Here is a 230,686-nt window from a genome sequence, read left to right on the forward strand (position 1 = left end):
TCGAATAAATAATCTATTATATTTTTTTTGAATTTCTATAATAATACAAAATATGAAGTTATGAAAATAAGTTTTTTATTATTATGTATACTGGCATATGCAAATTTTTTTGGGCAGATTGGTAAAGTCGGTATTAATACACTAAAGCCAACCCGGAGTTTGGATATCAACGGAAATATTAGAATACGTTCACTTACTGATAAAAAGGACAGTGCCAATGTGTATGACCGGGTTCTTGTAGGGAATAGTCAAGGGGACATCGATTTTGTTCCTATTGGAAGTTTTGATGTTGAAACACCTGCAATTAAAACAATAAAATTTACAGTAAAAAATGTTAAAATTCCCAGCACTTATAGCTATGTTACAGAAGCGGTGAATATAGGAAATGTATCAATAAGATATAGAAATAATTCATCTTGTATTGGCATTAATTGTGAAAATAGAATTGGGGGTAAACTGGAATTCAAATTTTTTAATGCAGCAGGTGCGGGCAGTGTTTGGACAGGTAGCTCTATGCTGGTCAGGAGATCAAGTTTTTTGAATAATGATGATACCACGTCGCCGACAGCTCAGAGTGGGGAATATAGAACAAGGTTTTATGCAGGAACTATAAAAGGAGTTCCTCTTGATGATACAACTTCTCCATATACTGTTCTTGATTTAGAATATAACCCGGAAACAAGAGATACTGGCAGTACGATGTTGTCAATAAATTCAACAGGAGACGTATATAGAATATCTATAATGTTCAATGGCAGTTTACCAGCGGTTGCTGCAGATAATATTGCTGCATTACCCAGGCAGGCAACTATATTTATTGAACGTTTGACAGATGATTAGAACATCAATATGCATATGGTACTTATGAAATCCAGTTGAGACATAGGTACTTTAATTAATATATAATTTATTTATTCATAATATCGTGAAAAAAAATATAATCAATTACTTTTTTATGTAACTTCGTGAAACACAAAAAACTACAGTGAAAATGAAACATTATTTCTTTATTTTTGCACTGCTGATTCCTTTTTTAGGGTTTTCACAGTGGACAAGAGCTGAGTTGGGATCTCAGAAAGTAAAAAAATCTCAGGAAAAGTTAGAATTTTCAGGCCTCTATTCGTTGGATGCCAATAAGCTTAGACAGACATTACAAAAAGCTCCTGCACGTTTTTCAAATGAAAAAGGAGTTGTCATCTCGCTTCCTACTGCTAATGGGAAATTAGAAAGGTTCCAGGTTTGGGAATTTTCCAATATGGCCCCTGAACTTCAGGCAAAATTTCCGGATATTAAGTCTTATGTAGGAACCGGTGTAGAAGATCCTTCCGTATATCTGAGATTCAGTCTTTCTCCGGTAGGGTTTTCCTCAATGATCACCCGATCAGGAATATCAGAATTTATAGAACCTTATACCGAAGACAGAACGGTTTACGCTGTATTTGATTCCAATGCAAGAAGAGGACAGGATAAAGAACCTTTTGAATGTCTTACTCCTAAAGATTTGAACGGGAAGACTTTCGAAAAAAAAAACGATGCTGCCAATAAAAAAACAGCAGGTTTTAATGTTTTCAGAATGGCACTTACCTGTACAGGAGAATATGCAGAATATCATTTGACAGCGGCAGGAACTCCGGCGACAGCAACCGATGTTCAGAAAAAAGCGGTGATCATCGCTGCTATGAATGCTACTTTAACAAGGCTTAACAGTGTTTTTGAAAAAGATTTGTCATTACATTTTAATCTGATTGGCAATAATGATGCTATTGTATTCCTGGATTCGGCAACAGATCCATTTGATGAAACGGATGCAGATAATACCAATGATTATAATCATGCAGGTTCATATTATGCTATAGCTGCTCGTATTCCTGAGGAAGACTATGATATGGGACATTTGGTTGACAAAAGAGATGGAAATGGTGTAGCCTCATTAGGTGTAATATGTGAAGATATAAAAGCAGCAGGCTATACTTCGTGCAATTTCCCGGAAGGCGATACTTTCGATATAGACTATGTAGCTCACGAAATGGGACATCAGCTGGGAGCAGGACATTCCTATACTTACAGATCTTCTCAGGCAAACCAAAAAGTAGAACCGGGAAGTGGTAGTACAATAATGGCATACACAGGTATAACAGGTGATTCAGATGTACAATTTAATTCCAATGATTATTATCATACCAATAACATTACACAGATAAAAGATATAATAAATGGGGTTTCCTGTGGTGTCAATACCCCTTTTGCCAATCCGGCTCCCAATATTAATGCCGGAGCAGACTATACAATTCCCATATCTACCCCATTTGTATTAAAAGGAGTTACTGCTGATGCCGGAAATTCATCCTATACCTATGCATGGGAACAGACTGACCAGGCAGCTGCAGCTCAAATTGGAGCAGGAGATATTTCTGCAGCTTATCCTACAAAACCAACAGGACCTACTTTCAGATCTTTCTCACCGGTGAATACACCAGTAAGATACTTTCCTGATTTTAATAAAGTACTGGGAGGTGTTTTGTCGACACGATGGGAATCGGTTTCCAGTATAGCAAGAGACCTTAATTTTACGGTTACGGTAAGGAATAATAATCCAACAGGACCACAGACTGCTAATGATGCAATGAAAGTAAGTATTAATGCTGGAGCAGGTCCTTTCCAGATAACATCTCCTGCATTCGGACAGTCCTTAAATTCAGCAGGTACATTTAATGTAACCTGGAATGTTGCCAATACAAATCAAGCTCCGATTAGTACAGCAAATGTTAATATTAAGCTATCTACAGATGGTGGGCAAACCTTTATTACGATTGCAGCCAATACTCCTAATGATGGCAGTGAGCAGGTAAATATTCCTATAGGTTCTACATCGTCCAATGCCTATATTTTGATAGAAGCTGTCGGAAATATTTATTATGCAGTGAGTCCTAGTTTTGTGATTGATTATACAGTTACCGGTGAGAGCTGTACTACTTATACGTATAGCGGAGCCCCGGTAGCAATTAAAGATGGCCCTGGAGGATCAGGAATATCTTCTCCTAGGGTGATAGCTCCATTAATGGTCAATAATAATGGAACAATCACTAAAATTAAAGTTATTCCGGCTATTACACATACTTCTGTAAGTGATCTTTCAATTGGAATAGAAAGTCCGACGGGATCATCTGCACTTATCTGGAATAGGTCATGTGGAACAAATTATTTTTCAGGAATAACTGCAACATTCAGTGATACTGGAAATGCCGTGGCCTGTGCATCACCTATTCAAGGAGAAACAAAATCGTATGAATCTTTAGCTATATTCAGAGGTCATAAAGCTCAGGGAGAATGGAAACTTTTTGCATCGGATAATTATCCTCAGGATGTGGGAACTATTACAGGCTGGTCTCTTCAGGTATGTACTCAGGAAACCCAAAATTTAGGAACCAAAGAACTCACTTCTGCGTTAGGTGATGATATCAAAATTTATCCTAATCCTAGTGATGGACATTTCTTTGTGAAGTCCAGAAACTTAAAAGGAGAAGTGAAAGTAAATATGTTTGATTCAAGTGGAAGATTGATTTATTCTTCAGCTTATCAAAGTGGGGAAGATCATACTAAAGAGTTTAATGTAAATGTACCAAAAGGAGTGTATGTTATAAGCATCAATTCTTCAAAAGGAGTATACAACAGTAAACTGGTTATAAAATAATAATCATTAAATAATATAAAAAGGATCGGCAATAGTCGGTCCTTTTTTGTATTGGATTTGTAGCTTGGCTTTATTTATAGTAATTTTATCCTCCATTTATTTATAGGATGAATTCTATTTCCGTTCTTCATATTGATCTTTTTCAGGGTAAAAATTCCTCGGATTTTTATTTTAATACAATGAAAAATCATCTGGTTGTAGGGCACCGTCATATCGAAAAACCTCACAGGCATGATTTTTATGCTGCTGTTCTTTTTACAGGTGGAACAGGATTTCATGAAATCGATTTTCAAAAATATGAAGTTTCAGAGGGCAGTCTCTTCTTTCTGTCTCCCGGTCAGATTCATAGCTGGGAGCTTTCCGCAGATATTGAAGGATATATTTTCTTTTGTTCCCAGGAGTTTTATGAAATGCACTATGTAAATCAGAAGCTGAGAAATTTTCCATTTTTCGGATCTGTATCTTTTCCAAGAAAACTTCAGCTGGATACCCTGGAACTCAAACAAAATATACACTTATTCCAGGAGTTGGAAAAAGAATATCAGGGAAAAAATATTATGAAAGAAGGGTTGATGCTTTCATTGATGTCTCAGATCTTTATCAATGCTACAAGGTTGTTTTCAAAAGATTTTAGCAGGTTGGATTCCTCCGCCGGACTTTCTTATTTTAAACATTATCAGGATTTCGAAAATTTAATTGAAGAGCACTTTCCTGATGAAAAATCGATTGCTTATTACGCCTCTTTATTAAACATTTCACCCAAGCACCTCAATAGAATAGCTCAAACTGTTGTTCAGAAAACAGCTACAGATGTCATCACAGAAAGAGTAGTGCTGGAAGCTAAAAGAATGCTGATGTACCTTGATGAAAGCCTTGTTGAAGTCGCTTTCAGATTGGGATATGAAGAATATTCCTACTTTGTAAGAGTCTTCCGGAAAAATTCCGGAATGACCCCTACTCAGTTTATCAAGGAATACAAGGTGTAATTTTATAATATAAAGTTGCCGGTGACTCTCAACTTCCTGATTCAGCCATCATCAGCCACCAGCCACCTATAACACAAGCTTAAATGGTCCTTCAAACGTAGTTTCAAATGAATCTACCATTTTTCCTTTTTCATCAAAAACTCCAATGACCATATTCTGTTTTGAAAACTTAATGTCTTCCTCAGGAAAGGTGATATTGATGTTTCCTTTAAGAATTTGATCTCCTTTCAAAATGATTTTTTCAGATCCAAAATAAGTGATCTCTGCATGGGCAGGCATTATGACTTTAATCGTCAGTACCTTTTTATCGTTAGACTTATTCAGAAGGGTATAAATGAAAGTATTGGTAATTTTACCGTTTTTAATAAAGAATGTAGATCCTGCCGGTTTGATGAACTTGGCTTCCATAGATCCTCTGTCGTACATTAAAAATCCAAGGAATCCAATGAGTAAAGCCAGAAAAACGGTAGTAGCTTTCATTCTTGAAGTGAAAGTAAATTTTTCCTGATTCTCAATTTCTGCTTCTGTAGCATAACGAACCAGTCCTCTGGGCAGTCCTACTTTGTCCATTACTTCATCACAGGCATCAATACATGCAGTACAGTTGACACATTCAAGCTGCTGGCCATTTCTGATATCAATTCCTGTAGGGCAAACCACTACACATTGGTTACAATCAATACAGTCTCCCTTCCCGGCAGCTTTTCGGTCTTCATTATTTCTCCATTTTGAGCGGCCTTCTCCTCTTTTAAAATCATAATATACATTGATCGTCTGCTTATCAATCAGAACGCCCTGAAGTCTTCCGTACGGACAAACCAATGTACAAACCTGCTCACGAAGCCACGCAAAAACAAAATAAAACGTCATGGTGAAAAACAGCATGGCGGTAAACTTGAGTGAGTTTTCGGCCGGGCCTTCACCCATAATACGGAAAACCTCTTCATACCCTACGATATACATGAACATAAAGTGAGAAATAGCAAGGGATATTAAAAGGAATACCGACCATTTTGTGAGCCTTTTTCTTATTTTTTCTGTATCCCATTCCTGTCTGTCGAGTTTCATCTGCTTATTTCGGTCGCCTTCAATCCAGTATTCAATTTTACGGAAAATCATTTCCATAAAAAGAGTCTGGGGGCACAGCCAGCCACAGAATATTCTTCCGAAAACCACCGTGAAGAGCATCACAAAGATAACCGACGTTACGGCACCTAAAGCAAGAATGAAAAAATCCTGAAGATAAAAAGACTGTCCGAAAATAAAGAATCTCCCATCAATAACATTAATAAGAAGAAAAGGGTTGTTATTGATTTTTACAAAAGGCAGCCCGAAGAACAAAGCAAGCAAAACGTAGCTGGTGTAATTCCGGTAATTGGTATATTTTCCTTTGGGTTTTCTCGGGAAGATCCACTTTCTTTTCCCCGTTTCATCCATTGTTCCTACTGAATTTCTAAAATCTTCATTTTCGATTTCCAAAGACTTGATGTTGTTGGACTCTGCACTCATTATCGTATGCTATAAAAGTATTATGGTAATATTGTATCGTAAAATCAATTTTGTTTTAGGACTGTTTTTTTTGTGAAAAAACTTATTGATCCTACTACTGCAAAGCTCCGGATTATATTTTTCCACTACTAATATGATCTACTTAAAAAATAGGACAATTGGGACATTTTTATTTTAAAGTTATAATAGATCAAAATGATAAAATAACTTTGAATCCTATCTTGCAAGTTGTAAATTGCAGTTTTAAAAATGAAGTATGAAGAATATCTGTAAAATAGGACTGATTGGTTTGGTTTTCGCATTGATAAATTGTCAATCAGTAAATTATAGTAAAATGTTTTATGAAGGAGTAAAGCCTGAAAAGGTTTCAGACAAGTTTAGTTTTACGGAAGGACCGTCAGCAGATCATGAAGGAAATGTTTATTTTACGGATCAGCCTAATGATAAAATCTACTATTGGGACTGGAAAAGCAATCAGGTCATAGAATTTCTGGATAAGACAGGAAGGGCAAACGGAACTCATTTTGATAAGGACGGTTATCTGATTACCTGCTCTGATGATCAGGGAGAGATCTGGAAAATATCAAAAGATAAAAAAGTAGAGGTTATTCTGAAAGGATTTGAAGGAAAAAGACTGAACGGACCCAATGATGTATGGAATGATGCTTTAGGGGGAATGTATTTTACAGATCCTTTGTATGAAAGAGATTACTGGACTGATTTTAAACAGGAATTAGAGCATAAAAGTCTCTACTACAGAAATAAAGAAGGTAAAACTGTCAAGCTGGAAACCTTTACACAGCCCAATGGAATTATAGGAAGCGAGAAATTGAAAAAGTTGTACCTCTCAGATATTGATGCTGGAAAAACCTATGTTTATGATATTCTTGGAGAAGGAAAGCTGTCAGAAAAAAAACTCTTCTGCGAAATGGGATCAGATGGAATGACTTTGGACAAACACGGAAATCTTTACTTAACAGGAGATGGCGTACATATCTTTAACCGGGACGGTAAGAAAATCTATCATATTTCCATTCCTGAAAAATGGACCTCCAATGTAACGTTTGGCGGAGAAAATAATGATATTTTATTTATTACAGCTTCAAAATCTGTGTATATTTTTCCAACAAGAGTGAGAGGAATTAAGTAGTCTTACTTATCATATTTTACCACAAAAGTCACAAAAATTTTATTCCTAAACGCTTTAGTACACTTAAGCGAGTGTAAAAGTCTATGGATAAAATAACGTTCACATAAAGAGAAAATCAAAGATTTTCAGGAAACTTAAGTGTACTTTTATCCGCAAAGCCAGTCTCTTACAATAACTAAAGTGTTAAAAACTTTTGTGACTTTTGTGGTTTAAAATGTTAACAAGATATAGTTCGTACTAGGATTTATTTGGTAGAGAAAATAATAATATCTTATTACTGCTCAACATCTGTGTATATTTTTACCACAAAAGTCACAAAAATTTTATTTCTAAAAACTTTAGTACACTTAAGCGAGTGTAAAAGGCTACGGATAAAATAACGTTCACAAAGAGAAAATCAAAGATTTTCAGGAAACTTAAGTGTACTTTTACCCGCAAAGCCAGTCTCTTACAATAACTAAAGTGTTAAAAGCTTTTGTGACTTTTGTGGTTTAAAATATTAATAAGATATAGTTCGTAATAACATGTATACCTGATCTTAATAAGCAACCTCCATTTTTACCTTTTTCCCTTTCAGCTTTTCATTCTGAAGCTTTCTCAAAACAGCATTCACTTTATTTCTGGAAACAGCAACATAGGATGTAGTATCTTTTACTTCAATTAAGCCTATATCTTCTTTTTGGAGTTCCCCCTTTTTAATGAGATAACCAACTACATCTACTTTATTTACTTTGTCTTTCTTTCCGGCGCTGATATAAATGGTTTGAAATGGTGTTTTTTCCGGAACTTTAGTAAAGCCGGCTACACTTTCTTCAGGTGTGTTATTTTTGATGAATGGGAAATTCTCATCTTCAGTCATGATAAGATAAGCAAAACCTTTGGCGTTCATTCTGGCGGTACGTCCGTTTCTGTGAATAAAGGCATCCTCTTTTGGAGGCAGCTGGTAATGAACAATAGATTCCACTTCTGGAACATCAAGTCCGCGGGAAGCCAGATCAGTCGTAATAAGAATTCTTGCAGAATCATTTCTGAATTTCAGTAAAGCACGCTCTCTCTCATCCTGTTCCATTCCGCCATGGAAGGTTTCCCTGTCAATACCTTTTTCTCTTAAAAGCTCAGAAATCCTGTCAACAGCTTCACGGTGATTGCAGAAGATCAATGTTCTTTTATTTCCGATCTTGCAGATTAAATTGAATAAAGTATCTAACTTTTCCTCAGAAATAGTCATCACTTTCCGTAGTTGGATATCCGGCTTTACTTCATTTAATTTTAAAAAGTCAATGGTCTTTTCATTCTTTAAGCCTGTAAACTTTGGAATTTCATCCATTGCTGTAGCTGAGGTCAGAATTCTTTGTGAAAGACCTTTCAGTGAGCCGGAAATAAACTCCATATCCTCATGAAATCCTAATTCCAATGCTTTATCAAATTCATCCAGTACCAAAGTCTGAATGGTTTTCGGATCAAAATTATTATTTCTTATATGGTAGGCAATCCTTCCCGGAGTTCCGATTAAAACAGCGGGAGCCTCAATTAAATTATTGACCTCAATTTTTTTATCATGTCCACCATAGCACACAGAAACTTTGAAATCTGTTCCCATTGCTTTGAAAACCTGTTCAATCTGTAATGCCAGTTCTCTGGCAGGAACTAATAGTAAAGCCTGCACACCCTGCACATCTTTTTTCAGATTTCTGAGAACCGGAAATAAAAAAGCAAGAGTCTTTCCTGAACCGGTAGGAGAAAGCAGGACGATATCGGTATTGTTTTCAGAGGCAGTGTATGTAGATTTCTGCATTTGATTCATTTCCTGAATCTGCAGTTTTTGATAAATTGATTCTAATTCCATGGTGCAAAGGTAAGAAATTAGGCGGTAGGTTGTAGTGGTGGGAGAGGTGATGGTTGATAGTTAATAGTGGATAGTTGATAGTTGCGCGGCTCCTGTCACTAATCTCCAATCTCAAAGTCTCTTGTCTTTATTCTTTGCTCCCTTTATCTAATCCGGCTGAGTATTTCTTTTCCCCGTATTAAAGTTACTTTGTAGGAATCTTCCGGGTTGGAAACAGATTTATTATAGTATTCTTTTGCCGTTGTATGATCTCCTTGTATGAGATTGACATATCCATACATTTCGTAAATGAAATTTTTAAGTTTGAGATCCGGATTTTCTTTTTCGGATAAATAATTAAAAATTTTTTCTGCGGATGTAAGCCTGGCATCCTGATATTGCTGTATTTCATATCCTTTTGGAAAACTGAACCAATAATCCCACATTCCGCCATGAGTATGCTCATTCCATGAATATTTTACAAGCTGTAAGGCGACCTCTAATAAAGCTGAGTCTAAGTTTTTGTTCTGAGGAAGCTGTTTGCTGCTTTCTGCAAGATAATAATCAATGGTTGAATCTGTGCCTTTTATTTTTATCTCCTGCAGGATAGATTCCTTTGCATATAATGAGTGATTTTTTGAAAAACTTTCGTAAGCAAAAGAAACAGGAAAATGGTCGGCCAGATTTTCAATACGATATCCTTTTTTCAGTTCAGCTTTTAGATCAATTGTATATACATTATTATAATCATGGAAAAGATAAACATAGATAATTCCTCTTTTTAGATCGCAGATCGTAGAGTATAGGGTTGGAAGGTCTCCTTCCTGGTGGGTTTTGTTTAAAATATTCTTAATAAAATCCAGACTGATATTCTTTGAGGAAGAAAGTTCTTCGTTTACAATTTCCGGTCTTCTGCATGATAATTTCCCATTAATGCTATTGCAGTTGGCATTAACCTGAAACTCACCCTTTTTTTCAATAATGCCTTCAGGATTGATCAAAATAGAGTGTCCTTCTTTGTCAGCCAACAAAACCTGGGATGGAGAATTGTAATCATACTTTTTGATGATAGCTATTGCTTCTTTTACATTTTTACATTTCCCTAAAACTTCCCACATCAGAAATCCTTTGAAGATGTTGAGCTGTTTCAGTTTGCTGATGTCATAATTGGCTGCAGCAAAATCAAAAAACAATCCATATTCATTCATTGCAGAAGCTACCTGCATATCAGGACCTCCAAAACAAATGGATCCATACCTGTCTTTTGTGGTTGGGTTATACCATATCCTTGTAAATGGAGTAGTGTCGTCTTCATTAGCGGCAGCAAATACTTCCCCTCCTCTGGAGCATGAAAAAATAGTACAGGCCTCTAGAGTGTTGATACTATAAAATAGTATACCGATTAAAACAAGAAGAATTTTTTTTTGCATGGTATATTTTTAGTAATGAGCTTTCTTAGCATGATGTTCTTATAGTAAACAATTCTGATGACAAATGTATTACACTACAACTTCAAATCTATTGATATGTAATGAAAAACAGTCTGGGAATACATTGTTCATATTAAATAAATTCCTTATCTTTGCATCCACTTTTTGTGGGAGAGGTTTGATAAGGTAAAATATTAAAAATTAATTACTTCCGTATTTTTTAAATCCACATTTATTCAAATCATTAAAAAAGAAGGAATACAAATTTTATTAGAAAATGTCAAAAGAGACAAATTCAGCAGAGGTTATTTTAAACCAAAACGTAGCACCAGAACAATTTGATTGGGATTCTTTCGAATCAGGTCTTGATGCAGATGCGAGAAAAGAAAAAAGTGACTTAGAAGAAATCTACAACGGATCTCTAAACAGCCTAAACGACAATGATGTTTTAGTAGGTAGAGTAGTAAGATTAACTGATAAGGAAGCTATCGTAGACATCAACTTCAAATCAGAAGGTGTTATTTCTCTTAACGAATTCCGTTACAACCAAGGCCTAAGTGTAGGTGATGAGGTAGAAGTAATGGTTGACAAAAGAGAAGACAAAACTGGTCAGTTACAGTTATCTCACAGAAAAGCTAGAACGCTTAAAGCTTGGGATAAAGTAAACGAGCTTCACGAAACTGGAGAAATCGTTAACGGTTTTGTTAAGTCTAGAACTAAAGGAGGTATGATCGTTGACGTTCACGGAATCGAAGCATTCTTACCAGGTTCTCAAATTGACGTTAAGCCAATTAAAGATTACGATCAGTTCGTAGGTAAAACTATGGAGTTCAAAGTTGTGAAAATCAACCCTGAGTTCAAAAACGTAGTTGTATCTCACAAAGCATTGATCGAAGCAGATATCGAAGGTCAGAAAAAAGAAATCATCGCTCAGCTTGAAAAAGGACAAGTTCTTGAAGGTACTGTTAAGAACATTACTTCTTACGGTGTGTTTATCGACTTAGGAGGTGTAGACGGATTAATTCACATTACAGATCTTTCTTGGTCTAGAGTGAATCACCCATCTGAAATCCTGGAAGACGGACAAACTGTAAAAGTGGTAATCCTTGATTTCGATGACGAGAAAACAAGAATCCAATTAGGTATGAAGCAATTAGAAGCTCATCCTTGGGATGCTCTTTCTGCTGACATGAAAGTAGGAGACAAAGTAAAAGGAAAAGTAGTAGTTCTTGCTGACTATGGTGCATTCGTAGAGATCGCTCCAGGGGTAGAAGGATTAATCCACGTTTCTGAAATGTCTTGGTCTACTCACTTAAGATCTGCTGGTGACTTTGTGAAAGTAGGTGATGAAGTAGAAGCTGAAGTATTAACTTTAGATAGAGAAGAAAGAAAAATTTCTCTTGGTATCAAGCAATTATCTAAAGATCCATGGGAGAATATCGAGGTTAAGTACCCGGTAGGATCTCAGCATGTAGGAACTGTAAGAAACTTCACTAACTTTGGTGTATTCGTAGAGTTAGAAGAAGGTATCGACGGATTAATCTACATTTCTGATCTTTCTTGGACTAAGAAAATCAAGCACCCATCTGAGTTCTGTGCAGTAGGTGATAAATTAGACGTTGTAGTTCTTGAATTAGACATTCAGGCTAGAAGATTATCTCTAGGTCACAAGCAATTGACTGAAAACCCATGGGATAAATTCGAAACTAAGTATGCTGAAGGAACTATCCACGCTGGTAAAGCTGTAGAAGTTCACGATAAAGGAGCTTCTGTACAATTCGAAGATGCTGAAGTAGAAGCATTCTGCCCATCAAGATTATTAGAGAAAGAAGATGGATCTAAAATCAAAAAAGGTGAAGATGCTCAATTCAAAGTAATCGAATTCAACAAAGAATTCAAGAGAGTAGTAGTTTCTCACACAGGAATCTTCAGAGATGAAGAAAAGAAAAATGTGAAAGACTCTTCTTCTAGAAATGTTTCTTCTTCAAACAACGAAGAAAGATCAACTCTTGGAGATATCGATGCATTAGCAGAATTGAAAAGAAAAATGGAAGAAGGTAAATAATCTTTGAAACCATTGATAATATGAAGCCGCTCATTTGAGCGGCTTTTTTTTATGGAGACCTTAAAAAAAATCCTTTGTTATTTGAAATTATTTTAACGTTAACGATTGGTTAATGTTAAAATATTTCATTTAATACAATTTATTAATGTTTATTTTTAATTAATCCTAATTTAAAAGTATTGATTTATGAAAAAAACATTTTTACTTTTCCTTTTTGCATGGCTAATGCTTGGGAATTTTTTACAGGCACAGACAGACTATATTATTTGCCTGGACAATGGTTCCTCAGTTACTAATGCACGCTTCAAAGAGATGCGGCTTACTGCCGCCAAATTGATTGAGCGTCTTATGGCTTGCCATTCTAAAAACAGATATGCCGTAGTTCATTATGGAGCAGGTTTAAATAGTGGGCCCAGCTTAGGTCTTGCACCCAGAATATATATTGAGAGTGATTTTGTAACTTCTATATTTCCAGAACCCTATCTCGTAAGAAGACTTAATTATGGGCAGCATTTTCATGAAGCGCTAGGATTGATGGGAAAAGCACTGGATGGAGTCTATAGCCCGGAAATTGTAAGTCCTCAGACTTCTTTGCATAAAAATGGAAGCTCCAAGCTTGTAGTTATAGTATTTACCGATAGTTCCCGGAATAGCGGTGATTTATCCACAGGTTCATATTTAGCAAATTATTATGATACAATACTTAATACACCGGGGGCTTTTAAAAATGTAACCAATTTTAAAGCAGTTAGAGGCGCTAAATTCGTAATGATACATATGAGTCCGAACAGCCAGTCTTCTGCAACAGGAGCTTCTATTGCGAGTGCCGGAGGATCTTATACAGGTAGCGTTGAAAGTAATGTAGATGATCCTGATTACGGAATACTGCCACGGCTTTATTATCCTAGAAATCAGTCTTTTGTTTTTAGCTCTGTTACCGAGATGCCCAAATTTGATGAAATAGTTAATGCTATTTGTATCCCTCCGTCATGGGGAGGAACTTTAAAATTTTTCTATGAATTTAATAGCTGTGGTATGCCGGGAGATTTTAATATTACCGGTGAATACACTTTACCTGCAGGAGGTGTTCTGTTGAATAGTAAGCTGGTTCTCCGGGATATTAGTACCGGTCTGGATTATGGGATCTCTACAACCCCAACTTATAATGGAGGTAATTATGTTAATTTTCATTTTTATCCTTCAGATATTAATATTCCTCAGGGATCAATGGCCAAATATAAATTTGTGATGACAGTACAGTCTAGCACTCCTACAGGGACTGTTGAAACGATGAGCTGGAATCATTATCCATTCTATCCTTACGATTTGGATGCTGTATGTTCGAGAAATGCTTCTGAAACAGCGATGGGTACTCTTACTATTACACCTAATCCTACTGATGGCAGATTTAAAGGAGCTTTGGATAGAGAAATGGGATCAGGAAAGCTTGAAATATTGGATTTGAATGGTAATGTAGTGCTTACAAAAACGATAGAAGGAAAAACATTTGATGCAGATTTGAAAAACAGGCAGCAGGGTATTTATATTGTAAAAGTTACATCAGATAAAGGTGAAATAAGCGTAGGTAGAATTATAAAGAAGTAAATAACGATAATGAAACTGTCCGTGAGGGCAGTTTTTTTGTTAGAGTTCAGGATAAATATGGAAGCAAAAATAATGAATATGATAGCTGTATGCCGTTCCATACTCTTGTAAAAGACTATAGATTCTCTTTATTGAGAATTATCTAATTGCTGTTTTTAACAAAAAAAATATCTGTATCAATTTATTTTAATTGAAAAAATAATAAATAAGCTTTTGTTTTGTGAATTATTTGTAGATTAGCGGCTTTAATAATTGACATGAAAAATAAAACTTTACCTCTTTTGTTTGCTGTGTTTTCAGCATTTCCGGCTTTTATGTTTGGACAAGATAATGAAAGGTTGATTAAGGATTATATTTCTCAAAACAAAATAAGAGAATATAAGAAATCTGACCTTACGAATTTTATTGTAGATAATGTAGATGACTCAAAGTCACTGAATGGAAATGTTGTAAAATTTGTACAAACCTACAATGGCTTACCAGTGCACAGTTCGGTAGGAACGGCACTTATTAAGGACCATAAAGTGGTGTACTTTACAGACAACTTTATTAAGGATTATACTTCAGCAACATCAAGTGTTGCCGTTATTAATAAAAGTACTGCCCTTCAAAAGATTGCAGAGGAGCTAAATAATGCTGATATTGCCCATTTTACTATCCTGGAATATCTTGAGAAAAATAATAAGAAAGGAACCGGATCAGCCAATCAGAGGCTGGCATATGCCAATGATGGAAACGGAAACTTACGTCTTGTATATGAATACAGCCTGATGGAACCCAAATCTCCAAATTACTGGAATATTTTGGTAGATGCTTATAATGGGAATATTCTGGAGAAAAATAATTTAACATTATCATGTAATTTCCGTCCTGATGCATACGCTTCAGAGGTTGGACATGATCATAGTGAGCATCTTGGAAATTTATTGATAGGTCCTGAGAATAAAACAGTTCAAAACAGCTCTTTCTTATTACTTCCGGACAATGCTTCCTATAATGTTTTCCCTTTGCCTATTGAGGCACCTACTTTTGGTTCGAGATCAATTATTTCCAATCCTTGGATTTCAGCTGCTTCTCCGGAAGGATGGCACTCTGATGGTGTTAATCACTATACGGTAACGAGAGGAAATAACGTTTTTGCTTATGAAGATGTTGCAGGAACAGCTTTAACGGATCCTGATTATCTTCCCGGAACACCGGTAGATGGTGGTGTAGCAAGAAGCTTTGATTTCCCTTTTAGCATCAATGGAACTCCTGTTGCTAACAGAAATGCGGCGATCACTAATTTATTTTATCTTAATAATAGAATTCATGATGTTTTCTATCAGTTTGGATTCACAGAATCTGCTAAAAACTTTCAGCAGAACAACTTTGGAAAAGGAGGGGTAGATGATGATTCTGTATATGCGGAAGCCCAGGATGGCGGCGGTTTAAATAATGCCAATTTTTCTTCTCCGGAAGATGGTTATAACCCTAGAATGCAGATGTATTTATGGAGTAAAGTAAATCAGCTGTTCTACTACAATACTCCTGCCGGTGCTGTTATACGTAAACCTTTAGCTGGTGTATCAGAATTTGGGAATCCATTGGATGCTACCGGAGTTACAGGAAATGTACAGTTGTCTTCGGTTCCGGAAGGATGTACTGCTTTACCTGCAGGATCACTTACAGGAAAAATAGGATTGGTAGAAAGAGGGACATGTTCTTTCGTTATCAAAACAAAAAACCTTCAGGATGCCGGAGCTACAGCTGTTATTATTTATAACAATGCTGTAAATGGAGAATCAATAGGTAATATGTCGGGAACAGATCCTATGGTAACCATTCCTACGGTTCTTGTTGCTAAATCTGAAGGAGATTATATCAAAGGTCAGCTTGCTGCTAACGTAACGGTAAATATTACCCTTAAGAATGATCCGGCTACCAGCGTAACACCGGATGGAAGCTTTGATAACGGTATCGTAACTCATGAATATGGACACGGTATATCTAATAGATTAACAGGAACGGGATCTAGTTGTTTAAATGCAAACGTTAGCAAGGAACAGATGGGTGAAGGATGGTCAGATTTCTTTGCTTTAATGCTTACCAATAAAGCGGGAGATAATGCATCGGTGCCAAGAGGAATGGGAACCTATGTAGGAGGTCAGCCAATAACCGGTGGAGGCATCAGGCCTGCCAAGTATTCTCCGGATCTTACCATCAATAATTATACGTACGGAAGCACTAATGGTATGGTGTACAATAACCCAAGTGGAGGAGTGTCTCTTGATGTTCATTCTATTGGATTTGTTTGGGCAACCATGCTGTGGGATCTTCACTGGAAATATGTTGAAAAATATGGCTATTCATCTGATGTATTGGCAAACAGTACTAACGGAAGCAGCAGAGTATTACAGTTAGTTACCGATGCATTGAAGCTGCAGGGCTGTAACCCTTCATTTATAGATGGAAGAAATGCTATATTAGCTGCAGAGGCAGCAACAACCCAAGGTCAGGATAAATGTATGATCTGGAATGTTTTTGCAAGAAGAGGGCTGGGGGTGAATGCTTCAGCAGGACTTAAAAATAATATCAATGACCAGTTGGAAGATTTCTCAGTACCTGCAGAATGTACGCTGGCTACAAATGAAGTGAAATCTGTGAAAGACAGTAAGATTTCTATTTATCCGAACCCTGCCAAAGATGAGTTTTATATTAACTTCCCAAGCAACGCTCTTGGAAAAGTAAGTGTAGAATTGTATGATACAAGTGGTAAACTGGTTTCTTCTGAAGAGAAAATTTCACCGGATGTTAAAAAGGCAATTTCTACCACTCATTTAGTGAATGGAGTATATATGGTAAAAGTGAAAGGGCTTGGTTTTGAAGCTACTTCCAAAGTAATCGTAAAAAAATAATTAATTTTTATCATCAATAATTTCAGAGATCCTCACAAGCTTGCTTGTGGGGATCTTATTTTATCTGTTAAGACTAGCTTCCGAGATAGTTTAATTTATATGTCGTAACTTTGCAGGCTGTAAAAAAATTATGAAGAAGAAAAATATACTAAAAGGTGTTTTATTTGTAGGAATTGGAGCTAGTATATATGGTATGTTAGCCACTTTTGTGAAAATGGCTTATCATGACGGTTTTACAACCTCAGAAGTTACTACTTCTCAGTTTGTATTGGGGCTGCTTGGTTTGCTGATCCTGAATTTTATCCAGACGATTACCTCCAGACAAAAATTATCACTACCGAATTCTAAGGAAGTAAGAATGTTAATACTTGCAGGAACTTCCCTGGGAGGAACCAGTTTGTTTTACTATATCGCTGTACAGTATATCAATGTTTCCATTGCTATTGTGCTGCTGATGCAGTCGGTTTGGTTCAGTGTGGTAGTAGAGAGTATTCTGGCAAAAAAACTGCCTAATGCAAGAAAAGTAGTTTCCGTAGTGATTGTATTGTTGGGAACAGTACTGGCTACCAATCTTATCAATATGGAAATAGAACTGGACTGGCATGGAGTATTCTGGGGATTGATGGCAGCTGCTTCATACACGCTGACGATGTTTACGTCCAATACACTGGCTACCCATCTTCCGGTGTTCAGAAAGAGTATTATTATGCTGGCGGGAGGTTCTGTTGTGGTTTTCACATTTTTATTCTTTGCGCAGATAGGTCCCATGTATTTTGATAGCTTACAATCACTGTATTTAAACTTTACAGAAAATACGGAACATATTCACTCCTTTAATTATTCAATATTCTGGACATATGGATTTGTTTTAGCGCTGTTTGGTACCATTATTCCACCAGTCTTATTCAATATTGGTTTCCCGAATGCAGGGTTAGGACTGGGAAGTATTGTTTCGTCTCTGGAACTTCCGGTTTCGGTAACGATGGCTTTTGTTTTGCTGGGTGAAAAAGTGTTTTTAATACAATGGGTAGGTATCGTTTTGATTCTTTTTGCCATTGTTTTAATGAATCTGCCTTCCAAAAAACAAAAGGAAATTTCCGTTGCAGAATTATCTTAAAATAATTTTAAATAAAAATAACAGTTGAAAACCGCTTCTTTTGAAGCGGTTTTTTTAATTTTAATAGTTAAAGTAAACATTCATGAAATATTTCAGAAATATAATTACGATGCTGCTATTAAGCATTAGTCCGGGAGTGTTTTCCCAGGTAAAACCGTTAGATGCTGTACTTTCAGAATATAAATATCCCTACGAAGTTCATTTTTTGAGCTTACAATCTCAGCATAATGATCTAAAGATGGCTTATATGGATGTAAAACCCCAACAACCCAACGGGAAAGCAATTATGCTTCTCCATGGTAAAAATTTTAATGGGGCCTATTGGGAGCAAACCGCTAAAGATTTATCTGCTAAAGGTTTCAGGGTAATTATTCCCGACCAGATAGGATTTGGTAAATCATCTAAACCTCAAAGTTACCAGTTTTCTTTTTCACAGCTGGCAGAAAATACCAAGGCCATTTTGGATGAATTAAAGCTTGATAAAGTTATTGTTTTGGGACATTCAATGGGAGGAATGGTGGCTACAAGGTTTACCCTTCTTTATCCTGAGAAGGTTCAGAAACTGATCCTTGAAAATCCCATAGGTCTTGAAGATTATAAAACATTTACAGGATATCAGACCATAGATCAGGCATACCAGACAGAACTTAAAAATACAGCCGAAACCTATAAAAATTATCAGCTGAAATTTTATTATGACAATAAATGGAAAGACGAATATCAACCCTGGCTGGATCTGATTGCCGGATGGACGCTTCATAAGGACTATCCAAAGGTAGCCTGGGATGCTGCCTTGACTACTGATATGATTTATAACCAGCCGGTTTGCTATGAATTTAAAAATATAAAGACTCCAACCTTACTGATCATAGGAACCAGGGATAGAACAGCAATAGGAAAGGATAGAGCACCTAAAGAACTTCAGCCTAAAATGGGGCAATATCAGGAATTGGGAAAGAAAACCCAGCAGGAGATTTCCGGTTCAAAACTCGTGGAGCTTGACAATGTAGGTCACTTACCGCATATCGAAGTCTATCCTAAATTTTTTGAAGCTTTATATGACTTTATACAATAGGATAGAAATGGAAAGGCTTAGTATTTCACATATTTTACTGTTTGAAATACTAAGAGCCTGTTTAAATTTCTAAATTTGATTTTTTGTATACCATTCAAATCTTTATCCAAATCACATTCTTTAAGGATTTTTTGATTAAAAAGATAATGTACTGATGAGTGTTTTCCTAACGTATTTTCAGAGACCAAAGGATAGAATCAACTTCGTTGATTCGTCGAAGCGTATGGATAAGCATACATCTTCATCAGCGAAGAAGTCGCATCACTTTGCCTACTTACAATAAAGCGGAATTATTCATAAGCTTTGCGTTAATCTTTTTGATCAAAAAATAATTTCAAACTGACCTATTGAGTCTTGTCAACAAAATATATAAAAATTCCTGAATAAAATTTAAAAAGGCTCTAAGCTTTTAAGCTGTAAAAAAGTTAATAACCGGGATTTGTTATTTGTATATATTGTTAGTAATCATATTTTTATAATGGTATTCCACATTAGATTAATTCTTTTTCTCACTAAATATAAATAGGGCAATGACTCCGATTCCTGAAAAAATGAGGGAAGAAAGCCCTAAGTTCTGAATATATCCAACGCTTACCAGTCCTGCTCCTATCATACTATAGTAGATAAGGCCCAGCAGGGCTCCGGCACTTCCTGTTTCATTTTTGTACTGTACCAATGCGGTACTCAGGATATTGGGAATGGCAATACTGAATGTCATGACAATAAAAAAATAAGGGAGTAAGAAGTATATTCCTTTACCTGCCAGCACCCATACAAAAGCTGAAGCAATGCATGATCCGAATGTGCTTATCTTAACTAAAGTTTTGGGTGTAATATTTTTAAATAACAAAAAGCTGTTAAGCTTTGCCCCTATAAAGGTTCCTGCAGCAAGTATAATACTGCTGTATCCAAAAGCATAGGAAGAATAATGATTTTCTTTAAAAATAAAAGGGGCCAGCGCATAATAGGAGAATAAAAGTACATTAAAACTCATGATTAGTAAACAGCATTTGATGATTTCACGGTCTTTTAACATTCGTTTTAATAGATCTGCCAGGGTTCTCCTATTTATTTCTTTTTCCGGATGACGGGTCTCAAATACCTTTCTTCTGGAAAGGATATAAAATAAAACAGCCAGCAGGTATAAGGTGATGAAAATGCCCTGATGCCCTGTAGTAGAAGCCAATACAGAACCTGTAATCATACCGATAACCGGGCTGATGGATAAGCCTATTCCAATCCAGGAAAACACTTTACTGATGTTCTCTTTATCATAGCTGTCACGCAGAATAGTTTGGGTGGCAATAGATCCTACAGAAATTCCGAACGCAGAAATAATCCTGGCAATAAGTAAGATTGTGAAATTGGAGGCTAAGACAGCGGCCAGACTTCCTATTCCATAAGTGATAAGCCCATACTCCAATGATTTTTTCCTTCCGATCCTGTCGCACTGAACACCCCAAAATGCCACTCCCAGCGCAAATGCTATGAAATACAGGCTGATAGTGAGTGCTGCCGACCCTTCTTTTACTCCAAAATGTTCCTGTACCAGCGGTAAAGCAGGACTGTATATGGTCTCTGCAAACTGCGGAAGCATCACCAGTAATATCATCAGCCAAAGCGGATTTGTCTTTTTCATTTTTTTCTGCAAAGTTTTGAAAAATTGAATGTATATTTATAATGATATAAAAACAAAAAATATCGAAAATAGGACATGGCTATATTAAAGCAAGATCAGGAATTTGATGCAGATACCATTACCGGAAAAGTAATAGGAATTGCTTCGGATATGGTTTTGCATGATTCCGGGTTTCATTCTCATCAGACTAAAGCCCAGTTGCTGTATGCTCCTTCAGGCTGTATGACGGTTACCACTTCTGACAGGCAGTTTGTCCTTCCGCCGTTCAGAATGCTATGGATTCCGGCTCATGAAGTTCACAGGGTGAATTTTCGGAATATGGTAGCCTACAGATCGATCTATTTTGATGAAAGCTATGCTGAAAGTCATATGAGTACTGGTCTTAAAGTTTTACATGTCAATGCTTTATTGAAGGAAATTATTGAAAGAATTTGCTTTTGGGAATGGACTGCTCCTGATCGTAATAAGGAAAATATTTTAAGTGTATTCTGGGATGAAATGATTGCTGCTCCTGAAGAAAAACTGGCGCTTATTATGCCGCAGGACAGACGGTTAAAAAAAATAGTGGAAAACTGGACGCTGCGTCTTTCTATACCACCCATGTTGACCAACCTTGCTAAAGAAATTGGCGCCGTTGAGAAGACAATAAGCCGTATTTTTAAAAAAGAAACCGGGCTGTCTTATCAGGAATGGAGACAGCAATGGCGTCTTCAGAGATCGATTGAACTTTTAGTGGAGGGAAATTCTATAGGAGAGGTAGCTCATGTATTAGATTTCTCGTCAGATAGTGCATTCATAGAGTTTTTCAAAAAACATACAGGATCTACGCCTTTGCAGTATCTGATGAAAAATGAGTGAAACTTACAGTAAGTATTGCTGTTGGATACATGATCATTTCCTTGTCTAGTGATTCGACTAGACACATTGATAAAAAAAGAGACTGTCTACATGTGTAAACAGCCTCTTTTTGTATGTATTGTTGTCTGAATTATTTCTTCTTGTAAGCAGCGTCTTTAATTCTTGCTTTTTTACCTCTAAGGTCTCTGAAGTAGTAAATTCTAGCTCTTCTAACTCTACCTCTTCTATCAACTTCAATTTTTTGAAGTGCAGGTAAGTTAATAGGGAATACTCTCTCTACACCTACATCACCACTCATTTTTCTGATAGTAAAAGTTTTTGTAGATCCAGCACCTCTTAATTGGATAACTGTTCCCTTGAAGAACTGAGTTCTTGTCTTTTGTCCTTCTTTAATTTCGTAATACACAGTGATGGTATCACCTGCTTTGAATTCAGGGAATTCTTTTTTTGTAATGTACTTGTCTTGTACGTACTTTAATAAATCCATTATTAATAAATAAAATGTTAAAGCTAAGCAACTTACACGCTTTTCGTCAGAGGTTGAATAACAGGTTGCAAATGTACAAAATAGTTTTTAAATAATCCAAACAAATTATATACTAAAAACTATAATTTTTTCACTGAGTTTTTGTTGAAAAGTTAACATTTTCGTTACGATTCCATCAGCCAGAGTTTATATGGGAAGTCTACTTTTGCCCGAAATAAAAATCTGAATAAATATTTTTAAAATACTGATTTACAATTTAAAACTCTATATGCTATTTTAAAATTACCACTATGAAACATTATTTCTTCTTTTTTTGTTTCGCGGTCCAGATGGCATTCGGGCAGGCTTTGTTTCCCTATTTACAAAACCCTACCCCGAATTCTATGATCGTCAATTGGAAGACAGCTTCTAATAACGAAACAACCGTAATTTATGGAAACTCTCCAACAAACCTGAATGTAACCGTAACGGGGACAACCAATATCTTCTCGGATACAGGATATAATAACAATTATTATTATCACACGGCAAAAGTGGCCAACTTACAGCCCAATACAAAATACTATTATAAGATAAAAACGGGAACCAGTGAATCTGCGGTTTATAATTTCAGAACGCTTCCCTTGCCGGGACAGCCTGTAACGGCTGATGGGAAAATCCGTTTTCTGATCATGGGAGATAATCAGATCAAGGCAGAACCAAGATATGATAGTCTTACTTTGAATGCTTTTAAAAAATTAAAGCAAAAGTATGGTGCAATGGCTGATCCTTCGGATAATATTGCCCTTACATTTATGGTGGGAGATCAGGTAGATGTAGGAACATTGGATCATTATGAAAATGTTCATTTTAAAAAGAATATCAAATTATCACCTTACCTGCCTATTCAGACAACCGTAGGAAATCATGAAACCTATGGAACTTTAGGAATGAATTCTTATTATGCTCATTTTTATATTGATGAGATTAAATACAAGAATATCACTTCCGGAAATGAAAATTATTATGCCCAGCAGGCCGGTAATGTATTGTTTGTAAGTTTGAGCTCTGAACATACCGGAGCAGCACAGCAGACCTGGCTGCAGCAGATTTTAAATGAAGCCAACAATGATCCTACGGTAGACTGGATCATCTCTTTAAGCCACAGGCCTTATCAGGCAGAGCAATATGTAGGAGATATTTCTACTTGGGTAAGAAATAATGCAGTACCTCTTTTAGTGACTTCCGATAAATACTTAATGCACGTAGGAGCTCACCATCACCTGTACCACAGAGGACAGCTGAAAAATACACCAAACTACCAAATCATTTCCGGAGGAACTGCCTGGGATCAGTATTGGGGAATGTCTAATGAGCAGGATTTTGATGATGTTCAGAAAACGTTAACAGACTGGACATACCAGATCGTAGAAGTAGATGTACAAAGCGGGAAAGTAGATGTAGAATGTTACTCTATCGGAGGAATATACACGAAGAAAAATAATGAACTGGTAGATTCTTTCCACAGGTATAAGAACCAGCCGAAACCGGCGAAACCATCTGTTACCAATACTTTTACCGGCCCAATTACCTTACCTTTAACATTGAATGGAAGTGCATTTTCATCTTCAAACGGGGAACTTTTAAATACTACCCAGTTTCTGATCAGTAAAGCAGCAGATTTTTCTGTTATTGAAAAAGAAGTCTACCGTGATTTTGAAAACTGGTTCGGAAAAGACGGAAACGGAAATCCGGATAAAGCTAAAAACCTTAATGATGGAGTAGATATTACAAAAGTAATGCTGGCGACTAATTCTATCCCGAATGGTACTTATTATGTGAAAACACGTTACAGAGACAGAAACCTTGAATGGAGCGACTGGAGTGATGTAAAACAGTTTGAAATCGTAGGAAGTGTGGTTTCCAATCCTACATTTGCTTTAGATAAAACTGAATATACCCAAAACGAACCGATAGTTGCCACTTTCACAGGAGGCCCTGGAAATCAGCAGGATTGGGTGGGGCTTTATAAAAAAGGACAAACTCCAGCCACTACAACTTCTCAAGGATTTATTTATACCAACGGACAGACTGCAGGAACAGTTACTTTTAATAATGGCTTAGCTGCTAAAGGACAATATTTTGCAGGCTTTTTTGCCAACGGTGGCTATACTGAAATTACAGGAAGAAAAAGCTTCTATGTAGGTCCGAAAGTTCAGCTGCAAACCACAGCTGATGCGTATCCTGTAGGAGGTACAGTAGTTATTAACTTCAGCAACGGACCCAACCTGGTGAAAGACTGGATTGGTATCTACAAAATGGGACAGACTCCGGGAACCACTAATTCTTTAAAATGGAGCTATGTGACAACGGCGTCAGGAACCCTCAACTTTACGGGTCTTCCAAAAGGGTATTATTACGCTCAGTATTTATTGGAAGATGGCTATACCGGAATTGGAGAAAAAGTATTCTTTAAAGTAGGAGATATTGTTACTGAATTATGGACCAACAAGCCGGTTTATACCCTTGGAGAAAGCATCACCGCATCATGGACAGATTCTCCGGGGATTATTAAAGACTGGTTAGGAATTTATCCGCAAAATATTCAGACTCCGGATGATAATTTTGTTTCTTATACTTATTTTGATGGGATTACACAGGGAACAAAAACGATTCAGGGAACGGCAGTACCTGCCACACCAGGAAATTATTATATGGTGATGTTTACCAATGATTCTTATACCGAGGTTTCAAACAGGGTACAGTTTCAGGTAACTTCACCCACTTTAGGAACAGAGGAGACAAGAAGTACCGAAAAAAATGTAGTGTTATATCCAAACCCTACTAAACCGGGAGAGCCTACTTTCATTAAAAGTGATTATCCGATTGAGAAAATTGAACTGGTATCTGCATCCGGCGAATTGCTGTATGTATCAAAAAATATCAATAACCAACGTTTCTCTTTAGTGAATGAGAATCTTCCGAAAGGAGTATATTTTGTAAAAGTACATGGTAGAAAATTATTTACTTTGAAGCTGATTATTCAGTAAAAAGGAAAATCAACATAAAAGATAAACAGGCTGTCAGAAACGACAGCCTGTTTTTTTAGCATTGAGGAAGAATAAGAGAGTATACATTCACCCTTATATAAAAAAAGCAGCCTCAAAAAAATGAAGCTGCTTTTTGATATAATAAACTAATTGGTGTTTTATTCAACATCTGGGTGTAAATACTCTTCGAGAATAAAAGTTTGATTATCCGTAGCAAAATAATTATCCCCGGTATCTGCCAGAATCTTAGTATCCTGAAGAAGTTTTCCTTCCGGGCTGTAAATTTTTAATAAGATCCATTTTCCGCTGCGCTCAAGCTCCCTTGCTCCGCTTGCTAATTTGAATTTGATTTTTCCGCTCTGAAGAATGCCGGCTTTTACAGAAGCTTTATTGGCAGGTTTCCCTTTTACATACTGTACAACTTGTGCTGTAAAGCTGTAATCATCGTCTCCATCTTCACTTAATGGTTGGCTATAAGTGTACAAAATAGCTCCTTTATCATCATAAACGGTTGCATCGTAAGCATCCTGTTTAGAGTTTAATTTCTTTTCAGATTTCAGCTTTTTCTCCTCATAATATACCTTGCTGCTGACTAAAACAGCATCTTTATACAGCTTTTCGGTAAGCCCATCGTAGGAAGTTCCGTTAAAAGGCAAATCATCTTTATACGTTAACGTGGATTTTAATTTTCCATCCGGCGAATAATATTTAATTTCCTGGGTAGAACCGTCATTTAGGGATGTTTCTGTAGAAAGCTTCCCGTTTTCGTCAAATATCTTATTAAGTGTGGTGAGTCCGTTTTTATAAACATCAACAGTTGAAATAGAGCTGTAATCATAGCTAAACTGATAGTCTTCACCATCCATTGGTTTATAGGTATCATTTTCTTTATCATATTGATAGATTAAATGAGCTGTTTTTTTTCCGGATTCATCATATGTGGTTTTATAACCGTCTTTTTTATTTCTCTTTTGCTCCTGCAGAATTTTTCCATTTTTTCCATAGATAACGCCTTCTTTTATGCTGCCGTCACCTTTATATTTTTCAATTTTGGAAACCCTCATTGGATTATAGTAATATTCTACCTGTGTACTTTCGCTGCCGGACTCAGAGGTTGCGCTGCCAATATATTTACCTTTTTCACCATAATATTTATTTTCATAGCCCCCATTCTTATTGATAATGGATTCAGATCTGATACCTTTGATATCTTCGTCATAAATAATCGTTTGGGTTGGTGTAGAGTTTTCATATAGAGTGAGAGAGTTGTAGTAGTACTCACTTTCCGGGTCTTTATAGCTAAAGGATTTTCCGCTGAACGTACCGTCAGCTTTATATACTACATCTTCTATCAGTTTACCGCTGGCATCATAGGATTGAGAAGGGCCTGCCTGCCTGCCGTTAGAATAGGTGACGAAGTTCATGACTTTTCCTTCAGGAGTATACCAGGTCACTTTTCCTTCAAAAATTTCACTGCCTGGAGTGGTATCAGAGGCAAGACCCTCCATTTGCAGCGTTCCGTTTTTATAAAAATCTTTGATGAGTGTAAGTTTGCCTTTCGGATATGCTTCACGGTAATATTCCATATTAGCCTGGGTGGTTTTTTCCCAGTTTTCATCAAAATAAGTTTTTTCCTGTGCATATACGTTGATGCTGAGTACTAAGGCAAGTAATGCTGAAGTAAATAATTTTTTCATGCTTTTTTATTAAGTTTATGGTTGATGTCCTGACTAGTGTGTTTGCATATTGAAAATAGATAACCTTAAAAGGTTGAAAAGGATCGTAAAGGCAGTAAGCTGCCAGGAAATAATTTTAGATTGAAGTTGTGTCTACATAAATTACATGCGAAGTATAAGATATAATATTTCTGAATTTACAGCTTCAAATATAAATCAATTTGATGAGAAATATGAAAAAAATGAACAGGTCTGTTCGTTTTTATTGATAAATATTTGATTATAATGGTTTTAAATATTAAAAAATGCTATTGAAAAAAAAACAGGATTTCAGTATCATTTCCAATCATCATATATATGGGAAAATTTATTAAATTTAGCCAACAGAAAAATCTAATATTTCATGATAGATAAAAGAGTAAAAAATGCAAAGGAAGCCATCGACGGAATTAAAGATGGAATGACACTGATGCTTGGCGGATTTGGGCTTTGCGGTATCCCTGAAAACTCAATCAATGCTTTGGTAGAAAGTGATGTAAAAGAGCTGACTTGTATTTCAAACAATGCAGGAGTAGACGATTTCGGATTAGGATTATTGCTTCACAAAAGACAGATTAAAAAAATGATCTCTTCTTATGTAGGCGAAAATGCTGAATTTGAAAGACAGATGCTTTCAGGTGAATTGGATGTGGAGCTTACGCCGCAGGGCACTTTAGCAGAAAAATGCAGAGCAGCTCAGGCCGGAATTCCAGCTTTTTATACGCCGGCAGGCTATGGTACTGAAATCGCAGAAGGAAAGGAAGTAAAGGAATTTAACGGAAAACCTCATATTCTGGAACATGCTTATGATGCAGACTTTTCTATTGTAAAAGCATGGAAGGGTGATCATGCCGGCAACCTTATCTTTAAGGGATCTGCCAGAAACTTTAACCATCCTATGGCAGGAGCCGCTAAAATCACCATTGCTGAAGTAGAAGAATTGGTGGAACCGGGAGAGCTGGATCCTAATCAGATTCACATTCCGGGAATCATGATCCAGAGAATTTTCCAGGGAGAAAAATTTGAAAAGAGAATAGAGCAGAGAACAGTGAGAACTAAAGAATAATTTCTGATTCTATTTCTATTGACCATAAAAAAAACAAAGCGCTGAATGTAATGTATTTTCAGCGCTTTGTTTTTATGCTTGTGAAATAAGCGTTTTCCTTTCTCCGATTTGTTGCCGCCACATGGCATAGTACAACCCTTTTTCAGAAATTAAATTCTCATGAGATCCTGTTTCCACGATTTGCCCACGTTCAAGAACATAAATTCTGTCTGCATGCATGATCGTACTTAAACGGTGAGCAATGAGAACAGTAATTTGTTCCTTTTGTTTTGAAATATCTTTTATCGTAGAAGTTATTTCTTCCTCCGTAATACTGTCCAATGCTGAAGTGGCTTCATCAAATATCAATAGATGAGGTTTTCTTAAAAGTGCTCTGGCAATGGCAATCCTTTGTTTTTCACCACCACTAAGCTTCAGTCCTCCTTCTCCAATTACGGTTTCTATACCTTTTTCTGCCCTTTCCAGCAATGCGGTACAGCTGGATTTTTGCAAAGCTGCGGCCAGCTCAGATTCTGTAGCTTTCGGATTGACAAAAAGAAGGTTTTCCTTGATGGTTCCGGCAAAAAGCTGAGTGTCCTGCGTCACAAAACCAATCTGATTTCTCAGTTCGTCAAAATCAAATTCTTTTCCATTGATCGTATTATAAAAGATATTTCCTTCCTGAGGCCTGTAAAGTCCCACCAGTAATTTGACCAATGTACTTTTCCCGGAACCGCTTGGCCCCACAAAAGCAATGGTTTCTCCATTTTTAACATCAAAAGAAATATTATTCAGGGCCTTATATTGTGCAGATTGATGCTTGAAAGATACATGCTTAAACTCCAATTCTTCAATAGCGCCAATTTGTTTAGGGTGAAGAGGCTTTTCTTCCACGTCTTTCTTCATTAAATTGTCAAAATTGAAGAGAGAAGCTTCAGCTTCACGGTAAGAAATAATGATATTCCCGATTTCCTGCATTGGCCCGAAAATGAAAAAACCATAAAACATCAGAGACAGATATTGCCCGGGAGTGACAACGTTTTTAAAAATTAAAAATAATAAGGTCAATGTGATCAGCTGTTGAAGAAAATTGACCATCGTTCCCTGAATAAAACTTAAAGAACGGATACTTTTAACCTTTCTGAGCTCAAGCCCTAAAATTTTGTAAGTATTATTGTTCAATCGGATCACTTCCTGATTGGTGAGTCCTAAGCTCTTTACAATTTCGATATTTCTTAAGCTTTCCGTTGTACTTCCCGCTAAAGCCGTAGTTTCAGAAACAATATTTTTCTGAATGCTTTTTATTCTCTTACTCAATAAATTGGTGATAAATGCGATCAGAAATATTCCGCAGATATATACCGGCATAATCGACCAGTGTAACCGGATAGCATACACAGAAACGAAAATGATACTGACTAAGATTCCAAAGAAAATATTGATGAAATTGGTGATGAATTTTACAGAATCTTCTCTTACTTTCGTTAAAATAGATAAAGTTTCACCACTCCTTTGGTCCTCAAATTCCTGATATGGCAGGGCCATTGAATGTTTTAAACCATCTGTGAAGATTTTTGCCCCAAATTTCTGGGTGATAACACTTACCACATAATCCTGAAAAGCCTTGGCAATTCTGCTTACCATTGCTGTTCCTATAAGTAATCCTAAAAAATAAAAAGCACCATGGTAAACTGAAGTTCCATATAAATATTCATTCAGGTTTCTGGATAAGAGCTTTTCCTTATCAAAAAAATTAGGGTGAGTGACCAGCTGGTCCAGGATATTACCTGTAATTGCCGGAGCAAATAACGAGAAAACCTGGTTAATGGTTGCCAACAGCAAAGATATAATGATCAACCATTGGTAAGGTTTAAGGTATCTTAAAAGTATTTTCATTCTAGTAAATAATATTGCAAAATTAATGATATTATTTTAACTAACACTGTTAATTGTTAAGCTCAACAAACACCTTTTGTATTCAGTTGAAAATAATTAAATTGCAGTCTAAGTTTTTATTATGCTTACAAAAGAACAAATTGCCAAAAGAATTTCAAAAGAACTGAAAGATCGCTATTATGTAAACCTGGGAATAGGAATTCCTACATTGGTTGCCAACTATGTTCCGGATGGTATTTCCGTAGAATTCCAAAGTGAAAATGGAGTTTTGGGAATGGGACCTTTCCCTTTCGAAGGTGAGGAAGATGCAGATATCATCAATGCCGGAAAACAAACAATCACTATTTTAGAAGGAGGTTCATTCTTCGATTCTGCATTCAGCTTCGGAATGATCCGTGGCCAGAAGGTAGACCTTACCATTCTTGGAGCGATGGAAGTTTCAGAGACCGGAGATATTGCCAACTGGAAAATTCCCGGGAAAATGGTGAAAGGAATGGGAGGAGCTATGGATTTAGTAGCTTCCGCCGAAAATATTATCGTAGCCATGATGCACGTCAACAAAGCTGGAGAAAGCAAAATCCTGAAAAAATGTACACTTCCACTGACAGGAGTAAACTGTGTAAAAAGAGTGGTTACTGAATTAGCCGTTTTGGATGTAACACCGGCAGGATTTAAATTGATAGAAAGGGCTCCTGGTGTTTCAGTAGAACATATTATAAAATCAACTGAAGCAGATTTGATCATTGAAGGAGAAATTCCTGAAATGCAATTCTAAATAAAAGCACCTTGCCACTGACAAGGTTTTTATACTTTTTAAATTGACTACATCAAATCTTCAATTTCAAAATAGAAGAAATTAAAGTCAAACAAAAAGACTGTCTCATAATGAAACAGTCTTTTTATATTGTAATGCTGAGGTTTGTATCAAGCTAATTTTTTATTTCCCATCCTGTGCTCCGAAAACTTTCTGCAAAATACTTGTAGTTCTCATTGCCGGAGTGTTTCGTATTCCACTTTCCTTCTGAGCCACCATTTTGAAAACCCCGTTGATGGTTTCCGTAGTCACATATTCGTTAAGGTCAGTAGTTACAGCCTGTCCTGTGAAGGTATTATATTTTGAAATAAGGCTTTTCCATACTGTGTCTGCACCCACTTTTCCAAGAGATGCTTTTACTTTAGGCTGAAAAGCCGTAAATAGCTGGCTCTGAGTTTTACCTTGAAGATAATTGGTTGCAGCATTATCAGTACTCAACAAAATATTTTTAGCATCTGTAATTGTCATGGAGGTAATTGCAGTGGCAAAAATAGGGGCAGCTTCCGTTACCGCATCTTCAGCAGCTCTGTTTAATAATTTTACTCCTTCATCAGCAAGACTTCCCATTCCCAGAGAACGCAATGTAGTATCTATTTTTCTTAATTTTTCAGGCATTAAAATTTTTACAGCTTCATTCTTGAAAAAACCATCAGTTAAAGCCAGTTTCTTTACTCCATCGGTCACTCCCATGCTTAAAGCTTCTTTTAATCCTGATGAAATCTGTGAGGAAGTGAGATTTCCTAGATTGGCTGTTGAAGTAGCGGGTATCTTCGTAGAAGTAGCAGGTGTGGTTGTGGTTGCAGAACCTTTTGTTTTTACAGGAGCATTCAGATCAACACCTGTTTTATCTTTCACTGTAGATTTTAAAATATCTAAAAGCTGAGCCTGTGTAGAAATTGAAAATAATAACCCGGCTGCTATAAAAATGTTTTTTTTCATCGTATTTTTTTTACAAATTTAAATGTTTAATTCCTTAATTGCTTACACTTATCAAAAAGTAAACCAGAAAAAAAAACGAATTTTTTATTTTAAATGTTTAGGTAAGTTTAAAAAAATAATGTAAAAGAATGGAAGCAAAGAATTTCAAAAACTTAAGCGCTATTTTAATAACTAAACAACTAAAGGCTTTTAGAAAAAAGTTATATTAGCTAAAACATTAATACACCTTCAATGAGAAATTTTATTCTTGTGCTTTCAGCTCTTTTTTCAACTGTTTTTTACGCCCAGAAAAAGCCTAATTTAATTCCCTATCCCCAAACTGTAAACATAACAGAAGGGGAATTTATAATTCCTGAAACATTGGTATTGAATGACAAGCTTCCAAAAGAGGAAACAGACTATTTCAAAAAACGTCTCGGTTCACTGGTTAAATTTAAATACAGCAGTAAAACAGAAGGGGCCCACCTTACCCAGGCGCTGGTTCCACAACCAAAAATTCCTGTTACTACTGAAGATGTTAGAGAAAAATATACACTTACTATTTCTCCAAAAGGAATTTTTATCAGTTCCTATACAAAACAGGGATATTTTCTGGCGCTTCAGACATTGATTCAGCTTTTTGAAGAGCATAGAGAAGATAAAAAAATTCCAGCCTTAAGAATTGAAGATCAGCCTAAATTTGCATGGCGTGGAATGCATTTAGATGTATCAAGACATTTTTTTACTGTTGATGAAGTAAAGCAATACATTGATTATCTGGCCATGTATAAATTAAATACTTTTCATTGGCATTTAACCGATGATCAGGGATGGAGAATTGAGATTAAAAAATATCCAAAGCTTACCCAGATAGGCTCTAAACGTAAGGAATCCATGATTGGTGCTTACGCTGATAATACTTTTGACGGAAAACCTTATGGACCTTACTTTTACACCCAGGAACAAATAAAAGAGGTGGTAAAATATGCACAGGAAAGACATATAACCGTTGTTCCGGAAATAGAAATGCCGGGACATGCATTGTCTGCATTGTCAGCATATCCTGAATTGGCCTGTACAAAGGGACCTTTTGAATCAGCAACAAAATGGGGCGTTATGGATGATGTTTTCTGTCCCAAAGATGAAACATTCACATTTTTGGAGAATGTCTTAGATGAGGTGATCCGGCTGTTTCCTTCTCAGTATATCCATATTGGGGGTGATGAGTGTCCGAAAACAAGATGGAAAGAATGTGCCCATTGCCAGGAATTGATTAAGAAAAATAATTTAAAAGATGAGCATGGCTTACAAAGCTATTTTATCCAGAGGATTGAAAAATATGTGAACAGCAAAGGCAGAAAGATCATCGGATGGGATGAGATTTTAGAAGGAGGATTAGCTCCTAATGCGGCGGTAATGAGCTGGACCGGAGTAAACGGAGGAATTGAAGCAGCAAAAGCAAAACATTTTGCAGTGATGACACCGGGAGCATACTGTTATTTTGACCATTATCAGGGAGATCCACAATCAGAACCCAATGCTTTCGGAGGCTTTACTCCATTGGAAAAAGTGTATTCTTATAATCCGATTCCTGCAGAACTGAATGCAGAACAGGCAAAATATATATTGGGAGTTCAGGCCAATCTTTGGACAGAATATATTGATAATTTTAAGCAGGTTCAATATATGATATTCCCGAGGTTGATGGCCCTTTCAGAAGTAGGATGGGGAACATCAGATCCTAAAAATTATAAAGAATTTGAAAACAGAGTGATTAGTCAGTTCAAAGTTTTGGATAAAATGGGTGTTAATTATGCTAAAAGTATTTACAATATTACCGGAAAAATAGTTCCCGGTAATAACGGCATTACCTATGAATTATCCACTTCACAAGATGCAAAGGGAGTAAGATATACCTTAGATGGAACAGATCCAATGATCAATTCAAAAAATTACCAGGGGCCCATTTCAATTCCTAAGTCTATGACTGTCAAATCAGCTTATTTTGAAAATGGTCAATTGAAAAGTTCAATATCTTCACAACAGTTTACTATTTCAAAAACTACGGGAAAAAAAATAACTCTTGAAAATCAGCCGAGTGAAAATTATTCATTTGGTGGCGCTTCCACTTTGGTAGATGGGATTATAGGCAATATGAAACAGCTTGGTAAAACATGGCTGGGCTTTGATGGGAAAGATGTGGTAGCAACCATAGATTTTGGACAGAAAACAGGTTTTTCAGAAGTTTATTTTAATACCCTTGAAAATAAAGGAAGCTGGATTCATCTCGCTAAATCGGCTAAAATTTTTGTTTCCGATGATAATAAGAATTTTAAACTCATAAAAGAGATCGGAAAAGAAGAGATTCAAAATGCCAAAGGAAAAATCAAATTGAATGCAGGTTCTCAAAATGCAAAATACCTGAAGGTGATCATAGAAAATGCAGGGATTATTCCGGCAGGAAACCCCGGAGCAGATTCCAAAGCATGGCTTTTTGTTGATGAAATTGGCGTAAATTAGCCAAAATTGAACTAACAATGCAGGAAAGTGTACTTTCTTCAGAATTCTCATCATTACCGGATCTTGTAGAAAAGCTATACCGGTTGGGAACAACGAAAAATTACAGTGAAGGAGATATTATTTTAGACGAAAATGCTTCCATTCGCGCTATTCCTATTGTAATGAAAGGAATGATCAAAGTGATCAGGACGGAAGAAGACGGCCGGGAAATCCTGCTGTATTATATCAAATCCGGGGAAAGCTGTATTATGTCTTTCCTTGGGGGAATGCACAATGAGAAAAGTATTGTTAAAGCTGAGGTAGAGGAAGAAGCGGAGATTCTTTTCCTGCCGGTAGATCAGGCCTCTCTGTTTATTAAAGAACATCCGGAGTGGTTAGATTATATTTTCAGACTTTATCATAAACGTTTTGAAGAGCTGCTGGATATCATCAATGCGATTGCTTTTAAAAAAGTAGATCAAAGATTACTGAATCTTCTCTGTAAGAAATCTGAAATTACTGGTTCTGAAACGATCATTACAACTCATGAACAGCTTGCCAACGAGCTGGGAACAGTCAGGGTAGTGGTATCGAGACTTCTTAAACAGCTGGAAGAAGAAGGAACAGTAAAACTGGGCAGAAACAAAATCCTTCTTCTGAAAAAAGACAATTTATAGCAAAAATCCAAGTTAATAAAAAGTACTCACATTCCCCTCCGCTGGAGGGGTGGCGAAAATTCAAAGAATTTTTGACGGGGTGGTTATATCCATGAACTTTAACGTTCACGTACTGTCCAGGCTTCCTCCTAGTAATGGCTTATCTTACTATTTGTATCTCTATTCATCTTTATGTAACAAAAGTAGCGGTATAAAAAATTAGAAAGCAGGAAATTTGTATCAGGCAAACTGAAAAAGAAGCTGTGATAAAGTAGGTTTAGATCAGGTTTTAGGTTTTTTAGAAGGTTTTAAAGCCTGGTAAAAGGTGATTTTGTGTGTCAGACTAAAGTTTTAAATAAATTAGATTAAAAAAATAAAGATGTTGGAGATTATAAAAGAACCATGGCCCTGGTATATTGCAGGTCCGTTGATTGGGCTTACCGTTCCCGCTTTACTGATCATGGGAAATAAATCCTTCGGGATAAGCTCTTCGCTGAGGCATATATGTGCTGCCTGTATACCGGCCAATGTGAGCTTTTTCAAATACGACTGGAGAAAAGAGGCCTGGAATCTGTTTTTTGTACTGGGAATTTTCTTCGGAGGTTTAATTGCCGCCAATTTTTTAATGAATCCCGCAGAAATAACCGTTAATCACCATCTGAAAACAGAATTGGCCGGATATGGAATTACAGATTATAGCAACCTTGTTCCCGTACAGCTGATGAATTTTCAAAGCTTATTTACCCTGAGAGGCTTTATCATGATGGTGGTAGGTGGGTTTTTGGTAGGATTCGGAACCAGATATGCAGGAGGATGCACCAGTGGACATGCTATTATGGGACTTTCCAATTTACAGTGGCCGTCTTTAGTCGCTACCATCTGTTTTATGATAGGTGGATTTTTAATGGCCAATCTGATTCTGCCGGTAATCCTTTCTTTATAAGTCTAATTTTAGAAACAGAATTAAAATGAGAAAAAAAATAGGAAAAAATAGTTATAGAGGTGATGTGAAAAATATCAATATGAATGACAATGAATATAAATGGTATTATAACCTGAAATATCTTATAGCAGGAATAGTATTCGGAATTATTTTTGTGAAGGCCGAAGTGATCAGTTGGTTCAGAATACAGGAAATGTTTCGCCTGCAGTCTTTCCATATGTACGGAATTATTGGAAGTGCTGTTCTGGTGGGAATCATTTCAGTATGGCTGATCAAAAAAATGAATATAAAAACAATTGACGGAGAGCCTATTACACTGTCCCCTAAAAAATTTAATAAAGGTCAGGTCTACGGAGGGGTGATTTTCGGTTTTGGATGGGCGATTACGGGGGCGTGTCCCGGGCCACTCTTTGCTCAGATAGGAACAGGGGCTGTAGCCGTATCCGTTACCCTTTTAAGTGCCATTGCAGGAACATGGGTATATGGATATTTCAGAGATAAACTTCCACATTGATGTCGAATATAGACAACGGCCAACTTTATACATCACAGTTGAAGACGTGATAATTCCTAAAGACTTGATGGGTATTGAATAAAAAAGACTGCTGATTCTATCAGCAGTCTTTTGGTATAAAATTATGAAAATATGAAGTTTCCTGCTCCTAAAGCCATATAGAGGTTGATCCGTTCTATCCTGTACTGAAGTTCCAGATTGATGAGATTCATTTCATTTTTAAGAAGATCCCGCTGCTTCCGAACCAGTATAAAACTATTACTTGAACCCACTTTTATCTGTTTTTGAGTGAGCTCAATATTGTTTTTAAGTTCATCGATGGCACTTTGGTTATAAAAACGTTGTTTTTCTATAGAATGCAGGTTAGCTAAAGATGATTCTACTTCATTCAAACCATTAAGAACTGTTTTTGAATATTCTTCTACAGCTTGCTTTTGTTGGGAGTTTTTTATTTCTACATTTTTTTTAAGCTTTCCATGGTTGAATACCGGGGAAACCAGCCCGCTGCCTACTTTTAATAATGGATTGGAAAACAAAGAATTGATAGACTCAGCATTACTGCTGGCTGTTCCTAAAGAAGTATTGATGCTCAATGAAGGAAGCCTTGCCGCATTAGCCTGCTGTACCTCGTAAAAAGCTTTTTCTATTTGGAAATGGCGAGCCTGTATATCTGACCTGCTTTCTAAAAGCTGCAATGGAAAAGATAGTGGGATATCATTCTTTAAGGGAGTAAAAGAATTTTGTGTACTTAGTTTTCCCTCCGGATATTTTCCTGTCAGTAATTCCAATGATCTTCTGGATTGGGTATTCGCATTTTTGATCTTTTCAAGATATCCCTGTAGTGAAATAATTTCTGCAGATATATTGGATAAATCTAATGCATTAGCTGTTCCAACCCTTTTTTGAATCATATATAGCTTTTCCAGCTCTTTTGATTTTTGAATATAAGTTTCAATTTTATACTCCTGGATATTTCCTGCAATATTTAAAAAATAAGCTTTAGCTATCATCATGGCTATAGATTGATGCAAGAGGATATTTTGGTATTTTGCAGAAAAATAATCACTTGTACTCGCCATTTGTGAAGCTTTATTTTTGCCCCATAAATCTATTTCCCAACTTGCTTTTAACGCCAGACGCTGGATTTGCCTTTCGCTCACCAAATTATGAGATGTATTGGCAACAGCACTGATACTGGGATAAAGATCACTTCCTGCAATTTCCATAGCCAATTCAACCTGATTAAGCTTTTCTTTAGCGATGATAATATCTGCATTATACAGCATCCCTTCATTGATAAGTGTTTCTAATTGAGGTGTCTTTATATCTGTAATCCATTCATAGGAAAGAGATCTTGCATTTGCTTTTCTGTCAAAAATCCAATCATCCGGAATTTGAATGTGAGTAGCAATTTCACTGTTCTCCTTGAGTTGGGCCATATTTTCTTTAGTGGGCTCTTTATAGCCTATACAGGAACTTAAACTTATAGAAAGTATTCCCAATAAAATTAATTTTTTATACATTTTAATGAAGTTTGGGAATCAGGAAGTTAATTTTACTGCTTACACGAACCATCACTTTTCGGATAAGGTGCAATGGTTTGATATGATCAGAATAAATGACCGCAGTTCCTCTTGCTCCTACAGTGAGTTGTTCCTGGTTTTCTTCCAGTACAAATTTTGCAATAAGCTTTCCGTCTGTTTCCGGTAATTGTCTGGCAGTATCAGGAAGTCCGGCTGTAGAACCATTTCCTCCCAGCATTCCTCCCGCATTATTCATAATCCCCTGGCTGGTTGCATCAATTACATATTCAAGTCTGGCTTTCACCACCTTTCCCGGTTCTGTTTTAAGGGCTAGCTCTACTTCATCTCCTTTTTTCACCGTTTCCAATTCATTCTGAGCAAAAAATCCGATAATAGACTGTTGCTTTTGAATTAAAACAAATGCTGATTTAAAAGGTGCCATAATTGCCCCTTCATTAAGCTGAACATTAGGAATGATTCCCTCTGTAGGAGCCAAAACAACCGTTTGAGATAAATTCCATTTTGCCTGCTCCAGTTTAGCCTGGATTTCAGATACAGAAGAATTTTCTCCGTTGTAGGAAGCATTGGATTTGGTTTCCAAAGACTGTTGCTGGGATTGTGCTGCACTGATACGGGATTGTAAATCACGTGCATTGGTTACAGCTTGTTCAAGATCAAATCTATTAGCTGCTCCAGCTTCTACCAATTCCTGATATTGCCTCACTCTTTTGTTGGCAAGATCCAGCTGTGATTGTAAACCGGAAATGTTTTTCTGGGAAGCAGAGATATCAGTATTATAAGAGCTTACAGTAGCTTTCATATTACTGAGTTTGGCTTCCAAAGATTTGATCTCCTGTAGATAAGGTTCTCTGTCAAGAACAAATAATGTATCTCCTTTCTTTACTTCCTGATTGGTTGCTACATATACTTTTTTTACCTTTCCCAGAACCTGGGTTGTTATATCTACACTTCTGTTTCCTACTTTAACATCAGAGGTAATAGGACAATAATAGTTAAGGCTTAATATTAAAGCGATGCTTCCAAAAATAGGAAGAGAATAAACAACCACCTGTGTGGTGAATGTCCAGGGAATAAGTTTAAATTTTTTGATAAGCAGCCAGCAGATTCCGGCATATATGGCGATGAGTAATTCCAGCATAAGTGTTAGTTTTCTGTCGTATTAAGTTCTTTTTCAGGTTCCGTAATGTCTGTTTCTTTTTTTTGATTACCATAATCATAGTTGGCCCAGATTAAAGCAACCGGCCATAATAGACCTCCGAAAACAAGGGAAAGGAGGCACATACTTTTTATGGCATTCAATTGAGGATGATTCTTTTTTTCTGCTACTTTTTCCGGATAGATATGAGCTTTCCAGAAAAGATAAATTCCCGCAATGGGTAGAATAAATAAAATCAGCCATGAAGCGGCATTCGCTATATTGTCTTCCATATTGCCCGTTGATGCCTGTATCAAATTACATGATAACAACAGGCAAAGAAGTAAGGATATTCTTTGCATAAAATAATTGAATAAGGTTTAGTGAAAATTAAGTGTAAAACAAGGTTGTAACCTTACCATCATGAATATCCGGCCGGCCACTTTGAATCTTTGGGAAGATTAAAGATTGTTCAATAGTATACTTTTTTTATGGGTGATATTTTTCTCATTCTGCTTACTTATTTTGTGTACTAGTACTTTGAGTAAACAAAAGTAGGAGGAATAAAATGAGAAAAAATATTCCTAAGTTATTTTTTTCTTTCGTTCCTTTTTTTATGAATCCTTGCGGTCATACGGGAAAGAGAGTTGGGGGTAATTCCCAGAAAGTTTGCAATATATTTTCTGTTGGCATTTTGAGAGGTAAAAGGACGGTTCTCCAGAAAATCTTCGTAACGGGAATGGGGAGAAGTAGAACAGAATTGTTCAGTGCGTACTTTTAATATACCAATAATCTGTTTTAAAGATCTGAGGTACATGGTATAGATTCCTCTATACTGAAATGCTGTTTCTTCAAATTCACTTTTATTAAACAGGAAAAGCTGCGTGTCAATGACAGCCTCAATGGTGTATTTTCTGTTGCTTTCCTGTAAATAAGATTCCGGACTTTCCATAATAGCGGCTTCTTTTTCTGAAGGTAAAAAGAGATTCGTTTCAACCCCGTTTTCATCATCAAAGAAAAATCTTAATAACCCATGGGAAAGTATGAATAAATGATTGAAAGACTGACCGGGTTCTGCCAGTTTTTCTTTTTTCTGAAGGAGTTTTGGAGTACTGATATTGACCAAAATAGTAATTTCCTCATCAGATAATTCCTGAAAGAATACAATATTTCTGAAAGTTTTGAATAAGTCCATTACAAAGGTAAAGATAATAAAAATAATAGACGAAGCTCTAGTTACACCATTTCGAGGGTGTCATTGAAGTTTTTTTTAGATATTTGCGTCGTATTATATAATTTTGAATACAATGAACAATAACCGAAGAAGTTTTATCAAAAAACTGGGGATCGCAACAGCTGCACTTGCGGTAAATCCTTTAGACTTAATGGCTAGTGAATTACCGGAAAATATCAAAGTGGTAAACAAACCTATTGTCCTTTCTACATGGAATTTTGGTCTAAAAGCCAACGAAGAAGCCTGGACTGTTCTTGGGAAAGGAGGAAAAGCTTTAGATGCGGTTGAAAAAGGAGTTCGCCTTGTAGAGCTGGATCCTAAAGAAAGAAGTGTAGGCTATGGTGGCCGCCCGGACAGGGATGGTAGGGTAACGCTTGATGCCTGTATTATGGACGAAAATTATAATATCGGTTCAGTAGCCTGCCTGGAACATGTTAAAAATCCTATTTCTGTGGCCAGAGCGGTAATGGAAAAGACCCCTCACGTAATGCTGGTAGGAGATGGAGCCCTGCAGTTTGCCCTTTCACAAGGGTTTAAAAAAGAAAATCTTCTTACTCCCGAATCAGAAAAAGAATGGAAAGAATGGCTTAAAACCAGCCAGTATAAACCTATTGCCAATATTGAAAATCATGATACCATAGGAATGATAGCCCTGGATGCACAGGGAAACCTTTCCGGAGCCTGTACTACCAGCGGAATGGCCTTCAAAATGCATGGAAGAGTAGGGGATTCTCCAATTATCGGAGCCGGGTTATTTGTAGATAATGAAGTAGGGGCAGCAACAGCAACCGGTCATGGCGAAGAAGTGATCAGAACCGTGGGAACACACCTTGTGGTTGAGCTGATGAGACAGGGTAGAAATCCACAGGAAGCCTGTAAAGAAGCTGTAGAGAGAATTGTAAAGATCAATCAGAGAAGAAACAAAAATTTAAAAGATATTCAGGTAGGATTTATTGCCCTCAATAAGAAAGGAGAATACGGATCTTACTGTATTCAGGATGGATTTAACTTTGCGGTATATGACCAGAAAGGAAACCGTCTTGAGACCCCCGAATTTGCTTTGAAATAAATGAATTTGGAATATGCAAAGACACAAAAATTTTAAAATAGTAAGCTGTTTTTAAGTTGTAAGAGAAAATCAAATATGTTCAGCAAGAAGTATATTTTTCTCTACTAAACACTCATCAATTTTATCGGAGATAAAATCTTTGCGTCTTATAAACATACAAATGAACAAACTTTTGCGTCTTTGCGTATTCCAACAAATAAGTTACAGTTATATTGGCTTTAGCCAAAACAAAATATAGATTAAACAAAAATATGAAAAGAACGATTATCGCTTCCTTGTTTTTAATTATAGCATGTAAGGAAGAAAAGAAGGAGAATGTAATACAACCCGAGCCCCAGGTAAAAGAAGAGGTAGTTCAGGATGCAAAATCTAAGGTTAATGAAGACGTAGAAGCTCAAAAATGGTTGGAAAAAAGCATTGAAGATTATTTTAAAACTGATCTAAGTAACCAGGATAGGGAGATGCGGAAAATGACGACAGAAGATTATTACGATTATAAAACAGACGCCATGAATGTTGATATGGATGTGGATGGCAGTCTTACCGAAAAAGAGTTTCAAGATAAGTGGAGAAAGAAATTTGATGTTCAGAAGGCAGGAATTGGTGCAGGATTTCTAATAAGCGGACAAGACTGGGATGAAGTCAAAGTTTCAAGTTGTAAAATACTTGCAGAAAGTGAAAAAGACTTTTTGTTTGCTATTATTCTTTCGGATAAAAAACTCAAAGCTGAATATCCAATCAAGATTAATGTAATCAAAGAAAACGGTTCTTTTCTGATTGCGGATGTGCTGCAGGAAGAAACTAAGTTTAACTAGTAGATAAAAGTAAAAATGTCAAAAATAGAAATAGCATGTTTCAATCCGGAATCAGCAATAATTGCTTTTGAAAACGGAGCCGACAGAATAGAATTATGTGATGGTTTAAGTGAAGGTGGAACCACTCCTGATTTTCAGATAGCCCAAAAACTTCGGGAGAAAATAAACATTCCGATTTTTGTGATGATCCGCCCCAGAGGAGGTGATTTTACCTACTCAGAAGCAGAATTTGAGCAAATGAAAAATGACCTGACTCACCTGAAATCTTTAAAAGTTGATGGTTTTGTTTTTGGTATTCTGGACGAAAATGATGAGGTGAATAGTGAGCAAAACAGCGCTTTGGTAGAATTGGCAGCACCACTTCCATGTACTTTTCACCGTGCTTTTGATAGAGCGAAAGACCTGGAAGAGTCTTTAGAAAAAGTAATAGAATGTGGTTTTACAACCATTCTCACTTCAGGTCAGAAACCTAATGTGTCGGAAGGAAAGGAAAACCTTAAAAAATTGGTAGAACTTTCCAATGGAAGAATAGAAATACTTGTAGGTGGGGGACTTCGTTCCTCAAATATTGAAGAAATACGGGCGTTGACCAATGCCGGTTATTTTCACTCTTCTGCAATTACTGATGGCGGTGCTTTTGCTAATGCCGATGAGGTTGTTGCTTTGAAGGCTAAGTAATTGTGGTAATATAAAGTTCGTTTTGTCATTCCGAACGTACAGAGGAATCCCAACCTACATCATGAGATTCCTTCGTTCCTCGGAATGATGACAAAATTACTACACATTTCTTAATGTAAATAAACTTATTGATGAATAAAACTATCTTTTTTGCTCTCTTTTTCATTCAGAATATTCTTTTTGCACAATCTTCAGCAAGAGATTTGTCTGCTGAGCAGTGGCAATTTAAAAACTCAAAAGATAAAAACTGGCTTCCGGCAAAGGTTCCCGGGACGGTTCATCTGGATTTAATGAGTAACAAAATTATTCAGGATCCTTTCAAAGATGAGAATGAAAAAAAGGTACAGTGGATTGAGAATGAAGACTGGGATTATCAAACCATCTTTAGAGTTTCACCAAAAGAACTGGAATACCATAATATAGATTTGGTTTTTAATGGACTGGATACGTTTTCTGAAATTTATCTTAATGGGAAACTGTTGAAAAAAACGGATAATATGTTCAGGAAATGGGAAATTCCGGTGAAACAGAACTTGAAAAGTGGTGAGAATATATTGCAGGTTAAATTTAAATCAGCAGTCGCAACAGGAAAGACTTTGGCTCAGAAAGTTCCTTTTACAATGCCGGAATCACCAAGAAGTTTTGTCAGAAAAGCACAATATCAGTTTGGATGGGATTGGGGACCCAGGCTTGTCACTGCCGGAATATGGAAAGATGTGAAGCTTGCATTCTGGAATACAGCCAGATTGGTCCATGTGAAGATTGAGCAGAAAAGTTTGTCAGATAAAAATGCGGATCTCAATATTCATACCTTAATATTTGCCGATAAAGAGGGAGAATATACGATGAATATTAATCATGACGCAAATACTGTACATTTAAAAAAAGGACAGAATAAGATCAGTATTCCTTACCCTATTCAAAATCCCAGACTTTGGCAGCCCAATGGCTGGGGAGAACCTTATTTATACAATATAGATATTACATTGCAGAAGGATTCAAAACTCTTGTCTGATGAAACACTGAAGATCGGTCTGAGAACAGTAGAACTGGTACAGGAAAAGGATGGAAAAGGAAAGTCTTTCTATTTTAAAGTTAATGGAAATCCACTGTATATAAAAGGGACAAACTGGATTCCTGCAGACAGCTTCTCTCCAAGAATTACCAAAGAAAAATACCAAAAACTGATCAGGGATTCCAAAGAAGCTCATATGAACATGATTCGTATCTGGGGAGGTGGAATCTATGAAGATGATGAATTTTACAAAGCTTGTGACGAAAACGGAATTTTAGTGTGGCAGGACTTTATGTTTGCAGGAAGCTTTTATCCGGCAGATGCAGAATTTTTAAACAATGTAAAAGAAGAAGTAAAAGATCAGGTCAACAGACTTCAGAACCATCCGTCTATAGCTTTATGGTGTGGGAATAATGAAATTGACGAAGCCATTGTCAACTGGGGATATCAGAAGCAGTTTAAATATTCCAAAAACGATTCAGTACAAGTTTGGAAGGACTATAAAAAACTTTTTCATGACCTTATTCCAAGTACATTAAAAGAAAACCTTACAGCAGATAAAAATATCTATTGGCCAAGTTCTCCGTCAATCGGGTGGGGTCATAAGGAAAGCCTTACAGAAGGAGATTCTCATTACTGGGGTGTCTGGTGGGGCGAACAACCTTTTGAAATTTACAATGAAAAAGTAGGACGTTTTATGTCTGAATATGGATTTCAGGGAATGCCCACGTTAGAAACTACAAAATCTATGTTTAGCGGAGTTCCGGATTTGAATTTGCAGAATCCAGCAATTAAGGCCCATGAAAAACATAGCCGGGGTTGGGAGATTATTAATGAATATATGCAGCGCGATTATAAAATTCCGACTGATTTTGTAAAATATAATTATATTTCTCAATTGCTGCAGGCTAGAGGAATGCAGATTGCTATTGAAGCCCACCGCCGGGCAAGACCTTACAATATGGGAACTCTATACTGGCAGCTTAACGATTGCTGGCCGGTGGTTTCATGGTCTTCCATTGATTATCTGGGGAACTGGAAAGCATTTCATTACCAGGCAAAAAGAAGTTTTGAACCTACATTAATATCTGTTTCTGAAACAAAGGAAGCTTTTGATATTTATTTTGTCAGTGATTTACTTGATGATTTAGAAATCAGGTCAGGAGCAGAGCTGATGGACTTTGAGGGTAAAGTTCTTTGGTCTGTGGATACCAAAGATCAGTTATTGGCCAATTCAAGTAAAAAGCAGTTGGAAATAAAAAAAGAAAACTTTTCAAAATTCGATTTGTCAAAGTCTGTTTTAAGGATTTATTTTGTAAACGGTTCAGTACAACAGGAGAAGCTGTTCTTTTTTAATAAACCAAAAGATATAAAACTTCTGAAGCCCACCATTACCGTTAAGAAAATATCATCTACCGAAATTGAACTGTCTACTGATGTCTTGGCAAAAGATGTTTATTTAATCGGAGATACTCATTTCAGTGATAACTATTTTGATCTGTTACCTAAAACGTCAAAGAGAATTATCCTTTCAAAACCTTTGGATACTATTGAAATATTGAGCCTTTGGGAAGTGATGAGAGATTAAAAGATACTTACTCAGTTTTAAGTTAAAAGGATTGGCAGATAACCAGTCCTTTTTTTGTTTTTCATCCGATGATGAGGTGTATTTTAAACAATTTCCTGATCACTTATTCAATAAATGGAGTACAGCAACAGGATTCTTACTAAATAATCAACCTTATAGGTTTCTTAAACCCGTAAGGTTATAAAAATGAGAAACAATACTCAAAAAAATATAAGTTTTACCCTTCCAGCTCAAAAATCAGCCGTAAATTTGCGCCATATTTCGCTATTGTTATGATAAATTTTGTTCTGATTGCAGTATGCATTATTGCAGGAATGGTATTCAAAGCAACAAAATCTATCCACCCTGATGCCCATAAGGGAATCAATACCTGGATTCTTTATCTTGCTCTGCCGGCAGTTTCATTTAAATATCTTCCAAAAGTAAAGTGGACGACAGAAATGCTGTTCCCAATTGTGGCGACTTTTCTTATTTCTGTTTTCTGTTTCTTTTTTATGATGTTCTACAGTAAAAGCAAAGGATATTCAAGGCGCTCCAGGAGTACCTTAGAACTGGCAAGCGGGTATAGCAATACTTCATTTATCGGCTTTCCTTTGATTAGCGCCTTTTATGGAGAAGGACTCTTAAGCATTGCTATAATTTGTGATCAGACTATGTTTTTTGCCCTTTCAACACTGGGTATTATCGCTGCAGTGAAAGGAGGAAGCAGGTCAGGAAAGCTGAGTGCTCTGTTTATTTTAAAACGGTTAGTGACATTTCCACCATTAATAGGCTGTATTTCGGCGTTAATATTATCACAGTTTATAGATTTTACAGCAGCGGAACCTTTCTTTGATAAGCTGGCAGCTACAGTAAGTCCTTTAGCTTTGTTCTCAGTAGGATTGCAGCTAAAGTTTAACGGCTGGAAAAAATTGATTCCCCAGATGTCAATGTCTATGCTTTATAAATTGATTCTGGCACCGGCAATGGTCTTTGGATTGGCTTTACTGTTAGGAATAAAAGGAGATATAGCCAAAATTACCATATTTGAGGCTGCAATGCCTACACTGGTTACTTCAAGCATTATTGCAGAACAGTTCAGGCTGAATACAAAACTCACGAATCTTATTATCGGAGTCAGTATTGCTGTAGGCTTTTTTACTTCTGCATTCTGGTATGAGATGGCAGAACTGTTTTTTTAGATACGTGGTGTCTACATATAGGTTCTGATAAAGAAAACAGTGGTAATGATAAAATTAAAAATTACAATTCCGGTTCTTAACTTCAACGGATCAATTTTTTTTGTGAAATGTGCTCCAAAATAACCTCCTAAAATTGTTGCTGTCATCATGGTACAGGTTTCCGGCCAATATATTTTTCCTGCTGAAATAAATAAAATAACAGCAGCCGCATTTGCTATTCCTGTAAAAAGTGTTTTATTAGCATTAATCACTTTAATATCGGATAGTCCAAATAATGACCATATTGCCATCATCATAATTCCTACTGCTCCACCAAAATAACCACCATATATTCCTAAAATAAATTGAGATCCTAATACCAGCCCGGAGCCAATATGTATTTTTTTTCTAAGCCAATTACCCATTTGTTTTCCAAAGGCAAAAGCAAGTGAACCCAATAAAAGAAGCCATGGAACAATTAAATTAAAACCTGCTGATGGAGTATATAAAAGCAGTATCCCACCTGCACACCCACCCAATAAAGTAAGGATAACCATTGCCTTTATTGAGATAGTAGGAAACGGCTTAATATATTCTCTGAATTTCCATGCGCTGGCCAGGCTGCCGGGAAACAACGCTACTGTACTTGATGCGTTGGCCTGAATAGGGGGAACTCCTGCATAAATAAAAGCAGGAAAAGTAATGAAAGACCCACCACCTGCCACTGCATTAAGGGCTCCTGCTATAAGTCCGATTAAAAATAATAAAATATAGTTTTCCATGAAAAAGAATAGTAAATAAAGATAAAACAAAAAGAAATGAATCATTAATAAAAGATTGCAGTTCTCTGAAGAAAAATTTAATTTTACACTTTAAATATTTCCCTTGCAGTACGTCCAAATTGTTTTACCTCTGAATTTAAAAGGATCTTTCACATACAAAGTTCCGGAAGACCTGATGCCGGAAATCCAAATAGGAATGCGGGTTTTGGTGCCTTTTGGAGGAAAGAAAATTTATACGGGAATTGTGTTTGAACTTCATGATAACGCACCGGAAAATTTTGTAGCAAAAGAAGTAATAAGTCTTCTGGATGATAAACCCATACTTCCGGAAGAGCAGGTCACGTTCTGGAATTGGCTTTCGGATTATTACTTATGCAGTTTAGGCGAAATATATAGATTGGCGTTTCCCTCTTCTTTAAAGCTGGAAAGTGAAACATATTTAAAATTAAAGCCTGGCGCTGTAGTAAACTTTGAAAATCTGGATGTTAATGAGATGTATCTTATCCAGGCATTGGAAGTACGCCAGCTTATCAATTTAACAGATATTGAAGCATTTATTCCCAAAAAAGATATTATCAAAACCATCAATTCACTGATTGATCTGCAGTATATTGAAATTGATGAGAAAATTGCTGAAAAATATAAAGCTAAGGAAGTTGCTTACGTAAGAATTAGCGGGGATGTTTTAAACAATCAAAACCTTACCGAAATCCTTTTAAAGCTTAATAAAGCTCCTAAGCAGAAAGATCTGTTCCTTCTTATTTTGGAGAAACAGACCGAACACCCTGACCTTCCTGTTAAAAAAGCTGAACTGTTTGAAGATGGCTATTTTGGAAGTTCTCATTTCAAAGCCCTGGCAGACAAGGGGTTGGTTGAGGAGTATTATATGCAAAAAGATAGAATTGAAAGCTATGAAGGAGAAATAGAGGAATTGGAAGAGCTTTCTGAACAGCAGAAGCTTGCGAAATCTGAAATAGATGAAGCTTTTGAAGAAGGGAAAAACGTCTTACTGCATGGAGTCACTTCATCAGGAAAAACCCATATTTATTTAGAGAAAATAGAGGAGTGTATCCAGAAAGATCAGAATGTATTATTTCTGCTTCCTGAAATTTCCCTGACCAAGCAGATTACCCAAAGATTAGAAAAAAAATACGGCAAGCAATTAGGATTTTACCACCAAAAGCTGACTGATTTTGAAAGAGTAGAGGTTTGGAGACGGATCAGGCAAAATGATATCCGGATTCTTATTGGTACCCGGAATGCTTTATTTTTACCCTACCAGAATTTAGGGTTAATTGTAGTGGATGAAGAGCATGATTCTGCGTACAGACCCAGAGAAGTTACCCCTTATTTCAATGCTAAGGATGCCGCGTTAGTGCTGGGAGGTTTCTATGAAGCGGGAGTGATATTAGGCTCTGCCACCCCTTCCGTGGAAAGCTATTACCGCGCCAGAAAAGATAAAATGAAATACATTTTCCTCACTGAAAGGTTTGGAAATGTAAATCTTCCTGAATATGAGCTGATCAATTTTAAAGAAGCCCAGGACTCCAAAAAGGTTTTCGGAAATTTTTCCACAAGGCTTATTGACGAGATCAAAAGAACCGTAGATGAAAAAAATCAGGCTATTGTCCTTCACAACCGCCGGGGTTATGCCAATGTTGTGGAATGTGAGAGCTGTGGTTATGTAAACTATTGTTCCAACTGTGATGTGGTAATGACCTATCATAAAGCGGCCAATGAAATGAAATGTCATTATTGCGGCCAAAAAGCTTCAAAGCCTAAAACGTGCCCAAAATGTAATTCTGAAAATATGAATGAACGGGGAGTCGGTGTAGAGCAGATTCATGAGGAGGTTTCCAAATTATTCCCCGAGAATGAAGTGGATAGAATGGATGTGGATTCTATGCGTAAAAAGTTTGCCTATGAAAAGCTCTATGAAAAAATTGAAGAAGGTGAAACTGATATTGTAGTAGGAACGCAGATGATCTCCAAAGGGCTTGATTTTGATCATATAGAACTGGTGGCCATTCCCAAAGCCGATTCCTTGTTATATGTTCAGGACTTCAGAGCTGAAGAAAGAGCTTACCAGCTGATTACCCAGGTTTCAGGAAGGGCAGGAAGGGTTTCCGGAAAAGGAAAGATACTGATCCAGACCTATAATCCGGAGCACTCCGTATTTCAGCTGATCAAAATGAACAACCCTGCCAAAATCTATAAATATATCCTTACAGAACGGCAGAAATTCCATTATCCGCCTTTTACAAAGCTGATTATGATAGAGCTGAAACACAGAAGAGATGATAAAGCAGACCGTGCTTCTCAGTTTATGAGATCTATCTTAAGAAAATACCTGCCTGAAGATTGTGTGTTAGGACCGGAAAGAGCCCAAATTGCAAGGCTGAATAATTTATACCAATTTCAGATTTTACTGAAACTTCCCCGTGGGAAAAACTATGAAAAGTTCAAGAGTATGGTTTTGATAAGTTTGAAAGAATTTGATGAAATTACTGCATATCAAAGCATTAAAAAAAGCATTTTTGTTGATTTTTAACAATTTTTAACAAACTTTAGCCTCTTTTATAACGGGAGGATGACCCGTTTTCTGACAATAATATTTACTTTTGGACGTTGATTAAGTGTTTGGTCGTTTTATTGAATGATATAATTAATCATTTTTTATAGCGTCGAAACTATAGAACAAAAAAAGATAGATGGTAAATTTCAGAAAATGTATTTCAAGTGCAGCGGTATTGGCTTCTGGTTTTTTCCTGGCTCAATCTACCGTTTCTACTGTTCTTTACTCACAGGCCTATGACAATCAGAAAAACAGTTTAAATCTGCCCTCACCCGTTAGCTCGGTGGTGGAGAAAACAGTGTTGTCGGCTAAAGAATTAGTAGATATTAATGTAAACACAATGATGGCGGATCCTGTGCTGAAAAATGCATCCTGGGGATTCGTAGTGTATGATCCGAAAACGAAGAAGGTAATCTCTTCGTACAACGAGAATACTCCATTAGTTCCGGCTTCTACCACGAAGCTGCTGACTACTGAAACAGCCTTAAGCTTACTTGGAGAGAACTACCGCTGGATGACCCAGCTCGAGTACTCAGGAGCTGTGGATGAAAATGGAGTGTTGAATGGCAATCTTTATATCATAGGAAGTGGTGACCCTTCTTTAGGAACCAATAAGGCAGGAGCCTGGTCTTACAGGGATATTATTTCAGATTTCGTAGGGGGTCTTTCACGTGAAGGGATTAAAAAGGTAAATGGTGATATTATTATTCAGACAGCGCTTTTCAAAGGCAATATTTCAATGCTTCCGGAAAATGTTGTATGGCTAGAGAACAATAATTATTATTTGCCTGTAGGTACAACCCGTGGAATAAATCCTGCTAATGAAAAGCTGATCGTAAAAAAAGCGAATTTCTCTCCCGAGAAGAAGTTTTTCTACGTTTCTCCTTATGCAAACCAGATGGTATATGCCGAAAAATATGAAGGAGAGGGTGCTTTAACAACAAAACTTCCTGATGCACCAGCTTATCTGGCCAATTCTTTCAGAACAACTTTAACAAAAAGCGGAATTCCTGTTACCGGAAAAGTTACTCCTAAAATGACAGATGCCGCTCCGGAAAGCAGAAAGATGATTTCAGCGTATAAATCGCCAACTTTAGGGGATATTATTTATTACACCAACCAGCACAGTGATAATTCATTAGCTGAGGCCCTGTTGAGAACTGTAGGGTTTCAGAAAATGGGAGATCAAACTTCAGATTCAGGAAGAATGGTAGTAACAGGTCATTTAAGAGATGCCGGTTTTGATATGAACGGTCTGAATTATATGGATGGCAGCGGACTTTCAAGAAGTAATAATGTAACTCCCATTTCTCAGGTTAAGTTTTTAACGTCTTTAATGGACGAAAAATACTATAAGTCTTACCTTACTTCACTACCGGTAGGAGGACAGTCCGGAACATTAAAAAGAATGTTTATCGGAGGAGGAAACGGACAGGTATTCGCTAAAACAGGAACTTTAAATAAAGTTAAAACTTTAGCCGGTTACCTGAAAACGAATTCAGGAAAAACGTTGGTTTTCTCTTTAATGGTGAATAATTATTCAGGATCAGTAGATATGGTGAAGAAAAGAATGGAAAAAATTCTTGAACCGGCTCTGGACCTATAGAAAAATATTTTAATATTATAAAAGCCTTTTAATCAATGATTAAAAGGTTTTTTTTTATATTTGAGTCTTACAATATTGTACCTATGAGAAAATTTTACCTCCTGATGTTGGGATTCTTAGTGTCTCAACCGTTTTATGGACAAAAGCATCACCAAAATACTGAGATGAAAGGGCTCATTGAGAAGGAAATGAAATCCTACACCAATAAGATGGCTGCAGGAAATATCAATCCCAATACCCTGAATTATGACCTTCAGTACCAAAGAATGGATGTTGTCCTGGATCCCGGTATTAATAGTATTGCAGGTTCAGTGACCTCTCATTTTAAGCCGAATCAGAATATGGGAAGCATATATTTTGATCTATCGAATGTTTTGACTGTTTCTCAGGTACAATATCACGGAACAGATCTTAGTTTCCAGCAGCTTCCTACAAAGGAAATAAAGATCAATTTTCCTTCCGCTCTTTCTGCTAATACCCTGGATTCACTTACCATTCACTATTCCGGAACTCCGGATCCTGTATACAGTACGGTTATGTTTGGAACTCAGGGAGCCAATATGCCCGCCATGTCTACTCTTAATGAGCCTTATGGTGCACAGGACTGGTTTCCTACAAAGCAGAGCCTGAATGATAAGATTGAACGTTTTGATTTTAAAATCAATACACCCCTACAATTTAGTGTCGCTGCCAATGGAAAGCTAATGTCTGAAACTCCTATTTTAAATGGAAGAAAACTTACATTCTGGAGAACCATGTACCCTACACCTGCCTATCTGATAGCATTGGGTATTACCAATTATGTAAAACTGAATGATACTATCGGAAACCCGCCGTTTCCTTTTGTGAATTACATATATCCGTCTACCAATGCAGACCCTAACAGTATGGCCGGCATTGAATGGACCAAGCAGATTATGAATACTTTTGAAACATATTTCGGTACCTATCCTTTCCGTAATGAGAAATATGGGCATATGGAATATCTCAATGGAGGAGGAATGGAGCATCAGACCATGTCGTCCATGAGTGGATGGAGTAAAACGCTGATTGCTCATGAACTTGCTCATCAGTGGTTTGGGGATAAAGTCACCTGCGGTGCATGGAATGATATCTGGCTGAATGAAGGTTTTGCTACTTTTGGAGAACATGTAGCCTACGAAAAACTGTTGATGTCAAATCCTGAATTCCTGAATTACTTATCAGGCCAGGTTAATTTCATAACAGGCAATGTTGGGGGAAGCGTAAATGTTCCTGATGCGAGTCTTTCCAGTGTAGGAAGAATATTTGACGGAAGGCTTAGCTATGCAAAAGGGGGATATGTTTTGAGAATGCTGAAATGGATTTTAGGTGATGATGCTTTTTATCAGGCGATTAAAGAGTATCATTCCAGACCCAATTTAGCTTATAATTATGTAAGAACATCAGATTTTAATGCCTCTCTGCTCCAGTCTACGGGAAAAGATTTTACGGAATTTTTTAACGATTGGATCTTTGGGGAAGGATATCCTACGTATGCCATTAAATGGAGACAGCTGGGAAATGAGCTTGTGTTTAATATCGGCCAGACCCAGAGCCACTCTTCGGTAAGCTTTTTTGAGATGCCATTACCTATAAAAGTAACGGGAACGGGAGGGCAGGTAGTTTATCTTGTCCTGAACAATACTTCTAATAATCAATATTTATTTGAAACAGTAACTTTTCCGGTAGCAAGTGTGAAGTTTAATTATGAATACCAGATCCTTGAAAGAAATTCTACGGTAACGCAGGATAATACCCTGAGCGTTGCTTCTGTAGACAAAGAAAACTTTGGTTTGTATCCTAATCCTGCGAAAAATGAGCTTTATCTGAAAGGAATTACAAAAACAACAGATTTCTCCATTCATGCAATAGATGGAAAATTACTGAGAAAAGGGACCTATCAGCTTGGTAAAGCAATAGGGATTTCAGAATTGGTTCCGGGAGCCTATATCTTTACCGTTCAGGAGAAAAATATTAAATTTATCAAGCATTAATAGAGATGCGGAAAAGATTATACTATTTACTGATACTAAAAACAGAGAAGCTTTCAAATTTGAAAGCTTCTCTGTTTTCTGGATGCTTTTGCTCCTCTTGCCTTCGCAATTTTTACTTTGTAGGTAAACCATTTTTCGTTAAAGAGATTACGCATGATATTATCAAAATTCCTTGTCACAACTAAGTTTTTAAAGCCTCGCCATTTTTCAAGAAGACTGGAAGGAAGTGCTCTTATTGAAACAGAATAGCCTTCGGTATCATATTGTATATAATGCCACCATCCGGATGGGATATACAGGGTCTCTCCGGGATGTAAAACAGCTTCATAACCATTTAAATAGAGTAATGCAGGGTATTTTCTGTAATCCGGATCTTTAATATTGGCCAGGCTATGGAAATTATATGGCAGCTTATACATAAAGTCAGACTGTTCCCAGGGGAAAAGCCAAATTCTCTTGATTCCCTGGAATTGTGTAATGAAAACATGAGACATATCTATATCAATATGGTTTCTGGTCACAGAGCCTTCGCCTCCAAAAAACATAAAAGGCAGCCATTTTAATATCTTGCCTCCGGTGACATCATTATACATAATATCTTCTTTAAGCTCGGGTTTAACGGTCATTAAATTAAATAGAAAAAGACGGTGGTCCGTTGGCTGGGATTCTATAAGATTCAGGTATTCTGAAAAAGTAGTCTGTCCGATAGGGCTGCTTGCTACCCGATCTATAGAATCAAGCTCACTTCCATAGATATTCACCTTATTGTTACCTGCTATTTCCTTAAAATAATCATAGTTCCATTTTTTAAAGGCCGGGCTTTTGGGATCTGCGAAATCATCAAGAATAATGGGAATCCGCGGCTTCATATACTTATTGATAAAGATTCTTGAACTTATTTTCTTTGTTTTTTCTACCGGGATCAATCTCATATTCTCTAAATTTTAAACAAATATAAATATTATCCTAGTAAATTAGTAGACTAATGCTGTTAAAACTGTTTTTTACCTCAGATTTTTAGAATAAAATTTATAAAAGGTTTTATTTTACGGCCTTTTTAGTAAATTAGCACATCTAAAAAATTACTAAAAATGATCTCTGAAAAATACCTTCAACATCTACAGAATGAACTTCAGAATATTGAGAATGACGGACTTTACAAAAAAGAAAGAATCATCACTTCTCAGCAGAGTGCGGAAATAGAAGCTAATGGAAAAAAGCTTTTAAACTTCTGTGCAAATAATTATTTGGGACTATCCAACGATCCGCAAGTGATGAAAGCTTCACAGGATATGATTGAATCTCATGGCTATGGAATGTCGTCTGTACGTTTTATCTGTGGCACCCAGGATATTCACAAAGAATTGGAGAAAAAAATTGCAGATTTCTTAGGTCTTGAAGATACCATCCTTTATGCTGCTGCTTTTGATGCTAATGGTGGTGTTTTTGAACCATTGTTTACCGAAGAGGATGCTATTATTTCTGATGAACTGAACCATGCTTCTATTATCGACGGGGTCCGTCTTTGTAAAGCAGCGAGATACCGTTACAAAAACAATGATATGGCAGATCTTGAAGCTCAGCTGATTGCTGCTTCTGAGAAAAATCACCGTTTCAAAATCATCGTAACAGACGGAGTTTTCTCAATGGACGGTATTGTGGCAGACTTAAAAGGAGTTTGTGACCTTGCAGATAAGTATAATGCTTTGGTAATGGTTGACGATTCTCACGCTACAGGATTTATCGGAAAAACAGGCCGTGGAACTCATGAAGCTAACGAAGTAATGGGTAGGGTAGATATTATTACCTCTACATTAGGAAAAGCCCTTGGAGGTGCCTTAGGAGGATTTACTTCCGGTAAAAAAGAAATCATTGATATGCTGAGACAGCGTTCTCGTCCCTATTTATTCTCGAACTCACTAGCGCCAGGAATTGTGGGAGCAGCTTTGAAAGTACTGGATATGATTTCTGATGATACTTCACTTCGTGATAAAGTAATGGAAAATGCAGACTATTTCAGAACGGAAATGAAAGCAAAAGGCTTTGATATTCCTGATGGCGATGCTGCTATTGTTCCGGTAATGCTTTATGACGCTCCACTTGCTCAAAAAATGGCTGAAAAGCTAATGGATGAGGGGATTTATGTGATTGGATTCTTCTATCCGGTAGTACCGAAAGGAAAAGCCAGAATAAGAGTTCAGCTATCTGCAGCCCATACGAGAGAGCACCTTGATAAAGCAATTGTTGCTTTTGAAAAAGTAGGAAAAGAACTGGGAGTGATCTCTTAATATTGGATCAGAGTAAAGAAAATATAATGTTCGGCTCGGGCAGCTTTGCTGCCCCGAGCCGAACAATTTTTTATATAAATCTATTTTGATTATATTTTCCTGATCAAAAGAAAATTATTTTTATCAATTATATAATAAGCTTATCTTTGCTTTTAATTTTTTCTGAATGCTTTATACAATAATCAAAGCGCTGCATATTATTTTTATGGTAAGCTATTTTGCGGGAATTTTTTATCTCGTAAGAATTTTCGTTTACTATAAAGATACTGATGAATTTCCGGAAGAAAAAAAGAAAATTCTCAGAGAGCAGTATACCTTCATGGCCAGAAGGCTGTGGAATATTATTACCGTTCCTGCCGGTGTTATTATGGCAGTATGCGGACTGGTGATGATCTTTTTGAATCCCGGGCTTATGAAAATGCCATGGTTTCATTTAAAACTGACCTTCCTTATCGGTCTGGCAGCTTACCATTTCTGGTGCTGGAAGAAGGTGCTTCAGCTAAAAGCGCTAAGTGGAAATACTTTGGAAATTCCTAATATTAAACTAAGACAGGCGAATGAGATTGCTACATTTATTCTGTTTCTGGTTGTATTTACCGTTATTTTAAAATCTATGGTAATTGACTATTGGTGGCAATTAATTGCAGGATTTTTCGTTCTTGTATTTCTGATCATGATGACTGTTAAACTCGTTAATAAGAATAAAAAAAACAAATAATTGTGGAGTAGGATGTATGCGTTAATCCATTACTACTTTTTACATTTTACAAAAAAACTATGATTGCAATTTTAAAGAAAGAACTTTGGAGTTACTTTGGAAACTGGAGCGCATGGATTATTATTGCTGCATTCAGTCTGATAGCCACTCTTTTTCTGTTCTTTTTCGACAACGATTCTAATATTTTTGAGATCGGGATGGCATCCTTACAGAGCTATTTTGTATTGGTTCCTTGGCTGCTGATGTTTATCATTCCGGCACTTTCCATGAAGACTTTTGCGGAAGAGCAACAAACAGGAACGCTGAACTGGCTTTTTTCACAACCCTTAAAAGTTTCCGACCTGGTAGCCGGGAAATTCCTTTCTGTATGGATTGTTGGGGTTTTATGCCTTATTCCATCACTGATCTACCTTTATACGGTGTATGTCTTAGGAGTTCCGGAAGGAAATATTGACCTTGGCATGACCTTCGGAAGTTATATCGGATTGATTATTCTGATTGCCGCATTTTCAGGTGTCGGTATTTTAGCTTCTTCGCTTTCACAGAACCAGATTATGGCCTACCTCTTAGGGGTTTTCATGTGTTTTATTATGTATTTTGGAATCGAGCAGCTGGCGAGTTATAAATTATTGGGAGGAGCAGATTTTATCCTTCAAAATACAGGCTTTTATCAGCATTTCTTAGGTTTCACCAGGGGTCTTATTGATGCTAAAGATATTGCCTATTTTGTACTGGTTATTGGTGCTTCATTAGTATTGTCCAATCATTTTATTAACAAGAAGAAGTAAAATTATGAAGAAGTTCAATGCTAAATCTCCATTGGGAATTTTCTTAATCATGATCGTTCCTTTGGTTGTAATCCTTGCCTATTCAGGAATCAGGCTAGACTTAACAAAAGAAAAAAGATATACCCTTTCCGACAATACCATTAAAGTACTGGAATCTGTGAAGAAGCCGTTAACAGTTGAAGTGTATCTGGAAGGTGATTTTCCGGCAAGCTTCAAGCAGCTTCAGGGAGAAACGAAATTTATGCTGGAAGAATTCAGAAAGATCAATCCAAAGATTGACTTTAAGTTTATTGATCCCATTAAAACAAAAATGTCTCAGGATACCCTGATGGCAATGGGAATGCAGCCTTCCATTCTTCCCGATGTTAAAGACGGGAAAATTTCACAGATCACGCTTTTCCCTTATGCGGTGATAAAATACGATAAAAATGGGGTTTCTATCCCTCTGGTCGTACAGCAGGCAGGTATTGATGCAGATCAGCAGCTTACAAGATCTATTGAAGGATTGGAATACAGCCTTGTTTCCAATATTAAAAATATTGCCACAGCCAGGAGAAAGAAAGTCGGTATCCTGGTGAATCATGATGAGCTGAATCCTGATGAATTTCAGGGATTCGTTCAGTTAGCCATGGAAAACTATGATGCAGGCCCTATCATTCCCAAAAACCAGACAGAGCTTACCTTGGAAGATATTCCCCTGCTGAAGCAGATGAGCGCCCTGGTGATTGCAAAACCACGTAAAGCTTTTACAGATAATGAAAAAGTTATCCTTGACCAATACATCATGAATGGTGGGAAAACACTTTGGATGATTGATGCGGTAAATGCTGAAATGGATACGTTGACAAGATCTAAAAAAGTAATGCCTTTCCCGGTTGATATCAATATGACAGATTTCTTTTTCAATTATGGGGTAAGGATTAATCCGGCCCTGGTAAAGGATGTGAAGAAGTTTGCCCTATTAAGACTAGTAACAGGAGAGGTGAGTGGAAACCCTCAGTATACAAGCCTGCCTTGGCCATATTATCCGCTGGGAATTGCTGAAAATAACAATCCGATTACTAAAAATATCAATCCTGTAAAATTTGAATTCCCCACTTCCATAGATACGTTGGGAGGCAGAAAGAATATTAAAACAAAGGTCCTTTTTGAATCCAGTGAAAGAACATTGCTGAAACAGGTTCCTAATTATGTGGATCTGAAGGAGATTGCCAGCGTAGACAGTCTTGGGCAAATGGAAAAGCCAAGCACGCCAAAGATTTTTGCTGTAGCACTGGAAGGGAAGTTTAACTCTGCCTATGCTTCAAGAATTGAAAGAAAAGGCTATCCTGGCTTCAAAGCGGCCAGCCCTGAAAATAAAATGATCGTTATTGCTGACGGAGACGTTGGAAGAAATAAAGTGATCAAAGGAAAACCTCTTCCGTTGGGGGTAGATCTATTGACTAATGAACAGTTCGGAAATGAACAGTTCCTGAGAAATGCTTTAGATTACCTGCTGGATGACAGCAACCTGATGGAACTTAGAAACAGAAATATTGAAGAAAGACTTCTGGACAGACATAGAATTACTGATGAAAAAACCAATTGGCAGTGGCTGAATTTATTGCTTCCACTGATTATTATTGGCCTTATCGGAGGATTATTTTTCTGGTTGAGGAAGAAGAAATTTGGATAGAAAGTAAAAAGAGAAGCTCATCAGCTTCTCTTTTTTGTTTTTAGCAGGCTGTCAGTAGAGTATCATAAAAAAAGAAGCCCGAAAGCTTCTCTTGTTTTTTACAGTATTAATCATGTTTTATTTCGGCTGTTTCCGTTCCGCCAAAATAGTTGAGTAGTTATTTTCCATATGGTCTTGATTGATCATGGAGAGACTACTATTTTTGAAATGCTTCCTGAGGAAGTAAATCAGCTGTTTTGTAATAGCTGATATCCATATCAAATTTCGCCTGCAGATCCTGGAAAGTATCATAATCAAAATGTTCCCAGTTCTGTTCATTTTCAGGGTCAGAAGTTTTATCTACTGCAAGTTCCAGTTTTCCGTCTTCCTGGTAGCTGCATTCAATAGCCGCATACTTTTCCCCATTTTCATCAGTAGTATACCAGCATTTTACAGTCTTTTCAAGTTCCGGCTCCTGGGTTTCATTATTGATAACCTGAGAACAGATGAAATTTTCAGGATCATCATTATTGAAAACCGTTCTTGAAATTAAAGGCTGATCATCTACTGATAATGAATAGAGCTTGTTGGTAGAAATAATGAAACCATCCACAGCATCCTTTTTCTCAACATCAAAAAAGTCGGATTTTTCCTTCAGGTAATCGAATACCTGGTTTTCATTCTCGTCTTCACTTATGAAATAATTGATGTTATAGATACTGTCTTCACTAATAAACTCAATTTCTTTCAAGACGTCTGAATCTTTCTCGTAATAATAGAGATGATATTCATCTTGCTTCACAGCATTACTTTTGGAAATAACTTCTCCAAAAATGTTTTTGTACACTTTTCTCATTTTTTAGCACGTTAATTAGTTTCATTATTAGTTTAAGCGGGTGTGAAGCAAAGATAAGTTTCTTTTTTTATTTTAACGGTAGGCTTAAAATAGTATTTATTTCGTAAGTATTTCAAATATCCTTTATAAAATCCTCATATTCAAAGTAAAATCTTTCAAATCCATCCATTTTATTAACAAAAAATTCAAAAATTTCCTGCCATTTATTTTTATTAAAAATTGAAACTCCCTGTAAATCAACCCATATACGGCTTATTACCTTACCGTTTTCCAGTGTAAAATATTCCTCTTTTTGAAAATCACCTATAAAATCTTTAAGAATATCCTCCAAAGACCAGATTTTTTCAAAATATGCATTTCTAAAGACTTCATCCTTCATTTCGATATCTAGAGAAACCTCCGCTTTTTTATTGTCTGCAGAAAATTTGAATGAGAGATCTTTTACCTTGGTATCATATAAGATCCATTTTCTGGGAAAAGACTTCCCGAAAGCAGTCCAAAATTCCTTCTTTAATTGTTGTGCTTCTTGTTTACTGAACATAAACACAAATTTAATGATTTAAGGCAGAAAGACAAAATAGGGCCATACCACAAATTAACAGACCTGGCGATAGTCTTTCATTTGGGATTATCTATATTAAACAATTTTTGTATTTTTGCTGTAATGCTTTCAAAAAAATCTCAATATGCGTTTAAAGCACTTTCATTTCTTGTAGAAAAAAGAAATGAAGGTCCTATTCTTATTTCCGAAATTGCGGAACACAAGAGGATACCCTTAAAGTTTTTAGAAAATATCCTGCTTGAATTAAAAAAAGCAGATATCCTTGACAGTAAAAAAGGCAAAGGAGGAGGCTACTTTTTGAAAGAAAATCCGGAAAATGTAAAATTGGCCAAGATTATACGTCTGGTTAATGGCCCTATTGCTATGCTTCCTTGCGTAAGCCTGAACTTCTATGAAAAATGTGAAGACTGTAATGAAGATCACTGCGGCCTCCATGATGTACTGATTGAGGTGCGGGATGCTTCACTGAATATTCTTGAGAAAAAAACTTTAATGGATCTGGTCGACTGACCTGGTCCTTTTTTTTTGAATTGTTAGTCTACTTATTTGGTAGGATAATATTTTTATTAGATATTTGCATAACTTCAAATGAATAGCCTATGATTTCAAAAGAAGATGCAGACCTGCCGGAACAGCTTGAACCATTGGATTTTAATATTTTTAAAACCTTAGAAATAGGGGAGATGCTGTTGAAGTGATAAAGATTTTATACTATGGTGATTTCAAGAAAAATTCAGATCAGACTCAATATACTTTTTGTAACCCTTGCAGCATTATGTATTGGTGTTTCTTTAATGTATGAATGGGGGTATCTTGATGAACTTTTAACCATTCTGGCTAAAGACCATTACATTTTTTATTGGATGCTTCTGGTGGGAGTTTTTGCTGAAGTTGTAGCCGGCTCAATGGGAATGGGGTACGGAGTTATCTGTACAACCACTCTTATGTTTCTGGGGATACCGCCCCATATTGTAAGTGCCAGTATACATTCTGCAGAAAGTTTTACTACAGCCGCAGGGAGTATAAGTCATATTAAACTCAGGAATGTAAGTAAGACTTTGGTGAAAAAATTAGCCATTCCAGCTGTTATTGGAGCAGTCATTGGAGCAGTAAGTTTAACCTATCTTGGAGAATATTATGCTAAGATTACTAAAACGCTTATTGCCTTTTATACTCTTTATCTTGGATTGCAGATCCTATCAAACGCCTTTAAAGGAAAACAGAATAAAGCACTTAAAAAAAAGACTAATCTGACAAGACTTGGAGTGATCGGAGGTTTTATAGACTCCTTTGCAGGAGGAGGATGGGGCCCGCTGGTAACAGGAACATTAATTAAAAATGCTTTCACTCCAAGATTTGCCGTAGGGAGCTCTACGGTTGCCAAATTTATACTGACAATAACGGCAGCGATTACTTTTTTCCTTACTCTCGGCATCCAGCACTGGAACATTATTTTAGGGCTTTTAATCGGAGGAATTATTACAGCGCCCTTTTCTGCAATGCTTACTGCAAAGCTTCCTGTGAAAAAAATGTTCATAGTTATAGGTCTGCTGGTGATTGTCATGAGCTCTATAACTATTTATAAATCAGTATTCAGTTAAGATTTATGACCTGATATTGAAAAATAAAAGGTTCAAAAGTGTATTTGATTTTGAAAATATTTTACTTTTACATCACTAAATAATTAAAAATGAATTTACATATCATTGCACTTTTTAAGTTTAATGAAAATTACCTGATGGATGCTGTAGAGCTGTTTCAGAAACTTGTAAAAGAAACAAGAAAAGAAGAGGGCTGTCTGCAGTATGATCTTGTTGAAGATAAAGACAACAAAGGAACTTTTTTCCTGATAGAGCTTTGGGAAAGTGTTGATCATCATAACAGGCATATAGGGCAGGATCACCTGCTAGACTTTCGCAGGGACACTTCCAGAATGATGGAAAGCTCAGCAGAAGTATACAAAGGATTTAAGATCTATTAATAAAATAAAAGGCGGTTTCAATATTCTGAAACCGCCCTTTTATTAGAAAAAATAGAAAGTATTAAAATAAATTATTTCACGATAAGTTTTTTTGTTTCAGTACTACCACCGTAAGTTATTTTTACAAGGTAATTTCCTGAAGTAAGGTGAGATAAGTTAATATCCTGTTTATAGAAACCTGCCTGGTTAGTCAATTCTGATGAGTAAACCTGTTTCCCGGTAAGGTCGTAAACCTCTACGCTTCCTTTGTTACCTGCTCTTTCTTTGACGTCAAAGAGAACCGTAACTTTCTTGTCAGCTGAAGTAGGGTTCGGATAAATCCCGAAAGAGGCCTTTTTACCTACTTCCGTTATTCCCAGGGTCGCTGTAATTTTTTTGTATTTGAAATACATATTTCCGGTAGTTGCGCCCCCATTGGTTACAAAATACATTCTGTAGTAGTCACTTCCTTTTTTAATATAATAAACCACATCACTTTTCACAGTGCTGATACCCTTCCATGAGTGGCCAATTGTTGTAATATTGGAAGAAAAGCTTGTACTGGCAGGGATCGTATAGGCCGAAGTAGCCTGATCTTCCGGCTGTACCATAGCCACTTTGATGTTTGGACTCTGGATAGGTCCGGAAAGAGGATACATCTGTACCCCCATATAGAACGTGTAATATTTGGTAAACATTAAGTCCCAGGCGCTTCTGGAGGGTTCCATATTGGGAACTTTAGCACCGGTGTTAAATGAAAAATAATTAAAAAAAGTGTCATCCGTTCCATTAGCCAGCGTTCTTGTTTCGGTAGGTCCCCAGGCACTTCCATCCCATTTTGAATATTTAAAAGTATAGCCGTTATAAGCATCTACAATGGCAAATTTGATATAAGCCCCTGTAGGATATTTTAAAACAAAAATTGCTTTTCCATCGATATGGTGAGTGATACCATTGTACAGACCCCAGCCTGTTGATATCTGATTAGGAGTTGATGGTGTCACGGGCCCTGTTCAAAAGCTCCCTGACTGATATCAGTGGTCTGATCCGGGTTATAAAGAGGTTCACCCCATGAAGATTCATTATTCAGGTTAATATTATCCCAGTCAGCTAAATTGGTTGAAACTGCATATACTTGGATGTCAAGAGCATCATTAATTCTTGAGCCGAAAGCGAAGGCTGAGTTTCTATAAAATGCAATATCCCACGTGTTGGCTGGCTGGGAAGTCATATTAGCATCTGCAAGATTAAAAAATACCCTGTTTTGGTATTGATTTCCCATCGTCATATTTACCTGAGAGTATCCCAATGCATCAGTTTGTGCTAAAACAGTCTGCTGAACAGAAAGAGCCAATACTGAAGCCAATAATAGTTTTGTTTTCATACTTTATTTTTAAATCATTATTTATAACTATTCCACAAAAGTATATATATTATTTTTAATCAGTCTAAATAAAAACATGATTTATGTCTTGTTTTCCTTTAATTTCTGATTGAAGTGAAGTCATAGTATAAAAAAAGCCGGAAGGAATAGTTCCCACCGGCTTTATAAAGGTAATAGTCTAATAAACCTTATTTTTTTATGAATTTTGATTTGATGGTTTTTCCCTCAGCTGTTTCAATGATGGTGTAATATACCCCAGTGTGAAGCGTACTGATATCAAAACTTTGTCTGTCTAATTTTCCTTCAGCTGCTTTTTGACCTGAGGCAGAATAGATCTGTATGTTTTTAGGGTCTTTCTTTGCCACAAACTCCAATGCTGTATTACTTGTATTAACTGCAAATCTGATTTCTTCATTAGATTTCGTGTTTTCCGTCACCGCAAGAGTTGCATTATTATAGACTACATCATCCATTTGAATAGCCGTGTGCATGGCACTTCCGATAATTTTAAAAGCTATATACTGATCCGAAGAAGCAGGTACTGGTAAAGAATATTGTGTATTCGTTGGGTTCAGGTTGATTACACTGGCTATCGGAGTAAATGATGTCATATCAGAAGTACTGTTTACAAAACCAACTTCTATGGTTCCGGTAGCGCCCGATGCAGATCCCGAAGTAATTGCAGCTGTAAATGAAACCGTTTTTGTGCCATCAGGAGCCACAATTTGAGGAGAGATTAGGTAACCTGCGGTATTGGATGAGCTGAAGCTATAATACTGAACCGTTTTATTAGTTGTGCCGGCTGCATATACCCATGGACCAGTCGTATCATTCTGAACTCTGTTCCAGTTTTTTTGTGGCCATGCCGCAGCAGGACCTGCCGGACCCGCAACAAAGGTATCGAAGTTTTCGTTGATAGTGGCTAGCTGTGCATTCGCTGTAGCAGCTGTAAACACTAAAGTTCCTAAGAGTAATTGTAACTTCATAACATTATTTTTATTTAGAATTATTCCACAAAAATATATAATTATTTTTAACTATTCTAAATAAAGCATTATATTTGTCGAAAATTTTTTGCCTTTATGAAGAAGAAAGTACTTTCAATACTGTCGCTGTCAGCCATTTTTTTGGTGAGTGCCCAACAGCAGGATTCTCTTAAACAGAAAAAAATAGAAGAGGTAGTTGTTACAGGCCAATATACACAGCAGTCTATTAATAAATCAATATATAAAGTTGAAGTTATTAATGCAGAACAGATTAAGAATATGGCAGCTACCAATGTGGCAGATGTTCTTAACCAAAGTTTGAATGTACTTATTATTTCTGACCGTCAATCAGGAAACTCTACAGCCAATCTGATGGGACTTGGAGGAGAGTACACTAAAGTTCTGATAGACAATATTCCTGTTGTAGGAGATATAGGCCTGGGAAATAACATAGACCTTACCAAGCTTAATGTTAATAATGTTGAAAGAATAGAAGTAGTAAGGGGCTCAATGGGAGTTGATTATGGCAGTAATGCTGTTGCCGGAGTAATCAATATTATTACCAAAAAAAACAGCCAGAAACCCCTTACCCTGAATGCTTCTGTACAGGAAGAAACGGTAGGAAAAGAGTATGATTTTAAGAAAAAAGGAGAAGGAAGACATATCCAGACATTGAATGTAGGATACAACATCAATGACAGCTGGTATGTAGGAGCCAATATCAATCATAATGATTTCCAGGGCTTCAAAGGAACTCAGGAAGGCTATAAATATTTTGAACAGGACGGGAAAAGAGGCTATCTATGGCAACCTAAAGACGTCCTGAATGTAGACGGAGTGATACGATACAGTAAAAATAAAACTTCCATCTTTTACAAATTTGGTTTTGTGAATGAAAAACTAAACTATTATAATCCAACAGTAGGTGAACATTTTTACAGTGTAACTGACAGAACGTACTTTTCTAACGACAGAGATTATCAGACCACCCGATATTTACACCAACTTAATGTACAGACCAAATTGGGTGCAGTAAACTATACCGGAGATTTTTCTTACCAAACTCAGGACAGAAAATACAGGGATTTCAAATACGATATTCCTAACAGAAAAGTAATTGGCGAGAAAGTGGCCTACCAGTCTTATAATAAAGCGGATGTTTTCTATTCAAGAGGGGTGTTCAGTAACTTTTTAGACAGTAAAAAGATTGATTTCCAGTTAGGATATGAGTTGGATCATACTTCCGGATATGCCGGTAATATTGCAGGAACCTTTCAGGGAACGGATAATATAAAAAGAAAAATATTTAACTACGCCAATTTTATGTCCATCGAATGGAATGCTACAGATTGGTTATCATTACGTCCGGGATATCGTCTGGCACTGAGTGATAAGTTTGATGCCCAGCATAATTATTCATTGACTGCAAGAGTGAAAGCGACTGAAAATGATAATTTCAGATTGGTCGTAGGAAGCGCCAACCGATTCCCGAATTTTGATGAGCTTTATACCTATATGGTAGACAGTAATCATGATATCAGAGGGAATGAAAACCTTACACCGGAACAAGGAATGACAGTTTCCCTAAACGGAGAAAAAAGAATAGCTACAGATTCAGGTTGGAACTTAGGGGTAGGAGCGAGTGCTACTTATCTTCATGTGAAAGATAGAATAGAGTCTGTAACAGTAAGCAGACAGCCTTTGAAATATCAGTACCTTAATCTGAATACATATGAATCCTATTTATTTGAAGCCAATTTCAGAGCACAGAAAAATCAGCTTGCTTTAGCTGCCAATGTAGCATACTATGGGATTGCTAAGCAGTTAAAAGACGGAGGCGCAGTTTCACCTAACGATTTCTTTTATACACTGGAAGCTAATGCAGTAGTAAATTATACGGTTCCGAATATCAATACTACACTTTCTTTATTCTATAAATATACTGGGAAAACTCAGGAATTTGTATTAACATCTGACTTGAAGAATCCGGAATACAGAATTGGAGAAAGAGATGATTTCCATATGATGAATTTCATTGTAACACAGCCTTTCTTTAAAAACCAGCTGGAATTAAGCCTGGGAGTGAAGAATATTTTTGATGTATCTGCAATAAAAGATACAACACTGCCGGGAAATACACATGAAGCTGCAGATCCGAATATTAATCTTTTCTATGGCCGAAGTTATCTGGCCAGAGTAAGCTACAATTTTTAAAATTCTAAAAATGAAAAAAATACTATTTTATCTTATGCTGGGAGTGTCATTGGTATCGCAGTCCTGCATCAATGATAACGAAGATCCGGTACCTGTAGTTCCTTCCGAGGGAGTATCTGTAAAGCCGGATGTAAGAGGCTCTGCACAGCCGAATCAGGTATGGATAGATTTTAGTGATGTAGATCAGAATGGACAACCAAGACAGACAGTGAACAGCCGGACAGACTGGGATCTTGCATTTTATTCAGGGACTGAATTTAAAGTGGTTTTAAATACATCCATCATGATGGCTGCAGCCAAAATTCCCAATATTGCAGATATTGCATCTGTAAAGGAATCTGATGTGAGCAGTCTAAAAGAGGTAGTACAGGTTGCCAATTTTGATACAGAAAATACCATTTATATTGACGATGTGAAAGGGAACTATCCTTCCAGTCAAACCGCGATAGCCGAAATAGATGCTGATCCTGCTAAAAATGCAGTTTATCTTGTGAATTTAGGAAAAGATATCTACAAAGGAAGCATTGCTGTAGGATCTACCATAGCTGGAGGAGATGAAAGAGGCTGGATGAAAATACAGGTGACAAGACAGGCTAATGATTACAAAGTACGATACGGAGATATCAACGCTGTTGGCAGTGCAATAAAAGAGGTTATAATCAAGAAAAATAATGCCTATAACTTTACTTTCTTCAATTCAAAAACAGGTAAGGAAGTAGCGATTCAGCCTGAGAAAGATAAATGGGACATCAGTTTCTCTGTATTTACCAATATTGTTCAGGGCGCAGGAAGCTACGTGAATTCAGATTTTGTAACCATTAATAACGTTGCTAAAGTAGGAGCTTATGAGGTGAAATTAACATCCGGATCCGCTGTAGAAGTTTATAATAAATTTAAAAAAGCTGATGTGGATGATTCAAAATTGGTGTATAACGAACAGAGAGTAATCGGAGGAAACTGGAGAGAAGTAGGACCTTCCGGATCTAAAGTAAAAGGAGATGTGTTTTATATCATTAAAGATGCATCAGGAGCTTATTTTAAGCTAAGATTTGTACAACTTACCGATGACAAAGGAGAAAGAGGACATCCGATGTTCCAGTATAAAGCATTATAAGAAATCAAATAATCATATATCATGAAATTGTCATTAACGAAATTCTCCGGTAAACAAAGGAAGACGAGGATGGCAGTTGCATAGACCTAGAAAAAATAAATCTGTACATATGAAAAAATTCATCCTTGCAGCTTCTGTTCTTATAGCAGTATATTCTTGCAAAAAAGAAGAAGGAGCTAAAAAAGAAAATACAACGGAAGCTGCATCTGAAGCTCCAAAAAGTAATAATAAAATTGTAACATTAAGCGGTGGAATCACCGAAATCGTAAGTGCTTTAGGGCATGAAAAAGAAATCGTGGGAACTGATGTTACCAGTACATATCCTGAAAGTTTAAAAGCTACAGCTAAAAACCTGGGCCATGTAAGATCAATGACTATTGAACCTATCATGGCGGTAGGCCCCACTTTAATCCTGGCTTCTGATAAAGATATCAATCCGGAATTATTGGGGAAAATCAATTCTTCAGGAATCAAAGCAGAAGTATTCAAGCAGGAGTACTCGGTAGACGGTACCAAAAAGCTGATTGAAGAAGTGGCAAAAGCAATTGGAAACACAGAATACCAAAAGCTGAATGACAAGATTGACGCAGATCTGAAACAAGTACAGCCTATTGCTAAGAAACCTAAAGTATTATTTATCTACGCAAGAGGAAACATGCTGATGGTAGCCGGTAAAAATACACCAATGGCTTCCCTGATCAGCCTTGCAGGAGGAGAAAATGCAGTTACTGAATTTGAAGATTTCAAACCGTTAACTCCGGAAGCTGTGGTAAAAGCCAATCCTGATGTATTATTTTTCTTTACAACAGGTTTACAGGGAGCAGGAGGAAACGAAGGAGCACTTAAGATGCCGGGAGTATCCCAAACCACTGCAGGGAAAAATAAAAAGATCATTGCAATGGACGGAGGTTTAGTTTCAGGTTTTGGGCCGAGACTAGGAGAAGCAGCAGTTGGATTAAATAAACTTTTAATTGAGAACACAAAGTAAACTATACTTTTATCTTACTATTAGTGCAGTGCTGCTTGCTATAATAGCAGTACTGTCACTTAATACGGGAGTCTATGACTTTGGCGGAAATTCTGCATTCAAAGTACTGTGGCAGTTTATAAAAGGAGATCCCAATTTATCTTTAAGCGATAAATATGTGGTTTGGGATGTACGGGCAGCCAGAATTATTATGGCTATTTTAATAGGAAGTATGCTGTCAGTTTCAGGAACAAGTCTGCAGGGGCTGTTCAAGAATCCTCTGGCAACGGGAGATTTAATAGGGCTTACATCGGGAGCTACACTACTGGCAGCAATTGCGATTGTTTTAGGAGGGCATTTCAAAGAATATCTTCCTGAAGCCGTACAATTCTCACTGGTAGGAATCTCGGCTTTTATAGGATCTTTTTTATCAATGATGTTGGTGTACAGGATTTCAACAAGCGGAGGAAAAACCAATGTGGTAATGATGCTGTTGACGGGAGTTGCCATTACGGCAATTGGATTCTCTATTACCGGATTCCTGATCTATATTTCAAAAGATGAGCAGCTAAGGGATTTGACATTCTGGAATTTAGGAAGCCTGGCAGCAGCTACGTGGACGAAAAATATTATTTTGGGGGTCGTTTTAATCATTGCTTACATTATTCTGCTTCCAAAAGGAAAGGCTTTCAATGCCATGATGCTGGGAGAAAAAGATGCGCAACATTTGGGAATCAATGTAGAAAAGCTGAAAAAGCAGATTATTATTATCGTAGCTTTGATGGTGGGAACCTGCGTTGCATTCTCAGGAACCATTGGTTTTGTAGGTCTTATTGTACCTTATATTTTAAGACTTTTATTCAAATCCAATTATGCATTTATTCTGCCATTATCAGCCCTATGTGGAAGTATCTTACTTTTAACAGCAGATACCTTCAGCAGAAGTATTGTAGCACCTTCAGAATTGCCGATAGGAATCCTTACCGCTTTAATGGGAGGACCTATTTTTATCGCTATTTTAGTTAAATTTAAAAAAGCACTCTAATGATCAAGGCCCATCAGATTAATTATAAGCATAAAGATTTTCATATCCTGGATGGAGTAGATGTCTCTCTGGAGTATGGCGAATTTCTGGCAATTGTAGGTTCAAATGGAGCCGGAAAGTCCAGCCTGCTAAGTGTTTTGGCAGATGAAGTGAGAGTCGGAAAACAAAAAGTCTTATTTAAGAACAAACCCATCAGTGAATGGAATGTAAAAGAACTTTCAAAGCATAAGGCCAAATTTTCCCAACACAACAGCAATGATATTCCTCTGGAAGTAAAAGATGTTGTAATGATGGGAAGATATCCCTACTTTGATTCCCAACCCGGAAAAGAAGACCTTGAAGCGATGAATAATATGATGTACGAAACAGATGTTTTTCACCTTAAAGACAGGGAATATAACACGCTTTCCGGAGGAGAAAAACAACGGGTACACCTTTCCCGTGTGATGGCTCAGCTACAGAATGATATTGCTCATACACTGATGTTTCTGGATGAACCTTTGAATAATCTGGATGTAAAACACCAGTATAAAGCGTTAGATATTATCAAAAAATTTACACAAAAAGCCAATAGTGCGATTGTTGTTTTACATGACCTGAACCTTGCTGCACAATTTGCAGATAAGATTTTACTGATGAAATCAGGAAGAGTTTCTGCGTATGGAACACCACAGGAAGTTTTTACAGCTGAAAATATAAGCGATGCCTATAATTTCCCGTGTACCATCTGCGAACATCCCATTACTAATAACCCAATGATCATTTTTGGATAACCATGGAAAAAGAAGAATTAAAAATCCTCGCCCATAACCTTGCCAATCCCCAAGGTGAAAAAGGCATTGAAATCGGTGAAATGATGAATGCTTCCAATATAGGGATGACCCTGGAAAGCATTAAAGCACTTGTGATAGAAGATGATGAATGTATTCTTGAGATCGGACATGGAAATGCTGCACACGTGAAGAGTATTATAAGCTTAGCTCATAATATAAGATACACAGGAATTGATATTTCTGAAACAATGTACTACGAGGCCAGAAGGCTCAATGAAGCATTTGAAGACCAGGCAGATTTTGTTTTGTATGAAGGCAGCATACTCCCTTTTAAAGATCAGACTTTTAATAAAATATTTACGGTCAATACCGTTTACTTTTGGGAGAATCCTGTAGCATTTTTAAATGAGATCTACAGAGTTTTAAAAGACGACGGAACCTTTGTTCTTACGTTCGCGCAAAAAGATTTCATGGAAAAATTACCGTTTACAGCTTATGATTTTAAGCTCTACAATAATTCAGAGATGGAAGAATTGATTTCCCAAAGTCATTTTAAAAGAATGAAAACTTCCGAAAAAGAAGAAGAGATAAAAAGCAAAACAGGAGAAGAAACAATACAGAGAATTTATACAGTTTTAACCATAAAAAAATAAATAAATGAGCACAATAGTTAATGACTTAAAGGAAAAATGGGAGGCTCTGAAAGCAGAAAATCCACATGTAAGAATAAGAAATGCAGCCGCTCAATTGGGAGTAAGTGAGGCAGAATTATTAGCAACCGGTGTAGGTGAGGGAGTAACTGTTTTGAAACCGGAATTTCCAGGTATTCTGACAGAAGCCGGCCAGCTGGGGAAAGTAATGGCCCTTACCCGTAATGATGAATGTGTTCATGAAAGAAAAGGAACTTATCTGAATGGTGATTTCAGCAGTCCGCACGCACAGCTTTTTGTAGGTGAAGATATTGACCTTAGAATTTTCCTGAACCACTGGAAATTTGCTTTTGCAGTAGTGGAAGGAGATAAAAAAAGCCTTCAGTTCTTTGGTAAAGACGGATTGGCACTGCACAAGATCTATTTGACTAAAGATAGTAATGACTCAGCTTTTGATGATATTGTTGAGAAATTTAAAGCTGAAGATCAGAATCAGGCTTTTGAATTTGAAGCAGTAGTACCGAAACAGGCAGAAAAAGCTGATGCTGAAATTGATGTGGAAGGATTTAAAAAAGCATGGACAGAATTAAAAGATACTCACGATTTCTTTATGATGACAAGAAAATTCGGAGTAAGCAGAACACAAGCTTTACGATTGGCTCCGGAAGGATTTGCCAAAAAAATTGACAATTCTAAAGTGGTGAATGTTCTTGAAGATGCTTCTGAAAAAAATACACCGATCATGGCATTTGTAGGAAACAGAGGAATTATTCAGATCCATACCGGAAATGTAAAGAAAACACTTTGGCATCAGCAATGGTTCAATGTAATGGATCCAGATTTCAACCTGCACCTTGATGTAACGAAGATTGCAGAAGCATGGATCGTGAAAAAACCAACTGAAGACGGTGAGGTAACAGCAATTGAAGTATTCAATGCAGACGGAGATTTTATCGTTCAGTTCTTTGGAAAAAGAAAACCGGGGATTCCAGAATTACAAGAATGGAAAGACCTTGTTGCAGAATTAGAAAAGTAATAATTAGATGATTTGAATGGGCCGTTTTGTTTTGTAAGATTCAAAGCGGTCTTTTCATTATGAGTTTTGACAGCACGATGAGAATGCAAAATAAGTAGGCTTTCAAATTTACTTTTTTACGATTCTTTGTGCCAAAATATTTGTGTAATTTGTGGTTAAATATATAAAATGAAGAATATTCTTATGGCGATTTTGCTTTCAGGGTTCTGTACACTTAGTGCACAGGATTTTAAAGCATATCAGTTTTATGATAAAAAAAGAAAGGAGGTAAAGACCGATAAAATAGTCAAAGAACTGGCGGATTATGATGTGGTCTTCTTTGGTGAAAACCATAACAGTTCTATCAATCACTGGCTTCAGCTGAAAATTACCGAAGCTCTGTTTGAAAAGAAAAACGGACAGCTTATTTTGGGAGCCGAAATGTTTGAAAGAGACAACCAATCTCAGCTCAACCAATATTTAAATGGGAAATTAGATGCTAAAACACTCAAAGATTCAGCCCGTTTATGGAATAACTATGCCACAGATTACAAACCTCTGGTTGATTTTGCCAAAAATAAAAAGCTGAATTTTGTGGCCACTAATATTCCAAGAAGATATGCTTCCCAGACCGCAAAAGAGGGACTTGAGTCGTTGAACAAATTAAGCGAAAAAGAAAAAATGTATATTGCTCAGCTACCGATCAAAGTAACACTGGATACTCCGGGATATCAGGAGATGAAAGCGATGATGGGCGATCATGCCGAAGGAACTAAAGTGATGAATTTTATTTCAGCACAGGCTACAAAAGATGCTACGATGGCGGAATCTATTCTGAAAAACTTTCAGGCCGGAAAAACCTTTATCCATTATAACGGAAACTACCATAGCAAAGAGTTTGGTGGAATTTATTGGTATATCAAACAGAAGAACCCGAATCTTAAAATGGCGGTGATCTCAGTGTTTGAATCTGAAAATCCGGAGCTTAAAGTTCCCGAAAAAGAGTATGTCCCGACAGATTTTAATCTGATTATCCCAAGTGATATGACGAAGACTTTTTAATTTCTGGTAAATCGTAAGGATTTAATCAGAGTCTTTGTCCTTCCGTAGGAATCCAGCCTGAAAGAATAAGCGGGATTTAGATTCCTATGGAATGACACACGTCATGTAAAGTTTTAATTTGTAAACTCAAAAATAGATCAATAAAAACGGGCTTTAGTCCGTTTTTATTACTATGTAGTACCGTTCATAGGATATTAATTATTAAGATTCTACCTATGCATAATCTTTGTTCATTCTGTAGGAATCCAGCCCGAAAGAATAAAGCGGGATTTAGATTCCTATGGAATGGCACACGTCATGTAAAGTTTTAATTTGTAAAACTCAAAAAATAGATCAATAAAAACGGGCTTTAGTCCGTTTTTATTACTATGTAGTACTGTTCATAGGATATTAATTATTAAGATTCTACCTATGCATAATCTTTGTTCATTCCGTAGGAATCCAGCCTGAAAGAATAAGCGGGATTTAGATTCCTATGGAATGACACACGTCATGTAAAGTTTTAATTTGTAAACTCAAAAATAGATCAATAAAAACGGGCTTTAGTCCGTTTTTATTACTATGTAGTACCGTTCATAGGATATTAATTATTAAGATTCTACCTATGCATAATCTTTGTTCATTCTGTAGGAATCCAGCCCGAAAGAATAAAGCGGGATTTAGATTCCTATGGAATGGCACACGTCATGTAAAGTTTTAATTTGTAAAACTCAAAAAATAGATCAATAAAAACGGGCTTTAGTCCGTTTTTATTACTATGTAGTACTGTTCATAGGATATTAATTATTAAGATTCTACCTATGCATAATCTTTGTTCATTCCGTAGGAATCCAGCCTGAAAGAATAAGCGGGATTTAGATTCCTATGGAATGACACACGTCATGTAAAGTTTTAATTTGTAAACTCAAAAATAGATCAATAAAAACGGGCTTTAGTCCGTTTTTATTACTATGTAGTACCGTTCATAGGATATTAATTATTAAGATTCTACCTATGCATAATCTTTGTTCATTCTGTAGGAATCCAGCCTGAAAGATTAAAACGGGATTTAAATTCCTGTGGAATGTTTATTGTGTAAGGTTTTAATTTATACAACCAGAAAAAATATCAATAGAAACAGGCTTTAGCCTGTTTTTTTGTATACAGATTCCAATGGCTTTAGCCAAAACTTAAGATTACATTATTTACCTTTGTACAACATTCAATCCATATGAAAAAACTGTCCATTTTAGTTGTGTTTTTTGTAGGGCTGCTACAGGCACAGACATTATCATCCAATGAACTTTCCATTATCAATCAGGGTGATATTAATGCTGCACTCCCCATTTATCAAACTACAGATACCCATCAACACAAAACATTGCTAAGTTTTTCTGCAGAAATCAATCCTACAGATCCTAATACAGCTGTTTTGGTAAAAAGGATGAAAGAATCTCTTCTTTCTACAGATGGGGGTGTAGGAATTGCTGCACCACAGGTTGGAATCAATAGAAAGATAATCTGGGTACAACGTTTTGATAAAGAAGGAACTCCGTTGGAATATTTTATCAATCCCATGATTGTATGGAGATCTGATCTTCAAAATCTTGGACCTGAAGGAGATTTATCTATCCCTGATTTCAGAGATCAGTTTTACCGAAGCAAAGTTATTCAATTGGAATATGTAGATTTAAAAGGACAGAAATATTCTGAAATTGTAGAAGGATTTACAGCGGTCATTTTCCAGCATGAGATTGACCATCTTTTTGGAATCCTCATTTCAGATAAAAAAGAAAAAGAGAAAAATGATTCTTATAAAAAGGTAGATGCGTACCAGAAAAGTGATTTGAATAGAAGGTAAATGATGAGTTATAAGTTATGAGTAATGAGTGCAGCGAAGCTGCGAAGAAGTTTGCTTAGTCAAATCGATGTATCGATTCATTCTTTGCTTACTTTCTTATCAATCCTATTATTTTTCTTTGCGTTAGAAAACACCAAATGCACTAATGGTTACACTAAGATCACAAATGATGCATGAGTAATGAGTAATGAGTAATGAGTGCAGCGAAGCTGCGGGGAAGTTTGCTTAGCCCAATCGATGTATCGATTCATTCTTTGCTTATTTTCTTATCAATCCTATTATTTTTCTTTGCGTTAGAAAACACCAAATTGCACTAATGGTTACACTAAGATCACAAATGATGCATGAGTAATGAGTAATGAGTAATGAGTGCAGCGAAGCTGCGGGGAAGTTTGCTTAGCCCAATCGATGTATCGATTCATTCTTTGCTTATTTTCTTATCAATCCTATTATTTTTCTTTGCGTTAGAAAACACAAATTGCACCAAAGGTTACACTAAGATCACAAATGATGCATGAGTAATGAGTAATGAGTGCAGCGAAGCTGCGAGGGAGTTTGCTTAGTCAAATCGATGTATCGATTCATCTTTTGCTCACTTTCTTATCAATCTTATTATTTTTCTTTGCGTTAGAAAACATAAATTGCACAAATGCTTACACTAAGATTACAAAATAAAAAGGAGCTGTTTTATTTCTAAAACAGCTCCTTTCGCTATAACTATGCTTAAAAAAATTGGATTAGTCGTTATTGGTTACTGAAAGTTTAACCTCAATATTGTTTCTGGTAGCATTAGAATAAGGGCAAATCTGGTGTGCCTGATCCGTTAATGATTGTGCTTCCTCCATAGAAACTCCCGGAATATTGACATCCAGCTCCACAGCAAGTCCAAAACCTCCGTTTTCAATTTGTCCTATGCTGACCTGAGCAGCAACAGTAGTTTCACCGGTTTTTACTTTTGCTAAACTGATCACTCTGTTGAGTGCACTGTCGAAACATGCAGAATATCCGGCAGCAAAAAGCATTTCAGGATTGGTAAAGTCATCATTGGCTCCTCCTAAAGCTTTAGGCATCCTTACTTCAAGGTCTAAAACTCCATTTTCACTTTGTACATGACCGTTTCTTCCGCCTTGGGCAGTGACTTTTGTTGTATATAATGTTTTCATTTATTTTTCTATTTTCTTTAATATTTTTAAGACTGTATCTTTAAGGTGTAGCAGCTCTTCAGGCTGTATCCCAATTTTTTCCTGGATTTTCCCCGGAATTGCACAGGCCTTTTGTTGTAATTGTTTTCCAGCTTCGGCTAAAAATACTTCAACCACTCTTTCGTCCTCTTTTTTTCTTTTTCTTATAATGAAACCCTTAGTCTCAAGTCTTTTGAGAAGAGGGGTTAAAGTACCACTGTCCAGAAATAGCTTTTCTCCGATATGCGTTACGGTAAGTCCGTCACTATCCCATAATACCATCATAACAAGGTATTGAGGATAAGTGATGTCCAGCTCATCAAGAAAAGGACGGTAAAGCCCGGTAATCTCCTTGGCAATAACATATAACGGAAAACAGATCTGGTTTTCTAGTTTGGGTGTATTTAAATTTTCCATGATTTTCGGGTACGAAAGATTCGATGAAGGTATTACTTTTTTATGATAAACTCATCCATTGGAACACGGACTTTCTTCATAGAAGACAACCAGTCGTTTGCTTCGTCACGGTATCCAAGGTATAAAAGACTTACACTTTTCAATCCTAATTCTTTTAATCCCAATACTTCATCTACTACTTCATTGCTGAATCCCTCTGCAGGAGTACTGTCGATTTTAAGTTCTGCTGCCTGTGCAAGGGCAATTCCTAAAGCAATATAAGTCTGGCGGGCAGTATGTGCAAAATGTTCTTCAGGAGTCTGAGCTCCATACATTTCTTTAATTTTATCTGTATAACTTCCAAAACGTCCTCTTGGAAGATCTCTTACATCCGTATGATGATCATACACTTTATCTATTTTCTCATTAGAATAGCTGTCCCATGCTGCAAAAACCAAAACGTGAGAAGAATCTCTCATGACCTCAGGGTTTAAAGCTCCGGCTACCATTTTCTCTTTCAATTCCTGGCTTTCCACTACAATAATGCGGAATGGCTGTAGCCCTGATGAGGTTGGGGCCAGTCTTGCAGATTCTAAAATGGTGTTTAAGTCTTGCTCCGATACCTTTTTGGTTGGGTCATATGCTTTTACTGCATGTCTCCAGTTTAAATTTTCTATTAATGACATTTTCTGATGTTTTTAAATTATATACTTACTTATTATCTGTTCCCTAAATTTTAAGTTGTGGAACAAATTAACACTGCAAATATATAATAATTTTAAATTGTGTGCAATTTAATTTTGAAAAATTTTATTGCTGGCAATTTTAATAGAATATGATTAATATGATTTTAAGCAAGATTCGGATTTTTTCAAAGCGGTGATATTCCAATCTTTGTCCTATCATTTTAAACAAAAAACAATGCAGAGATTTAAAAACAAAACAGCCTTAGTTACAGGAGGTACCAACGGCATGGGATGGGCCACGGCAGAAAAATTTATAGAAGAAGGAGGTACCGTAATTATTACCGGACGAACAGATGAAACGGTAAAGAATGCCTTGGCTAAGCTAGGAGAGAATGCTTTTGGAATTGTATCCAATGCCGGGAATATGAAGGATCTGATGAATTTGCAGGGAGAGGTAAGGAAGTATACAGACCAGATCGATGTTATTTTTGCCAATGCCGGTTATGGAAAATTTGCTCCTGTTGAATACGTAGATGAAAACCAGTTTGATGAGCTTTTCAATGTATTGGTGAAAGGTCCTTTCTTTACCGTTCAGCAGATATTGCCATTGATGAAAAGGGGAGGTTCAGTTATCTTTAATACCTCAGTAGCTACAGATATTGCTATGCCCAATTTCTCAGTGTATTCTGCAGCAAAATCGGCAACACAGTCTTTTATTAAAACATTTGCGGTAGAGCTTACAGAACGTGGTATTAGAGTGAACGGAGTAAGCCCGGGACATATCAGAACCAATATTTTTAATAATACAGGCTTAACCGCCGGGCAAATAGAAGAAGCTGTCCGGGATATCATTCCTACCATTCCTTTTAAAAGGCAGGGAGAGCCGGCAGAGATTGCTAATGTAGTTTTATTTCTTGCTTCAGAAGAGGCTTCCTATATTCATGGAGCAGAGATCAAGGTAGATGCAGGGATTTCTGTCATAAGATAATTAATACATTATTTGGCTTCTTTGACCTGTTTGATGATATTCGTATTATTTTCAATACCAATATCATATGCTTTTCCATTTTTATAGCTCTGATTTACTTTTTCGATCAGAACCTTGTAATCCGGTGATTTTTTTGAAAGATAAAATACCTGAGCACTTATTCCGATAGCCACCCGTACAAGATCGTTCGGCTTGTCCGGATCTTCGGTGATATCTGAAATCGTTGAGTTATTATACCAGGTTAAGTTCTGTGAACTGGAATTACCGGAGCAGGATGTAATCATAATAAAAAGTAATAATATATGGGTCCAGGCTTTCATAGCAAAAATGTATTAAGTAAAAGCTCCTGCAATGTATGTAAAATAAGTGCAGGAGCTATTAAAAGTTAGTTAGAATCCACAACCTCCTACGTTAGGTGCAGGAGAAGGAGAACATCCTGATAAAGATGAGAATATATTCAATACACAATTGGTATTCACATAATTATTGTCATATAGTAAAGAACCGGCTGGGCTTCTGTAGTAAACATTCCCTGCAGTATTGGCAAAAGATGAAACATAAGCAGATCCACAAGACGTATTCGTGCAGGCAGTTCTCCACGCCGTATCAGTTACTGGTCCGCTGGAGAATAAAGAAGGATCTATAATTCTTTTTTCTACCACTCCGGAAGCATTTTTAAAGCTTACAAGGATAGCAACATGGTATACCCATGATACACAGCAGGTACCTGTAGAAGCCCTTAGATTTCCATAGACGAATTGTTTTTCACAATCGTAACCCGCATTGATCAGTATTTGTCTCATTTTATGAGCTCTTGCATAGCAACCGTCTACAGGATATCTGAAAGTGATACAAGGGGAAGAAGCTGTAGAAGTTCCACATGCCTGATTTTTAATCTGAGCAAATAAACTGTTTAAAGTAGCTAAATTAGGGATAACGCTGGTTAATCTTCTTGCTTCTACCTGTACATCTTTCGTTAAAACAGATTTGAAATAACGGACATCTTCCTCTGTTGCTTTATCTACTTTTACAATTTCATGGCTATTAGGCTTTAAAAAAACATGAATTGGAGTTTCATCAGCTACAGCCTTTCTGATCATGGAAATATAGTTTTCATTTTCCTTGCTGTCCTGAATTTCAAAAGGCTGAGCAGTAATGATAAATGATACTTTAAATTTTCCGTTTTCTTTCTCTATCCCTACCGGGACAGTTCTTCCGAAATCTTTCAGAGCAATTTCTTTAGACTCTTTCGGGTTCATGCTTTCTTGGTTTGCGTTCGTGTCTGAACAGGAATTGAATGACAGTACTGATACAAATACCATCATTGATAGCAAAAATTTTTTCATAATTCTCATAAATTTGGTGGTTAAAAATTTGTTCTTTACCGTGAAATTAGTTCACTTTAAAGTGATATTAAAAGTATAAAAAAATAAAATATCACCAAATTATTTTTATGAAAATTTTAAAAAAATATAAAATATTGGTTTTTTAAGTTAATTAATAAGCTTAAATAGACGTATATCAATAATCATATGGTTTAAAATATAGTTTTTTTTAATTTTGAAATAGATATTGATTTTTATTTGTTTCAAAAGAAAATCCAGTTTCAATAGTTGAAACTGGATTAAGTTTTCTCAAATTGTATTATAGAAAAGATACGCAGGGAGTTGATATCTGTTTGATCATTATTTATAGATCATTTCAGCTTGAAAAACATCTGCAAAATGTTTTCTGATCTTTGCTTTCAGCTCTTCCACCTCTTCCGGTGTCAGTTCTCTTTCAAGTTCTCTTTTTAAAGAAGTGACCTGCTTATCTTTAATTCCACATGGAATAATATATTCAAAATAACGCATATCCGTATTGACATTCAAGGCAAAACCATGCAGTGTTACCCATCGGGAAGCTTTCACTCCCATAGCACACATCTTTCTTGCATAAGGTTTTCCTACATCCAGCCAGACTCCGGTTTCACCCTGAGAACGTTCTCCTTTAAGGCCATATTCTGCAATAGTTCTGATAATAACTTCTTCCAGATTTCTCATATATAAATGAATATCCGTAAAGAAATTTTCAAGATCCAGAACCGGATAACCAACGATCTGTCCGTATCCATGATAGGTAATATCTCCTCCACGGTTAGTTTTTACGTAGGTAGCTTCTATTTCTTTCAGTTTATCAATCCCGGCGAGCATATTTTCCTCATGGCCGCTTTTTCCTAAAGTATACACATGTGGATGTTCTACAAAAAGAAGATGGTTGGGGGTAGTAATGTGCTGTTCTGCAGGAAGATCACGGTTTTTAATTTTAGTGTCAATAATACTCTTCATCAGTGTTTCCTGATAATCCCAGGCGGGTTGGTATTCCTTGATCCCTAAATCTTCAAATTCTACTGCTTTATTTTGATTTGTATTCATTTCAATTTTTAGACATACAAATTTAGTGAATTTTAGTCTTTTATGGAATGGATAAAATCTATAGCCTTTTTCGTCCAGTCTTTATGCTGTAATAAAATATTTACAAAGGCTGTTCCAATGATTCCACCATTTGCTTTTTCGGTCACATTTTCAAAATCTACTTTAGATTTGATTCCGAAACCGATCATAACAGGATTTTTAAGAGGAAGAGACGCTAATCTGGTCAGATAATTTTCATTCTTTACCACAGCATTTTCATTTCCTGTCGTAGAGGAAGAACTCACTGCATACAAGAATCCTGAACTTAAAGAATCTAAATAGAGAATTCTCTCATCAGATGTTTCCGGAGTAACCAGAAAGGTGAAGTTGAGATGGTATTTTTGTAAAATATGCTGATAATTTTTCTCAAACTCAATAGGAGGGAGATCAGGCAGGATAAGTCCTGAAACACCACTTTCTGAACATTCTTTACAGAACTTTTCAAATCCAAAACTTAAGACTGGATTAATATATCCCATCAAAATAATCGGAATTTTTATTTCATTTTTTATGGTTTTTAACTGAGAAAAAAGCTTTTCTATAGTCATTCCGTTTTGCAATGCGAGCTCGTGTGCCTGCTGAATCACCGGTCCGTCCGCCACCGGATCAGAGTAAGGCATTCCGATTTCAATCATATCCGCTCCGGAATTCTGAATTAATTTTATAATTTCAGGAGTATCTTCCAGTTGTGGAATCCCTGCTGTGAAGTATATATTTAATTTTTTCATTTCTTATTGTATTGAAGTAGAATAGATACATTCTACATCCGACATTTTACAGATTTTTCAAATACGTTTCCATATCCTTGTCTCCACGGCCGCTCAGACAAATAACAACAATATCATTTTCTTTAAATTTTTTCTTGTCCAGAACAGCTAAAGCATGGGAGCTTTCTAAAGCAGGAATAATACCTTCCAACTTAGTGAGGTCAAAAGCAGATTGTAAAGCTTCATCATCATTGATGCTGAAGAATTCTGCCCGTTTTTCCTGAAACAAATGAGCATGGAAAGGTCCGATTCCCGGGTAATCAAGTCCGGCAGAGATAGAGTGAGGTTCTATGACCTGCCCGTCTGCAGTTTGCATCACCAGGCTTTTGCTTCCATGAAGAACTCCCAAAGTTCCTAAAAAGGTAGTAGCAGCAGATTTTCCGGAATCTACTCCAAGACCTCCGGCCTCTGCAGCAATGATTTTCACGTCTTTTTCTTCTACAAAATGGTAAAAAGTTCCTGCAGCATTACTGCCTCCTCCCACACAGGCAATCACATAATCAGGATTTTCCCTTCCGATTTTCTCTTTAAGCTGCTCCTTAATTTCTTTTGAAATAATACTCTGAAACCTTGCCACAAGATCCGGAAAAGGATGAGGTCCCACTACACTTCCGATCACATAATGTGTCGTTACAGGATTGTTGATCCAATCTCTTAACGCTTCATTTACAGCATCTTTCAGTGTTTTTGAGCCTGATATAGCTGCAATAACCTCTGCACCAAGCATTTTCATCCTTGCTACATTGGGAGCCTGTCTCTGAATATCTATTTCTCCCATATAAACGATACACTCAAGACCAAGAAGCGCACAGGCGGTAGCAGTAGCAACACCATGCTGCCCCGCACCGGTTTCAGCAATAATCCTGGTTTTTCCCAAACGTTTTGCAAGCAGAACCTGCCCTAAGGCATTATTGATTTTATGGGCTCCGGTATGGTTCAGGTCTTCTCTTTTCAAATAAATCTGAGTATTGTATTTTTTACTTAAATTTTTTGCAAAATAAAGCGGAGTGGACCTTCCTACATAATGGGTAAGCAGGTCCTGATACTCATTCTGAAAATCTTCAGACTCAATAATTTCAAGATAGTTTTTTTGAAGTTCATCTACATTCGGATAGAGCATTTCAGGGATGAAAGCTCCTCCAAATTCTCCATAATATCCGTTTTCATCGGGGTTTTTATAATTCATTTCTTTATTCTTTAGTAATTAAATAGGCATTATTCTCTGCACTCAACTGACTGAGCTGTTCTTTTCTTTCTTTTGAAATATTAAAAATTAAAATATCATCGTCATCAGAATTGATCCATTCTGAATCCTCATTCTCTTTGATTGATTTTGCCTTATCATACAGAATTTCAATATCACACTTCTGATAAAAAGGACGGAGTTCCTTATGACAGAACCCAATGGTTTCTATATTTCTCTCACTCACATTATCTTTAAAATACCGGACAAGTTGGGCTCCATATCCTTTTTTCTTATGAGCTGAAACAAGTCCTACAGCCTCAGCAAAGGAAATTTGTTCTTCGGATATTTCTAATGTAAAATCAAAGTTATTACGGATAACAGCCAATATAGATTCATCCATATCCAACAGAAGATGAAATTCTGAGTCTTTAAAGAAAGTCCGGAAATAGGTAGGTTTCATAGTGCTCCATACTGAGATATCCCAAAGCTGAAGAATATGATCTATTTCAGCTTCCGTCAATTCTTTCGTTTGTTTTATCTGATACTTCATGAATTTAAATTATAATTAAAACAAAGAGTCCCGAAGAGGCAATTTAATCAATAGCAAAGGATAAAATCCTCCTGCTTTTGCATTTTATCAATCCCATAAATATTTTTCGTCATATTCCATCTTATGTTTTTTTAATATTTCAATGAGTTCATTTTTAAAATTTTGTTTCTGATGGTGCTGACGTTGGTTTTGGATATAATTCATTACAATACTAATATCTTTTTCTCCAACCGAGAAAGCTCCATAACCATCCTGCCAAAAGAAATTTTCATATTTCTTACCTTTTGTTTTGATCCATTTTGATGAATGTGCCTTGATTTCCTGAACTAATTTCATCAATGCAATTTTTCGGGACAGTTTACAGAGAATATGGATATGATCATCTGTGCCTCCTATTTTTAATGCCTGGCTTTCAAAATCTTTGCACAATACAGCAATGTAAGAATGCAATTCCTTTTCTATTTTTTCATCAACAAAATCCTCTCTGTATTTCGTGCTGAATACGATGTGAACATAATTTTTGACTAATGATTGTGGCATTTTTTGTGTTTTTGGTTAATTGGACTGTGTCCAATTCTATGGTAACTCGTCCCGTTGGGACTCTTTCTTGTACAATATTGATGCAAACCGTTTAATTCTGTTGATATCTTTATTGCCGGGTTCAATTTCAAATTTTGAATTGATGTCTAAAGCAAAAGGTTTTTGGTGTAATGATTTAATATTTTCTATATTTTCTTCTGAAATACCGCCACTTAAAAAATAAGGGAGAGGGATTTCAAATGCATTCAGTAAGGTCCAGTCGAACTGTTTTCCGGTTCCTCCAAAGGCTTTGCTGTCTGTGTCAAATAACAAATAATCGAGGGCTGAGAGTGGAGAATTGATAATCTGCTGTATTTTACTCTTATTTTCTACCGTGTCATTGCCGATTCTTATGACTTTAATGATTTTAATTTCCGGACTTAGCTTTTTTCTTAAATCAATGATAAAATTCTGGTTTTCATTGCCATGAAGCTGGATGTAATTTAAATGGGCTTTCTCAGCTATTTTCAGAATTTGATCTACCTCTTCATTCACAAAAACACCCGTTTTTCCTGAATGTTCAATGTTTGCAATATCTTGAAGACTCAGATGATTCAGCACATATCTCGGGGATTTGTCATAAAATATAAAGCCGAGAAAATCTGTTTTCATATCAATCAGCTCCTGAATCTGTTCAGTATTTGTTAAGCCACATACTTTGAGGTGAGGGTGCAGGTTCATTCAGTATATATTTTGTTGTTACTCATTTATTCTCACATTCTCAAACAGCTTTATTGGCCGATTTTAATGCTGAACTCTTGAAATGCTTTTGTTGGATTAGAATTCTTCATAAAATATTCACCCATCAGAAAGGCATCAAATCCTTTTTCTTTTAAATAGCTGAAGTCTTCAAGACTGTAAATACCACTTTCTGCTACAGATAAAACGTCTTTTGGAAGTAAATTTTTTAACTGTACAGAATGTTGTAAATCAACTTTAAAATCTTTTAAATTTCGGTTATTAATTCCCACCAGGTCAATATTTGAATGAAAATGTTTTAATTCTTCCTCGGTATGAATTTCCAGTAAAACCTCCAGGCCTAGCTCATGGGCTAATTCTGTGAACTCCTGCACCTGATTGGGCGAAAGACAGGATGCAATCAGTAAAACAGCATCCGCTCCAATGCTTTTTGCTTCGTAGAACTGATACTCATCAACCATAAAATCTTTCCTCAAAATAGGAATATTGATTTGATTTCTTACAGTCAGAATATCACTGAGATCACCCCCGAAAAAATCTTTATCTGTGAGGATAGAAATTCCGCTCGCCCCGAAATTTTCATAGGCAGAAACTACCTCTAAAGGAGAATTCGTGTTGTTGATAATTCCTTTTGAGGGAGATTGCCTTTTAAATTCAGCTATAATTCCGTTTTTATTTTTTACAGATTCTTTCAGAGAATAGGCCTTTCTTCCAAAAAATGCTGCATCTTTTAATCGGTCAACAGAAATATTGGATTTTGCAGCCGCAATCTCTTCTTTTTTTCTTTCAATAATTTTATCCAGTATAGTCATTTTGATTTAGATAGAAGTTATAATGGTGGTTAAACAGCTTTGTGTTTTACTTTCAATTTATTAAAAGTTCAAAACTCTTCAGTGCTTTTCCGCTTTCCAGGCTTTCTTTAGCCAAAAGAAGACAGTCTTCATAAGATCCAAACTTATGGGTGTGATGAAGCGATACGGAAGCATTGGCCAGCACTACGGAATTCTGCTGCTCTGTACCTTTGCCCTCCAGAACATTTCTGAATATCTTTGCGGTTTCCTGAATGGTATTACCCGCTTTAATACCTTCCAGTGTTAAAGGATTAAAGCCTAAATCTTCTGCAGAGTAGATGCTTTCACCATTTTTAGTGATAATCTTAGTGTCATCAGTCAGGCTGATCTCATCATAACCGTCTAATCCGTGAACGAGCATGAAATCACGATCTTCTTTTTGCAGGAGATACTGATATATTCTTGCAATTTCCAGGTTGTATACTCCAATGACAGAATATTGTGGCTTTGCAGGATTTACCAAAGGTCCAAGAAGATTGAAAAAAGTTCTCAATCCCAATGATTTTCTCAATAATCCAACGGATTGAAGGGCAGGGTGAAAGTAAGGAGCATGCAGAAAACAGATATTAGCCTTTTCAAGATCTTCATTCAGCTGATCTGAATTATTTTTAAACTCATATCCAAGTTCCTCCAGTACATTGGATGAGCCTGTAGTGGTTGAAGCTCCGTAATTTCCATGTTTTGTTACCTTCTGCCCGGCTCCGGCCACTACAAAGCTGGCCAATGTTGATATATTGATTGTGTTTTTTCCGTCACCTCCTGTTCCTACAATATCGATGGTGTCTTTAGCCTCTATATTTACCGGAACAGCCATTTGCAAAAGAGCTTCTCTGAAGCCTTCCAATTCTTTTAATGTAATATTACGCATCAGAAAAACACTGACAAAGGCAGTCACTTCTGCAGCATTGAATTTATTCTGGGCAATTTCAATCATGGTAGCTTTTGCCTCAGATTTTGATAACGTATTATGATTAAACAGGTATTGCAGTATTTCTTTCATTTGGGGTGTTTTTATTGTTGAAGAGATTTCCGTTGTTTTCATTGTAAAAGAAAGTTTTTAATGATGGTTTCTCCTTCAGGTGTTAAAATACTTTCCGGGTGAAACTGTACACCATGTACATCATAGGTTTTATGCTGTAAAGCCATGATCATTCCGTCTTTATCTACTGCGGTAATTTCCAGTTCTTCAGGGAAATTTTCAGGATTCACTGCCCAGCTGTGGTATCTTCCTACTTCAAGACCTGAAGTAATCCCTTTGAAAACTATAGTGTTTTCTTTTATAATTTCAGTAGCCGTTGCCACTCCATGAAAAATCTCAGACAGGTTGATGAGGCTTCCTCCGAAAGCTTCTGCAATAGCCTGCTGACCAAGACATACACCCAAAATACTTTTGGTAGGAGCATATTCTTTGATGAGATCCAATAGAATTCCGGCTTCTTCAGGAATTCCGGGGCCAGGAGAAAGAATTATTTTATCATAGGCTCCAACCTCTTCTAATGTAATCTTGTCATTTCTTATTACATCCACTTTTTGATCCAGAATTCTTTCGATGATCTGAACAAGGTTATAAGTGAAGCTGTCGTAATTGTCGAAAACTAAAACTTTAGATTTTGAGTGTTGGTTATTTATATTGTTGTTCATTTTTTTATTTTTTTTGATTGGCCAATTGTTGGTGAGTTGTCAGGTTAGGTTTACTGTTTATGGTATTTGTTTTACCTTGCCATTTTTAACTTTTAACTATTTTTTCTGCTTTTTCTACCGCTTTTTTCAGCGCATTCAATTTATTATTCACCTCCTGTAATTCATTTTCAGGGACAGATTTGGCCACAATTCCGGCTCCCGCCTGGTAATACAGGGTATTGTTTTTGCTTAAAAATGTCCTGATCATAATAGCCTGATTACAGGTGCCGTTCAAGCCTATCATCCCAATACATCCACCGTAATATCCACGGGAATCTTTCTCATATTGATTGATAAGCTGTAAAGCTCTGTGCTTGGGTGCTCCGCTTAAAGTTCCCTGTGGAAAAGTTGCAGAAACCATTTCAAGAGGATTGATGTTTTCGGGTAGATCTGCTGTCACTTCACTTACCATATGAATAACATGGGAGAATAATTGAATTTCTTTAAGTTTGGTAACGGTTACATTTTTTCCAAGCTTTCCAAGATCATTTCTTGCCAGGTCTACCAACATGGTATGCTCTGCATTTTCTTTTGGATCGGCTTTTAATATTTCGATAGATTCAAGGTCCGTTTCAAAATTTCCTGTTCTTTTGGATGTTCCGGCGATTGGATGAATAATGGCCTTGTTGTTTTTAATAATCAGCTGACTTTCTGGGCTTGATCCGAATAGTTTGTAATTTCCGTAATCAAAATAGAATAAATAAGGAGAAGGATTGATATTTCTTAAAGCCCGGTACACGTTAAACTCATCACCCTTAAACTTCTGCTCAAACCTTCTGCTTAAAACCAATTGAAATACATCCCCTCTCATGCAGTGCTTTTGAGCTGTTTTTACCAATTCGATATAATCCTCGTTAGTAATATTAGAGGTTTCCTGGCCGTTTTTTTCAAAAGGATAAACCGGGGTGTTCTGATTTTTAATAATATTTTCCAAAAAGTGAAGCTCAGATTTTATACCGTCAATCTGATTTTCAATAATATACATCTCATCATTAAAATGGTTGATGGCAATCACATATTGATACAGTCGGTATCTGAGGATCGGAAGCTCTACTTCCGGGCTTTGCTCCTTTAGATTTACATTTTCAAAAAACTGTACGGCTTCAAAACTTGTATATCCAAAAAGACTTTGAGCAGTTTGCTCGATGGGATCATCTGTTTTTTCACATTTGAAAACAGTGCGAAAGCTTTCAAAGATCTCAATAATATCACGCTCCATGATCAATTGTTTTACAGGAGCGGAATTAGGAAGTTTAACTTCAAATTCGTTGAGGTTTTTCACTTCAATTCCTGCAATAGCATTGATGGCAATAAAGGAAAAGTTGTTGTCAATACTCTTTGAATCAGAACTTTCCAAAAGGATGGTGTCCCTGAATTTATCTCTGATTTTAAGATAAATATTCATTGGAGTATGAAGATCTCCTAATGTTTTTTTCGAAACAGTTTTTATTTTGATAGTATCAGTAAACATCTGTAGTTTTATTTTTTAGGTGAGAGTAAGGAATAAAAAAAGGCTTTAACGGAATCCGTCAAAGCCTATATATTGTATTTTAAATTAATTCTGCTTATGATTAGCAACATGACAATACCTCCAGACCCGACGAAGAGTTTGAAAGCCACCACCAAATATTGTTGCTCATATTTAACATGGGACAAATGTAGAAATTTTTTTAATACAAAGAATAAAAATTTGAAAAAAATAAAAAAAGAAGTATTAAAATTTATTATTTCGCCTGTTCAAGCTCCTGTTTGAGTTCTTTTAGCTTTGTTTCGTAAGTTTCATCATCATAATCTTTTAGATAGTTTTCTAATGCTGAAATATACTCCCGGATAAAATCTTTATTGGTTCTGTCTGCTTCATATTTAATCTTTGCAGAATTAACCGGAGCAAGCTTTGAATATTTAACAGCCATCTTTCCTTCTTCAGATTGATTATAAAGAATGACTATGTTTTTTTCATATCCCGGGATATATTTTACCGGAAATGGTTCTTCCATCCGGGGAATTCTGATGGCATTTTCAATAGGGTAGATTGAAGCGGAAGTGGTAGAAAAATAGGTGGAAACATATTTTCCGTCCTGCTTCTTTACAATAGCTTCATAATCATGAATATACATTTCATTCAATGTAGAATTGGTTTCCACATCAGAAGTGATAATAGCGGTGCTTTCCACACCATATTTATGTAAGAACCAGGCATTCAGAAACTGCCCGCCAAATCCGTTTAGAATGGCCAAAGGGAGAATAGGAGCCAGAAACCATGCTTTTCTTGTCAGATAGGAGAGTAACCCAAAGAATAAAATGATGAGGATCACAGTATAAAAACCATGATGACTGGTAAAAAACAGAATTTTTGATAGTAAAATCATAGCTTAAATTTAATAATATCTTTTTAATATCAATTTAGAATGAATAGTAAATTTCAAAAATTCTGTTCAAAAAAAATCATTTAGTTCACCGGTTCTGATAAAGGAAGGTCTGTGGTTCCACTATAGAAGACTATTAAGGTGGCCCCTTTTTCTCCGGTCTTGCCTCTGTGGGCGATGTTTACCATTTCCGGAACTACCTGTCCCTGTTTGATCCACTGGGTTTTGCCGTCTTCTTTTCTCTCGATCTGGATTTCTCCTTTTTCTATGTAAGCTGCATTGATAACCGGATGTTTGTGCCAGTTCAGTGCTTTATGAGGAGGAACTGAAATTCTGAGAACTGATATTTCCGGCTGTCCGTTCGGATAGTTGGGATATAGTGTTCCATCCCATGATTTTGTTGTTTTTAAAAGGGTTACAGATTCTATTTCATCGGAGTATTCTGATTTCTGATCATCATGCGATGAATTGTCACAGGATAAGGTGAGGGAAGTAAGTACAACAAATAAGATTGTACTCAATGCGTTTTTTCTAATCATAAATTTAAATTAATAATATTGCTTTTGATTTCGGTAATTATGACTGCAAAAATACTAATCAAATTTAAATATCCCTAATTAATGAATTATTTATCATCACTAATTTTAAATTTTTTCTTTGAAAAAATATTTTCCAAAGAAAACATTTGTCATAAGTTTAAAACTTTATTTTTTATACTTTTGCTTCCAAATTAGAAAACAATGAAAAAAGTATTAGCTATCGCATTTATCGGAGGATTATTAGTCATAAACTGTTCAAAAAAGACAGATCATTCATTACAGGACAGCAACACCATGCTTCCGGAACCTGAAGTAACAACTGTAGTAGATTCTACGGCTAAAACTGCTGCTCCGGCTGCTGCAACTCCGGCTACACCCGCTCCTGAAGCTGCTAAAACAGACTCTACAGCAAAGAAATAATGAAAAATATATTTTTGGCAGGAGCCTTAGGTCTTTTGATCTTTTCCTGTTCTAAAAAAGAAAATACAGCAGATGTGGCTGCATCTTCTGAAACCGCTGTTGTTTCAGAACCTGCAAAATCTAATCTTTCAGGTGATCAGATCATCGAAACATTGGACTGTTCAGGATGTCACTCTGTTACAGAGAGAATGATAGGACCTTCTTATCAGGAAATAGCTGGTAGGTATTCTGAAAAGGATTTGGATATGCTTGCTTCCAAGATTATAGAAGGCGGAAGTGGAGTTTGGGGAGGTGTCCCTATGGCTGCCCATCCACAGGTATCTAAAGAAGATGCTAAAAAGATGGTGGAGTATATTTTAAGTCAGAAGAAATAAAATATGTCTACTGAAAAATCCAGTTTGCACACAAGAAATCTGCATCGTAATCCTTATGATTTTGATCAGCTCATTTCTTGTGTGCCGGAACTGAAGCAGTATGTTTTCGTTAATGCTTATCAGACGGTAACCATTAATTTTAGTATTCCTCAGGCGGTTAAGCTGCTCAATAAAGCATTACTGTTACATTTTTATAAGGTTAAAAACTGGGATATTCCTGACACTAACCTATGTCCGCCTATTCCGGGACGGGCAGATTACGTACATTATATGGCAGACCTGTTAGCTGAGCACCAACGTGAAGTTCCTACCGGAGCTTTTGTAAAAGGTTTAGATATTGGAGTAGGAGCGAATCTTGTCTACCCCCTGATCAGCCATAGATCTTATGGATGGACCATGACGGGAACGGATATCAGTGAAGATTCCTTGGCTAATGCTCAGTTTATTTTAGATCAAAATCCTGATCTTTCATCAGCTATTCAGTTAAAACATCAAAAAAACTCCGAACATATATTCAAAAATATCATTAATGTAGGGGACCGTTTTACATTTTCAATGTGTAATCCCCCTTTCCATGATTCTCAGGAATCTGCCATGAAGGGAAATATAAGAAAAACAAAAAACCTTAATCGTTCCAGGAACCAAAAACCATTACTTAATTTTGGAGGACAGCAGACAGAATTATGGTGTGAGGGTGGTGAACTTGCTTTCATTACAAAAATGATTAACGAGAGTTCACTGTATTCATCACAGGTTCTTTGGTTTACATGTCTTGTTTCTAAAAAAGATAATCTCCATAAACTTACTTCGCTTTTAAAAAAGATAAAAGTAATGGAATTTAAGATCATCGATATGGCTCAGGGACAAAAAATAAGCAGAATACTGGCCTGGACATTTATTCCTAAACAGAATCGTAAAGACTGGTTTTAAACTTCAATGGTCAATTTGCGGTACAACTTGATCTATTTTCACGATAAAGCAAATTCACTAGGAGGGGCAATGTTCAGAATTGGAATTCTGTAACAGTGTAAAGAGATTGGCAATTCAGTTATCATCTCAAGTCTCCAAGTCTCATGTCTCATATCTCTAAGTCTCTTGTCTCTTGTCTTTACTCTTATCTTCTCGTATCTTAGTTACAAAATTTACCATTCATCCTCACAATTTGAAAAAATTCTTGAAAAGCGATTGATGGTCACCTCAAAAATGACTAAATTTGTACGCTTTTAGAAAAATAAGAAATGCAATTATCAGAACAAGAAATCATTAGAAGAGAAAAGCTGAACAAGCTTACTGAAATGGGGATTAATGCGTTCCCTGCGGAAGAGTATACTATTACAGATACTACAGAATCTATAAAACAGGATTTTTCTGAGAATAAACAGGTGAAGATCGCTGGTAGATTAATGTCCCGCAGAATTCAGGGGAAGGCTTCTTTTGCTGAATTGCAGGATTCTAAGGGTAAGATCCAGGTATATTTTAACAGAGACGAGATCTGTCCGGGAGAAGACAAAGAATTATATAACGAAGTGTACAAACACCTTTTGGATATTGGTGATATTATCGGTATTGAGGGTACTTTGTTTACCACTCAGGTAGGAGAGATGACCGTTTTAGTGAAAAACTTTACCCTTCTTACTAAGGCTTTACGTCCTCTTCCTCAGGCTAAAACTGATGATAACGGAGTAGTACACGACGGATTTACGGATCCTGAATTAAGATACAGACAACGTTATGTAGATTTAACAGTAAATCCACAGGTGAAAGAAATTTTCGTAAAGAGAACAAAGCTGTTCAATGCGATGAGAACTTTCTTTAATGATGCCGGATACTTTGAAGTGGAAACTCCTATTTTACAGTCTATTCCTGGAGGAGCAGCAGCAAAACCGTTTATCACGCATCATAATGCTTTAGATATTCCATTATATTTAAGAATTGCCAACGAACTATATCTGAAAAGATTAATCGTAGGTGGTTTTGACGGAGTATATGAGTTCTCTAAAAACTTTAGAAATGAAGGAATGGACAGAACTCATAACCCGGAGTTTACCGCAATGGAAATCTATGTTGCCTATAAAGACTACAACTGGATGATGAACTTCACGGAGAAATTATTGGAATTCTGTGCTATCCAGGTGAACGGAACTACAACAGCTACTTTTGGAGAGCATAATGTAGATTTCAAAGCTCCTTATCCAAGAGTTTCAATGACAGAAGCCATCCTGAAATTTACAGGTTTTGATATCACCGGAAAAACGGAGCAGGAATTATATGATTTTGCGAAGTCTATCGGAATTGAGGTGAATGAAACAATGGGTAAAGGAAAATTAATCGACGAGATTTTTGGTGAAAAATGTGAAGGAAACTTCATTCAGCCAACATTCATTACCGATTACCCGATTGAAATGTCTCCACTGACTAAAAAACACAGAAGTAAAGAAGGTTTAACGGAGCGTTTTGAATTAATGGTATGTGGTAAAGAAATTGCAAACGCTTATTCAGAGCTTAATGATCCTATTGATCAGAGAGAGCGTTTTGAATCTCAAATGGCCTTATCTGAAAGAGGTGATGATGAAGCGATGTTCATTGATCAGGATTTCTTAAGAGCTCTTGAGTACGGTATGCCACCAACTTCAGGATTAGGAATCGGGATGGACAGATTGATTATGTTCTTAACGAATAATGCTTCTATCCAGGAAGTTCTATTCTTCCCTCAGATGAGACCGGAGAAAACCGTTCCTCAGATTGAATTGGGAGAAGATGAGAAAGTAATTATTGAAATTCTGAATTCTCAGGAAGATGCAATTGCTTTGGCAGAAGTAAAAGAAAGAAGCCAGTTATCAGGAAAAAAATGGGATAAAGCTTCTAAGACTTTGACCAAGAATAATCTTGTGAAGGTTGATAAGATTGATGAAGTTCTTTTGATGAAACTGGTATAAGTTTTAGCGAAATAAATAGTAAAAACCGGTACAGAATTAGTCTGTACCGGTTTCTTTTTTCCATTTTCGCAATTGAGCTCTGAAATTTTTAAAGGGTGCTACGGTATTAATGTGCACCCATTTCCAGACCGGCCACTTTGCAGGTGTTGTTGCCCATTTTCTTTGCTCAGGAACAAATAATGTTTCGTGGTCAAGATGCTCTAACCATTCTATAATTTCATGAACCTGCTTTTGCAGTATCTTTCTTTGCTGTTGCAAGCTGTATGAACCGTACTGATCATAAAATGACTGATATAAGCCTTTTAAATTATTCCACTTATATTCAGGGGTAGGTGTTTTTACCTCTATTCCTTTCTTTTCGTCAGACTCCCATTTTACGAGTAAATGGGTCCATCCGATCTGATAAGAAATATTTTGTGATGGTGTTTTATCAATTCCAGGTTTCTGAAGGTCTTTTTGCTCTTCTTTAATATCATCAAACTCCTGATCATAGAGAAGATAGTTTTTATTTAGTGTTTCAATAAGCTCACTGGTATTATTATACTGCTGCATTGCTTAGTATTTTATTTTCTCAACTTACTAAACGAAGCCATCAGATAAAATAAAAATGGCAGGATAAATAAAGAGCCAAGCATCAGCGCCCATCCCAATGCAGAAATGGTTTTAGCCGGAGCTGCAGTAGTGAAAAGTGAAAGATGCTGTCCGTTTGCCAGTAAAATAATATCAGGATTATGCTGGTAGGTTGCTGCTACAAGGATCATCACAATCTGAAAACCGGCAAGCGCTCGCACGGGCAGTAATTTCTGCCGGTTCATAGCCTTGAAGATGAGTAATAAAGCGATAGTGGCAAAAGCAATAGCCATAATTCCTAAAGGTTTTGAAAATACCCACATTACAAGGGGAATGTCAGAAATATAAGCTGTGAAAAACACAAGAATTCCGGTAATGACTACAAAGATCATAGTTTGTTTAGATTTTCTGATCATCAGTAACAGATCTGCCTTATCTCTTGTCTCTCTTAATGAAAAGATGGAAGCAAGGTATGCACAGAGTGCTACGGTAAATAAGCCTACAGAAACCCCAAACCAGTTTAACCAGCTGAAAATATAGAGATCCAGAAAATTGGTAGCGTCAGGATTGATGGAATGAGAAACTGTAGCTGCAGCTATTAACCCCAGGAAAAAAGGAGTTAAAAGACTGGCGTAGTAAAATATCTGGGTATATAAAACCTGCCAGTTATCTTTCACAGCATCATAATGCCTGAATGTAAAAGCTGTTCCCCTTGCAATAATACCTAAAAGCATCAGTACTAAAGGAATGTGGAGATAGGTAGACATGGTAGTATAAATCTCAGGAAATCCTACAAAAAGGATAACAATGGCAATGATAAGCCACATATGATTGGCTTCCCAAACCGGGGCAATAGATTCATACATGATTTCCTGGGTCTTATGACGGGCTTTTTTATTGGTGAAAAGCTCTACAATACCCGCTCCGAAATCAGCGCCTCCCAGAATCATATAAAGACAAATGGAAAGCCATAGAAAGCCTATAACAATGTAGATCATGATTTTTTGTTTTTATCGTTAAACTGTGGGTCTGTAGGGTCATAAATCTTAGGCACCATCTGTATCTGTCTTTTTAACAGGAAAACAAGAATCAGTGATAATGATACGAAAATAGCAGTGAAGAAATAGAAGGAATATTGTATTCCCGGCATTGGTGTTACAGCATCTATGGTTCTCATGATTCCGTAAATAATCCAGGGCTGCCGGCCTACTTCAGTAACTGTCCATCCGGCTTCCAGGGCAATATATCCGAAGGGCGTGGCAATTAAAAATGTTTTTAACAGCCAGGTTTTCTTCAGCCATTCTTTTTTGAAGAATGAAGCATATAAGTAGATAACCCCAATACAGATCATAATCACTCCAAAGAAGATCATAATCTGAAATGCATAATGGGTAACGGCTATTGGGGGCCATTCATCTTTTGGAAAATCTTTAAGACCTTTTACTTCAGCATTGAAATCATTGCTCACTAAAAAACTCAGGACCTTGGGGATTTTTATTGCGTATTTTATTTCTTCCTTTTCTTCATCAGGAATTCCACCGATCACAAAGGCGGCTCCTTTTTCCGTTTCAAAATGAGCTTCCATTGCAGCCAGCTTAATAGGCTGTCTTTCTGCTACAGACTTTGCCGCAATATCACCACTTAAAGGAGCTCCAAAAGCACCTATAAGGGCAAATCCAACAGCAATTTTAAAAGCTTTGGTATGAAATTCCACATTCCTTTTCTTAATAATCAATAAAGCATGCACCCCGGCCACAGCAAATCCTGTAGCACAAAAAGCAGCTACAGTCATATGAAGGGCCTGTGGAAACCATGCGTCATTAAACATAGCTTTGATAGGATCAATATTCAGATACTGCCCGTTAATATAATCGAAGCCGGTAGGAGAGTTCATCCAGGCATTGGCCGCCACTACCAGAATTCCGGAAGCGAGCCCGCTTACCCCTACAAGGAAACCACAAAACCAGTGAAACCATTTATTGAATCTTTCCCAGCCATATAAAAAGAAGCCAATGGCAATAGCTTCAATAAAAAATGCTGTTCCCTCCAAGGAAAACGGCATTCCAAAAATAGGACCTGCATGCTTCATGAATCCCGGCCATAGAAGCCCCAGTTCAAAGGAAAGCATAGTTCCGGAAACAGCACCAGTAGCAAATAATATGGCTACCCCTTTACTCCAGGCTTTGGTAAGACCTTTATATACTTCATTATTTGTTTTTAAGTATTTCCAGTGGGCAAAGGCCATAAGGAAGGGCATTACCATACCCACGCAGGAGAATATGATATGAAAGCCCAAAGAAAGTGCCATCTGGGCACGTGCAGCAATAAAATCATCCATAATATCAACTTTTCAGTAAATAAATTTACGTATAAATTATTGATGTTAAGTATGATTTAAAACAGCTGATTATTCAGGTAGACCAGTTAATTTTGAATCTTTTACCAGTCCGCTGTTATTTAAGTTTTCACTAAGAAAAGTCTACATTTTTTGACACATTTTAACTTTCATAATTCGAAAAAAATCACGATATTTGTAAGTCTTTGCATATAGCAAGATTTTTAATATTTAATATGAGTCAGAAACAATATACAGCTAGTAGTATTCAGGCATTGGAAGGAATGGAGCACGTTCGTATGCGTCCTTCAATGTACATTGGTGATGTAGGGACAAGAGGTCTTCACCATTTGGTTTATGAAGTAGTAGATAACTCTATTGATGAAGCGTTGGCAGGATACTGCGACACGATCTTTGTGGCCATTAAAGAAGGAAACGGAATTGAAGTAAGTGATAATGGTAGAGGTATTCCGGTTGATTTTCACGAGAAAGAGCAAAAGTCCGCTCTTGAGGTTGTAATGACAAAAATTGGAGCCGGAGGTAAGTTTGATAAAGATTCTTATAAGGTTTCAGGAGGTCTTCATGGAGTAGGGGTATCGTGTGTGAATGCACTTTCCAACGAAATGATAACTACCGTTTACAGAGACGGAAATGTTTATCAGCAAGTGTATTCTAAAGGAAAAGCTCAAACGGGAGTAGAGGAAATTGGTAACAGCGATAAAAGAGGAACAAAACAGTTTTTCCAGCCGGATGATACTATTTTTACAGAATTAGTTTATAACTATGATACGTTAGCGAGTCGTTTAAGAGAACTGTCGTACCTTAATAAAGGAATTACAATTACGCTTACCGATGAAAGAGAGGTATTGGAAGATGGCTCTTTTAAAACCGAAATTTTTCATTCTGAAGGAGGTCTGAAAGAATTTGTTGCCTATATTGACGGAAGCCGTGAATCTATTATGGAGCACGTGATTTTCATGGAAGGTGAAAGAGATGATATTCCGGTTGAAGTAGCAATGCGTTACAATACATCTTTCAACGAAAACTTACATTCTTACGTTAATAATATTAATACTCACGAAGGGGGTACTCACCTTGCAGGTTTCAGAAGAGCTCTAACAAGAACTTTAAAGAAATATGCAGATGAATTGGGGCTTCCGGCAAAAGAAAAAGTAGAAATTACGGGAGATGACTTCCGTGAGGGATTAACAGCTGTAATTTCTGTAAAAGTAATGGAACCTCAGTTTGAAGGACAGACCAAAACGAAATTAGGAAATTCCGAAGTTTCTGGTGCTGTTGATAAGATTGTAGGGGAAATGCTGACTAACTTTTTGGAAGAGAATCCTAATGAAGCTAAGATTATTGTTCAAAAAGTTGTACTGGCTGCAAAAGCAAGACAGGCAGCAAAGAAAGCCCGTGAAATGGTTCAGAGAAAATCTCCAATGGGAGGTTCTGGTCTTCCGGGAAAACTCTCTGACTGTTCGTCCAAAGATCCGGCTGAATCTGAGATCTTCCTTGTAGAGGGAGATTCCGCAGGGGGTACAGCTAAACAGGGAAGAGACAGACACTTCCAGGCTATTCTTCCGTTAAGAGGTAAAATTCTAAACGTAGAGAAGTCTATGCTTCATAAAGTATATGATAACGAAGAGATTAGAAATATTTATACTGCCCTTGGAGTTTCTGTAGGAACTGAAGAAGACAGCAAAGCATTGAATATGGCTAAGCTGAGATACCATAAAGTTGTAATCATGACCGATGCCGATATTGACGGATCTCACATTTCTACCCTGATTCTTACGTTCTTCTTCAGATATATGAAAGAACTTATTGAAAACGGATATATTTATATTGCTCAGCCACCTTTGTATTTATTAAAAAGAGGAAACAAAAAAATGTATGCCTATAATGAAAAAGAGCGTGAAGAGTTTACATTGGAAATGTCTCCGGACGGAAAAGGAGTAGAAGTACAACGTTACAAAGGTCTTGGAGAGATGAATCCTGAGCAGCTTTGGGAGACTACTCTTAATCCTGAACATAGAATTTTAAAGCAGGTAACTATTGATAATGCTGTAGAAGCAGATAGTGTTTTCTCAATGCTGATGGGGGATGAAGTTCCGCCAAGAAGAGAATTTATTGAGAAAAATGCTAAGTATGCAAAAATTGATGCATAAGAGTATTTAAAAAGATACATTTAAAATATACAAGAAAAGCTTCTAATTATTTAGAAGCTTTTTTTATATTTGAGGAAACTAATAAAAAAAATTAATATGTTAACTATTTTACAAACAGACCCTTATGATGGGGTAGATGCGGTGTCCGGAGCAGCGGCAGCCGGATTGGGAATCGGAACAATGTTCATAAGTTTACTGGTCTATATATTTTATGGATACTGTATGTACAAAATCTTCCAAAAAGCAGGAAGGGAAGATGCATGGGCTGCATTTGTTCCTATTTACAATATCATTGTTTTACTGGATATTGTAAAGAAACCTACTTGGTGGATTATTTTATTTTTTATTCCCTTTGTTAACCTTTTTGCAAGTTGGGTAGTCAACGACAGATTAGCGAAAGGTTTTGCAAAAGAGACACCTTTATATACCCTTTTGTTGTTTTTCTTAGGATTTATTTTTATCCCGGTTTTGGGGCTTGGAAGTGATCCCTATGATAGCAAAAGAATTCCTAACGATTAGAAATAAAGATAAAATTTATGTAAAGGCTTCAGAAATGAAGTCTTTTTTTATGATTATATAAATAAAGATATCTTTTAGTTCTATGTAATTATATCATATTCAAGTAGATACAGATTTGCCTTTTTCCAAATTGTTAAATACTTCACGAAGTAGAGTATTTTTTTAAATAAAAATTTAACATTTATTAAGATTTTCTTATGTTTGCATAATTTTAATAGCCATGATGAAAATATTCTTGATTGGAGCATTATCTGCCGCTTCAATGTATTTTGCCCAAACATATCCTGTTTCTGCAATTCCTGAAACCTTAAAGAAAAATGCAAATATTGTTGTCCGAAAAGACTTTACAACGGTACAGATTAACAAAATTGATGAAATAAAATATCAATATAATAAAGTAACAACAGTTTTAAATAAAGATGGTGATAGTAAAGCTGTAGCTTATATTCCTTATGATAAAGGAAATAGTATTTCAGATGTAAAGGTCACAATTTATGATGATTCCGGAAAAAAAATAAAAAGTTATTCCAAATCTGATTTTAGTGATTTTGCCAATAATAATCAAGGTGTATTTTACTCTGATAACAGGGTTTTGGTTTTCAATCATACACCCATCCAATATCCATACACTATAGATTTTTCTTATCAGATATCAGATAAAAATACCATTTTCATTCCTGATTTTGTCCCATTTTTTTCTACTAATACATCATTGGAGGAAGGAGCGCTCAAAATAATCAATACATCAGGCATTGAGCTTCGGACTAAAATCTATCCTTCAAAATATAATTATACTTCTGTTGTGGAAACTGGAAGTGGTAATGAAAAGACTTATTCTTATAAGAATGTTTCTGCAATTGATGATATTTCATTAATTCCGCAGCCTGTAAAGATTTTGCCTAAAGTAAGTTTTGCGTTAGCAAAATTTAATCTGGCGGGTAAACAGGGATCTTTAAATAACTGGACAGATTTTGGAATTTGGTATTACAACAATCTGGTACAACCTGTTGCTGTTTCTACCCCTACAATCAAAGCAGAAATAGCTGCGTTACAACTGGAAGGATCAGTAGAAGATAAAGTAAAGAAAATTTATCAGTATATGCAGACCAAAACCCGATACATATTTGTGGGATTGGGAATTGGAGGATGGCTCCCTATGCTGCCTGAAGAGGTAGATAAGAAAGGTTACGGAGATTGTAAAGGACTTACCAATTACATGAAGATTTTATTGGATGAAGCAGGAATACCATCCCATTATTGTGTGATCAATTCCAGCCCTTCCCAAGTATCATTTGATCCTGAGTTTCCAAAAATGGGGGGGAATCATGCTATTTTAATGGTCCCTACTGAAAAAGGAAATATATGGCTTGAAAATACATCACAGCAAATCGCATTTAATCATTTAGGATATAGTACCACGGACAGGAATGTACTTTCCGTAAAGAAAAATGGTATAGAGCTGATTGATACACCGGTCTATACTGCTGATCAAAATAAAGAAAAGCAAATCTTGAAGATAAAAGTAGGTGAAGATAACAGTATTTCAGGAGAGGGAAGCTTCTATTATACAGGAAGCCAATATGATTATACTTTAGGGCTTACAGGACTTAATCCAAAAGAAAAAAATGATGCGTTGAAAAATTCGTTAGATATTTTAAACTTTGAAAAAGTTGAAATGAAAAACTTTGTTAATGATAAAGATAAAGCTATTATAACATATGATATAGATTTCAAAGCCAATAATTTCGCAAAAAAAGCTGGAAACAGCCTTATATTCAGAGTTATTCCAATTTATAATAATACGATTTATAAAACAGATGAAAGTCGTGAACTTCCTTTTGAGATCAGACAATCTTTTGAAGATGAATATGAAATTAATTTTACTATTCCTAAAGGATACAAAATTGATGAGGCTCCGGATGATACCAATGTAAAATCTGAATTTGGATATTATAATTTGAGCTTTATTAAAAATGGAGAAGAAATTAAAGTAAAAAGAAAAGTACAGGTTAATAAAGGAACGTACTCAAAAGAAAAATACAATGAATATGTAGGCTTCAGAAAAAAAATACTAAACATGGATAATTCAAAAATTTTAATTACAAAAATATAAAGATGAAGAAAATCATACTGCTGATTGTTTGTTCAGCTAATATTGTGGTTTTAGCTCAAAAACATGAGTTTTTAAATACCCCGAAATTTAATGATGCAGATTTATCAAAGACAAAATCTTTATTAGACGAAAATGCACCTGCTGAAATTTTGTATAAATCTGTTCATTTTATGATTGATACAAATACAGGCTTGCTACACAAGAAATTTTTCTACAGAGTGAAGATCTATAATAAAGATAAAGCCGAGGAATGGTTAAATCTTGAAGTTCCTATTTATAGTTATGGGGGAGGTAAAGATCAGGAAGAGTCACTGTCCAAAATGAAGGCATTAACCTATAATCTGGAGAGCGGAAAAGTAGTTCCTGTAAAAGTAGAAAATAGCTCTAAATATAAAAGTAAAGAAAGCAAATTTGTTACGGTCAATAAATTTGCATTTCCGAATGTAAAAGATGGATCTGTCTTAGAATATCAATATGAAGTAATATCTCCGGGTTTATTCGCCATTCCTGAAATAGTGATTGAATCTGATACTCCATCACTTTATACAGAATATATTTTGGATACACCTTATACTATAGATTATAATATCAATTATACAGGTGATTTAATGCCAAAATACAGAGAAGTAGAACCCCGGACTTTATATGGCTCTCAATATAAAACCTATAGATTTGCTTTTGAAAATGTAAAAGGTTTTAAAAATGAAAAATTTGTAAGAAATAGCAGAAATTTCCGTACAAAAGTGAGTACCGAACTTAACTCTACGAATTTCCGTGAGCTTAAATTATATTCTTCTTCCTGGGAGCAGATCCGAAAAAGACTTTATGAAAATAGCTACTTTGGAGACGAACTGAAAAAAACAAAGCTGGCCAAAGATAATATGCCTGCCGGGATTTTAGAAATGAAAAGCAGTGCCCTTGATAAAGCAAACGCCATTTTTACACATGTTCAAAAAACTTTCACCTGGAATAAAGAGCGGGGAGTGTATACTGAAGATGGAATTAAAAAACTGCTAGATACAAAAACGGGGAATGCTGCAGAAATTAACCTTTATCTGGTAATGCTCCTTCGTGAAGCAGGAATTAAGGCAGATCCACTTGTTATTTCTACTGTTGATAACGGATGGGTAAATCTAATATCACCTAATATATCAAATATGAACTTTGTATTAGCTGCCATTGAAACAGCTGGAGGTATTCATATTTATGATGCTACCTCAAAACAGTCTTCTGTGGATGAACTTCCTTTAAGAGACTGGAATCAATATGGTATCCTGATGACAAGCGATAAGATTGTACAGGTTCAGATGGCTAACAATAAACCAAGTAATACCTATCTTACAGTAGATGCTAAAATAAACGAAGACGGAAGTGTTTCAGGGACGTATTCTGATAAAGATACCGGGGCTTTTGCTATGTATGTTAAGGATAGTTATGATGAGAATCCTGATAAATATAAAAAACAGTATAAAGAAAATTTTTCGGTAGATTTTACAGGAATTGATTCAAAAGTATTGGAAAACGGCGGATTTGAGAGTACAATGAAATTCGAATCTACAGATATGATAGACCGGGTGGGGAAAAAGATGATTATCAATCCCATGTTGTTTTTGAATAAAAATTCTAACGATTTTGATCAGGTGGAGGCCAGGAAACATCCTATTGATTTTGGAGCAGCTTCTACAAAAGTGAAAAAAGTTATTCTTGAGATTCCGGAAGGATATACAGTGGAAGAAATACCTAAAAGTAAAAAAATAGTTACAGAAGATAAAGAAATAGAATACAGCTATGTAGTGGAGCAAAAGGGGAATAAGCTGGAAGTAACCGCTACTACAAAAGTGGCCAGTCCGGATTATCCAAAAGAATATTACCCGGCTTTCAAGCAGATTTGGGGCGTTGCTTCAAAACATGAAAATCAGGTAATAAGCTTAGTGAAGAAATCCTAAGTAGTTGATTTTTAATATTGATCAATACGATTAATCATATTTTTTTAAAACCATTCAGCTTTTGAATGGTTTTTGTATTAGTATCAAAAAATTATAATTATGAAAAATATGATTGCCGTTTTAGCACTATCTTCATTCTTTGTGTTTACCGCCTGCAAGAAAAATGAGAAGGCAGGACCGGCCACCGAAAAATCAGACAACAAAGAATCCGGAAAACTGATAGTAGATTCTGTTAAAGTAAGTGATTCTACAAAAATTACAGACTCTTTAAAAGTTAAATATACTTCAAAATTGCTGGTCTTCCCGGAATTGAAAGATAAAACGTTATTAGACAGTATTTATTTTCAAAATAAGGGGAGTAAAGATTTTTCCAAAACCGGACTTCAGGCTTACTTGGAGAATGAGAAAAACAAATATTTCTCTTCTGTAAAAAATGACAGTAAAGACTGGATTTCAGATATTACCTATGCTCAGGATTGGTATTCAAGTTCTCACATGAACCTTATATCCAATATCAACGGGTATATGCACATTCAATATGCAGGAAGTGGTTATGAAGGTGGAGCCCATGATAATTACGGATTTTCCGAGAGAGTTTTTGACCTCAAGAATAATAGAAAACTTGAACTGAAGGACATCACTTCAATGCCCAGTACTAAAATCGAGACTCTTCTGATGAAGAATATCAATACTATTAACAGCGGAACAACAGATGCTGAAGGAGAAGTTAAAAACTCCGAAATGCTGTTAGTGGAAAAAATTCCGGCGAGCAATAATTTCTATTTTGATCAGAAAAACCTTTATTTTCATTATAGCCCGTACGAAATTACTGCTTTTGCAGCAGGAGATATTATCATTCCTATTTCCTGGGAAGAATTAAGGGGTACATTGAACGCAGAATTTAAAGAAAGAATGAAAATTAAATAAATAAATGCTTCCGGTTCAGGAAGCATTGTTTATTTTTGCGGTAATGGAAAAAGTAGCTTTTATCATCAACCCTTTTTCGGCCAAAAAAAATTATCAGCCGTTTCTGAATGAACTTAAAGCAAAGGTTGGAAATCCTTTGTATTATGTCTCCGAATCTATTCCGGGAACAGATGAGTTTATTAAAACCCATTTTGATCATGTTGATATTTTTGTGGCAATTGGTGGTGACGGAACTATTTCTACAGTGGCTAAGAACCTTATTTCTACAGACAAGATCCTGGCTATTTTTCCAGCGGGCTCCGGAAATGGATTCTCCAACGAAACACGTTTCAGTAAAAATTTGGATGAACTTTTAGAGAAAATAAAAGCAAAGCAATCCAGAAAAATAGATACATTTACGGTTAACGACAGGCTTTCGATCAATGTTTCAGGAACAGGTTTTGACGGGAAAGTAGTTAAAGAGTTTGAGAAAACAAGCCGTGGATTCAAAAATTACATTAAAGTTTCCCTAAAAACATTCTTCAATTACAAACCGATCAAAGTGAAGTTTTTGGGTGAAGACTATCAGCAGTACAATGGCAGGTATCTTATGCTGAATATTGCCAATACCCGTCAGTTTGGTAATAACGCCTATATTGCCCCAAAAGCAAGTAAAAGTGACGGTTTGGTTGATATGGTTCTGGTAAAGAAATTTCCCCTGACCTATTCTGCACTGTTCGCCTTCAGAATGTTTACCAAAAGATTAAAGGACGATGAGTATGTTACCTATCTTCCAGTTTCTGAAATTTCATTCCAGGTAAATACCAAAAACTGGCATCTTGACGGTGAGTTTAATAAAATAGAATCACCCATCCATGTTAAAGTACAGCCTGCAAGCCTGAATATTCTGGTTTAAAGATCTGTTATCTATAAATTATTTCAGACTTCCAGTTTTTTCTCAACTTCCAGTGGATGATCAAGACAGTATTGTAACTGTTTCTTATCAAGCTGCTTTTCCCAGTTGGCAACAACTACAGTGGCTACAGAATTTCCTATGACATTGGTGAGTGCTCTGCATTCACTCATGAATTTGTCTATACCTAAAATTAATGTCATTCCGGCTAAAGGAACTTCAGGAACTACTGCCAATGTAGCAGCCAGGGTAACAAATCCGGCACCTGTGACTCCGGCAGCACCTTTAGAACTCAACATTGCTATTAGCAGAAGCATAAGCTGTTTTTCAAGAGGCAGATGGATGTTCAATGCCTGAGCAATAAAAAGTGAGGCTAATGTCATATAAATATTGGTCCCGTCCAGGTTAAAAGAATAACCGGTTGGGACTACCAACCCTACAATCGCTTTTGAACAGCCTGCTTTTTCCAGCTTTTCCATAAGACCGGGAAGAGCTGATTCGGAAGAACTTGTTCCTAATACAAGAAGAAGTTCTTCTTTAAGATAATACATGAGTTTAAAAATACTAAAACCATTGTACCATGCCACAGCGCCCAGAACGAGAACAATAAAAAGAATAGACGTGATATAAAAAGTAGCTACCAGGAAAATAAGGTTTAACACAGAGTGAAGTCCGTACTTTCCAATTGTAAAAGCCATAGCTCCAAAGGCTCCGATAGGGGCAAGCTTCATAAGCATATGAACAATCTTAAAAACAGGAGTAGACAAATCCTGAAGAAAATCAGTCACTTTCTTACTCTTTTCTTTAGTGAGGACCAAAGCAACACCCATTAAAATAGCTACAAGGAGAACCTGAAGTATATTGTCACCCACTAAAGGACTGAAAAGTGTATCCGGAATGATATTCATAATGAAACCGGTAAGCGTAGAATCATGAGCCCTTTCTTTATATTGAGAAACATCTCCTGAAAGAGTAGCCGGATCAATATTTAAACCATGGCCAGGCTGTAAAATATTACCGACTATAAGCCCGATGATGAGTGCTAAAGTTGAAAATGTAAAGAAATAAACCATTGCTTTTATTGCAATTCTTCCTACTTTTTTAAGATCGGTCATATGAGCAATCCCCAGGGTAAGGGTAATGAAAATAACCGGAGCAATAATCATTTTTACCAGCTTAATAAAACCATCGCCCAATGGCTTCATCTTTTCTCCCAGCTCAGGATAGTACCTTCCTAAAAGGATACCTGCAATGATGGCTATAATAACCTGAAAATAAAGCTGCTGATAAAATTGTTTTGTTTTCAATAGAAATTGTTTAGAAAGGGCGAAATTATGAATTTTTTCTAAAAACATGATGAATGTCATTGAAATAAAAAAATACCGGATATCATGTAGCATTGAAGATGTCTTTGTATATCTGCCTCTGATAAAGAAAGGGATACATTATAAAATCTTCAATAAAAAATCCTGCTTTAAAATAATTAAAACAGGATTTTTTATGTGAGCAGGACAGCTGCTTACTTATTCTGTTGCTACAGAATCGTCACCACGGCCATCTGCCACAGCGTGAATATTACCATTGTCATCCAGAACAATCATTTCTGTTTTTCCGATTTGTTTTATTTTTTCAATAACATAATTCTTGCTTTTCAGCTCGGAAATAGTGCTTTCAGGAAAGTTGTTTTCTACCGTTATAACCTCCGGAAGCCACTGGTGATGAAACTTGGGTGTATTGACGGACATATTGGCGTTTAATTTAAAATCAACAACATTGACGATGGATTGGTATACAGAAGTGGGAATGGTTGTTCCTCCCGGAGTTCCAACCACCATATACGGCTTTCCGTTCTTCAGTAAAATAGTAGGCGTCATAGAGGAAAGCATTCTTTTATTGGGCTGAATGGCATTGGCTTCCCCACCTACGGCCCCAAACATATTGGGTACACCCGGTTTGATGGAGAAATCGTCCATTTCATTATTTAGAAAGAATCCTGCTCCTGAAACCAGAACTTTGCTTCCGTAATATCCATTAAGAGTCGTGGTTACAGAGGCTGCATTTCCGTCTTTATCCAGTACAGAAATATGGGTAGTCTGAGTTGACTCTTTCGGTTGCTCTATAATTTTACCCACTTCGGCACTAGGAGTGGCTTTATCAAAACTGAAACTTTTCCATCTGTCTTTTAAATAAGCATCAGAGATCAGGTAAGCCATTTTATCCTGGATAAAATCAGGATCACCCATATATTCAGCTCTGTCTGCAAAAGCCCTTCTTTCAGCCTCTGTCATAATCTGAACAGCCTTTGTAGAGTTCTGCTGGTATTTTTCAAGGTTTTCAAAGCTGGCCATTCTAAGCATTTGAGCCAGCAGCAAACCTCCGCTTGAAGGTAAAGGCATAGACACTACATTGTTTCCTTTATACTCAAATTCTAAAGCTTTTCTTTCTGCAACTTTATAATTTTTAAGATCTTCCAGACTAATGATTCCATTGCCTCTTTTCATTTCAGCCACCAAAAGATCTGCTGTTTTTCCTTCATAAAACCCTTTTGCCCCTAATTTCTGGATAAGCTTTAAAGTCTCTGCCAATTCTTTCTGAACTAAAATATCACCGGCTTTCCAAGGGCTGTCTTTTACGAAAATAATAGAAGACTTGTTATGCTTCTGAAATTTTTCTTTATTGTTATTCAGCATGTCAGCTTCCTTTTCTGTGATGGTAAAACCCTGCTCTGCCAGATCAATAGCTGGCTGTATGATTTTTTCCATAGGAAGTTTACAATACTTTAAAGTAGCAAAGAAACCTGCCACACTACCCGGAATACCTACTGCAAGTCTTCCGTTTTGAGACAGATCGGTATCTGCTTTCCCTTTTTTATCGAGATACATATCCCGGGAAGCTTTTTTGGGAGCGGTTTCCCTGTAATCTAATGTGAATTTTTCACCATTACTTTTTACGCCCACCAAAAATCCACCACCACCAATATTTCCTGCCTGAGGATATACAACGGCCAATGCATATTGTGTGGCAGTAACGGCATCATAGGCATTTCCTCCCATTTTTAGGATTTTTGCCCCTGCTTCACTGGCTAAAGGATGGGCAGATACCACTACACCCTTCTTTTTTACCTGTACTTCCTTTACGATGCTGATATCTGTAAACTGAGCCCAGCCGAATTGACTCGCTAACAGGACCGAAACAATTAAAAACTTCCTCATATGATTTTCTTTATAACAAAAATATAGTTTTTTTGTAAATCATTGCCGATGATAGCCTTATGAATTGTGTTTTAATTTTTTCACTAAAGCTAGCTTAATTATGGATATTTCATTTTGGTTATTTGGTGTTAAATTTTACTAAATTGACTATCCAAAATCAATAATTATTGTTTTTTATTGGTTTATTTTAATGATTTGTGTTGTTTTATTGATAAAGTCTGTGTTGTTTTTAAAATGATTTGTACATTTGAAAAAAACACATGAAAAAAAACAATCAAAAAATTGTCTCTTTGGGGGCATTATTCTTTATTTCTGTAAATTTTTATGCACAAACCGGAGATTCAATTAAAGTAAAAACGGTGGATGAAGTTAAAATTACAGTGGGATCCAGAAACAAAAGCAGGGTGGCTACCGATACACCGGTTCCTGTGGATGTGATCAATATTGGATCACAGTCAGTACTGAGCCCTCAGACAGATCTTAATCAGATTTTAAATTATGCGGCACCATCCTTTACCTCCAATTCTACCACGGTTGCAGATGGTACGGATCATGTTGATCCCGCACAGTTGAGAGGATTAGGTCCCGATCAGGTTCTTGTATTGCTTAATGGAAAAAGAAGGCATACTTCCTCATTGGTCAATATCAATGGCTCACCGGGAAGAGGTTCGGTAGGGACAGATCTTAATGCAATTCCGGCCTTTGCGATCGAAAGATTGGAGGTGCTAAGGGATGGTGCTTCAGCACAGTATGGCTCTGATGCTATTGCAGGCGTTATCAACGTTGTTATGAAGAAAAGTACAAATAATCTCACCGCAGCCATTACAGCAGGAAGATATAATTCGAAAGGTTCTAATGACCATAGTGGCGGCTGGGATGGAGAAAAATATCAGCTGGATCTTAACTATGGTGCAAAGCTGGGAGCTACAGGGTTTTTGAATTTTACAGCCAGTTTTCTGAACAGAACTGCTACGGAAAGAGCGGGAACAGCTACAGGTGATATTTTCAATGCCTACAACGCTATTGAGCAGAGAGCACTTGAAAACGGAGTTAATATTAATTCTTTATTTGGTAATATTACAAACACTTCTAATACGCAACAGATCGTTAATTACATTCACCAATATGCTCCTTATGTAAACTATTTCAGTCCTGGTCTGCTGATGAGTATTCAGAATGCCAATACAATTCCGGAACTGCAATCGATTTTAAGAGCAGATGTTACAGCTAATGAATTAGCTTACAGACGTCTTGAGAGAAATGATTTTAATATGAGAGTAGGACAGTCTAAGCTTGGATCCGGGCAGGTTTTTATGAATTCCGAATTTGATATTTCTTCATCAGTACGTGGATATGCATTTGGAGGGATTTCTTATAGAAGCGGAAATGCTGCAGGATTTTACAGAAGGCCTAACCAAAGCAGGACTTCTACTTCATTGTATCCCAACGGTTTTCTGCCTGAGATTGCATCTGATGTCATTGATCTTTCACTTGCTGCAGGTTTTAAAGGTAAAGTAGGAAATGTGAATTATGATATCAGTAATACTTTTGGACAGAATACATTTGATTATACTATAAAAAATACAGCCAATGCATCCATGCTGTCTTCCATGCAAAGGGAGTTTAGAGCTGGAGGATTGGGGTTCTTACAGAATACGGTCAATGCTGATTTTGATACTAAATTTGATTGGCTGCAGGGCTTCAATATGGCATTTGGCGGAGAGGTGAGATTGGAAAGATATAAAATAGAAAGCGGAGAAGAAGCCTCATGGGCTCTTTACGATATTAACGGAAATATTCAGAATCCGGAAACTCCTGTTTCACTGAAGCCAACGGATTTTATGGGAGCTACAAGACCAGGCGGGGCACAGGTATTCCCGGGCTTCAGACCAGCGAATGCATTGAAAAAAGGGAGGAGCTCTGTAGCAGCTTACCTTGATACGGAATTGGATGTTACCAATCGTTGGTTGGTGAGTGCAGCATTTAGGTTTGAAAATTATTCAGATTTTGGTTCTACATTCAATTATAAGATTGCTTCCCGATATAAACTGACAGACCATATTAACATCCGGGCAGCCCATTCCACAGGATTCAGGGCACCCTCTTTACAGCAAATTTATTTCAATGCAACGGCTACCCAGTTTGTTGGGGGGACAGCATATGAAGTCGGAACATTTTCCAATGATTCTGATGTGGCAGGTATTTTGGGGATTCCACAATTGAAGCAGGAAGAGTCTAATAGCTTTTCTGCGGGCTTTACGGCTAAAATACCAAGTGCTAACCTGACATTCACGGTAGATGGGTATTATATTAAAATAAAAAACAGGGTAGTATTAACGGATCAGTTTTCAAGACCTTCAGGGATTTTTCCGGTAAACAGCCCTGAATATAACCTTCAGAAAGGCTTTGATCAGGCTAATGCCACTGCCGCAACATTTTTTGCCAATGCTATCGATACCCAGACCAAAGGTGTAGAAGGTGTAATTTCTCACAGGTTGAAAATCTCCGAAAAGGTTACTTTGAACTCTGATTTGGCAGCAACGGTATCCAAAACCAATAGGGTGGGAGATATTCATGGTTCAGATATTCTGATTCAGGCTGGCCAGGTGAACCGTTATTATTCCGAAACCAGTCGTGTCTATCTGGAAGAAGCCGTCCCAAGGTTTAAAGTTTCATTGAATAATGCTTTAGAGCTTAATCATTTTAGTATCCTTGTAAGAAACGTATATTTTGGAAAAGTGACCGATCCCAATACAACAGACGTGAATGGCGATGGTATTGTCAATAGCAATATGGTCAACGGAAAGGAGGTGCCTATCGAGCATCCTGTTTGGGGAGGTAAAATAATTACCGATTTGTCTATTGGATATAAATTTACAAAGGGCTTAAGGCTGACCATTGGTGCTAATAACCTATTTGATATTTATCCAGATAAGAATTATGGACCCAAATCTTTGAAAACACCATCTGTAGACGCTTCTGGCAATCCAATTAACAGTATAGATCTTTCTAATCAGGATCAGTTCGTATACTCCAGAAACGTCTCACAGTTTGGAATGAATGGAAGGTTTCTGTTTGTAAGAATGAATCTGAGCTTATAAATTTTAATTCAGATATAGAAAAGGGAGTTAGAAGTTGTTGGTTTACAAGACAGAAATGCCTTATCCTGAGTTCAGTATATAAATAATTTTCTATAACAATCCATGGGTGTATTTTTAAATACACCTTTTTTATTATGGTTGACATGTTTTTTTTACTTTTGTACAATTCTAAAAAAAATCTGAAAAATGGAATCCTATACGGAAAGAATACTGATTACGGGTGCTTTGGGACAAATAGGCACCGAACTTACCAATAGACTTGTTGAGATCCACGGAGCGGAAAATGTAGTTGCTTCGGGCCTTGACAGGTGGCAGGAGGGAATTACCTCTGCAGGATATTATGAAAGAATGGATGTTACCAATACACAATTGGTGAGACAGGTGATTAAAGACTATGACATCACTACAGTGTATCATCTGGCTTCTCTTTTATCCGGAACTTCGGAAAAGCAGCCTATTTTTGCCTGGAAACTGAATCTGGAGCCTCTTCTGCATTTTTGTGAAATGGCAAAAGAAGGGCTTCTTAAAAAGATCTTCTGGCCAAGTTCCATCGCTGTGTTTGGAAAAGGAATTCCAAAAGAGAATGTAGCGCAGGATGTTGTTTTAAATCCAACAACTGTTTATGGAATTTCTAAAATGGCTGGAGAGAAATGGTGTGAGTATTATTTTGATAAATATGGTGTGGATGTAAGAAGTATCAGATATCCCGGATTAATCTCATGGAAGACTCCTGCAGGTGGAGGAACAACAGATTATGCTGTTGAGATTTTCTATAAGGCAATAGAGGAGGGGAAATATACAAGCTTCATTTCTGAGAACACCGGAATGCCGATGTTGTATATGGATGATGCGATCAATGCCACGCTAAAACTAATGGAAGCTCCAAAAGAAAGTCTGACGGTTCGTTCCTCTTATAACTTGGGTGGAATGTCATTTACTCCAAAAGAACTGGCTGAGGAAATTACCAAAGAAATTCCGGATTTTACCATCGATTATAAACCGGATTTCAGACAGGCAATTGCAGATTCATGGCCGGCATCAATTGATGATTCAGTGGCTAAAAAAGACTGGGGACTGACGTATGATTTCGGAATTTCTGAAATGACAAAAGACATGATCAAGAATTTGAAAGTAAAATTAGCTAAGGATTAATAATGTAAAGTAATACTTTAATTAATATTGCTTTAACTTCTGATTTTTAATTTATTATAACTTTTATATAGAATTTAATTTAAATGATATTATTGACTTTTAACTTGGTAAATATTGATGCTGATCCAAAAAATGGGATTCAAATTACCGATGAAGAAAGGTTAAGAATTACAGAAGATAACACTAAAGCAATTCTTAGAATTTTAGATATTCACGATATCAAAGCCAGTTTTTTTGTGGAGATTTCTCTCTCTGGAAAACTGCAGAATCTTATAAAAGCAATTTCATCCAAAGGGCATGAAATTGCTTTTTATAATAAAGACTCCAACCTTACAGAAATTGAAGATGCCAAGAAAGAAATTCAGGATCTTCTGGAAAAACAGATCAGAGGAATTCGTCAGAAGGAGGTAAAAGTGCCCCAGGAAAATTTGAAATTATTGGAGTTTAATTATGTTTCCAATATCGATAATGCAGATATACTTTTCCCTTTCAAACGTCTGAAAAGAGATACGGAAATTACAGAAGAAGATGGATTAAGTATTATCCCGGAAAGCATCTCTCCATACAGTCAGCTCCCATACAATGATTTTGTATTTCAGATTCTGCCAATGAAATACTATCAGAATATGGTTTTAGAAACCCTGCAGAATGAAGAATTTGTGCTGATTTATCTGAACTCATGGCAGTTTACAGATTTTAAGAAATACTGTTTTGACATTCCTTTTTACAGAAGCCTGTTTTCAGGCAAAAAAATGGAGGACAAATTAGATGCCCTCCTTACTTTTATCAACGAGAAAGAACTTGCTGTTTCCCGTATGAAAGATTATATTTTTTAGATTGCGGGTGTGGTGGGTAGTCGGGATTGTGTGAAAGGTTGAAATGATGGTCTTTTGATTTGGATTTTGAGTTGTAAAAACAGGAATCAAGAGCCAAGAATCAAGAATCAAGATTCTAGATGTCAGACAACAGACGTCAAACATGAGGCGATTACTCATAGGCTTTACTGTTATAAGCTCGTAACCAACAACTTGCAGTTTGTAAATGAATAGGGTCAATTGTGAATTTAAAAACCTATAATCTCAAATCTTAATAACCCGAATCACGAAACTAGTAACTAGAAAACCAGCAGCCCTCCTTCAAACTCATTCACTCTAAAACTCTCAGACCCTCTCACTCTCAAACTCAAAACTAGCTCAGCTCAAAAAGAGTAATCTCCGGCAATACGCCAACTCTTCCGGGATATCCAAGTACTCCAAAACCTCTGTTGACATACAGGAATTTACCTTCACTTTCATATAAATCGGCCCATTTTGGATAACGGTATTGGACCGGTGACCATTTGATGTTCTTTAAATCCAGTCCAAACTGCATCCCATGTGTATGTCCTGAAAGCGTTAAATGGATGTCTGCCGGGTGTTTTTTTACCACATAATCAAAATGGGTAGGGTCATGGCTCATTAAGATCTTTGTAGCGGATTCCGGGACTCCTTTCAACGCGTCATCAATCTTTCCGAATTGCGGAAATGGTTTCAATCCCCAGTTTTCAACCCCCAGGATATATAATTTTTCCCCGTTTTTTTCAATAACCCTGTTTTCATTTCTCAGCATATCAAACCCTGCCTGCTTCTCATAGTCGATCAGCATATCCAGGTTTTGCTTTTTGGCATCAAGGGAGCTCCAACTTACATAATCACCGTAATCATGGTTTCCCAGAACTGCAAACTTGCCATCTTTAGCCTTTATTTTTGAAAAAAGAGGAATGAAGGGTTTGAATTCATCAGCAACATTGTTAACCATGTCTCCTGTGAATAAAACCAAATCAGGCTTTTGTTCATTGATGAGGTCTATAGCATGCTTCAATTTGTCCGGATCAGAGAAACTTCCACTGTGAACATCAGAAATCTGAATGATTTTATACCCTTTGAAGCTTTTTGGAAGATTGGCGAACTTTACCTTTACCCTTCTTACCGTATGACGATACTTACCGAAAGTAATCCCGTCTATGAAAAGGGCTGAAAGCACACCTCCCATTCCCAGGCCTACAAGACTAAGGAATTTCCTCCTTTCCGGAAAGAAATTATCTGCAGAACTCGCAAATCCGACCACATAGCTTCCGATTCTGAAAATGTCGTCGATTAATAGAAACAAGACCACAAAAATTTTAGGAAGTATACATATAAGTAAAAGAGAAATCATGATCTGGGCTCTTACCATACTGCGGTCTGATCTTTGGTAATGGGTTACTTCGTAGGCGAAAATTCCATAAATGATTAAAGACACCACCCAATAGCCGATTCTCAGCCAAAAATTATCGGTCAGCGTTCGTACAGCCTGATAAATGTAAATCTCCAAAAACAGGAAGATTCCGGCAATGATTAAAAGATTCTTTTGCATAATCTGATGTAAAAAAAGCACAAAGAAGATTTCCCTTGTGCTTTTATATTTTTTTATTGTTTAAATATTATTTTTAAGGAAATCTGTAAACGAGAGCATTGATGTTCATTCCGGCACCTACCGAAGTCATAACAATATTCCCATTATCTTTAAACGATTGACCACCCATTTTTCCTTTAATTATTAAATCATACATGGTAGGAATGGTTGCTACAGAGGTATTTCCTAAATCCTGAATCGTCATTGGAGAGATTGAATGATCATATTCTTTGATGTCATACAGTCTGTGAAGTCTTTCGATCATAGCGTAATCCATTTTGGCGTTGGCCTGGTGGATAAGGATTTTGTCTATGTCTTCAATAGACAGTCCCGCATCTGTAATCGTATCTTTAATGGCCACAGGTACATTTTTAAGAGCATACTCGTAGATTTTCCTTCCCAGCATTCTTACATAAAGACGTTTTTGGTCTACTTCTTTGTTGATGGAAGGTGCATTTTCAAGATAATTTAATTCAGGACCATTGTCACAAATTGTATTGTGGGCAATAATTCCTACATTTTCGTTGTCAGTAGCTTTTACCACTACTGCTCCGGCACCGTCAGCGAAGATCATTCTGTTTCTGTCGTGTGGATCTGTAACACGGCTTAGTGTTTCTCCTCCGATTACTAAGATGGTTTTTGCGACTTTAGCTTTAATTAAATTATCTGCTAAAATCATTGCTTCAACCCATCCCGGGCACCCGAAAAGCATATCGTATGTTACACATTTTCTGTTTGTTATGCCTAGCTTATTCTTTACTCTTGCAGCCATAGTAGGCATGAAGTCAGCGTATCCATTCTCGGTAACTTCTCCAAAATTGCTTGCGTAAATAATATAATCCAATTCTTCACCATCCACCTTTGCATCTTCAAGGGCAATTTTTGCGGCTTCATAACCGATCTGTGAATTGGAAAGACCGTCCTCAATGAATCTCCTGTTTTCTATTTCTGTAATTTCTACAAACTTCGCAATAGTTTCTTCCACAGGCTTTTCTATCTTTACCCCATCCTCTGTGTAGAACTCAGAATTCATGAAGTAATCTCTACCAATAACTCTGTTCGGAATGTAAGATCCAGAGCCAATAATGATCGTATTCGGCATTCGTTTATATGATTTTTTTAAAGATGCAAAGTTAATAATTAATATTAATAACGGAGAATTAAAAATATTATTAAATTTGCAAAAATTGTACTTTACAATCTATGAAAAACAACTCGTCCTTAAAAGGCTTACTCATTGCAGCTGTGGCGTTTATCGTTGCCTTTGGGATCTACTTCCTTTTTTTAGCCAAGAAGAATTATTATGTTGTAGATAATCCTACCCCCAATACGTATTACTTTAAAATCAATAACGGTTCTGAAGGAATCATCTCAGCGGGGCAGTACGTGCATGTGGATTTGAATAAAGGAAAAAACTCTATTCAGGTTTTCGATCAGAATAAAAAAATGCTTTACGATTCAGCATTTGAAGTAAACAAACTTCGTGGTTTGATTAACATTTCCCACCAGGATTATTATGTTAATGATCAGTACTACGGATATAATCTTAAAAAAGATTCGTTACTTTTAGCGCTTGATAAGACTAAAATTGATGGAAAGGATTATTTTGGAGGAGCAAAACGCTTCAATAAGCTTTACACAGAAGATTTCTATTACAATGTGGATGAAGATTACGATAAAGTGATTAAAAATATCCAGAAAGTGGAATCAAGATCCAAAATCTTCAGAAAGCAGGATTACCTAAATTATTATAAAGAATATTACAAGTTTTAAGTTTTGACAAAAGATATCACCAAAGTTACTCCCTACAATTCAGAGGCTACTAAGAAGAGCCAGGTAGAGGATATGTTCGACAATATTGCGCCGAAGTACGACCTTTTAAACCGTGTTTTATCCATGAAAATTGATGTTTTATGGAGAAATAAACTGGTAAAATGGATGAAAAATGATAACCCGCAGGAAGTGCTGGATGTGGCTACAGGAACGGGAGATCTGGCAATTACCATTGAAAAAGGTACCGGCTCAAAAGTAGTTGGTTTAGATTTATCACAACAAATGCTGAATGTTGGCGTTATTAAAATAAAAAAACTTAAATTAGACGGCAAAATTTCCATGCAAAAAGGAGATGCAGAAAATTTACCTTTCGAGGACAATAGATTTGATGCTGTTTCCGTTGCATTTGGAGTAAGGAATTTTGAAAATCTTACCAAAGGTTTAGCAGAGTTAAGAAGAGTAGTTAAGGATAACAAAAGTGTTTATATACTGGAGTTTTCAAAGGTTGAGGGGTTGATGGGACCACTGTATATGTTTTATTTTAAAAATATATTACCTGCCATTGGCAGAATGGTTTCCAAAGATAATAGGGCATACACATACCTTCCGGATTCTGTAAATGCTTTTCCTTTCGGGGAAAAGATGAAGCAAATTCTTTTAGATACGGGATTTAAGAAAGTAGAATATAAAAAACTAAGTTTAGGTATAGCCACAATTTATAAAGCAACAAAGTAACCTATGAATAAATTTTTATTAAGAGCACTGGTTTTAGCCTCAGTAAATATTGCCGTTTTTGCAGACGCGCAATTTAGAACCCGAAACAGAATGGACAAGTTGGAAGACTTCGACGAGCAGAAATTCAGTTGGGGTTTTTATTTGAACGGGAACAAACTGGACTACCGTATCGTATTGCACCCAAGATATGGGATGAACGATAATCAGAATCTTGTAACTTCTAAGGAAAGCTACAGTTTCGGTGCCGGGCTTATTGCAAAATGGAGACTGAATGACTATCTTGACGTAAGAATAGAACCAGGTTTACAGTTTGCACAAAGACAGTTGACTTTTAATACTCAATCTAATGACATCTATGCAGGTGGATCTTTAACTAATCCTCCTTTCATGCCGTTCCCTTTACAGGATAAAGATAAAGTGAGAGAAATCAAATCTACATTGGTGGATGTTCCCGTGCTTTTAGAACTTCATGGGCGAAGATGGTACAATTCAAGGCCTTACATTGCCGCCGGGGTAAACTATATTGTGAACCTGCAGTCTAATGCTGCTTCTACGGATGATAATATGCAGGGAATTTTCAGATCTACAACACATAACTTTGCATGGTCTGCAGAAATGGGAATCCAGTTTTATTTCAACAAATTTAAACTGACGCCTGCCATTAGAGGAACATTTTTTATGAATAATGAAAAAGTAGCTGATAATGCTGAGACACCTCCTTACTGGACATCTGCAGTTTCTACATTACAGACAAGAGCAGTTATGTTTGTTTTGAAATTTGAATAAGAAAAATACATATTAAAAATACAAAGGAGGTGCTTTAGCATCTCCTTTTTTGTGGGTATTCCAAAATATAAGGCTTTTTATTTTTGTTAGTGTTATTATTTTTTTATTTTTGCTTCTAGTTAGAATATACAAACCTGAAATGCTTCAAGATTTAGAAAACAATTTTTCAGAATTAGAGAAAAAGATTTTGGCTCTGCAAAAGAATTATAAGAATCTTACTGAAAGTTTATCAGAACTAAGTGTTGAGCATGAGGAACTGAAAGTGAAATATGATGAGGAAAGACGAAGAAATCAGGTATTAGCAGAAGAACAAAAAAATATAAAGCTTTATTCAGCAATATCAGGAAATCCTGAACACAATAGGTTAATGAAAAATCATATCAACAGATTGGTGAAAGAAATAGATTTCTGTATTGCACAGCTTCAAAACAGTGGATTATAATGGAGGTAAGGAGAATAACCGTAAACATTGCAGGAAGAGTATATCCGCTGAACGTACCCGCAGCAGAAGAAGAAACGTTGCGTAAAGTAGGGAAGCAGATAGAGAATATGATTAAAGATTTTGAACAGAACTTTGACGTAAGAGATAAACAGGATGCTTTGGCTATGTGTGCCCTTAAACTGGGAACCAATGCAGAAGTAGTTTCTGTTAACTACGAAAAAAATATTAATTCTACCAACGAGAGGTTAGCACAGATTAATCAATCGTTGAATGAAATCGGGAAATAGATTTTTTTTCCTGAAAAAGACTGCCTACAATAATTCTAACACATTAAAGGTAAACTCAACGCTAAGCAATTGCCGAACGAATGTCCATTAAATGGCGTGCCGGATTCCCGGATTACAGATAGTGGAAATCAGTTCAAATCGTGTTGATTAGGAGTTTACTCTCAATCCCTGAATTGTTGTAGGTTTTTTTATTTGAATATAAGACAATTAAAACTCAATATATATTATGACAACAGCCATTATAGTCGGCGTTATTTGTTTAGTTATTGGGGCGGTGATAGGAATATTTTTTTCCAGGAGCTCACTCAATACTAAAGCAAAATTTATCATAGATGATGCACAGAAAAATGCCGAAAACCTTATAGAAAAAGCTAACGTACAAGCCGAATCCATAAAGAAAGAAAAGAACCTTCAGGCAAAAGAAAAGTTCCTGGAATTGAAGTCTCAGCATGATGCTGATATTCAGTCCCGCGAAAAGAAAATGCAGGAAGTGGAAAAAAGAACAAAAGACAAGGAACACAAACTGAATGACGAACTTAGTAAGGTAGGAAAGCTTGAAAAAGACTTAGATAAGCAGATTGCTGATTATTCTAAGAAAAACGAAGTTTTAGAAAGAAAACAGCAGGAATTGGATATTGCTACCGCTAAAAAGGTTGAAGTTCTTGAAAAAATTGCTAATTATACCGCTGAAGAAGCCAAAGCTGAATTGGTAGAAACCATGAAAGCTGAAGCTAAAACCAGAGCCCAGGCTCATGTTCAGGGTATTATGGAAGAAGCTCAGCTGAATGCTAAGAATGAAGCCAGAAAGATTGTTATTCAGACGATTCAGAGAATCGGTACAGAACAGGCTATCGAAAACTCAGTATCTGTTTTCAATATCGAATCTGATGAGGTAAAAGGTAGAATTATCGGTAGAGAAGGTAGAAATATCCGTGCTTTAGAAGCGATCACAGGGGTAGAAATTATCGTTGATGATACCCCGGAGGCGATCCTTCTTTCATGCTTTGATCCTGTAAGAAGAGAGATTGCAAGGCTGTCACTTCACAGATTGGTTACAGATGGTAGAATCCACCCTGCAAGAATCGAAGAAGTAGTAGAAAAAACAAGAAAACAAATTGAAGAGGAGATCATTGAAGTAGGAAAAAGAACAATTATTGATTTGGGAATCCACGGATTACACCCTGAACTGATTAAAATTGTGGGTAGAATGAAATACCGTTCTTCTTACGGACAAAACCTACTGCAGCACTCAAGAGAGGTAGCAAACATTGCTGCGACAATGGCTGCTGAATTGGGATTAAATGTAAAATTAGCCAAAAGAGCAGGTCTGTTACACGATATCGGTAAAGTGCCTGAACAGGAATCTGAACTTCCTCACGCTTTACTAGGAATGCAATGGGCTGAGAAATATGGAGAAAACGCGGAAGTAGTGAATGCTATTGGTGCTCACCACGACGAAATTGAAATGAAGTCACTATTATCTCCGATCATCCAGGTTGCCGATGCTATTTCAGGAGCAAGACCGGGAGCAAGAAGACAGGTATTGGAATCTTATATCCAGAGACTGAAAGATCTTGAATCTGCAGCATTAAGCTTCGACGGTGTATCCAGTGCTTATGCAATTCAGGCAGGTAGAGAGCTAAGAGTAATGGTAGAAAGCGGTAAAGTGAATGATGAAGTAGCTAATCAGCTATCTTACGATATCTCCGAAAAGATCCAGAATGAACTTACCTATCCGGGACAGGTAAAAGTAACAGTAATCAGAGAAACGAGAGCTGTGAATATTGCAAGATAATAATCAGATTAAGATATTTTATAAAAACCTTTCAAGAAATTGAAAGGTTTTCTATTTTTATCAAAATTTAAAAATGCAAGAACTGTCCCTGTCTTCAAAAATGAAGTACATTTTCTCTATTCCCGTTATTATTTCTGCCCTGGGCTATTTTGTAGATATCTACGACCTCCTTTTATTTGGAATTGTAAGGATTCCCAGTCTGAAGGCATTAGGGCTCAATCCTGATGCTGACGGAACCTTCATTCTGAACTGTCAGATGGTAGGACTTCTGATCGGGGGAGTATTCTGGGGTATTTTTGGAGATAAGAAAGGCAGGCTTTCTGTACTTTTCGGTTCCATTTTGGTGTATTCTTTAGCCAATATAGCATGTGGTTTTTTACCGTATTTTCCAAAAGAGCATTTAGTGTATCAATATGCCGGGTTAAGGTTCATTGCAGGTATTGGATTAGCCGGAGAGCTTGGAGCAGGAATTACCCTTGTTTCTGAAAGTCTGCCGAAGAGTCTGAGGGCAATTGGGACATCCGTTGTCGCCGGTTTTGGATTAATGGGTGCAGTGGTTGCTCAGCTGACCGTAGAATTATCTGGAGGATGGAATATCTCTTACATCATCGGCGGAGTTATGGGGATCTTGCTATTAGTGCTTAGAATAAGCGTCTCAGAATCCGGAATTTATAAAAATATTGAACATAAAAGTGTTTCCAAAGGGGATTTTCTCTCCTTCTTTACCAATAAAGACCGTTTGATAAGGTATTTAAAATGTATTGCTGTAGGGTTGCCTACCTGGTATTGCATAGGTATTCTGGCCGTTTTGGCGAATCAGTTTGCTCCTGAATTTGGAATAAAGGATCTTAACCCCGGAAAGGCAATTATGTGGGCTTATGTAGGTATTTCTGTCGGTGACCTGATGAGTGGTTTTATTTCTCATGCATTAAAATCACGTAAAATGGCTATATTTTATATGTTGATTTTCACGCTGATTGGAGCAGCAATTATGTTGTTTGGAAATACGAATACAGAAACAAAATATTACCTGTTTTGCGTATGGCTGGGCCTTGGAACAGGGTATTGGGCTATGTTTGTGACATTAGCGGCAGAGCAGTTCGGAACTAATATCAGAAATACGGCAACCACTACCGTTCCGAATATGGTAAGAGGGTTGGTACCTGTCATGATTCTAGCTTTCGACTCCCTTAAAGCTCATTTCTCTGTAATTGGGAGCGCAGCTATTGTGGGAGTAGTTGTATTTGGGCTTGCCTTTTATTCTGCACTTACGATTTCAGAAACCCATGATAAGGACCTTGAATTTACGGAATAGAATTTTCTCCTATAGGGAATGTAATAAGATCTTGGATTATAAAATATTTACATCTGTTTAATAAATAATAAAATATTATTCTTGTATTTTAATATATTAATAAGGTTTAAATCAGTGTATTAGTTAAAATTGTATTAAATTATGTTGCGAATAATTAATATTTGTTTAACTTTGGGAGACAACTAAATTATATTGTTTAATTAAAATCAAATCACATGAACATTATTAAAAATGCTAAAAAATTAAGAAAAGAAGATCTGAAGAATATTACAGGTGGTATTGGAGGTTCCGGAATTGGAACTCCGGATGCTTCACTTTGCGGATGCAGTTGTACAGGGGCTGTAACAGGACCAAAATACTGTGTTGAGTTAATTGGATGTCCACAGGTTATGACTTGCTAACCGATTGGTTATTTTAAGATATTATTCAACTGAAATAAACATTTCCACATTTAACAGGCGGCACCCTTTTGATTTCAAAAGGGTGCCGCTGCTTTTATTGAATGATATAAAGAAGGCTGCCTATGCTGATGGTGACCCAAAGGAGTATGGCAGTAACCAACGGTTTAATACCTATTGTTTTTAAGGTTTGAATAGAAAGGCTGGAGCCTATAAAAAATAAGGTCAGATTCAATCCTGATTTTGCAAAGGTGGTTATTCCACTACTGAAACGGTCCATCAAAGGAAAATAAGTATTCAGCAGGATCGCAAGGATGAAATACCCGATAAACCATGGGATCTTTATTTTTGATTCTTTATTTTTGAAAATAAACATGGTGATCAGCGAAACAGGGATAATCCACAATGCCCTTGCCAGCTTTACGGTTGTCGCAATTTTTAAAGCTTCATCCCCATATTTGCTGGCTGCCCCTACTACAGAACTGGTATCGTGGATTCCCACGGCACACCACAGGCCAAACTGTTCCTGAGAGAGATTAAGCAGATGTCCAATGGCCGGGTAAACAAATAAAGCAATAGAATTTAAGGTAAAAACAATTGCTAATGCCAGGGAAATCTGTTTTGTGCTCGGCTTAATAATAGGGGAAACGGCTGCAATAGCACTCCCTCCACAAATGGCAGTTCCCGCAGAAATAAGATAGGATAGCGGTCTTTCAAGTTTGAATAATCTTCCTAAAAAATACCCTAAAATCATAACGGTCAGAATACTCACTACCGTTAATACTAACCCTGTTTTTCCTGCATGTAAAGCTTCGTCCAGCTTTAATCCGAATCCTAAGCCGACTATGGAAATTTGTAATAGCAAATGGATATATTGATGAAGATGCTTTTCAAAAGGGTTTCCGATGAAAACGGCCAGTAGAAAACCCAGCGCAAGGGCTATCGGAGAGGAGATCAGTGGAGTAAGGCATAATACTGCCAGTATGATAAAAACGATTTTCCGTGTTGTTTCATATTGAATGAAATCTTTCATATTGCGAACTTTAAATTATGCTTCAAAATTCGGCAATATAGTATTACAAAGTAAATTGTATTTTGTTATATTGGATAACTAGAAGTTATAACTTAAAATTCAAATACTTAATCAGGCTACATGATACATTATACATTATACATTATACTTTTTACATTGTACATTATATATTGTACATTTTTACATTATAACTCAGCAAACCTCAGAAAAAGCTTTATCAGCTCAGATTGTTCCCCTTTTGGAAGGATAAAGTGGAAATCCCTTTCAATACTAAAGCTTTTTATATCAACGACGGTTAGGATATTATTTTTCAGTTCATTAAGAATGGTACTGATGGAGAGGAAAGCCATACAGTCTGAATGAAGAAGATAATTTTTGATGCTTTCACTGCTTCCCAGCTGTATAACAGTATTTAATTCATTGATATTAACTCCGTTATCCCTGAGCCTGTTTTGTATAAATTCAAGTGTTCCAGAACCTTGTTCCCTGAAAATCATATTGATAGTGTATAGGTCTTTTATACTTAAAGTTTTGTTGGCTAATGAATGATTGGTTTTTGCAGCCAATACAATTTCATCAGATTTAAAAGACTTATAATCGAAGTAAGAAGATTGAGATTCACCTTCAATGATTCCTAAATCTATTTTTTCTTCTTTTAAAAGAACAGAAATAGCTTCAGTATTTCCTGTAAGAAGCTCAATCTTAATATCTTTATAGTAAGTATTGAATTTTGCTAAAATTTCAGGAAGAATATACTGGGCAACGGTTGTACTCGCCCCAATGATCAGTTTTCCTTTGTGCTGTTGGTTAACCTGGCTGATTTCAAATTCAAGATCCCGATACAGTCCTCTGATTTTTTCAGCATATTCATAGAGGATTTTTCCACTTTGAGTCAGTTCTATAGAAGTTCCTTTACGGTCGAATAATTTTGCAGACAGTTGATTTTCAATCTCTTTGATGTGCTTTGTGACAGCCGGTTGAGAAATATGAAGTTCCTCCGAAGCTTTGGTAAAGCTTAGTCTGGAAGCCACAGTATGGAAAACTTTTAACCTGTAATCGAACATGCTGCAAAGGTATGAATTATACTTATAAGTTAGAAGATACGAGTGCTATTTGAGTTTGAGGGTTTGAGGGTTTGAGAGTTTGAGAGTTTGAGAGTTTGAGAGTTTGAGAGTTTTAATGTGATACTATACAGTATTATTTTTATACATTAGACTTTCACATTTTACATCACAAAAAGTCCGAAATAGATTGATCCTGCCGGCTTTCGAATCTTCTGTTTTTAGCAGCTCCTATTTTTTGTTTACTGTAAATACTGTTATTTCCTGAAAGGAGATAAGAAACAATGCAGGCAATTGCTACATAAACACCACATTCAGCTCCGAACAGCTCAATTCCCATTAATATACAGGCCAAGGGTGTATTGGTGGCTCCGGCAAATACCGCTACAAAGCCCATTCCGGCCAATAACCCAAACGGAAGCGGGATGAATAGAGATAAAGCACTTCCCAGCGTGGCCCCTATAAAGAATAGAGGAGTGACTTCACCCCCTTTGAATCCTGCTGCGAGGGTAACGATGGTAAAGATCATTTTCAAAGCAAAATCATATAAGGGAAGTTGTTTTTCAAAAGACTCTACAATGACAGGAACACCGAGTCCAATATACCTGGTGGTGCCCAGTGCAACAACAGCCAGCGCTACAATAATACCTCCGGCCACCGGACGAAGTGGCGGATACTGAATTCCTGATTTGAAAAACGATCCTGCCCAATGGATAACCTTGCTAAAGCCTGCAGCACAGATCCCAAAAGCTATTCCGGCCAGAATACTGTACAAAATGGGCAGAAATTCTAGCTTAGGAATAAAGTGAATATGATAATGGGTATGCTTAACATTCCATAGATTGGTTGTCCAGTCTGCTAATATAGCCGAAGCAAAAGCTGGAAAAATAGCATTATAACGTATCTTCCCGATAAGAAAAACTTCAAGCCCAAAAACTGCCCCTGCCAACGGTGTTCCGAAAACAGATCCAAAACCTGCAGCAATTGAAGCAATCAGTACTGTTTGTCTTTCATTCCTGTCAAGTTTAAAAGGCTTACTGAGCTGGTCTGCAATAGCGGCTGACATCTGAAGAGCAGTCCCTTCACGGCCTGCAGAACCCCCGAATAAATGAGTGACAACTGTTCCAAGATAAACAAATGGAGCCATTTTAAAGGGAATAGTCTCTTTTGGATTATGGATGCTATCGATCAGAAGATTATTTCCTGCCTCAACATCTTTTCCAAAATAATAGTATAGAAGCCCGATCAGAAAACCAGCTACAGGAAGTAATGCAATCATCCAAAGATGGTTTTCCCTAAAATTGGTTGCCCATTCCAACGACTGTAAAAAGCCTGCCGAAGCAGTTCCTGCCAGAATACCAATAATACTGCTGATCAACAGCCATTTTAAAATGTAAGGCAGTGCAGGGAATTTTCTGAAGAAAAAATGAGTGTGGAAAACGGCTTTTTTACCAAATGTTCTTTTATTTTTTGACATGATAATCCTGATTAGTTATTGTTCATAATCTCTCAATCAGGCGTCATCAGCTTTTATAAAGCGGTTGGGGAAGGAAGAACACCATTTCCTTTTGATGATACAAATATAAAAAGAAGAATCTGTTTTTCAAAAAAAATATTTGACAGGTACAGAGGTATTACAATTTTTAACCATAAAACTGGTACTCCATTTATTCATATGCTTAGCCACTCCGGTAGAAATCTCAACAGTATTATTTGAGAAACAATTCAGATTACTACCGGAATGATAAAGATGGTGTATCCTTTGTTCACCTAAGAATGGCCCATACAATGAACAATAAAATAAACTGAATTTTATCCCCTGAACTCAAAAGAAAAGAAAATCATAGATTTTCAAAAATTATTTGAACTTTTATACAGCACTATTTTAACTGGCTTAAATGAACTAAAGTGGTTAAAATAAAAGCTTTTGTGACTTTTGTGGTTGAAAGGGTTCCGCAATTCGCTCTCTATTTTGGATAATGCACTGCTTTATCAATTTCAAGAGGATTATTGTATTTCCTGATCACTTCCTGCATGCTTTTGGTTTGGGTATTCAGCTCATCAACATTATGGATTTCTTTTCCATTAATATTAATCTTTAAATCAGTATCTGTTTTGCTGAAATTATTTCTTTCAAAGGCAAAAGGATCATTGTAAAAGTCCATGGTCAGCTTATATTTTTGTTTTTCGTTAATGGGAACTGCTTTATTTCCAAAGTTGGATTCTACAAAATTTTCAGTAGAATAGGCATCTGGCAGTTCCTGGCTTTTGAGAAGAGTATACATGAAATTTTTCTTTGTATCTGAGAGTTCAAAAATTAAGCCCGGAAGACCACGAAATTTAAATGGACCTTCATTAAAAGGAATATCCTTACAAAACCAGGCCGTCCAGCTTCTTCCCCCGAATTTTGTGCTGGCTTTTTGCAAGGTATAATTTTCAGATTTTTTAATTTCATTAGAAATGGTCCAATTGATTTTATCCGTTGTCTTAAAAGTATAATATCCTTCCTTGATATTGATGTAATTTTCATTATCAAAAGAGTTGATTTTCCTTTTTATCACCTGGCCGGACATGTCCGTATAACCAGAGTTTCTCCCGAATTTTTTATTCAAAGAATCCGTAATAGCCAGGTTTTGCCCATAAAACTTTACTTCTTTAGAGCCGATATCCAGAATCATATTCAGCTTTTCAAGCCCGTTTTCTGTAGAATCCATCTTATATTGCATTTCATAGATGAACCGATAGGTCTGGGACTGGCATAAAATAATGATCAGCAAAGCAGATAATGTGAAAGCATTTCTCATACTATATATCAAATGAAGTGGTACGGGTATTAATCTAAATAGCAGTTTTTATATGTACTCCTTATTCAGCCTTTTATCCTGTATTACAGAAAAGGCTTCATCTCATCCTCAATCTGCGTTCTCAGCTCCATCAGACGTTTGGCATACTTCTCCTGCTGTTTTTCCTCCTCAGTTTCAGGAATCCATTTAGGAACAGGAAGCTTTTTTCCGTTTTCATCTACTGCAACAAAGACGATGATACAATGGGTTTTTTTATCAAAGGTGGGCTGTTTCAGATTTCGTGAAAAAACGTTGATTGAAATATGCATACTTGAGGTTCCGGTAAAGATGACCTGTGCATCTACTTTTACTACCTCACCTATCTTAATAGGATCATAAAAACGAATGCCGCCCACATATACTGTCACAGAGTAATTTCCGCTCCAGGTTGTAGCACAGGCATATCCTGCCTGATCAATCCATTTCATGACACTTCCTCCATGTACATTTCCCCCATAATTAACATCCGAAGGCTCTGAAATAAACTGAAAAGTAATAGGTTTGTTCTGCATCTTATAAAATTTTAATAAAGTTATTTAATAATTTTCAAAGTTTTAGATTAAATCCTACTTTTGGAAAAGGAAATTCTTACGAATGAGAATTTTAACAATAAAAGATTTGGAAAAATAATGAAAAAAGTATTTCACCTTAATACATGTGATACCTGCAGAAAGATTTTAGCAAAATTTGATCTTAAAGGCTGGGAGCTTCGCGAGATAAAAAAAGAACCAATTACAAGAGAAGAGCTGACGGAAATGCATAAGAGAGCGAAGTCTTATGAGGCATTGTTCAGTAAAAAATCAACCCAGATTAAACTGAGAGAACTGGATCTGAAGTCTTTAACTGAAAAAGATTTTGAAGAGCTGCTATTGGACCATTATACATTCTTAAAAAGACCGGTTTTCCTTACTGATAAGGAGATATTTATAGGAAATGATAAGAAAAATATAGAGGCACTACAAGATTTTTTTTAAAATTAATTTAAGCTACCTATTTTGAAATATATATGCTTTAATATAGGTAAATGATTGATTTTTAATTTGTTTTTGAAATAATAAAGTTTTTGAATCCATTAATTGATTACATTTGTTTTATCAAAAAATTATTACTATGAAAAGCTTTTTAAAGTCAAAGAATCTTAACAGATCAGAATTGAAACAGATAAGCGGCGGAATAAAAATTCCGTTAACCTGCTATACACTTTGTGGAGAAGCTGGTGGTGTAGAATCAGGTCATCCCGGAGTAGGTGATGTGTGTACATCAGACGGATCTTTCTGCTGCTATTGCAGATGATTGTGAAATCTGAAAGTGTAGAGATTGTTTTAATGTACTTTCTCTGTAAAATAAAAAAGCCGCAGTTTAATTAAACTGCGGCTTTTTTGTGTATTGATACTATACAAAAGGAGCTTTCACCACTTTTGCAGGAATATTTTTATTTCTTACCTGAATAAAGATCTCAGAACCTAATTTGAAATGAGGCTTGTCTACATAAGCAAGACCTAAACCTATCTTCTTCATTGGAGACTGCGTTCCGGAAGTTACTTTTCCAATTACATTGCCTTCTTCATCTACAACAGGGTAGTCATGTCTTGGAACCCCTTTATCCTGTAATTCAAATCCAACTAACTTTCTTGTAACGCCTTCTTCTTTTTGTTTTGCAAAAATATCTTTGGAAACAAAATCTTTATCAAATTTTGTAATCCATCCTAAGCCAGCTTCAATAGGAGAAGTAGTATCGTCAATATCGTTTCCATACAGACAGAATCCTTTTTCTAATCGTAAAGTGTCTCTGGAAGCTAATCCACATGGGATAATTCCTTCAGCTTCACCCGCTTTTATGATCTCGTCCCAAAGCTGTTTTGCGCTTTCATTTTTAAAATAGATCTCAAAACCTCCGCTTCCGGTATATCCTGTGTTTGAAATGATAATGTCATTCACTCCAGCCACACTTCCTACTGTAAAATGGTAGTAAGGGATTTCAGAAAGATTAACTTCTGTAAGCTTCTGAAGGATTTCCGTAGCCTTAGGCCCCTGAATTGCCAATAAAGACATCTCATCAGACGCATTGGTCATTGTTGCCCCGAAAGTATTATATTTTGAAATATGATTCCAGTCTTTATCTATATTTGAAGCATTGACAACCACAAAATATTTATCATCTTCCATTTTGTAAACGATAAGGTCATCCACAACACCACCATCTTCGTTAGGAAGACATGAATACTGAGCTTTTCCGTTTTCCAGAGCATCTACATTGTTGGTGGTTACCCACTGTAAAAGTTCTTTTGAACCGGGACCTTCGATGAAAAATTGTCCCATGTGGGAAACATCAAATAATCCTGCTTTTTCTCTTACTGCAAAATGTTCTTCCGTTACTCCTGAATATTGAACAGGCATTTCAAAACCTGCAAAAGGTACGATTTTAGCTCCTAAAGAAACATGAGTGTCGTACAAGGCTGTTTTCTTCATATTTAATTTTATTTCTTTATTTTAAAACTGTTGAAAGTCTCATTAAAAAGGGTCATATAATTTCCGTTCCAGAATTTCTGGCCACAGTTGATCGTTACCAGATAAAGATCTTTGTCTTTTTGAAAAGCTCTGGTAATCCAGAAAAGCTTTTCTTTTTCATCAAAATATTCGTAGAAATATTCAGTATATCCTTTTTTACTTTTATTTTCCTTTATTTTATTCTCAGGATCTTCTGATTTATACAGTGCCAGAATAAATTTTTTCATTTCTTCTTTTGGAAGGCCCAGATCGTGATATTCCGAAATAGTAATAGCTCCGATTTCGTTGGTAGGAAAAATGTTGACAATATCACTGTCATTGGTAGATTTCCAGCCTTCCGGAACATTGATAGAATAATTGGTGCTGTCGTAAGCTTTTGCTTTCTGAGCAAAAAATAAACTTCCGGAAAATAAAGCGGATACAAGCAGTATTTTTTTCATCTTTTAAAAATGGTGTTTGTATTCTTCAAGAATGATCTTAAACCATTCGGTAAAATTTTCAGGAGCTTCAGTCATTTCTTTATCCAGATTTTCCGGAGATATGAATCTTACTTCTTGCACTTCATCTGTATTCAGATTAAAGTCAGATTCAGACTCATGGTTTCCTACGAAGACATGATCGAGTTCATGCTCCCAAAGGCCTCCACCTACATCAGCTTTATAGATAAAATTGAATTTTTCTGAAAGTTCTGTTTCAATACCCAATTCCTCATACAGCCTGCGTTTTGCTGCCTCCAGGTATGTTTCTTCCTTTCTGGGATGAGAACATACAGCATTGGTCCATTGATTGGGGGAGTGGTATTTTCCCGAAGCTCTTTTTTGAAGAAGCATTTCTCCTTTACTGTTAAATAGAAAAACAGAAAAAGCACGGTGTAATAAGCCGTTGATATGAGCCTGCTGTTTTTCCATCAAACCCAGAACTTCATCTTCAGAATTTACTAAAACTACTAATTCTTCCATTTCTACAAATGTAAGCGTAATAAATGTATTTTGGAAATTTTTAGATAAACATCATGCGTTTATAACGAAATTCAGAAATAAGCGATGAGAATAACGTTAAAAAAAATGAAAAAAATCAAGTGACCTCATTTTTAAAGAGAAGCTATTTGTCTGGGGTTTATTTTAAAAAATGAACTTTAAACTTGTTTCTGGTCTAAATATTATATTTCCCAGTATAAAATGAATTTATGAAACGAAAATTTTTAATCAGAAGTGATAAAATGATGAATAAAATGTTTATATTATTCATTAAATAGTGTTTTTTGTAGTAAATTTTTAACATAAACTAAGATTCATGTGCGTGATAGTTGTAAAAACGCTAACTTTGTTCCTTAATGTTAACCGATGGAATTAGAATACATAGAGCACTTAAGTCCTATTCTTAAGGATGGAGTAAAAAATTATTTAATTGATATTGATGGAACCATTACAGATGATGTTCCTAATGAAGAACCCGAAAGAATGGTTACCTGCGAACCTTACCCGGATGCATTAGCAACAGTAAACAAATGGTATGATGAAGGACACCAGATCTGTTTTTTTACTTCAAGAACAGAAAATCTTAAACAAATTACTATTGACTGGCTGGATAAGCACGGCTTCAAATACCACAGTGTACTCTGTGGAAAACCAAGAGGCGGAAACTATCACTGGATAGATAATCACCTGGTAAGAGCTACAAGATACAAAGGCAGATTTACGGATTTGGTAGAAAAGCAAGTGACTATCGAAGTATTCAAAGAAGACGGGGAATAAAAAAATATAATTCGAAGATTTAAAAATTAAATGGGAGCCTATCTCTTTAATTTTTAAATCTTTTTAATTTTAAATATAGTTGTATTTATGAAAGTTTTAGCAAACGATGGCCTGGATCAATCAGGAATTGATGCATTAGCAGAAAAAGGCTTTGAAGTCATTACGGCAAAAGTTCCACAGGAGTTTTTGGTGGATTACATTAATGAGCATAAGATCCGTACTTTATTGGTACGAAGTGCAACACAGGTAAGAAAAGATATTATCGACGGTTGCCCTTCTATTGAAATCATAGGAAGAGGAGGAGTTGGTATGGATAATATTGATGTAGCTTATGCACGGGAAAAAGGGATTCATGTAATCAATACCCCATCGGCTTCCTCAGAATCAGTGGCTGAGCTTGTTTTTGCACATTTATTCTCAGGAGCAAGATTCCTTCAGGATTCCAACAGGAAAATGCCTTTAGTAGGAGATACAGAATTTGCGGGACTTAAAAAAGCATATGCTGCCGGTATCGAGCTGAGAGGAAAAACCATTGGAATTGTAGGAATGGGAAGGATAGGACAGGAAGTTGCCAGAATTGCGCTGGGACTTGGTATGAGAGTTGTTGCCGCTGATAATAACGTAGGAAAGGCCAGTATTAAGGTGAAATTCTATAATAACCAGTTTATCAATGTAGATATAGAAACGGAGCCTTTACAGGAGGTTCTGAAACATTCAGATTTTATTACTTTACATGTTCCTGCTCAGAAAGACGGATATATGATTGGTAAAAATGAGTTTGATATCATGAAAGACGGGGTTGCTGTTGTTAACTGTTCCAGAGGGGGAGTTATTGATGAAGCAGCATTAATTGAAGCATTGGATTCCGGAAAAGTGAAATTTGCAGGATTGGATGTTTTCATTAATGAGCCAACGCCTTCTAAGGAAATTCTGAATCACTCTAAAATCTCTCTGACTCCTCATACAGGTGCTTCTACACTTGAGGCTCAGGATAGAATAGGACTTTCTTTAGCAGAACAGATTTCAAGTATTTTACAGATTCAATAATCAATAAATGAAATAGAAAAGCGGATTCAAAAAATGAACCCGCTTTTTTTTATAGCCTAATTGCCGTATGACAGCAATTAATGTCTTTATTATAGAGTGTTTTTGCTTTTCAGTAAGTCCCTGATTTCTGCTAATAGTTTTTGATCTTCTGTAGGTCCTGCAGGTGCCACTTCTTCCTTCTTGCTGATTTTGTTGGCCCCTTTAATGATCCAGAAAAGAACCATTGCAATACATAGGAAGCTGATAACGGCAGAAAGAAAATTTCCATAGGCAACACCATTCCAGGTAAGCTTAGAGATATTTTCAGCTCCCGCTGCTTTCAGTGCAGGGTTTAGTAATAAAGGAGTGACAACATCCTCCACTAAAGAGGTAACGATTTTACCAAATGCAGCCCCAATGATAACACCGACAGCCAGATCGAGAACATTTCCTTTAAAAGCAAAAGCTTTAAATTCTTTAATAAATCCCATAATTTATATTTTTTTAATTAGTATACACACAAAAATATAATTTAAAAATGTAAAAAACGTTACTTTATAATGTTTTTTATTCTGGAAAAATAAGAATTTAAAGTAAAAGTAATCCTAATTGATGAGGTTTTTAAACAGGCATAAAAGTATGCATATTCAAGGGTTATTATTGTATTGGACCTGATACTTTCTATAAAGCAGTGGAGGAATACCAATTTTTTTCCGAAATGTAAAAGTAAAACGGGATGGTGTTTCATAACCTAACAGATAAGCTATTTCAGAAATTGACCAATCTGTTAGTTTCAGCAAAATCTGGGCTTCCTGCAAGATTCTTTCTGTGATGATTTCAGAACTGGTTTTATTACGTGTACGCTTTACAGCTTTATTTAAATGATTGATAGAAATAGAAAGCTGGGCTGCAAAATCCCGGGGTTTCCTGAATTTGATATAATCTGTTGCTGAGTGCAGTGGAAACTGCATGGCAAGAAGTTCTTCAAAAAGTAAAGTAATACGGTTGTCTGCATCTTTTCTTACAGTAGATTTAGCAGGAACTTTATTCATCTTCATAATAGTATGAATAAGGTCGTAGGTCAGGTTCCGGACTGCATCAAATTTGAAATTGTAGTTTGATGAAAGTTCTGCCTGTATTTTGATCAGCGTATTTTCAAATTCAAGATATTGTATTTCTGATAGGTCAAAAATATTTTCCTGTGTATTCTGAAATACAGGATATTCTTTTATATTTCCGTAATTGCTGAAAAACTCTTCATTAAATAGGCAGAAAAACTCTTCTATGGGTTCATTATTGCTCTCTTCCAGTAAAAAAGGAATAGTGGGATTGATAAACATCAGTGCATATTGGTTTATTTCAATAGTCTTAGCAGCATAATGACACCTGCATTTCCCTTTTATCAATTTGATTTTGTATAGATTTTTTCTGGTAAAGGATAATGACGAAATAAGCTCTTCCCGCCTTTGTAAATCGTTAATTTTTATAACGTCAAAATATCCCGTACCCCATTGATAATGAGTGGGTATATTGATGTTTTTCTTTTTGTAGAAATCATATATGGCGTCAGAATTGTTCATTTTACAAATGTATTAAAATAGAGGATCGGTATATTGATTGTGGATTGATTTTCGATAGACTTGGATTGATTGCAGCTATTCTCATCGTTAAGCTTGCTATAATTTTGGTAAAAACTTTAAAAAAATATTTTATGAGTTTGGCAGATTATAGAACATTAGGGAAGTCGGGATTAAAAATTAGTCCGCTTACGTTAGGTACAATGACTTTCGGTGAAGATTGGGGCTGGGGAACAAATCCCGCAGACGCCCATCAGATTTTAGAATATTATATTCATCAGGGTGGAAATATAATTGATACAGCTAATATTTATACAAAGGGGCATTCAGAAAAAATCATCGGAGACTTTCTGGCTAAGAAAATTATTCGCCGGGATGCATTGGTGTTATCAACCAAGTTTTGGGGAAATATGTTTCCCTACGATGCCAACGGTGGAGGCGCAGGAAGAAAGACTATTATACAGGCCCTGGAGAGTTCTTTAAGACGTTTGAAAACTGATTATATTGATTTATATTGGATGCATGCATTTGATCCGCATACCCCTATTGAAGAAACGATTTCAACACTTAATGACTTGGTTAGAGAGGGTAAAATACGCTATATCGCTGTTTCTGATACACCGGCATGGAAAATAACAGAAGCCCAAATGATCTCCAAATTCCGTGGATGGGCACCTTTTATTGGTCTACAATTAGAATATTCTTTATTAGAACGTTCGGTAGAAAATGAATTAATCCCCATGGCTTTGGAAATGGGATTAGGGATCATGCCCTGGTCTCCGTTAAAGGAGGGCCTTTTGAGTGGTAAATATAGCAGAGAAAATAAAGGACAAAAGATGAGTCAGAGGAATGATAGCAGACTAAATCCTGAGCTTACCGAAGGAACCTATGAAATAATTGACATGCTTCAAATGATATCGAAAGAAAGGAATATTCCTGTTTCTGCCATTGCCATTGCCTGGGTAATGCAGCAGAAAGGTATTAGCTCAACGTTGCTTGGAGCAAGAACATTGAATCAGCTAGAGGAGAATATAAAAGCCTCAGCGCTGAAATTATCTGAAGAAGAATTAAAATTACTGAACCTATTGTCAATGCCTCAATTGCCTTTCCCCCATAATCTTTTACACGGTACAACAGATGTATTACAGGCTGGCACCTCAGTAAATGGTATAAAGTCTAAGGTGGCTGATATTTTACCTCAAAATGATAAAGAAAGATATGAATAAGCGAATGATCATGAAGCAAATAGTCTTTTGAGGTCTTATTTCTTTGAATAAGCCATATGGAAAATCTTTTGTAATTTGCTTACAACTTTAAGGTCTTCTATGAAAATATTTACTACAGAACAAATACGGAATTGGGATCAGGCCAGTATTTCCAATGAATCCATAACCTCGGTTCAGCTGATGGAAAGAGCTTCTATGGCTGTTGCCGGTTGGATATCTGAAAATTGTAAGAACCATAAAAAAGTGGCTGTATTTTGTGGGAACGGGAATAATGGAGGTGATGGATTGGCTGTTGCAAGGATGCTTTACACGAAAGGTTTTGATGTAGATGTATTTGTGCATGATCCCAAAGGAAAATTGTCAGGAGATGCATCGGTGAATATGAAACGGCTCCGGGATTTTTCCGGGATTTCTGTCAGAAAGTTCAGCGATATTGATGATTATTATGATGATAAAACACTGATTGTGGATGCCCTTCTGGGAACGGGTTTATCAAGACCTTTAGAAGGCGAATATAAAATGCTTGTGAAGCAGTTAAATGCAAAAAGGAACAGCAAAGTTTCAATAGATATTCCGTCCGGAATGCCTGCTGATAAAATGTTTAAGGAAGATTCTGTAATTCTGAAAGCTGACTATACCCTAAGCTTTCAGTGCTGGAAGAGAAGTTTTCTGCATCCTGAAGCAGGAAAATATACCGGCAAAGTAATTATTCTGGATATTGGGCTTGATAAGCAATATTATGAAGCAACAGATACCAGGTACTTCGTGGCTGATGATGTAATTGTTGATTCTATTTTTATTCCCAGAGAAGAGTTTTCTCACAAAGGGAGCTATGGTAAAGTGAATATTGTTGGCGGAAGCTATGGGAAAATAGGGGCTGTAGTATTGGCCACAAAAGCTGCCTTAAGGTCAGGAGCGGGCTTAACTTTTACTCTGGCTCCTGAATGTGGTTATGAAATAGTACAAACCGTTTGTCCGGAAGCGATGTTTATAAAAGGAGGCGAGAATTTTATAAAGAATTTTGATACAGATTCAGATGCGGTTTATGGAATTGGTCCTGGCTTAGGAACCGACCCGGAGACAGAAAGAAATTTGTTGAAATTTCTGAAAGACTATTCCAACCCATTGGTTCTGGATGCTGATGCTTTAAATATCCTTTCGAAAGAAGAGAAAAACAGTAGTTTAATTCCAGAAAAATCTATTATTACCCCACATCCAAAAGAATTTGAAAGATTATTCGGGAGTACAAAAAACTCATTTGAAAGATTGGAACTGGCTCGGAAAAAAGCAGAATTACTGAATATTTATATCGTTTTAAAAGATCATCATACGCAGGTTGTTACCCCGGAAGGGAATGTTTTTTATAATATAACCGGAAACGCAGGGCTTGCAAAAGGAGGAAGTGGAGATATACTAACCGGAATTCTCACATCTCTTTTAGCACAAGGATATGCTGAAGAGCATGCATGCATATTGGGAGTATGGCTTCATGGAAAGGCCGCTGATTTTGCCTCTGCCAGACATTCAAAAGAAGCGATGCTTCCCACGGATGTTATTGATGAATTAGGAAATGTTTTTAATGAGCTGAACAAAAGAGCAGCGAAGAACCTTTAAAATCGGTGATCAATTATATAAAAAGGCAAATTTGTAGTTACAAATTTGCCTTTTTATATAATATCTGAGATCTTCAGTATTGGATGCTGCCATCCTGCTGAATAAATCTGTTTTTTTTGCCTTTTAGCTTACTCCGGTTTTCCGTTTTCTTCAGGAGTAATTTTGAATTTTTTAGAAACAATCATGATAATAACTCCGGCGATCATAAATGGAATAGAAAGAACCTGCCCGGTATTCAAACCTCCTATCTGGATAAATTCATCCCCTTGTGGTTCTTTTAAGAACTCTACAAAGAATCTGATCGCCCAAAGAATGATAAAGAATAAGCCAAATAACCAACCCTGTTGGTATTTTTTATCTGTTTTTCTGTACAATACCCATAGCAAAATGAAAAGAGCAAAGTATCCGACAGCTTCAAATAACTGGCTTGGGTAGCGCGGTACTGTAATACCATATTCACTGCTTTGCTGAGGGAAAAGTAAAGCGAAAGGAGAATTGGGGTCTGCCTGTTTTCCTAAGATTTCTGAATTGAAAAAATTTCCCATTCTTACAAAAGTTCCCCCTAAAGCTACTACAATACCCAATCTGTCATATACCCAAAAAGGGTTTTTCTTGATGATTTTAAATGAATAGTATAAAGTAGTCATGATGAGAGCGATAGCTGCTCCATGGCTTGCCAGTCCGGAGAAACCGGTGAATTTTAAACCGTTTTTTGTGCTGATGGGTAAAAATACACTCCAGAAGTCTTCTTTAAAAAGCTCAGGCTGGTAGAAAATAACATGTCCTAATCTTGCTCCAAGAATGGTACCTATCAATGTCCATGTGAAAAGAGGTTCCAGGTATTTTTGGTTTATATTGTCGATTTTGAATATCCTTGTCATTACAATGTATCCGAAACCAAATGCAAAAACAAACATCAGGCTATAGAAATGCAGGGTAAATGAAAAGATTTTAATCCCTTTTGAAGGGTCCCAGATTTTAAAAGGAGTTTCAAGTTCTACTTTATCAGATGCGGTAATTACTTTATCAGACTTTACAGCATATTTATAATCTGTGATATTATCCTGTGTAACCGGGGAATTTATCAATTTAAAATTTTTATCAAAAAACTGGTATCTGGAATCCTTGAATCTTGTTAACGTTTCTGCACTGTAATTAAAATAGGCAGGCTCGAAATTAGACTCATTAAGAATGACCAGAACATTATTGATTCCTTTTTCCGGAAAAGCGTTAAGGTCGCCAGCTTCCGTTGTAGAATAGATTTTTACAGGAACATTGTTTCCGTTTATTTCTAAAGTTCCGTCAGATAAACCTCCCGGATATTGCTGTGCAAAAAGAAATTGTGTGACGAATGCAAGCATTACGAGGTAAAGTCTGAAAAAAATATTATTCATTTCTATTGATTTAATAGTTTGTTTACTGATTTTTATATTTGTGGGGAACAGGATCATATCCGCTTCCTCCCCAGGGATGACAACTTAAAATTCTTTTGAACCCCAGCCAGAATCCTTTAAAAATACCGTGAACCTGAAGAGCTTCCAACATATAATGAGAGCATGTAGGCTCATAACGGCAGTTTTTGGGAAGTAATGGCGAGATAAACCACTGGTAAAATTTTATCAAAATTACCAAAGGAAATGTAATGATTTTATTGAATGTAAGTTTCAAAACAATGCAAAAATAGGGTAAAAAATTTAAAATTAGTTTAATTTTGTTAGAAGTTTCAGGGATCTGAAATCTGAAGTATTGATCTTAAAAAAATAAATTTACCTTGAATCAAAATATTCCATTAGCTGAAAAATTAAGACCCCAAAACCTGGATGAAGTTCTGGGACAGGAGCATCTTACCGGAGAAAAGGGGACGATCAGGAAGATGATTGAAAATAATACCCTGAATTCTCTGATCTTTTGGGGACCTCCGGGGACAGGGAAAACCACACTGGCGGAAATTATTTCTGAGAAGTCAGGGAGAAAGTTTTATAAGTTATCTGCAGTTTCATCGGGAGTAAAGGATGTGCGTGATGTGATTGATGATGCCAAAAAGCAGAATTTGTTTTCCGGAAAATCACCTATTTTATTTATTGATGAAATTCACCGTTTCAATAAATCCCAACAGGATTCATTACTGCATGCAGTAGAAAAAGGCTGGATTGTTTTAATAGGGGCCACCACAGAAAACCCAAGTTTTGAAGTAGTCTCAGCTTTGCTTTCGAGAAGTCAGGTATATGTTCTTAAAGCTTTAAGTTATGAAAAGCTGGAAGAGCTTATTGATACAGCCTCTGACCGGTATAACAAAGATGAGAAAACGGATTTTAAAATTATAGAAAACGAAGCTTTAATACAATATTCGGGTGGAGACGCCAGAAAACTGATCAATTCTGTAGAACTGGTTTTGAATCAATATAAAAACTCAGCAATTAAAGAAATAAATAATGCCAATGTACTTGAGATTCTTCAGGAAACAATGGCTTTGTATGATAAGAATGGTGAGCAGCATTATGATATTATTTCAGCTTTTATCAAATCCATGCGTGGAAGTGACCCTAACGGAGCGGTGTATTGGCTGGCCAGAATGATTGCGGGAGGTGAAGATATTAAATTTATTGCAAGGCGAATGCTTATTCTGGCTGCGGAAGATATAGGCTTGGCCAATCCTAATGCTCTGGTTGTTGCCAATAACTGTTTTCAGGCGGTCAATGTTATCGGAAATCCTGAAGCAAGGATCATATTAAGTGAAGCTGCAGTTTATCTTGCGGTCTCCCCTAAGAGTAATTCTGCATACATGGCCATTAATGAAGCGCTGGCATTGGTAAAACGAACCGGGAACCTGCCTGTACCCCTTCATTTGAGAAATGCTCCAACAAAGCTGATGAAAGATATGGATTATGGCAAAGAATATAAATATGCCCATTCTTATGAAGGAAATTTTGTAGAACAGAATTTTCTTCCGGAAGAAATAAAAGATATAAAACTTTATGAGCCCGGAAATAACTCTACAGAAAAGAAGATCTATGAAGAGCTTAAGAAAAAATGGAATAATAAATATTAAAATAAAAAGGATACTGTAGCACAGTATCCTTTTTAATATCATTTAAATTAACGGCTGGTATAAATATACAATGTTTTCTGGCCGTTATAGTCTTTTACTTCTGATCTTCCAAGAATATCTCCGTATACCAGAGTATTGGTATCTGAGAATTCATAGCCTTCAATAAATACATGATTCGTCTCCGGAAGATTATTTTGCTTATTCAGAGAAGCTAATGAAATTCTGTCTAGCCCATAGTTACTTTTAATTTTGTATTCTGTAATACCATTTTCTGAAATAAAGCTGTATTTTTTCAGATTTTGAGGTAGGCTGGCTGGAGTATTATACACTTTTGAGCTTTGAATAATGCTTTTGTTCGCATTAAACATATCTACTGTCCCGATGATATCATGTGCAATTGCAAACTTTGCAGATGTGTTTTTCTGTGCAAATAACATTGCAGATGAAAGAAGTAAAAAAGAGTAGAGTATTTTTTTCATAATCAGAATATGTAACTGTTAAAAACGTGATAAATATAGTTCTTTTTTGTGAAATGTGGATGTAATTTCAAGATGTTTTAAATTTTGTTTACCGATAATGAAGTTTATTCAGATGGCGAATCTGTTTCATTAGCATTTTTATCTTTGTTATCCACTATTTTCACGATCATGTTTTTAAGACGCTGAAAGGTAAATGAGCTTAATAATAAGATTATTCCAAGGATAATAAATGCAATCACCCTGGAGATATTGTCCATCTGCCATACATCATAGCCATACAGCTTCAGCACCATAATGCCAATAAGGGCAAAACCTATTTTACTATATTCCTGAATATTCTTTTTTAACCCTGCATAGATGAAAATACTGGCTAAAATGGTCCATATTATGGGTAAATATAAAATATTGAAATGCTCTGTTACCTCATAAGAGTGTAGCATATCCTTGGCGTTAACAAGCAGATAGGAGTGATGAAGGCCACAGCTAACGGCAATGATCAGTGCCAGCGCAAAAATCCAGTAAGAGATCTTTGTCCTGTTAAAGTTTGATGATGGAATTATACTGATACCTATATAAATAAAGGGAATCCATTGCAACAGATGAATGAAATAAAATCCGGTCTGAAGTTTTTTTGACAGTATTGCAGTAACCACCGATAGAGTGGAGGCAGACGAGGTGATGATCAGTAAAAAAAGGAAAAAATAAATAAATAGTGTCTGAAGGTTATTTTGGGTATTCAGTTTTTTTCTGAAAAGCAATAAGGTAAAAACGTAATACATACTGAATAATAACGCTGCATTGATGATGGCTTCCCAGGGCATTCCGGAAAGATGGTAGATCATTTCAGACAATAAAGCAGTATAGATGGCACCAAAGCTAATAATGGTTATGAGCTCTTCAGGGACATTGCTGTTTCGTGGTTGTTTTTCCTGTGTTTCTTTTAATAAAAATAGATTGATAATGCTTGTAGCAATGGTTACGAGGCTGGTTAAAAATACAGGATTAAATATAATATTCAGATTTTTTGCATTGAAATATTCTGTCCATGTGATGATCTGGGCAATAATAACAAGAGGAAATAAGATGTAAAAACAGTTTTTGAAAATTTTGTGCCCTGTTTTTTTCCAGATAAAAAGAAGAAGACTTGCTTCTATAGCCCATACACTGGTAATCAGGTGCGCTTCAAACTGAAGAGCGATGGCTATGGTAATTAAGCTTACCGTTATTCCTGCAAAAACAGAATAGGAAATACCTGAATTTTTTCTTCCATATTCCCTGAATAAAAGCAGTGCATTAAGAATGGCAAATGCTATAGGAAAAATGATAACAGGTTCATATTTTAATTCATTAAAAATATAAATAAGCCCTATAACACTGAAGAAATTAGTTAACGCAAGCATTAAAATTCCTGAAGTTGACAGAGTGCTCTTTTTGATATAGTCTTGAAGGGCAAAAATATAAAAGATAATATAGCTGATACTATAAAATACAATACTTAAAAGCTCCGGCTTTTCTGTGGTCCAGGAAAACAAATAAAGGCTGGTAAAAATAAAGGCTGTCCAGCCCACACTTTTCCAGTGCTGAAGGAAAGCGGTAACAAGCATTCCTATATTTAAAAGACTTATATAAATAAAAAGGAAAGTATAATTGCTCTGGCCGCTACTGATCATCAAAGGAGCTGAAAACCCGCCTAATAACGAAAAGATAATCAGTACCTCACTTTTGTAATAATAGGAGAGTGCAATAGAACCTGCTGTAATCAAAATAGTGATAATAAACGCTGTATTCTGAGTGAAAAGATGGTATTCCCGAAAGGCAATCGTGTCGGTAAAGTACAGAACAGCAATCCCTCCTCCAGTGATAATCGAGGCAAAAGTAGCGTAATTTTTTCGTAGAAAATGTCCGGTAAGGATAATGACAATACCTGTACAAAGCCCTATGCCGGCACGTGCTGTTTCTCCAATCCAGTTTTTATCAATAGCATACTTTACAAAATAACCGATTCCCAGGACAAGGGTGAAAATACCTACAATGGTGAGTGCATTTTGTTTTAAAAATTCAAAAACCGGGCTAAACCAGTCTTTTTGAGTAGCACGTGGATCCTCACGGATTATAGTAACCGGGCTTTCTGTGTTATAAATTTCATGGGGCTGAATTTGCTGCGGAGAATTGCTTTTTTCAGAAGAAATTTCTTCCTGAACAGGCTGAGAATGATTTGATAACGGGTTAATTTTGGAATTAAGATCCGATACCTCTTTTTCAAGTTTTCTGATTTTAGTATTCAGGTTGTTGAAAATAACTGCAATGATAATAATTAATATAGCAAAGAGATATTCATTCATTTCATAGTTTTTATCAAATATAGCTAAATGTTTGAAATCACCTGCAAAAATTAATCCACCACAATTCATGTGATGGATTAACTATATAAATAACTAACAATATGTTTTTTTATTAATTCGATACCTTGTAGATATAGAATGAAGCGACGCTGGATCCTAATAATCCTACATCTAAAGCTGTTGATCCTACAAGGCCAAACGAAACTTTATCTCCTGCCTGGAATGAATACACTGAGTTAAGAGAGCTTTCAGAAATGGTCAGACTTAGCAGGATAAGATTGGCTCCGCTAAATGCACGGCTGTCAATAGTAGTGGATACTCCGGCTCTTGTTCTTACAATACCAATTCCGGGATTGTTTGCTAATATAGAAGCTTGGAGTCCTGTTCCATAACGGAAAGCAAATCCTATAGCATAAACACCCGTTGATGGAATTGTAAAGGTGTTGTCTGTATCACTGAACAATGCTGCTGATCCAATGGTTCTTTCTGCCGCCAGGAAGTTGACTGCTCTGAATCCTGATGGAAATAATCCTAAGCTCAAAAGGCTGATTCCTGCAGTTTTCTTTGCAGCATAAAGAGAAGAGTTGGTGTTGGCTCCGGCGTAGAGAAGCTGAGGGTCTATGCTGGCCATCTCCGAAGTTGTCGTGTTAAGACCCAGGACCTGATATCCTGTTAATGAAGGCGCTGCGGGAGTAATACGTACTTTCGCATTTCCATTGACATCTAATGTTGCTGTGGGAGCTGATGTGTTTATACCAACCTGGGAAAATAGGGGTAAAGTAGAACACGCTAGTAATAAGCTGTAAATTTTAGTTTTCATGATCGAATTTTTTTAATTAGTTTCTTCTTTTTTGGGTAAAAGCAGTAATTTGCTTTGGGTTGATGATTATATAAGTTTAATATTAATTATTTGATAATATATTAAACATATAATTATATCATGTCTTAGTATATTCCATAATTTGGTTACGGTTTTTGATTCCTTAAATTTTACTGTATCAAATTTAATAAAAAATATAATATATCTTGATGTTTTGAATTGTATTTTTTTTAACACTGCTTTTAAAGCTGAGGATTGGTATTTATATCTTTTTGATTATCAGTGGTTTTCAGTATATTTCACAACAGAAAACACTGCCATAATGACAGTGTTTCGTGCTTTTTTGTGCTGAAAATTATAATGTTAGCTTTCTAATAGAAATTCTTTGTAATTCCCCAGAAAATCCACTTCTGCATGAATAGATTCAAGTTCTCTAAGTGCGTTCCCATGAAGGATTTCTTCCCATTTACCTACCACATTGATAAAGAAGAAATAATTACCCAATCCTGTTTTTAAAGTTCTGGATTCAATTTTACTAAGGTTCATCTTTCTCCATGCAAAAACCGATAAAACCTGATGCAATCCTCCGGCATGATCTTCCGGAAGAGTAATAAGCATACCTGACTTTTCACCTAAAATTTCAAGACGATCACTCTGGTACTGGTTCTGTTGTTTGGAAATAATAATAAACCGGGTATGATTCTGTTCAAAATCCTGGATATTACGGTTGATTATTTTCAAACCATATAAATTGGCAGCAAACTGATTGGCAACTGCAGCAATCTTAAGGTCTTTATTTTCTGAAACATATTTTGCAGCAGCAGCAGTAGAGGAAAAATCCTGTTTGGTGATTCCTTTATAATGAGTATCCAGAAAATGGAAACTCTGTGCTAAAGCTTGCGGATGAGAGTATATTTTTTCTATATCCTCTATGGTATTCCCGGGATGAATCATCAGATGATGAGCAATAGGCATTACCGCTTCTGCTTCTATTTTAATAGACGGTGTCTTATATAAATAGTCCAGTGTCATTGAAACTGTTCCTTCTATGGAGTTTTCCAATGGAACGACTGCTTTTACAGCTTCACCGCTTTCCACTGCATTAAAACAATCCAAAATGCTGGCCTGAGGTAAAATTTCATCTTCCGGAAAAAGCTGGGCAGCCGCAAGCTGTGTGAAACTGGCATGAGGTCCCAAAAATGCAATCTTCATAAATTATATAAGGTTTTGTTTAAACTGAACTGCAAAGGTGCAAATTAATTCAGATATAAAAGAGCTAAAATGAAGGACTGATTATAATATTAAATTTGTAATCATGGAATAGAAGCTGTTTTTTGCCATCTATACCCTGAAAAAGGACGCTTTATGATCTTAACATCTTAAAAAAAACAGGGGGTGGAATTGCTAAAATTTCTCCCTTACATTAATTAGACACTTTGTAAATATAAAAAGATGATGTACTGGATCCTAATAGTCCTACATCTAATAAACCGGAACCTATAAGCCCAAAAGAAATTTTATCACCAGCCTGCAAAGTATACAGTGAATTTATCGTAGATTCTGAAATGGTTACGCTAAGTAATATCGACAAATTGATGCCACTGAAAACACGGCTGTCTAGTATAGTCGCTGTGTTTGCTCTTGTTAGTACTATTCCGATACCCGGGGTGTCGGCTAATAGTGATGCCTGTAATCCGGTACCATAACGAAAGGTATAGCCTATAAGATATACTCCATTGGATGGAGCAGTATAAGCGCTTTCTGCATCAGAGAATAAAGTGGGATTTCCTGTTGTTTTTTCAGTTGTTGTAAAATTTACGGATCTAAATCCCGACGGAAAAATTCCCAAACTTAGCAGACTGATACCTGAAGCTTTTTTTGCTGCATACACTGATGGATTTAACGTATCTGAAAAATTTATGTTGCCCGGACTTATTTGGGATACTTCTGAATTGCTTTGATTCATGAGTAAAAATTGATATCCAGGCAAGGTGTTTGTTTGAGGAACTTGCCTTATGACGGTATTCCCATTAACATCTAGGGCTGCTTTGGGATCCTTTGTAAGGATTCCGATCTGTGCATATTGAAATATAACAATAAAAATGCAAATTAATTGGAAAGTTTTTGTTTTCATTTGATATATTTTTAAATTACAATAAAAATATAACAATTATTCACAAGTTTTTGAATTATTATTTCGTTTTAACTTACTTGCTTTTAAGGAATTTTTATCTGATTTTCAATAATATATTTATATTTTTTAAAAGAATAAATAGTTGCGTTTTCTTTAGAAGCTAAAAGAAAATTTCACCATGTAAAATATTAATATTTTACATGGTGAAATTTTCAGGTATCTGTTATAGAAAAGAAGAGTAATGCTTATTTTTAGTTTCTGTTTCCTTATATTTTAGTAATATTTTTAATTCCCGAAAATAAGCTCTTTGCAGTTTCCTTGAAAATTAATTACTGTATCTTTTACCTACAGCCTATTTCCAGTTGGCTTCAATAAACTTCATTAAAAAATCAGGACACTTTATGATCTTATTGGTTTTAGCATCTAAAAAGAACAGAGTAGTGGAAGCTTCAGTAATTTTAATATCTTCTTCATTGTAAATTTCGTACTCAAATTCAATCCTTACGCCCGGAATTTTTTTAATGTAGGTATGGATTTCTAGTTTTTGATCATATAAAGCCGGACGAATATATTTAATTTTGTAGTCTGAGACAGGTAACCAAATTCCTTGGTTTTCAATTTCATCGTATGAAATTCCTATGCTTCGGAAGAGCTCCACTCTCCCTATTTCGAAATACTCTGCGTAGTTCCCATAGTAGACATATTTCATAGGATCCGTTTCTCCGTAACGTACTCGTATTGAGTGTGTTGTGTGTATCATTTTTAATGGTAAATTATACATACAAATATATTTTTAAATAATCAATACCTGCAATATTTTTTTTTAAAAAGAAAATATTGGACCTTTGTCATCCTTCTAAAAACAATACTAACAAAACAATTAATCGGGGCCCAAATATGGACGAAAATTTAATGATGATATGGCAGAGGTGTCTTCAGTTTATGCGTGATAACTTAAACGCAGCTGAGGATGATTCTGATTTGAAAAAGCTTGAAAAATCTTTCGACCTGTTATTTGATAAAGTACAGCCACTGACCCTTGCTGACAACAACCTTACATTAATTGTTCCCAGTGATTTCTACAAAGAATATATAGAAGACAACTACTTATCCCTTCTTTCTGCAGCCCTGAAAAAAAATATCGGAAAAGGAGTGAAATTATGGTATTCGGTTATGGAAAACAGACCAAGCGGACTGGAAAAACCTGTTACCATGAATATGAAAGGGAAAAGTGTTCCTACCCCAAAAGTACAGGAAACTATGCCTCAGGGATTTTCTTCCAATATTGTAAACCCTTTTGTAGTTCCCGGAATTAAGAAAGTAAATATTGACTCTAATCTTAAGGCAGATTTTTCTTTCGATAATTATGTGGAAGGAGAAAGTAATAAATTTGCCGCTACAGTAGCCAGATCAATTGCAAAGAGACCGGGAGCAACCGCTTTCAATCCATTATTCCTATATGGAGGTTATGGTGTTGGAAAAACCCACTTGGGACAGGCTGTAGGTCTTGAAGTAAAAAGCCAGTTTCCGGACAAAGTGGTGCTGTACTTATCCTCAGAAAAATTTATTCAGCAGTTTATTTCTGCTGCTAAAGCACATAAGCAAACAGAATTTGCAAACTTCTACCAAATGGTAGATGTATTGATCATAGATGACATTCAGTTCTTATCAGGAAAATCAGCAACTCAGGACAGCTTCTTCCATATTTTTGATCACTTGCATCAAAACGGAAAACAGATTATCCTTACTTCTGATAAAGCTCCTGCAGATATTATGGATATTCAGGACAGGATTGTTTCCCGTTTCAAATGGGGGCTTTCTGCAGAAATTAAATCCCCGGATTTAACAACACGTAAAAGAATTATTGAGAATAAACTGAGCAGAGACGGAATTGTCCTTCCTGACGATATGCTTGAGTTCCTTGCTTCGGAAGCGAAAACAAATGTAAGAGAGCTTATTGGTATTATCAACTCTGTAATTGCTTATTCTACGATCTATAAAACAGATCTAAGCTTAGAGCTGTTAAAAGAAACCATCAACAGGATTGCTGCCAACCAGAAGAAGATCATTAATATTCCTTATATTCAGGAAGTGGTATGTGACTATTTTGGAATCAAGAAAGAACAGCTTTTATCCAAAACAAGAAAAAGAGAAATTGCCCTTCCAAGACAATTGGCCATGTATTTCTCAAAAGAATTCACTAACTCTACATTTAGTAAAATTGGTGAGGAAATGGGCGGAAAAGATCATTCAACGGTAATGTACGCTTGTGATACGATTAAAGATGTATCCAAAATAGATAAAGAAGTGAAGAAGTATGTAAAAGACCTTACAGAAAGAATCAAACAGTAGAAAATAATCATTGATTAAAATAATAAAAATGAAGAATAGGTTTATTCTTCATTTTTTATTTAGTTTTGCTAAAATAAAGGGATCTAATACTTAATTTTTTTTTCAGGATGAAAATATTAATGGTTTGTTTGGGAAATATATGCAGAAGCCCTTTAGCAGAGGGGATTATGAAAACAAAAGTTCCTGAAAACTTTGTTATAGATTCAGCAGGAACCATTTCTATGCATGAAGGCGAGCATCCCGATAAAAGAGCAATACAAACAGCTGCCAACCACGGAATAGATATTTCTAGGCAAAGATCAAGACCTGTTACCAGGGCTGATTTTGAGACCTTTGATAAGATGTACTGTATGGATATCGATGTATATGCCGATGTGGTCTCGAAAGCTGAAAACGCAACCGAACGCCGGAAAGTAGCCCTGTTTTTAGAAACCGTTGGAGATCATAAAAATGCAGAAGTTCCGGACCCTTATTGGGGGGATATGAAAGATTTTGAAGATGTTTTTCAGCTGTTGGAAAAAGGTTGTAATGCTATCATAGAACAAATACTAAAATAATAGTCATGAAAAAACTGCTGCTGTTATGTCTTTTGAGCTTCAGTTTCTCTTTTGCCCAGACGAAAAATGAAACCGAAATCCGTAAACTGATGGATGACTTTATGACGTGCATCAAAACAAGGGATGAGGTTAAATACCTGTCTTTATTCCAGGAACCGGTACTCTGGACAGGGATTTATAAAGAAAGAAGCCAGGCAAAACGTCTGGAAAAAAGCCCCATAGCCGAAGCTTACTTTGCCGATGATTATAAGACCTTTATCAAGAGTTTTTCGGATGACAAATCTGAAGAAAAATTTGATAATATTAAGATTATTGAAGACGGAGCCATAGCATCTGCCAATTTTGATTACAGCTTTTGGTATGACGGCAAAATGGAAAACTGGGGAAAAGAGATCTGGACACTCATGAAAATCAATGGTGTCTGGAAAATTACTTCCGTTACCTTTTCTATGGAGCTTACCAAATACTTCCTACAACCCTCACTCAACGAAAGAACAAAAAAATAATACAATGCTTTTTTTACTCCCAGCTTATTTATCAGAAAATACCTCTATTAACCATTTTTCGCCTGTTTTAAAGGATTATATCATGCAGACGGACTATTTCTTTGTAGAAAACGAAAAAACAGCAAGAAAGGTTATTAAATTCTTTGCTCCGGAAAAGAAACAGGCCGATCTGAAGCTGTTTTTATTAGATAAATACACAGAAGGGGCTGATATTAAAGAAGCACAGGATCTGATGCTAAAAGGACAGGACTTTGGACTGCTTTCAGAGGCTGGACTGCCTTGCATTGCTGATCCGGGCAACCTGATTGTAAAATGGTGTCATGAGAAGAATATCAGAATAATTCCTATTTCCGGACCATCATCCATTATCCTTGCATTGATTTCAAGTGGATTCAATGGACAGGAATTTACGTTCCACGGTTACCTTCCTATTGATAAAGGAGAGAAGAAGAAACAGATTATGCACCTGGAAAGTTTGGTGCAGAAAACGGGGTATTCACAGATCTTTATGGAAACACCCTACCGGAACAATCAGCTTTTTGAAGATCTGACGAAATTCTTGCCATCCAGCACAAAGTTGTGCATTGCTGCCAATATCAACGATCCTGAACATGAATTTATAAAAACAAAAACAATAAAAGACTGGCAAAAACAAAAGCCGGAACTCCACAAAATTCCTGCTGTATTTGTGCTGGGTAAATAGTTTTTCACCCACCATTGCAAGGTGAAGCCATCTCTACAGTTAATTTTATTTAGCCTTAGAAATTACTTGGTTATATTATACTGAGCCTTTCAACGAGAGAATAGTAAAATAAATATAAGTCTGCAAAATCACTTCACAGCCTCATGAAGAATATTTAACAGCTATTAACATCCTCTTTGCACCATTCTTGTTGGATGTAGCTCATAACACCAAAAAATAAAATTATGTCAGACAAGAAATTAGCCGGGCTGTGGATAGATACAGAAAAGGCAATTGTTGTAAAAAACCATGATGCTCAGAATGCGTTCAAGTTTTTCCTATGCAGCCCTGTAAAAGCAGAAATACAGCATGGGAATTCAAGTGAAAATGCAGGAAATAATGCAGAACGTACTAACAGAGTAAAATTTTTTAAAGAAATAGAGCATCTCCTGATCAATTCCCAGGAAGTTTATATTACAGGCCCGGGAACCATTCAGGAAGAGCTTAAGAAGTATCTCCATGATACGGCCCAATTTAAAAACCTTAAGATAACATTAGATACAGCACAGAAGATGTCAGAGGAACAGGTGCTTGAAACTGTTAAAGATTTTTATAATGCTTAAATCATTGAAAATGCAATAAAATTCCAGGTATTATAGCTGATACCTGGAATTTTATTTTGTAAAAAACGTATTTTTATTATTTTGTTTTTCCTGACTTCCATTTTTTCCATAAGAAGATGACTACTGGAATAAGAAGCAAAAACGGCCAAAAAGAAATAATTCCCAGGAAGAAATTTACAAAACTATTCCAGCCTTCTGCCAGGGAATCTACAAATCTGCTCCCAAATCCTATGTTGGAGGTCGCTGAACTTCTTACTTTTTCTTTATATAAAATTACTTCCAACGTACTGTAATTAACCCGGTCGCCAATAAAACGAAGCCTTCCTTCCGCTACATCAATTTCATCTTCCAGTTCCCGGATATTTTCCTGGATTTCCAGCATGTCTTTTGTAGTGGCAGCACTTTTAAGCATGTCGCGGTATTTTTCAAGATATATTTTCTTATTGGCCAGTTTTATGGTAATGTCAGTGTATTCTTCAGTAACGTCATTGGATGAAATATTTTTGGAAAGAACAGAACCCACTCCATTTGAAAAAGAATTAACAAGTTCATCAAAACTTTTATGAGGAACACGAATGGTAAGGTTCAGATGATCATCAGTATCTGTATTCTGGAACTGCTCTTTCTGAATATAAGCATTATTCTTTTTTAGAATATCATTGATTTGAGATTGTGCTTTTTTAATATCGCCAACCTGGATTCTCATATCTCCGTTTTTGATCACTTTCCTTGAAATAGTATCTGTTTTTTTTGGAATGCTGGTAGAGGTTACTGCAGATGCTTTTGAAATTTCAGCAGGAGCAGGTGGTGGAGGTATTGCGACATCAGAAACAATCTTATCTTCAGAAATAACTTCCATTAAATCAGCATTCACAGCCTGCTTGTCAGCATTTGACTTGCTGCAGTTCATAAAGACAAGAAAAAATAAGGGTAAAAACAGAGTTCTCATAATTAGTTTATTAAGATGGTATCAAAAAGCATGCTTGAAATACTTATTTCAAAGGCAATACTCTCTATATACTATAAAAGATGACTTAATTGTTGTAAAGGTTGTAAAGGGCTGGAATTATTTTAATAAATAATACTTTTACGGAACTTTGGAAGGAGAATAGAAGTTATCCGGGTTTTAGTGTACGTTTTGGAAGATTAATACCGGATTCCTGTTTTTTTAAGGATGAAACTCAGCAGCCAGATAGGCCCTACCAGTAAAAATTGTAAATCTTTTAAAAAGGAAGGCTTTTTACCTTCAATTTTATGTCCGATAAACTGGAAGATCCAGGTAATAATGAATATGGTAAGATAGATGATCCATGATTGTTTTCCGAAATGAACATTGGTAAGATAGATAAAGTGTTCTGTTACCAGCATCATGAAAACCATGATGATACTGATCAGAAGGGAGAGCCGTAGATAGAAAAAGGTAACCAATAAAACAGTAATCATACTTACAATACTGATGCATCCAAAGTAAGAGAAGCAGAAATGAGGCGATGGAATAAGGGAAATGAAGCCCAGAAGAGCCCAGAAAATCAAAGGTACACAGATCCAGTGTATCAATTTGTTGGTTGCGTTTCTATGGCTCTTGCTATATTCTGCAAATAATAAATCAACCTTTCTCATAGTATAGTGAATTTGGTAAACGCTAAAATAATAAAATTTTGTAATCGGTAATAAGTTTGCTTAAATTTGTGATATGTCTGCCCTAGAAAAATTCGGAGTTGAAATTTTTACCCAACGCAATATCTTTGAGAGAATTGCTGTTGATAAACCATTCCGTCCTGAAAATCCAGCATTTATTTTTATTAAATCCGGAACCCTAAAGCTTAGGCAGCATTTCAATGACCTGGAACTTTCATCCAATATGTTTATGGTGACCGATCCACAAACGATTTATGAAGTAGTAGCGGTGAGTGAGGATTTCCAGTCCCGGATGGTTTCCTATAAAAGAGAATTTATTTCTACTTTGTCATTGAAGTTTAACCGCCTGATTACTTACCGTTATTTCAGGCAGCAGATGAACAAAGGAGTGCCTTTTCCGGAAAACGAAATGGAGGTAGTATGGAAAAGTGTCAATTTCCTAAAGTATATTTTGGATTCTGAAACCGAGATGCTGTACAAAAAAGAAATGGTGGAGCATCTTTTTTCTGTTTTCTGTTACCAGATGGCGGGAATTATCTCCAAAGAAGATAACAACTCTATGAATCAGATGTCCAGGCAGGAAGAGATTGTTTTTGTATTTCTTACCGATCTTGCAGAGTACCACCTTACAGAAAGGAGCGTAGAGTTTTATGCAGAACGGCAATCCATTACAACCAGACATCTTTCTTCGGTGGTGAAGTCCGTTACAGGGAAATCTGCAAGCCAAATCATTGCTGCTATTGTCATCAATGAAGCAAAAGTGCTTTTAAACTCTTCCAATAAACCGGTTTCAGAGGTTTCTTCTATCCTCGGATTTAGCGATCAATACTCTTTTTCGCACTTTTTTAAAAAACATCTTGAGGTAAGCCCTAAACAATATAGGCATCAGTTTGAAAACTAAAATCCTACATTTGAACATCTTTTTCCAAGAATCAAACATTTGATTGATTTTGTTATTGCCCTAACTTTGTATTCGTAAAACAAGGTAAAATGACAAAGAAAATAAAAACAGCACTATCTCTTTTGATAGCAGCTTTTCCTGCGCTGTTTTTTTCTCAACAGATTAAACAGATGACTGCCGATGAGGTTGCCGAACTGGCAGTTCGAAACCACCAGCAGTTAAAAGTTTCTGCTCAGAATATTGACATCGCCAAACAGAACACTAATGTTGTAAAACTTCAGAAATTACCCACCATTACGGCTTCTACAAGCCAGTTCTACTTGGGAAATGCGGTAGCTATTGACAAAGATTTTTCAAATTCCACCACTATTCCTATGCCCCATTACGGAAGTTCATATGCGGTACAGGCAACACAGCTGATTTTCAAAGGAGGATTGGTGAGTAAGTCTATTGAAATGGCAGGTCTCCGGGAACAGCTTTCTGAATTGGATCTGGAGAAGAATAAACAGGATGTGAAATTTTTAGTGATTTCAAATTATCTGGATATATACAAAACGTTGAATCAGGAAGAAGTATTTCAAAACAACAAAAAGCTGGCTCAGGAACGTCTTAAAAATATCCAGAAGTTCTATCAACAGGGCATGGTGACACGAAATGAGGTGATTCGTGGTGAATTGGCTATTAAAAACCTGGATCAGGGGATTTTAACCCTTTCAAACAATAAAAAAATCCTTAACTATAATTTAAATATCGCATTAGGTTTATCATCCGACACAGAGATTGTTCCTACTGAAAGTATTGAAAATAAAGAGTCAGGAATCGGGATGGATTATTATATGAGCCTGGCTCACGATAGTAACCCTTTGATGAAATCAGCACAGAAAAACAGAGATATAGCAGATAAGAATATCGAAATTATAAAGACCGATAATATGCCTACTATAGCTGGATTTGGTGGCTATACTTTGCAGAGGCCAATTACCACAAGAAACCCTGTTTTGGATATGTATTCAGGAGGGTGGCAGACGGGGGTTTCCCTTAGCTACAATATAGATACACTGTATAAAACAAAAGAAAAGGTAAAATTAGGTGAGCTACAAAAGAACCAGGCTAATGATGCCATAACACTGACAGAGCAGAACATCGATATGGGAGTGAATGCTGCCTATACAAAATACCAGGAGGCAATTCAGCAGGCGGATATTCTGAACGATTCAAAAAGACTGGCGGAAGAGAACTATAAGATTACGGAAGCCAAGTATCTGAACCAATTGGCCGTACAGGCAGAAATGATTGATGCCCAGAACCAGAAACTGCAGTCAGAACTTGATTATGCCAATGCGGAGATCAATGTTTTGTATCAGTATTATAACCTTTTGAAATCTACAGGAACTCTTTAATTTTTAAAACTGAAAACACCACAATGGAAAACAAGGAACAAACGACTCAAAATACACCTCAAACTCCTGCAAAACCAAGCGGGGAAGGTAAAAAGAAGCAAAATAAAAGAAATAAAATCAGAGCAATCATTTCCAACATCATCGTTTTTATGTTGATTGGTTTCGGGCTGTTCTGGTTAATCCGTGAATATTTCCATATAGGAAATAAAACCTATACAGAAGCCGCTCAGGTTGAAGAGTTTATTAATCCAATCAATACAAGGGTTTCTGCCTATATCAAAGACATTAAGTTTATCGAACACCAAAAGGTAAAAAAAGGAGATACCCTGGTGGTTCTTGACAATCGTGAAATCCTGACACAATTGGGACAGGCTGAAGCTGCTTATCAGAATGCAATAGCTCAGAAAACAGCTACAGGCTCTTCTGTAAATACAGTTTCCAACAACATCAACGTAATGGAATCCAATATTGCCGGTGCTAAAGCCCGACTTTGGAATGCCGAACAAAACTTAAACCGGTATAAAAATCTTTTGTCAGCTGAAGCGGTGACAAGACAACAATATGACCAGGTAAAAACAGAATATGATGCTCAGAAAGCAGCTTATGAAACGTTGGTTAATCAGAAGCAGTCAGCAAATCTATCTACAACGGAAGTGAAAAGCAGACTTGGGATTAATGATGCAGAAATCAAAAGAACGAAATCTGCGTTGGACATGGCAAAAATTAACCTTTCATATACGGTAATCACGGCTCCTTATGATGGGGTAATGGGAAGAAGAACGATTTCCGAAGGCCAGCTGATTCAGCCGGGGCAGCAGGTGGCTACCATTGTTTTGAATGGTCAGAAGTGGGTTACTGCTAACTTCCTTGAAAGTCAGATGCCTACTATTAAAATCGGTGAAAAAATAACAATGTCGGCAGATGCTTTGGGGGGTAAAAAGTTTGAAGGAGTGGTGACAGCAGTGTCTGCGGCCACCGGATCAAGATATTCAAGCGTACCTACCGATAACTCTACCGGAAACTTCATTAAAGTGCAGCAAAGAATTCCTGTAAGAATAGAATTTACAGCTTCCAATAAAAAAGAAGATATGGATAAACTAAGTGCAGGAATGAACATGAATGTGAATATTAATGAAGACTAAAAGATTTCAGATGTCAGATTTCAGACTTAATGTTCTGGAAACTGAAGATGAATGCTGTTATCTGATATCTATTATCTAAAAAAAACATGTACAACAAAGGATTATATAACGACTGGGTACCTAAACCCGTACAGCTGCTGCTGATTGTATTACTGCTTGCAGTGGTAATGCCGCTTGGCGGGGTCTATACTGGGAATATCAGCCATTTGGTGAGCGGTACCGGAGCGTTAACAGAATATTTCATGTGGGCCAATTATGCCACTACCATTGGGATGGGAGCATGTATGCCGGTTGTTCTCAGAATGAAAATGAGATTCAAAGTACGAGATAAAATGGTATTGCTGCTTGTGCTTTTAGGGCTGTTGAGCTATGTGAATGCCACCACTTTAGAGCCAATGATTTTTGTATCTACCTCTCTTCTGATTGGATTTATGAAAATGATGGTCACTATAGAATTGTTCCTGCCACTCATGATGATGATTGGTAATCGGGGAATGTTCTATGGGCTGTTCTATACATTTGTTTTGGTAATGAATCAGGTAGCAGCCTATTATGCTGCCAAATTTGCCCTTCTGTATAACTGGCAGCAGTTTTACATCTTTATTTCAGTTTTATGTTTTGCGTTGGCACTTATTCACTGGATCTTTATGCATAATAAATATTTTGCGCTGAAAGTCCCTTTGCACTACATCGACTGGTTAAGTATACTGCTGTTTATATCCACTTTTATGTTTTCGGCATATGTGTATGCTTTTGGAAGACAACAGGATTGGCTGAACTCAAAACATATTATTAATGCTAGTATTGCAGCTTTTATAAGCTTTGCATTGCTTAGTATCCGTCAGTTAACCTTAAAGCGACCTTACCTTTCATTTAAAATATTTACAAAAAATAACGTGCAGCATGGTTTGTTTATGTTGTTTTGGCTGGGAATGTTTTTAGGAACAGCCTCTCTTCAGACTACTTTTGCCGTTGGAGTTTTGGGATATGATCAGGTGACTAATGCCGGGCTTAGTTTACTTATGATTCCCGGAATTATATTAGCCGGGGCTATTGCCGTATTCTGGTTTAAAAAAGAAAAACCACTGAAGATGTATATATTTTCAGGTTTTGCCGGGATGATAGGATATGCAATCATTATGTATTTTTCGATGGTATTGGAATTTAGTTATGATCATTGGTATCTGCCGATGTTCCTAAAAGGCTATGGAATGTGTTCACTGTTTATTTCAGTATGGTTTTATACTTTAGATAAACTTGAAATGGATGAAATGCTTGCAGCAATAGGACTTGTGTTGGTATGGCGAACTTTTCTTGCAGTAGGTATTTTCTCAACCCTGTATTCCTGGTTTCAATACCGGTTTCAGATTACAGCAGTAGGAGATCTTGCCGTTTATATGGATGGTATGACGGTTACTCCTCAGAATGTTGCTGCCAATATGAAGGCTATCCAGCTGAATGCTATTATTATCGCCACCAAGAAGATATTCGGGTATATCATTATGGTGGGATTCGGAGTACTGTTGTATGTAATCACCCATCATTTTGGAGCAAAACGTTTCCAATACCTGAGATTTGTAAGAGTGATTGGTGGAAAGTCCGTTATTGCTAGAAGAAGACTTCATGAACGGAAAAAATTATTAGAAGAAATAAAAGACGCAGCCGGACCTGCGGTATAAAAAATAACCTTGTTTTTCACGAGTAAAATCCCGGACCTTTTGCAGGCTGGGATTTTACGTTTTTCATGAACTTTATAAATGAATTCTATGCTCTTTGGTTTTTAAAATCATGAATAATTTCAGCTTTAGTTATTTTTATTTAGAAGTAATAAAAATTATCTTTGTGGGATTATAAAACTTCGAGTAGAAAGAATGAAAAAGCAGTACGCATTCATAGGTCTGTTGGCTTCGGGATTACTATTTTCCCAGACCGCTAAGGATTCTATAGCCTCTAAAGGTATTGACGATGTAGTGATCGTAGCCTCCAGAAAACCGACGAAAATCTCTGAAATTCCCGGAACAGTCTGGGTAGTTCAGAAAGAAAAAATTCAGGAACAGGCCAAAAGCGGAGTTCCTATTAAAGAAATGCTTTCGATCCTAATTCCAGGTATGGATATAGGTCCACAGGGAAGAACCAATTATGGACAGAATATGAGAGGACGTTCTGCGCTGGTAATGATTGACGGAGTTTCATTAAACAGTATCCGTGCCATCAGCCGTCAGCTGGATGCCATTGACCCCTTTAATATTGAAAGAATAGAAGTACTTTCCGGAGCCAGCTCTATTTATGGAGGTAATGCAACCGGTGGTATCATCAATATTATTACAAAAACACCTTCCAAAAAAGGAATCAGTGGAGAAACTGAACTGGGAGCACGCACAGGATTTATGGGGAAAGATGATCATGACTTCCGTGCTGCACAGTCTATTGCAGGAAAAGGAGAGAAGTTCTTCGGAAGATTGGGAATTGCTTACCAGCAAAATGGCGGAGTGTATGGTGCAGATCAGAATCAGCTTTTTACCGATATTACCCAAACTGACCTTCAGTACAACCAGTCTGTAGATATTCTGGCTACAGGAGGATATCAGTTTAACAATAAACATAAAATAACAGCTTCCCTTCAGTATTATAACTCCAAGTTTAATGGAGACCGAAGTCTTTTTTTAGGTGAAAATTTAAGTGCTTTCACTACAAAAAATGCTTCTTTGCTGGAAATGAGAGACGGGTTTTCTTCCGATAAAAATGTAGGAACAGAACGTTATATGGGAACGGTAGCCTATACCGGAAACGGAATTCTTGGCGGACAGGACTTATATGTACAGTTTGCTACCCGTGGTGAGAAATTAGGATTTTATCCTTTCCCCGGAAATGTGACGCTGCAGAGCGGAAAAATAGCCTACATGTCCTCTTCACAGCAGGATACTTATTATTCCGGGATAAAAGCTTTATTATCAAAATCATGGAGAGGGCTGAATATTACTTATGGAGCAGACATAGATTTTGAAAAGTTTGAAGGAAACCAGTCGGTTTATGATATGGCTAAAACAATGTCAAGCGGTGGATTGATTAATGAAACAAAATACAGGTTAGGAAGATATCCTACCAACCATTCTCAGAGTTATGCAGGATATGTTCAGGCAAAGTATAATATCCTTCCCAAGTTACAGGTTAATGCAGGAGTCCGTTATCAGAACATCACTGTAAAAATGGATGATTTTGTGGGCTCTGAGCAGCAGACTCAAGTAGCAATGGGATACGGAGCATCAGCATCTGCCATTCCCGGAGGGGAGAGTTCTTACAATGTAACCCTTGCGAATGCCGGATTACTGTATAAATTCAATGAACAGCACCAGGTTTGGGGAACATTTTCCCAGGGGGCAAGTTTGGCAGATCCAGCGAAGTTTTATGGAATCGGTACTTATAAACTGAATGGAACGAACTGGGATGTGGTATCAAGTATCAATGTGAAAGACCAGCCATTACAGGCGATCAAAACCAACCAGTTTGAAGTGGGATACCGTGTCAATAAAGGTGGTTTAAGAGCACAGATTGCAGGATTTTTAAGTAATTCTGATAAGAGTGTTGCAGTAGATAAAAAGACGTTTCAGATCCTGGTGAATGATTTGAAATTAAGGAATATGGGAATCGAAGCTGAGGTTTCCTATGCCTTAAGCAATGGCGTTTACTTCGGAGCCAGCGGACTTTTGATTAAATCTGAGGTAGACAATAAAGGAGAATGGCAAAAACAGGAGATCTATAATGCTTCACCATCAAAATTAGTAACTTATATCGGGTACAATATTAAAGACTGGTCGTTCAGATTCCAGTCGCTGCAGAATTTCAAACAGAAAGATGAGCTTAATAATGTAGTGGAAGGATATAATACCTCCGATTTAATGATTGGATACAGATTCAACTGGGGTAAATTCAACTTAGGAATCCAGAACCTGTTTAATACAGATTATCAGACGATTTGGAGCAAGCGTTCTCAGGTTTTATATTCTTCTTACGGGCTTCCGGAACTGTTTAATTACAAAGGAAGAGGAAGAACATTCAATCTGTCTTATACATTTGATTTTTAAAAATAGATTAGGGTATACAGCCTTGATCTGAATGATATTTTCTTAGACATCCGGTTTCTGACATTAGTTGGAAACCGGATATTAATTTTAAAAAAAAATTCAGTTATGGTGAAAATTTCAACAGGGCAGATTGTTGCCGAAGTGACGAGAAAAGAATACATCACTGACCATTTTATCAGAGTTTATTTCTATTCACCTGAAGTTCATTTGTTCAAAAATACGGTAGTAGGAGATAACAATAAAATAGCAGTTCCTCCAGCTGGTTTAAACGAAATTCATTTTCCAATTTTGGATGAAAATCAGCAGTGGGTATATCCTGCTAAGGAAGTTGCCCCGGCTATCAGGACGTATACGCACAGAGGAATTGATCTTGAGAAAAATGAGCTGATCATTGATTTTGTAGATCATGGAGACGGTGGACCCGCCTCGAAATGGGTGAGGAATGCGGAAGCAGGCTCAAAACTGGGAGTCATGATGCGTCTGGATGGAAAGGAGTTGTATCCTGAAGCTGATTGGTATTTGCTGGCGGGAGATGCTACGGCAATTCCTGTTTTAAGTGCTATTTTAGAAACCCTGCCTCCAACTGTAAAAGGAATCTGTATCATTGAAGTTCATGGAAAAGAAGATGAACAGATCTTAGCAACTCAAGCTGATATTGATTTTAAGTGGCTTCATAATGCACAGCCTCAAGCTGGTAGTAAGATGCCGGAAGCAGTAAAAAATATTGACATTCCCGAAACCCGGAAGTTTGGATATGTGGCCTGTGAGTTTTCAAGTGTTAAAGAAATCCGTACTTATCTGAGAAAAGATAAAAACTGGACTTCCCAGGAACTGTATGCCTATTCTTACTGGAAAGCAGGAGTTGCTGAAAATGAGTCCCAGGCGGACAGACATCGGGAGAAGAATTCGATGGAATAGTTGATAGGTCATAGGTGGTGAAGAGAAGATTATACTTTTTACAGGAGAATTAGTATTGAAATTCAATATAAAATTCAATAGAAGCGGACTTTAGTCCGCTTACCATATCCATCAAACGTCATCCGGCTTTAGCCAAAACCTAAAGTATTAATTATTCTACTCATCTTTATCATCGAAAGACCGAAGTAAAACTTTGATTGACGATGTTGTAGATGTTGTATTACTGAGATTGGGACGGTAGATTTTCAATTTTCAACTTTTAATTCTCCATTTTTAACTTGTATCTTTGCACTATGAAAGATTTAATGGGCAGAGCGATCTGGGATTATTATCACAATGACAATCCTGAAGATCTGCAGACTGAAACATCAATTTCTGAACTGGATGAACTTCCAGTAAATTACTTATTCAGAGATTTTGAAGAAATGAATAATATTGAGCAGAAGGCAATGAAGCTATCCGAAGGAAAAGTTTTGGATATAGGGGCAGGGGCCGGTTCTCATGCTTTGTATCTTCAAAATAAAAAAGGCCTTGAGGTGATGGCACTGGATATTTCACCAAAATCTGTTGAGGTTTGTAAACTGAGAGGGATCAAAAATGCTGTTTGTGAAAATATCCTTGATTTTTCAGGAGAAACTTTCGATACTGTTTTATTATTGATGAATGGCACCGGGGTTTTTGAAAGTCTTTCTAAAATAGATCCTTATCTTCAAAAATTACATGCTTTATTAAATGATAATGGACAGATCCTGATCGACAGCACTGATATTCTCTATATGTTTGACCGGGATAAAGACGGTGGAGTGTATATTCCTGCCGGCGGATATTATGGGGAATTAGACTATGTAGTGCATTATAAAGGTGAATCTGAAGAACCTATCACATGGCTGTACCTGGATTTCGATACCCTGAAAAATGCAGCGGAGAATAATGGTTTTCTCATAGAAAAAATATTGAAGGATGAGGATTCTTATCTGGCAAAACTGACTAAGAAATAGCAATCATCGGCCTACAAAGTAATTTTGTCGATGTTCATATATATTGTTATTCCGTAAGACTGGATCTTACGGAATAATTTTTTAGCCCCGATAGAAACGGTTACCCCGCAGCCAGATTTGGCCTGTTCAGCTTAGGCGCGAGGAGTAAAAGTGGATAGCGGGAATCAGCTTCTAAAACGTATGTATATTTTATCTGAATAAACGGATAACCCTAAGCAGCGGGGAAATAGAAAACCAATCCTGATAATAACAGGACATCAGAGCAGCCGTTCCAATGCATAAAATGACAGGGAAAACATAAGATTTGGCTCTGTAAGGCATCTTTTTGGGAATACTTGCGACCCAGATACCAATCAGGCTTAATGTTCCGGCGGCTATAACTGCCATTGCCGGATTGTATCGTGATGTGGTGTTGAAATCAAAATAAGATTGAAAAACGTGTTCCTGCAAAAAGAAAAAAAGAAAGCCGAATATCAATGTAAGGAGAGCCGGGAAATATTTTTTTAATTTTATCAAATTCAGGCAGAGTAAAATAGCTCCGGGAATGGTACCCAGAACAACACTGCTTACAAAAACGGTCGTTCTCGAATACAGCTTGATAGCAGCAGGGTCTTCTGTGATATGGTCTTTCCAAAGCTCCTACTCTTCTGTAAGCTTTGCTTCTTCTGCATTCTTTTTACTTTGAATCAACTCCTGAACTGCGGATTTTTCCTCTTCCGTAAAAATCCGCCCTCGTTCTACTAATATCTCAAAAGCCATTGAGACAGCTTCCGGAACAAAACGGTTGTCTTCTTTTATATATTTTTCGAGTTCGAAATCTGAGAGTTTCCTTAATACGCTTTTGCTAACCATATATTATTTCTAAAAAACGTTTCAATATTGAAGTACCTGCTTCATCCTGTATTGATTAATTGATCATCCGGATTGTATAGAATCAAAAAGAGGCTATCTTGAAAGAAAGCCCCTTTAAATATTGATTTATGGGTAATTATCCAATCTCAATACCGTTTTCGACATTGCTGTCATCCGGTGTTACGAAAGATAATTTCCCGTCTGGTTTAGTTGTTAATAGTAACATTCCCTGAGATTCAATTCCTCTGATTTTTCTTGGAGCAAGGTTCAGTAAGATCATTACCTGCTTCCCAATCAATTCCTCCGGAGTGAAGCTTTCGGCAATTCCCGAAACAACAGTTCTTACATCTACTCCTGTATCTACAGTAAGTTTCAATAGTTTATCTGCTTTTTCTACCTTTTCAGCTTCTAAAATGGTTGCTGTTCTAAGGTCTATTTTAGTAAAATCATCAAAAGAGATCTCTTCTTTCATAGGATTTGCGTTAGGGTTTGTTTTTTTATTGTTTTGTTTGGTATCTTCTAGTTTTTGAATCTGAGCTTCAATCACATCATCTTCAATTTTTGAGAAAAGAAGGGATGATTCGTTGATTTTGTGTCCGGTTTCAATTAAAACAGATTGGGTTTCAATATCATTCCATGTTTTATTTTCCACATTGAACATATTCAATAGCTTTTCGGAACTGAAAGGCATGAAAGGTTCACACAACTGAGCTAAAGCTACAGCAATCTGTGCTCCCACAAATAGAGACTGTGCAGCCTTTTCAGGGCTGTCTTTAATAGTTTTCCAAGGCTCTTCAGTCTGAAGATACTGATTTCCAAAACGGGCAAGATTCATTAATGCTGATAAAGCATTTCTAAATTCATAGTTTTCCAGGAATCCTGAAATTTCTTTTGCTGCTTTGTGTATCTCCTGCAATTCAGGACTGTTTACATCCCCTTGCGGAATAACACCATCATAATATTTATGAACAAGAACTGCAACTCTATTGATGAAGTTTCCGAAGATCCCTACCAATTCAGAATTATTCTTAGTCTGAAAATCCTTCCATGTAAAGTTATTATCTTTTGTTTCAGGAGCTGAAGAAAGAAGCGCATATCTTAATACGTCCTGCTGGCCAGGAAAATCTTCTACATATTCGTGTGCCCATACCGCCCAGTTTCTTGAGGTTGAGATTTTATCATTCTCAAGGTTCAGGAATTCAAAAGCCGGAACATTGTCAGGCATGATATAATCTCCGTGAGCTTTCATCATCGCTGGGAAAATAATACAGTGGAATACAATATTATCCTTTCCGATAAAGTGTACCAGGTCACTGCTTTCACTTTGCCAGTAATCCTTCCAGTCTTTTCCGTTTTTCTCAGCCCATTCTTTAGTGAATGAAATATACCCGATAGGAGCATCAAACCAAACGTAAAGTACTTTTCCTTCTGCATTCGGAAGAGGAACAGGAACTCCCCAGTTCAGATCTCTGGTCATTGCACGTGGTTTCAGTCCGTCATTTAACCATGACTTAACCTGTCCGTATACATTCGGTTTCCAGTCATCTTTGTGCCCTTCAATAATCCATTCATTTAAGAAGTCTTCATATTCATTTAAAGGAAGATACCAGTTCTTCGTTTCTTTAAGGATCGGAACATTTCCACTGAGCATGGATTTCGGATTGATCAGTTCTGAAGGAGAAAGGGTAGACCCACACTTCTCACACTGGTCACCATAAGCGTTCTCGTTGCCACAGTTGGGACAGGTTCCTACAATATAACGGTCAGCAAGGAATTCTCCCGCCTGCTCATCAAAATACTGTTCAGAAATTTCTTCAGTAAATTTTCCTTTTTCATAAAGAACCTTAAAGAAGTCCTGGCTGGTTTCATGATGGTTCTTAGAAGTTGTTCTTGAATATTCATCAAAAGAGATTCCCAGATCTGAAAAGGATTTTTTGATGATCTCGTGATATTTATCTACGATATCCTGTGGGGTAACCCCTTCCTTCTTAGCTCTTATGGTAATAGGAATTCCGTGCTCATCTGAACCACAGATAAACGCTACATCTTTTCCTGATCTTCTCTGAAATCTTGCATAAACATCCGCAGGAATATAGACACCTGCCAAATGCCCTATATGAACCGGTCCGTTTGCATAAGGCAAAGCTGCCGTAATCATCTTTCTGTTTGACATTTATAGTAAAGTTTTGACTGCAAAGATAAGGATTATCTCTTGAATACCGCTCTTTGTGGAGTTATTATGCCTTACTCCTTTATTTTTTTCCATGTGGATATGAAATAAAGTTAAACAAATGTTTAACAATTTGCTAATTTAGTGTAAATACTATGCTATGCATAAGTCGTTGTAAAATATTGGAATTTAAAATTTTAACTAAAATAGGTTTCGTAATATACATAATTTTAACTAAAATTATATTAAATTTATAATAATTCTATTTTTTTTATAAATTGCGAGTCTGGCTTCAAGCCAAAATATGACTGAAAAAACGAAACTATAAAAAAATATGATTGTGAATAACTTTACAACAGTATTAAAAATCGCGCCCGCTTTTTTATTGGCCAGTACAATAATGCATGCGCAGACAACAGACTCTGTCACAAAGGAAAAGAAAATTGAGGAGGTAGTGTTGATTGGGTATGGAAAACAGAAGAAATCTGACCTTACGGGGTCTATAACTTCAGTTACTGCAAAGGATTTCAATGGAGGAGCTACCTCTGCAGGACAGCTGATCCAGGGAAAGACACCTGGCGTACAGATTACCAATAACAGTGGAGCTCCAGGCTCAGGAACAAAGATCAGAATCAGAGGTACCTCTTCTCTAGGAGGAGAAAACTCTCCATTGATCGTTATTGATGGTGTGCCTCAGGATTTTGTGGGAGTAAATGGAGTGTCAGATCCTTTATCATTAATTAATCCTAATGATATTGAAACGTTTGATATCCTAAAAGACGCTTCTGCAACTGCTATTTATGGTAACAGAGCTTCCAATGGGGTTATTTTGGTGACTACAAAAAAAGGAAGTGCCGGAAAGTTTAAAATTAACTTTTCAACGGTAACCTCCCTTTCAACTAAGATGGGGAACGTGGATGTCTTGAATGCAGATGAGTTTAGGAATTTTGTAAAGACGTATGCATCCTCTAATTACCAGAAAAAACTGGGAAATGCAAATACCAACTGGCAGGATCAGATCTATCAGACAGGTTGGGGAACAGACAATAATGTTGCTTTTTCAGGTGGAATTAAGGGACTTCCTTATCGTTTATCCATTGGTTATAATGAACAGAACGGTATTGTAAGAACAAATTCATTCAAGAGAACTTCTATAGGTTTAAACTTAAATCCTAAATTCTTTGATAACCACTTAGCGGTTAATGTGAATGCAAAAGGAACATTCACTGATAATAGGTTTGTTGATGCCGGAGTAATCAAAGCAGCAACTTATTTTGATCCTACACAACCTATATATGACAATACCAATGTTGTCCCTGGAAATGGAGGATATTATGAATGGTTTCTGACAGAAAGCCAGAATGGTACTCTGGCAAATAAACTGAATGTAAATGCCAATTCTAACCCGGTTTCTATGATGAATGCTGTTCGCGATGTATCATCTGTGACCAGGGGATTGGGTAATATTCAGTTAGACTATAAGTTTCACTTTCTTCCAGACTTACATTTCAATGTAAATGCCGGATATGACTATACCAAAAGTGAAGGACACAAAGTAAAAGACGGAAGATACAGAGCTGGCTATGATGATCGTGGAAGCTCGAATTTCTATTCGATGGAAAAGAAAAATAAGCTTTTGGAAACTTATTTTAATTATACTAAAAATATAACTGCTATCAATACCGGAGTAGATCTTACTGCCGGATATGCATATCAGGATTTTAATATCCTTATTCCAGGGGCTGTTACTTATAGAGGAAATGGTAACGATGTAAAAGATCTGGATTTCGAAACCCGAAATACTCTGCTTTCTTTTTATGGAAGAGCCATTTTTACAATAGCAAATAAATATATTATTTCAGGATCTATCCGTAAGGACGGTTCTTCAAGATTCTACAATGGAACAAGAGATAATGTATGGGGAGTGTTTCCTGGAGTTTCTGTAGCCTGGAAACTAAACGAAGAAAATTTCATTAAAAATATTTCTGCAATCAGTACTTTAAAACTGAGAGCAGGATGGGGTAAAACGGGACAGCAAGAGCTACCTGCATTGGGAATTAACGGAAATAAACCGAATAACTATCCGGCATTAGCCGCTTATAATCCAAGTTATCCGGGAGCTTATTATCAGTTTGGTAATGAGTACTATTATATGTTCCGTCCTGCCAATTATAATCCGAATCTTACCTGGGAAACTACGGTTACAAAGAACATAGGATTAGATTTTGGTTTTGCTAAAAACAGAATAACGGGATCTATCGACCTTTTCAGAAAAGATACTAAAGATCTACTGGTATTTGCAGATGAGCCTGCAGGAGGATTAAGTAATGCAAGCTGGCAGAATATCGGGGATATGAAAAATGAAGGAATTGAAGGAAGTATTACGGTAATTCCTGTAAAAAATGAAACAACAACCTGGGAGGTAAGTTTTAACGCCACTCATTATAAACCGGTTGTTACAAAATTGAAAGACCGGGGCGGAGAGTCCTTTAATATGGAAGTAGGGGGTATTGAAGGAGGTTCAGGTAACAGAATTCAGGCTCATGCCGTGGGATATGCTCCCAATTCATTCTGGGTTTACGAGCAGGTATATGATGGGAACGGAAAGCCTGTTGATGGAGCTTATGCAGACAGAAACGGTGACGGAATTATCAATACAAAAGATATGTATTATTACAAGTCAACTACGCCGGATGCTATTTTAGGTTTCTCTACCAAATTAGCACATAAAAACTGGGAATTTGCCCTTAGTGCAAGAGCAGTATTAGGAAATTATGTATACAATAATGCGGCTTCTAACAGTTCTTTACAGTCGGCTTCTACCAACGAATATTTACAGAATGTATTTTCCTCTGCTCCGGAATATAAATTCTCAGTGCCTCAATATAAATCTGATATTTATGTTGAAAATGCATCATTCTTCAGATTGGATAATGTCAATATCGGATATAATTTCGGAGAAGTATTTTCAAAAGGAAGCAACCTGAGAATTTACGGTATGGCACAAAATATTTTTGTGATTTCCAAGTATTCAGGAATTGATCCTGAAGTATATGGAGGAATAGACAACGGATATTATCAGATGCCTAGAATTTATTCTTTAGGCTTTAACTTTCAATTTTAAATAAGAAGTAAGATGAAACTAAATAAGATTAAACTTAGAAATATAGTATTGCCAATTTCTGCGGCATTTTTGTTGACTACGGCGTCATCGTGTGTTAAAGATTTGGAAAGAGAACCCATCACAGATGCTATATCGTTAAATATATATAAAGATTTCTCCAACTATAAAAATGTTCTGGCAAAGTTATACGGAGGTTTAGCAATGGGAGGTCAGATCAGTGGAGATGGTGATCAGCCTGACAGTGATATTAACGGGATCAATGGAGGTTTTTCTCAGTATACAAGGTTGCTGTACACTCTTAATGTAATTACTACTGACGAAGCAGTTATTGGATGGAATGACGGAAACCTGCATACATTACACAAAATGACCTGGGACTCTTCCAATGAATTCATTGCGGCCATGTATTACAGAGTATATACAGAAATTGCCTACTGTAATGAATTTTTAAGAAATGTTACTGACGAAAAACTGGCAGGTAATAATATTACGGGAGATAATCTGAGCCAGGCAAAAGTAATGAGAGCAGAAGCTCGCTTTTTAAGAGCACAGTCTTATTATCATGCACTGGATATGTTTGGAAACGTTCCGTTTGCAGATGAAAGTTATGTGCCGGGTACACCAAACCCGCCTAAGAGAATAGAAAGGAAGGCTTTATTTGATTATATAGAGTCTGAATTACTGGCCATTGCAGGAGAGTTAAAAGATCCAAGAACCAATGAATACGGGAGAGCGGATAAAGCTGCTGCCTGGGCACTATTGGCTAGATTGTATTTAAATGCTGAAATATATACAGGTACACAGAGAAATACCGATTGTATCACTTATTGTAATAAAATAATTGGTGCTGGTTATTCTTTAAAATCTAAATATGAAGATTTATTCCTGGCAGATAATAATATCAATAACCCTGAGCAGATATTAAGTGTTAATTTTGACGGAATCAATACACAGACCAATGGTGGTACTACTTATATGGTACATGCTGCCGTAGGTGGTAAAATGGCTTCTTCTGATTTTGGAATCAATGGAGGCTGGAGTGGTATAAGAACAACTAAATCTTTTGTAGGGTTATTTCCTAACACCGGAAATGACAAGAGAGGTCGATTTTTTACCATGGAGCAGAATTTAGAAATTAATGATTTAGGCTCTTTTAATGATGGGTATGCCTTTATCAAATATAAAAATATTAAAAGTAATGGATCTGCTGGGGCTCATACCAATTGGGTAGAGGCAGACATCCCTTTATACCGTTTGGCAGACATCTATCTGATGTATGCTGAAGCAGTTCTTAGAGGCGGTGGAGGTGGAGACCAGGCTACAGCGATCAGCTATATCAATAAGCTTAGAGAACGTGCCTATGAAAATACCGGAGGAAATGTAACCTCTATCAACCTTGATTTTATTCTGGATGAAAGAGCCAGAGAATTATCTTGGGAGTCTACAAGGAGAACTGACCTTATCCGTTTTGGTAAATACACTACGGCTGCTTACCTATGGCCTTGGAAAGGAAATGTAAAAGATGGAAAAGCGGTAGAAAATTACAGAAACCTATTCCCGATTCCGGCAAGAGATATGGTAGCTAACCCTAATCTTATTCAAAACCCGGGATATTAATAAATTATAAGATTAATTGAGTAAAACGCTGCTCTGTGCAGCGTTTTCTTTTACTAAAGTTAATAAATAGTCATTATGAAGAAAATTACAGTTGGAGCAGTGTTGCTCTCCATGATGTTTGTAGGTGTGAAAGCACAATCCTTAAAATCTCCGGATGGAAAGTTTGAAATGAATTTTCAGCTGAAAGATGGAGTACCTTACTATAACCTTACCTATAATGGGGGAGTAGTAGTTGAAGATTCTAAATTAGGATTAAGATTATTTAAAGACACAGCCATAAAATTTGCTTCCGAAATTGCTAAGCCGGAAGATGCAAAATTCGACTTAAACAACGGTTTTGCAAAGGTAGATGAAAAGAGAGATTCTAAAAATGAAACGTGGCAGCCGGTTCTTGGGGAAAAGAAAAACTACATCAACAATTACAATGAGTTGGCGGTTACTTTGAACCAGGCTTCTACAGATAGAAGTATTGTGGTAAAATTCAGATTGTTTAATGATGGTCTGGGGTTCAGATATGAATTTCCACAACAGAAAAACCTTAATTATTTCGTCATCAGAGAAGAAGATTCTGAAATCGATTTCCCTACAGATATGAAAGCCTGGTGGTTGGTAGCAGATTACGACTCTCAGGAATATCAGTATCAGGAAACAAAAGTTTCTGAGATTCCTGCTAAATGGGATCAGGCATTTGACGCCAATGCATCACAGTCGTTAGTGAAAAATGCAGTTCAGTCACCATTAATGCTAAAAAGAGAAGGGAAAGAACCTTTATACATCAACGTTGCGGAAGCTGCAGTATTAGATTATCCGGCATCCCATCTGGAAGTTGATGCACAGCATTTCAGATTCAAAACACATCTGACAGCAGACAGACAGGGAGCAAAAGGATATATCCAGACTCCGTCAACAACACCTTGGAGAACAATTATTGTAGCTCCAAAAGCGGAACAGGTGATGGATTCTAAGATGATCTTTAACCTTAACGAGCCTACAAAGTATACCGATACTTCTTACATTCACCCTACAAAATACATGGGTGTTTGGTGGGAAATGATCATCGGGAAATCACAGTGGGCATATTCCACAGCGGAGAATGTTCATATTGATAAAACGGATTTCTCAAAACTGACTCCAAACGGAAAACATGCTGCCAACAATACAAAAGTTAAAGAATACATCGACTTTGCCGCTGAAAATGGTTTCCAGGGACTGTTGATCGAAGGATGGAATATCGGTTGGGAAGATTGGTTCGGGCATTCTAAAGATTTTGTTTTCGATTTCATTACTCCTTATCCGGATTTTGATATCAAAATGCTGAATGACTATGCTCATTCTAAGGGAATAAAGCTGATCATGCACCATGAAACATCCGGTTCGGCAGCAAACTACGAAAGATGGTCTGATAAAGCATTCCAGCTGATGAATAAATATGGGTATGATGCAGTAAAAACAGGATATGTAGGAGATATTATCCCGAGAGGGGAGCATCATTACTCTCAATGGACGATCAACCATTACTACAGAATCGCTGAGAAAGCCAACGAGTATAAGATAATGGTGAATTCTCATGAATCTGTACGTCCTACAGGTGAAAGCCGGACCTATCCAAACTATATTTCTGCAGAAGCAGCACGTGGTACGGAATATGAGGCTTTTGGAGGAAATAAGCCAGATCACCAGACTGTTCTTCCTTTTACAAGATGGATGGGAGGTTCAATGGATTATACTCCAGGAATTTTCCAAACCAAATTAGATTATTATTTCCCTGGAGATAAGCGTTTTGTAAAGACTACATTGGCTAAGCAGTTAGCATTATATGTAACGATGTATATGCCGCTTCAGATGGCAGCTGACCTTCCTGAGAACTATAAAAAGCATATGGATGCATTCCAGTTTATCAAGGATGTAGCTGCAGACTGGGATGATACTAAAATCTTATCTGCAGAGCCTGGAGATTACGTGGTTACTGCCCGAAAAGCAAAAGGTACCGAAAATTGGTTTGTAGGAGGTATTACAGACGAAAATAAGCGTGAGTATACTGTAGATTTTTCATTCCTGGATAAAGGAAAGAAATATGAAGCAACAATCTATGAAGATGGAAAAGATGCTGATTATATCGACAATCCTCAAAGCTATAATATCTACAAAAAACAGATTACCAGCAAGTCTAAGATTAATTTTAAAATGGTAAGAAGCGGTGGTTTCGCAGTTTCTATCAAACCTGTAAAATAAATTTTTATAACAATTATAAAACTGCCCCGGCTCAGAGAGCCAGGGCAGTTGTTTTTTAAATAAAGTATTGATTTTCCATTAAATATTTTATTTATCTGAATATTGATATTCTGGTTCTGAAATTTCTATTTTATCGGGTAATGGCTTATTTTTTATCTTTTCGTTATATTCCTTTTGGTATTGTTTTACCGTCTTTCCGGAGCCGTCGTGCTTCCATCCCGGAGAGTAAAAAAGATATTTTATCCTGTCTTTAAAGGAAAGTCCTGGCTGGCGGATATCTTTTCCTATTCTTCTCCATTCATAAAAAAGCATGGTAGCCGGGTCTTTAGATTTTATTTTTGGATATACTCCGTATTTTACAGGAACTTCGGGATCTTCTTTTTCAAATGTTCCGAAGATTTTGTCCCAGATAATCAGTCCCATTCCCATATTACGGTCTAAATATTTGATATTACAGGCATGATGTACGCGGTGATGGGAAGGAGTTACTAAAATGTACTCTAAAAAGCCCATGCTTTTAATAGACTGGGTATGCACAAAGGTACCATAGATTTGTATAGCCGAGTAGGCTACCAAAATATGCCATGGATGAAACCCCATGAATGCTAACGGGGAGAAAAATAAATATCTGTACAAAGGTTGGAATACAGGGCTTCTGAAACCTGTACTGATATTGAAATAATCAGAATTGTGATGGGTAATGTGTACAGCCCAGAAAACCCGTGAGTGATGGTCTACATAATGATGGACATAATAAGCGAAGTCCTGGGCAAGAAATACAGCAATCCAATACCATATCCCTTCTTGCCAGTCAAAAATGCGGTGATGATAAAAAAACATCATAACAAACAGGGAAAAGCCTTTCATGATAATATCCAATCCATAGTTGAGCAGTGCAAAAAGAACATTAGTTGCTACATCCTTGGTTTCATAAATTTTCTCTTTATTAAAATGACTGTAGGCCATTTCCATAAAAATTATAGCAGCAAATACAGGAATGGTCCACGTGTAAACAACGTCTGGGCCCTCAGTATGGAACATTGTACTAAAATCAAACATTTTTTCTGTAAAACTAAAAATAAAACAGATTGTAAACCAGTTTTTTAGAAAAAATATTCTCCCGCATACCATATTTTTTATTTAAATCCATAATAAATGAATTAAAACGGGGAAGTGATGATGTTTTATGAATAAAAGATTGTTGTTTAATAAGAAAAATGAAATCAGTTAAAATATATTTCCAGTTTATATGCTGTTATCTATTTTTAAAACTTTATAAAAATAGGATAATAAAGCTGAGGATGATCATTATTTTGGAATATTTGCTTCAGGATCCAAAATATAGGCCTATATTATGTAAAGTAATGCTTTTTGAATTTAATAAATTGATTTTCAATGTGTAAATGGGTTTTTAAGGCTTTTTTTATTAAATAGGTATGATATTAATTCAAAATTCTTTCTGAAAGTAAAAAAAAAAAATTTTACTTTCAAACCAACTGATTTCTGAACTCTTACTAATTATTTTTTTCTAACAAAATGTCCTGTTTGAAGCTGTTTTCAGTTTTTTATTACAATAATGAAATAAGATTTATTTACTTATTTTATTGGTTTGTAAAGGTTATTTTTTATTAAAATATTGATTTTTTTTAAATTTTTAATGCTCGTTTCATAATTTTTGCTAATTTGGCTGTACTAATAACCCTCATAGAGAATGAAAACTCAGTACCGTTTAAATGTGTGCAGCTGCCTTGCATTGTGCTTAGGTATCTTCTATGGTAATGCACAACTTATTGATCAGAAAAATAAGATCTGGGAAAAAGCAAAACCCGAATCGTTGCGAGAAACCTCGAAATGCGATGATGGTTCATTGCTCAACTTCAACTGTAATATAAGGCAGCATTTTCCGAAGCCTATTACCTACAGTAAAAATGATGCCCAATCCTTAATCGTTGTGCATCATTCAGATGAAGACGAAAACATCTGGTATAATAAAGATATTATTGCAGCGCTTAGCAATACCTCTTTTAAAAGCAGTGGAAGTGATAAACTCATCGAACTGAAAAAGAAACCCAGTATTTTTTCTTATCTGGGATCTAAACAAATTTCCAGCAACCCTAAAGACCGTTTGAATATAGGCCTTGAAGATAAAAATCTTTATGAGGCTATTTTTGTTCCCAGGAAACTTTCAAAAAGTGATTTAGAAAGGGTTCATACCTATTTGTCTATTAAATACGGAATCTCGCTGGTAGGTGTAAAATATTTCAACAGTAAAGGGGATGTGATCTGGGATCCCGAAAAACATAAAGATTTTAAGAACAGACCTACCGGTATAGGTAGGGATGACGCCAATGAGCTTAACCAGAAGCAATCCAGCAACCAGGAGGATAAGACAATCAGTATTGGAAGGGAAAAAATTTCAAGAACTAATTTTGAAAATAATGCTCCGTTAGACAACTATACATTTGCGATATGGTCTGATGATAATAGAGATTTCAGTTTTGAAGAGAAAGAAAACTTAAAGATATTGAAGAGAAATTGGGAAATCAATTTTATCGGCAAGACGATTCCTAAAAAAGGATATGTGCTGCAGATCGCTAAAAAGCTGATGAACCCTGAAAATTCGCAGCTGAATTACTGGATGCTTATTAAAAATGAGGATGGCAGTTTAAAAAAAATACAAGGAAAAGCGAATGATGAAATGATAGAGTATTCAGGGGTGGAATTTCCTGAAGAAAAAACTTCAGCTGTTTTTACTTTTGCCACCAATAGTACCGGAGAAAAGCAACCCGATAAAAACAATATTCATGATCCTGTCCATACAAAAGGACCGGGTGATGCTACTTCAGATTTCCAATACATGCTGTATCCGAATCCTGTGAAAATGAATAATAATTTTACAGTAAAATTCCCGCCGACAGAAGGATTGGAGATTGCCATTTATGATGGCGGAGGAAGAATTCTTTCTACCGAAAAAATAGATTCGAAAATTGCGATATATCAAAACAGCCTCAAGATACAAGGGGCCTACCTGGTCGTACTTACTCAAAACAAAAAACTGATTAAGGCTTTTAAAGTGGTCGTTGATTAATTAATACTATTTCCCTTAATATATGAAAACTAAATTACCCATTAGGTTGAGAAGAAAGCATCTTCTCATCTTAGTATTCTTTGCTTCAGTATTTACTTTTGCAAGTTTTACGAAAGAGGACAGACAGAAAGTGAGGGCTTTCAAACTTCAGCTTATGAAGAAATATGTCTATCATCAAAATGATAGCACTACAGCATCCTCCTTATCCGATCATATTAATCATTCCACTCCTCTGCTGAACAAAATATCGGCAGCTCCTTCTCCCACAGAAGGCTTGAGTGTTCAGAATAAAGGATTCCATGAAATAGTATCCGCACGTATTGAAAAACCGGCGAATGTATTTGAATCGATAGAAAAACAAGGTATTATCGGTGAATTCTCTGATGATGAATCAGATGATGCAACAGATAATTTCTTCACCATAAACCTTCCGGAAGTTAAAAACCAAAATGTTGCAGCATATCTGGAGTATGATCTGTTTGGGCTTGATTCTTACCAATCTGTCTCCAGGTCTATCAACAGAAATATTGCGTTCGGGGGAGATATTATTGTTCCGGGGAATAAATGGAGTACACAAAAAGAAGAGATTAGTTTGAATTCATTACATCAGGGAAAAAATACGATTCTCTTTACTTCTTCATTGAACGGAATAAAATATCGGGTAAAGAATGTAAAAATAGTACTTGAAAAAAATCTGAACCCACAAAACAATATTTCCACACTTCTTTCCGAAGACCATTTATATGTAAAAGGTTCGGATAGCCATTGGGGATCTCAGACTGTAAACATCAATGGTCAGATGGTGGAATCTTCCAGGGGAGAATTCGAAACCATTGTTAAGTTATCAGATGAAGATAAAAAAAGAGGATTTGTATCTGTTACGTCTTCTGTTGGAACAACACAATATCCGTTTTCTCAAAGTGTAGCTTCGTTTAAAATTGTAAATGAAGCCAGGTTTGCACCTTTCATTGTCAATGTATCAAAAGACTCAGAATACAATGAAAAGTATGAGAATGCTATGGTAAGCATTGACAAGAATTCAGTAGCAGAATCCGGGCAGGTTGAAATACTGAAATTGAGAAAAAAGGATTATCCTTCTGTTGTCGGGGAAATTAAAAACCTATCTGTAAATGCTGCTGCGTATCGTATAAATACCAAGTCAGGAAATTTTACCAAAAAAGTGAAACTGTCCTTTCCTTATGATGAGAAAAAACTTGGCGTAAGATCTGCTAAAGAAATTAAAGCATTTTATTTTGATTACAATTCAAGAAAATGGATTGAAGACCCTACTTCTGTAGTGAATACAGAAACAAAAATGGTAACCGTAGAAACTGATGGAGATGGAGACTATATCAATGGAATTATTTCTGTACCGGAATCTCCCCAACTCAGCGCCTCTAATCCTACGGGAATAAGCGGATTGAAAGCAGGTGATGCTGCAGCAGCAAGAAATTTTATTTCTCCTCCAAGTGCGAATCAAAAGGGAGGATCAAATGTGTCGTACCCTATTGTAATTCCATCTGGAAGGAAAGGGATGCAGCCTAATATCAGTGTTTCTTATGATAGTAATAAATCTAATGGCTGGATGGGAGAAGGATGGGATGTTAATGGCATTTTATCGCTCAGTATAGATACTCGTTGGGGTGCACCAAGCTTTGATAGTCAGACAGAAACTGAATTATATTCTTTAAATGGTGAAACCCTAGTATATGACGGTAATTATTTGCCTCATAGGCATAATGATATCAGTGAAACCAGCAGTATATTCACTACTAGGAAGCAAAAACGGGATACTCTGTTAATCGATAATAAAAAGACTTTTTTCCTTAGAAGAAATCACGATTTTTCAAAAATTGAGAGATATGGAACGACTCCTAAAGATTACAGATGGGTAGTTACCAATACGAAGGGAGGTAAAGTCTACTATGGAGGTAATGAATCTGGAGTTATTGAAAATACGGTTATTAAAGATGGCAATGGTAATATTGTTCACTGGGGAGTATGGAGAGAGCAGGACGCTCTCAAAAATTACATTGAATATGAATATGAAAATATAAAATTACAGGGGCTTACTGCTGAAAATGAAAACTTAAACGGAGGACAATATTTCCATATCAGTAAAATCACTTATACGAAGATGGATGGTCAAAACCTCAAGTATTATACCGTTGAATTTGAAAAAGAAAGCAGGATTACCAGACAGGATATCAGTATCAATGCTAAAAGAGGAGTGAAGGAAGTAGAACCCTATAAACTATCTAAAATATATGTAAAATATGATGGCGAGCTGATAAGAACCTATACATTCACCTATAAGGAAGGTCAGTTTTTTAAAACATTATTGAGAAGTGTAGTACACAAGGATACATCTAATGATGTTGCTTACAATAGCTTACTAACCGAACAATTTGACTTTGAATATTTTGATGATATCAAAAGTACACCCAATAGCAGTCCTGTCAATTTTGGAGGTTCTGTAGATATTAATGCCGGAGGTGGGGGAGATGCATTTCCCATTTTACCTAATTTTTTGAAACCTTCTAAGATTTCAGCTAACAATACATTTGAATGGGGGGTGAACGGAAGAGTACCAGGGGTTGGTTTAGACTTTCTTCTGCCTGGTCCTACCAGAGCGTATGGCCATGTAATGGCATCTTTTAATTTGGGCCATTCAGAAGCAGAAGCTAAAAAAGCCCAGGAACTTATGGATTTTGATGGCGATGGAATTCCAGATCTGATTTATAGAAAGCCAAGTAGCGGACTATTTCTTCGTTCAGGAAACCTTTCGGGTGCGAATATCAGTTTCGGACAGGAAAGACCTATACGCTATCTGAACAGTAATTTTTCCCTTACTAAAACCAAAACCCAGAATATAGGTTATGATGCTGGTGTCAACGTTTTTGGAATTGGATTTAACTTCTCACAGATGTGGGCCACCAGTAAAAGTGAAACCTCATCTTTTATTTTGGATGCCAACTCTGACGGAGTGATGGATGTAGCCCAGGATGGGCGGGTCCTTTTCGGAAGAATCAATCCAACAGATGGATTTGTTGAAATGACTCAATATAGTGACAATACAGAAAATATGGTGATTGTTGCAGATACCATGATCCAGCATAATTCTCCACTGGAAGGAACCTGGCAGGATATCTCTAAAAATGATGTTGTTAAAGTCTGGGTAGCTTCAAGAGACGGATACATTAGGTTTGAAGATAATGTGCAGGTTGAGAATGTACCTAATGCTAAGGCACAGTATTCGGTGGAAATTAAAAACCCTGCTACTCCTGATAAAAATGGGAGAATTTATTTAAAAGAATTTACAGCAGGAATGCCGTCAGAATATATATCAATTACCAGCTATAATGCGTATTATTCTCAAATACAGGCTCTGCCACCTTCAAGTACTGATCATTTAGGAGTTAATGATGCTTCAAAATTATACGTGAAATCGGGAGATAAAGTATTTATAAGGCTGCATAAAAATGACAATTACAGCTTTAAAGTGATGTCTAATCCTACGATAAGCTATGTGGGAATTCCTAAACCTATTTCTATAGGACTTTCTCAGGACGGGTTCAGGGCTAATAATGGTGCATACAGTTATAATTTCCTTTTAAATAATCATACCAAACCTATTTCTATAGATACGCCGGGAAACATTAGCATTACAGTTCCAAAAATTACGTTTCCAAATTCTCAGGATGATATTACCTTTAAAATTATTAAAACTACGGCAAGCTCCACTACAGGAGAGGTAATATACTCTAAGACCTATGCTAAAAGTAATATTCCATTTGATACCGTTCCATTATACCCGGGGGTAGCAAATGTAACAAGTTTGTCCTTTAGTACAAATGATGTTCCGGCTACGATCAATTTTGTTGTGGAATCAGATTCCCACACTACTTTTAGAGATGTTAACTGGAATAGAATTAATGTAGATTATTCTCCTACATCAGGAAATCCACAAAATTATACTGCTGTAGCAGGGTATCCTTCTGATGTTATTACAGAATTTAATCCTGTGATAGACATGCAATATCTTAATATCCCAAGTGGTGTGAATACTTATAAAATTGGGATTAATAAAAATATTCCTTCTAATCCAAGTCTTCCTGCGGGTAGCTTTTACTATATTGTTAAAAGCAACGGAGCTATTGCCACTAAAAGAAGGATAATGTCTCCTATGAATAGCTCCGGAAGTATTGTTGAACTAGATATGGTCAATAATAATCAGATAATTTCCGGAAACTCTCCTGCTGAATTTTATACAGGTGATATTTTTAGTGCACCAATAGGTGGAGTCACTTTAAATATTCAGGTATATTGTAAAACTAAGGCAGACTATGATTTTTATAAAGCTTACAGTGCTTTATTTCAAAATAATCCATTTAATATTTATTATGGAGCTAATACATTCATAGCTGCTGTTAACCATACCTCAATAAATTCCTCAGCATTAGAAAATATAGGTCAGTTTTATCATAACTGGAGCCAGTTCCTTTATAATGAATATGCTGATGTAGTTCCTACTGGGAATACTGATGGTTTTATGCTGAATCCGGCAACTCCTTCAGATAATTATGGACGTTTGATCAATCTTGCATCCATGCAGGAAGTGAATATACCGGTAAACCTTAATTTCCCGATGTGCAATAACCTTGCTACACAGGATGAAACAGCACAGTGTATTGCCCAGCAGATCAGCAATACAGGATTCTATCAAAACCCTGCTAATTTTGGACCTAAACCGGTAACGGTATTAAACCCAACTGTATATAAGCAGGTAACAGGTCCAAGAGACAATGAAGTTACTACCTATACTGAAAAATGGATCGGGGTAGGTCCTGAGCAATATGCAATGGCAGATTCATTCAAGGATAATGAAACAGCAAGTGGTTTCTTCAATCCACAGACAGCGAATCCTGACTTACCGGATAATTTGCTTCTTCAGGGTAATGTAGACACCAAAATGTTCTCTATTAATAAAAAATATTACAGTAAATCCAGAACGAATACATTAAGCGGAAGCTTATTTAATTTTGGAATTCAAAATGCAAGCTCTGTTTTAGTAGGAGATGGTAACATTGCTTTACAGGACTTTATGGATATGAATGGTGACGGTTATCCGGATGTGGTGTATAAAGATGCTATGCAGATCACTAATTCTACCGGAGGACATGGAGGATTGCGTAATCCTTTTGTAAATGCTTATATATCTAATACAGACAGTTATTCCAAATCATTGTCTCCACAATATTCAGCGGCTAAATTTATCCAGACAGGGGCTTCATCCAGAAACGGAGAAGTAAGAAGTAATACCAATCAGTACTCGTATAGCCCTAACATAGCAATGAATAGTGGAATTGAGACCTCTGCATCATGGTCTGCACAGGCTTCTGTAAATTATGATTCTAAAGATTCGGGAGAATCTTATTGGATGGATGTGAATGGAGATGGATTAGCAGATAGAGTTACAGGCGGGGGTTCAAGCAATATGAAGTATTACCTTAATTTAGGATATGGTTTGGATAGTGGCTACAGTTATAAAAACGCAGAAACCTTTGCATCGGGTCCTGTAGGATCACTTGGTTTCAGTCTGGGATTTGATTTTGGAGGGATGAGCGGACTGGTAGTAAGTGCGAGTGCGGGTGCATCTGCAGCATTAGGTTCATCTAAAACCACTTTTGAAGATATCAACGCTGATGGGTTGGCAGATATTTTAATTGTTGGAAGTTCTAATACGTATGTAAAGTACAACCTTGGAAACAGATTTTCTAATGCTGTTGAACTGTTTAGAAATGGTGGAGGATTAGACTATAATAACGAATCTAAAACCTATAGAGGGGGAGTTTCTGTAGGAGCAGGCTATTACTACACATTCCCGATTGTATGGTGGCCATTCCCACCAATTCCACTGATCTATCTGAAAATAGGAGGTCAGGTGACCGGAAATATGGGGCTTTCCATTGCTGAAGTAGATAAATCCTTTAAAGATATGAATGGTGATGGCTTCCCGGATCTGGTAGTTTCTAAAGACAACGGATTTGTAGTAAATTATTCAACAATTGGAAGAACCAATAAACTGAAAACTGTTACCAATTTCAAAGATAAAGCGCCATTTAGTGTTTTTGGTTTGGATTACGAGTTTGTGAAACCCACTTATAATGATTCTCATGGAAGATTGGTGATGAAAGAAGTCAGAGTGATGAATCCGGATATCTTCTCACCAACGTATCTATCACCAACAAATAATAAGGATATTGTAAAAACATTTAAATATGAAGGGGGAAAATATGACAGACGTGAACGTGAGTTTTTTGGATTTGAAAAAGTAACTACTTATGATATGTGGTATAGCAATAATATCTACAGGTCACAGATAGATTATTATGAAAATAAGAGTTATTTTCTAAATGGTAAATTGAAAAAAGTTGAGATGTATACAGGTGTAAATGACCTTAATGCTTCAACAGAGTATACTTACAATATTTATAAATTTAAGGATAATAACACACGACTGGATATGAACAGTTCCCTTGCTGAAACTTTTGATACAGGAGGTAAGGAAGGTCGAAAAATGGCCATTGCATTATTGGTGAATACCAGAAAGAAAAATATTGAAAATGGAGGATATACCCAAGTGGGAGAAGGATTAGATTATACGGATAAAGGTTTTGTTAAGCAAATGATGCATTTTAGCAATTCTGCTACTTATAATACCGTGATTGATTATCATAATTATCCGTCTCCTAACAATATTATAAGCATACCTAGATCAATAAAGGTCTATGAAGCATTATCCACATCCAATCCAATCCGTGAAAGATCAACAAAGATAGATCCTAACACAGGTCTAATACTTCAGGTTTCTGCTAAATTGAACAGTTCAGAAATAGCAAATACCGATATTACCTACGATTCTTTTGGAAATATAGTGAACATTATGTATCCAGAGAATGAAAACGGAGAACGGTATATTTTAGATTATCAATATGATACGGATACCCATAAGTATGTAGTGACTACAAAGGATGTTTTTGGGTTTACTTCATCATCAGATTATGATCCAAAATTTGATGTGGTAAGACAAACTACCGATGCTTCTGGGAATACTACCGAATATGAATATGATGCTAAAGGACGTATTGCCAAAATACTGGCTCCTAAAGAAAAAGAAGCAGGGGCACCCTATACCGTTAAATATTCTTATAATACATATGGAACGCCCAATCCAAATTTGGGATATGTTAGTAATTATTATTGGTGTTTAACACAAAATTATAATCCACAGGACCCATCCAATCCGATAGAAACGATGACGTTTTCAGATGGTTGGGGGAAAGTGGTGCAGACTAAAAAAGATATACTGCTGAATGGAGAGGAAAAAATGTCAGTGTCAGGAAGAACTATTTATGACGTGGTGGGAAGGGCTATTTCACAGCATCATCCGATCTTTGAAAATAAGTATCCTCCTAATGATCCGAATCATACAAATGTGTGGCTTAATATGAGTGCGCCTTCACCTTTTTATTCCTCAATCCAAAGAGATACTAAAGATAGAGTTGCAGTTACGGTCGATGAATTATTCCATACAGCTAATACAATGTATTCTGTTGAAAATAATATGTTAAAGAGTACGTTAGTTCTATTTCAGAATAGTAATACTCAGCTTAAATCCGAAACATTTACAAGTTCAGAAGGAAAAACGATGCAGGTTAAAAGTTATCTGAATGGACAGGCATTGACTACGAAGTACAACTATAATACGATTGGAGAATTGAAGTCCACTGAAGATCCAACAGGTATTAAAACATTGTATACTTATGACAAGGGAGGGAGAAGAACCCAGGTGGAACATCCGGATCATGGTGTAAATAAATATGAATATGACCCTGCTGGAAATATGATCAGATTGTTTACTACTAATATGGAAAACACAAGTTCTGCTCAGCAGTATATTCATTATGTTTATGATATTAACAGACTTTCTGATGTGAAATTCCCGGATCTGCCAGGAGCTAATCCTTCTAATGTTCATTATGAATATGGGCCTCCAGGTTCAGGAAATAATGCTGGAAAAGTTATTTTCCAATCAGATAATTCCGGAACAACCAAGTTTGAATATGGAAATATGGGGGAAGTGGTAATGGAGCATAAAACGATTTCAGGATATGGAATTCCCAATATGGAATTCAGGACTTTATTTGAGTATGACAGCTGGAACAGAATCCAAAACCTTACGTATGCAGATGGAGAGCTTGTACAGTATGAATACGATCTTGGAGGTAATCTTAAAAGAATACACAACAAGGAGGGGTATGAATATGTTAAAGAGATTGTTTATGACCAATATGAGCAGAGAGCCTCTATTGAGCTAGGTAATGGTACGAAATCGGAATTTACATACACTGCAGCTGACAGAAAACTGAATACCCACCGTCTTAAAGATTATTATGGAACGGATCTTCTGAGAAATGATTATAAATATGATTATGTAGGGAATATCACAGAGCTGAAAAATACTGCTGGAGTATATAATGAAATGGGAGGGAATTATATTTTCAATTATAAATATGATCATTTGAACAGGCTTACTTCTTCTGATGGAAGCTTTACCGGAGATCCACAGACTCATTTTGGTACAACCGCTTCAGATTTTGAAATGACTATGGCATACAATAATGCTGGTGGAATTGAACAGAAGTATCAGAAACATAATCAGGATGGTAATGTAAATGATTTGAATTCATATGATAACAGATATTATTATGTATCAGGTACCCATAAAGTAGAGCATATTGAAAATGCAAGTACCGGGCAGTATGAAAAATTTGAATACGATTATAATGGGAATGTAACAAGATATAATAAGTATGGAGAATCCGATCAGTTATTATGGGACGAGCAGGATCGTTTGAAGGCTGTTAACAGAGAAAGTCAAGGTGTTTTCCAGTATTATGTTTACGATGATAAAGGAGAAAGAATAATTAAATGTAACCTGGAACAAGGAGCGCAACTCTACCAGAATGGACAGGTTATAGATCCAGGAACAATCCAGGTCAATAGTTTTAAGATATATCCTAATGCTTATCATGTGGAGAATTCAAATAAAATGCTCACAAAACACTATTTTGCAGGATCAGAAAGAGTAGCAAGCCGAATTATGGACTTTGACTTTCCAACCATGAGACAGCAGGCTAACCCCGGGATTGCTTCAAAAGATAAAAATAATGGAGCTGATCTGAAGCGGTATCTTGAAAAAGCAGGAATAGATTTCAGTCAGGTAAAAATTGAATTAGCTAAGGGACCACAACTTCAGGCAGGTGTTTATTATCTGCATGGAGATCATTTGGGAACAGCTACTTTTGTGACGAACCAGGATATGAAACCTACTCAGTTTTTCTTAAATTTACCTTTTGGAGAAACTATGGCAGAGCAGATGACTGGAGCTTATAATAATCCTTATAAATTTAATGCTAAAGAACTAGATGAAGAAACTAGTCTGTATTATTATGGAGCAAGATATTATAATCCTAGGTTGAGTATTTGGTATGGAGTGGATCCTATGGCAGGAAGCTATGCTAGCTGGAATCCATATGCTTATACATTTGACAATCCAATAAATCTGATAGATCCCGATGGAAGAGAGCCTCGCCCTAGATACAGATATGAAAATATCAGTAAAAATAAAAACTATGGTACTGTTTTAGTCCTGCCTTTAAATTATAAATCAGATGCTGCTATGCTGTCCGAATATAAAGCAGCCAAGCAACAGGGCATGCCTATGATTTTTGTATCAGGAATAAATGGCCTTGCCCAGTCAATTAAAAAATTGAAAAGTCAAAATGTGGACTTCAGTGCCTTGTCTGTCTCTCAACATGGTAATCAGGGGTTTTTCCAAATAGGAAGTGAATCTGCATATCATGCAAAAATGCCAAACGGTGGTCCAGTGGAGGTTCAAACACCAAATGGTACAGAAACGAAAATACTGGAGAGTACAAGCTCTCAGTTTAAACATTTAGGTAACTTATTAAAAGGTAAATTGGTGTTTATTGGAGAATGTCTCGTTACAGCCCAGAATGATGCTGATGCGAAAAAAATGATGCAGTCATTTTCAGATATTACACAATCAATGGTGTTTACCTCTGATCATAGTGTACCTTCTGGTTATACCTATAAGGGGAATTCAAGTTATTTAAATTCTCCCGAGGCAAGTGAAGGTGGTGATGTAAATGATTATCATATTTTTTCACCCAATCAAAAATCAAAAGAAGTATATGATTTAAAAATTAGACAAAATGGATGGTTCAATTGGAATAAAAAAGATAGCACTAAGTAATATTCTCGCGCTCTTGGTATTATGTTCTTGCTCCCAAAAAGACAAGAACATAACTAAGGAAGTTAATTATAAGTACTTTAATGAGTTTTCTTTATCAGGTATTGAAAAAATAAATGATATTGATTCCTATAATGGAAATTTTTATCAGATATTTAAAGAGAAAGATTCAGTAAAGACAATCTCAATCAATAAAAAGAATACTACCTTTTATAAATTTGATTCTATTTTATATTTGAATAAAGGGAAATATTGGTATTGTGAACATCAATTACCACTAGCCAATTCTGAGAAAGCTTTTACAAGCTTCTCCAAAGTAGATGTTAAGTATATATTCAATGATAGTATAATGGTATGGTCACGAGATTATTTTAACAGAAATTATGCAGGAAAATATGCAGGACAAAGTGTTCAACTTTTTACTAAAAATGATACTATTAGTGAAATTTTTAAGAATGATCTTACCGGAAAACAAATAAATGGAGATCAGAGACTGGATATTCTAAAAAAAATAATCCTCAAAAAATAAATTCATACCTTCAATAGCATATCATAAAACAGCCAGCTCTCTGAGTTGGCTATTTTATTGATATAGGTTTTAGAGATCATTTAATTATGAAAATCAATTGGTCATTATAATCTGGTAGAATTGAATTGTAAAATTTTAGTCATTATTAAATACCCTCTATTTAAATTTTTAATGCTAAATTGTCCATTACTATGAAGACAATTTATGCAGCATTAGCCCTTTCCGTAGCTTCTGCCGCTTTTTCTCAAAAAACATTGGAAAAAGTAGAGCCGGCATTTTGGTGGAAGGGAATGAAAAACCCCGAACTACAGCTTTTAGTGTACGGGAAAGATATCGCGAATCATGAAATCACCCTTTCAGACGGTGTACAGATTAAGGGTGTTCAGAAAGTTGAAAATCCAAACTATGTTTTTATTACCGTCAATACCGGTGAAATAAATGTTCCTAAGTTTTCTATCAATATCAAAAAAGGGAAGAAGAATCTCGCCTCTTATATGTACGAACTGAAACAGAGAGAACCTAATTCTGCAAACCGCGAATCTTTTACCTCAAAAGATGTCATGTATCTGATTATGCCGGATCGTTTTGCCAATGGTGATGAAAAAAATGATTCCAGACCTGAACTGACGGAGAAAGTAGACCGCAGCTTACCCAATGGCAGACATGGCGGAGATCTTCGGGGAATCATTAATAACCTGGACTATATTCAGAACCTTGGTGCCACAGCAGTCTGGTTAACTCCGGTGAATGAAGACAATGAAAAAGTCTATTCCTATCATGGATACGCCCAAACTGATCTCTATACAATAGACTCCCGATACGGAACCAACGAAGAATACAAAAGTTTATCCCACGAACTGAATAAAAGGAATATGAAGCTGGTGATGGATTATGTGACCAACCACTGGGGAACTTCACACTGGATGATCAAAGATCTTCCAACAAAAGATTGGATCCATTGGTTTAAGGACGGAGATGAAGGCTTCAAACGTTCCAATTATAAAACCACCACACAGTTTGATACCAATGCTTCAGATATTGATAAAAAATATGCGCTGGATGGCTGGTTTGATAAAACAATGCCTGATATCAATCAAAACAATCCTTTAGTTTTAAAATACCTGACACAAAATGCGATCTGGTGGATAGAATATGCCGGATTAGGAGGATTTCGTGTAGATACTTATCCTTATAATGATAAAGAAGCAATGGCGAAATGGGCCAAAGCGATTACCGACGAATATCCCAAATTTAATATCGTAGGCGAAACCTGGCTGTATACACCAGGGCAAATTTCAGCCTGGCAGAAAAATTCCAAAACAGGAGAAGCGGCAGGCTATAACTCCAATTTACCGTCAGTAATGGATTTTATGCTGTTTGCAGATATGCCTAAAGCTTTTAAAGAGAAAGAAAGCTGGAATACAGGAATGATAAAAATTTACGATTCCTTTACCAGTGATTTCCTGTATCCGGATATTAATAATATATTGGTTTTCTTTGAAAATCATGATACCGAAAGATGGAACGAGATCTTCAATGCTGATCCCAAAGCCTATAAAATGGGCCTTGCCATGATTTCCACAGTTCGCGGAATCCCCCAGATTTATTACGGATCAGAAATAGGAATGCGTGGAGATAAAAACAAAGGAGGAGATGCAGATATCCGCAGAGATTTTCCCGGCGGATGGAAATCAGATAAACAGAATGCATTCAACCCATCTTCACAAACCGCTGAACAAAAAGAATTCTTTCAGTTCACCAGCAAATTACTGAACTGGAGAAAAGGTAAAGAGGTGATTCATAGTGGTAAAACTAAAAATTACGTTCCGCAGGATGGTATTTTTACTTATTTCAGATATAACGAAAAAGAAAGCGTAATGGTGATCGTGAATAATAATGAAAAAGATCAGACGTTAGACCTAAAACGTTTTGAAGAATCACTCAAAGGATTTTCAAAAGGAAAAGATGTTATTTCAGGAAAAGAACTGTCAATACAGAACAGCTTAACGGTACCGGCAAAAACCCCGTTAATCATTGAACTTGAAAAATAAAATTACCATATGAAAAAATTAATAACAGTACATACACTGATCCTGTTCTTATTGGGATTCTCTGTACTTTCTGCACAATCAAAAAATGGGTTTGAAAAAGAAAAGTCGGAAATCAGTACCATGCTTGATGCCTTTAATGTAGCAGCCGCAAAAGCAGACTATAATACCTATTTCAATTATTTTGCAGACGAATCTACATTTATTGGAACAGATGCTACCGAAATCTGGGATAAAAAGGCATTCATGGTATGGGCAAAACCTTATTTCGATAAAAAGAAAACCTGGAACTTTACTGCGCTGAAAAGAAATATATATTTCAGCAAAGACGGAAAGTTAGCCTGGTTTGATGAGTTATTGGATACTCAAATGAAAATATGCAGGGGTTCAGGAGTGGTAGAAAAAATTAATGGAAACTGGAAAGTAAAGCAATATGTTCTTTCTGTAACAGTTCCTAATGAGGTGGTAGATAAAGTGGTTGCCGAAAAAACAACCCTTGAAGATGTGCTGATCCAACAGCTGAAAACTAAATAATATCATCAAATAATGGCTAAAAAAATAAAACCGGAGCTGTCAATTAACCGGATTATCAACATGAGTATGGGGTTCCTGGGAATCCAGATGGCTTTCGGGCTGCAAAATGGAAATGCAAGCCGTATCCTTGCCAATTTGGGAGCCGATGTTCATGAGTTGTCATGGTTTTGGCTGGTAGCACCCATTACCGGACTGATTGTTCAACCCATTATAGGACATATGGGAGACAATACCTGGAGTCCCTTAGGAAGAAGGAAACCCTATTTCCTGATTGGAGCCGTTTTGTGTGCCATAGGATTGGTATTACTTCCTAATGCAGCTTCCGTAACTCAGATGTTTGCTGCCAATGCACTGCTGTTAGCTGTTATTTTTCTTGCCATGATGGATGCTTCTGTTAATATTGCCATGGAACCCTTCCGGGCGCTGGTGGGAGATATGCTTCCGAAACATCAGGGAACATTAGGGTTTTCCATACAGACGATTTTAATTGGTATTGGAGCGGTACTAGGCTCATACCTGCCGGATTGGTTAACCAAACTAGGCGTTTCTAACGTTGCTCCAGAAGGCTTTGTGGCAGATAATGTGATTTATTCTTTTTATGTGGGGGCAGCATTGCTTTTGGCAGCTATCCTATATACCATTATAAGTACCCGGGAATACTCTCCTAAGGAGTTTGCCGAATTCGAAGAAGATGATAAAGAAAAAGAGCATTCCAGGTTTTCAGATATTTTTAAAGATTTCGCCACCATTCCAACCCAGATGAAAAAGCTGGGTATTGTTCAGTTTTTCTCCTGGTTTGCACTGTTTACCATGTGGGTATTTACTACAAGTGCGCTGGCTACTCATCACTTTGGTCTCTCCCCGGAGGATACCCATTCCAAAGAATTTAATAATGCAGGAGATTTAACCGGCAAACTATTCGGAATGTATAACCTCTGGGCAGTTCCATTTGCCTTCTTATTAACTCCTATCGCCAAATGGATTGGTAAAAAACAGACTCATGCATTGGCATTACTTTGTGGGGGCCTTGGACTGATTTCTATGTATTTTATTAAAGATGTAAACAATCTCTGGATCTCAATGATCGGACTGGGATTTGCCTGGGCAAGTATCCTGGCAATGCCTTATGCAATGCTGATAGAAGTGATTCCACAAAAGAAAATGGGAGTTTATATGGGAATATTCAATTTCTTTATTGTAATCCCACAGATCATCAATGGCTTGTTTGGAGGACCTATCGTAAGCAATATCTTTGGAAATCAGGCAATGGATTATGTAGTAGTAGGGGGTGTTTGTATGCTGATTGGAGCAGTGGTTACCATGATTTTTATTCAGTCAGACAACGAAACACCAAAAGAAATTGAAAAAGAAATTCAGCAGGTGCATTTTTAGTTAGGAGTTAGGAGTTAGGAGTTAGGTGGGGTGTTGTAGGAAGAACTGAAAGTACAAACAATAGAATTAATATCAATAGGAGTGGGCTTTAGCCCACTTTCTCTTTAAGGATTCATCATTTGGCTTTAGCCAAAACTTACTATTCAGAATCTATTAATCTCCCACAGATAGCACAGATGTTTGCACTTATTCATATAATCTGCTTAATCTTGGAAAAAAAGCATATTCGGGCTTGAAATTTTATCGCAGATAAAACCCTTGCGTCTTAAAAAATATCGAATGTAGAAAAATAGCGTCTTTGCGTAATCCAACCTATCCTATATTTTCACTTCCTCAGCATTTTTACGCCATAAACTTCCTTTCTTAACCTACATCAACTTTTAAAATACCCGTATCCCGTACATTTGTACCATAAATAATCACAGAAATGAAAACAGTATATCATAAAGCAGATTCAAGAGGCCATGCCGATCATGGTTGGTTAAATTCATACCATACATTCAGTTTTGCAAACTATCAAAACAGAGAAAGAACAAACTTTGGTGTTTTGAGAGTATTGAATGATGATACCGTTTCTCAGGGAATGGGATTCGGAACACACCCGCACAGAGATATGGAAATTATATCCATTCCTTTAGAGGGAGATCTGGAACATAAAGATTCAATGGGAACTACAGCAGTGATCAAAAAAGGAGAGATTCAGGTGATGAGTGCCGGAACCGGTGTAATGCACAGCGAATACAATAAAAATAAAGATGAAGCGGTAAAATTTCTACAGATCTGGATTTTTCCTAAAGAAGTGAACGTTGAACCTAGATATGATCAGAAAAGCATTAAAGAAGGAGAAAAGATCAACGGGTTCCAACAGATTTTATCACCCAATAAAAACGATGACGGAGTTTGGATCCATCAGGATGCATGGTTTAATCTGGCTAACTTTAAAAAAGGAAACGGTAAAAACTATATGCTCAACAAAAAAGGAAACGGAGTCTATGCTTTTGTTTTAAAAGGAAGCGCTAAAGTGGGGGACCGTATCCTCAATGAAAGAGATGGTTTGGGAATCTGGGATACCCAAAGCTTTACTATTGAAGCAGTGGAAGACACGGAAGTATTATTAATGGAAGTGCCAATGGAATTGCCGGCCTATCTTAAATAAAAAACTAAATTCGTATCCTTAAAAAATAAAAATAATATGAAATTACCATCAACGAAAATTCTTGCAGATAGTGATTTCATATAACAGAAAAATAAATACTACATATGAAAATTTTAGCAATAGCGGGAAGTAATTCTGAGGCTTCAATGAACAAGCAGTTAGTGGCCTATGCATCAACATTATTTGAAAATGCAGAAGTAGAAGTAGTGGATCTTAATCCTTTCGAAATGCCTATCTATAAGCATGAGAGAGAATTAGCAGGAGGAGTTCCTAAGGAAGCTCATGATTTTGCAGCCAAAATTGATGGTGCAAACGTATTGTTGGTTTCTTTGGGAGAACATAACGGAACCTATTCCACGGCATTTAAAAATGTGTTTGATTGGGTATCGAGAATTAAAGACAGAACCGTATGGAATGAAGTACCTATGTTATTGATGTCTACATCCCCTGGAGGTAGAGGAGGAGCCGGAGTTTTGGAAGCAGCATCAAAGCGTTTCCCTTTTCACGGTGGAAATGTAGTGGAAACATTCTCACTTCCTTTCTTTAATGATAATTTTGATAAAGCGGGTCAGAAAATTTCTAACGAAGAGAAAGACAGCGAATTAAAAGAAAAAATTAAGAAGATTGCAGCCATTGAATCAATCCTTGAAAAATAGAATTTGAATATTCATTTAAAATTACTATTTTTGCAAAAAGAAAAGAGATGAAAATTCAGACCTCCTATAAACAATGTTTTTCTGATAAAGGGAAAACTGTGGGCTCTGAAATTCTGAGATAAAATAACGGCCGATAATCTGAAAAGATTGTCGGCTTTTTTGTTTTCTAAATTGAATATAAAAAGTAATTATTAAAATAAAATGTACCAATATACTCATGTACCAATTGACCAATTCTCCGGTTTCCAAAGTGAAGCTATTGTTACATTGCTAAACTGATATATTGTTACATTATTAAATTATTAAACATGAGCAACACTTACAAATCAGCAGGAGTAGACAAAGAAGAAGGATACAAAACAGTTGACAAGATCAAAAAAGCGGTCGGTGAAACCCATAATTCCAATGTACTGAATCAGTTGGGAAGCTTTGGTGCTTTCTATGAAATCGGAGGATATAAAAATCCTGTCCTTGTTTCAGGAACAGATGGAGTAGGAACAAAGCTGAAAGTAGCTTTGGATACCAAAAAATATGGCTCCATTGGTATCGACTGTTTTGCAATGTGTGCTAATGATATCCTTTGTCACGGGGCAAAACCTCTATTCTTCCTGGATTATTTAGCTTGTGGAAAGCTGGATTCAGAAATCGCAGCAGAAATCGTGCTGGGAATGGTAGAAGCTTGTAAGGACAACAACTGTGCATTAATTGGTGGGGAAACCGCTGAAATGCCGGGAATGTACCAGCCGGGAGATTATGATGTTGCCGGATTCTGTGTAGGAATTGTAGAAAAAGACCAGATTATTGACGGTTCTAAAATTAAAGCAGGTAACAAAATTATTGCATTACCAAGCTCAGGATTTCACTCAAATGGATTCTCTTTAGTAAGAAAAGTATTCCCGAACTTTGAAGAAGAGTTTGAAGGAAAACCTTTATATGAAACGCTTTTAGTTCCTACAAGATTATATTATAAAGATATTCACAAAGTATTGGAAGAAGTAAAAGTAAGCGGTATTGCTCACATTACCGGCGGTGGTCTTTATGAAAATGTTCCAAGAGTCATTCCTGCAGGCTTATGTGCTTCCATTGACGCTTCCAAAGTGAAAATTCCAAGTGTTATGCTTGAACTGGAGAAAAGAGGAGGAGTGACACGTGAAGAAATGTACGGAACATTCAATATGGGTGTAGGTATGGTGATTGTAGTAGATGCTGAACATGCTGAAAAAGTATTACACCTTCTGGATGATGCTTACGAAATTGGTGAGATCACTGAAGGAGCAGAAAAAATTAATTTATCACTATAATATAGCAATATAACAATGTACCAGTGTATCAATTAAAAACATTGTTACATTGCTAAACTGATACATTGTTACATTATTAACATGAAAAATATCGTTGTCCTTGTATCCGGTTCCGGTACCAATCTGCAGAGAATCATAGATACTATTGAAGCTGGAGAAATCCAGAATGCAAAAGTAGCATTGGTAGTAGCTGACAGAGAATGCTACGGACTGGAAAGAGCAAAAAATCATAATATAGAAACCATACTGATTCCAAGAGGAAAGAATTTCAGCAGTGAATTGGCTAATGTAATCCCACAAAATACAGATCTTATTGTATTGGCAGGATTCTTATCCATTTTAAAATCTGAATTCTGTGAAAACTGGAATGGTAAAATAATCAATATTCATCCCGCATTACTTCCCAAATTTGGAGGAAAAGGAATGTGGGGAATGAACGTTCATCATGCAGTTATTGAAGCTAAAGAAGTAGAGAGTGGTGCTACGGTACATTTTGTAACGCCGGGAATTGACGAAGGAGAAGCTATTCTTCAGAAGTCTTTTGAAGTAACACCGGAAGATACTCCTGAAACCCTGGCTCAGAAAGTTCACCAGATTGAATATGAAATATTTCCGATAGCGATCAATAAGGTCCTGGGAAATTGATAATGTAACAATCTATCAATGTACCGGTTTACCAATCATTTAATTGTTACATTGTTAAACTGATACATTGCTAAATTAGCAAAAATCTAAGTAAAATAAAAGTAAGTTCGGAGGTGAAAGACCCGGACACAGTTTGAAATAGCTGTAAAAAGTAAAAAATCAAAAGTAAAATGAGTAAAAAGAGAGTTTTAATCAGTGTTTCTGACAAAAGTGGATTAATTGAATTCGCACAGTTTTTGGAAGCTCAGAATTATGAGTTGATCTCTACAGGAGGAACGTTCAAACATTTGAAAGACGCTGGTTTAAATCCCATTCAGATTGATGAGGTTACCAATTTCCCTGAAATGTTGGACGGAAGGGTGAAAACATTACACCCTAAAGTTCACGGAGGATTGCTGGCTGTTCGTACCAACGAAGAGCACATGAAAACCGTTCAGGAACACGGAATTGGTCTGATAGACATGGTTATCGTAAACCTTTATCCTTTCTTTGAAAATGTAAATAAAGACATTTCTTTACATGAAAAGGTAGAATTCATCGATATCGGAGGCCCTTCAATGCTTCGTTCGGCAGCAAAAAACTTTGACTCTGTTACTGTAATTACTGATGTGGAAGACTATACAACAGTAAAACTGGAAATGGAACAAAACGGAGATACTTACATTGAAACCCGTAAAAAGCTTGCAGGAAAAGTATTCAACCTTACCTCTGCTTACGATGCAGCTATTTCAAGAATGCTTTTAGATGAGGAATATCCTGCATACTTAAATGCATCTTATAAAAAAGTTTCTGACCTGAGATACGGTGAAAACCCTCATCAGACAGCAGCATACTATGTTTCAACTTTCGAAAACGGTGCCATGAAAGACTTTGAACAGCTTGGAGGTAAAGAGCTTTCCTTCAACAACCTACGTGATATGGACCTTTGCTGGAAAGTTGTTACGGAGTTCAAAGAAGAAATGGCTTGTTGCGCCGTGAAACATTCTACACCTTGTGGAGTGGCGATTGGAACTTCAGCTTTGGAAACTTACCAAAAAACTTTCGAATGTGATCCTGTTTCTATCTTTGGCGGAATTGTTGCAATGAACTATAAAATTGATGCTGCAACAGCTGAAGAACTGAACAAAACATTCCTTGAGATTGTAATGGCTCCGGATTTTGACGAAGAAGCGCTGGAAGTTTTAAGAAAAAAGAAAAACTTAAGAATCATCAAAATCGTAAATCCTGTTTCTGATAAACAGACCTGGGTGAAAGTAGACGGTGGTATCTTGGTTCAGGATAACGATACCTATTTCTCTGATGATATCAAAGTAGTAACTGAAGTACAGCCTACTGAAGTACAGAAAAAAGCATTGCTTTTCTCACAGAGAGTAGTAAAATACGTGAAGTCAAATGCAATTGTTGTTTCCAACGGAATTCAGGCTTTCGGAATCGGAGGAGGACAGGTCAACAGAATCTGGGCAACGCAACAGGCTATTGAAAGAGCAAAAGAAAAATTCTCAGGAGACCTTGTATTAGCTTCTGATGCATTTTTCCCTTTCCGTGACGTAGTGGATTTCTGCGCTCAGGAAGGTATCAAAGCTATCATTCAGCCAGGAGGAAGTGTAAAAGATCAGGACAGTGTAGAAGCTGCCAATGAGCACGGTATTCCAATGATGTTTACTGGTGTAAGACACTTTTTCCACTAATTAAAATAGAATTAAAAAATAATTAGGGATTGTATTTATAGCATTCAAAATTATATATTTGTAAATTAGACTAGATAATAAAAAAAGTATGAGAATATTAATCATAGGTGAAGGTGGTAGAGAATCAGCTCTGGCAGCAAAACTTCAGAATGACCCTAGAATTTCTAAAATGTTTTTTGCCAACGGGAATGCTACTACCGATGTAATTGGGAAAAATGTTCATTTATCGGAAATCAAAGAACTTAGAGATTTCGCTATTAAAGAAAAAGTTGACTTAACGATTGTAGGTCCTGAGGCTCCATTGGTAGCCGGTTTAAAGGATGAATTTAAGCAGCACGATCTTAAAGTTTTTGGTCCTACTCAAAAAGTGGCAAGTTTGGAAGGAAGTAAAGCTTTCTCTAAGAAGTTTATGCAGACCTATGATATCAAAACGGCAAAAGCTGTAGTATTTGATTCATATAACGAAGCTAAAGAATATGTACAGACACAGGAATATCCTTTAGTAATCAAAGCAAGCGGTTTAGCAGGCGGAAAAGGAGTGGTAATCTGTGATACACTTGAAGAAGCAGAAGCTACCATCCATGATTTCATGATCAGAAGAATCTATGGTGATGCCGGTATCCGTTTAGTTATTGAAGAATATTTACAAGGTTTTGAAGCTTCAATTATTGCATTCTCTAACGGAGAAAAATTATTCCCTTGTATTGCAGCAAAAGACTATAAGAAGGCTGGAAAAGGAGATACAGGACCTAATACAGGAGGTATGGGTTCAGTAGCACCAAGCCCTGAATTTACCCAGGAGCATTATGCAGATTTCGAACAGAATATTTTAGAACCTACCGTTAAAGGTCTTAAAGCAGAAGGTTTCAGCTTTAAAGGAATCATTTTCTTCGGATTAATGATCACTAAAAAAGGAACTTACCTTCTTGAATACAACATGAGATTCGGAGATCCTGAAACTCAGGTATTGATGGCTCTTATGGAAAATAATCTTCTGGATGTAATCCAGGATTGTATGGACGGAAAAGATATTGAGCTTAAGTTTAAAGACGAAAAAGCAATATGTCTTGTTATGTGTTCGGGAGGCTATCCAAGAAATATCGAAACAGGTTTCGAGATTACAGGAGAAGATAAAGTAACCCACAGTAAATTATTATATGCCGGTGCTATGAGAAAAGGAGACAAAGTAGTTTCCAATGGCGGTAGAGTTCTGAACATCGTAGCGACAGGAGCTACTTTTGAAGATGCCCGCAAGAAAGTTTACGAAGACGCAAGCCACGTACATTTCGATTATGGCTTCTACAGAGAAGACATCGGAAAGTTCTAATAAAAATCACAAAAAAAGATTTGGAAACATTCCAAGTCTTTTTTTGTAAAACAGTTAATATTTAGAAATAAGAGTTCAGATGCCAGATTCCAGACTTCAGACCAAAAATCTGAGACCTGATGTCTGAAATCTGATATCTTTCAAACAAATCAATCATCAAAAATGAACAACGGTATTATTATTTTAGATTTCGGATCCCAGTACAATCAGCTTATCGGAAGAAGAATCCGTGAGATGGGAGTATACTCTGAAATCTTACCTTACAATACACCTTTACAAGATATTTTAGCAAAACAGCCAAAAGGAATTATCCTTTCCGGGGGACCAAGCTCTGTAAATGCAGAAAATGCGCACCTGGTGGAGAAAGCATTATATGAGCAGGGAATTCCTGTATTGGGAATTTGCTACGGAATGCAGATGACAGCACACCTTTTAGGAGGTAAAGTAAATAAAGGAGAAAAAGGAGAGTACGGTAAAGCAAACCTGGAGATCGTTAAAGAAAGCTCTCTATTAAAAGGGGTTACTCAAAACTCTGTGGTTTGGATGAGCCACTTTGATGAAGTGGGAGAGCTTCCTGCAGGTTTTGAATTAAATGCAAAATCAGGAGTAATTGCTTCGATCTCTAATGAAGAGACTAAAATCTACTGTGTTCAGTTTCACCCGGAAGTTTCTCATACCGAAGAAGGAGGGAAAATGCTGGAAAACTTTGTTTTTGCAATTTGTAATGCAGAGAAAAACTGGAAGCTGACTAACTATATCGAAAAAACAGTTGAAGAAATCCGTGAGAAAGTAGGAGACCACAAAGTGATCCTTGGCCTTTCAGGAGGTGTAGACTCTTCTGTAGCTGCAGTTTTGATTCATAAAGCAATTGGTGACCAGTTGACTTGTATCTTCGTAGATACAGGATTATTGAGAAAGGACGAAGGAAGAAAAGTAATGGATCAGTATGGAGAACATTTCCATATGAACATTAAAATGGTGGATGCTCAGGAAAGATTTCTTTCAAAATTAGCGGGAGTAGATGATCCGGAAGCAAAGAGAAAACTTATCGGAAACGAGTTTATTCACGTTTTTGACGAAGAATCTCACAAAATTGAAGGTGCTAAATTCCTTGCCCAGGGTACTATTTATCCTGACGTTATCGAAAGCCAGTCTGTAAACGGACCATCTGCAGTAATTAAGTCTCACCATAACGTGGGAGGACTTCCTGAAGATATGGAATTCGAATTATTAGAGCCTCTAAGAGAGCTTTTCAAGGATGAAGTAAGAAAGGTAGGTGAAGAATTGGGTATTCCTCATCACCTGGTATACAGACACCCTTTCCCTGGACCTGGGTTAGGAATCAGAATATTGGGAGCCGTAGATGCTGAAAAAGTAAGAATACTTCAGGAAGCTGACGATATTTTCATTGAAGAATTATACAAAAATGACCTTTATGAGAAAGTATCTCAGGCATTCGTAGTCCTTCTACCGGTAAAATCTGTAGGAGTAATGGGAGACGAAAGAACTTACGAATATACAGCAGTAGTTCGTTCTGCTAATACCATTGACTTCATGACTGCAACATGGAGCAGACTGCCTTATGAGTTCTTAGATACTGTTTCAAGCAGAATCATCAACGAAGTAAGAGGAATCAACAGAGTAGCTTATGATATCTCAAGCAAACCACCTGCAACTATTGAGTGGGAATAGTTTTGACTTGAATTTATAATATAAATCCCGCCTTTTTGGTGGGATTTTATTTTTAGTTTGAGGAAAGCATGGGATCAAAAGAGTGATAATACTGGTTTTCTTTCCAGGGAAATTTTGTAATTATTTCATCATTATTAAGGAATTCTCTTAACGAATAATCATCATCCCGGAAATAAACTTCTTCGATAGAATCATCCTGTTTATATTTAAATTCAATATTAGGTATTGTTTCATTCTGGAATTCATAATCAAATACAGAAGGATCACCATAGAAGTTTTTAAATTTTTCAGTTTTAAATCCTGTTATTAGATCTATTGCACAGCCGGCTAATTTTCTATTTTTATTATCAAATACTAAAATACCCTTGCCCAACAGACTGCGATTACGATAAAATATGTACTCCCATTGTGTATCTCCCTGATTGTTCTTTTCTTTATTATAATAGAATGTCCAGGGCTTGCCAAATGATCCAATATCTATATGATTAGTAATGATTTCTGATGATTCTTCCTCAGGAGAAAGATAAACTTCACCTCCTAATTGTTCAATTTGCTGTGTTCTGTAGTTTTTTAAAAACCGTTCTATTTTTTTAAGCTCCTTAGTGGTAGAATCATAAGTTAAGCAGTTAAATTCCGAAAGCTTGTGAAGCTGTTCTTTTGGTATTTCAATATTATTTTCATCAGTGTATTTTATGCAAGTACCCACTTCTATTATATTTTCTTAATTATTTTTCCCTAAATTTAGGTAAAATTACATCAAATGCAAATAGAAACAAGACCCCTGAGCGTTCAGGATTATGATGAACTGGTTGTAACAATGAAGCGTGCCTATCCCCAGATGTCGGAATCAATCTGGTCTAAAAAAAGCATTGAAAAACTTACAAGGATATTTCCCAAAGGTCAAATCTGTATTACTGTAGATGGAAAACTGGCTGCAGTAGCACTTTCCATTATTGTGAACTATGATGAATTCGGAGATGACCACACCTATGTGGATATTACAGGGAACTATACATTTAATACCCATTTGTCAACAGGAAATGTACTGTATGGAATTGAAGTTTTTGTGGATCCGGAGTTTCGTGAGCTGCGCCTGGGAAGAAGACTTTATGACGCCAGAAAAGAATTATGCGAGCTTCTTAATCTGAAATCAATTATTCTGGGGGGCAGAATTCCGAACTATCATAAATACAGCCATGAGCTTTCTCCAAGGGAATACATACGAAGGGTGAGAGACAAGGAAATTTATGATCCCGTATTATCTTTTCAGCTTTCCAATAACTTTCTTCCTATAAGAATTCTGAAAAAATACCTTCCCGAAGACGAGTCGTCATTGGAAAATGCTGTTCTTCTGCAATGGAATAATATCTATTACAGTAAAAAACCGAATACAATGCAGGATAGCATCATCCGGTTAGGGCTGGTACAATGGCAGATGAGGCATTTTAAGAATATTGATGCCTTTTATGAGCAGGTGGAGTTTTTTGTCAATGTAATGGGAGATTACAAATCAGACTTCGTATTATTCCCCGAACTTTTCAATACGCCTTTGCTGGCACCTTTCAATAAACTTTCAGAAAGAGACAGCATGATAGAACTGGCCAAATTAAGTGAGAATATCAAGAATAAAATTTCCGAGCTGGCTATCAGCTATAATGTAAATATTATTTCCGGAAGTATGCCTGTTTTTGACCCTGATAATAATGATCTCTATAATGTAAGCTATCTGTTACACCGTGACGGCCGTATCGATGAATACAGAAAAATCCATATTACCCCGAATGAAAGGAAATATTATGGAATGAAAGGGGGAAATGAAATTAGAGTTTTTGATACCGACTGTGGCAAAATAGGCCTTGTGATCTGCTATGATGTAGAATTTCCGGAATTACCGAGGATTTTAGCAGATCAGGGCATGAAGATATTATTTGTCCCTTATCTTACAGATACCCAGAATGCTTATATCAGAGTACGCCATTGTGCTGCTGCAAGAGCTATTGAAAATGAATGCTATGTAGCCATTGCGGGATGTGTAGGAAATCTTCCGGGAGTTAATAATATGGACATCCAGTTTGGACAGGCTGCAGTATTTACTCCTTCAGATTTTGCTTTTCCTTCAAATGCAGTGAAAGGAGAAGCTACCCCAAACACGGAAATGACCTTAATAGTGGATGTAGACCTAAATTTACTGAAAGATCTTCATCATAACGGCTCAGTACAGGTGATGAATGACAGAAGAAAAGATCTTTATGATACTTACCTGAAATAACGATAAATAAGTATGATACATAAAACCACCTCAATAGCAGAGGTGGTTTAAAACGAGTCTATAAATAAATTGGAGAAGTATAAATAGGGCGCAATTATACCTTTTTATCATGCTTTACAGCATCTATAAGTAGTTGCTCGTTGTCTTTATATGTTTTTAACTGTGATGGGCTCAGGATCGTTTCAAAATCTTTATCCACACTTTTAAATCCATCAGTGATAATGCGGCGCGCTTCCTGATCATTTGTTTTTTTATTGCTGTTATTCCTTTTATCCAGATCATTCTGCATGCCTTCTGCTGCTTTAAGATTGATCGTATAAGCTTTTGGAATCTGCTCATCAGTAAGATCCAGTAAAGAGATCATAACTAAAGTTCTATAACCGGCCAGCTCTTTGATTCTGTTGGCTTCAAACTTTGTCATTTGTTCAGGAGTTAGAATGGTCCTCAATGATTTGTCACGCTGTACCATAATTCCTATTAACTCACTGGAAATAGCTTTGTTATTCAGGATGTTAGAATTGTCTCCAACTTTCTCATCAAGGGCATCCAGAGATTCAGCAGCCACCTTATTAAAATATAAGGCTTTGTTGGTTTGGCTTTCAGTAAGATTTAAATAATCCATTTTAGAAGTCATTGCTGCAGCAATTGAATTTGCCGAGCCCATTTGTGCTTTTACCTGTGGAGCTACCATTACAAAAAAGATGGTAAGCAGACCCGCTGAAATGATTTTTCGCAACATAATTTGGTTTTTTACTATTTATTTTGTTCTGCTACAAATGTATGCTGCGGAAGAAAACCTTTTATTATCCGAAAACCTTTTTTTATTGTTCCAAATTCTCCATTTGTTGATATATATAGCTTGATGAATAAAAAACAATAAATCCGGAGAATTTTCTCCGGATTTATTAACTATTATCCTTTTCAGGACTTGAATTTACTCTTATTTTTATTTCGGACATACTACAGCCGGGCAGATTAATCCCGGACATTGAGGTCTTCCATCAGTAGGACAGCACTGGTATGAACAGTTACCGATGATGATACCATTCCCTGCAATACCTTTTAATTGTTCTCTTGATAGTTTGTTGTTACGTAAATTTTTCATTTTGTAATACTTTTATTGGTTTGTTTTATTATTTTGTACGCTGTAAATATAGAAAAATATATTATGTTTTATCACTAGTGTTAGAATTTTATTATTATGATTGATTTAAATGTAGTAAAATCTTGATTATATGTTTGAAATTTTTAATATATGCTTCAGAATGATTATATTTATTTTTTAATAAAAACTGAAAAATTATGCAAAAAGGAACTGTAAAATGGTATAACACAGAGAAAGGATATGGCTTTATTACCCTGGAAGGAAGTGAAAATACTATTTTTTGTCATCATTCAGCGATTGTCGGCTCTTTAAAATCTTTGTCAGAAGGGCAGGTTGTAGAATTTAATATTGTACAGGGCCCAAAAGGATCTCAGGCAGAAAATGTCAGGGTAGTAGATAATAACTAAAATAGAATGAAAAGATAAATAAATCTAAAAATTGAGTACAAAAAAACTGTCAGTGTTCTGGCAGTTTTTTTATTAAACACTTTTTTTTAAAATAAGGTTGGGAACAGTTTTTGGAGTAAATTGCACTTATTATTAATATATTATGTTTGACAAGCAGCAACGAAAACTGAAAAGGTCTGCCAGGCTCATTTCCGTGTTGAGTAAATACGGTTTTAAAGATATGCTGGCAAGAATGAACGGAGGAAATAAGCAGGAAGAAGTTTCAGCCAATTCAGATGAAATTATTTCAAAAGGAACAGTTTATGAAAGAATCAGATTGGTGCTGGAAGAGCTGGGCCCTACTTTTGTAAAGCTTGGGCAAACATTTAGCAGCCGGGAGGACCTTTTGCCACCGGAGCTTATTCAGGAATTACAGAAACTACAGGACAAGGTAGAAACAGTAGAAATGGATGTGGAAGATATGCTGGAAAATGAGTTTAATATTTCTGTAAAAGACCATTTTCTGGAGATTCAGAAAAAACCTCTGGCTACAGCTTCTATTGCCCAGGTCTATAAAGCGGTCTTGCAGGATGGAAGCTCGGTGATCTTAAAGCTCAGAAAGCCTGATGTACAATCTGTAATTGAAGACGACCTGCTGTTGATAAAGGATTTGGAGAAACTATTATCAGCCTATTCCGAAATAGGAGAGAAACTCAACCTGAAGCAAGCTATTTCTACTTTTGAAAAATCATTATTGGAGGAGGTTTCCCTGATTAACGAAAAAAATAATATCCAACAGTTCCGTCTTAATTTTAAAAATAATAAAGAAACCTACGTTCCCAGAATATACGAAGAATTTTCCAATAACAATATTCTTTGTATGGAATTTATTGATGGAATAAAGGTGACAGATAAATCAGCTCTTTTAGCCAATCATATTGATCCTGTAAAAGTATCTGAAGCAGGATTGAGGCTTTTTGTTTCTCAGATTTTAGATTACGGCTTTTTTCATGCAGACCCGCATGCCGGAAATATTTTAGTGAAAAAGGACGGAAAAATTGTCTTTATTGATTTTGGGGCAGTGGGTAAAATTCAGCCTAATGATAAGGAGATTCTTGAAAATCTGATCGTCAGTTTTGTTGCCAAAAATCCACATAAAATCGTTCGCTATCTCAAAAAAATGGCAATAAGCTATGAGATTCCTGATGAAAGAAGGTTTGAAAATGATGTTGAAGATATTCTGAACTTTGTGCACAGCTCATCACTGCAGGAAATTAATATTCAGGTTATCATCAATAAAATGAAGGATATCCTGAAAGATAACAGGCTTTATATGCCTGATTATTTTTATCTCCTGTTTAAAGGAATCAGCCTGATAGAAGGAGTGGGCAGAAATATTAATCCCGAATTGGATATCGTTAAAAGCCTTCATCCCTACACCAAAAAAATATTCACCAAAAAGATCAATCCCAAGAATATTTTAAAAACAGGATTGGATAAAATGATGAATTTCACGGATAATGTAGATGAAATTCCCCGAGAACTCCGTTCTGTACTTCAAAAACTGGATGAAAATAAATTTACGGTCTCCAGTGAAATCAAAAATATTGAAAAAACGAATCAGCTGATAAAATCCAGTGTGACCAATCTGATTCTGGCGATGATATTGGGTGCAAATATTATTGCTACAGCCATTGTTTTTGCTTCCGAATCGGGACCGCGGATAGGAGAACTCTCTTTGGTTGCTGTGCTGGGATTTGTTTTCTCAGTCATTTTAATTTTAGTTATTTTGCTTAGAATAACAAGGAAATAGGAGAGGAGGAGTAAGGGTTGAAGTTAAGAGTTAAGAGTTAAGAGTTAAGAGGTGGGTTGAAAGTTTTTGGCTTTATCACATATGATCAATAAATTTACACTTCAAAACCAGAAACCATACATCCAATAAAAAAACAAAAATAATCATGAAAACTAGTATTGTATCTGCTTTTATCTTCTGGAGTTCACTGTTTATGGCTCAGGTAACTTCTGAAAAAGGAGTGTTGGGAGATTTTGACGGTAACGGAACAAAAGAAAATGCCTACACTAAAGTTAATGACTGTAATGATGACTGTGATGGAAAGTGTGAAACAACTATTTATTTCAGTGATAAAAAGATAAAGCCATTCATCATTTCTCCGGCCTATGACGGTACTTTATATAACCTGGGAGACCTTAATGGTGATGGAAAAGATGAGATGGGCTTTTATCCCGGATGGTGTACAAGCTGCTGGCACCCTCTGTATGTGTATACATTAGGTAAAACCGGATGGAAGCCTTTGGTTCCTCCTATCTCTACACATTGTAATCAATGGGAGGAAGAAAAATTTCCTATTAAAAAAGACCCGAAAAAGAAAGGATATGTTATCATTACCTCAAGCAAATGGGAAAATGATGATATTAAAGTGAGCAGTAAAAGCTTTAAAATAAATTAAAAATTCTCAGGTTTTTACACAGTTCTGAAATCTGAAATCTCATATCTTATATATCTTTATTCCATTTTCTAAAAACACGATCATTGGCATCAAAAGCTGCTGATTACCGGTTAGTCTCAAGTCTCAAAGTCTCAAGTTTCCATATCCCTCTTCCTCACAGCCCCTTCTGCCTGTCTCCTAAAACCTGATTTTACATTATACATTTTAATACCTATCTTTGCAAAATGGAAAAACTCACTTTTGCAGATTTTGACCTACCGGTTAAAATTCTTGATGTTTTAGCGGATATGGAATTATTTGAACCTACTCCAATCCAGGAGAAGAGTATAAAGCCTATTCTTTCCGGAAGAGATGTAATGGGAATTGCCCAAACCGGAACCGGTAAAACATTAGCCTATCTTCTGCCAGTTCTTAAAGCTTGGAAATACAATAAAGCAGGAAATCCAACTGTTTTGGTACTTGTTCCTACAAGAGAATTAGTAGTTCAGGTAGCTGAAATTCTTGAAAAACTGACTGTAAATACTACTGCAAGAGTAATTGGAATATATGGAGGAAAAAATATCAATACCCAAAAACTGCTGTTCAATAACGGTTGTGATATTCTGGTAGGTACTCCGGGAAGGGTAATGGACCTTGCCATAGATAATGCCATTTCCCTGAAAGAAGTTCAGAGACTGATCATTGATGAATTTGATGAGATGCTTAATTTAGGTTTCAGACCACAGCTTACCCATATTTTTGAAATGATGAGAGAGAAGAGACAGAATATTCTTTTCTCTGCAACCATGACAGAAGCCGTAGATGTAATGCTGGACGAGTATTTTGCTAATCCGGTAGAAATTTCATTGGCAAAATCCGGAACTCCTCTTGAAAAAATAGAACAGACAGCTTATAAAGTTGAAAACTTCAATACCAAGATCAATTTACTTGAGCATTTATTGAAGACTAAAACGGATATGTCTAAAGTTCTGATTTTTAATAATAATAAAAGGCATGCCGACCTTCTTTTTACTAAAATTGATGAGCTGTTTCCTGGGCAGTTTGACGTGATCCATTCGAATAAATCTCAGAACTATAGGCTTAAGGCAATGAAAAGCTTTGAGAATGAAGAGATCAGAGGGCTGATTACTACTGATGTAATGGCCAGAGGTCTTGATATCTCCAATATTACTCATGTGATCAATTTTGAAACACCTGATATTCCGGAACAGTATATCCACAGAATCGGTAGAACCGGTAGAGCAGATAAAGACGGTAAAGCAATCACTTTTGTAACGAAGAAAGAAGAGCCTTTAGTTCTTGATATCGAGCTATTGATGGATAAAGAATTGATATTTCATGACTTCCCTGAAGGAGTGAAAATTAATCCTGCCAAAATTGCTTCTGAAAAAGATGAAGTGGTAATGAAAAACCCTGTACAGGTAAAACTGAATGAAGGAGGAGGAGCATTTCACGAGAAAAAGGATAAGAATAAAAAGGAAAACTGGGGTGGACCTTCAAAAAGAAAAGAGCCAAAGAAATTTGGAGCCAACAGAGCCCAGCAAAAGGCAATATCAAAATCTAAGAGAAAGAAATAAAAATAAAGGTCTGGAAATCCAGACCTTTTTCTATTTGTTGAAAACGATTACAGATTTGTCATCAATTCCATCATCATTGTAATCATCAGTATTTGTTAAAATCTGCATTTCATTATCCGTAAGAGAGTTTAGAACATAAGATTCCTGAGTATTATTAGCATCTAATGTTAATGTTTTGGTCTTGCTGTCATAGGAGTATGTAAAATTGCTGCTATTTTTTAATGTACAAGTAGTTCCATTAAGGTCATACTGGCTAAAAGTAGCTGTATTATCTGCTGCAAATACAAAATTGGACTGGCTTTTACAAGCAGAATAAGGGGTAGAATCAAAAATAGAATTGTCCTTCCCGGAAATATACATCTCTTTTGTCATTTTCCAGGTTCCTAATACGGTAGGCTCACTGTTGTCATCGTTATCACATGAAGATAACAGTAGAAAGGCAGAAACTGCCAGAAATAATAATTTTCTCATTGGTGTGATTTTTTATATTAATCTATCAAAGAAAAGAAAAAAATACAGATCACAGGTAAAAAATAATTCTTTTCTAATATTCTTTATAATTACATGTAAATCAAATAATTAGGATTATTGATAGGTTTTTTATTTCATATAAGGATCCAAAACCTTTTTCCAAATCTGGTATCCTTCGGGTTTAAAATGCAGCATATCTTCCACAAAAATATCTTTCCTTACATTTCCGTTGGCATCTTCCATAGCTTTGGTAACATCAATAAATTCGGCGTTAGGTTGTTTTTTCATAAAATCGGCAATCTTTTTATTGGCTTCTTTCATCTGTGGCCAAAGTTTTTCTCTGCTCGGAGAGTACTTTATTGAGATATAATCCACCTCAATATTTGGAAATCTTTCACGGATTTTTTTGTAGAAAGCCTTGTATCGGTTAACTAATTTTTGAGCTTTCAGCTGATGATTGTCTGCAAAGTCATTTTCACCACAGTAAATAATAATCTGTTTAGGCTGATAGGGCGCTAAAAGGTCATCAGCAAAATCATTGAGGTCTGTAAGCCTTGAGCCTCCAAAACCTCTGTTGATGATTGTTTTGTCAGGAAAATAAGATGCCACATCAGTCCATTTGGTAAAAGATGAACTTCCTAAAAACAAAATAGCATCCTTAGGGGGTGGGTTTTGTTGATTTTCTTTTTTGAAATTTTGGATGTCCTGCCAGAACATTGGTTTTTTTTCCTGAGAAAAGGAAATAGCAAAAAACAGCATTAGAAATGCTGAGAGAATCTTCTTCATTGTTTCAATTTTTAATTTCAGATAAAAGTAATAAAAAACTCCCGATTAATAACGGGAGTTTATCATTTATCTTTTGTAGGATACATACGTCACATCCGGAATTTTATCTCCATCCTGGTCATAGTTACCAAACTGTTGAGCCAATCTAAGTTCTGTACCGGATAAGATATCAACCCTATAGTTGTTGTTCTCATCTTCATCAAACTTGATCCCTAAAATTTTAGCATCAGCATCATAGGTGTATTTTCCTTCACTTTTTCCGTTAACCTGGCAGTCTGCCCCCCCTGTTCCGGAATAAGCAGTATAACTGACATAAAAATCGGTTCTGAAGAAAAGAGTGTTTTTTTGATCGCACCCTTCTGGAGTAGAAGAAGAAAGCACCGTTTTATTATCTTTTCCGGAAATAACTTCTCTTTTGGTTTCTTTCCAATCTCCTTTAATAATATCCATTTCATAAGCTTGCATATCATCATCTTTACAAGAAGTAAGCGCCAAAGCAGAAAAGGCAAATAAAAGTAGCTGTTTTTTCATTTTCACAAATTTAAGAATATGCTAAAATATAAATAAATTTGAAATATTTATAATGAAATCATTATTTTTTAAACAAATGTTTATAAATAAGATAATTTGGAATTATGGTCTGGCTTTAAAGCTACCAAGCCGGCAGGTAGAAAAACAATTCGTTTGAAGATTCAGCATTTTATTATTAAAGTTTGATAGAAAAGAACTTTATTCTCCTTAGAATATATATCAAAAAATCCCCAAGAGACGAACTATTTTCAATGAACATCATCCGTATAATGTGCCTGAAGCTTTAGTAACACCTAAAAAAGCGGACTATAGCCCGCTTTTAATATCATTATTGTTTTCCTGTCTATATTAATAGCTCATTTCCACAATTTTATAAGCATCCTGGGGAGTCAGTTTTTTATATTCTCCAAGACCCAGCCAGTTTCTGTCTGTAAAGGCTTTTTCTACTCTTTCAGCAGTACCTTTGTAGTCTTCTGTGTATTCAGAAAGTTTTGTTTTAATCTGTAGGCTATGGAAGAAGTCTTCCATTTTTTTGATTCCTGCTTCAGCTTTTTCCTCTACAGTTCCGTCTTTAATACCCCAAACTCTTTCAGCGTATTGCGCCAGTTTTCCTTTTTTATTGTCAAAATTATAACGGTAATGAGAAGGAGCAATGATCGCTAAAGTTCTTGCATGGTCAATGCCGAAATAAGCTGTCAGCTCGTGGCCCATTGCGTGTACAGCCCAGTCGGTGATCACTCCTTTCTGGATCAGCCCGTTTAAGGCCATTGTACAGCACCACATAAAGTTTCCGGCAGCATCGTAGTTGAAATCATCAGCCAGTACTTTTGGAGCCGTTTCCTGCAGGCTGATCAAAATACTTTCAGCAATTCTTTCCTGAAGATCAGCAGAAGACGGTGCAGTCATGTATTGTTCCAAAACATGAGTATAAGCATCAGTAATTCCGTTAATGATCTGATTTTTTGGAATAGATCTGATTACTTCAGGATCTAAAACTGAAAACTGTGGGAATAGTCCCGGACCACCGGAAGATAATTTTTCGTTGGTTTCCCTTCTGGAAATTACATAGCCGGAATTCATCTCAGAACCTGTAGCAGGAAGCGTTAAAATACTTCCGAAAGGCATTCCTTCCCCTTCAAAAGTTCTTACCTGTTTTTTCAGTATTTCCCAAGGCTCTCCGTTATAGTTAGCGGCTGCAGAAATGAATTTGGTACCGTCAATTACAGAACCACCTCCTACAGCAAGAAGATAAGTGATGTTGTTCTCTTTGATAAAACTTATAGCTTTAATCAGCACTTCATATTCCGGATTGGCAGGAACACCGCCGAACTCATGTAAGTCATGATCTTTTAAAGCGTCTTTCACCTGGTCATAAACGCCATTGCTTTTGATACTTCCACCACCATAGATCATTAATATTTTGGCGTCTTTAGGAATTTCCCTGGAAATTTTAGCGATTTCGCCTTTTCCGAAAAGTATTTTAGTTGGGTTTTTAAACTCGAAATTAAGCATTCTTTGTAAATTTTTTTATAAGTCAAATTTACAAAATGCAAAAAGAAATTAAAGTTAAGAAAGTGGTAAAATTATGACGATTAACGGTCAGGAAACTATTTTGAAGACCGGGATTTTATTTCGTTGTTGATCTGCCCAAGATTGATAAAGCTGGGTAGAAGTGTAATTAAAGATCCCACGCCTGCAGCTATAAGTACCGGATTTTTACTTTTTACAGATAAAAATAGAAGAATAGCAAAGGCTATCAGGATTACAATGCCAAATCCAAGGGTGATATTCTGTAGATTTTTTCTCTTTGTCTGTAATTCTTCCAAAGATAAATGACTTAATTTGTTGTTTTTCATGTTTTTAAGTTGTATAACGAAATTACAGAAAAATATGATGTAAACTTATTATAAATTAAAAATATCTTTAAAAGTTGAAGCTAAATGACAATGTTTCTTAAGAGGAACTATTACCGGAACCTTTAGATTGTAGAGTATATTTAAAAAACCATTTGAAGACGAAATAGTCCGTTTAACTTTTATCGAAGATAAAATCCTTGCGTCTTATAGCATTAAATTTTGTAAATAACTTTGCGGCCTTGCGTTTTTCCAACAGGTTATAAGACCGAGCAGTCTTCGCTTTTGGAATAAAATTAAAAATGATTCTTTAATAACAGGATAACCTTTAGCTTGTAGAGTATATTTAAAAAACCATTTGAAGACGAAATAGTCCGTTTAATTTTTATCGAAGATAAAATCCTTGCGTCTTATAGCATTAAATTTTGTAAATAACTTTGCGGCCTTGCGTTTTCCAACAGGTTATAAGGCAGAGCAGTCTTGGTTTTTTGGAATAGATTCCGTTACTTTTTGCTTCTATTTTTCTGGTTTTTCCTAGTGATTTTAATAAAAAATGATTCTTTAATAACAAGATAACCTTTAGATTGTAGAGTATATTTAAAAAACTATTTGAAGATAAAATCCTTGCGTCTTATAGCATTAAATTTGTAAATAACTTTGCGGCCTTGCGTTTTTCCAACAGGTTATAAGGCAGAGCAGTCTTCATTTTTGGAATAAATTCCATTACTTTTTGCATCTAATTTTCCGGTTTTCCTATTGATTTTGAGTAAAAATGATTCTTTAATAACAGGACAACCTTTAGATTGTAAAGCATATAGTGAAATATAGCGGTCTTCCATTTTATAAGAGCTTGTGAATCTATTCTTTGTATCAATTGAATACCCATACGTTTTTGCCAATAAAATAGCTTCAGGAAGGTTATCTACACTTCCCATAAAATCCCTGAGCTGCTGTTCATTGGAAAAATATACAGATCTGTCTTTTTTGCATGCCAGAATATATGAAAAACAGTTATTACCAATGCATTTCTGAAAGAAACCTTTCTCAGGAACAGGTTCATTAATGGTCATAAAATCCGGCATCTGACTTTCATAAATAACAGCCTTTTCATAGTCGTTATCATTGCTGAGCACCCGCCAGTATTGGTATTCTTTATCAGGAACAATAAACGGGTACAAATAATCGGCAGTATCCAGGATATCCGGAATTTTTTTATAATCATCCGGAACCGTGATCTGGGCAAAAAACAGATTGGATAAGATCAGGGAAAAGGTGATGATTATTTTCATAAAGGAAAGTGCTTTCCTGCAAATTTAGGAATTAACAATTGATCTGGAGAACTTCATTGCTATAAAAATTTCATTGGATATTCTGAAGTAACCTTTCCGTCAGCAATCATTTTCAGCTTAGATTCTAGCATCTTTTTTGTGAGAGGGTTCAGGCGGTCGGTATATAAAATTATCTGAGTAGGGTCATATTCATGCTGAATAATTCTGGCAGTGGGTCCTATATAGTTTTTGTTCTGTAGCAAAAAATTTTCATCCAGATATTAGGTGTGATTTTCCATACCCTGCTTAACTTTCTACTGTCAAATTTTCTAAGCTTTAATTTCAATGGGAAGCTTTTTATTTAGTAAATGATAATTTCATCTGTAAAGAGATAACCTTTCATTGGATTAGTCGCTTTTATACGAACAAATCTAGTCGCTTGGCTGTTAGGTAATTTCAATTCAAATTTTTTGAATTTTAATTTGGAATCATCTGTGCCAACGTCATTCTTAACAGTTCCTATATCCCGGAAGGTCTTTCCGTTGTCAGATACAGACACCACAAATTCGCCAGGGAAATATACACCCGGCCCTGGCATTTGCATAAAATTCATTGCTATACTTTTGATCTCTTCTTTTTTTTCAAAATCGACGGTCACATCTATATCTTTTGTAAAACCCTGCCATTCTCCATCGCTATAACTGAGTCCTCCTTTTTTACCATTGGTAAGGGTGAGCTCTTTTTGGGCAGGATATCCATCCCATTGCTGCTGGTAAATCACATTTTTGCCGATCCCTTTATGCATATCTAGTTCTATATTCTGTATAGATCCTACCCGTGTAGAATTGAGAAATATAGCTGCTTTGATTGTTGAGGTAATGGAAAGATCAATAGGCTGGCTATAGAGCATCGAATTGGCAGCAGGATCACTTCCGTCCAGGGTATATCTGATCTCCGGATTGATCTGTTCGGTATGCAGGGTGACCAGGTTGCTGTGTTTTTCCGGGTTGAAAGTAACCTCGGATCTGATGGTATAAGACGGACGATAATAGTTGATATCTAATTTTTGTAATAGGGTATAATGCTTTTGTAGCCTGGCTTGAAAATCTTCCCAATTTTTGTCTGTTTTTTTTGACCATACTACTTCCGAAAGGGCTAATGCTCTTGGAAAGGCCATGTATTCTACATGCTGATAAGTCGGCATATATTCGGCCCATAAATTGGCTTGTGCTCCTAAAACATGTTTGGCCTTATCTGTCGTAATAGCAGATGGTATAGGATCATAGCTGTATACTCTATCTAGAGTGACAGGCCCTCCGAATGCTTCAGGCTGGGTACGTGGATCTGTCTGATAACCGTCAAAATATAAATGACTGGCTGGAGTCATAATCACATCATGGCCTGCATTAGCGGCTTTAATACCTCCTTTTTCACCTCTCCAGCTCATAACTGTAGCTCCTTCACTCAATCCACCCTCTAAAATTTCATCCCATCCCAAAAGTTTACGGCCTTTAGATTGCAGGTATTGATCCATTTTTTTAATGGCGTAGCTTTGGAGTTCTTCTTCATTCTTAAGTCCCTCTTTTTTCATGAGAGCTTGGTCCTTGGGACAAGTTTTCCAATGTTCTTTGGAAGCTTCATCTCCACCAATATGGATATAAGGAGATGGAAAGATGGCAATTACTTCATCCAGTACATTTTTAAGAAAGATAAAGGTCTCTTCATTGCCTATACAGAATTCACCTTGTGTATAGGGCTGTCCGGTACAGGATAGCTGAGGGAATAAGGCTAGCACTTCGTCGGAATGGGCAGGCATTTCGATCTCCGGAATCACCGTAATTCCCTTGCGGGCAGCATAAGCAACCAGTTCTCGGGCCTGATCCTGGGTGTAATACCCTCCACTGGCATTAGGTGTACCTTGTTCTACATATTGACGGCCATTGTTCCACCAGTCTTTCCAGTTAGTATGGGTCCGCCAAGCTGCTTTATGGGTGAGTTCAGGGTATTTGAGAATTTGCAATCTCCATCCAGCTCCATCCGTTAAATGCAAGTGTAAATAATTGAATTTGTAGAGTGCCATCACATCTACAAATTTTTTCACTGAACTGAAAGGCATGAAGTGCCTGGAAACATCCAGCATCATTCCTCTGTAGCTAAAACGTGGACTATCTTCTATTTCTATTGCCGGAACAAACTGCGGATTGTTTTGGAGATAAGCAATCTGAATCAGGGTGTATATCGCATTGATCATCAATTTGGTATTCCTTGCCTTTACCATGATTCCATTGTTCCCGACTTCAATCCTGTAGGTGTTGTCATCAAATCTGTCGGTGTCCAGCCCTGTTATGAGTCGTATTCCGGTATTGGGAGTCTTATCCGTTTTTTTTATAATCTTTATTGTATAACCCTGAATTGCAGGATGCTCGGACAATAAGTCCGCTACACCTTTAAATTCTGATACAACATAGAGGGTAGGCTTGGAAGGGATGCTATAACCTCCTTTAAGATAATTGATTTTATTAGGCTTCGGAATGATATCTAAAGCAGGGGCTTGTGCAAAGACTGTCTGAGAAAAGAGGAAGAGGGACAGTAGGGTAGTAATGGTATGTTGAAGCATATTAGCAATGTGTTTACGTGTAAATACTTTAAAAATTGAGTTGACTCTTAAATAACTAAAGAATAGGAACTGTTTAAACACTGTTCAATAATAACTTGATGATTATGAATGCAATGCCTACTTAGATTATTAAGTTTTTTTTAAACAGTTTCTTAAACTAAGGACATAAATATAGTCCTTTTTCATGAACCCAATATGGTACAGTATGAAGATGAATCTTTTTTGTCATTTGTCAATTAAAGATAGTTTCTATTGGTAAGATTATTCATTGTCTTTTAAATAATTGGCCGCATTGGTATTAGCAGGATTAAGGAGTAATGATTTTTTATAGCTCACAATAGCTTCTTTTTTATGTCCTAACGCATCCAATATTTCTCCATAGCTGTCATATACATTTGAGCTGTTGGGAAAAAGTATTGTATTGAATTTAAAAATTTGAAGAGCTTTATCTTTTAGATTTCTACCCATAAATTGGTAGCCCCAGGCATTAATGTCATCTTCAGATACTGTGAAATTTTTCTGTTTTTTCTTTATCTTCTGATAGGCTTTTTCAATATTCTGAAATCCATCCTGTGTGGCCTGATGATAAAGAAGCTTCATATTAGGGCTTAGTCCAAAACCATTTTCAATTTTCATATCAGGAATGTAATATCCTGCAATTTCATCAATAAACCATTCAGGATTTGCTCCCTGCAGATTGGTTAAAACGATAACTGATAAACGATCCTCAGGATATACAAAAAGTGCTGAACGCATACCGCCTACAGGAGCTGCGGCAGGATGTTCAGATCTTACAACTGTTGGCCATCCCAAAGCATATCCATTTGTCAGTTTGTTGAAACCTCCAATACTTCCATCATTGAGCTTTACTGTGGTGAAAAGTTCTTTTAGGCTTTTTTCACGTTGAAATAGTTTTCCATCCTGTAATGCTATAAGCCACTTGCTGATATCTTCAGCAGAAGAAAGAATTCCCGTAGCCGTCCGGAAAAAAATGGGAAAATTAACAAATACATTGTGAAGATTTCTATCATTAATCCATTTGCCGTCTTTATTAATTACTGTAGAATATGCTCCTGCACTGTTCTCAATAATATCGTTGGAGTCTCCAAATTGCGTAATAAGCATTTGGCAGCGTTTGAATTGATTTTCTTCAATAAATTTTGTGAAATGTTTTCCACTAAGTTGTGTGATTATTGTTCCTAAAATATAATAACCGGTTTGATTATAACTGAACCTACTTCCGGGAACAGACTCCATAGGAAGTTTCCTCACCATTTCCCAGTTCTTTTCTTCCGTTCCGTCACCCAATACCTGCTCTTTCTCATCAATGTTATTGGGCAGGCCGGATGTATTACTCAATAATTGTTTAATAGTAATTGTTTTCCATTTCTCCGGGATATCATTAAGGTATTTTGAAATTGGGTCATCTGTTTTTAATTTTCCCTGTTCCTGTAGCTGTAATATGGCAACCCCTACGAATGCCTTGGTCATGGAATTGATGGAAAAGACAGTCTGGTTTTGTGTCACGGCATGATGTTCAATGTTAGCAAACCCATAACTGGTCATTTTCTCAAGTTTCCCATTTCTGATAATCCCCAATTGAAGTCCGGGAATTCTCAGCTGTTCCATTTTACTTTTAATAAAGATATCTATACTGTCGGAGGTATTTTGTGCTGCTTGTCCCGAAAATAGAGATGCATTTAATAATAATGAAAAAAATACTGAGGTTATTAGAATCTTCATGTGAATTGATTTATAAGTAAACACTCTGGAAACCGACTTTATTACAATCCTTCTGTAAATAAATATAAATGGTCAATATATTACTTATATTTCAAATTATCCGATCTGTTTACTTGTGCTGGAATTGAAGCTTATTATATAAATTATACAATGGCACTTAAACCAATTGATTTTTAAGCAAAAAATAACATTAATTTTTGCTTTTTATTCTTAAATTTTTTGTCATTTGTCAATTAATTTAATTCCAAAATCACTTACATTTGTTATATGATACACGACCAACGCGCAGAAAAATTCAGGCAGATTGTGGAAAATAAATTCCAGATTTACAATTCATTATTTATGAGCCTGCCTTATGATAAAATGACCAATATCGGGATGCTTCTTCCGTTTCTTTATGAGGAAAGCAGAACCGGTTATGAAGCAGGAAAAACTCCTGAGGAAATTGTAGAAGAATTTTTTAAGAATCATACAGACCTTCAGACGGAGGAACAAAAACTGGAGCTTCTTTTTAAAATCATTCAATATATAGAAAGACAGGTTGTTTTGTTTGACAGTATTGAGGACGCTGCCTTTCCTAACCTTCATTCCGAAAGTGACAGCGGAACGGTGACCAACCTTTTTGAACGTTCTTTCCAGGATCATAAAATTGAAAAGGTACGCGAAAAATTAAAGGATTTTACGGTCAAGGTTGTATTTACAGCTCACCCTACGCAATTTTATCCGAGCTCAGTACAGAGAATTATTCAGGATTTAAGAGGAGCGATCACCAGTGATTCTGTCACACAGATTGATACCCTTTTGCAGCAGCTTGGAAAAACACCTTTTGTTAATAAGGAAAAACCAACGCCCATAGATGAGGCTCTGAGTATTATTTCCTATTTAAGATATGTGTATTATGATACCATTGGTGAACTGTTTACGAAGATCAAAAAAACTTTTGGAAACGGACATTTCCACCTGCATGAAGATATTATCCAGCTTGGTTTCTGGCCGGGAGGAGATAGAGACGGGAATCCTTTTGTAACAGCTGATGTTACCAAAAGAGTATCGGAAGAACTTCGCTCTGCAATTTTAAAATCCTATTACAGCCATTTGAAATTTATCAGAAGAAGATTGAGTTTTAGAGGGGTTTCGGAGGTTTTGACTCAGCTAAGTGAAGAATTGTATACTGCTATTTTTGATGGTAAAAGTATTACGGCAGAAGATATTTTAAAAAGAGCCGATGAAGCAGAGAAAATATTAATTAATGAGCATAATTCTCTGTTTTTAGATCTTTTGGCGAACTTCAGGGACCGTGTGAAAATTTTTGGAACTCACTTTGCAACTTTAGATATCAGACAAGACAGCAGGATCCATCAGAAGGTAATAGATGATGTTTTTGCCAAAATATATGGAAATGAAGAAGCTGATTCGGAAAAGAAATTCAATACACTGATTCAGATCCCGGAGAAAGTAAATGCAGATGATTTTGAAGATATTGTAAAGGATACTCTGTTAACGGTATCACAGGTTTCGGAAATTCAGCGTCTGAATGGATTAAGAGGTATGAACCGTTACATTATTTCCAATTCTGATGCGGTGAAAGATGTCATGAACGTATATGCTTTCTTTAAAATTTGTGGATACAGAGATGAAGAGATCAATATGGATATTGTTCCGCTTTTTGAGACCATGGAAGGTCTTGCCAACGCTAAAAATGTAATGAGCGAGCTATATCAGAATCCAGTTTATAAAAAGCATCTTGAAAAAAGAGGAAACCAACAGACTATTATGCTTGGATTTTCTGATGGCACAAAAGATGGTGGTTATCTGAAAGCAAACTGGGAAATCTACCAGGCAAAAGAACTTCTTACGAAACTCTCTGAAGAGAATAACATCAAAGTTGTATTTTTTGACGGAAGAGGAGGCCCACCGGCAAGAGGAGGAGGGAAGACCCATGACTTCTACGCTTCACAGGGGAAAACAATTGCCAACAATAAAATTGAACTCACTATTCAGGGGCAAACCATTACCAGTATTTTTGGAAACAAAGAACAGGCAAAATACAACTTCGAACAGCTTCTGACCGCCGGAGTTGAAAATGATGTATTTAAAAATGCAAAAAAAGACCTTACCGAAAAAGAAAGAGCATTAATTATTGAACTGGCCAATATGAGCTATCAGAAATATTCAGATCTTAAGGCTCATCCCATGTTTGTTCCCTATCTGCAGGAAATGAGTACTCTGGAATATTATGGAAAAACAAATATAGGAAGCCGTCCTTCCAAAAGAGGAAATGGAAACGAACTGAAATTTGAAGATTTAAGAGCCATTCCGTTTGTGGGATCATGGTCACAATTAAAGCAAAATGTTCCCGGATTCTTTGGTTTTGGATATGCTATGCAGCAGATGAAAGAGAAGGGAAGGTTTGAAGAAGTAAGAGAACTGTATAAAGGTTCTGATTTCTTTAAAACTTTAGTGTTAAACTCTATGATGAGTATGAACAAGTCTTATTTTCCTTTAACCTATTATATTAAAAATAATCCTAAATTCGGTGCATTCTGGAATATTCTTTTTGATGAATATGAACTTTCAAAAGAGATTATGCTGGAGTTAACAGGTTTTAAAATGCTTCAGGAGGAAGATCCTTTATCCAGAAAGTCGGTTAAAATCCGTGAAAAAATTGTACTTCCGCTGCTAAGTATTCAGCAGTATGCTTTAATGAAAATCCAGAAAGGGGAAGGCAATAAAGAAGCCTATGAAAAGCTGGTGACCCGTTCCTTATTCGGAAATATTAATGCAAGCAGAAATTCAGCGTAATGTAATTTTTTACAATACAGTGAAAATAGATATCAGAAAACGGGCTTATGTCCGTTTTTTTTATTTTTAACCTAGGCCTAATGGTTTCAGCCGTAATTTAATTTCTATAATAAGGCAGGACGATATTTATAAGCATTACAGATTAAAAAAATATTATTCTTTTATGAATTTTTCAAAATGAAACCTGTCTTTCAACTGAATTTTAAGGTAATAAACCCCTTTTGCAAAATCTTCCACCTTTATAGATTTTTGTTTATTGTTTTTCCTGATCAGTCTTCCCAAATGATCATAAACTTCCAATGAGGTTACTTCATTTTCAGTTCTTACATTCAGGATATTTTTAGCAGGGTTCGGATAGATGATAGAGTTGTCTTTTTTGGCAGTTTCCGAAGTGCTTAATACTGAATTATATAAACTTCCGAAATTCAGAATACCATATCCCATCTGATCGGTGTGGTTGGGGTAAAGAGAAGCTGTTTGTCTCAGCTTTGTCCTCATCAGATCTCTGTCCATCGTTGGGAATGCCTGAATGAAACAAGCGGTACCACCTGCTGCAATGGGGGTCGCAATAGAAGTTCCGTTGAGAATAATGGTGGTGTTATTATTAACTGTAGTGGTGGCTGTGCCCTGGGCACTTCCATCAGGCTTTATTGTTCCCAAAGAATTAGGCCCATAAGAAGAAAATCCTGAAGAGTTCCCCGAAGAGTCTACAGCTCCAACTGTGAATACTTTCGCATTGTCTGCCGGTGTTAACAGATAATGCCAGGGTTCCAGCCCGGAATTTCCAGCTGCAGCAAGAACAAATATTCCTTTTTCGGCAGCTATTTGTGCCGCTCTTGCAATAAAAGAAGTTGTTCCGTTCATATCTGCATAGGTGTAATTGTATTGGGAATCATCAAAAACACTATATCCCAGAGAAGAGGTGATCATTTCTACGCCCTTTCTGTCTGCTTCCTCAGCAGCCTCAATCCAATATACTTCTTCTTCCGGGATTTCTACTCCAGCCTTTTCACTGCGGTAAAGATAAAAATCAGCATTAGGAGCAGATCCTACAAATGTATTTTCCAAATAACCTCCCATAGCACCCAAAACCACAGAACCATGCTCACTTAAAGAAATATTATAAATGTCATTGGTTTTAGTCACAAAATCATAACCTCCTTTTATATGATTATTGGTCCGCAGCCTTGAGAATGCAGATCCGGTATCTACAAAAGGAAATCCTGCATCAATAACAGCTATGGAAATTCCTGTTCCTGTATATCCTGCCAGATGAAGGGGTCTTATATTGAGCTGGTCTATCTGTGCTGTTCCTGATCCATAATCAAAAGTTGTAAGTGTTTTACCGGTGCCGGAAGTATTTTTCCATTTATCAACAGGCTTTATTTTAGGAACTCCGGAACTGTTTCTTGCAAAACTTTGAACCGATAAAACAAAGGGCTGTGCCTGTAAAGTTGCTATTTGAGCTGGAGTGGCATTCACAGCGGCTCCGTTCAGCCATTTGGAATAATCGGTAACCGTGAATCCCAGATTTTGCAGATTCTGGAGATAAGAAAGTTCAATAGGAGCGTCCTTATCATCAAGCGATATTCCCAGTGCAGTACGTCTGTCAAGGGATTTTTGAGAAAGTTCTGAAAGTGGATTGGCAAAAAAAGCGGCTTTATTGGGCTTATCTGTGAAATATACAAAAACGAGTTGTGTTTGGGCCTGAGAAATGGAATAACCTGCTAATAAACAAAAGAGTAAAATTTTATTCATCGTATTATTTTGTATAAAGATAAAAACAAAATCAATAAAATTTTTGATAGGATTTTAAAATCCTTATTTTTACACAAATATTTATTTATGAAAAAAATTCAGATGGTTGACTTGCAAAGTCAGTATTACAAAATAAAAAATGATGTAGACAATGCAGTTTTAAATGTAATGGATTCTGCGGCTTTTATCAACGGACCTGAAGTAAAGTCTTTCCAGAATGAATTGGAGTCTTATTTAGACGTAAAACATGTGATTCCATGTGCGAATGGAACAGATGCTTTACAGATTGCCCTGATGGCATTGGATCTGAAAGAAGGGGATGAGGTCATTACTGCTGATTTTACCTTTGCAGCAACGGTGGAAGTGATACACCTTCTTAAATTAAAATCTGTTTTGGTAGATGTTGATTATGACACTTTTACAATCTCAACAGAAGAATTGAGAAAAGCCATTACGCCAAAAACAAAGGCCATTATTCCTGTACATTTATTTGGACAGTGTGCCAATATGGAAGAAATTTTAAAAATTGCTGAAGAGCATAATTTATATGTTATTGAAGACAATGCACAGGCAATAGGTGCAGAATATACATTCTCTGACGGTACAGTAAAGTATGCAGGAACCATGTCTACAGTGGGAACAACATCTTTCTTTCCTTCAAAAAACCTGGGATGCTATGGTGATGGTGGTGCTATTTTCACCAATAATGATGAGCTGGCACACCGTTTAAGGGGAATTGTAAACCATGGTATGTATGAAAGGTACTATCATGATGAAGTAGGCGTAAATTCCCGTTTAGACAGTATTCAGGCGGCCGTTTTAAGAAAAAAACTTCCTCACCTGGATTCTTACAACGAAGCGAGAAGAAAAGCCGCGGATTACTATGATGAAGCATTTGCAGGAAATCCCAATATTCTTACTCCCAAAAGATCCGAAAACTCTACTCATGTTTTCCACCAATATACATTAAGAATCCTGAATGGAAAACGTAATGAACTTCAGAAATTCTTAACGGAGAAAGAAATTCCGGCTATGATCTATTATCCGGTAGCATTGAGAAAGCAGAAAGCCTATTTCCAGGAAAGCAATGATGCTGATTTTGTGAATACAGACAAGCTTTTGGATCAGGTAGTTTCTCTGCCAATGCATACAGAATTAGACGAAGAGCAACTGAAGTATATTACAGATGCTGTGCTTGAGTTTATGAAGTAATGAAAAAAAAGATATTTAAATATAGGCTGGTTTATTACTTAGCGGTAGCAATGAGTCTATTATTTTTTATAATATCATCATTTTCAATTCTGAATTTATTTGATGATTTCAGCATATTTAAAACGATGTTTATTGGTACTTCAATTGTTATTAATTTATTTGCATTTATTAATTTGATTGAAAAATATAATAAAGCTGTTTTATTTCTAAATCTTAGCTTATCTTTAGCTATAGTTGCGCTGGGATATCCTATACTATTAGTGGCTTTAAGTGGAAGATATTATGATGTATGGAATTTCAGATTTAAATTTTGGATTTTATTTATTCTTATTTTAGCCATTGTCAATATATTTAAAGTGAGAGTAAACAGCGGAATTAACGAAATAGAAAACATAGGAAAACACGAAGATTAAAAAATAAAAATGGCAATACTTGTAACAGGAGGACTTGGATATATTGGTTCCCACACAGTGGTAGAACTTCTTAATAATGGCTTTGAGGTCATTATTGTAGATGATTTGTCCCATTCAGAGAAATTTATTTTAAATAATATTGAGGAAATTACAGGTAAAAAGCCGGTTTTTTATCCTTTTGATTTAAAAAGAAAAGAACTGCTTCATCAGGTTTTTGAGGCTCACCCTATTGAAGGCTGTATTAATTTTGCTGCTTATAAGGCGGTGGGAGAAAGCCAGGTAAAACCTGTGGATTATTATGAGAATAATCTGTTTACTCTTATTAATATCCTTCAGGAGTTTAAAGATAGAGAAATTTCCAATTTTATTTTCAGTTCATCCTGTACAGTGTATGGGCAAGCTGATGTAATGCCAATTGATGAAAATACTCCTTTAAAAATGCCTGAAAGTGTATATGGCAAAACAAAACAAATGGGTGAGGAAATCCTGATTGATTTTGCAAAGGCCTACCACAGAAAAATATCATTATTGAGGTATTTTAATCCCATTGGAGCACATCCCTCTGCAAAACTTGGCGAACTGCCTATTGGAGTTCCCAATAATTTAGTCCCGTATGTTATGCAGACTGCTTCAGGAATCCGTGAGAAACTAAGCGTGTGGGGAGATGATTATCCAACAGAAGACGGAACTGCGGTTCGTGATTATATCTATGTAGTTGATCTTGCAAAAGCCCATGTTTCTGCCTTAAGAAAACTGATAGAGAATCAATCCGAAGAAGCCGTGATAGATATTTATAATTTGGGAACGGGAAGAGGATCATCTGTTTTGGAAGTTGTCAAGGCTTTTGAAACAGCAAATGATGTAGAAGTTCCTTATCAGATATGTGCCAGAAGAGAAGGTGATATTACAATTGCCTATGCTGATCCGGGTAAAGCCGAGAAAGAGCTTGGATGGAAGTCTGAAACATCCCTGGAAGAATCTCTACGGACAACCTGGGAATGGCAGAAGTACCTGAATTCTAGAAATTAACTCTTAAAATCACATACTATGGCCTGGAATCCTGAAGTGTATGACCAGTTTAAAGATGAGCGTTCAGCTCCCTTTATTGATTTACTGAAACTCGTTGAGTCAAGATCAGGTTTATCCGTTATAGATTTAGGTTGCGGTACCGGAGAACTTACTTCTAAGCTTTTAGATTACCTTGAAGATTCCAAGGTGTTGGGAATAGACTCTTCTGAAGAGATGCTGGAGAAAGCTGCTCATTTTGAAACAAGCAGACTGAGATTTGAGAAAAAGAGTATCGAAGATCAGCTTCATCTTTCCGAGAGGTATGATCTGATTATTTCCAATGCAGCGATTCAATGGTGTGATAACCATAAGGAGCTTTTTCCAAGGATTATAAGTAAAATTAAAGAAGGTGGCCAATTAGCTGTACAGATTCCATCCAATCATGAATATGTAGTGCATCAGCTGCTTAGAAAAACAGCAGGCAGGGAGCCTTATAAAACAGCATACAATTCCTGGGAAAGAGCATATACAGTTTTACCTATTGAAGACTATGCAAGAATATTATTTGATCATAAAGGCAGAGAAATCACCGTTTATGAAAAGGTATTCCCTCATGTTCTGGCCAATGCCGATGCTGTATTTACATGGGCTTCAGGAACAGCTATGCTTCCTTATATTGAGAGGCTTCCCGATGATATGAAAGAACAATTTAAAAACGATTATAAAACCGAATTACAAAACATCTTCCCTGAATCACCGGTCTTTTATCCATTTAAAAGAACATTTATTTCAGCGAAGTTTTAATTTTAAAATTAATATGAAGACACAGAGAATAGGTATTACATTTTCCTCATTTGATTTATTACACGCTGGGCATATTAAGATGCTTGAAGAAGCTAAAACAGTATGCGATTATTTGATCGTTGGGCTTCAGATTGATCCGTCCCACGACCGTCCGAACAAAAATAAGCCAAGTCAGACTATCGTTGAACGATATATTCAGCTGAAGGCTGTGAATGCTGTAGATGAGATTATCCCTTATTATACAGAAGAAGATCTGTTGGATATTTTGAAATCTTTTGTTATCGATGTAAGAATTATCGGAGACGATTATATGGATAGAGATTTTACCGGGAAAACTTATTGTGAAGAAAAAGGAATAGAGATCTTTTATAACAAAAGAGACCACCGGTTTTCTACCAGCGACCTTAGACGAAGAATTTATGAAGCCGAAAAAGAAAAAGATACAAAGACAGAATCTGTAAAATAAAACAATAAAAAATCCCGAAAAGTACTTTTCGGGATTTTGTTTGTATTACATCGGACCACCTTGCTGGTCATCGCCGGTTTCATTGGCATTGATGTCTTTTTTCTTCTTAGTCTGTTCTATTTTTTCTCCCTGCTTAAATCTATAGGTTAAAGAGATAGAAAACTGTCTTGGCTGCCACTGCATATAGCTGCTGCGTGTATAGTCATTACTGTAGTTAAATGTCTCCATACCTCTTGTATTAAAGATATCCTGAATGTTGAAGGAAATAGTTCCGTCACCTTTCCAGATCGTTTTAGATGCTCCCAGGTTTAATGCGTACATATCCTGTCTGTTCTGGCTGGCTGTTTTTTGTCCTCCTCTGTAGAAACCTTGCAGCTGTACACTTAATGTCTTATCAAGTTTAAATGTGGTATTAAGACGTAATCTTGTAGAGAAACCACTTCCTGTAAAATCCAGTGAGCGTACCTGCTTAAGACCGTTGATGTCTCTTGTTTCATAAGATGCGATTCCGGTAGTTTTATATCCGAAAAGATCTACACTACCCATAATCTTGAACCAGGCAAAAGGATCATAGGTAAAGTTCAGGTCCAAACCATAGCGATCATCATTACCCAGGTTTTCCGGCTTTGTATAGAAAACTCTCTGTCTTTCATCCGGTCTGTATACCAGCATCTTTGTATCATCTGTTGAATGCCTGTAATATAGGGTAGGGTTGATGGTAAATTTCTTTCTGGTAATATTATAACCTACTTCATAAGAATCTACGTACGATGGGTTAAGGTCGATATTTCCTTCAAAAATATTTTGGTTATTGGTATAGTTGGGGAAAGGAACCATAAAGAATGATCTCGGTCTGTCTATTCTTCGGGAATAGTTTACTAAGATCTGGTTATTCTTGGATATATCATAGCTTAAGAATACACTTGGAAATAGATTATTGTAATTCTTGTTTTTATTTAATGGAGGCTTATCAAGGTTCTGACTGATGTAATTGATTTTAACATTTGAAAGCTCGTCTCTTAATCCTACCTGATAACTAAGACTTCCTATTTTACTTTTAAACTGTAAATAGAAAGCATTGAACATCTCCCTGTAATCCGTATTGTTATTATAATTCGGAATAAGAGGGTTATTAGAAGTACTGCTTACAAAATTATCATAAGTATTATCATTGATATCCAATCTGTAGCCGGCTTCAAGTTTGGAGTTTTCTCCTATTGGTAATTCATAGTCTGCTTTACCTATGATGGTTTTGCTTACAGAATGTCTTCTGGTAATATCCTGTACAGAAGGTACATAATCAACACTTTCCAGAATATCAGCATTATTATTGCTTCTGTTTCTTTGTAAACTTACAGATAATGATAAATTTTGCCCTTTATCATCAAATTTATGGTCTAAACCTACATCTCCCTGGAAGGCAAGATTGTTAAAGGTCGTTTTTGAATCTCTCAGGGTATAAGGATTCTTGAGATTCCAAAGATTAGAAGCGTCTCCTGTATATCTGTAAAAAGTATCGTAAGTGTTTACAAGTTCATTTCCGTCACCGTCAAAAGTTCTCACTAATCCTGTCAGATTTAATGATGTTTTTTCAGAAATATCATATACAAAACCGGCACTTATATTATAGTTTTTGTTGTAAGTTTTGTTGACAGAGTTTTGCTGCTGATGTACAGGTACATCCTTTGGTGCTACACCAGGAACTATATCAGGGAATACAATATTATGATAGGTTGTTTCTGAGTTACTCTTGGTTTTGTTTTCCGTGTAGCCTCCGCCACCGTTCATAAACCAGGTCCAGTTATTTTTTCTCCAGCTTAAATTGGCATTCAGAGATGTTCTTGGGAAATATCCTAAAGCACCCACTACACTTCCGTTAAATCCTACTTTTTTACTCTTTTTAAGAATAATATTTAAAATACCCGAAGTTCCGCTTGCTTCAAATTTTGATGAAGGGTTGGTAATGACTTCAATTCTTTCGATCTGATCAGCAGGAATACTCTGTAATGCATTAGCTCCGTCATCAATTCCCAGAAGAGAAGAAGGCTTTCCGTTAATGAGGAATTTTACATTGGTACTTCCTCTCATAGAAACCGTTCCATCCGTATCTACGGTAACAGAAGGAACATTACTTAAAACATCCTGAAGACTTCCTCCCTTACTTACGATATCCTGTGATGGGTCATAAGTCTTTTTATCCAGCTCTACTTTGTAGGCTTTAGTGGCTGCTGCTGTAATAACAACACCCTGCAGCTCCTGAGTTTTGCCATCCAGAGTAGTAGTTGCTTCAGGTTCTATGGAGAGCGCACCAATATTTCCGTTTGCTGCTATATTTTTACTGACTATGCTTTTCTTATAGTCTATTGCTTCTACTGTAATGTCATACTCTCCGGGAACAAGCTGCAGCTTGTATTGCCCTTTTTCATCAGTGAGTACAGCGTCGCTTAATGTTTTATTAGCTTTATTGCTAAAAGTTACAGAAGCATAAGGTACAGGCTGGTTCTTCTTATTGACAATAATTCCTGAAATATCTGATTTCTCCTGAGCAAAAGCCATAGCAGCTGCCGAAAGAACCAGAGTAAGCCCTAGTGTTTTTTTTGTGAAAATATTGACAATTTCCGTCTTATTCATAGGTTATTTTTTGTATAAAAATCATGAAGGGATACCCCTAATACCATAGATCTTCAGATTGCTCTGATTCTCATGATATTATGATTTGTGTATTATTTTTTACTGTTTAAGTTTTTAAATGCTTGCTTTGCCTATTTTATATTTTTTGAATTAAGCCAATCCTGATAGGCTTTTGCATTTACAGCATGCTCTTCTGCACTTGCCGTAAATTTATGATATCCAAATTTTGCAGGATCAGCACACATAAATATATAATTATTGTTTTCTGCGTTTAAAACAGCATCTACAGAATTCTTGTCCACCACACAGATAGGCCCTGGAGGGATACCTGCATTTGCGTAGGTATTATATGGAGAAGGAGTTGATAAATGCTTATATAAAACCCTTTTAATGGGTTCTTTAAAATTAGTCTGCTTATTGATGGCATAGATTACCGTAGGGTCAGACTGAAGCTTCATTCCTTTTCGGTAACGGTTCAGGTATAATCCTGCTATCGTTTTCATTTCATCCTTCTTTCCTCCGGATTCTTTATACACAATAGACGCCAGTGCATAGATCTGATCTCTTGTTAAAGCAGACTGCTGCTCCTTATTTTTTCTTTCACCGGTCCAGAATTCATTATACTGATCTTCAAATTTTGCAAAAAACTCTCTTGGGCTTACCGTCCAGAAGAAGTTATAAGTATCTATGAAAAAATATTTTTTTAAATCTTCAACATTTTTATACCCTTTTTCCTGTGAAATACCATCAAGGTCTTTTACGAAATGTAAAGAATCCAGTTCCGTTTTTTTAGTCACTTTGCCAATCATCTGGTACATATCTCCAAAATCTCCGATTCTGAAAGAATTGGCTGTTTGATTACCTGCTTTAATCATGTTCACAAGATCAGAGTTGCCTTTACCCTCCTGAATATGATAACGCCCGGCTTTAAAAGCGGTAGTAAGACCTTTATCTTTAGCCACTGCTTCAAAAGACTCCCTATCTTTTAAATGGGGAGCAATAGAATCCATGATCTGTTTGAAATCCGCTTTATGAGGAATCAATACATATCCTTCTTTTTCTACGTTGTTTCCGAAGTACTTATTATAAAATCTCAATCCAAAAAAACCTGCGATTACAAAAACCAGCAGAATGACAATGAGAATAGCTTTTTTCATTCTTATACTATTGATTAAAAGTTTATGGTTTCTAAAGAATATCTATCTTACCTTTAAAAACCTGCTTTGCAGGACCTTCCAGCCAGATGCTTTGAAAGGAGTCTCCGTTTTTTTCAGCATATACCTTCAGATTTCCTCCTAACGTTTTAACTTTTACAGAAGTTAGATTGTCTTTTTGTAGAAAAGTTAAAGCAGAAGCTGTAACTCCTGTTCCGCAGCTGTAAGTTTCATCCTCAACGCCTCGTTCATAGGTTCTTACAAAAATTTCATTATCGGAAATTTTTTCCACAAAGTTGACATTAATTCCTTTTTCTTTATAATTTTCTGAATTTCTGATCCCGTTCCCTTCGGCATACACCTTATAATTTGCTAAATCCTCTACATATCTTACATAATGAGGAGAACCGGTATTAAGAACAGAATCATTGCCGTCATGAGAAATGGCATTTACATCAATCATTTTTAATTTAACGATCCCGTTATGGATTTCCGCTTCATGCTCACCATCTATAGCAATAAACTTACATTTATCTTCAAAAATATCTAGGAAAAAAGCAAATGCTACCAGGCATCTTCCTCCGTTTCCACACATAGTACTTTCTCCACCATCAGAATTATAATATACCATTTTGAAATCGTAATGATCATCGTTTTCCAATAAGATAAGGCCATCAGCACCAATTCCAAAACGTCTGTCACATAGTTTTTCAATATTCTTTTTGTCTTTAGGAAACTGAAGGTCACGGTTATCTACCATCACAAAATCATTTCCAGTACCCTGATATTTATAAAATTCCATACCTTTTTATCTAATTTAAAGAAGCAAAATTAATATATTTAAAATGAAAAACGAACAGTGTTAACTGTTCGTTTTCTTATTTATAATCGTTTTACCTAACCGTTTTTATCTAAATCCTCCGGTGTTCTGTCTGTTTGTGCTGCCTGAGCTATTTGAATTGCCCGAGCTGCTGCTGTTACTGGAACTTCCTCTGAACCCTCCGCTATTTGAAGAAGGTGGAGGCGTACTGTTGTTGCTTCCTGAACTTCTGAATCCACCGCTGTTTGAGCTTCTCTGAGGAGCCTGATAAGTGTTGTTCTGATTTCTGAACCCTCCGGAATTGTTGGTTTTTTGATTTCCCTGATTATTCTGGCTGTTGTTGTTTCTAAAGCCTCCACTGCTTTGGTTTCTAGTACCCTGATTATTGTTATTCTGGGAATTGTTGTTTCTGAAACCACTGTTATTGTTATTATTACGGTCGTAATAAGGCTCTCCTCTGAATCCGGTATTCGGTCTTGTAGAGTTATTATCTGATCTCCTTTCTACATATACCTTTCTTCTTGAGTTATTCGCATTATAGTAATAATAAGGGACACCATTGTCATAGTAATAATTAACATTGTCCCTGTAATAATACCCATCATTACCATAATATCCACCATTTCCATAGTATCCGGATGGTGCATAATAATATCCATTATTATAATATGGATCACCATAACCGCCATTATTGGCATATCCGTCTGAGTATGCTAAACAAGATGTCAAACTTGCAAATGCAACAATACTAGCTGCTATTTTTAATAAATTTTTCATGACTTTATTGTACTTTTTTCTCTTTAAAACTTTTTTTCCAATTAAGGTATCCTAAGATAGCCATTATAGTAAATACCAAATATTGAACCGAAGTGATGCCAAGTCCCTTAAAAATCATCATAGGCATGCAAATAAAATCTCCGATAATCCAGAAAATCCAGTTCTCAATGCGCTGTTTGGCCATAAACCACATTCCTACTAAAAATATGGAAGTGGTAAAAATATCCAGCCAATTTGCCCAATCCAAATGATATAATCCGAAATTGGTTTCTTCCATTTGGTCAATATAAGGTTTATAATAATAAATCAAAGTAACCAGCGCTAAACTAAGGATAAAAAGAATACCCGCATAGATCCATTCCTTTTTTGTGGCCCAGGTAACTTCTATATGAATATGATCTTTAGAATTCTTAGACCATAATATCCATCCGTAGATACTCATTACAGTATAATAGACATTGATCAGGCAGTCTCCCAATAATCCGAAATTAAAAAGAATATAAACATAGATCAATGTAGAGATAATGCCGGTAGGGTATACCCAGATATTTTTTTTGATAGAAAAATAAACGCTTAAAATACCAAAAACAGCCCCCGAAGACTCCAGCAAAATCTGTGCTGCTGTATAGTTTTCATACGGCTTCACAAAAAGATCATATAAATTCATGTGATCAAAAATAAACAAAATTTAACACGTAATAAAATACTTTGAATAATGTGTCGGTCAGGTTTTTAGATTTTTTTATTTAAAATAAATGACGAAAGTTTGTCAATAAACATGAGAGTACGTAAAATTTTTATATTTTCGTAAATCCTTAATAAATAAAAAAACATGTCTAAAATTTGGGTTAAGAAGCCGCTAAGTGCCTATGAGGCTGATATGAAGAAAAGTGAGCTGAAGAAAGTCCTTGGAAAATGGAGTTTAACAGCAATTGGAGTAGGTGCTATCATTGGTGGTGGAATCTTTGTACTTACCGGAACCGGAGCTTATTATCATGCAGGGCCGGCTCTTGCAATCTCTTTTATCATAGCAGGTATAGCCTGTGTTTTTGCAGCATTATGTTATGCGGAATTTGCTTCCATCATTCCTGTTGAAGGGTCTGC

At 36.3% G+C, this 230,686-nt stretch carries 194 protein-coding genes and 1 riboswitch (1 of these 195 running past the window's edge); of the genes, 110 read left to right on the plus strand and 84 right to left on the minus strand.

From position 1 onward, the window contains the following. The first annotated feature begins 60 nt into the window (after nt 1-60). The 3 genes from LQV47_RS04595 to LQV47_RS04605 all read left to right on the plus strand — a co-directional run bounded on the left by LQV47_RS04595 (nt 61) and on the right by LQV47_RS04605 (nt 4,677). Entirely contained in the window at nt 61-840 is a 780-nt protein-coding gene (locus tag LQV47_RS04595) for a hypothetical protein (RefSeq protein WP_230034327.1), read from the plus strand. Between the two features lie 151 nt (nt 841-991). Beyond that, complete coding sequence (locus LQV47_RS04600) at nt 992-3,691, plus strand: reprolysin-like metallopeptidase (RefSeq protein WP_230034329.1); 2,700 nt, start codon at nt 992-994, stop codon at nt 3,689-3,691. 179 nt (nt 3,692-3,870) lie between these two features. Further along, entirely contained in the window at nt 3,871-4,677 is an 807-nt protein-coding gene (locus LQV47_RS04605; protein ID WP_230034331.1) for a helix-turn-helix transcriptional regulator, read from the plus strand. A 66-nt stretch (nt 4,678-4,743) separates the two neighbouring features. Here the strand turns inward: LQV47_RS04605 and ccoG are convergent, their stop codons facing one another. Continuing rightward, nucleotides 4,744-6,186, minus strand: a complete 1,443-nt coding sequence (gene ccoG / locus LQV47_RS04610; protein WP_230034333.1) for a cytochrome c oxidase accessory protein CcoG — start codon at nt 6,184-6,186, stop codon at nt 4,744-4,746. 256 nt (nt 6,187-6,442) lie between these two features. Here ccoG and LQV47_RS04615 point away from each other — a divergent pair, with 256 nt between their 5' ends. Beyond that, on the plus strand, nt 6,443-7,336 hold the full coding sequence (locus LQV47_RS04615) for an SMP-30/gluconolactonase/LRE family protein (protein WP_230034335.1): 894 nt from the start codon (nt 6,443-6,445) through the stop codon (nt 7,334-7,336). 538 nt (nt 7,337-7,874) lie between these two features. Here LQV47_RS04615 and LQV47_RS04620 read toward each other — a convergent pair. Then, nucleotides 7,875-9,182, minus strand: a complete 1,308-nt coding sequence (locus LQV47_RS04620) for a DEAD/DEAH box helicase (protein WP_230034336.1) — start codon at nt 9,180-9,182, stop codon at nt 7,875-7,877. A gap of 143 nt (nt 9,183-9,325) precedes the next feature. After that, a complete protein-coding gene (locus LQV47_RS04625) occupies nt 9,326-10,591 on the minus strand; it encodes a carcinine hydrolase/isopenicillin-N N-acyltransferase family protein (protein ID WP_230034339.1) in 1,266 nt (421 codons plus the stop codon). A gap of 277 nt (nt 10,592-10,868) precedes the next feature. On the opposite strand from LQV47_RS04625, the gene rpsA reads away from it, so the two are divergent. The 5 genes from rpsA to LQV47_RS04650 all read left to right on the plus strand — a co-directional run bounded on the left by rpsA (nt 10,869) and on the right by LQV47_RS04650 (nt 19,350). Next, nucleotides 10,869-12,656: a 30S ribosomal protein S1 gene (rpsA, locus tag LQV47_RS04630; RefSeq protein ID WP_230034341.1), complete on the plus strand. Its 1,788-nt coding sequence runs from the start codon at nt 10,869-10,871 to the stop codon at nt 12,654-12,656. A 186-nt stretch (nt 12,657-12,842) separates the two neighbouring features. Beyond that, nucleotides 12,843-14,261 (plus strand): T9SS type A sorting domain-containing protein, encoded by a 1,419-nt coding sequence (locus tag LQV47_RS04635; protein ID WP_230034342.1) that lies wholly within the window; start codon nt 12,843-12,845, stop codon nt 14,259-14,261. Between the two features lie 257 nt (nt 14,262-14,518). Continuing rightward, nucleotides 14,519-17,158: a T9SS-dependent M36 family metallopeptidase gene (locus LQV47_RS04640; RefSeq protein WP_230034345.1), complete on the plus strand. Its 2,640-nt coding sequence runs from the start codon at nt 14,519-14,521 to the stop codon at nt 17,156-17,158. Between the two features lie 130 nt (nt 17,159-17,288). Then, on the plus strand, nt 17,289-18,275 hold the full coding sequence (locus tag LQV47_RS04645; RefSeq protein ID WP_230034347.1) for a DMT family transporter: 987 nt from the start codon (nt 17,289-17,291) through the stop codon (nt 18,273-18,275). Between the two features lie 82 nt (nt 18,276-18,357). Beyond that, on the plus strand, nt 18,358-19,350 hold the full coding sequence (locus LQV47_RS04650) for an alpha/beta hydrolase (RefSeq protein WP_230034348.1): 993 nt from the start codon (nt 18,358-18,360) through the stop codon (nt 19,348-19,350). 496 nt (nt 19,351-19,846) lie between these two features. On the opposite strand, the gene LQV47_RS04655 is transcribed toward LQV47_RS04650, so the two are convergent. Beyond that, nucleotides 19,847-20,989 carry a multidrug effflux MFS transporter gene (locus tag LQV47_RS04655; RefSeq protein ID WP_230034350.1) on the minus strand — a complete coding sequence of 381 codons (1,143 nt, stop codon included), beginning with the start codon at nt 20,987-20,989 and terminating at the stop codon, nt 19,847-19,849. Between the two features lie 75 nt (nt 20,990-21,064). On the opposite strand from LQV47_RS04655, the gene LQV47_RS04660 reads away from it, so the two are divergent. Beyond that, entirely contained in the window at nt 21,065-21,847 is a 783-nt protein-coding gene (locus LQV47_RS04660; protein ID WP_230034352.1) for a helix-turn-helix transcriptional regulator, read from the plus strand. 130 nt (nt 21,848-21,977) lie between these two features. On the opposite strand, the gene rplS is transcribed toward LQV47_RS04660, so the two are convergent. Beyond that, nucleotides 21,978-22,334 carry a 50S ribosomal protein L19 gene (rplS, locus tag LQV47_RS04665; RefSeq protein WP_047485623.1) on the minus strand — a complete coding sequence of 119 codons (357 nt, stop codon included), beginning with the start codon at nt 22,332-22,334 and terminating at the stop codon, nt 21,978-21,980. A 290-nt stretch (nt 22,335-22,624) separates the two neighbouring features. On the opposite strand from rplS, the gene LQV47_RS04670 reads away from it, so the two are divergent. Beyond that, on the plus strand, nt 22,625-25,363 hold the full coding sequence (locus LQV47_RS04670) for a fibronectin type III domain-containing protein (protein WP_230034354.1): 2,739 nt from the start codon (nt 22,625-22,627) through the stop codon (nt 25,361-25,363). 158 nt (nt 25,364-25,521) lie between these two features. Here the strand turns inward: LQV47_RS04670 and LQV47_RS04675 are convergent, their stop codons facing one another. After that, entirely contained in the window at nt 25,522-27,060 is a 1,539-nt protein-coding gene (locus LQV47_RS04675) for a membrane-binding protein (RefSeq protein WP_230034356.1), read from the minus strand. 382 nt (nt 27,061-27,442) lie between these two features. Here LQV47_RS04675 and LQV47_RS04680 point away from each other — a divergent pair, with 382 nt between their 5' ends. Continuing rightward, complete coding sequence (locus LQV47_RS04680; RefSeq protein ID WP_230034358.1) at nt 27,443-28,144, plus strand: CoA transferase subunit A; 702 nt, start codon at nt 27,443-27,445, stop codon at nt 28,142-28,144. Nucleotides 28,145-28,216: 72 nt separating this feature from the next. On the opposite strand, the gene LQV47_RS04685 is transcribed toward LQV47_RS04680, so the two are convergent. Beyond that, nucleotides 28,217-30,019 (minus strand): ABC transporter ATP-binding protein, encoded by a 1,803-nt coding sequence (locus LQV47_RS04685; RefSeq protein WP_230034360.1) that lies wholly within the window; start codon nt 30,017-30,019, stop codon nt 28,217-28,219. A 121-nt stretch (nt 30,020-30,140) separates the two neighbouring features. On the opposite strand from LQV47_RS04685, the gene LQV47_RS04690 reads away from it, so the two are divergent. Further along, nucleotides 30,141-30,794 carry a CoA transferase subunit B gene (locus LQV47_RS04690; RefSeq protein ID WP_230034362.1) on the plus strand — a complete coding sequence of 218 codons (654 nt, stop codon included), beginning with the start codon at nt 30,141-30,143 and terminating at the stop codon, nt 30,792-30,794. A gap of 162 nt (nt 30,795-30,956) precedes the next feature. On the opposite strand, the gene LQV47_RS04695 is transcribed toward LQV47_RS04690, so the two are convergent. Further along, a complete protein-coding gene (locus LQV47_RS04695; protein WP_230034364.1) occupies nt 30,957-31,772 on the minus strand; it encodes a DUF4197 domain-containing protein in 816 nt (271 codons plus the stop codon). Between the two features lie 231 nt (nt 31,773-32,003). Between LQV47_RS04695 and LQV47_RS04700 the strand changes: the two genes are divergently transcribed. The 4 genes from LQV47_RS04700 (at nt 32,004) to LQV47_RS04715 (ending at nt 36,363) form a co-directional block, all read left to right on the plus strand. After that, nucleotides 32,004-34,271 carry a family 20 glycosylhydrolase gene (locus LQV47_RS04700; protein ID WP_230034366.1) on the plus strand — a complete coding sequence of 756 codons (2,268 nt, stop codon included), beginning with the start codon at nt 32,004-32,006 and terminating at the stop codon, nt 34,269-34,271. Nucleotides 34,272-34,288: 17 nt separating this feature from the next. After that, nucleotides 34,289-34,927 (plus strand): Crp/Fnr family transcriptional regulator, encoded by a 639-nt coding sequence (locus LQV47_RS04705; RefSeq protein ID WP_230034368.1) that lies wholly within the window; start codon nt 34,289-34,291, stop codon nt 34,925-34,927. A 358-nt stretch (nt 34,928-35,285) separates the two neighbouring features. Further along, on the plus strand, nt 35,286-35,849 hold the full coding sequence (locus LQV47_RS04710) for a YeeE/YedE thiosulfate transporter family protein (protein WP_230034370.1): 564 nt from the start codon (nt 35,286-35,288) through the stop codon (nt 35,847-35,849). A gap of 79 nt (nt 35,850-35,928) precedes the next feature. Continuing rightward, complete coding sequence (locus LQV47_RS04715) at nt 35,929-36,363, plus strand: DUF6691 family protein (RefSeq protein ID WP_230034923.1); 435 nt, start codon at nt 35,929-35,931, stop codon at nt 36,361-36,363. A gap of 122 nt (nt 36,364-36,485) precedes the next feature. Here LQV47_RS04715 and LQV47_RS04720 read toward each other — a convergent pair whose 3' ends face one another. The 4 genes from LQV47_RS04720 to LQV47_RS04735 form a co-directional block, all read right to left on the minus strand. Further along, nucleotides 36,486-37,886 (minus strand): TolC family protein, encoded by a 1,401-nt coding sequence (locus LQV47_RS04720; RefSeq protein WP_230034372.1) that lies wholly within the window; start codon nt 37,884-37,886, stop codon nt 36,486-36,488. Between the two features lies 1 nt (nt 37,887). Continuing rightward, a complete protein-coding gene (locus tag LQV47_RS04725) occupies nt 37,888-39,045 on the minus strand; it encodes a biotin/lipoyl-binding protein (protein WP_230034374.1) in 1,158 nt (385 codons plus the stop codon). A 5-nt stretch (nt 39,046-39,050) separates the two neighbouring features. After that, nucleotides 39,051-39,335 (minus strand): DUF3302 domain-containing protein, encoded by a 285-nt coding sequence (locus tag LQV47_RS04730; protein WP_230034376.1) that lies wholly within the window; start codon nt 39,333-39,335, stop codon nt 39,051-39,053. 296 nt (nt 39,336-39,631) lie between these two features. Beyond that, on the minus strand, nt 39,632-40,237 hold the full coding sequence (locus LQV47_RS04735; RefSeq protein ID WP_230034378.1) for a Crp/Fnr family transcriptional regulator: 606 nt from the start codon (nt 40,235-40,237) through the stop codon (nt 39,632-39,634). 112 nt (nt 40,238-40,349) lie between these two features. Here LQV47_RS04735 and LQV47_RS04740 point away from each other — a divergent pair, with 112 nt between their 5' ends. The 5 genes from LQV47_RS04740 (at nt 40,350) to LQV47_RS04760 (ending at nt 46,622) form a co-directional block, all read left to right on the plus strand. After that, on the plus strand, nt 40,350-41,345 hold the full coding sequence (locus LQV47_RS04740; protein WP_230034380.1) for a N(4)-(beta-N-acetylglucosaminyl)-L-asparaginase: 996 nt from the start codon (nt 40,350-40,352) through the stop codon (nt 41,343-41,345). Between the two features lie 251 nt (nt 41,346-41,596). Further along, a complete protein-coding gene (locus LQV47_RS04745; RefSeq protein ID WP_230034382.1) occupies nt 41,597-42,160 on the plus strand; it encodes a hypothetical protein in 564 nt (187 codons plus the stop codon). 15 nt (nt 42,161-42,175) lie between these two features. Continuing rightward, the gene (locus tag LQV47_RS04750) at nt 42,176-42,838 is read left to right on the plus strand and encodes a copper homeostasis protein CutC (protein ID WP_230034384.1); all 663 of its coding nucleotides are present in this window, start codon (nt 42,176-42,178) and stop codon (nt 42,836-42,838) included. Nucleotides 42,839-42,969: 131 nt separating this feature from the next. Further along, on the plus strand, nt 42,970-45,441 hold the full coding sequence (locus tag LQV47_RS04755) for a glycoside hydrolase family 2 protein (RefSeq protein ID WP_230034386.1): 2,472 nt from the start codon (nt 42,970-42,972) through the stop codon (nt 45,439-45,441). 272 nt (nt 45,442-45,713) lie between these two features. Further along, nucleotides 45,714-46,622 (plus strand): AEC family transporter, encoded by a 909-nt coding sequence (locus LQV47_RS04760; RefSeq protein WP_230034388.1) that lies wholly within the window; start codon nt 45,714-45,716, stop codon nt 46,620-46,622. 11 nt (nt 46,623-46,633) lie between these two features. Here the strand turns inward: LQV47_RS04760 and LQV47_RS04765 are convergent, their stop codons facing one another. Beyond that, nucleotides 46,634-47,383: a sulfite exporter TauE/SafE family protein gene (locus tag LQV47_RS04765; RefSeq protein WP_230034390.1), complete on the minus strand. Its 750-nt coding sequence runs from the start codon at nt 47,381-47,383 to the stop codon at nt 46,634-46,636. 103 nt (nt 47,384-47,486) lie between these two features. On the opposite strand from LQV47_RS04765, the gene priA reads away from it, so the two are divergent. From priA to LQV47_RS04780, 3 genes are all read left to right on the plus strand, one after another. After that, complete coding sequence (gene priA, locus LQV47_RS04770) at nt 47,487-49,934, plus strand: primosomal protein N' (protein ID WP_230034392.1); 2,448 nt, start codon at nt 47,487-47,489, stop codon at nt 49,932-49,934. 160 nt (nt 49,935-50,094) lie between these two features. Beyond that, nucleotides 50,095-51,564, plus strand: a complete 1,470-nt coding sequence (gene dacB, locus LQV47_RS04775) for a D-alanyl-D-alanine carboxypeptidase/D-alanyl-D-alanine-endopeptidase (protein ID WP_230034394.1) — start codon at nt 50,095-50,097, stop codon at nt 51,562-51,564. Nucleotides 51,565-51,647: 83 nt separating this feature from the next. Further along, complete coding sequence (locus LQV47_RS04780) at nt 51,648-53,579, plus strand: M1 family aminopeptidase (RefSeq protein ID WP_230034396.1); 1,932 nt, start codon at nt 51,648-51,650, stop codon at nt 53,577-53,579. Nucleotides 53,580-53,632: 53 nt separating this feature from the next. Here the strand turns inward: LQV47_RS04780 and LQV47_RS04785 are convergent, their stop codons facing one another. After that, nucleotides 53,633-54,511, minus strand: coding sequence for a cupin-like domain-containing protein (locus tag LQV47_RS04785; RefSeq protein WP_230034398.1), 879 nt, complete (start codon nt 54,509-54,511; stop codon nt 53,633-53,635). A gap of 159 nt (nt 54,512-54,670) precedes the next feature. Between LQV47_RS04785 and kbl the strand changes: the two genes are divergently transcribed. From kbl to gldG, 4 genes are all read left to right on the plus strand, one after another. Next, complete coding sequence (gene kbl, locus LQV47_RS04790; protein WP_230034400.1) at nt 54,671-55,867, plus strand: glycine C-acetyltransferase; 1,197 nt, start codon at nt 54,671-54,673, stop codon at nt 55,865-55,867. Between the two features lie 166 nt (nt 55,868-56,033). Next, nucleotides 56,034-56,585, plus strand: coding sequence for a CopD family protein (locus LQV47_RS04795; RefSeq protein ID WP_230034402.1), 552 nt, complete (start codon nt 56,034-56,036; stop codon nt 56,583-56,585). Nucleotides 56,586-56,644: 59 nt separating this feature from the next. After that, nucleotides 56,645-57,373, plus strand: coding sequence for an ABC transporter permease (locus LQV47_RS04800; protein WP_230034404.1), 729 nt, complete (start codon nt 56,645-56,647; stop codon nt 57,371-57,373). 4 nt (nt 57,374-57,377) lie between these two features. Then, nucleotides 57,378-59,048 carry a gliding motility-associated ABC transporter substrate-binding protein GldG gene (gene gldG / locus LQV47_RS04805; RefSeq protein ID WP_230034406.1) on the plus strand — a complete coding sequence of 557 codons (1,671 nt, stop codon included), beginning with the start codon at nt 57,378-57,380 and terminating at the stop codon, nt 59,046-59,048. Between the two features lie 196 nt (nt 59,049-59,244). Here gldG and LQV47_RS04810 read toward each other — a convergent pair whose 3' ends face one another. Then, nucleotides 59,245-59,883, minus strand: coding sequence for a hypothetical protein (locus LQV47_RS04810; RefSeq protein WP_230034408.1), 639 nt, complete (start codon nt 59,881-59,883; stop codon nt 59,245-59,247). 112 nt (nt 59,884-59,995) lie between these two features. Further along, a complete protein-coding gene (locus tag LQV47_RS04815; RefSeq protein ID WP_230034410.1) occupies nt 59,996-60,424 on the minus strand; it encodes a DUF4268 domain-containing protein in 429 nt (142 codons plus the stop codon). Nucleotides 60,425-60,547: 123 nt separating this feature from the next. Here LQV47_RS04815 and LQV47_RS04820 point away from each other — a divergent pair, with 123 nt between their 5' ends. From LQV47_RS04820 to LQV47_RS04830, 3 genes are all read left to right on the plus strand, one after another. After that, complete coding sequence (locus LQV47_RS04820) at nt 60,548-60,955, plus strand: Rrf2 family transcriptional regulator (RefSeq protein ID WP_047485555.1); 408 nt, start codon at nt 60,548-60,550, stop codon at nt 60,953-60,955. 203 nt (nt 60,956-61,158) lie between these two features. Next, nucleotides 61,159-62,046: a sulfite exporter TauE/SafE family protein gene (locus LQV47_RS04825; RefSeq protein WP_230034412.1), complete on the plus strand. Its 888-nt coding sequence runs from the start codon at nt 61,159-61,161 to the stop codon at nt 62,044-62,046. Between the two features lie 89 nt (nt 62,047-62,135). Further along, the gene (locus tag LQV47_RS04830) at nt 62,136-62,426 is read left to right on the plus strand and encodes a putative quinol monooxygenase (protein WP_047485551.1); all 291 of its coding nucleotides are present in this window, start codon (nt 62,136-62,138) and stop codon (nt 62,424-62,426) included. 71 nt (nt 62,427-62,497) lie between these two features. Here LQV47_RS04830 and LQV47_RS04835 read toward each other — a convergent pair whose 3' ends face one another. The 3 genes from LQV47_RS04835 to LQV47_RS04845 all read right to left on the minus strand — a co-directional run bounded on the left by LQV47_RS04835 (nt 62,498) and on the right by LQV47_RS04845 (nt 64,775). Further along, nucleotides 62,498-63,409 carry a T9SS type A sorting domain-containing protein gene (locus tag LQV47_RS04835; protein ID WP_230034414.1) on the minus strand — a complete coding sequence of 304 codons (912 nt, stop codon included), beginning with the start codon at nt 63,407-63,409 and terminating at the stop codon, nt 62,498-62,500. Further along, complete coding sequence (locus tag LQV47_RS04840; protein ID WP_230034416.1) at nt 63,406-63,789, minus strand: hypothetical protein; 384 nt, start codon at nt 63,787-63,789, stop codon at nt 63,406-63,408. The genes LQV47_RS04835 and LQV47_RS04840 overlap by 4 nt, the downstream gene beginning before the upstream one ends. Before the next feature lie 188 nt (nt 63,790-63,977). Continuing rightward, nucleotides 63,978-64,775 (minus strand): T9SS type A sorting domain-containing protein, encoded by a 798-nt coding sequence (locus LQV47_RS04845; RefSeq protein ID WP_230034417.1) that lies wholly within the window; start codon nt 64,773-64,775, stop codon nt 63,978-63,980. 96 nt (nt 64,776-64,871) lie between these two features. Here LQV47_RS04845 and LQV47_RS04850 point away from each other — a divergent pair, with 96 nt between their 5' ends. The 9 genes from LQV47_RS04850 (at nt 64,872) to LQV47_RS04890 (ending at nt 75,455) form a co-directional block, all read left to right on the plus strand. Beyond that, nucleotides 64,872-66,989, plus strand: coding sequence for a TonB-dependent receptor (locus tag LQV47_RS04850; RefSeq protein ID WP_230034419.1), 2,118 nt, complete (start codon nt 64,872-64,874; stop codon nt 66,987-66,989). Between the two features lie 10 nt (nt 66,990-66,999). Beyond that, nucleotides 67,000-68,103 (plus strand): HmuY family protein, encoded by a 1,104-nt coding sequence (locus LQV47_RS04855; RefSeq protein WP_230034421.1) that lies wholly within the window; start codon nt 67,000-67,002, stop codon nt 68,101-68,103. 109 nt (nt 68,104-68,212) lie between these two features. Further along, nucleotides 68,213-69,091 carry an ABC transporter substrate-binding protein gene (locus LQV47_RS04860; protein ID WP_230034423.1) on the plus strand — a complete coding sequence of 293 codons (879 nt, stop codon included), beginning with the start codon at nt 68,213-68,215 and terminating at the stop codon, nt 69,089-69,091. Next, entirely contained in the window at nt 69,075-70,115 is a 1,041-nt protein-coding gene (locus tag LQV47_RS04865) for an iron ABC transporter permease (RefSeq protein ID WP_230034424.1), read from the plus strand. Before LQV47_RS04860 ends, LQV47_RS04865 begins: the two co-directional genes overlap by 17 nt. Beyond that, complete coding sequence (locus LQV47_RS04870; RefSeq protein WP_230034426.1) at nt 70,115-70,888, plus strand: heme ABC transporter ATP-binding protein; 774 nt, start codon at nt 70,115-70,117, stop codon at nt 70,886-70,888. Before LQV47_RS04865 ends, LQV47_RS04870 begins: the two co-directional genes overlap by 1 nt. A 2-nt stretch (nt 70,889-70,890) precedes the next feature. Further along, entirely contained in the window at nt 70,891-71,541 is a 651-nt protein-coding gene (locus tag LQV47_RS04875; RefSeq protein ID WP_230034428.1) for a class I SAM-dependent methyltransferase, read from the plus strand. A gap of 4 nt (nt 71,542-71,545) precedes the next feature. Further along, complete coding sequence (locus tag LQV47_RS04880) at nt 71,546-72,574, plus strand: ChuX/HutX family heme-like substrate-binding protein (protein ID WP_230034430.1); 1,029 nt, start codon at nt 71,546-71,548, stop codon at nt 72,572-72,574. 168 nt (nt 72,575-72,742) lie between these two features. Beyond that, entirely contained in the window at nt 72,743-73,615 is an 873-nt protein-coding gene (locus LQV47_RS04885; RefSeq protein ID WP_230034432.1) for a ChaN family lipoprotein, read from the plus strand. 1,210 nt (nt 73,616-74,825) lie between these two features. Next, the gene (locus LQV47_RS04890) at nt 74,826-75,455 is read left to right on the plus strand and encodes a peptide deformylase (RefSeq protein ID WP_230034434.1); all 630 of its coding nucleotides are present in this window, start codon (nt 74,826-74,828) and stop codon (nt 75,453-75,455) included. 737 nt (nt 75,456-76,192) lie between these two features. Here LQV47_RS04890 and LQV47_RS04895 read toward each other — a convergent pair. Genes LQV47_RS04895 through LQV47_RS04905 form a run of 3 tightly spaced genes read right to left on the minus strand, consistent with a single transcriptional unit; the run spans nt 76,193 to nt 77,718 of the window. After that, the gene (locus LQV47_RS04895; RefSeq protein ID WP_230034436.1) at nt 76,193-76,618 is read right to left on the minus strand and encodes an organic hydroperoxide resistance protein; all 426 of its coding nucleotides are present in this window, start codon (nt 76,616-76,618) and stop codon (nt 76,193-76,195) included. Then, complete coding sequence (locus tag LQV47_RS04900; protein ID WP_230034438.1) at nt 76,619-77,053, minus strand: MarR family transcriptional regulator; 435 nt, start codon at nt 77,051-77,053, stop codon at nt 76,619-76,621. A gap of 32 nt (nt 77,054-77,085) precedes the next feature. After that, a complete protein-coding gene (locus tag LQV47_RS04905) occupies nt 77,086-77,718 on the minus strand; it encodes an NAD(P)H-dependent oxidoreductase (protein ID WP_084086052.1) in 633 nt (210 codons plus the stop codon). 235 nt (nt 77,719-77,953) lie between these two features. Here LQV47_RS04905 and LQV47_RS04910 point away from each other — a divergent pair, with 235 nt between their 5' ends. Continuing rightward, on the plus strand, nt 77,954-78,706 hold the full coding sequence (locus LQV47_RS04910; protein ID WP_230034439.1) for an SDR family oxidoreductase: 753 nt from the start codon (nt 77,954-77,956) through the stop codon (nt 78,704-78,706). Between the two features lie 8 nt (nt 78,707-78,714). Here LQV47_RS04910 and LQV47_RS04915 read toward each other — a convergent pair whose 3' ends face one another. The 14 genes from LQV47_RS04915 to LQV47_RS04980 all read right to left on the minus strand — a co-directional run bounded on the left by LQV47_RS04915 (nt 78,715) and on the right by LQV47_RS04980 (nt 90,376). After that, nucleotides 78,715-79,026: a hypothetical protein gene (locus LQV47_RS04915; RefSeq protein ID WP_230034441.1), complete on the minus strand. Its 312-nt coding sequence runs from the start codon at nt 79,024-79,026 to the stop codon at nt 78,715-78,717. 69 nt (nt 79,027-79,095) lie between these two features. Next, on the minus strand, nt 79,096-80,061 hold the full coding sequence (locus LQV47_RS04920; protein ID WP_354960323.1) for a protein-glutamine glutaminase: 966 nt from the start codon (nt 80,059-80,061) through the stop codon (nt 79,096-79,098). Between the two features lie 330 nt (nt 80,062-80,391). After that, the gene (gene lipB / locus LQV47_RS04925; protein ID WP_230034450.1) at nt 80,392-81,120 is read right to left on the minus strand and encodes a lipoyl(octanoyl) transferase LipB; all 729 of its coding nucleotides are present in this window, start codon (nt 81,118-81,120) and stop codon (nt 80,392-80,394) included. Between the two features lie 32 nt (nt 81,121-81,152). After that, nucleotides 81,153-81,887, minus strand: a complete 735-nt coding sequence (gene trpA / locus LQV47_RS04930) for a tryptophan synthase subunit alpha (RefSeq protein WP_230034452.1) — start codon at nt 81,885-81,887, stop codon at nt 81,153-81,155. A gap of 46 nt (nt 81,888-81,933) precedes the next feature. Beyond that, a complete protein-coding gene (trpB, locus tag LQV47_RS04935; RefSeq protein WP_230034454.1) occupies nt 81,934-83,112 on the minus strand; it encodes a tryptophan synthase subunit beta in 1,179 nt (392 codons plus the stop codon). A 4-nt stretch (nt 83,113-83,116) separates the two neighbouring features. Continuing rightward, nucleotides 83,117-83,662, minus strand: a complete 546-nt coding sequence (locus LQV47_RS04940) for a GNAT family N-acetyltransferase (protein WP_230034456.1) — start codon at nt 83,660-83,662, stop codon at nt 83,117-83,119. 87 nt (nt 83,663-83,749) lie between these two features. Then, a complete protein-coding gene (tnpA, locus tag LQV47_RS04945) occupies nt 83,750-84,202 on the minus strand; it encodes an IS200/IS605 family transposase (RefSeq protein ID WP_230034458.1) in 453 nt (150 codons plus the stop codon). A 36-nt stretch (nt 84,203-84,238) separates the two neighbouring features. After that, nucleotides 84,239-84,922 carry a phosphoribosylanthranilate isomerase gene (locus tag LQV47_RS04950; RefSeq protein ID WP_230034460.1) on the minus strand — a complete coding sequence of 228 codons (684 nt, stop codon included), beginning with the start codon at nt 84,920-84,922 and terminating at the stop codon, nt 84,239-84,241. A 50-nt stretch (nt 84,923-84,972) separates the two neighbouring features. Further along, on the minus strand, nt 84,973-85,752 hold the full coding sequence (gene trpC, locus LQV47_RS04955; RefSeq protein ID WP_230034462.1) for an indole-3-glycerol phosphate synthase TrpC: 780 nt from the start codon (nt 85,750-85,752) through the stop codon (nt 84,973-84,975). Between the two features lie 52 nt (nt 85,753-85,804). Next, nucleotides 85,805-86,791 carry an anthranilate phosphoribosyltransferase gene (gene trpD, locus LQV47_RS04960; protein ID WP_230034470.1) on the minus strand — a complete coding sequence of 329 codons (987 nt, stop codon included), beginning with the start codon at nt 86,789-86,791 and terminating at the stop codon, nt 85,805-85,807. Nucleotides 86,792-86,829: 38 nt separating this feature from the next. Continuing rightward, a complete protein-coding gene (locus tag LQV47_RS04965) occupies nt 86,830-87,432 on the minus strand; it encodes an aminodeoxychorismate/anthranilate synthase component II (protein WP_230034472.1) in 603 nt (200 codons plus the stop codon). Nucleotides 87,433-87,517: 85 nt separating this feature from the next. Further along, nucleotides 87,518-88,942 (minus strand): anthranilate synthase component I family protein, encoded by a 1,425-nt coding sequence (locus tag LQV47_RS04970; RefSeq protein WP_230034474.1) that lies wholly within the window; start codon nt 88,940-88,942, stop codon nt 87,518-87,520. A gap of 253 nt (nt 88,943-89,195) precedes the next feature. Further along, on the minus strand, nt 89,196-89,840 hold the full coding sequence (locus LQV47_RS04975; protein ID WP_230034476.1) for a hypothetical protein: 645 nt from the start codon (nt 89,838-89,840) through the stop codon (nt 89,196-89,198). Nucleotides 89,841-89,920: 80 nt separating this feature from the next. After that, entirely contained in the window at nt 89,921-90,376 is a 456-nt protein-coding gene (locus LQV47_RS04980) for a cupin domain-containing protein (RefSeq protein WP_230034478.1), read from the minus strand. A gap of 201 nt (nt 90,377-90,577) precedes the next feature. Between LQV47_RS04980 and LQV47_RS04985 the strand changes: the two genes are divergently transcribed. The 4 genes from LQV47_RS04985 to lysS all read left to right on the plus strand — a co-directional run bounded on the left by LQV47_RS04985 (nt 90,578) and on the right by lysS (nt 94,106). Beyond that, nucleotides 90,578-90,796 carry a hypothetical protein gene (locus LQV47_RS04985; RefSeq protein ID WP_230034480.1) on the plus strand — a complete coding sequence of 73 codons (219 nt, stop codon included), beginning with the start codon at nt 90,578-90,580 and terminating at the stop codon, nt 90,794-90,796. Next, the gene (locus LQV47_RS04990) at nt 90,796-91,170 is read left to right on the plus strand and encodes a c-type cytochrome (RefSeq protein WP_230034482.1); all 375 of its coding nucleotides are present in this window, start codon (nt 90,796-90,798) and stop codon (nt 91,168-91,170) included. Before LQV47_RS04985 ends, LQV47_RS04990 begins: the two co-directional genes overlap by 1 nt. 3 nt (nt 91,171-91,173) lie before the next feature. Then, the gene (rlmF, locus tag LQV47_RS04995; RefSeq protein WP_230034484.1) at nt 91,174-92,100 is read left to right on the plus strand and encodes a 23S rRNA (adenine(1618)-N(6))-methyltransferase RlmF; all 927 of its coding nucleotides are present in this window, start codon (nt 91,174-91,176) and stop codon (nt 92,098-92,100) included. 308 nt (nt 92,101-92,408) lie between these two features. Then, on the plus strand, nt 92,409-94,106 hold the full coding sequence (lysS, locus tag LQV47_RS05000; protein ID WP_230034486.1) for a lysine--tRNA ligase: 1,698 nt from the start codon (nt 92,409-92,411) through the stop codon (nt 94,104-94,106). A 36-nt stretch (nt 94,107-94,142) separates the two neighbouring features. Here the strand turns inward: lysS and LQV47_RS05005 are convergent, their stop codons facing one another. The 3 genes from LQV47_RS05005 to LQV47_RS05015 are packed head-to-tail and all read right to left on the minus strand — an operon-like array spanning nt 94,143 to nt 97,014. Then, on the minus strand, nt 94,143-94,658 hold the full coding sequence (locus tag LQV47_RS05005) for a ClbS/DfsB family four-helix bundle protein (protein WP_230034488.1): 516 nt from the start codon (nt 94,656-94,658) through the stop codon (nt 94,143-94,145). Nucleotides 94,659-94,669: 11 nt separating this feature from the next. Continuing rightward, entirely contained in the window at nt 94,670-95,674 is a 1,005-nt protein-coding gene (locus tag LQV47_RS05010) for a cytochrome d ubiquinol oxidase subunit II (RefSeq protein WP_230034490.1), read from the minus strand. Further along, on the minus strand, nt 95,671-97,014 hold the full coding sequence (locus tag LQV47_RS05015) for a cytochrome ubiquinol oxidase subunit I (protein ID WP_230034492.1): 1,344 nt from the start codon (nt 97,012-97,014) through the stop codon (nt 95,671-95,673). Before LQV47_RS05015 ends, LQV47_RS05010 begins: the two co-directional genes overlap by 4 nt. Nucleotides 97,015-97,247: 233 nt before the next feature. Between LQV47_RS05015 and gyrB the strand changes: the two genes are divergently transcribed. From gyrB to LQV47_RS05045, 6 genes are all read left to right on the plus strand, one after another. Then, nucleotides 97,248-99,182, plus strand: coding sequence for a DNA topoisomerase (ATP-hydrolyzing) subunit B (gene gyrB / locus LQV47_RS05020; protein ID WP_230034494.1), 1,935 nt, complete (start codon nt 97,248-97,250; stop codon nt 99,180-99,182). A 96-nt stretch (nt 99,183-99,278) separates the two neighbouring features. Next, on the plus strand, nt 99,279-99,701 hold the full coding sequence (locus LQV47_RS05025) for a DUF5684 domain-containing protein (RefSeq protein ID WP_230034497.1): 423 nt from the start codon (nt 99,279-99,281) through the stop codon (nt 99,699-99,701). Nucleotides 99,702-99,921: 220 nt separating this feature from the next. Next, a complete protein-coding gene (locus tag LQV47_RS05030) occupies nt 99,922-101,814 on the plus strand; it encodes a DUF3857 domain-containing protein (protein WP_230034499.1) in 1,893 nt (630 codons plus the stop codon). Nucleotides 101,815-101,816: 2 nt separating this feature from the next. Further along, nucleotides 101,817-103,760: a transglutaminase domain-containing protein gene (locus LQV47_RS05035; RefSeq protein WP_230034501.1), complete on the plus strand. Its 1,944-nt coding sequence runs from the start codon at nt 101,817-101,819 to the stop codon at nt 103,758-103,760. Between the two features lie 99 nt (nt 103,761-103,859). Further along, nucleotides 103,860-104,687, plus strand: coding sequence for a DUF3298 domain-containing protein (locus tag LQV47_RS05040; protein ID WP_230034503.1), 828 nt, complete (start codon nt 103,860-103,862; stop codon nt 104,685-104,687). A gap of 43 nt (nt 104,688-104,730) precedes the next feature. Then, entirely contained in the window at nt 104,731-105,582 is an 852-nt protein-coding gene (locus LQV47_RS05045) for a YegS/Rv2252/BmrU family lipid kinase (RefSeq protein WP_230034932.1), read from the plus strand. Nucleotides 105,583-105,605: 23 nt separating this feature from the next. Here the strand turns inward: LQV47_RS05045 and LQV47_RS05050 are convergent, their stop codons facing one another. Continuing rightward, complete coding sequence (locus LQV47_RS05050; protein ID WP_230034505.1) at nt 105,606-106,886, minus strand: dicarboxylate/amino acid:cation symporter; 1,281 nt, start codon at nt 106,884-106,886, stop codon at nt 105,606-105,608. Nucleotides 106,887-107,102: 216 nt separating this feature from the next. Beyond that, the gene (ggt, locus tag LQV47_RS05055; RefSeq protein WP_230034507.1) at nt 107,103-108,791 is read right to left on the minus strand and encodes a gamma-glutamyltransferase; all 1,689 of its coding nucleotides are present in this window, start codon (nt 108,789-108,791) and stop codon (nt 107,103-107,105) included. Nucleotides 108,792-109,051: 260 nt separating this feature from the next. Between ggt and LQV47_RS05060 the strand changes: the two genes are divergently transcribed. From LQV47_RS05060 to LQV47_RS05070, 3 genes are all read left to right on the plus strand, one after another. Next, on the plus strand, nt 109,052-111,892 hold the full coding sequence (locus LQV47_RS05060) for a TonB-dependent receptor (protein WP_230034509.1): 2,841 nt from the start codon (nt 109,052-109,054) through the stop codon (nt 111,890-111,892). Between the two features lie 186 nt (nt 111,893-112,078). Beyond that, nucleotides 112,079-113,044, plus strand: a complete 966-nt coding sequence (locus LQV47_RS05065; RefSeq protein ID WP_230034512.1) for an NAD-dependent epimerase/dehydratase family protein — start codon at nt 112,079-112,081, stop codon at nt 113,042-113,044. A gap of 83 nt (nt 113,045-113,127) precedes the next feature. Then, nucleotides 113,128-113,880 carry a polysaccharide deacetylase family protein gene (locus LQV47_RS05070; protein ID WP_230034514.1) on the plus strand — a complete coding sequence of 251 codons (753 nt, stop codon included), beginning with the start codon at nt 113,128-113,130 and terminating at the stop codon, nt 113,878-113,880. Between the two features lie 352 nt (nt 113,881-114,232). On the opposite strand, the gene LQV47_RS05075 is transcribed toward LQV47_RS05070, so the two are convergent. Both LQV47_RS05075 and LQV47_RS05080 read right to left on the minus strand, forming a co-directional pair. After that, nucleotides 114,233-115,438, minus strand: a complete 1,206-nt coding sequence (locus LQV47_RS05075; protein ID WP_230034516.1) for a metallophosphoesterase — start codon at nt 115,436-115,438, stop codon at nt 114,233-114,235. A 73-nt stretch (nt 115,439-115,511) separates the two neighbouring features. Beyond that, nucleotides 115,512-116,579, minus strand: a complete 1,068-nt coding sequence (locus LQV47_RS05080) for a ketoacyl-ACP synthase III (RefSeq protein WP_230034518.1) — start codon at nt 116,577-116,579, stop codon at nt 115,512-115,514. 101 nt (nt 116,580-116,680) lie between these two features. Here LQV47_RS05080 and LQV47_RS05085 point away from each other — a divergent pair, with 101 nt between their 5' ends. From LQV47_RS05085 to LQV47_RS05120, 8 genes are all read left to right on the plus strand, one after another. Next, entirely contained in the window at nt 116,681-117,250 is a 570-nt protein-coding gene (locus LQV47_RS05085) for a hypothetical protein (protein WP_047485462.1), read from the plus strand. Between the two features lie 3 nt (nt 117,251-117,253). Continuing rightward, the gene (gene ubiE / locus LQV47_RS05090; protein WP_047485460.1) at nt 117,254-117,985 is read left to right on the plus strand and encodes a bifunctional demethylmenaquinone methyltransferase/2-methoxy-6-polyprenyl-1,4-benzoquinol methylase UbiE; all 732 of its coding nucleotides are present in this window, start codon (nt 117,254-117,256) and stop codon (nt 117,983-117,985) included. A gap of 3 nt (nt 117,986-117,988) precedes the next feature. Then, on the plus strand, nt 117,989-118,771 hold the full coding sequence (locus LQV47_RS05095; RefSeq protein WP_230034520.1) for a porin family protein: 783 nt from the start codon (nt 117,989-117,991) through the stop codon (nt 118,769-118,771). Nucleotides 118,772-118,910: 139 nt separating this feature from the next. Next, nucleotides 118,911-119,213 carry a hypothetical protein gene (locus tag LQV47_RS05100; protein ID WP_047485456.1) on the plus strand — a complete coding sequence of 101 codons (303 nt, stop codon included), beginning with the start codon at nt 118,911-118,913 and terminating at the stop codon, nt 119,211-119,213. Continuing rightward, nucleotides 119,213-119,500: a cell division protein ZapA gene (locus LQV47_RS05105; RefSeq protein WP_047485454.1), complete on the plus strand. Its 288-nt coding sequence runs from the start codon at nt 119,213-119,215 to the stop codon at nt 119,498-119,500. The genes LQV47_RS05100 and LQV47_RS05105 overlap by 1 nt, the downstream gene beginning before the upstream one ends. A gap of 226 nt (nt 119,501-119,726) precedes the next feature. Then, on the plus strand, nt 119,727-121,295 hold the full coding sequence (gene rny, locus LQV47_RS05110; RefSeq protein ID WP_230034522.1) for a ribonuclease Y: 1,569 nt from the start codon (nt 119,727-119,729) through the stop codon (nt 121,293-121,295). A gap of 73 nt (nt 121,296-121,368) precedes the next feature. After that, nucleotides 121,369-122,610 (plus strand): MFS transporter, encoded by a 1,242-nt coding sequence (locus tag LQV47_RS05115; protein WP_230034524.1) that lies wholly within the window; start codon nt 121,369-121,371, stop codon nt 122,608-122,610. A 215-nt stretch (nt 122,611-122,825) separates the two neighbouring features. Continuing rightward, entirely contained in the window at nt 122,826-123,011 is a 186-nt protein-coding gene (locus tag LQV47_RS05120; RefSeq protein ID WP_047485441.1) for a hypothetical protein, read from the plus strand. 94 nt (nt 123,012-123,105) lie between these two features. Here LQV47_RS05120 and LQV47_RS05125 read toward each other — a convergent pair whose 3' ends face one another. From LQV47_RS05125 to LQV47_RS05145, 5 genes are all read right to left on the minus strand, one after another. Beyond that, nucleotides 123,106-124,041 (minus strand): putative sulfate exporter family transporter, encoded by a 936-nt coding sequence (locus tag LQV47_RS05125; RefSeq protein WP_230034525.1) that lies wholly within the window; start codon nt 124,039-124,041, stop codon nt 123,106-123,108. 185 nt (nt 124,042-124,226) lie between these two features. After that, nucleotides 124,227-125,105 (minus strand): LysR substrate-binding domain-containing protein, encoded by an 879-nt coding sequence (locus tag LQV47_RS05130; RefSeq protein WP_230034527.1) that lies wholly within the window; start codon nt 125,103-125,105, stop codon nt 124,227-124,229. Nucleotides 125,106-125,271: 166 nt separating this feature from the next. Further along, nucleotides 125,272-126,579 carry a voltage-gated chloride channel family protein gene (locus tag LQV47_RS05135; RefSeq protein WP_230034529.1) on the minus strand — a complete coding sequence of 436 codons (1,308 nt, stop codon included), beginning with the start codon at nt 126,577-126,579 and terminating at the stop codon, nt 125,272-125,274. 30 nt (nt 126,580-126,609) lie between these two features. Then, nucleotides 126,610-126,677: riboswitch (Fluoride riboswitch) on the minus strand. Between the two features lie 392 nt (nt 126,678-127,069). Then, a complete protein-coding gene (locus tag LQV47_RS05140) occupies nt 127,070-127,906 on the minus strand; it encodes a GLPGLI family protein (protein WP_230034531.1) in 837 nt (278 codons plus the stop codon). An 83-nt stretch (nt 127,907-127,989) separates the two neighbouring features. Then, a complete protein-coding gene (locus LQV47_RS05145; protein WP_230034533.1) occupies nt 127,990-128,457 on the minus strand; it encodes an acyl-CoA thioesterase in 468 nt (155 codons plus the stop codon). A 117-nt stretch (nt 128,458-128,574) separates the two neighbouring features. On the opposite strand from LQV47_RS05145, the gene LQV47_RS05150 reads away from it, so the two are divergent. Then, nucleotides 128,575-128,919, plus strand: coding sequence for an ArsC/Spx/MgsR family protein (locus tag LQV47_RS05150; RefSeq protein WP_230034535.1), 345 nt, complete (start codon nt 128,575-128,577; stop codon nt 128,917-128,919). Between the two features lie 136 nt (nt 128,920-129,055). Beyond that, nucleotides 129,056-129,238, plus strand: a complete 183-nt coding sequence (locus LQV47_RS05155) for a hypothetical protein (protein ID WP_230034537.1) — start codon at nt 129,056-129,058, stop codon at nt 129,236-129,238. 99 nt (nt 129,239-129,337) lie between these two features. Here LQV47_RS05155 and gcvT read toward each other — a convergent pair whose 3' ends face one another. From gcvT to idi, 3 genes are read right to left on the minus strand one after another with little or no spacing between them, the layout of a single operon-like run. Further along, nucleotides 129,338-130,414 carry a glycine cleavage system aminomethyltransferase GcvT gene (gene gcvT, locus LQV47_RS05160; RefSeq protein ID WP_230034539.1) on the minus strand — a complete coding sequence of 359 codons (1,077 nt, stop codon included), beginning with the start codon at nt 130,412-130,414 and terminating at the stop codon, nt 129,338-129,340. A gap of 8 nt (nt 130,415-130,422) precedes the next feature. Then, nucleotides 130,423-130,893: a hypothetical protein gene (locus LQV47_RS05165; RefSeq protein ID WP_230034541.1), complete on the minus strand. Its 471-nt coding sequence runs from the start codon at nt 130,891-130,893 to the stop codon at nt 130,423-130,425. 3 nt (nt 130,894-130,896) lie between these two features. Continuing rightward, nucleotides 130,897-131,412 carry an isopentenyl-diphosphate Delta-isomerase gene (gene idi / locus LQV47_RS05170; RefSeq protein WP_230034543.1) on the minus strand — a complete coding sequence of 172 codons (516 nt, stop codon included), beginning with the start codon at nt 131,410-131,412 and terminating at the stop codon, nt 130,897-130,899. Nucleotides 131,413-131,796: 384 nt separating this feature from the next. Between idi and LQV47_RS05175 the strand changes: the two genes are divergently transcribed. Both LQV47_RS05175 and LQV47_RS05180 read left to right on the plus strand, forming a co-directional pair. Next, nucleotides 131,797-132,207, plus strand: coding sequence for a phosphoheptose isomerase (locus LQV47_RS05175; protein WP_027372827.1), 411 nt, complete (start codon nt 131,797-131,799; stop codon nt 132,205-132,207). 87 nt (nt 132,208-132,294) lie between these two features. Continuing rightward, complete coding sequence (locus LQV47_RS05180; RefSeq protein ID WP_230034545.1) at nt 132,295-133,254, plus strand: D-2-hydroxyacid dehydrogenase; 960 nt, start codon at nt 132,295-132,297, stop codon at nt 133,252-133,254. 89 nt (nt 133,255-133,343) lie between these two features. On the opposite strand, the gene mscL is transcribed toward LQV47_RS05180, so the two are convergent. Both mscL and LQV47_RS05190 read right to left on the minus strand, forming a co-directional pair. Then, a complete protein-coding gene (gene mscL, locus LQV47_RS05185) occupies nt 133,344-133,724 on the minus strand; it encodes a large conductance mechanosensitive channel protein MscL (protein ID WP_230034547.1) in 381 nt (126 codons plus the stop codon). Nucleotides 133,725-133,880: 156 nt separating this feature from the next. Further along, complete coding sequence (locus LQV47_RS05190; RefSeq protein ID WP_230034549.1) at nt 133,881-134,813, minus strand: response regulator transcription factor; 933 nt, start codon at nt 134,811-134,813, stop codon at nt 133,881-133,883. A gap of 131 nt (nt 134,814-134,944) precedes the next feature. Here LQV47_RS05190 and LQV47_RS05195 point away from each other — a divergent pair, with 131 nt between their 5' ends. Together LQV47_RS05195 and LQV47_RS05200 are read left to right on the plus strand one after the other, a co-directional pair. Next, a complete protein-coding gene (locus LQV47_RS05195; protein WP_230034551.1) occupies nt 134,945-136,036 on the plus strand; it encodes an aldo/keto reductase in 1,092 nt (363 codons plus the stop codon). A 99-nt stretch (nt 136,037-136,135) separates the two neighbouring features. Beyond that, complete coding sequence (locus LQV47_RS05200) at nt 136,136-137,650, plus strand: NAD(P)H-hydrate dehydratase (RefSeq protein WP_230034553.1); 1,515 nt, start codon at nt 136,136-136,138, stop codon at nt 137,648-137,650. A 128-nt stretch (nt 137,651-137,778) separates the two neighbouring features. Here the strand turns inward: LQV47_RS05200 and lgt are convergent, their stop codons facing one another. Further along, the gene (lgt, locus tag LQV47_RS05205) at nt 137,779-138,627 is read right to left on the minus strand and encodes a prolipoprotein diacylglyceryl transferase (protein WP_290368638.1); all 849 of its coding nucleotides are present in this window, start codon (nt 138,625-138,627) and stop codon (nt 137,779-137,781) included. Nucleotides 138,628-139,066: 439 nt separating this feature from the next. Then, nucleotides 139,067-139,318 (minus strand): membrane protein insertion efficiency factor YidD, encoded by a 252-nt coding sequence (gene yidD / locus LQV47_RS05210; protein WP_230034555.1) that lies wholly within the window; start codon nt 139,316-139,318, stop codon nt 139,067-139,069. Between the two features lie 103 nt (nt 139,319-139,421). On the opposite strand from yidD, the gene LQV47_RS05215 reads away from it, so the two are divergent. Next, the gene (locus tag LQV47_RS05215) at nt 139,422-140,699 is read left to right on the plus strand and encodes a replication-associated recombination protein A (protein ID WP_230034557.1); all 1,278 of its coding nucleotides are present in this window, start codon (nt 139,422-139,424) and stop codon (nt 140,697-140,699) included. A 47-nt stretch (nt 140,700-140,746) separates the two neighbouring features. Here LQV47_RS05215 and LQV47_RS05220 read toward each other — a convergent pair whose 3' ends face one another. The 6 genes from LQV47_RS05220 to LQV47_RS05245 all read right to left on the minus strand — a co-directional run bounded on the left by LQV47_RS05220 (nt 140,747) and on the right by LQV47_RS05245 (nt 147,234). Next, nucleotides 140,747-141,178, minus strand: coding sequence for a hypothetical protein (locus LQV47_RS05220; protein ID WP_230034559.1), 432 nt, complete (start codon nt 141,176-141,178; stop codon nt 140,747-140,749). A 104-nt stretch (nt 141,179-141,282) separates the two neighbouring features. Beyond that, entirely contained in the window at nt 141,283-143,520 is a 2,238-nt protein-coding gene (locus tag LQV47_RS05225) for a DUF2339 domain-containing protein (protein ID WP_230034561.1), read from the minus strand. Between the two features lie 112 nt (nt 143,521-143,632). Continuing rightward, entirely contained in the window at nt 143,633-144,340 is a 708-nt protein-coding gene (locus LQV47_RS05230; protein ID WP_230034563.1) for a hypothetical protein, read from the minus strand. 363 nt (nt 144,341-144,703) lie between these two features. Beyond that, on the minus strand, nt 144,704-145,552 hold the full coding sequence (gene pheA / locus LQV47_RS05235) for a prephenate dehydratase (protein ID WP_230034565.1): 849 nt from the start codon (nt 145,550-145,552) through the stop codon (nt 144,704-144,706). Between the two features lie 211 nt (nt 145,553-145,763). Then, on the minus strand, nt 145,764-146,474 hold the full coding sequence (locus LQV47_RS05240; protein ID WP_230034567.1) for a hypothetical protein: 711 nt from the start codon (nt 146,472-146,474) through the stop codon (nt 145,764-145,766). A gap of 352 nt (nt 146,475-146,826) precedes the next feature. Further along, nucleotides 146,827-147,234: a thioesterase family protein gene (locus LQV47_RS05245; RefSeq protein WP_230034569.1), complete on the minus strand. Its 408-nt coding sequence runs from the start codon at nt 147,232-147,234 to the stop codon at nt 146,827-146,829. Between the two features lie 137 nt (nt 147,235-147,371). On the opposite strand from LQV47_RS05245, the gene dnaA reads away from it, so the two are divergent. The 5 genes from dnaA (at nt 147,372) to LQV47_RS05270 (ending at nt 151,194) form a co-directional block, all read left to right on the plus strand. Then, entirely contained in the window at nt 147,372-148,826 is a 1,455-nt protein-coding gene (gene dnaA / locus LQV47_RS05250) for a chromosomal replication initiator protein DnaA (protein ID WP_230034578.1), read from the plus strand. Nucleotides 148,827-148,933: 107 nt separating this feature from the next. Continuing rightward, nucleotides 148,934-149,383, plus strand: coding sequence for a low molecular weight protein-tyrosine-phosphatase (locus LQV47_RS05255; protein WP_230034580.1), 450 nt, complete (start codon nt 148,934-148,936; stop codon nt 149,381-149,383). A gap of 5 nt (nt 149,384-149,388) precedes the next feature. Next, entirely contained in the window at nt 149,389-149,889 is a 501-nt protein-coding gene (locus LQV47_RS05260; RefSeq protein WP_230034582.1) for a nuclear transport factor 2 family protein, read from the plus strand. Nucleotides 149,890-149,893: 4 nt separating this feature from the next. After that, the gene (locus tag LQV47_RS05265; protein WP_230034583.1) at nt 149,894-150,592 is read left to right on the plus strand and encodes an SAM-dependent methyltransferase; all 699 of its coding nucleotides are present in this window, start codon (nt 149,894-149,896) and stop codon (nt 150,590-150,592) included. Between the two features lie 224 nt (nt 150,593-150,816). Continuing rightward, nucleotides 150,817-151,194 carry a hypothetical protein gene (locus LQV47_RS05270; protein WP_230034585.1) on the plus strand — a complete coding sequence of 126 codons (378 nt, stop codon included), beginning with the start codon at nt 150,817-150,819 and terminating at the stop codon, nt 151,192-151,194. A 76-nt stretch (nt 151,195-151,270) separates the two neighbouring features. Here the strand turns inward: LQV47_RS05270 and LQV47_RS05275 are convergent, their stop codons facing one another. Further along, nucleotides 151,271-152,143 carry a DUF4349 domain-containing protein gene (locus LQV47_RS05275; RefSeq protein WP_230034587.1) on the minus strand — a complete coding sequence of 291 codons (873 nt, stop codon included), beginning with the start codon at nt 152,141-152,143 and terminating at the stop codon, nt 151,271-151,273. Nucleotides 152,144-152,340: 197 nt separating this feature from the next. Then, nucleotides 152,341-152,814: an Mpo1-like protein gene (locus tag LQV47_RS05280; protein ID WP_230034589.1), complete on the minus strand. Its 474-nt coding sequence runs from the start codon at nt 152,812-152,814 to the stop codon at nt 152,341-152,343. A gap of 73 nt (nt 152,815-152,887) precedes the next feature. On the opposite strand from LQV47_RS05280, the gene LQV47_RS05285 reads away from it, so the two are divergent. The 7 genes from LQV47_RS05285 (at nt 152,888) to LQV47_RS05315 (ending at nt 162,273) form a co-directional block, all read left to right on the plus strand. Then, nucleotides 152,888-153,733, plus strand: a complete 846-nt coding sequence (locus LQV47_RS05285) for an AraC family transcriptional regulator (protein WP_230034591.1) — start codon at nt 152,888-152,890, stop codon at nt 153,731-153,733. A gap of 89 nt (nt 153,734-153,822) precedes the next feature. Continuing rightward, nucleotides 153,823-155,133, plus strand: coding sequence for a TolC family protein (locus tag LQV47_RS05290; RefSeq protein WP_230034592.1), 1,311 nt, complete (start codon nt 153,823-153,825; stop codon nt 155,131-155,133). 23 nt (nt 155,134-155,156) lie between these two features. After that, complete coding sequence (locus LQV47_RS05295; protein WP_230034594.1) at nt 155,157-156,275, plus strand: HlyD family secretion protein; 1,119 nt, start codon at nt 155,157-155,159, stop codon at nt 156,273-156,275. Nucleotides 156,276-156,361: 86 nt separating this feature from the next. Next, nucleotides 156,362-157,954, plus strand: a complete 1,593-nt coding sequence (locus LQV47_RS05300) for an MFS transporter (protein WP_230034596.1) — start codon at nt 156,362-156,364, stop codon at nt 157,952-157,954. Nucleotides 157,955-158,146: 192 nt separating this feature from the next. Continuing rightward, nucleotides 158,147-160,357 (plus strand): TonB-dependent receptor, encoded by a 2,211-nt coding sequence (locus LQV47_RS05305; RefSeq protein ID WP_230034598.1) that lies wholly within the window; start codon nt 158,147-158,149, stop codon nt 160,355-160,357. A gap of 105 nt (nt 160,358-160,462) precedes the next feature. Beyond that, nucleotides 160,463-161,275: a siderophore-interacting protein gene (locus tag LQV47_RS05310; protein WP_230034600.1), complete on the plus strand. Its 813-nt coding sequence runs from the start codon at nt 160,463-160,465 to the stop codon at nt 161,273-161,275. A gap of 293 nt (nt 161,276-161,568) precedes the next feature. Further along, nucleotides 161,569-162,273 carry a class I SAM-dependent methyltransferase gene (locus tag LQV47_RS05315; protein WP_230034603.1) on the plus strand — a complete coding sequence of 235 codons (705 nt, stop codon included), beginning with the start codon at nt 161,569-161,571 and terminating at the stop codon, nt 162,271-162,273. Nucleotides 162,274-162,462: 189 nt separating this feature from the next. On the opposite strand, the gene LQV47_RS05320 is transcribed toward LQV47_RS05315, so the two are convergent. The 3 genes from LQV47_RS05320 to metG form a co-directional block, all read right to left on the minus strand. Continuing rightward, entirely contained in the window at nt 162,463-162,660 is a 198-nt protein-coding gene (locus LQV47_RS05320) for a hypothetical protein (RefSeq protein WP_230034605.1), read from the minus strand. A 252-nt stretch (nt 162,661-162,912) separates the two neighbouring features. Further along, nucleotides 162,913-163,125 (minus strand): hypothetical protein, encoded by a 213-nt coding sequence (locus LQV47_RS05325; protein WP_230034607.1) that lies wholly within the window; start codon nt 163,123-163,125, stop codon nt 162,913-162,915. A 136-nt stretch (nt 163,126-163,261) separates the two neighbouring features. After that, nucleotides 163,262-165,298, minus strand: coding sequence for a methionine--tRNA ligase (gene metG / locus LQV47_RS05330; RefSeq protein ID WP_230034616.1), 2,037 nt, complete (start codon nt 165,296-165,298; stop codon nt 163,262-163,264). 337 nt (nt 165,299-165,635) lie between these two features. Between metG and LQV47_RS05335 the strand changes: the two genes are divergently transcribed. The 3 genes from LQV47_RS05335 (at nt 165,636) to LQV47_RS05345 (ending at nt 172,268) form a co-directional block, all read left to right on the plus strand. Continuing rightward, nucleotides 165,636-168,419, plus strand: coding sequence for a SusC/RagA family TonB-linked outer membrane protein (locus LQV47_RS05335; RefSeq protein ID WP_230034944.1), 2,784 nt, complete (start codon nt 165,636-165,638; stop codon nt 168,417-168,419). A 12-nt stretch (nt 168,420-168,431) separates the two neighbouring features. Beyond that, nucleotides 168,432-170,036, plus strand: coding sequence for a RagB/SusD family nutrient uptake outer membrane protein (locus LQV47_RS05340; RefSeq protein WP_230034618.1), 1,605 nt, complete (start codon nt 168,432-168,434; stop codon nt 170,034-170,036). Between the two features lie 75 nt (nt 170,037-170,111). Beyond that, a complete protein-coding gene (locus LQV47_RS05345; protein WP_230034621.1) occupies nt 170,112-172,268 on the plus strand; it encodes a glycoside hydrolase family 97 protein in 2,157 nt (718 codons plus the stop codon). A gap of 87 nt (nt 172,269-172,355) precedes the next feature. Here the strand turns inward: LQV47_RS05345 and LQV47_RS05350 are convergent, their stop codons facing one another. Next, the gene (locus LQV47_RS05350) at nt 172,356-173,327 is read right to left on the minus strand and encodes a sterol desaturase family protein (RefSeq protein WP_230034623.1); all 972 of its coding nucleotides are present in this window, start codon (nt 173,325-173,327) and stop codon (nt 172,356-172,358) included. A 652-nt stretch (nt 173,328-173,979) separates the two neighbouring features. Here LQV47_RS05350 and LQV47_RS05355 point away from each other — a divergent pair. The 13 genes from LQV47_RS05355 to guaA all read left to right on the plus strand — a co-directional run bounded on the left by LQV47_RS05355 (nt 173,980) and on the right by guaA (nt 198,663). Then, entirely contained in the window at nt 173,980-175,356 is a 1,377-nt protein-coding gene (locus LQV47_RS05355) for a T9SS type A sorting domain-containing protein (RefSeq protein ID WP_230034625.1), read from the plus strand. Between the two features lie 22 nt (nt 175,357-175,378). After that, entirely contained in the window at nt 175,379-185,698 is a 10,320-nt protein-coding gene (locus LQV47_RS05360) for an RHS repeat-associated core domain-containing protein (protein ID WP_230034627.1), read from the plus strand. Then, complete coding sequence (locus LQV47_RS05365; protein ID WP_230034629.1) at nt 185,658-186,224, plus strand: hypothetical protein; 567 nt, start codon at nt 185,658-185,660, stop codon at nt 186,222-186,224. The genes LQV47_RS05360 and LQV47_RS05365 overlap by 41 nt, the downstream gene beginning before the upstream one ends. A gap of 191 nt (nt 186,225-186,415) precedes the next feature. Next, nucleotides 186,416-188,275 carry a glycoside hydrolase family 13 protein gene (locus LQV47_RS05370; RefSeq protein WP_230034631.1) on the plus strand — a complete coding sequence of 620 codons (1,860 nt, stop codon included), beginning with the start codon at nt 186,416-186,418 and terminating at the stop codon, nt 188,273-188,275. A gap of 9 nt (nt 188,276-188,284) precedes the next feature. Then, a complete protein-coding gene (locus LQV47_RS05375) occupies nt 188,285-188,806 on the plus strand; it encodes a nuclear transport factor 2 family protein (RefSeq protein ID WP_230034633.1) in 522 nt (173 codons plus the stop codon). A 12-nt stretch (nt 188,807-188,818) separates the two neighbouring features. Beyond that, nucleotides 188,819-190,198: an MFS transporter gene (locus LQV47_RS05380; protein ID WP_230034636.1), complete on the plus strand. Its 1,380-nt coding sequence runs from the start codon at nt 188,819-188,821 to the stop codon at nt 190,196-190,198. A gap of 427 nt (nt 190,199-190,625) precedes the next feature. Next, complete coding sequence (locus LQV47_RS05385) at nt 190,626-191,354, plus strand: pirin family protein (protein WP_230034638.1); 729 nt, start codon at nt 190,626-190,628, stop codon at nt 191,352-191,354. Nucleotides 191,355-191,458: 104 nt separating this feature from the next. After that, a complete protein-coding gene (locus LQV47_RS05390; RefSeq protein WP_230034640.1) occupies nt 191,459-192,010 on the plus strand; it encodes an NAD(P)H-dependent oxidoreductase in 552 nt (183 codons plus the stop codon). Between the two features lie 308 nt (nt 192,011-192,318). After that, nucleotides 192,319-193,311, plus strand: a complete 993-nt coding sequence (gene purM / locus LQV47_RS05395) for a phosphoribosylformylglycinamidine cyclo-ligase (RefSeq protein ID WP_230034642.1) — start codon at nt 192,319-192,321, stop codon at nt 193,309-193,311. Between the two features lie 81 nt (nt 193,312-193,392). Further along, on the plus strand, nt 193,393-193,956 hold the full coding sequence (gene purN, locus LQV47_RS05400; protein ID WP_230034644.1) for a phosphoribosylglycinamide formyltransferase: 564 nt from the start codon (nt 193,393-193,395) through the stop codon (nt 193,954-193,956). 170 nt (nt 193,957-194,126) lie between these two features. Further along, the gene (purH, locus tag LQV47_RS05405; protein WP_230034646.1) at nt 194,127-195,644 is read left to right on the plus strand and encodes a bifunctional phosphoribosylaminoimidazolecarboxamide formyltransferase/IMP cyclohydrolase; all 1,518 of its coding nucleotides are present in this window, start codon (nt 194,127-194,129) and stop codon (nt 195,642-195,644) included. Between the two features lie 88 nt (nt 195,645-195,732). Further along, nucleotides 195,733-196,971: a phosphoribosylamine--glycine ligase gene (purD, locus tag LQV47_RS05410; RefSeq protein WP_047485326.1), complete on the plus strand. Its 1,239-nt coding sequence runs from the start codon at nt 195,733-195,735 to the stop codon at nt 196,969-196,971. A 162-nt stretch (nt 196,972-197,133) separates the two neighbouring features. Further along, the gene (gene guaA, locus LQV47_RS05415; RefSeq protein WP_230034648.1) at nt 197,134-198,663 is read left to right on the plus strand and encodes a glutamine-hydrolyzing GMP synthase; all 1,530 of its coding nucleotides are present in this window, start codon (nt 197,134-197,136) and stop codon (nt 198,661-198,663) included. A gap of 52 nt (nt 198,664-198,715) precedes the next feature. On the opposite strand, the gene LQV47_RS05420 is transcribed toward guaA, so the two are convergent. After that, on the minus strand, nt 198,716-199,369 hold the full coding sequence (locus LQV47_RS05420) for a hypothetical protein (RefSeq protein ID WP_230034650.1): 654 nt from the start codon (nt 199,367-199,369) through the stop codon (nt 198,716-198,718). Nucleotides 199,370-199,423: 54 nt separating this feature from the next. Between LQV47_RS05420 and LQV47_RS05425 the strand changes: the two genes are divergently transcribed. Beyond that, nucleotides 199,424-200,932 (plus strand): carbon-nitrogen hydrolase family protein, encoded by a 1,509-nt coding sequence (locus LQV47_RS05425; protein ID WP_230034652.1) that lies wholly within the window; start codon nt 199,424-199,426, stop codon nt 200,930-200,932. A gap of 94 nt (nt 200,933-201,026) precedes the next feature. Here LQV47_RS05425 and LQV47_RS05430 read toward each other — a convergent pair whose 3' ends face one another. Both LQV47_RS05430 and LQV47_RS05435 read right to left on the minus strand, forming a co-directional pair. Beyond that, a complete protein-coding gene (locus tag LQV47_RS05430) occupies nt 201,027-201,671 on the minus strand; it encodes a hypothetical protein (RefSeq protein WP_230034654.1) in 645 nt (214 codons plus the stop codon). A 207-nt stretch (nt 201,672-201,878) separates the two neighbouring features. Continuing rightward, nucleotides 201,879-202,037: a hypothetical protein gene (locus LQV47_RS05435; RefSeq protein WP_230034656.1), complete on the minus strand. Its 159-nt coding sequence runs from the start codon at nt 202,035-202,037 to the stop codon at nt 201,879-201,881. Between the two features lie 197 nt (nt 202,038-202,234). Between LQV47_RS05435 and LQV47_RS05440 the strand changes: the two genes are divergently transcribed. The 4 genes from LQV47_RS05440 to LQV47_RS05455 all read left to right on the plus strand — a co-directional run bounded on the left by LQV47_RS05440 (nt 202,235) and on the right by LQV47_RS05455 (nt 206,468). Next, nucleotides 202,235-202,444, plus strand: coding sequence for a cold-shock protein (locus tag LQV47_RS05440; RefSeq protein WP_230034658.1), 210 nt, complete (start codon nt 202,235-202,237; stop codon nt 202,442-202,444). 142 nt (nt 202,445-202,586) lie between these two features. Continuing rightward, nucleotides 202,587-204,236, plus strand: a complete 1,650-nt coding sequence (locus LQV47_RS05445; RefSeq protein ID WP_230034660.1) for an AarF/UbiB family protein — start codon at nt 202,587-202,589, stop codon at nt 204,234-204,236. 145 nt (nt 204,237-204,381) lie between these two features. Continuing rightward, a complete protein-coding gene (locus LQV47_RS05450) occupies nt 204,382-204,891 on the plus strand; it encodes a hypothetical protein (RefSeq protein ID WP_230034662.1) in 510 nt (169 codons plus the stop codon). A gap of 224 nt (nt 204,892-205,115) precedes the next feature. After that, a complete protein-coding gene (locus LQV47_RS05455) occupies nt 205,116-206,468 on the plus strand; it encodes a DEAD/DEAH box helicase (protein ID WP_230034664.1) in 1,353 nt (450 codons plus the stop codon). A 30-nt stretch (nt 206,469-206,498) separates the two neighbouring features. Here LQV47_RS05455 and LQV47_RS05460 read toward each other — a convergent pair whose 3' ends face one another. The 8 genes from LQV47_RS05460 to LQV47_RS05495 all read right to left on the minus strand — a co-directional run bounded on the left by LQV47_RS05460 (nt 206,499) and on the right by LQV47_RS05495 (nt 215,737). Further along, entirely contained in the window at nt 206,499-206,939 is a 441-nt protein-coding gene (locus LQV47_RS05460) for a lipocalin family protein (RefSeq protein ID WP_230034666.1), read from the minus strand. Between the two features lie 129 nt (nt 206,940-207,068). Then, nucleotides 207,069-207,725: a GDSL-type esterase/lipase family protein gene (locus tag LQV47_RS05465; protein WP_230034668.1), complete on the minus strand. Its 657-nt coding sequence runs from the start codon at nt 207,723-207,725 to the stop codon at nt 207,069-207,071. A gap of 66 nt (nt 207,726-207,791) precedes the next feature. After that, nucleotides 207,792-208,256, minus strand: coding sequence for a lipocalin family protein (locus LQV47_RS05470; RefSeq protein ID WP_230034670.1), 465 nt, complete (start codon nt 208,254-208,256; stop codon nt 207,792-207,794). Nucleotides 208,257-208,604: 348 nt separating this feature from the next. Next, nucleotides 208,605-209,768 carry an iron-containing alcohol dehydrogenase gene (locus tag LQV47_RS05475; RefSeq protein ID WP_230034672.1) on the minus strand — a complete coding sequence of 388 codons (1,164 nt, stop codon included), beginning with the start codon at nt 209,766-209,768 and terminating at the stop codon, nt 208,605-208,607. 95 nt (nt 209,769-209,863) lie between these two features. Then, nucleotides 209,864-210,112, minus strand: coding sequence for a hypothetical protein (locus LQV47_RS05480; RefSeq protein WP_230034674.1), 249 nt, complete (start codon nt 210,110-210,112; stop codon nt 209,864-209,866). A gap of 680 nt (nt 210,113-210,792) precedes the next feature. Beyond that, on the minus strand, nt 210,793-211,398 hold the full coding sequence (locus LQV47_RS05485; protein WP_230034676.1) for a hypothetical protein: 606 nt from the start codon (nt 211,396-211,398) through the stop codon (nt 210,793-210,795). A gap of 340 nt (nt 211,399-211,738) precedes the next feature. Further along, nucleotides 211,739-213,994, minus strand: coding sequence for a family 20 glycosylhydrolase (locus LQV47_RS05490; RefSeq protein WP_230034678.1), 2,256 nt, complete (start codon nt 213,992-213,994; stop codon nt 211,739-211,741). Between the two features lie 261 nt (nt 213,995-214,255). Next, a complete protein-coding gene (locus LQV47_RS05495) occupies nt 214,256-215,737 on the minus strand; it encodes a serine hydrolase domain-containing protein (protein ID WP_230034680.1) in 1,482 nt (493 codons plus the stop codon). A gap of 267 nt (nt 215,738-216,004) precedes the next feature. On the opposite strand from LQV47_RS05495, the gene LQV47_RS05500 reads away from it, so the two are divergent. After that, a complete protein-coding gene (locus LQV47_RS05500) occupies nt 216,005-218,539 on the plus strand; it encodes a phosphoenolpyruvate carboxylase (RefSeq protein WP_230034682.1) in 2,535 nt (844 codons plus the stop codon). 153 nt (nt 218,540-218,692) lie between these two features. Here LQV47_RS05500 and LQV47_RS05505 read toward each other — a convergent pair whose 3' ends face one another. Next, the gene (locus tag LQV47_RS05505) at nt 218,693-220,297 is read right to left on the minus strand and encodes a S8/S53 family peptidase (protein WP_230034684.1); all 1,605 of its coding nucleotides are present in this window, start codon (nt 220,295-220,297) and stop codon (nt 218,693-218,695) included. An 87-nt stretch (nt 220,298-220,384) separates the two neighbouring features. Between LQV47_RS05505 and LQV47_RS05510 the strand changes: the two genes are divergently transcribed. From LQV47_RS05510 to LQV47_RS05530, 5 genes are read left to right on the plus strand one after another with little or no spacing between them, the layout of a single operon-like run. Further along, on the plus strand, nt 220,385-221,509 hold the full coding sequence (locus LQV47_RS05510; protein WP_230034686.1) for a DegT/DnrJ/EryC1/StrS family aminotransferase: 1,125 nt from the start codon (nt 220,385-220,387) through the stop codon (nt 221,507-221,509). Next, a complete protein-coding gene (locus LQV47_RS05515; RefSeq protein ID WP_230034688.1) occupies nt 221,509-221,922 on the plus strand; it encodes a hypothetical protein in 414 nt (137 codons plus the stop codon). The genes LQV47_RS05510 and LQV47_RS05515 overlap by 1 nt, the downstream gene beginning before the upstream one ends. A 9-nt stretch (nt 221,923-221,931) precedes the next feature. After that, on the plus strand, nt 221,932-222,951 hold the full coding sequence (gene galE / locus LQV47_RS05520) for a UDP-glucose 4-epimerase GalE (protein ID WP_230034690.1): 1,020 nt from the start codon (nt 221,932-221,934) through the stop codon (nt 222,949-222,951). An 18-nt stretch (nt 222,952-222,969) separates the two neighbouring features. Then, nucleotides 222,970-223,734 carry a methyltransferase domain-containing protein gene (locus tag LQV47_RS05525; protein WP_230034692.1) on the plus strand — a complete coding sequence of 255 codons (765 nt, stop codon included), beginning with the start codon at nt 222,970-222,972 and terminating at the stop codon, nt 223,732-223,734. A 13-nt stretch (nt 223,735-223,747) separates the two neighbouring features. Next, on the plus strand, nt 223,748-224,200 hold the full coding sequence (locus tag LQV47_RS05530) for an adenylyltransferase/cytidyltransferase family protein (protein WP_230034694.1): 453 nt from the start codon (nt 223,748-223,750) through the stop codon (nt 224,198-224,200). A 45-nt stretch (nt 224,201-224,245) separates the two neighbouring features. Here the strand turns inward: LQV47_RS05530 and LQV47_RS05535 are convergent, their stop codons facing one another. From LQV47_RS05535 to pnuC, 5 genes are all read right to left on the minus strand, one after another. Beyond that, the gene (locus tag LQV47_RS05535; RefSeq protein ID WP_230034696.1) at nt 224,246-226,831 is read right to left on the minus strand and encodes a TonB-dependent receptor; all 2,586 of its coding nucleotides are present in this window, start codon (nt 226,829-226,831) and stop codon (nt 224,246-224,248) included. 131 nt (nt 226,832-226,962) lie between these two features. After that, the gene (mltG, locus tag LQV47_RS05540) at nt 226,963-227,988 is read right to left on the minus strand and encodes an endolytic transglycosylase MltG (protein WP_230034698.1); all 1,026 of its coding nucleotides are present in this window, start codon (nt 227,986-227,988) and stop codon (nt 226,963-226,965) included. Between the two features lie 31 nt (nt 227,989-228,019). After that, complete coding sequence (dapF, locus tag LQV47_RS05545) at nt 228,020-228,787, minus strand: diaminopimelate epimerase (protein WP_230034701.1); 768 nt, start codon at nt 228,785-228,787, stop codon at nt 228,020-228,022. 105 nt (nt 228,788-228,892) lie between these two features. Further along, nucleotides 228,893-229,582, minus strand: coding sequence for a hypothetical protein (locus tag LQV47_RS05550; RefSeq protein WP_230034703.1), 690 nt, complete (start codon nt 229,580-229,582; stop codon nt 228,893-228,895). A gap of 4 nt (nt 229,583-229,586) precedes the next feature. Beyond that, on the minus strand, nt 229,587-230,249 hold the full coding sequence (gene pnuC / locus LQV47_RS05555) for a nicotinamide riboside transporter PnuC (RefSeq protein WP_230034705.1): 663 nt from the start codon (nt 230,247-230,249) through the stop codon (nt 229,587-229,589). 165 nt (nt 230,250-230,414) lie between these two features. On the opposite strand from pnuC, the gene LQV47_RS05560 reads away from it, so the two are divergent. Beyond that, nucleotides 230,415-230,686, plus strand: partial view of an amino acid permease gene (locus tag LQV47_RS05560; RefSeq protein ID WP_230034707.1) — the 5' portion only. Its footprint extends 1,246 nt past the window's final position; 272 of the gene's 1,518 nt are visible here — the first part of the coding sequence; its start codon is at nt 230,415-230,417; its stop codon lies off the right edge, out of view.

The sequence above is a fragment of the Chryseobacterium sp. Bi04 genome, assembly GCF_918698085.1.
GTDB lineage: Bacteria > Bacteroidota > Bacteroidia > Flavobacteriales > Weeksellaceae > Chryseobacterium.

Excerpts from the sequence above, each read along its gene's own strand:
- LQV47_RS04595 (WP_230034327.1), top strand. The coding sequence starts at position 61 with ATGAAAATAAGTTTTTTATTATTATGTATACTGGCATATGCAAATTTT.
- LQV47_RS04600 (WP_230034329.1), top strand. The coding sequence starts at position 992 with ATGAAACATTATTTCTTTATTTTTGCACTGCTGATTCCTTTTTTAGGG.
- LQV47_RS04605 (WP_230034331.1), top strand. The coding sequence starts at position 3,871 with ATGAAAAATCATCTGGTTGTAGGGCACCGTCATATCGAAAAACCTCAC.
- ccoG (WP_230034333.1), bottom strand. The coding sequence starts at position 6,186 with ATGAGTGCAGAGTCCAACAACATCAAGTCTTTGGAAATCGAAAATGAA.
- LQV47_RS04615 (WP_230034335.1), top strand. The coding sequence starts at position 6,443 with ATGAAGAATATCTGTAAAATAGGACTGATTGGTTTGGTTTTCGCATTG.
- LQV47_RS04620 (WP_230034336.1), bottom strand. The coding sequence starts at position 9,182 with ATGGAATTAGAATCAATTTATCAAAAACTGCAGATTCAGGAAATGAAT.
- LQV47_RS04625 (WP_230034339.1), bottom strand. The coding sequence starts at position 10,591 with ATGCAAAAAAAAATTCTTCTTGTTTTAATCGGTATACTATTTTATAGT.
- rpsA (WP_230034341.1), top strand. The coding sequence starts at position 10,869 with ATGTCAAAAGAGACAAATTCAGCAGAGGTTATTTTAAACCAAAACGTA.
- LQV47_RS04635 (WP_230034342.1), top strand. The coding sequence starts at position 12,843 with ATGAAAAAAACATTTTTACTTTTCCTTTTTGCATGGCTAATGCTTGGG.
- LQV47_RS04640 (WP_230034345.1), top strand. The coding sequence starts at position 14,519 with ATGAAAAATAAAACTTTACCTCTTTTGTTTGCTGTGTTTTCAGCATTT.
- LQV47_RS04645 (WP_230034347.1), top strand. The coding sequence starts at position 17,289 with ATGAAGAAGAAAAATATACTAAAAGGTGTTTTATTTGTAGGAATTGGA.
- LQV47_RS04650 (WP_230034348.1), top strand. The coding sequence starts at position 18,358 with ATGAAATATTTCAGAAATATAATTACGATGCTGCTATTAAGCATTAGT.
- LQV47_RS04655 (WP_230034350.1), bottom strand. The coding sequence starts at position 20,989 with ATGAAAAAGACAAATCCGCTTTGGCTGATGATATTACTGGTGATGCTT.
- LQV47_RS04660 (WP_230034352.1), top strand. The coding sequence starts at position 21,065 with ATGGCTATATTAAAGCAAGATCAGGAATTTGATGCAGATACCATTACC.
- rplS (WP_047485623.1), bottom strand. The coding sequence starts at position 22,334 with ATGGATTTATTAAAGTACGTACAAGACAAGTACATTACAAAAAAAGAA.
- LQV47_RS04670 (WP_230034354.1), top strand. The coding sequence starts at position 22,625 with ATGAAACATTATTTCTTCTTTTTTTGTTTCGCGGTCCAGATGGCATTC.
- LQV47_RS04675 (WP_230034356.1), bottom strand. The coding sequence starts at position 27,060 with ATGAAAAAATTATTTACTTCAGCATTACTTGCCTTAGTACTCAGCATC.
- LQV47_RS04680 (WP_230034358.1), top strand. The coding sequence starts at position 27,443 with ATGATAGATAAAAGAGTAAAAAATGCAAAGGAAGCCATCGACGGAATT.
- LQV47_RS04685 (WP_230034360.1), bottom strand. The coding sequence starts at position 30,019 with ATGAAAATACTTTTAAGATACCTTAAACCTTACCAATGGTTGATCATT.
- LQV47_RS04690 (WP_230034362.1), top strand. The coding sequence starts at position 30,141 with ATGCTTACAAAAGAACAAATTGCCAAAAGAATTTCAAAAGAACTGAAA.
- LQV47_RS04695 (WP_230034364.1), bottom strand. The coding sequence starts at position 31,772 with ATGAAAAAAAACATTTTTATAGCAGCCGGGTTATTATTTTCAATTTCT.
- LQV47_RS04700 (WP_230034366.1), top strand. The coding sequence starts at position 32,004 with ATGAGAAATTTTATTCTTGTGCTTTCAGCTCTTTTTTCAACTGTTTTT.
- LQV47_RS04705 (WP_230034368.1), top strand. The coding sequence starts at position 34,289 with ATGCAGGAAAGTGTACTTTCTTCAGAATTCTCATCATTACCGGATCTT.
- LQV47_RS04710 (WP_230034370.1), top strand. The coding sequence starts at position 35,286 with ATGTTGGAGATTATAAAAGAACCATGGCCCTGGTATATTGCAGGTCCG.
- LQV47_RS04715 (WP_230034923.1), top strand. The coding sequence starts at position 35,929 with ATGAATGACAATGAATATAAATGGTATTATAACCTGAAATATCTTATA.
- LQV47_RS04720 (WP_230034372.1), bottom strand. The coding sequence starts at position 37,886 with ATGTATAAAAAATTAATTTTATTGGGAATACTTTCTATAAGTTTAAGT.
- LQV47_RS04725 (WP_230034374.1), bottom strand. The coding sequence starts at position 39,045 with ATGCTGGAATTACTCATCGCCATATATGCCGGAATCTGCTGGCTGCTT.
- LQV47_RS04730 (WP_230034376.1), bottom strand. The coding sequence starts at position 39,335 with ATGGAAGACAATATAGCGAATGCCGCTTCATGGCTGATTTTATTTATT.
- LQV47_RS04735 (WP_230034378.1), bottom strand. The coding sequence starts at position 40,237 with ATGGACTTATTCAAAACTTTCAGAAATATTGTATTCTTTCAGGAATTA.
- LQV47_RS04740 (WP_230034380.1), top strand. The coding sequence starts at position 40,350 with ATGAACAATAACCGAAGAAGTTTTATCAAAAAACTGGGGATCGCAACA.
- LQV47_RS04745 (WP_230034382.1), top strand. The coding sequence starts at position 41,597 with ATGAAAAGAACGATTATCGCTTCCTTGTTTTTAATTATAGCATGTAAG.
- LQV47_RS04750 (WP_230034384.1), top strand. The coding sequence starts at position 42,176 with ATGTCAAAAATAGAAATAGCATGTTTCAATCCGGAATCAGCAATAATT.
- LQV47_RS04755 (WP_230034386.1), top strand. The coding sequence starts at position 42,970 with ATGAATAAAACTATCTTTTTTGCTCTCTTTTTCATTCAGAATATTCTT.
- LQV47_RS04760 (WP_230034388.1), top strand. The coding sequence starts at position 45,714 with ATGATAAATTTTGTTCTGATTGCAGTATGCATTATTGCAGGAATGGTA.
- LQV47_RS04765 (WP_230034390.1), bottom strand. The coding sequence starts at position 47,383 with ATGGAAAACTATATTTTATTATTTTTAATCGGACTTATAGCAGGAGCC.
- dacB (WP_230034394.1), top strand. The coding sequence starts at position 50,095 with ATGGTAAATTTCAGAAAATGTATTTCAAGTGCAGCGGTATTGGCTTCT.
- LQV47_RS04780 (WP_230034396.1), top strand. The coding sequence starts at position 51,648 with ATGAGAAAATTTTACCTCCTGATGTTGGGATTCTTAGTGTCTCAACCG.
- LQV47_RS04785 (WP_230034398.1), bottom strand. The coding sequence starts at position 54,511 with ATGAGATTGATCCCGGTAGAAAAAACAAAGAAAATAAGTTCAAGAATC.
- kbl (WP_230034400.1), top strand. The coding sequence starts at position 54,671 with ATGATCTCTGAAAAATACCTTCAACATCTACAGAATGAACTTCAGAAT.
- LQV47_RS04795 (WP_230034402.1), top strand. The coding sequence starts at position 56,034 with ATGCTTTATACAATAATCAAAGCGCTGCATATTATTTTTATGGTAAGC.
- LQV47_RS04800 (WP_230034404.1), top strand. The coding sequence starts at position 56,645 with ATGATTGCAATTTTAAAGAAAGAACTTTGGAGTTACTTTGGAAACTGG.
- gldG (WP_230034406.1), top strand. The coding sequence starts at position 57,378 with ATGAAGAAGTTCAATGCTAAATCTCCATTGGGAATTTTCTTAATCATG.
- LQV47_RS04810 (WP_230034408.1), bottom strand. The coding sequence starts at position 59,883 with ATGAGAAAAGTGTACAAAAACATTTTTGGAGAAGTTATTTCCAAAAGT.
- LQV47_RS04815 (WP_230034410.1), bottom strand. The coding sequence starts at position 60,424 with ATGTTCAGTAAACAAGAAGCACAACAATTAAAGAAGGAATTTTGGACT.
- LQV47_RS04820 (WP_047485555.1), top strand. The coding sequence starts at position 60,548 with ATGCTTTCAAAAAAATCTCAATATGCGTTTAAAGCACTTTCATTTCTT.
- LQV47_RS04825 (WP_230034412.1), top strand. The coding sequence starts at position 61,159 with ATGGTGATTTCAAGAAAAATTCAGATCAGACTCAATATACTTTTTGTA.
- LQV47_RS04830 (WP_047485551.1), top strand. The coding sequence starts at position 62,136 with ATGAATTTACATATCATTGCACTTTTTAAGTTTAATGAAAATTACCTG.
- LQV47_RS04840 (WP_230034416.1), bottom strand. The coding sequence starts at position 63,789 with ATGAAAACAAAACTATTATTGGCTTCAGTATTGGCTCTTTCTGTTCAG.
- LQV47_RS04845 (WP_230034417.1), bottom strand. The coding sequence starts at position 64,775 with ATGAAGTTACAATTACTCTTAGGAACTTTAGTGTTTACAGCTGCTACA.
- LQV47_RS04850 (WP_230034419.1), top strand. The coding sequence starts at position 64,872 with ATGAAGAAGAAAGTACTTTCAATACTGTCGCTGTCAGCCATTTTTTTG.
- LQV47_RS04855 (WP_230034421.1), top strand. The coding sequence starts at position 67,000 with ATGAAAAAAATACTATTTTATCTTATGCTGGGAGTGTCATTGGTATCG.
- LQV47_RS04860 (WP_230034423.1), top strand. The coding sequence starts at position 68,213 with ATGAAAAAATTCATCCTTGCAGCTTCTGTTCTTATAGCAGTATATTCT.
- LQV47_RS04870 (WP_230034426.1), top strand. The coding sequence starts at position 70,115 with ATGATCAAGGCCCATCAGATTAATTATAAGCATAAAGATTTTCATATC.
- LQV47_RS04875 (WP_230034428.1), top strand. The coding sequence starts at position 70,891 with ATGGAAAAAGAAGAATTAAAAATCCTCGCCCATAACCTTGCCAATCCC.
- LQV47_RS04880 (WP_230034430.1), top strand. The coding sequence starts at position 71,546 with ATGAGCACAATAGTTAATGACTTAAAGGAAAAATGGGAGGCTCTGAAA.
- LQV47_RS04885 (WP_230034432.1), top strand. The coding sequence starts at position 72,743 with ATGAAGAATATTCTTATGGCGATTTTGCTTTCAGGGTTCTGTACACTT.
- LQV47_RS04890 (WP_230034434.1), top strand. The coding sequence starts at position 74,826 with ATGAAAAAACTGTCCATTTTAGTTGTGTTTTTTGTAGGGCTGCTACAG.
- LQV47_RS04895 (WP_230034436.1), bottom strand. The coding sequence starts at position 76,618 with ATGAAAACATTATATACAACAAAAGTCACTGCCCAAGGCGGAAGAAAC.
- LQV47_RS04900 (WP_230034438.1), bottom strand. The coding sequence starts at position 77,053 with ATGGAAAATTTAAATACACCCAAACTAGAAAACCAGATCTGTTTTCCG.
- LQV47_RS04905 (WP_084086052.1), bottom strand. The coding sequence starts at position 77,718 with ATGTCATTAATAGAAAATTTAAACTGGAGACATGCAGTAAAAGCATAT.
- LQV47_RS04910 (WP_230034439.1), top strand. The coding sequence starts at position 77,954 with ATGCAGAGATTTAAAAACAAAACAGCCTTAGTTACAGGAGGTACCAAC.
- LQV47_RS04915 (WP_230034441.1), bottom strand. The coding sequence starts at position 79,026 with ATGAAAGCCTGGACCCATATATTATTACTTTTTATTATGATTACATCC.
- LQV47_RS04920 (WP_354960323.1), bottom strand. The coding sequence starts at position 80,061 with ATGAGAATTATGAAAAAATTTTTGCTATCAATGATGGTATTTGTATCA.
- lipB (WP_230034450.1), bottom strand. The coding sequence starts at position 81,120 with ATGAATACAAATCAAAATAAAGCAGTAGAATTTGAAGATTTAGGGATC.
- trpA (WP_230034452.1), bottom strand. The coding sequence starts at position 81,887 with ATGAAAAAATTAAATATATACTTCACAGCAGGGATTCCACAACTGGAA.
- trpB (WP_230034454.1), bottom strand. The coding sequence starts at position 83,112 with ATGAATTATAAAAACCCCGATGAAAACGGATATTATGGAGAATTTGGA.
- LQV47_RS04940 (WP_230034456.1), bottom strand. The coding sequence starts at position 83,662 with ATGAAGTATCAGATAAAACAAACGAAAGAATTGACGGAAGCTGAAATA.
- tnpA (WP_230034458.1), bottom strand. The coding sequence starts at position 84,202 with ATGCCACAATCATTAGTCAAAAATTATGTTCACATCGTATTCAGCACG.
- LQV47_RS04950 (WP_230034460.1), bottom strand. The coding sequence starts at position 84,922 with ATGAACCTGCACCCTCACCTCAAAGTATGTGGCTTAACAAATACTGAA.
- trpC (WP_230034462.1), bottom strand. The coding sequence starts at position 85,752 with ATGACTATACTGGATAAAATTATTGAAAGAAAAAAAGAAGAGATTGCG.
- trpD (WP_230034470.1), bottom strand. The coding sequence starts at position 86,791 with ATGAAAGAAATACTGCAATACCTGTTTAATCATAATACGTTATCAAAA.
- LQV47_RS04965 (WP_230034472.1), bottom strand. The coding sequence starts at position 87,432 with ATGAACAACAATATAAATAACCAACACTCAAAATCTAAAGTTTTAGTT.
- LQV47_RS04970 (WP_230034474.1), bottom strand. The coding sequence starts at position 88,942 with ATGTTTACTGATACTATCAAAATAAAAACTGTTTCGAAAAAAACATTA.
- LQV47_RS04975 (WP_230034476.1), bottom strand. The coding sequence starts at position 89,840 with ATGATTTTACTATCAAAAATTCTGTTTTTTACCAGTCATCATGGTTTT.
- LQV47_RS04980 (WP_230034478.1), bottom strand. The coding sequence starts at position 90,376 with ATGATTAGAAAAAACGCATTGAGTACAATCTTATTTGTTGTACTTACT.
- LQV47_RS04985 (WP_230034480.1), top strand. The coding sequence starts at position 90,578 with ATGAAAAAAGTATTAGCTATCGCATTTATCGGAGGATTATTAGTCATA.
- LQV47_RS04990 (WP_230034482.1), top strand. The coding sequence starts at position 90,796 with ATGAAAAATATATTTTTGGCAGGAGCCTTAGGTCTTTTGATCTTTTCC.
- rlmF (WP_230034484.1), top strand. The coding sequence starts at position 91,174 with ATGTCTACTGAAAAATCCAGTTTGCACACAAGAAATCTGCATCGTAAT.
- lysS (WP_230034486.1), top strand. The coding sequence starts at position 92,409 with ATGCAATTATCAGAACAAGAAATCATTAGAAGAGAAAAGCTGAACAAG.
- LQV47_RS05005 (WP_230034488.1), bottom strand. The coding sequence starts at position 94,658 with ATGCAGCAGTATAATAATACCAGTGAGCTTATTGAAACACTAAATAAA.
- LQV47_RS05010 (WP_230034490.1), bottom strand. The coding sequence starts at position 95,674 with ATGATCTACATTGTTATAGGCTTTCTATGGCTTTCCATTTGTCTTTAT.
- LQV47_RS05015 (WP_230034492.1), bottom strand. The coding sequence starts at position 97,014 with ATGGATGATTTTATTGCTGCACGTGCCCAGATGGCACTTTCTTTGGGC.
- gyrB (WP_230034494.1), top strand. The coding sequence starts at position 97,248 with ATGAGTCAGAAACAATATACAGCTAGTAGTATTCAGGCATTGGAAGGA.
- LQV47_RS05025 (WP_230034497.1), top strand. The coding sequence starts at position 99,279 with ATGTTAACTATTTTACAAACAGACCCTTATGATGGGGTAGATGCGGTG.
- LQV47_RS05030 (WP_230034499.1), top strand. The coding sequence starts at position 99,922 with ATGATGAAAATATTCTTGATTGGAGCATTATCTGCCGCTTCAATGTAT.
- LQV47_RS05035 (WP_230034501.1), top strand. The coding sequence starts at position 101,817 with ATGAAGAAAATCATACTGCTGATTGTTTGTTCAGCTAATATTGTGGTT.
- LQV47_RS05040 (WP_230034503.1), top strand. The coding sequence starts at position 103,860 with ATGAAAAATATGATTGCCGTTTTAGCACTATCTTCATTCTTTGTGTTT.
- LQV47_RS05045 (WP_230034932.1), top strand. The coding sequence starts at position 104,731 with ATGGAAAAAGTAGCTTTTATCATCAACCCTTTTTCGGCCAAAAAAAAT.
- ggt (WP_230034507.1), bottom strand. The coding sequence starts at position 108,791 with ATGAGGAAGTTTTTAATTGTTTCGGTCCTGTTAGCGAGTCAATTCGGC.
- LQV47_RS05060 (WP_230034509.1), top strand. The coding sequence starts at position 109,052 with ATGAAAAAAAACAATCAAAAAATTGTCTCTTTGGGGGCATTATTCTTT.
- LQV47_RS05065 (WP_230034512.1), top strand. The coding sequence starts at position 112,079 with ATGGAATCCTATACGGAAAGAATACTGATTACGGGTGCTTTGGGACAA.
- LQV47_RS05070 (WP_230034514.1), top strand. The coding sequence starts at position 113,128 with ATGATATTATTGACTTTTAACTTGGTAAATATTGATGCTGATCCAAAA.
- LQV47_RS05075 (WP_230034516.1), bottom strand. The coding sequence starts at position 115,438 with ATGCAAAAGAATCTTTTAATCATTGCCGGAATCTTCCTGTTTTTGGAG.
- LQV47_RS05080 (WP_230034518.1), bottom strand. The coding sequence starts at position 116,579 with ATGCCGAATACGATCATTATTGGCTCTGGATCTTACATTCCGAACAGA.
- LQV47_RS05085 (WP_047485462.1), top strand. The coding sequence starts at position 116,681 with ATGAAAAACAACTCGTCCTTAAAAGGCTTACTCATTGCAGCTGTGGCG.
- LQV47_RS05095 (WP_230034520.1), top strand. The coding sequence starts at position 117,989 with ATGAATAAATTTTTATTAAGAGCACTGGTTTTAGCCTCAGTAAATATT.
- LQV47_RS05100 (WP_047485456.1), top strand. The coding sequence starts at position 118,911 with ATGCTTCAAGATTTAGAAAACAATTTTTCAGAATTAGAGAAAAAGATT.
- LQV47_RS05105 (WP_047485454.1), top strand. The coding sequence starts at position 119,213 with ATGGAGGTAAGGAGAATAACCGTAAACATTGCAGGAAGAGTATATCCG.
- rny (WP_230034522.1), top strand. The coding sequence starts at position 119,727 with ATGACAACAGCCATTATAGTCGGCGTTATTTGTTTAGTTATTGGGGCG.
- LQV47_RS05115 (WP_230034524.1), top strand. The coding sequence starts at position 121,369 with ATGCAAGAACTGTCCCTGTCTTCAAAAATGAAGTACATTTTCTCTATT.
- LQV47_RS05120 (WP_047485441.1), top strand. The coding sequence starts at position 122,826 with ATGAACATTATTAAAAATGCTAAAAAATTAAGAAAAGAAGATCTGAAG.
- LQV47_RS05125 (WP_230034525.1), bottom strand. The coding sequence starts at position 124,041 with ATGAAAGATTTCATTCAATATGAAACAACACGGAAAATCGTTTTTATC.
- LQV47_RS05130 (WP_230034527.1), bottom strand. The coding sequence starts at position 125,105 with ATGTTCGATTACAGGTTAAAAGTTTTCCATACTGTGGCTTCCAGACTA.
- LQV47_RS05135 (WP_230034529.1), bottom strand. The coding sequence starts at position 126,579 with ATGTCAAAAAATAAAAGAACATTTGGTAAAAAAGCCGTTTTCCACACT.
- LQV47_RS05140 (WP_230034531.1), bottom strand. The coding sequence starts at position 127,906 with ATGAGAAATGCTTTCACATTATCTGCTTTGCTGATCATTATTTTATGC.
- LQV47_RS05145 (WP_230034533.1), bottom strand. The coding sequence starts at position 128,457 with ATGCAGAACAAACCTATTACTTTTCAGTTTATTTCAGAGCCTTCGGAT.
- LQV47_RS05150 (WP_230034535.1), top strand. The coding sequence starts at position 128,575 with ATGAAAAAAGTATTTCACCTTAATACATGTGATACCTGCAGAAAGATT.
- LQV47_RS05155 (WP_230034537.1), top strand. The coding sequence starts at position 129,056 with ATGAAAAGCTTTTTAAAGTCAAAGAATCTTAACAGATCAGAATTGAAA.
- gcvT (WP_230034539.1), bottom strand. The coding sequence starts at position 130,414 with ATGAAGAAAACAGCCTTGTACGACACTCATGTTTCTTTAGGAGCTAAA.
- LQV47_RS05165 (WP_230034541.1), bottom strand. The coding sequence starts at position 130,893 with ATGAAAAAAATACTGCTTGTATCCGCTTTATTTTCCGGAAGTTTATTT.
- idi (WP_230034543.1), bottom strand. The coding sequence starts at position 131,412 with ATGGAAGAATTAGTAGTTTTAGTAAATTCTGAAGATGAAGTTCTGGGT.
- LQV47_RS05175 (WP_027372827.1), top strand. The coding sequence starts at position 131,797 with ATGGAATTAGAATACATAGAGCACTTAAGTCCTATTCTTAAGGATGGA.
- LQV47_RS05180 (WP_230034545.1), top strand. The coding sequence starts at position 132,295 with ATGAAAGTTTTAGCAAACGATGGCCTGGATCAATCAGGAATTGATGCA.
- mscL (WP_230034547.1), bottom strand. The coding sequence starts at position 133,724 with ATGGGATTTATTAAAGAATTTAAAGCTTTTGCTTTTAAAGGAAATGTT.
- LQV47_RS05190 (WP_230034549.1), bottom strand. The coding sequence starts at position 134,813 with ATGAACAATTCTGACGCCATATATGATTTCTACAAAAAGAAAAACATC.
- LQV47_RS05195 (WP_230034551.1), top strand. The coding sequence starts at position 134,945 with ATGAGTTTGGCAGATTATAGAACATTAGGGAAGTCGGGATTAAAAATT.
- LQV47_RS05200 (WP_230034553.1), top strand. The coding sequence starts at position 136,136 with ATGAAAATATTTACTACAGAACAAATACGGAATTGGGATCAGGCCAGT.
- LQV47_RS05220 (WP_230034559.1), bottom strand. The coding sequence starts at position 141,178 with ATGAAAAAAATACTCTACTCTTTTTTACTTCTTTCATCTGCAATGTTA.
- LQV47_RS05225 (WP_230034561.1), bottom strand. The coding sequence starts at position 143,520 with ATGAATGAATATCTCTTTGCTATATTAATTATTATCATTGCAGTTATT.
- LQV47_RS05230 (WP_230034563.1), bottom strand. The coding sequence starts at position 144,340 with ATGAAAACTAAAATTTACAGCTTATTACTAGCGTGTTCTACTTTACCC.
- pheA (WP_230034565.1), bottom strand. The coding sequence starts at position 145,552 with ATGAAGATTGCATTTTTGGGACCTCATGCCAGTTTCACACAGCTTGCG.
- LQV47_RS05240 (WP_230034567.1), bottom strand. The coding sequence starts at position 146,474 with ATGAAAACAAAAACTTTCCAATTAATTTGCATTTTTATTGTTATATTT.
- LQV47_RS05245 (WP_230034569.1), bottom strand. The coding sequence starts at position 147,234 with ATGATACACACAACACACTCAATACGAGTACGTTACGGAGAAACGGAT.
- dnaA (WP_230034578.1), top strand. The coding sequence starts at position 147,372 with ATGGACGAAAATTTAATGATGATATGGCAGAGGTGTCTTCAGTTTATG.
- LQV47_RS05255 (WP_230034580.1), top strand. The coding sequence starts at position 148,934 with ATGAAAATATTAATGGTTTGTTTGGGAAATATATGCAGAAGCCCTTTA.
- LQV47_RS05260 (WP_230034582.1), top strand. The coding sequence starts at position 149,389 with ATGAAAAAACTGCTGCTGTTATGTCTTTTGAGCTTCAGTTTCTCTTTT.
- LQV47_RS05265 (WP_230034583.1), top strand. The coding sequence starts at position 149,894 with ATGCTTTTTTTACTCCCAGCTTATTTATCAGAAAATACCTCTATTAAC.
- LQV47_RS05270 (WP_230034585.1), top strand. The coding sequence starts at position 150,817 with ATGTCAGACAAGAAATTAGCCGGGCTGTGGATAGATACAGAAAAGGCA.
- LQV47_RS05275 (WP_230034587.1), bottom strand. The coding sequence starts at position 152,143 with ATGAGAACTCTGTTTTTACCCTTATTTTTTCTTGTCTTTATGAACTGC.
- LQV47_RS05280 (WP_230034589.1), bottom strand. The coding sequence starts at position 152,814 with ATGAGAAAGGTTGATTTATTATTTGCAGAATATAGCAAGAGCCATAGA.
- LQV47_RS05285 (WP_230034591.1), top strand. The coding sequence starts at position 152,888 with ATGTCTGCCCTAGAAAAATTCGGAGTTGAAATTTTTACCCAACGCAAT.
- LQV47_RS05290 (WP_230034592.1), top strand. The coding sequence starts at position 153,823 with ATGACAAAGAAAATAAAAACAGCACTATCTCTTTTGATAGCAGCTTTT.
- LQV47_RS05295 (WP_230034594.1), top strand. The coding sequence starts at position 155,157 with ATGGAAAACAAGGAACAAACGACTCAAAATACACCTCAAACTCCTGCA.
- LQV47_RS05300 (WP_230034596.1), top strand. The coding sequence starts at position 156,362 with ATGTACAACAAAGGATTATATAACGACTGGGTACCTAAACCCGTACAG.
- LQV47_RS05305 (WP_230034598.1), top strand. The coding sequence starts at position 158,147 with ATGAAAAAGCAGTACGCATTCATAGGTCTGTTGGCTTCGGGATTACTA.
- LQV47_RS05310 (WP_230034600.1), top strand. The coding sequence starts at position 160,463 with ATGGTGAAAATTTCAACAGGGCAGATTGTTGCCGAAGTGACGAGAAAA.
- LQV47_RS05315 (WP_230034603.1), top strand. The coding sequence starts at position 161,569 with ATGAAAGATTTAATGGGCAGAGCGATCTGGGATTATTATCACAATGAC.
- LQV47_RS05320 (WP_230034605.1), bottom strand. The coding sequence starts at position 162,660 with ATGGCAGTTATAGCCGCCGGAACATTAAGCCTGATTGGTATCTGGGTC.
- LQV47_RS05325 (WP_230034607.1), bottom strand. The coding sequence starts at position 163,125 with ATGGTTAGCAAAAGCGTATTAAGGAAACTCTCAGATTTCGAACTCGAA.
- metG (WP_230034616.1), bottom strand. The coding sequence starts at position 165,298 with ATGTCAAACAGAAAGATGATTACGGCAGCTTTGCCTTATGCAAACGGA.
- LQV47_RS05340 (WP_230034618.1), top strand. The coding sequence starts at position 168,432 with ATGAAACTAAATAAGATTAAACTTAGAAATATAGTATTGCCAATTTCT.
- LQV47_RS05345 (WP_230034621.1), top strand. The coding sequence starts at position 170,112 with ATGAAGAAAATTACAGTTGGAGCAGTGTTGCTCTCCATGATGTTTGTA.
- LQV47_RS05350 (WP_230034623.1), bottom strand. The coding sequence starts at position 173,327 with ATGTTTGATTTTAGTACAATGTTCCATACTGAGGGCCCAGACGTTGTT.
- LQV47_RS05355 (WP_230034625.1), top strand. The coding sequence starts at position 173,980 with ATGAAAACTCAGTACCGTTTAAATGTGTGCAGCTGCCTTGCATTGTGC.
- LQV47_RS05360 (WP_230034627.1), top strand. The coding sequence starts at position 175,379 with ATGAAAACTAAATTACCCATTAGGTTGAGAAGAAAGCATCTTCTCATC.
- LQV47_RS05365 (WP_230034629.1), top strand. The coding sequence starts at position 185,658 with ATGGATGGTTCAATTGGAATAAAAAAGATAGCACTAAGTAATATTCTC.
- LQV47_RS05370 (WP_230034631.1), top strand. The coding sequence starts at position 186,416 with ATGAAGACAATTTATGCAGCATTAGCCCTTTCCGTAGCTTCTGCCGCT.
- LQV47_RS05375 (WP_230034633.1), top strand. The coding sequence starts at position 188,285 with ATGAAAAAATTAATAACAGTACATACACTGATCCTGTTCTTATTGGGA.
- LQV47_RS05380 (WP_230034636.1), top strand. The coding sequence starts at position 188,819 with ATGGCTAAAAAAATAAAACCGGAGCTGTCAATTAACCGGATTATCAAC.
- LQV47_RS05385 (WP_230034638.1), top strand. The coding sequence starts at position 190,626 with ATGAAAACAGTATATCATAAAGCAGATTCAAGAGGCCATGCCGATCAT.
- LQV47_RS05390 (WP_230034640.1), top strand. The coding sequence starts at position 191,459 with ATGAAAATTTTAGCAATAGCGGGAAGTAATTCTGAGGCTTCAATGAAC.
- purM (WP_230034642.1), top strand. The coding sequence starts at position 192,319 with ATGAGCAACACTTACAAATCAGCAGGAGTAGACAAAGAAGAAGGATAC.
- purN (WP_230034644.1), top strand. The coding sequence starts at position 193,393 with ATGAAAAATATCGTTGTCCTTGTATCCGGTTCCGGTACCAATCTGCAG.
- purH (WP_230034646.1), top strand. The coding sequence starts at position 194,127 with ATGAGTAAAAAGAGAGTTTTAATCAGTGTTTCTGACAAAAGTGGATTA.
- purD (WP_047485326.1), top strand. The coding sequence starts at position 195,733 with ATGAGAATATTAATCATAGGTGAAGGTGGTAGAGAATCAGCTCTGGCA.
- guaA (WP_230034648.1), top strand. The coding sequence starts at position 197,134 with ATGAACAACGGTATTATTATTTTAGATTTCGGATCCCAGTACAATCAG.
- LQV47_RS05425 (WP_230034652.1), top strand. The coding sequence starts at position 199,424 with ATGCAAATAGAAACAAGACCCCTGAGCGTTCAGGATTATGATGAACTG.
- LQV47_RS05430 (WP_230034654.1), bottom strand. The coding sequence starts at position 201,671 with ATGTTGCGAAAAATCATTTCAGCGGGTCTGCTTACCATCTTTTTTGTA.
- LQV47_RS05435 (WP_230034656.1), bottom strand. The coding sequence starts at position 202,037 with ATGAAAAATTTACGTAACAACAAACTATCAAGAGAACAATTAAAAGGT.
- LQV47_RS05440 (WP_230034658.1), top strand. The coding sequence starts at position 202,235 with ATGCAAAAAGGAACTGTAAAATGGTATAACACAGAGAAAGGATATGGC.
- LQV47_RS05445 (WP_230034660.1), top strand. The coding sequence starts at position 202,587 with ATGTTTGACAAGCAGCAACGAAAACTGAAAAGGTCTGCCAGGCTCATT.
- LQV47_RS05450 (WP_230034662.1), top strand. The coding sequence starts at position 204,382 with ATGAAAACTAGTATTGTATCTGCTTTTATCTTCTGGAGTTCACTGTTT.
- LQV47_RS05455 (WP_230034664.1), top strand. The coding sequence starts at position 205,116 with ATGGAAAAACTCACTTTTGCAGATTTTGACCTACCGGTTAAAATTCTT.
- LQV47_RS05460 (WP_230034666.1), bottom strand. The coding sequence starts at position 206,939 with ATGAGAAAATTATTATTTCTGGCAGTTTCTGCCTTTCTACTGTTATCT.
- LQV47_RS05465 (WP_230034668.1), bottom strand. The coding sequence starts at position 207,725 with ATGAAGAAGATTCTCTCAGCATTTCTAATGCTGTTTTTTGCTATTTCC.
- LQV47_RS05470 (WP_230034670.1), bottom strand. The coding sequence starts at position 208,256 with ATGAAAAAACAGCTACTTTTATTTGCCTTTTCTGCTTTGGCGCTTACT.
- LQV47_RS05475 (WP_230034672.1), bottom strand. The coding sequence starts at position 209,768 with ATGCTTAATTTCGAGTTTAAAAACCCAACTAAAATACTTTTCGGAAAA.
- LQV47_RS05480 (WP_230034674.1), bottom strand. The coding sequence starts at position 210,112 with ATGAAAAACAACAAATTAAGTCATTTATCTTTGGAAGAATTACAGACA.
- LQV47_RS05485 (WP_230034676.1), bottom strand. The coding sequence starts at position 211,398 with ATGAAAATAATCATCACCTTTTCCCTGATCTTATCCAATCTGTTTTTT.
- LQV47_RS05490 (WP_230034678.1), bottom strand. The coding sequence starts at position 213,994 with ATGCTTCAACATACCATTACTACCCTACTGTCCCTCTTCCTCTTTTCT.
- LQV47_RS05495 (WP_230034680.1), bottom strand. The coding sequence starts at position 215,737 with ATGAAGATTCTAATAACCTCAGTATTTTTTTCATTATTATTAAATGCA.
- LQV47_RS05500 (WP_230034682.1), top strand. The coding sequence starts at position 216,005 with ATGATACACGACCAACGCGCAGAAAAATTCAGGCAGATTGTGGAAAAT.
- LQV47_RS05505 (WP_230034684.1), bottom strand. The coding sequence starts at position 220,297 with ATGAATAAAATTTTACTCTTTTGTTTATTAGCAGGTTATTCCATTTCT.
- LQV47_RS05510 (WP_230034686.1), top strand. The coding sequence starts at position 220,385 with ATGAAAAAAATTCAGATGGTTGACTTGCAAAGTCAGTATTACAAAATA.
- LQV47_RS05515 (WP_230034688.1), top strand. The coding sequence starts at position 221,509 with ATGAAAAAAAAGATATTTAAATATAGGCTGGTTTATTACTTAGCGGTA.
- galE (WP_230034690.1), top strand. The coding sequence starts at position 221,932 with ATGGCAATACTTGTAACAGGAGGACTTGGATATATTGGTTCCCACACA.
- LQV47_RS05525 (WP_230034692.1), top strand. The coding sequence starts at position 222,970 with ATGGCCTGGAATCCTGAAGTGTATGACCAGTTTAAAGATGAGCGTTCA.
- LQV47_RS05530 (WP_230034694.1), top strand. The coding sequence starts at position 223,748 with ATGAAGACACAGAGAATAGGTATTACATTTTCCTCATTTGATTTATTA.
- LQV47_RS05535 (WP_230034696.1), bottom strand. The coding sequence starts at position 226,831 with ATGAATAAGACGGAAATTGTCAATATTTTCACAAAAAAAACACTAGGG.
- mltG (WP_230034698.1), bottom strand. The coding sequence starts at position 227,988 with ATGAAAAAAGCTATTCTCATTGTCATTCTGCTGGTTTTTGTAATCGCA.
- dapF (WP_230034701.1), bottom strand. The coding sequence starts at position 228,787 with ATGGAATTTTATAAATATCAGGGTACTGGAAATGATTTTGTGATGGTA.
- LQV47_RS05550 (WP_230034703.1), bottom strand. The coding sequence starts at position 229,582 with ATGAAAAATTTATTAAAAATAGCAGCTAGTATTGTTGCATTTGCAAGT.
- pnuC (WP_230034705.1), bottom strand. The coding sequence starts at position 230,249 with ATGAATTTATATGATCTTTTTGTGAAGCCGTATGAAAACTATACAGCA.